Origin of the sequence: Sorangium sp. So ce367 (assembly GCF_051520455.1) — a bacterium.
GTDB classification, from domain to species: Bacteria; Myxococcota_A; Polyangia; order Polyangiales; family Polyangiaceae; genus Sorangium; species Sorangium cellulosum_B.
On record NZ_CP150334.1, the window covers coordinates 7,614,174 to 7,844,859 of the forward strand.

General features: G+C 70.6%; 161 protein-coding genes and 2 pseudogenes (2 of these 163 only partly in view). 88 read left to right on the plus strand and 75 right to left on the minus strand.

The features are described from left to right. From WME97_RS28830 to WME97_RS28860, 7 genes are all read right to left on the minus strand, one after another. Positions 1–796, minus strand: partial view of a B12-binding domain-containing radical SAM protein gene (locus tag WME97_RS28830; protein WP_437542079.1) — the 5' portion only. 539 nt of this gene lie to the left of the window's left edge; 796 of the gene's 1,335 nt are visible here — the first part of the coding sequence; its start codon is at positions 794–796; its stop codon lies beyond the left edge, outside the window. 157 nt (positions 797–953) lie between these two features. Then, positions 954–1,796, minus strand: coding sequence for a CPBP family glutamic-type intramembrane protease (locus tag WME97_RS28835; RefSeq protein WP_437542081.1), 843 nt, complete (start codon positions 1,794–1,796; stop codon positions 954–956). Between the two features lie 52 nt (positions 1,797–1,848). After that, complete coding sequence (locus tag WME97_RS28840) at positions 1,849–2,820, minus strand: OmpA family protein (protein WP_437542083.1); 972 nt, start codon at positions 2,818–2,820, stop codon at positions 1,849–1,851. Positions 2,821–2,837: 17 nt separating this feature from the next. Beyond that, positions 2,838–3,239 (minus strand): DUF4398 domain-containing protein, encoded by a 402-nt coding sequence (locus WME97_RS28845; protein WP_437542085.1) that lies wholly within the window; start codon positions 3,237–3,239, stop codon positions 2,838–2,840. 102 nt (positions 3,240–3,341) lie between these two features. After that, complete coding sequence (locus WME97_RS28850; RefSeq protein WP_437542087.1) at positions 3,342–5,285, minus strand: DEAD/DEAH box helicase; 1,944 nt, start codon at positions 5,283–5,285, stop codon at positions 3,342–3,344. Between the two features lie 266 nt (positions 5,286–5,551). Continuing rightward, positions 5,552–7,498, minus strand: coding sequence for a glycoside hydrolase family 9 protein (locus tag WME97_RS28855; protein WP_437542088.1), 1,947 nt, complete (start codon positions 7,496–7,498; stop codon positions 5,552–5,554). Between the two features lie 196 nt (positions 7,499–7,694). Further along, entirely contained in the window at positions 7,695–8,594 is a 900-nt protein-coding gene (locus WME97_RS28860; protein ID WP_437542090.1) for a 1,4-dihydroxy-2-naphthoyl-CoA synthase, read from the minus strand. Positions 8,595–8,896: 302 nt separating this feature from the next. Between WME97_RS28860 and WME97_RS28865 the strand changes: the two genes are divergently transcribed. The 5 genes from WME97_RS28865 (at position 8,897) to WME97_RS28885 (ending at position 14,816) form a co-directional block, all read left to right on the plus strand. Further along, positions 8,897–10,129, plus strand: coding sequence for a PAS domain-containing protein (locus WME97_RS28865; RefSeq protein ID WP_437542092.1), 1,233 nt, complete (start codon positions 8,897–8,899; stop codon positions 10,127–10,129). 120 nt (positions 10,130–10,249) lie between these two features. Continuing rightward, a complete protein-coding gene (locus WME97_RS28870) occupies positions 10,250–11,347 on the plus strand; it encodes a fibrinogen-like YCDxxxxGGGW domain-containing protein (RefSeq protein WP_437542094.1) in 1,098 nt (365 codons plus the stop codon). Between the two features lie 95 nt (positions 11,348–11,442). Continuing rightward, the gene (locus WME97_RS28875) at positions 11,443–11,964 is read left to right on the plus strand and encodes a hypothetical protein (protein ID WP_437542095.1); all 522 of its coding nucleotides are present in this window, start codon (positions 11,443–11,445) and stop codon (positions 11,962–11,964) included. 26 nt (positions 11,965–11,990) lie between these two features. Continuing rightward, positions 11,991–12,629, plus strand: coding sequence for a hypothetical protein (locus tag WME97_RS28880; protein WP_437542096.1), 639 nt, complete (start codon positions 11,991–11,993; stop codon positions 12,627–12,629). 111 nt (positions 12,630–12,740) lie between these two features. Further along, positions 12,741–14,816, plus strand: coding sequence for a protein kinase domain-containing protein (locus WME97_RS28885; protein WP_437542098.1), 2,076 nt, complete (start codon positions 12,741–12,743; stop codon positions 14,814–14,816). A gap of 69 nt (positions 14,817–14,885) precedes the next feature. Here WME97_RS28885 and WME97_RS28890 read toward each other — a convergent pair whose 3' ends face one another. The 4 genes from WME97_RS28890 to WME97_RS28905 form a co-directional block, all read right to left on the minus strand. Then, entirely contained in the window at positions 14,886–15,497 is a 612-nt protein-coding gene (locus WME97_RS28890) for a DUF4276 family protein (protein WP_437542100.1), read from the minus strand. Positions 15,498–15,500: 3 nt separating this feature from the next. After that, positions 15,501–16,643, minus strand: a complete 1,143-nt coding sequence (locus WME97_RS28895) for an AAA family ATPase (RefSeq protein WP_437542102.1) — start codon at positions 16,641–16,643, stop codon at positions 15,501–15,503. Between the two features lie 602 nt (positions 16,644–17,245). After that, a complete protein-coding gene (locus WME97_RS28900) occupies positions 17,246–18,160 on the minus strand; it encodes a hypothetical protein (RefSeq protein WP_437542104.1) in 915 nt (304 codons plus the stop codon). A gap of 202 nt (positions 18,161–18,362) precedes the next feature. Continuing rightward, entirely contained in the window at positions 18,363–22,244 is a 3,882-nt protein-coding gene (locus tag WME97_RS28905) for a protein kinase domain-containing protein (RefSeq protein WP_437542106.1), read from the minus strand. A 205-nt stretch (positions 22,245–22,449) separates the two neighbouring features. Between WME97_RS28905 and WME97_RS28910 the strand changes: the two genes are divergently transcribed. Further along, positions 22,450–24,009 (plus strand): serine/threonine-protein kinase, encoded by a 1,560-nt coding sequence (locus WME97_RS28910; protein WP_437542108.1) that lies wholly within the window; start codon positions 22,450–22,452, stop codon positions 24,007–24,009. A gap of 45 nt (positions 24,010–24,054) precedes the next feature. Here WME97_RS28910 and WME97_RS28915 read toward each other — a convergent pair whose 3' ends face one another. Further along, a complete protein-coding gene (locus tag WME97_RS28915; RefSeq protein ID WP_437542110.1) occupies positions 24,055–25,125 on the minus strand; it encodes a class I SAM-dependent methyltransferase in 1,071 nt (356 codons plus the stop codon). 177 nt (positions 25,126–25,302) lie between these two features. Between WME97_RS28915 and cysS the strand changes: the two genes are divergently transcribed. Beyond that, complete coding sequence (gene cysS / locus WME97_RS28920; protein ID WP_437542112.1) at positions 25,303–26,841, plus strand: cysteine--tRNA ligase; 1,539 nt, start codon at positions 25,303–25,305, stop codon at positions 26,839–26,841. 867 nt (positions 26,842–27,708) lie between these two features. Continuing rightward, positions 27,709–30,339 (plus strand): LamG-like jellyroll fold domain-containing protein, encoded by a 2,631-nt coding sequence (locus WME97_RS28925; protein ID WP_437542114.1) that lies wholly within the window; start codon positions 27,709–27,711, stop codon positions 30,337–30,339. A 96-nt stretch (positions 30,340–30,435) separates the two neighbouring features. Here the strand turns inward: WME97_RS28925 and WME97_RS28930 are convergent, their stop codons facing one another. The 4 genes from WME97_RS28930 to WME97_RS28945 form a co-directional block, all read right to left on the minus strand. Next, the gene (locus WME97_RS28930) at positions 30,436–31,251 is read right to left on the minus strand and encodes an arylamine N-acetyltransferase family protein (protein WP_437542116.1); all 816 of its coding nucleotides are present in this window, start codon (positions 31,249–31,251) and stop codon (positions 30,436–30,438) included. Positions 31,252–31,352: 101 nt separating this feature from the next. Then, positions 31,353–32,423: a type IV pilus twitching motility protein PilT gene (locus WME97_RS28935; protein ID WP_437542118.1), complete on the minus strand. Its 1,071-nt coding sequence runs from the start codon at positions 32,421–32,423 to the stop codon at positions 31,353–31,355. A gap of 1 nt (position 32,424) precedes the next feature. Continuing rightward, positions 32,425–34,269, minus strand: coding sequence for a type IV pilus twitching motility protein PilT (locus WME97_RS28940; RefSeq protein WP_437542120.1), 1,845 nt, complete (start codon positions 34,267–34,269; stop codon positions 32,425–32,427). Between the two features lie 220 nt (positions 34,270–34,489). After that, positions 34,490–35,008, minus strand: coding sequence for a hypothetical protein (locus WME97_RS28945; RefSeq protein ID WP_437542122.1), 519 nt, complete (start codon positions 35,006–35,008; stop codon positions 34,490–34,492). Positions 35,009–36,011: 1,003 nt separating this feature from the next. Between WME97_RS28945 and WME97_RS28950 the strand changes: the two genes are divergently transcribed. The 6 genes from WME97_RS28950 (at position 36,012) to WME97_RS28975 (ending at position 43,675) form a co-directional block, all read left to right on the plus strand. Next, on the plus strand, positions 36,012–36,773 hold the full coding sequence (locus WME97_RS28950) for a class I SAM-dependent methyltransferase (protein ID WP_437542124.1): 762 nt from the start codon (positions 36,012–36,014) through the stop codon (positions 36,771–36,773). 100 nt (positions 36,774–36,873) lie between these two features. Further along, on the plus strand, positions 36,874–37,110 hold the full coding sequence (locus tag WME97_RS28955; RefSeq protein WP_437542125.1) for a hypothetical protein: 237 nt from the start codon (positions 36,874–36,876) through the stop codon (positions 37,108–37,110). 206 nt (positions 37,111–37,316) lie between these two features. Further along, positions 37,317–39,233: a dihydroxy-acid dehydratase gene (gene ilvD / locus WME97_RS28960; RefSeq protein WP_437542127.1), complete on the plus strand. Its 1,917-nt coding sequence runs from the start codon at positions 37,317–37,319 to the stop codon at positions 39,231–39,233. Positions 39,234–39,452: 219 nt separating this feature from the next. Then, complete coding sequence (locus WME97_RS28965) at positions 39,453–40,814, plus strand: formylglycine-generating enzyme family protein (protein ID WP_437542129.1); 1,362 nt, start codon at positions 39,453–39,455, stop codon at positions 40,812–40,814. A gap of 140 nt (positions 40,815–40,954) precedes the next feature. Further along, positions 40,955–41,965, plus strand: a complete 1,011-nt coding sequence (locus WME97_RS28970) for an FAD-dependent oxidoreductase (protein WP_437542131.1) — start codon at positions 40,955–40,957, stop codon at positions 41,963–41,965. A 600-nt stretch (positions 41,966–42,565) separates the two neighbouring features. Continuing rightward, the gene (locus WME97_RS28975) at positions 42,566–43,675 is read left to right on the plus strand and encodes a fatty acid desaturase (protein ID WP_437542133.1); all 1,110 of its coding nucleotides are present in this window, start codon (positions 42,566–42,568) and stop codon (positions 43,673–43,675) included. A 167-nt stretch (positions 43,676–43,842) separates the two neighbouring features. Here the strand turns inward: WME97_RS28975 and WME97_RS28980 are convergent, their stop codons facing one another. The 5 genes from WME97_RS28980 to WME97_RS29000 form a co-directional block, all read right to left on the minus strand. Then, entirely contained in the window at positions 43,843–45,501 is a 1,659-nt protein-coding gene (locus tag WME97_RS28980; RefSeq protein ID WP_437542135.1) for a hypothetical protein, read from the minus strand. Between the two features lie 180 nt (positions 45,502–45,681). After that, the gene (floA, locus tag WME97_RS28985; protein WP_437542137.1) at positions 45,682–46,674 is read right to left on the minus strand and encodes a flotillin-like protein FloA; all 993 of its coding nucleotides are present in this window, start codon (positions 46,672–46,674) and stop codon (positions 45,682–45,684) included. A gap of 50 nt (positions 46,675–46,724) precedes the next feature. Next, positions 46,725–47,198: an NfeD family protein gene (locus WME97_RS28990; RefSeq protein ID WP_437542139.1), complete on the minus strand. Its 474-nt coding sequence runs from the start codon at positions 47,196–47,198 to the stop codon at positions 46,725–46,727. After that, positions 47,195–48,700 (minus strand): NfeD family protein, encoded by a 1,506-nt coding sequence (locus WME97_RS28995; protein WP_437542140.1) that lies wholly within the window; start codon positions 48,698–48,700, stop codon positions 47,195–47,197. The genes WME97_RS28990 and WME97_RS28995 overlap by 4 nt, the downstream gene beginning before the upstream one ends. A gap of 117 nt (positions 48,701–48,817) precedes the next feature. Then, complete coding sequence (locus tag WME97_RS29000; RefSeq protein WP_437542142.1) at positions 48,818–49,525, minus strand: alpha/beta fold hydrolase; 708 nt, start codon at positions 49,523–49,525, stop codon at positions 48,818–48,820. Between the two features lie 472 nt (positions 49,526–49,997). Here WME97_RS29000 and WME97_RS29005 point away from each other — a divergent pair, with 472 nt between their 5' ends. Then, positions 49,998–52,061, plus strand: coding sequence for a hypothetical protein (locus WME97_RS29005; protein ID WP_437542144.1), 2,064 nt, complete (start codon positions 49,998–50,000; stop codon positions 52,059–52,061). A gap of 134 nt (positions 52,062–52,195) precedes the next feature. Here WME97_RS29005 and WME97_RS29010 read toward each other — a convergent pair whose 3' ends face one another. Together WME97_RS29010 and WME97_RS29015 are read right to left on the minus strand one after the other, a co-directional pair. Beyond that, the gene (locus WME97_RS29010) at positions 52,196–56,200 is read right to left on the minus strand and encodes a protein kinase domain-containing protein (RefSeq protein ID WP_437542146.1); all 4,005 of its coding nucleotides are present in this window, start codon (positions 56,198–56,200) and stop codon (positions 52,196–52,198) included. A gap of 8 nt (positions 56,201–56,208) precedes the next feature. Beyond that, on the minus strand, positions 56,209–57,171 hold the full coding sequence (locus WME97_RS29015; protein WP_437542148.1) for a hypothetical protein: 963 nt from the start codon (positions 57,169–57,171) through the stop codon (positions 56,209–56,211). Between the two features lie 99 nt (positions 57,172–57,270). On the opposite strand from WME97_RS29015, the gene WME97_RS29020 reads away from it, so the two are divergent. After that, on the plus strand, positions 57,271–58,698 hold the full coding sequence (locus WME97_RS29020; RefSeq protein ID WP_437542150.1) for a serine/threonine protein kinase: 1,428 nt from the start codon (positions 57,271–57,273) through the stop codon (positions 58,696–58,698). Between the two features lie 43 nt (positions 58,699–58,741). Here WME97_RS29020 and yddG read toward each other — a convergent pair whose 3' ends face one another. The 3 genes from yddG to WME97_RS29035 all read right to left on the minus strand — a co-directional run bounded on the left by yddG (position 58,742) and on the right by WME97_RS29035 (position 61,659). Continuing rightward, entirely contained in the window at positions 58,742–59,737 is a 996-nt protein-coding gene (gene yddG / locus WME97_RS29025) for an aromatic amino acid exporter YddG (RefSeq protein WP_437542152.1), read from the minus strand. Between the two features lie 139 nt (positions 59,738–59,876). Next, on the minus strand, positions 59,877–60,677 hold the full coding sequence (locus WME97_RS29030; RefSeq protein WP_437542153.1) for a helix-turn-helix domain-containing protein: 801 nt from the start codon (positions 60,675–60,677) through the stop codon (positions 59,877–59,879). A 130-nt stretch (positions 60,678–60,807) separates the two neighbouring features. Continuing rightward, on the minus strand, positions 60,808–61,659 hold the full coding sequence (locus WME97_RS29035; protein ID WP_437542155.1) for a matrixin family metalloprotease: 852 nt from the start codon (positions 61,657–61,659) through the stop codon (positions 60,808–60,810). Between the two features lie 701 nt (positions 61,660–62,360). On the opposite strand from WME97_RS29035, the gene WME97_RS29040 reads away from it, so the two are divergent. The 6 genes from WME97_RS29040 (at position 62,361) to WME97_RS29065 (ending at position 69,523) form a co-directional block, all read left to right on the plus strand. Further along, positions 62,361–63,821, plus strand: a complete 1,461-nt coding sequence (locus tag WME97_RS29040; protein WP_437542157.1) for a hypothetical protein — start codon at positions 62,361–62,363, stop codon at positions 63,819–63,821. 63 nt (positions 63,822–63,884) lie between these two features. Beyond that, positions 63,885–64,712 (plus strand): TIGR02452 family protein, encoded by an 828-nt coding sequence (locus WME97_RS29045; protein WP_437542159.1) that lies wholly within the window; start codon positions 63,885–63,887, stop codon positions 64,710–64,712. Positions 64,713–64,914: 202 nt separating this feature from the next. Continuing rightward, entirely contained in the window at positions 64,915–66,576 is a 1,662-nt protein-coding gene (locus tag WME97_RS29050; RefSeq protein WP_437542161.1) for a serine hydrolase domain-containing protein, read from the plus strand. A 96-nt stretch (positions 66,577–66,672) separates the two neighbouring features. Beyond that, positions 66,673–67,935 carry a glucose-1-phosphate adenylyltransferase gene (locus WME97_RS29055; protein ID WP_437542163.1) on the plus strand — a complete coding sequence of 421 codons (1,263 nt, stop codon included), beginning with the start codon at positions 66,673–66,675 and terminating at the stop codon, positions 67,933–67,935. Between the two features lie 167 nt (positions 67,936–68,102). Beyond that, positions 68,103–69,137: an aspartate-semialdehyde dehydrogenase gene (locus WME97_RS29060; protein ID WP_437542165.1), complete on the plus strand. Its 1,035-nt coding sequence runs from the start codon at positions 68,103–68,105 to the stop codon at positions 69,135–69,137. Between the two features lie 11 nt (positions 69,138–69,148). Further along, positions 69,149–69,523, plus strand: coding sequence for a DUF4406 domain-containing protein (locus tag WME97_RS29065; RefSeq protein ID WP_437542167.1), 375 nt, complete (start codon positions 69,149–69,151; stop codon positions 69,521–69,523). A gap of 61 nt (positions 69,524–69,584) precedes the next feature. On the opposite strand, the gene WME97_RS29070 is transcribed toward WME97_RS29065, so the two are convergent. Then, positions 69,585–70,592, minus strand: a complete 1,008-nt coding sequence (locus WME97_RS29070) for a hypothetical protein (RefSeq protein WP_437542169.1) — start codon at positions 70,590–70,592, stop codon at positions 69,585–69,587. 630 nt (positions 70,593–71,222) lie between these two features. Between WME97_RS29070 and WME97_RS29075 the strand changes: the two genes are divergently transcribed. Then, on the plus strand, positions 71,223–72,695 hold the full coding sequence (locus WME97_RS29075) for a right-handed parallel beta-helix repeat-containing protein (RefSeq protein ID WP_437542171.1): 1,473 nt from the start codon (positions 71,223–71,225) through the stop codon (positions 72,693–72,695). A gap of 248 nt (positions 72,696–72,943) precedes the next feature. Here the strand turns inward: WME97_RS29075 and WME97_RS29080 are convergent, their stop codons facing one another. Beyond that, positions 72,944–74,689, minus strand: coding sequence for a glycoside hydrolase family 5 protein (locus WME97_RS29080; RefSeq protein WP_437542173.1), 1,746 nt, complete (start codon positions 74,687–74,689; stop codon positions 72,944–72,946). 643 nt (positions 74,690–75,332) lie between these two features. Beyond that, positions 75,333–76,079 carry a TVP38/TMEM64 family protein gene (locus WME97_RS29085; protein WP_437542175.1) on the minus strand — a complete coding sequence of 249 codons (747 nt, stop codon included), beginning with the start codon at positions 76,077–76,079 and terminating at the stop codon, positions 75,333–75,335. A 283-nt stretch (positions 76,080–76,362) separates the two neighbouring features. On the opposite strand from WME97_RS29085, the gene WME97_RS29090 reads away from it, so the two are divergent. Continuing rightward, the gene (locus tag WME97_RS29090) at positions 76,363–78,270 is read left to right on the plus strand and encodes a DUF4215 domain-containing protein (protein WP_437542176.1); all 1,908 of its coding nucleotides are present in this window, start codon (positions 76,363–76,365) and stop codon (positions 78,268–78,270) included. 6 nt (positions 78,271–78,276) lie between these two features. Here the strand turns inward: WME97_RS29090 and WME97_RS29095 are convergent, their stop codons facing one another. Further along, complete coding sequence (locus WME97_RS29095; protein WP_437542178.1) at positions 78,277–79,503, minus strand: sigma-54-dependent Fis family transcriptional regulator; 1,227 nt, start codon at positions 79,501–79,503, stop codon at positions 78,277–78,279. A gap of 163 nt (positions 79,504–79,666) precedes the next feature. Between WME97_RS29095 and WME97_RS29100 the strand changes: the two genes are divergently transcribed. Then, a complete protein-coding gene (locus tag WME97_RS29100) occupies positions 79,667–81,733 on the plus strand; it encodes an ATP-binding protein (RefSeq protein ID WP_437542179.1) in 2,067 nt (688 codons plus the stop codon). Positions 81,734–81,846: 113 nt separating this feature from the next. Here WME97_RS29100 and WME97_RS29105 read toward each other — a convergent pair whose 3' ends face one another. Then, entirely contained in the window at positions 81,847–82,941 is a 1,095-nt protein-coding gene (locus WME97_RS29105; protein ID WP_437542181.1) for a Kelch repeat-containing protein, read from the minus strand. Positions 82,942–82,992: 51 nt separating this feature from the next. Then, positions 82,993–83,703 (minus strand): hypothetical protein, encoded by a 711-nt coding sequence (locus WME97_RS29110; protein ID WP_437542183.1) that lies wholly within the window; start codon positions 83,701–83,703, stop codon positions 82,993–82,995. A gap of 274 nt (positions 83,704–83,977) precedes the next feature. Between WME97_RS29110 and WME97_RS29115 the strand changes: the two genes are divergently transcribed. Further along, entirely contained in the window at positions 83,978–87,514 is a 3,537-nt protein-coding gene (locus WME97_RS29115; RefSeq protein WP_437542185.1) for an AgmX/PglI C-terminal domain-containing protein, read from the plus strand. Between the two features lie 7 nt (positions 87,515–87,521). Here WME97_RS29115 and WME97_RS29120 read toward each other — a convergent pair whose 3' ends face one another. Further along, positions 87,522–88,562, minus strand: coding sequence for a Gfo/Idh/MocA family protein (locus WME97_RS29120; RefSeq protein WP_437542187.1), 1,041 nt, complete (start codon positions 88,560–88,562; stop codon positions 87,522–87,524). On the opposite strand from WME97_RS29120, the gene WME97_RS29125 reads away from it, so the two are divergent. Then, a complete protein-coding gene (locus tag WME97_RS29125) occupies positions 88,561–89,781 on the plus strand; it encodes a hypothetical protein (RefSeq protein WP_437542189.1) in 1,221 nt (406 codons plus the stop codon). The two genes, WME97_RS29120 and WME97_RS29125, sit on opposite strands and share 2 nt — an antisense overlap. A 16-nt stretch (positions 89,782–89,797) precedes the next feature. Here the strand turns inward: WME97_RS29125 and WME97_RS29130 are convergent, their stop codons facing one another. Continuing rightward, entirely contained in the window at positions 89,798–92,803 is a 3,006-nt protein-coding gene (locus WME97_RS29130) for a PEP/pyruvate-binding domain-containing protein (RefSeq protein WP_437542191.1), read from the minus strand. Between the two features lie 351 nt (positions 92,804–93,154). On the opposite strand from WME97_RS29130, the gene WME97_RS29135 reads away from it, so the two are divergent. Further along, complete coding sequence (locus WME97_RS29135) at positions 93,155–94,081, plus strand: hypothetical protein (RefSeq protein ID WP_437542193.1); 927 nt, start codon at positions 93,155–93,157, stop codon at positions 94,079–94,081. Between the two features lie 202 nt (positions 94,082–94,283). On the opposite strand, the gene WME97_RS29140 is transcribed toward WME97_RS29135, so the two are convergent. After that, entirely contained in the window at positions 94,284–95,111 is an 828-nt protein-coding gene (locus WME97_RS29140) for an SDR family oxidoreductase (RefSeq protein WP_437542195.1), read from the minus strand. 224 nt (positions 95,112–95,335) lie between these two features. Between WME97_RS29140 and WME97_RS29145 the strand changes: the two genes are divergently transcribed. After that, the gene (locus tag WME97_RS29145) at positions 95,336–101,065 is read left to right on the plus strand and encodes a CARDB domain-containing protein (protein WP_437542197.1); all 5,730 of its coding nucleotides are present in this window, start codon (positions 95,336–95,338) and stop codon (positions 101,063–101,065) included. Positions 101,066–101,201: 136 nt separating this feature from the next. On the opposite strand, the gene WME97_RS29150 is transcribed toward WME97_RS29145, so the two are convergent. Next, a complete protein-coding gene (locus tag WME97_RS29150; RefSeq protein ID WP_437542199.1) occupies positions 101,202–103,355 on the minus strand; it encodes a caspase family protein in 2,154 nt (717 codons plus the stop codon). Between the two features lie 105 nt (positions 103,356–103,460). Then, positions 103,461–104,264, minus strand: coding sequence for a M12 family metallopeptidase (locus WME97_RS29155; protein ID WP_437542201.1), 804 nt, complete (start codon positions 104,262–104,264; stop codon positions 103,461–103,463). A gap of 463 nt (positions 104,265–104,727) precedes the next feature. Here WME97_RS29155 and WME97_RS29160 point away from each other — a divergent pair, with 463 nt between their 5' ends. Then, positions 104,728–107,805, plus strand: a complete 3,078-nt coding sequence (locus WME97_RS29160; RefSeq protein ID WP_437542202.1) for a tetratricopeptide repeat protein — start codon at positions 104,728–104,730, stop codon at positions 107,803–107,805. Between the two features lie 101 nt (positions 107,806–107,906). Then, a complete protein-coding gene (locus WME97_RS29165) occupies positions 107,907–111,116 on the plus strand; it encodes a tetratricopeptide repeat protein (RefSeq protein WP_437542204.1) in 3,210 nt (1,069 codons plus the stop codon). A 185-nt stretch (positions 111,117–111,301) separates the two neighbouring features. Here the strand turns inward: WME97_RS29165 and WME97_RS29170 are convergent, their stop codons facing one another. After that, complete coding sequence (locus tag WME97_RS29170) at positions 111,302–113,452, minus strand: caspase family protein (RefSeq protein WP_437542206.1); 2,151 nt, start codon at positions 113,450–113,452, stop codon at positions 111,302–111,304. Positions 113,453–114,072: 620 nt separating this feature from the next. Between WME97_RS29170 and WME97_RS29175 the strand changes: the two genes are divergently transcribed. The 3 genes from WME97_RS29175 to WME97_RS29185 all read left to right on the plus strand — a co-directional run bounded on the left by WME97_RS29175 (position 114,073) and on the right by WME97_RS29185 (position 121,948). Beyond that, positions 114,073–117,777, plus strand: coding sequence for a tetratricopeptide repeat protein (locus WME97_RS29175; protein WP_437542208.1), 3,705 nt, complete (start codon positions 114,073–114,075; stop codon positions 117,775–117,777). Positions 117,778–117,877: 100 nt separating this feature from the next. Then, a complete protein-coding gene (locus WME97_RS29180; RefSeq protein WP_437542210.1) occupies positions 117,878–120,577 on the plus strand; it encodes a CHAT domain-containing tetratricopeptide repeat protein in 2,700 nt (899 codons plus the stop codon). Positions 120,578–120,712: 135 nt separating this feature from the next. Continuing rightward, on the plus strand, positions 120,713–121,948 hold the full coding sequence (locus WME97_RS29185; RefSeq protein WP_437542212.1) for a tetratricopeptide repeat protein: 1,236 nt from the start codon (positions 120,713–120,715) through the stop codon (positions 121,946–121,948). 188 nt (positions 121,949–122,136) lie between these two features. On the opposite strand, the gene WME97_RS29190 is transcribed toward WME97_RS29185, so the two are convergent. The 4 genes from WME97_RS29190 to WME97_RS29205 form a co-directional block, all read right to left on the minus strand. Further along, a complete protein-coding gene (locus WME97_RS29190) occupies positions 122,137–122,418 on the minus strand; it encodes a hypothetical protein (protein ID WP_437542214.1) in 282 nt (93 codons plus the stop codon). Positions 122,419–122,432: 14 nt separating this feature from the next. After that, positions 122,433–123,269 carry an ExeA family protein gene (locus WME97_RS29195; protein ID WP_437542216.1) on the minus strand — a complete coding sequence of 279 codons (837 nt, stop codon included), beginning with the start codon at positions 123,267–123,269 and terminating at the stop codon, positions 122,433–122,435. 2 nt (positions 123,270–123,271) lie between these two features. Beyond that, on the minus strand, positions 123,272–124,711 hold the full coding sequence (locus tag WME97_RS29200; RefSeq protein WP_437542218.1) for an IS481 family transposase: 1,440 nt from the start codon (positions 124,709–124,711) through the stop codon (positions 123,272–123,274). Positions 124,712–124,884: 173 nt separating this feature from the next. Continuing rightward, entirely contained in the window at positions 124,885–125,466 is a 582-nt protein-coding gene (locus WME97_RS29205; RefSeq protein WP_437542220.1) for a hypothetical protein, read from the minus strand. On the opposite strand from WME97_RS29205, the gene WME97_RS29210 reads away from it, so the two are divergent. The 5 genes and pseudogenes from WME97_RS29210 (at position 125,455) to WME97_RS29230 (ending at position 135,788) form a co-directional block, all read left to right on the plus strand. After that, positions 125,455–127,923 (plus strand): CHAT domain-containing tetratricopeptide repeat protein, encoded by a 2,469-nt coding sequence (locus tag WME97_RS29210; protein WP_437542222.1) that lies wholly within the window; start codon positions 125,455–125,457, stop codon positions 127,921–127,923. The two genes, WME97_RS29205 and WME97_RS29210, sit on opposite strands and share 12 nt — an antisense overlap. A gap of 97 nt (positions 127,924–128,020) precedes the next feature. Continuing rightward, positions 128,021–131,607, plus strand: a pseudogene (locus WME97_RS29215) (tetratricopeptide repeat protein). Positions 131,608–131,722: 115 nt separating this feature from the next. Then, positions 131,723–134,407 (plus strand): CHAT domain-containing tetratricopeptide repeat protein, encoded by a 2,685-nt coding sequence (locus WME97_RS29220; RefSeq protein WP_437542224.1) that lies wholly within the window; start codon positions 131,723–131,725, stop codon positions 134,405–134,407. 87 nt (positions 134,408–134,494) lie between these two features. Then, entirely contained in the window at positions 134,495–134,872 is a 378-nt protein-coding gene (locus tag WME97_RS29225) for a hypothetical protein (RefSeq protein WP_437542226.1), read from the plus strand. Between the two features lie 58 nt (positions 134,873–134,930). Continuing rightward, complete coding sequence (locus tag WME97_RS29230) at positions 134,931–135,788, plus strand: hypothetical protein (protein WP_437542228.1); 858 nt, start codon at positions 134,931–134,933, stop codon at positions 135,786–135,788. A gap of 126 nt (positions 135,789–135,914) precedes the next feature. On the opposite strand, the gene WME97_RS29235 is transcribed toward WME97_RS29230, so the two are convergent. Both WME97_RS29235 and WME97_RS29240 read right to left on the minus strand, forming a co-directional pair. Next, on the minus strand, positions 135,915–136,337 hold the full coding sequence (locus tag WME97_RS29235) for a hypothetical protein (protein ID WP_437542230.1): 423 nt from the start codon (positions 136,335–136,337) through the stop codon (positions 135,915–135,917). 68 nt (positions 136,338–136,405) lie between these two features. Next, entirely contained in the window at positions 136,406–136,960 is a 555-nt protein-coding gene (locus WME97_RS29240; protein WP_437542232.1) for an RBBP9/YdeN family alpha/beta hydrolase, read from the minus strand. 524 nt (positions 136,961–137,484) lie between these two features. On the opposite strand from WME97_RS29240, the gene WME97_RS29245 reads away from it, so the two are divergent. Then, on the plus strand, positions 137,485–137,754 hold the full coding sequence (locus WME97_RS29245) for a hypothetical protein (protein WP_437542234.1): 270 nt from the start codon (positions 137,485–137,487) through the stop codon (positions 137,752–137,754). 50 nt (positions 137,755–137,804) lie between these two features. Here WME97_RS29245 and WME97_RS29250 read toward each other — a convergent pair whose 3' ends face one another. Further along, positions 137,805–138,563, minus strand: coding sequence for an SDR family oxidoreductase (locus WME97_RS29250; protein ID WP_437542236.1), 759 nt, complete (start codon positions 138,561–138,563; stop codon positions 137,805–137,807). Positions 138,564–138,721: 158 nt separating this feature from the next. Further along, positions 138,722–139,756, minus strand: a complete 1,035-nt coding sequence (locus WME97_RS29255; protein ID WP_437542238.1) for a zinc-dependent alcohol dehydrogenase — start codon at positions 139,754–139,756, stop codon at positions 138,722–138,724. Between the two features lie 136 nt (positions 139,757–139,892). Between WME97_RS29255 and WME97_RS29260 the strand changes: the two genes are divergently transcribed. From WME97_RS29260 to WME97_RS29280, 5 genes are all read left to right on the plus strand, one after another. Then, complete coding sequence (locus WME97_RS29260; RefSeq protein ID WP_437542240.1) at positions 139,893–141,410, plus strand: xylulokinase; 1,518 nt, start codon at positions 139,893–139,895, stop codon at positions 141,408–141,410. Positions 141,411–141,724: 314 nt separating this feature from the next. Then, complete coding sequence (locus WME97_RS29265) at positions 141,725–141,943, plus strand: hypothetical protein (RefSeq protein ID WP_437542242.1); 219 nt, start codon at positions 141,725–141,727, stop codon at positions 141,941–141,943. Between the two features lie 280 nt (positions 141,944–142,223). Further along, positions 142,224–143,429 carry an aKG-HExxH-type peptide beta-hydroxylase gene (locus tag WME97_RS29270; protein ID WP_437542243.1) on the plus strand — a complete coding sequence of 402 codons (1,206 nt, stop codon included), beginning with the start codon at positions 142,224–142,226 and terminating at the stop codon, positions 143,427–143,429. Positions 143,430–143,444: 15 nt separating this feature from the next. Further along, entirely contained in the window at positions 143,445–145,358 is a 1,914-nt protein-coding gene (locus WME97_RS29275; protein WP_437542244.1) for a RiPP maturation radical SAM C-methyltransferase, read from the plus strand. Between the two features lie 21 nt (positions 145,359–145,379). Further along, positions 145,380–146,318, plus strand: coding sequence for an aldo/keto reductase (locus WME97_RS29280; protein WP_437542246.1), 939 nt, complete (start codon positions 145,380–145,382; stop codon positions 146,316–146,318). A gap of 16 nt (positions 146,319–146,334) precedes the next feature. Here WME97_RS29280 and WME97_RS29285 read toward each other — a convergent pair whose 3' ends face one another. Together WME97_RS29285 and WME97_RS29290 are read right to left on the minus strand one after the other, a co-directional pair. Beyond that, positions 146,335–147,933 (minus strand): DUF885 domain-containing protein, encoded by a 1,599-nt coding sequence (locus WME97_RS29285; RefSeq protein WP_437542248.1) that lies wholly within the window; start codon positions 147,931–147,933, stop codon positions 146,335–146,337. Positions 147,934–148,403: 470 nt separating this feature from the next. Beyond that, positions 148,404–149,735 carry a serpin family protein gene (locus tag WME97_RS29290; RefSeq protein WP_437542250.1) on the minus strand — a complete coding sequence of 444 codons (1,332 nt, stop codon included), beginning with the start codon at positions 149,733–149,735 and terminating at the stop codon, positions 148,404–148,406. Positions 149,736–150,073: 338 nt separating this feature from the next. Between WME97_RS29290 and WME97_RS29295 the strand changes: the two genes are divergently transcribed. The 6 genes from WME97_RS29295 (at position 150,074) to WME97_RS29320 (ending at position 154,524) form a co-directional block, all read left to right on the plus strand. Next, a complete protein-coding gene (locus WME97_RS29295; RefSeq protein ID WP_437555523.1) occupies positions 150,074–150,469 on the plus strand; it encodes a type II toxin-antitoxin system PemK/MazF family toxin in 396 nt (131 codons plus the stop codon). A gap of 82 nt (positions 150,470–150,551) precedes the next feature. Further along, positions 150,552–151,280 (plus strand): HEAT repeat domain-containing protein, encoded by a 729-nt coding sequence (locus tag WME97_RS29300; protein WP_437542252.1) that lies wholly within the window; start codon positions 150,552–150,554, stop codon positions 151,278–151,280. Positions 151,281–151,342: 62 nt separating this feature from the next. Then, a complete protein-coding gene (locus WME97_RS29305) occupies positions 151,343–152,665 on the plus strand; it encodes a hypothetical protein (RefSeq protein WP_437542254.1) in 1,323 nt (440 codons plus the stop codon). A 96-nt stretch (positions 152,666–152,761) separates the two neighbouring features. Then, a complete protein-coding gene (locus WME97_RS29310; RefSeq protein WP_437542256.1) occupies positions 152,762–153,226 on the plus strand; it encodes a MarR family winged helix-turn-helix transcriptional regulator in 465 nt (154 codons plus the stop codon). Positions 153,227–153,301: 75 nt separating this feature from the next. Beyond that, on the plus strand, positions 153,302–153,841 hold the full coding sequence (locus tag WME97_RS29315) for a carboxymuconolactone decarboxylase family protein (protein WP_437542258.1): 540 nt from the start codon (positions 153,302–153,304) through the stop codon (positions 153,839–153,841). Positions 153,842–153,969: 128 nt separating this feature from the next. Further along, positions 153,970–154,524 carry a hypothetical protein gene (locus WME97_RS29320; protein ID WP_437542259.1) on the plus strand — a complete coding sequence of 185 codons (555 nt, stop codon included), beginning with the start codon at positions 153,970–153,972 and terminating at the stop codon, positions 154,522–154,524. 53 nt (positions 154,525–154,577) lie between these two features. On the opposite strand, the gene WME97_RS29325 is transcribed toward WME97_RS29320, so the two are convergent. Beyond that, the gene (locus WME97_RS29325; protein ID WP_437542261.1) at positions 154,578–155,045 is read right to left on the minus strand and encodes a DUF3072 domain-containing protein; all 468 of its coding nucleotides are present in this window, start codon (positions 155,043–155,045) and stop codon (positions 154,578–154,580) included. Positions 155,046–155,262: 217 nt separating this feature from the next. Here WME97_RS29325 and WME97_RS29330 point away from each other — a divergent pair, with 217 nt between their 5' ends. From WME97_RS29330 to msrB, 7 genes are all read left to right on the plus strand, one after another. Then, on the plus strand, positions 155,263–156,102 hold the full coding sequence (locus tag WME97_RS29330) for an SDR family NAD(P)-dependent oxidoreductase (RefSeq protein ID WP_437542263.1): 840 nt from the start codon (positions 155,263–155,265) through the stop codon (positions 156,100–156,102). Positions 156,103–156,286: 184 nt separating this feature from the next. Beyond that, positions 156,287–157,717: an SPFH domain-containing protein gene (locus tag WME97_RS29335; RefSeq protein ID WP_437542265.1), complete on the plus strand. Its 1,431-nt coding sequence runs from the start codon at positions 156,287–156,289 to the stop codon at positions 157,715–157,717. Positions 157,718–157,923: 206 nt separating this feature from the next. Next, the gene (locus tag WME97_RS29340; RefSeq protein WP_437542267.1) at positions 157,924–158,496 is read left to right on the plus strand and encodes a hypothetical protein; all 573 of its coding nucleotides are present in this window, start codon (positions 157,924–157,926) and stop codon (positions 158,494–158,496) included. 157 nt (positions 158,497–158,653) lie between these two features. Next, positions 158,654–159,070: a DUF6210 family protein gene (locus tag WME97_RS29345; RefSeq protein WP_437542269.1), complete on the plus strand. Its 417-nt coding sequence runs from the start codon at positions 158,654–158,656 to the stop codon at positions 159,068–159,070. A 167-nt stretch (positions 159,071–159,237) separates the two neighbouring features. Next, positions 159,238–159,645 carry a VOC family protein gene (locus WME97_RS29350; RefSeq protein ID WP_437542271.1) on the plus strand — a complete coding sequence of 136 codons (408 nt, stop codon included), beginning with the start codon at positions 159,238–159,240 and terminating at the stop codon, positions 159,643–159,645. Positions 159,646–159,863: 218 nt separating this feature from the next. Beyond that, positions 159,864–160,070, plus strand: coding sequence for a hypothetical protein (locus tag WME97_RS29355; protein WP_437542272.1), 207 nt, complete (start codon positions 159,864–159,866; stop codon positions 160,068–160,070). Between the two features lie 1,018 nt (positions 160,071–161,088). Continuing rightward, entirely contained in the window at positions 161,089–161,487 is a 399-nt protein-coding gene (gene msrB, locus WME97_RS29360; RefSeq protein ID WP_437542273.1) for a peptide-methionine (R)-S-oxide reductase MsrB, read from the plus strand. Between the two features lie 167 nt (positions 161,488–161,654). Here the strand turns inward: msrB and WME97_RS29365 are convergent, their stop codons facing one another. Further along, on the minus strand, positions 161,655–162,779 hold the full coding sequence (locus tag WME97_RS29365; RefSeq protein WP_437542274.1) for an ATP-grasp domain-containing protein: 1,125 nt from the start codon (positions 162,777–162,779) through the stop codon (positions 161,655–161,657). Between the two features lie 119 nt (positions 162,780–162,898). Here WME97_RS29365 and WME97_RS29370 point away from each other — a divergent pair, with 119 nt between their 5' ends. After that, the gene (locus WME97_RS29370) at positions 162,899–163,948 is read left to right on the plus strand and encodes an iron-containing alcohol dehydrogenase family protein (protein WP_437542275.1); all 1,050 of its coding nucleotides are present in this window, start codon (positions 162,899–162,901) and stop codon (positions 163,946–163,948) included. Positions 163,949–163,962: 14 nt separating this feature from the next. On the opposite strand, the gene WME97_RS29375 is transcribed toward WME97_RS29370, so the two are convergent. Together WME97_RS29375 and WME97_RS29380 are read right to left on the minus strand one after the other, a co-directional pair. Next, complete coding sequence (locus WME97_RS29375) at positions 163,963–165,075, minus strand: DUF3500 domain-containing protein (RefSeq protein ID WP_437542276.1); 1,113 nt, start codon at positions 165,073–165,075, stop codon at positions 163,963–163,965. Between the two features lie 191 nt (positions 165,076–165,266). Then, the gene (locus WME97_RS29380) at positions 165,267–165,920 is read right to left on the minus strand and encodes a TetR/AcrR family transcriptional regulator (protein ID WP_437542277.1); all 654 of its coding nucleotides are present in this window, start codon (positions 165,918–165,920) and stop codon (positions 165,267–165,269) included. Between the two features lie 285 nt (positions 165,921–166,205). Between WME97_RS29380 and WME97_RS29385 the strand changes: the two genes are divergently transcribed. Continuing rightward, positions 166,206–166,832 (plus strand): ABC transporter permease, encoded by a 627-nt coding sequence (locus WME97_RS29385; RefSeq protein ID WP_437542278.1) that lies wholly within the window; start codon positions 166,206–166,208, stop codon positions 166,830–166,832. A 298-nt stretch (positions 166,833–167,130) separates the two neighbouring features. Here the strand turns inward: WME97_RS29385 and lepB are convergent, their stop codons facing one another. Further along, positions 167,131–168,585 (minus strand): signal peptidase I, encoded by a 1,455-nt coding sequence (lepB, locus tag WME97_RS29390; protein ID WP_437542279.1) that lies wholly within the window; start codon positions 168,583–168,585, stop codon positions 167,131–167,133. 178 nt (positions 168,586–168,763) lie between these two features. Between lepB and WME97_RS29395 the strand changes: the two genes are divergently transcribed. The 7 genes from WME97_RS29395 (at position 168,764) to WME97_RS29425 (ending at position 175,039) form a co-directional block, all read left to right on the plus strand. Beyond that, positions 168,764–169,741, plus strand: a complete 978-nt coding sequence (locus tag WME97_RS29395; RefSeq protein ID WP_437542280.1) for a phosphotransferase family protein — start codon at positions 168,764–168,766, stop codon at positions 169,739–169,741. 6 nt (positions 169,742–169,747) lie between these two features. Then, positions 169,748–171,112 (plus strand): MATE family efflux transporter, encoded by a 1,365-nt coding sequence (locus WME97_RS29400; protein WP_437542281.1) that lies wholly within the window; start codon positions 169,748–169,750, stop codon positions 171,110–171,112. 206 nt (positions 171,113–171,318) lie between these two features. Further along, complete coding sequence (locus tag WME97_RS29405) at positions 171,319–171,942, plus strand: glutathione S-transferase family protein (protein ID WP_437542282.1); 624 nt, start codon at positions 171,319–171,321, stop codon at positions 171,940–171,942. 227 nt (positions 171,943–172,169) lie between these two features. Next, positions 172,170–172,361, plus strand: a complete 192-nt coding sequence (locus WME97_RS29410) for a YgiT-type zinc finger protein (RefSeq protein ID WP_269454255.1) — start codon at positions 172,170–172,172, stop codon at positions 172,359–172,361. A gap of 147 nt (positions 172,362–172,508) precedes the next feature. Further along, the gene (xseA, locus tag WME97_RS29415) at positions 172,509–174,152 is read left to right on the plus strand and encodes an exodeoxyribonuclease VII large subunit (RefSeq protein ID WP_437542283.1); all 1,644 of its coding nucleotides are present in this window, start codon (positions 172,509–172,511) and stop codon (positions 174,150–174,152) included. 4 nt (positions 174,153–174,156) lie between these two features. Then, a complete protein-coding gene (xseB, locus tag WME97_RS29420; RefSeq protein WP_437542284.1) occupies positions 174,157–174,468 on the plus strand; it encodes an exodeoxyribonuclease VII small subunit in 312 nt (103 codons plus the stop codon). A 19-nt stretch (positions 174,469–174,487) separates the two neighbouring features. Then, the gene (locus WME97_RS29425; RefSeq protein ID WP_437542285.1) at positions 174,488–175,039 is read left to right on the plus strand and encodes a tyrosine-protein phosphatase; all 552 of its coding nucleotides are present in this window, start codon (positions 174,488–174,490) and stop codon (positions 175,037–175,039) included. A 179-nt stretch (positions 175,040–175,218) separates the two neighbouring features. Here the strand turns inward: WME97_RS29425 and WME97_RS29430 are convergent, their stop codons facing one another. Both WME97_RS29430 and WME97_RS29435 read right to left on the minus strand, forming a co-directional pair. Further along, on the minus strand, positions 175,219–176,769 hold the full coding sequence (locus WME97_RS29430; protein ID WP_437542286.1) for an outer membrane protein assembly factor BamB family protein: 1,551 nt from the start codon (positions 176,767–176,769) through the stop codon (positions 175,219–175,221). 91 nt (positions 176,770–176,860) lie between these two features. Continuing rightward, positions 176,861–177,130 (minus strand): hypothetical protein, encoded by a 270-nt coding sequence (locus tag WME97_RS29435; RefSeq protein WP_437542287.1) that lies wholly within the window; start codon positions 177,128–177,130, stop codon positions 176,861–176,863. A 22-nt stretch (positions 177,131–177,152) separates the two neighbouring features. Here WME97_RS29435 and WME97_RS29440 point away from each other — a divergent pair, with 22 nt between their 5' ends. The 4 genes from WME97_RS29440 (at position 177,153) to WME97_RS29455 (ending at position 183,284) form a co-directional block, all read left to right on the plus strand. Continuing rightward, complete coding sequence (locus tag WME97_RS29440; RefSeq protein ID WP_437542288.1) at positions 177,153–178,022, plus strand: hypothetical protein; 870 nt, start codon at positions 177,153–177,155, stop codon at positions 178,020–178,022. Beyond that, complete coding sequence (locus WME97_RS29445; protein WP_437542289.1) at positions 178,019–180,214, plus strand: hypothetical protein; 2,196 nt, start codon at positions 178,019–178,021, stop codon at positions 180,212–180,214. The genes WME97_RS29440 and WME97_RS29445 overlap by 4 nt, the downstream gene beginning before the upstream one ends. Then, entirely contained in the window at positions 180,211–182,715 is a 2,505-nt protein-coding gene (locus WME97_RS29450) for a helicase HerA-like domain-containing protein (RefSeq protein WP_437542290.1), read from the plus strand. The genes WME97_RS29445 and WME97_RS29450 overlap by 4 nt, the downstream gene beginning before the upstream one ends. 170 nt (positions 182,716–182,885) lie before the next feature. Further along, a complete protein-coding gene (locus WME97_RS29455; RefSeq protein ID WP_437555687.1) occupies positions 182,886–183,284 on the plus strand; it encodes a hypothetical protein in 399 nt (132 codons plus the stop codon). A gap of 114 nt (positions 183,285–183,398) precedes the next feature. On the opposite strand, the pseudogene WME97_RS29460 reads toward WME97_RS29455, so the two are convergent. Next, a pseudogene (locus WME97_RS29460) lies at positions 183,399–183,617 on the minus strand (alcohol dehydrogenase catalytic domain-containing protein); the annotation flags it as partial. A 49-nt stretch (positions 183,618–183,666) separates the two neighbouring features. Between WME97_RS29460 and WME97_RS29465 the strand changes: the two are divergent. The 3 genes from WME97_RS29465 to WME97_RS29475 all read left to right on the plus strand — a co-directional run bounded on the left by WME97_RS29465 (position 183,667) and on the right by WME97_RS29475 (position 184,813). Further along, positions 183,667–183,837, plus strand: a complete 171-nt coding sequence (locus WME97_RS29465; protein WP_437542291.1) for a cupin domain-containing protein — start codon at positions 183,667–183,669, stop codon at positions 183,835–183,837. Between the two features lie 68 nt (positions 183,838–183,905). Continuing rightward, positions 183,906–184,277, plus strand: coding sequence for a hypothetical protein (locus WME97_RS29470; RefSeq protein WP_437542292.1), 372 nt, complete (start codon positions 183,906–183,908; stop codon positions 184,275–184,277). Next, positions 184,274–184,813: a hypothetical protein gene (locus tag WME97_RS29475; RefSeq protein WP_437542293.1), complete on the plus strand. Its 540-nt coding sequence runs from the start codon at positions 184,274–184,276 to the stop codon at positions 184,811–184,813. Before WME97_RS29470 ends, WME97_RS29475 begins: the two co-directional genes overlap by 4 nt. 53 nt (positions 184,814–184,866) lie before the next feature. Here WME97_RS29475 and WME97_RS29480 read toward each other — a convergent pair whose 3' ends face one another. Both WME97_RS29480 and WME97_RS29485 read right to left on the minus strand, forming a co-directional pair. Next, entirely contained in the window at positions 184,867–185,220 is a 354-nt protein-coding gene (locus tag WME97_RS29480; RefSeq protein WP_437542294.1) for a DUF1428 domain-containing protein, read from the minus strand. A 209-nt stretch (positions 185,221–185,429) separates the two neighbouring features. Then, complete coding sequence (locus WME97_RS29485) at positions 185,430–186,257, minus strand: helix-turn-helix domain-containing protein (RefSeq protein WP_437542295.1); 828 nt, start codon at positions 186,255–186,257, stop codon at positions 185,430–185,432. 431 nt (positions 186,258–186,688) lie between these two features. Here WME97_RS29485 and WME97_RS29490 point away from each other — a divergent pair, with 431 nt between their 5' ends. The 4 genes from WME97_RS29490 (at position 186,689) to WME97_RS29505 (ending at position 191,735) form a co-directional block, all read left to right on the plus strand. Next, positions 186,689–187,930 (plus strand): hypothetical protein, encoded by a 1,242-nt coding sequence (locus WME97_RS29490; protein ID WP_437542296.1) that lies wholly within the window; start codon positions 186,689–186,691, stop codon positions 187,928–187,930. A gap of 218 nt (positions 187,931–188,148) precedes the next feature. Next, positions 188,149–188,517: a hypothetical protein gene (locus WME97_RS29495; protein WP_437542297.1), complete on the plus strand. Its 369-nt coding sequence runs from the start codon at positions 188,149–188,151 to the stop codon at positions 188,515–188,517. 10 nt (positions 188,518–188,527) lie between these two features. Beyond that, complete coding sequence (locus tag WME97_RS29500) at positions 188,528–190,222, plus strand: DUF1592 domain-containing protein (protein ID WP_437542298.1); 1,695 nt, start codon at positions 188,528–188,530, stop codon at positions 190,220–190,222. 4 nt (positions 190,223–190,226) lie between these two features. Continuing rightward, entirely contained in the window at positions 190,227–191,735 is a 1,509-nt protein-coding gene (locus WME97_RS29505) for a DUF1552 domain-containing protein (protein WP_437542299.1), read from the plus strand. 10 nt (positions 191,736–191,745) lie between these two features. Here the strand turns inward: WME97_RS29505 and WME97_RS29510 are convergent, their stop codons facing one another. The 7 genes from WME97_RS29510 to WME97_RS29540 form a co-directional block, all read right to left on the minus strand. Further along, on the minus strand, positions 191,746–192,675 hold the full coding sequence (locus tag WME97_RS29510) for a YkgJ family cysteine cluster protein (protein ID WP_437542300.1): 930 nt from the start codon (positions 192,673–192,675) through the stop codon (positions 191,746–191,748). Between the two features lie 186 nt (positions 192,676–192,861). Further along, the gene (locus WME97_RS29515; protein WP_437542301.1) at positions 192,862–194,334 is read right to left on the minus strand and encodes a protein adenylyltransferase SelO; all 1,473 of its coding nucleotides are present in this window, start codon (positions 194,332–194,334) and stop codon (positions 192,862–192,864) included. Positions 194,335–194,481: 147 nt separating this feature from the next. Then, a complete protein-coding gene (locus tag WME97_RS29520; RefSeq protein WP_437542302.1) occupies positions 194,482–196,176 on the minus strand; it encodes a DUF1592 domain-containing protein in 1,695 nt (564 codons plus the stop codon). Between the two features lie 170 nt (positions 196,177–196,346). Continuing rightward, positions 196,347–198,044, minus strand: coding sequence for a DUF1592 domain-containing protein (locus WME97_RS29525; RefSeq protein ID WP_437542303.1), 1,698 nt, complete (start codon positions 198,042–198,044; stop codon positions 196,347–196,349). A gap of 83 nt (positions 198,045–198,127) precedes the next feature. Then, a complete protein-coding gene (locus tag WME97_RS29530) occupies positions 198,128–199,312 on the minus strand; it encodes a hypothetical protein (RefSeq protein ID WP_437542304.1) in 1,185 nt (394 codons plus the stop codon). Positions 199,313–199,622: 310 nt separating this feature from the next. Further along, positions 199,623–200,033: a hypothetical protein gene (locus WME97_RS29535; protein WP_437542305.1), complete on the minus strand. Its 411-nt coding sequence runs from the start codon at positions 200,031–200,033 to the stop codon at positions 199,623–199,625. Between the two features lie 179 nt (positions 200,034–200,212). Then, positions 200,213–201,151 (minus strand): LysR family transcriptional regulator, encoded by a 939-nt coding sequence (locus tag WME97_RS29540; protein WP_437542306.1) that lies wholly within the window; start codon positions 201,149–201,151, stop codon positions 200,213–200,215. A gap of 172 nt (positions 201,152–201,323) precedes the next feature. Between WME97_RS29540 and WME97_RS29545 the strand changes: the two genes are divergently transcribed. Further along, positions 201,324–201,767 (plus strand): DoxX family protein, encoded by a 444-nt coding sequence (locus tag WME97_RS29545; protein WP_437542307.1) that lies wholly within the window; start codon positions 201,324–201,326, stop codon positions 201,765–201,767. Positions 201,768–201,806: 39 nt separating this feature from the next. On the opposite strand, the gene WME97_RS29550 is transcribed toward WME97_RS29545, so the two are convergent. Together WME97_RS29550 and WME97_RS29555 are read right to left on the minus strand one after the other, a co-directional pair. Beyond that, positions 201,807–204,239, minus strand: a complete 2,433-nt coding sequence (locus WME97_RS29550) for a substrate-binding domain-containing protein (RefSeq protein ID WP_437542308.1) — start codon at positions 204,237–204,239, stop codon at positions 201,807–201,809. Between the two features lie 176 nt (positions 204,240–204,415). Next, entirely contained in the window at positions 204,416–205,870 is a 1,455-nt protein-coding gene (locus tag WME97_RS29555) for a hypothetical protein (protein WP_437542309.1), read from the minus strand. 1,017 nt (positions 205,871–206,887) lie between these two features. Between WME97_RS29555 and xylA the strand changes: the two genes are divergently transcribed. After that, positions 206,888–208,219, plus strand: a complete 1,332-nt coding sequence (gene xylA, locus WME97_RS29560) for a xylose isomerase (RefSeq protein ID WP_437542310.1) — start codon at positions 206,888–206,890, stop codon at positions 208,217–208,219. On the opposite strand, the gene WME97_RS29565 is transcribed toward xylA, so the two are convergent. The 4 genes from WME97_RS29565 to WME97_RS29580 all read right to left on the minus strand — a co-directional run bounded on the left by WME97_RS29565 (position 208,200) and on the right by WME97_RS29580 (position 211,905). After that, positions 208,200–208,931 (minus strand): DUF2306 domain-containing protein, encoded by a 732-nt coding sequence (locus WME97_RS29565; RefSeq protein ID WP_437542311.1) that lies wholly within the window; start codon positions 208,929–208,931, stop codon positions 208,200–208,202. The genes xylA and WME97_RS29565 overlap by 20 nt on opposite strands. A 130-nt stretch (positions 208,932–209,061) precedes the next feature. Beyond that, positions 209,062–209,718: a response regulator gene (locus tag WME97_RS29570; protein WP_437542312.1), complete on the minus strand. Its 657-nt coding sequence runs from the start codon at positions 209,716–209,718 to the stop codon at positions 209,062–209,064. Next, entirely contained in the window at positions 209,715–210,872 is a 1,158-nt protein-coding gene (locus tag WME97_RS29575; RefSeq protein ID WP_437542313.1) for a sensor histidine kinase, read from the minus strand. Before WME97_RS29575 ends, WME97_RS29570 begins: the two co-directional genes overlap by 4 nt. 226 nt (positions 210,873–211,098) lie before the next feature. Then, the gene (locus WME97_RS29580; RefSeq protein ID WP_437542314.1) at positions 211,099–211,905 is read right to left on the minus strand and encodes a hypothetical protein; all 807 of its coding nucleotides are present in this window, start codon (positions 211,903–211,905) and stop codon (positions 211,099–211,101) included. Positions 211,906–212,592: 687 nt separating this feature from the next. Between WME97_RS29580 and WME97_RS29585 the strand changes: the two genes are divergently transcribed. Then, a complete protein-coding gene (locus WME97_RS29585; protein ID WP_437542315.1) occupies positions 212,593–213,645 on the plus strand; it encodes a hypothetical protein in 1,053 nt (350 codons plus the stop codon). Between the two features lie 90 nt (positions 213,646–213,735). Here the strand turns inward: WME97_RS29585 and WME97_RS29590 are convergent, their stop codons facing one another. Together WME97_RS29590 and WME97_RS29595 are read right to left on the minus strand one after the other, a co-directional pair. After that, entirely contained in the window at positions 213,736–215,229 is a 1,494-nt protein-coding gene (locus WME97_RS29590; protein WP_437542316.1) for a glucuronyl esterase domain-containing protein, read from the minus strand. A gap of 345 nt (positions 215,230–215,574) precedes the next feature. Further along, positions 215,575–216,663 carry a glucuronyl esterase domain-containing protein gene (locus tag WME97_RS29595; protein ID WP_437542317.1) on the minus strand — a complete coding sequence of 363 codons (1,089 nt, stop codon included), beginning with the start codon at positions 216,661–216,663 and terminating at the stop codon, positions 215,575–215,577. A 1,190-nt stretch (positions 216,664–217,853) separates the two neighbouring features. On the opposite strand from WME97_RS29595, the gene WME97_RS29600 reads away from it, so the two are divergent. Both WME97_RS29600 and WME97_RS29605 read left to right on the plus strand, forming a co-directional pair. After that, positions 217,854–219,197 carry an erythromycin esterase family protein gene (locus tag WME97_RS29600; protein WP_437542318.1) on the plus strand — a complete coding sequence of 448 codons (1,344 nt, stop codon included), beginning with the start codon at positions 217,854–217,856 and terminating at the stop codon, positions 219,195–219,197. Between the two features lie 92 nt (positions 219,198–219,289). Beyond that, positions 219,290–219,769 (plus strand): YbhB/YbcL family Raf kinase inhibitor-like protein, encoded by a 480-nt coding sequence (locus WME97_RS29605; RefSeq protein WP_437542319.1) that lies wholly within the window; start codon positions 219,290–219,292, stop codon positions 219,767–219,769. A 167-nt stretch (positions 219,770–219,936) separates the two neighbouring features. On the opposite strand, the gene WME97_RS29610 is transcribed toward WME97_RS29605, so the two are convergent. Then, positions 219,937–220,230, minus strand: coding sequence for a hypothetical protein (locus WME97_RS29610; RefSeq protein WP_437542320.1), 294 nt, complete (start codon positions 220,228–220,230; stop codon positions 219,937–219,939). Positions 220,231–220,799: 569 nt separating this feature from the next. On the opposite strand from WME97_RS29610, the gene WME97_RS29615 reads away from it, so the two are divergent. The 3 genes from WME97_RS29615 to WME97_RS29625 all read left to right on the plus strand — a co-directional run bounded on the left by WME97_RS29615 (position 220,800) and on the right by WME97_RS29625 (position 223,225). Continuing rightward, positions 220,800–221,210, plus strand: coding sequence for a hypothetical protein (locus tag WME97_RS29615; protein WP_437542321.1), 411 nt, complete (start codon positions 220,800–220,802; stop codon positions 221,208–221,210). Positions 221,211–221,445: 235 nt separating this feature from the next. Continuing rightward, on the plus strand, positions 221,446–222,234 hold the full coding sequence (locus WME97_RS29620) for a DUF5819 family protein (protein WP_437542322.1): 789 nt from the start codon (positions 221,446–221,448) through the stop codon (positions 222,232–222,234). A gap of 4 nt (positions 222,235–222,238) precedes the next feature. Next, positions 222,239–223,225, plus strand: a complete 987-nt coding sequence (locus tag WME97_RS29625) for an HTTM domain-containing protein (protein ID WP_437542323.1) — start codon at positions 222,239–222,241, stop codon at positions 223,223–223,225. A gap of 67 nt (positions 223,226–223,292) precedes the next feature. Here WME97_RS29625 and WME97_RS29630 read toward each other — a convergent pair whose 3' ends face one another. After that, positions 223,293–223,448: a hypothetical protein gene (locus WME97_RS29630; protein ID WP_437542325.1), complete on the minus strand. Its 156-nt coding sequence runs from the start codon at positions 223,446–223,448 to the stop codon at positions 223,293–223,295. 177 nt (positions 223,449–223,625) lie between these two features. Between WME97_RS29630 and WME97_RS29635 the strand changes: the two genes are divergently transcribed. Then, positions 223,626–224,711, plus strand: coding sequence for a P1 family peptidase (locus tag WME97_RS29635; RefSeq protein WP_437542326.1), 1,086 nt, complete (start codon positions 223,626–223,628; stop codon positions 224,709–224,711). Positions 224,712–224,845: 134 nt separating this feature from the next. After that, positions 224,846–230,686, plus strand: the 5' portion of a protein-coding gene (locus WME97_RS29640; RefSeq protein WP_437542327.1) for an AAA family ATPase. The gene runs 213 nt beyond the window's last position; 5,841 of the gene's 6,054 nt are visible here — the first part of the coding sequence; the start codon lies at positions 224,846–224,848; its stop codon lies beyond the right edge, outside the window.

The following is a 230,686-nucleotide window of genomic DNA, read 5'->3' on the forward strand; positions in this document are numbered from 1 at the left end:
CCGAGATGTCCGTCTCGGTGAACCACGCGATCGGGCGCGCTCGCCGCGCGTTGAGCTCGACGAAGAGCCGCGCGAGCTCCCGCGCCCAGGGCTTCTGCACGAACGTGTTGTCGTCGGCGAGCTCGAGGAACGGCTGCGGCCACGCCTCGATGATGGCGTCGAGCTCGCGGCGGATGAGCGGGATGGGCTTGCGCTTGTAGGGGCTGATGAGCCGCGAGGCGGCGCAGAAAGTGCAGGCGAGCGGGCAGCCGCGCGCGGTCTGGAGCGTGAACCGGTTGTACCGGGCGACGTCGAGCAGGTCATAACGCGGCACCCGCGCGCCCTCGATCGGAAACGCGGGCCACGCGCCGCTCCGGGCGCTGTACAGCGGCCGCAGCCGGCCCTCGTCGAGCTCGTGGAGCAGCGCCGGCCAGAGCAGCTCCCCCTCGCCCTGGACGACCGAGTCGGCGTGCTGCGCCGCCTCGTCGGGGAGCGCGGAGGCGTGCAGGCCGCCGAGGACCACGGTGACGCCCTCGGCGCGCAGCCGGTCGGCGAGCGCGTAGGCGTCGAGCGCGCGCGCCGCGAGCGACGAGATGGCGACGACATCGTACCGGCCGTCCACGATGCGCGCGACGTCCGCGTCGGCGATGGCGTCGAGCTCGCGGTACTCCACCTCCCAGCCCTCGGGCGTGTGCGCCGCGATCGTGAGCAGCCCCAGGCTCGGCAGCGACGCGATGACCTCGCTGCGCTCGACGAAGCCCGGCAGCGTCAGCCCCAGGCGCGCGAGCTCCTCGTCCTTGACCCGGACGCCGCTCATCGCGAGAAGAAGCGCGCGTCGCGACCTTCGCCCCATCGTCGTCCCAGGAGGCATATCGCGGTCCTTCCCGGCGGAAAATGAAGTTCGTGCGAGGAGCACGCAGCGCAGCCAGCCGCGAGACGCCTGCGCTACGCGGCGAGGCGGCGGCCGCGCGTCGTCACAGGCGCCCTTGATGCCACAGGGAGAGCAGGTCCATCGACGTCGCGACCACGACGTGGATGGCGCAGCCGCCCCAGATGGAGTCGCTCTTCAGGCTCACCGTGCCGAGGATGAACCCGGCGAGCACCGAGCCGAGCGCCTCGGGCAGCGGCTTGCCGAAATGGATCATCGCGTAAGGCACCATCATGGCGAAGATCGACGAGTAGCCGAGCGCGCGGCGGATCCCGTGGAGGAAGAAGCCGCGGTAGAAGAACTCGAGCGCGACGAATTGCGCGGCATAGAGCGCCTCCCACGCCCAGAGCCAGGGCCACGGGCCCTCGCCCGGCGCGAGCTTGTAATAGGGATACTTCGCCTGGAAGGCCGGCGAGAGCGACGCGGCGAAGAGGAACGGCGCCATGACGGCGAAGAGGAAGCCATAGACGGGCAGGTGCCGCGCCGTCCCGCGGACGCGCAGGCCGAAGCTCCGGATCGGCGCCCGCAGCACGAGCTTCGCGACGACGAGGGTCGGTATCAGATAACCGACGAGGCGGCCGAGCGCCCAGACGATCCGCTGGTGAAAGCGGCGATCCGGCGACGTGTTCAGCGCGTCGTGGAGCCTCGCCGCGGCGCCGTCGAGGCCCACGGCGCGCAGGCCATCGACCATCCAGCGCGTGTCGTTCTCGTTGCCCGCGAACCGGACGAAGATGAGCACGCCGATGACGGTGAGGAACACGCACACCATCCGGCGGGTGACCTCCCCCGCGGGCGTGGTGGCCCGGTGCTGCGCCGCCTCGGCGTCGAGCCGATCGCGCAGGTCGATGACATACTCCTGCCAGATCCGGCGGAAAAAGCGTCCGATCACGCGCCGTGCTTATCACCGCCGGCGCCCCCGACACAACGTGGGGCAGGCGCTTCTACTGCTGGGTGGTGGGATTGACGATGATCTCGACGCGCCGGTTGTTGGCCCGGCCCTCGGTGCTCGTGTTCTCCGCCACGGGGCGGTCCGGCCCGTGGCCGACGGTCGCGATCTTGTCCCCGGGCAGCCCCGCCGTGATGAGGTGGGCCTTCACGGAGTCGGCGCGCTCCAGCGAGAGCTTGCGGTTCGCCTGGGCGGAGCCGGTCGAGTCGGTGTGCCCCTCGATCCTGATGGGCGGCGACCCCTGGTCCTTCAGCGTGGCCGCGACCTGGCTGAGCTTCTCCTTGGCGATCGGCAGGAGCTCGGACTTGCCCGAGGCGAAGAGCACCGCGCCGGAGAGCGTGATGACCACGCCGCGCTTCTCCTCCTTCACCGCGGCGATCTCCTTGAGGCTCGCGAGCGCCGCGTTCGCGACGCGCTCGGCCTCCCGCCGCGCCGCCTCGGCCTCCTGGCGGGCCTTCTCGGCCGCGGTGCGCGCGCTCTCGGCCTGCAGCCGCGCGCTCTCGGCCTGCTGCTGCGCGGTCTCGGCCTGGGCGCGCGCGTGCCGCTCGCGCTCGATCTGCTGCTGGCCGCTGTGCAGCGCCTCCCTCGCGCTGGCGAGCTGCTGCTGCGAGAGGTCCTTGAAGGCGTCCTCGGCCGCGGCCTTGTCGCGCTGCGCCTGCAGCATTGCCGCCGCCGCCTCCGCCTCCTGGGCCTTGCGGTCGGCGATGTACGCGAGATCGCGCGTCTGCGGGGCCTCGGGCTCCTCGCCGAACGCCCCCTCGGCGCGGGAGAGCGCCTGCTTCGCCGTGTCGAGCTGGGCGGGCGCGAGGCGCGAGGCGGCGCCTTCCGCCGCGCGCCTGTAGCTCGCGCGGGCATCGACGAGCTCCTTCGGCGGGACCGCCGCGCCGCACCCCGACGCCGCGTAGAGCGCGGCGCACAGGGCGAGAGACCGGCCAGGCCAGGACGGGTTCTTCACCAGGGAAGCCATCAGCATCACCTCTCGCTTCACTTGACCCCCGTCTGCTTCATTTTCTCGACCTGCTTCAGCGCCTCCTGCGCCTCGGCCTGCGTGGAGCGCGCCTTCGCGAGCGCCAGCGCGAGCTCGGCGTCGGCCTCGGCGCGCTGGAGGAGGCGCGTGGCGGACTCGTTGTCCTCGGCCTGCATCTGCTGCTTGGCCTTCTCGAGCTGCTCGCGCGCGAGCTTCAGGTGGAGGGTGGCCTGCGGGTCGGACCCGGCGCCCATCTCGTCGGCCGCGCGGATGGCGGCCTGGGACGAGGCGAGCTGGTCGTTCGGCGGAGGCACGGTGCCGCCGCACGCGGCGAGCGCAAGACCGAGCACTGCAGCGAGCACCGCGGCCGGGCTCGCGAGGCGGCGTAGGGGTGGCTTGTTGTTCGGGCTTCGGTTCACCCGGCCGTTGTACAACACCCGAGGTCTCCGAGAAATCAGGAAACCCCTGTCATTGCGAGCGATCTCGGCCGTCTGCCTCGGTCCGCCGCGCCGGGACAGGCGCTACTCGACGCGCATCGAGCTCGCGCGGACGATGCGGATCCGCGCGTCACGCGCGTCGGGCTGGTTGACCGCGCGCGCGAACTCGGGCGCGGCGGGGGAGGCCACCTCGACGACGGACGCGGTGGAGCCGATGCGGATCGCGCCGATCTGCTGGCTCGACACGCCGCCGCGGCGGCACACGAGCGCGAGCAGGCGCCGGGGGTCGGCGCCGTGGCGCTCCCCCCAGTTGACCTGGAAGGGCACGAAGGGGAGGCGCGGGGGCTGCTCCCCGTTGCCTTGACGAGCGGCGGGGCGAGCGCGCGACGGCGCCTCGGACCAGGGCGGCGCGGAAGGCCGGGCGCGCGACGGCGCCCCGGACCAGGGCGGCGCCGGCGGCCGGGCGCGCGACGGCGCCCCGGACCAGGGCGGCGCCGGCGGCCTGGCGCGCGACGGATGCGGCTCGGAGCGGGGCGGCGCGACGGCGGTGACGGGCTGCGGAGCGCAGGGGCCGGTGTGCTTCGCCCGCGCGAGGAGGGCCGCGACGAGCTCGGTCGCGTCCATGTCCGCGAGCAGGCGGGCGGCGAGCTCCCTGTGCCGCGCCTCGGGCGCGGGGCCGGACGCCTCGCGCGGGGCGCGCACGTTCGCGTCGACCGCGGCCGCGTCGACCGCGGCCGCGTCGACCGAGGCCGTGTCGACCGCGACGGCATCGCCCGCGACCGCGTCGACCGAGGCCGCGCCCTCCCGGCGCGCCGGGGCGAGCTCGGCGGCGAGCCGCTCGTCGGCGGCGCGGAGCACGTCGTCCGGCGACGGCGCCGGCCGGAACGTGGCCTCGACGCGCGCGCGCCGGAGCAGCCTCAGCGCGTGCTCTCGCGCGAACGGCGCGACGAGCAGCACGCTCGTCCCCTTGCGGCCCGCCCGGCCGGTGCGGCCGCTCCGGTGCGTGAAGATCTCGGGATCGCCCGGGGGATCGGCGTGGATGACGCGCCCGACCTCGGGGACGTCGATGCCGCGCGCGGCCACGTCGGTCGCGACGAGGGTCGTGACGGCGCCCGAGCGAAACGCGTCGAGCGTGCGGGTCCGCTCGCGCTGCTCGAGGTCGCCGCTCAGGGCGCGCGCGGGCAGGCCAAGCGCGGTGAGCTTGTCGGCGAGCTCGGCGGCGCCCTCGCGGGTGCGCACGAAGACGAGCGTGCGCTCGCCGGGCGCGAGGAGCAGCAGGTTCACGACCGCCGCGTCGCGCTCCGCCGGCAGCACGAGGTGGGCGACGTGGGCGATGTCGCCGTTCGCGGCGCCGGGGCGCGTGCCCTCGACGCTCACCGCGTCCCGCTGGAAGCGATCGGCGAGCGCGCGGACCTCCCGGGAGAAGGTGGCCGAGACGAGGTGGGTCTGGCGATCCTCGGGCATCTTGCCGACGATCGCCTCGAGGTCGTCGCGGAAGCCGAGGTCGAGCATCTGGTCCGCCTCGTCGAGCACGAGGGAGAGGACGCCGCGGGGGTCGAGGGTCCCGCGCTCCAGGTGATCGAGCAGGCGGCCGGGCGTCCCGGCGATGACAAGGGGGTCGCGCCGCAGCGAGCGCGCCTCGGCGCCGAAGCTGGTGCCGCCGGTGACGCACGCGACGCGCGCGCCGAGGGGCGCGAGCAGCCAGCTGAGCTCGCCGGCGATCTGCGCGGCGAGCTCGCGCGTCGGCGCGATGATCACCGCGGCCGGAGCCGCCACGGTGCGCGGCGCGCCGTCGGGCGCGGCCGCGGCGGCGCGGTCGGCGAGCGCGCGCTCGAGGCGGGGGGCGAGCGCGAGGCCGATGGCCACGGTCTTTCCGGAGCCGGTCTGCGAGGAGACACGAAGGTCCCGCCCGGCGAGCTCAGGGGCGAGGACAGCCTGTTGGACGGGGGTGAGGGAGGTGAAGCCGCGGCGGGCGAGGGCGCCCGCGAGCGGCGCGGGCAAGGCGTCGAGCGATGAGGCTGGATTCATGAAAGCCGCGCAACCTAGCAGAAGCTGGACGGTTGTCGCGGCCAATCGCGTATCGAGCGTGGCGCAGCGCGGCGCGGCCGCGCTGCGCTCCGGGGGCGGGGGGCTCCCCCGCCCTGCCGGGATGATGGAACCGCCAGGGCGCCAGAAGACGCCAGAGAACGCCAGAAGACGCCAATATTATTGAGATTTTCTTGGCGTCCTTGGCGTCCTTGGCGGCTCAGAAGCCCCGAGTTTCAGTCAGCGTGCCTCACCCGCCGCGCTCCGGATCACTGGGCGCTCGCCTTGGCCTTCTCGTCGAGCCAGGCCACCGTCCACGCGAACGGGCTGTTCCAGTTGATGGTGATCTCGTTGACCGACCACGCCCCGATGTCGTCGAGGTAGCACTTCTGCGGGGCGCACTTCGCGCGCTCGGCCGTCTCGTCGAGCGCCGCTTGCGCCACCTCATCCTCCAGCCCGGAGTTCGGCCCACCGGAGACCGCGCCGGGCGGGGCGGACGGGAACGACGCGTCCACCTGGTGCGCCCAGAAGCGATGATGCGGGTTCTCGAGCGGGTTCTCGCCGTAACCGGAGACATAGGACTTGTCCATCGGGTTGCGCCCGAGGAGGTAATCCGCGCCCGACGCCACGCCGTCGAAGTACTTTTGCTCGCCGGTGAAGTCGTGGGCGAGCGCCAGGACAAGCATGTTGTTGAGCACGAACGAGTTGGAGCCCCAGGGATACCCTTTCGCGTTCGCCTTGAAGGGCACCCGGTAGCCCTCCGCCCCGATGACCTCGAGGTACTTGTCGGCGATGGCGACGAGCTTCGTCCGGGCCGCCTCACGCTCCGCCGCGGCGTGCTGGGCCTCGACAACGGCGAGCGAGATGGCGCCCAGCCCGTCGACCTGCCCCCACGTCATGGCGCTGAACGTGCCGTCCACGCCGCCGAGCTCCTCGTTGTAGGGCGACGCCGCGAGCTCGGCCTGATACGTGGCGTCCTTCGTGGTGAGGAAGAGCTCGGCGGCCGCCCAGTAGAACTCGTCGCTCAGCTCGGCGTCCCCGTAGCCGCCGCCGCCCACGACGCCGCTCTCGTCCGGCACGACCTTCGGGTTCGCCTTCGCCGCGGTCCACGCCCGCGTCGCGGCCTCGAGGCACTGGGCCGAGAACGTGGGATCGAGCTCGCGCCAGATGCGCGCGGCCTGGGCCGCGGTGGCGGCCAGGTTGAGCGTCGCCGCCGTGCTGACCGGGCGCAGGAAGCGCGGCTGCGGATCCTCGTGCGGCGGCAGCGGCAGGCCGGTCCACTCCAGGTCGTGGATCTTGTGGTGCACCATGCCCGCGCTCGCCTGGCCTTCCGGCACCTGCATCGCGAGCATGAACTCGATCTCCCACCGGGCCTCGTCGAGGAGGTCGGGGATCTGGTTCGCGTTCTCGGGGATCTTCAGCTTGCCGTCGCCGAAGTCGTCCGCCGTGGACCCGAGCGCGACGAAGCGCTCGTACTGGTTCAGCAACGTCCAGGCGGAGATACCGCCGTTGACAACGTACTTGCCGTGATCGCCGGCGTCATACCACCCGCCGGTGACATCGAGCGTGTACGTGCAGCCGATATCCGCGCCGCAAGGGGCCTCGTCCGGAAGGTGCCCCGCCGGGCGCGCGTGGTCCGGGCCAACGTACTGCTCCAGGATCTCGATGCCGGAGCGGTTGTGATAGAAGTACGCGAGCGCGTCGTACTTCATCTGAGAGTAGATGGTCGAGCCCACGTCGAACGGGTGGCTCGACACCTCCCCGACACGGAGGGTGTACCCCTCGCCGGCGGTCGTGAAACCGCTGAAGTCGATGGTGTGCACGTGCTCGCCGGAGCTCGCGTCATCGCCCACGACGCGGGTCGCCCCGCTGGCGACCACCGTGCCGCCGGCGTCCACGAGCTCCCACGCATGCGGCTTGTCGGCCTCGGCGACGACCGTGGCGACCTTGGCGGCGGCCGGCAGGTACCCGACCTGGTTGACGCGGATCAGCTCGGTGCCCGACGGCGGCACCGTCTCGATCGGCGCCTCGCCCCCCGTGCCACCCGTGCCGCCAGAAGCCCCCGCGCCGCCAGCGCCGCCATCGCCGCCCGCGCCGCCGGAAGCCCCCGCGCCGCCGGAAGCCCCCGCGCCGCCAGCGCCGTCCGAGGGGCTATCGTCGCCGCAGCCAACAACCGTGAGGCCGCCCGCGAGCGCCAGAAGAAGAGACCCACCCAAACACAGCCAGGAACGCTCCCGACGAGCCGACTTTGCAGCCAAAAGACAAAGCATGATGCGTATCTCCAGGTAAAGTTGAAGCCGCGCGGCCAGACGGCGCACACGGAATCTTACAGCGCCGTCACCATCGATGAAGTCGATGTCGGTGTCAAGCGCGATTGTGGGCGCCGGGCGTGGCGCGGGCGACGCGTGGTCGTCAATAGTGCCAGGGATAACGGGTGAAGTCCGGGCGGCGCTTCTCCAGGAAGGCGTCTCGGCCCTCCTTCGCCTCCTCCGTGCCGTAGGCGAGCCGCGTCGCCTCGCCGGCGAAGAGCTGCTGTCCGACGAGCCCCTCGTCAGGCAGGTTGAAGCCGTACTTCAGCATCCGCATCGCGGTCGGGCTCTTCGAGTTGATGATGGCGCCCCACCGCAGCGCCTCCTCCTCGAGATCCGCGTGAGGGACGACGGCGTTGACCATCCCCATCGCCGCCGCCTGCTCCGCCGTGTAATCGAGCCCGAGGAAGAAGATCTCCCGCGCCTTCTTCTGCCCGACCTGCCGCGCGAGCAGCGCCGAGCCATACCCGCTGTCGAAGCTCGCGACGTCCGGGTCCGTCTGCTTGAACATCGCGTGCTCGCGGCTCGCCAGCGTCATGTCGCACACCACGTGGAGGCTGTGGCCGCCGCCCGCCGCCCAGCCGGGCACCACCGCGATGACGACCTTGGGCATGAACCGGATGAGCCGCTGCACCTCCAGGATGTGGAGCCGGCCGAGCCGCGCCGGGTCGGCCTGCCCCGCGCTCTCCCCCTCGTATTTGTACCCGTCCTTCCCGCGGATGCGCTGATCGCCGCCCGAGCAGAACGCCCAGCCCCCGTCCTTCGGAGAAGGCCCGTTGCCGGTGATCAGCACACAACCCACGTCCGAGGTCGTGCGCGCGTCCTCGAGCGCGGTGTACAGCTCATCGACGGTGCGGGGACGAAACGCGTTGCGAACCTCGGGGCGGTTGAACGCGATGCGGACGGTGCCCTGGTCCACGGCGCGGTGATAGGTGAGATCCTCGAACGAGAACCCATCGACCTCACGCCAGCGCGCCGGGTTGAAAATCGCAGAGACGGTCATGGCCCACTCCTTTGGGGCGCGGACCGTACTCGCCTCATCGTGGGCTGGCAACCTCGGCGACATGACAGTGGCGACCTCCGGGCGCGCGCGTGTTCGCCGGCCCCGGGCGTCCCTCTGGCGCAGCCGGCCCAGCACGCCCGCTAACCAGCCTCCCGATACCCTTGACACATAAGCCGTTCTCGTGGACAAGCAGGCTTCGACGCGCGGGGAGGTCGACGTCGCGCCGCCTGGGGATTGCGCGTGCGCGCTCTGGCCAGGCGGCGCGCGAGGCGCTCGCCGGCGTTCGGACAGGAGAATCGCTGATGGCGGGCGGCCTCGACGGCGGGCGCGCTCCGCCTGCCCGCGAGGGGGACGACATGGGCTTGAGCTATGAACGACTTTTCCAGGTCTCGTCTGGACTCCTGGCCACCGCCGACGCGCGTGGCTACTTCCGTGATCTGAGCTCTTCCTGGGAGCATGCCCTCGGCTGGTCCCTCGACGAGCTCAGGGCAAGGCCCTACATCGAGCTCGTCCACCCCGACGACCGCGAGGCCACGCTCGCCGAGGCCGCCGCGCTCTTCCAGGGTCGCGCGAACGGCCGGTTCGACAACCGTTATGTGTGCAAGGACGGCTCGTACCGCTGGCTCGGCTGGACCGCCCGGGTGGACATGGACGAAGCGCCCTCCGAGCGCCTCATGGTCGCCACGGCGCTCGACCTGACGAGCGACCGGGAGCGGGCGGCGCAGCTCACGCAGGCGACGGAGCTGACCACGGTCTACGAGAAGCTGTTCCGGGTGTCCGTGGGCCTGCTCGTGACCCTGGACGCAGAGGGGTACTTCCGCCACGCCAACCCGGCCTGGGAGCGCACCCTCGGCTGGGCCCCCTCGGAGATGATCTCGAAGCCGTTCATCGAGTTCGTCCACCCCGACGACCGGGAGGCCACGCTCGCCGAGGCCGCCGCGCTCTTCCAGGGCCACACGACCATCAAGTTCGACAACCGGTACGCGTGCAAGGACGGCTCGTACAGGTGGCTCGCGTGGACCGCTCACCTGGACGCGGCGGAGGAGCCGTCGCGCCGCCTCGTCTATGGCACCGCCCACGACGTCACGCCGTACAGGGAGCTGCTCGACAAGCTCGAGCGGACGCTCGCGCGGCTCCGCGACACGATGCAGGCGATGTCGACGCCGCTCATCCCGATCACCGATCGCATCATGGTCATGCCCCTCGTGGGCCAGATGGACGCGGAGCGGATCGATCAGGTGATGTCGGCCGCGCTCGCTGGAGTCCAGTCCACCCAGGCTCAGGCGGTCATCCTCGACGTGACAGGGCTCAGGGAAATCGACACGCGGGTCGCCGCCGGGCTCGTCGACACCGCGAGGGCGCTGCAGCTGCTCGGCGCAAGGACGATCCTGACCGGCATCCGGCCAGCGGTGGCGCAGACGCTCGTCGGGCTCTCGCTCGACCTGGCGGGCCTCCTGACCAAGAGCACGCTCCAGAGCGCCATCGCCTTTGCGCTGCAAAGCGACCAGGGCGCGCCACGGGCCCTCGCCCAATAAAAGCGTCGAAAACGTGCCGGCGTGCAGCGGCGGAGCGGCCGAGCGCGCGGGGCGGATGCGCGCGCCGGGGGGCCTGGTGTATAAGGCCGCGTGGCGTGTGTTCGTGTCCCCGGAGGTCGCATGTCGCTCGGCCAAGGTTCGGTCGCAGGAGCCTGCTGCGCGGCCATCGCGCTGCTCACCGCCGTGTCGGCCTGCTCGACCAGGGTGCGGAGGTTCGGAGACGACGACGCCGGAGGCGGCGGGAGCGCCTCGGCGTCGAGCGCCGGCGGCGGCTCGGCCGGGAGCGCCGGCGAGGGCGGCTCTGCCTCGAGCGCCGGCGGCGGCTCTGCGTCGAGCGGCGGGAGCGGGTGCGAGCCCGGCCGCCAGGAGGCCTGTTACGGTGGTCCGCCCGCCACGTTGAACCGCGGAGCCTGCCGCGCCGGCGTGAAGATCTGCGACGAGGGAGGGAACGGGTTCGGCCCGTGCGCCGGAGAGGTGCTGCCCGCGCCCGAGCGCTGCGACACCGCCGAGGACGAGGACTGCGACGGCGCGAGCAACAAGGGGTGCACCTACCGCCGGTGCGCCGACGTCCCCCGCGGCCTGCCGAGCGGCGTGTACACCCTCGATCTGGACGGAGCCGGCGGAGATCCCGAGTTCCCCGTGGTGTGCGATCTGGAGACGGACGGAGGAGGGTGGGCGCTCGTCTACAACAGCGTCGGTTCGGCGGAGGGAACGACGCTGTCGTTCTGGGACATCCCGTACGCCGAGCGGCTCGGAACCAAGGGCGAGCCGGCGCTCGAGCGGAACTTCTACAGGGGCTCCCTCTACCTCGTCGGCCGGGAGTACCGCGACGAGATCGCGGATATCAATGGCACCGTCGCGGAGGTCCTGCGGGCGACCGCCGAGGGCATCGACACGACGACCATGAAGCTCCTCCGCCCCCTGCACGTCTCCGGGGACGCCGACGTCTTCTTCTCCCATTTCCTCTCGGGGTGGTCGTCGGGCGATCACGACGGCGACACGGCCCCCGATAATAACTGCGCCATCGCAGCCCTGAACGTCACGCAGCACTACGCGCAGTGCTGGGAATACAACCTCGGCGCTGACGGGGACGCGCCGTTCGACGACGGCGGCTGGGGTCCCCACCTCGGCACGCACATCGCGGATCAGGCCCGGCTCGCGAACGACAATACGCGGTATACCCGGGTGCGGCGAATCTCTCGCTGGACACGGTGGTGAGCCGGGCCCTCAGGCATACCTCCGCGCGTACCCCTGCGCGTACCTTCGCGGATTTCGTGACAATTTCCGGGAGGCTCGGGTATGCTGCCCCGGCCATGCGCTTCTATGCACTGACTTTTTTGACGCTCTTCGCGAGCCTCTGCCTGGCGAGCTGCTGGAACAACGGCGGCTGCGTGGAGGGCGACGCGTGCGAGTGCTCCCAGGGTGACGAGTGTTACCTCGGCTGCGACGGTGACGATTGCGACCAGCGCTGCTTCCAGATGAATCGCTGCGGCGCCGTCTGCGAGCACGGGTGCTCGTTCGAGTGCTTCGACGTCGACGAGTGCTCGGCTTCCTGCGGAGACGACTGCGATCTGCGGTGCCATAACACGACGGCGTGCGGGGCCATCTGCGATCGCGACTGCCGGTACGAGTGCCACGACACGAGCCGGTGCGGCGTCAGCGTCGGCTCGGGCAGCGTCGTGACCTGCCGGAACGTGGCGACCTGCGAGGTCGAGTGCCGGGGCTCATGCGAGGTGTTCTGCGACAACGTGGGCGGCGAGTGCCGCGTCACCTGCCCCGGCGGCGAGGCTGCGGTCATGTGCCCGAACGGCTCGCGCTCGTGCGGCGGATGCTGAGGAGACCGAGACCGATGCAGAGAGCGATGACATCGCAGCTTCGCGCGCCGCGCCTCATGGCCGCCGCGCTCTCGTTCGCGGCGCTGACGATCGGGTGGACCGAGGTCGGCGAGGCGCAGATGACGATCAAGCGCCCCGGCGATCGCCCCGACTACAAGGTCGAGCTGGAGCCGCACCTCCTCCTCACGCCGTTCGAGCCGCTCGGCGGCCCCGGCGCCGGGAACGGCCTTGGCGCCGGGATGCGCGTCACCATCGACATCGCGCCCGACGGCTTCATCAAGCGCATCAACGACTCGGTCGGGATCGGCTTTGGCCTTGACGGCATCCACTACGGAGGGGACGGGGACTACCGCGGCGAGTGCACCCGCTTCGAGAACGGGCCCGCGGGCACGCGTGTCTGCACCGAGGTCGACCGGTACGGGGGGCCCTCGGACTACGTGTTCGGCTCGGTCGTGATGCAGTGGAACTTCTGGCTTCACCGGAAGTGGTCGGTCTTCGGCGAGCCGGGGCTGTCGCTGTATCTCGGCGACGTGGGCCGCAACGGGGTCTTCGGGGTCTCACCGGCCCTGTTCGTCGGCGGGCGCTTCCACTTCACGGAGAACGTGACGCTCACGATGCGGCTCGGATACCCCGCGTTCTCGGTGGGCGTCTCGTTCCTCCTGTGAATTTCGCGCGCTCGCGGACGCCCGCGTCGCGCGCCCCCGCGCCCCTCCCGCGCGTAGAGCGCCTCCTCACCGCTTCCCCGCGACGCCGGCCGACCTGATATCCTGCGCCGCATGCCGGAGACGCCGCGATCCGAAGAGACGCTCGGCTCGGCCTTGGTCGAGGACCTCACCGTCCCGAGGCTCGGCGCGCCGGCCGCGCAGCCCATGGAGGAGCTCTCGAGCTCGGCGCTCACCGAGGACATCGAGGCGATCGAGGCGGCGGCGGCCGGGAGCGCGGGCGGCGACCCGCTGATCGGGAGCCTGATCTCGGGGCGCTACCGCGTCCACGAGCTCATCGGGGAGGGCGGGATGGGCGCCGTCTACCGCGGCGAGCAGGTGCACCTCCGCAAGCAGGTCGCGATCAAGCTGCTCCGGCCCCTCGCCCGGCGGATGCCGGAGCTCGTGGTGCGGTTCGAGCGCGAGGCCGTCGCGGGAGCGCACATCCGGCACCCGAACGTCGTCGCCGCCATCGATTTCGGTCAGCTGGACGACGCGTCGTTCTTCCTCGTCCTCGAGTACGTCGAGGGCACGCCGCTCAAGGAGGCGATCTCGGGGGGACGGCTCCCGCCCGCGCGGGCGCTCCGCATCGCGCGTCAGATCGCGTCGGCGCTCGCGGCGGCGCACGAGAAGGGCATCGTCCACCGCGACGTGAAGCCCCAGAACGTCCTGCTCGACGCGCACGATCAGGTCAGGCTCATCGATTTCGGGCTCGCGAAGGTGAACGTCGATCTCCTGTCCAGCCAGAGCCGCAAGACGGCGACGCCGAGCCCCGCCCTGACCAGCGCCGGCGAGGTCTTCGGCACGCTCGCGTACCTCGCGCCGGAGGCGCTGCGCGGGATGGACGCGGTGGACGCGCGCGCGGATCTGTACGCGCTCGGGCTCGTGCTCTACGAGATGCTCACCGGACAGCACCCCTTCGACACGAAGAACGTTGTGGAGCGGCTCAAGCAGCAGGGGCCGGGAGGGCCGCCGGCCCTCCGCGCGCGCGCTCCGGATCTGGAGGTGCCCTACGAGGTCCAGCAGGCCGTGATGCGGCTCATGGAGCACGATCCGTCGTTCCGCTTCCAGACGGCGGCCGACGCCATCGCGGCGCTCGATGAGGGGCTCGCGGCGATCGCTCGCTCGGCGGCGGCGCCGCCGCCGGCAGGGGGCGGGATCACCGCGGCTGGGCAGGCCCCGTCGGGCGGGAGCATCGCGGCGAGCGGGGGCGCCGTGGCGGGAGCAGGCGCGAGCACCGCGGCGGGTGCGAGCACCGCGGCGGGTCAGGCCATGGCGGGCGGAGCCAACGCGGCGGGCGGGGCCGCCGAGCAGGCTGCGAAGGCGGCGCCCAGGGAGCAGGCGCCGTCTGCCTGGCCGGGGCCCCGGGCGACCTTGCTCGCGCGCGCGCACCGCCGGCCCACGGCCTCGGCGCGCTGGGTGCCCCTCGCGGCGGCGCTCTCGGCCCTGGCGGCGCTCGCGATCGGCGTCGCGCTCTGGCTCGTCGTCCGGCGGCCCGCGGCGACCACGGAGGCGTCGGCCGTCGCCTCTGTCGAGCCCCCGCCGGCGCCGGCGGCGCCGCCCCCTCCCGCGTCGGCGAGCGCGGCGCCCGAGGACGACGCCCGCAGTACCCCGAGCCCGCGCGCGCAGCTCAGCCGGGCGGTGGCGACCAGGAACTGGATGCTCGGGGCGCGGTCGCTGCTGGCCCTCGCCGAGGCCGATCCGGAGCTCGCCCTGAGCCGGGGCCTGCGCGAAGAGGTGCTCTCCACCGTGGCGGGCATCGGGTTCGAGGAAGACAACCCGGCAGCGGACGAGGTCTTCGACCTGCTCACGAACCGGCTCGGCAGCGGCGGGCTGGACGTGCTGCTCGACCTCGTGCGCGCGCGCGGAGGCACCAAGGCGGCCCGGCGCGCCAGCGAGATCCTCGCCCGGCCCGACGTGATGGCGCGCGCGACCCCCGCGCTCCGCGTCCTCTTCGCGTTCCGCAAGGCCAGCTGCAACGGAAAGCGAGCGCTCTTCGGCCGCGCCGCGGCCGAGGGGGACGAGCGCATGCTCTTCGAGCTCCAGGTGCTGCACGGAGCGCGGTGCAGGCGGACCGATCCGTGCTGCTTCCGCGACGACAAGGCGATCGCCGACGCGATTCAGCAGCTGAAGACGCGCCTCGGGACATAGCGAGTCCGCGCGGCGAGCGCCCCGAGCGGCTCGCCGGCGATCTCGCCGCGCCGCGGGGCGCCCCCCTCGTCATGCCGGCTTCGGGCCGTTGCGGACCGCTGACTCGAAGCGAGCAAAGCTCGGGCTGCGCCGCAGCTCTTGCACCGAGTGCACCGAGAGCCGCTGTGCGATCTCCTCGGAGACACGGGCCGTGTAGATCCCTCCCGGCCCCTCCTTGAGCAGGTGGATCAGGTGTAGCTTGGGGTTCACGATCTCGTCAGGCTGGCTGGTGTCGACGTTCCCGAGATCCCGCCCGAGGTAATCACGGAGCGACGCCGCACAGGCGAAGAACCAGGCTTCGAGGTGCCACTTCGCCGCGACGGCAAGGATGGGGACCGGAACGCGATGCACCGCCGCCCTTGCCTTCAAGTCCTCCTCGAACCGAGCCACGACATCCTGCGGGTCCTTCGCATCAGCGTCGAGCAGGATGACAAACTTGTCAGGTCGGTCGGTCGGCGGCTTCTCGTACCACGCGCTGAGGAGGAGTTTGCATGCATTCTCGCCGGTGATGGCCCGGTTGCGCGAGGGCGTTCGGATCGGTTCGTCGACGAGAATGCCCTGCTCGCCGAGGTGTCGCAGGAGGTGTGGCAAGGCGAGCCGCTCGGTTTCTCCCGAAGCAATGACGACGACCCGCTTGGCCATGGATCAGGCTCCGAACCCCTTGGTCTCGTAGAACTCTCCCAGTCCGAAACCGGACGCATCCAGCGCTTCGTCTACCGCCTCCGGGTGCTGCTCGCGCTCGATCGTGGTGCCGTCCGGCGTACGCCGGACGACGGCGACCTCCTCGGGCTTGGGCAAGCAGTCGAGCAACAACGGAGAGTGGGTGGTGACCAGGATCTGCACGCGCTCGCTCGCGTCTCGGAGGTACGCGGCGAAGGCCCTGAGCGCCGAGGGATGTACATGGTTCTCCGGCTCCTCGACCCCCACGAGGCTCGCGTCCGCCTCGCCGAAGAGCGCGGTCATCATGGCGAGGATCCGGAGCGTGCCGCTCGACGCGCCTACCTGGTGCACGTTGTAGGAAAGACCGGGCTCGCGCTGGACAAAGTAGACGCGCCCGTCGATGTCCGACACCCGGAGGTCGAGCTGCTCCGGCACGCCGAGCACCCGGCGCGTGGCCATGACGATCCGGTTGAATGCTTCGCCGCCGTCCGGGCCCTTCTGCAGCGCATAGAGCCGCGCGGCAAGGTTGCGCCCGAACGTGTCGAGCCGGTCGGCGTCCGACACGTTCGAGGCGCGCCGCAGGAGCGGCGGGCTCGGATCGAAGAACCCCCATCGCTGAACGAACGCGCCGAGGCGCCTCGCCGGAAACGACTCGTCCGCGCTGGCAACGGCGAGGGCGCAGGCGGCCGGCGCGAGCGTCAGGCTGACCTGGTTGCTCTTGGCCTGGCTCGAATACCACCATGCCTTGCCAGCGTTGGCCTCGAGCAAGTGGCTTGGTGGCTTCCCCTCATGGATCTGATAGAGGCGCTCCCACGTCGCAAAGCCGCCGCTCACGCGCCGGAGGCCCACGGTCCACGCGTAACGGTCCCCCTCCTCCTCGTAGTGCGTCTCGAGGGAGATCTCGCCGGCGGCTTCGCCTTTCCAGGCGAGGTGCATGATCCCGCCGCGGTCAGCGACGCTGTCGGTGAAGTCCTTGGCCCTGATGCCCTCCGACAGGAAGCGGAGCGCGTCGACGACGTTGCTCTTGCCGCTCGCGTTGGTGCCGATGAGCACGTTCAGACCGCCGAACGAGGTGTCGACGTGCTTGAGGCTGCGATAGCGGTCTGCTCGGAGGGTCGTCAGCTTCATGGATGGCTCGCCGGCGCGCGTTGCCGGCGTACGTTATGCTCGTTTTCCCGCTCGGGCAAGGGTCGCCACGGCATCGCGCTCGGGGCCGGAACGGAGGCGGCGAGGGCTGCATGCCGAGGTGGCGCGCTCGCCCACGCGCAGCGCCAAGCGTCAGATCCGCAGGCGCATGCCCGCAGACCTCGAGACGGAGGCCGCCGGCAGATCCCGGATGGCTCGCGCGCCGTGCGGACAGGCGCAGCGGCCCCTTCTCGGTCGGGGTCGAGCACGCGGCGATGTCCAGGAACGAAAAGCGCTTGAACGAGCCGCCGGTCTCCCCTGTAATCTGTGCCTTCGGGGGATGGAGAAAGGCGAGCCCCTCCCCTGAGCGCCGCCTCGGTCTGAAGGGATATCGTCCCAGCGTGGTTCGCCGCCCAGCGTCCGCCCTCCTGCCGAGCCGGATGCCTTCCCGCCGCTGCCCGGCCCCGCTTGGCGCTCGCTGGCTCCTGCCGTTCCCAGCTCGGACGCGACCAGTCCGCTGACGTTCCCAGCCCGGACGCAGGGTGTCCCTCGCCGTCCCCAGCGGGGCCGGCCGCGCGCCGCGCGCCGGGATCGGCCAGAGCAGGTCAGAGCAGGCCGCAGCCGTCGTAGAGCGGCAGGAGATCGCTGTCGCGCACCTCGCTCCGGATCGTCTCCGAGTAGCTCGGCCCGAGCAGCGGCCCCAGGAGCGGCCCGAGCAGCGGCAGCGTGTGGCACGTCTGGTTGCCGGAGAAGTCCTCCAGGCAGGTCAGGTCGCAGAGCCCCAGGAAGGCGATACCGCACGTCGGCACGTGGCCGCAGAGCCGCTCCAGCGAGAGGAGGCTGAGATCGAGCGGGCAGCTCAGCGAGAGCGCCGAGAGCTGCCCGGTGAGATCGGGATCGATGCAGGCATACCCGGCGATGGTCCCGGAAAGGAACGCGTTCCCGTACATCGTGGCGTCATTGACGACGAACTCCGTGTAGGGCTCCTCGTTCAAGGGGCCATCAAGGGCCGGGTGGTTGCCCTGCAGCAAGATATCGACATGCTCGCCGGTGCCGTTCAGGTGCTGGAAGATGCAGGCCGAGACCCAGCGCTGCTCGGAGGGGGTGAGCGCACGCTCGGTCCATTCGGGCGCGAACCCGAAGGAGCCGTGGAACTCGCGGCCGTCCGGACCATAGACGACCTGGTCAGAGGACAGCGCGCAGCGCACTGTGTAGTCGAGCACGCTCTTTCCGCCGGAGGTGCCGAGCAGCGCCGTCGGGGCCACGACGTCGTCGGCGCTGGCGAGCGCCCGCTGGCCGAGCGCGCGGAACGCCGTGCGGTTCGCCGGCGCCCAGAAGTCGCTGGGGAGCAGGCCGTTGCATCCGATGGGCACCGCAGCGCGCCGTATTGGCAGCTCCGCCGTCTCGACGAGGTCGGTGTCGGACGGGGCGTCGGGGTCGGTATCCGACGAGGCGGCGCATCCCGCCGTGAACACACCGGCGCCCAGGAGACCAACTGCAATGAAACGGGTCGATGACATTCGGCTCTCCTCCGAGGTGGTCGCGCAGCCAGGCACAGGGCCAGGTTCAGACATCGACCAGCAATATCGATCTTTCTTAAATTGGCAGTCTCCCATCTTCGAGGAAGCCGCGCAATGCTGAAAATCGGTATACGGTGGTTGTGTGAAAGTACGGACTCGCCCGAGCACGACGCGGAATAAACCCTATCGCGACAGGCTCCCATCAGTCCGGCACGGGTGGATGAGCGTCCGGAGCCCGCGATCTCTCCGCCTCGGCCAACCCGCGCTCCAGCTCGATGAAGCGGGACAGCCACAGGGGGCTCTCCCGGCGGTGCTCCCGCGCGCTCGCGAGCGCGTCCTCCGCCTCACGCAGGTGTCCGCGACGGAGCGCCATGCGAGCACGCCAGTAAAGGAACATCAGCGTCTGCTCGGCGATCGACTGTTCTTTCACCAGCCGGATCGCTTCGCCCCACGCGAGAGACGACGGAGGTGCCGGCCGGAGCCCGACCTCGGAGAGCACGAGCTCGAGCAAGCTGAACTCCGTGAGGTCGCCCGGCTCGAGGGCGCAGGATCGCTGGATCCACTGGACGAGCTGGCTGGCCTGCTCGTACTCGTCGAGCGCGAGGTGGATCTGCGCGAGCAGCATCGCCGTCTGGGGCATCGGGCGCTCGGACGCCTGCTCTTCCAGCCACCGGGCGCGCCGCAGGAGCGCGAGCGCCTCGCGCTGCCTGTCGCTCCAGTGGAGCAGCACCGCGACGTTGTACGACGCCATCTTCTCCAGCCACGGATTGCCGATCTCGCGCGCGAGATCGACGGCGCGGCGCAGGTCGCCGACCGCGCCCGGCAGCGACCACCGCCAGGCCCACAGCGCGATGCGGTTGATGTACGCCCCGCAGAGGTGAAACCGATCGCCGGCCGCCGTGACCAGGGCGATCAGATCCTCGGAGGCGCGCTCGGCCTCGTCGCGGCGACCCGCGCTCGCGAGCTGGAACGACAGCATGATCAGGGCAGGGACGCGCGCGTCGTAGTCTCCCGACGCCGCGGCGCGCTCGGCGCACGCGGTGAGCTCCGCGATGGCCTCCTCGGTCCTCCCCCGCCGCCACGCGGTGCGGGCCTCGGCGACCCGGAGGCGCAGCGCGAGTTCGGGAGAGCCCTGCGCGTCGACGAGCGGCCGCGCCTCCTCCACCCGGCGCGCCGAGGCCTCGAACTCGAAGGCCCAGTCGAGCACGGTCGCGTCCTCGAGCAGCAGGCTCGCCCTCGCCTGCGCGTCGCCGAGCGCCTCGGCCAGCGCGAGCGCGTCGCCGAAATCGCTGCGCGCCTCCCGGACGCGGCACATCCGGTACCGGCTCCTGCCGCGGCCCGCGAGCGCGCGCGCGCGCCGGGGCGCGTCGCCCTGCTCGGCGATCTGGAGCGCGGCGTCGTAGCGCCGATCCGCCTCGACGGCGTCGTGCCGCGCGGACGCGAGATCGCCGAGCGCGAGGTAGGCGTCGGCCGCCTCGGCGCGCTCGCCGCACACGGCCGCGTGGCGCGCGAGCGCGCGGAGGCCGTCGGTCGAGCCGGCCGCCACCTGCGCCCGCCAGTACGCGAGGGCGCTCCGGTGGATCGCGGCGCGGTGCGCCGGGTCGAGCATCTCGTAGACCGCCTCCTGGAGGACCGCGTTCTGGAACGCGTGCCGGTCGTCCACGCCGCCGCCGCGGCCCTCTCCGTCGCGCAGCAGGATCCGCCGCTCGACCAGGGCCGCGAGCCCGAAGCCCGCGTCGACCATCGCTCCGGCGCCGCCCGCGCGCTCCAGGCCGTCCAGCACCGCCTCGAGCTCGGCGCGATCGAACGACATGCCGAGCGCCGAGCAGACCCGGGCGCAGGTCGCGAGCTCCGGCGGCAGATCGTCGAGCCTCTGCGCCGCGAGCCATTGCCACGCCGGCGCGGGCGGCAGCGCCTCGACCTCCGCGGTCGCCACGTACGAGCCGCCGCCGGCGCGCCGGCGCACGACGCCCGCCCGCTTGAGCGACCGGACGATCTGCCGCAGGCAATCCGGGTTGCCGCCCGCCCAGTCGGCCAGCCGGCGGAGGATCTCCGCCGGCGGGTACTCGGCCGGCAAGAGCAGGCGCGAGGCGAGATCCATCGCCGCCTCCTCCGCGAGGGGCGCGAGCGTCACGCGGGTGTGGCGCTGGTTGCGCTGACCCCAGCTGGGACGGGCCTGCTCGAAGCGAGGGCGCGCGGTCACGACCACCCAGAGGGGGGTGCCCTCGCCGTCGAGCGTTGCGTACTCGAGCGCGTCGAGCAGCACGTCGTCCGCCTGGTCGGCGTCGTCGAGGATCACGGCGAGGGGGCCGCGGCGCGCCCCGCGGCGGAGCGCCTCGGCGAGCGCCAGCATCAGGCCGTTGCGGGCCTCCCCGGACAGGCGCCCCCCGCGGGGCCCGGCCCAGCCGAGCGCCGCGGCGACGGCCTCCCACGTCGCGCCGCCGAGCGTCTCGCCGAGCCGCTCCACGCAGAACTGCCGCGGGTCTCCGGGGCTCTCCCTCGGCGCGTCGAGCGCGACGCAGAGGAGCGCGCGCACGGCCTGCGCGGCGCCGCCGTGGATGGGGTGGAGCGCGCGCGCGGCCACCACGCGCGCGTCCGGGACCGGCACGCCGGCGATGCTGGCCGCCTCGGCCGCGAGGCGCGTCTTGCCCAGACCGGCGTCGCCGATGAGCGTGAACAGGCCGGGGCACGTCCCGTCGAAGGCGTCGGTCGCGCTGGCCGCGAGCGCCGAGAGCACGTCGTCGCGGCCGAGCAGCGCCGGCTCGCGCAGGCTCTCCGGGTCGCCCGGCGGCGTGGGGGCGAGCTCGTCGTCGGGCAGCGCGCGCTCGAACTCCTCGGTCATCGCGAGCCCGCCCCAGGGCTCGGCCGGCAACCACGCCTCGGGGCGCTCGACCGGCGCGCCGTAGGCGGCGTGCAGCCCGCCGGCGATCCTGCGCAGGCGCACGCTGGCGAGGTGCAGCGCCACGCGCACGCCGCCGCTCAGCGCGAGATCGCGCGCCGCGGCCAGCGCTGCGCGGGCTGGATCGTCGACGTCCCTCGCGGAGAACACGGCGAGGCAGCGCTGCCCCCGCTGCCGCGCGACGAACCCCCGGCGGCCGCCGATCGCCGCGATCACCGGCCCGGCGCCGCCCTCCGCGAAGAGCAGCGCGACCGGCTGCCGCCCCTCGGCGACGGCCGCCGCGGCGCCGTCGTCCTGCCGCTGCGATCGCGGCGCGGAGGGAGGCGGGATCGAGTCGGCTCGAGGCCGCGCGCGCAAGGCGTGCAGGGTCAGCCGGAGCGCGGCGGCGCTGTCCGGGCGGCGGCTCGGGTCCTTGGCGAGGCAGGCGAGCGTCAGCGCCTCCAGCCCCTCGGGGACGTCCGCGAAATCGCTCGGGCGCGGGGGGCGCAGCGCCAGGTGGCCGTGCTCGACGGCCGTCTCGCCGCCGACGAACGGCGGGCGCAGGGTGAGCAGCTCGAACAGGATCACGCCGAACGCATAGATGTCCGCGCGCGCGTCGATCCGCGCGGCGTCGCCCCGGAGCTGCTCCGGAGCCATGTACTCCGGCGTCCCCACGATGTCGCCGGCGCGCGTCACGCCGGCGGACACCGCCGGCGGCTCGCTGCCTTCGGCGAGCCGCGCCAGACCGAAGTCGAGCAGCACCGCGCGCCCGCTCGAGCCGAGGAGGAAGAGGTTCTCCGGCTTGAGATCGCGATGGATGACGCCGCGCGCGTGCGCCGCCTCGATCACGGCGAGGATCGCGTCCGCGCGCCCGGCGGCGAGCTCCGGATCGAGCGGCCCGCGCAGCGCCGCCAGCTCCTCGGCGAGGGTCTGGCCGAAGAGCCTCTCCATCACGAGATAGGGCCGCCCCCCGGGGAGCTCACCGCAGGCGACGAGCCGCGGAGCGTGCGGCACGCCGACGCGCTCGAGCAGCGCGGCCTCCCGCCGGAACCGCTCGCGCAGGTTCCACGCCGCGTGCCTCCCTACCTTGATGGCGACAGGCGCTCCATCGCAGTCCTGCTGCGCGCCCCAGACGTCGGAGAAGCCGCCATGTCCGAGCGGACCGAGCAGCGAGAAGCCCTCGATCACGGGCGCCGCGCGCTCCACGGTGTCAGGCTCACCAGGCGGCGGGATAAAGCCATCTCTGACACACGGAGCGCCAGCGGCGAGCCGCCCGTGACATACAGAGCAACGGTGCATGATTCGGGTTGCTTGCCGGCAGCCGGGGTCGCATTCGATACCGGCTTACGCGTACTGTACTGCGCGGGCTCAGCAGTTGTCATTGAGGAAGTAAGCGGCTGTCGCATATCCCATGAAGAACCCTGGCCAGAACGATGAGCCTTTCCCTGCCGCGCCCGCGCCGCCGGCCGACGTCCCCGCGGCGGGCGAGCCGCCGCTCGTCACGTCGCGGACATGGAAACAACACACGCCCGACACGCGCGATCGCGAGGGCGCGGGTCCTGGCGCCCCGCGGGCCGCGGCGCTGCGGGCAGGCGAGTACCTCCTCGACGGCGTCATCGCCGAGGGTGGGTTCGGCGTCGTGCACCGCGCGGTGCACGCGACGAGCAAGGCGCCGGCGGCGGTCAAGATCATGCACGCCGACCTGATCTCGCGCGCCGACGTGGTGCTCCGCTTCCAGCGGGAGGTGGACGCGATCGGGCGGATCCGGCACCCGAACGTCGTGGAGATCCTCGACGTGGGGCGGCTCGACGACGGGCGGCCCTACTACGCGATGGAGCTCCTTCAGGGCAAGAGCCTCGAGCAGCACCTGTTCGCGCGCGGCCGGCTCCCGGCGGACGAGGCGCTCGCGATCCTCGATCCGCTCTGCAGCGCGCTCGCCGCGGTCCACGCGCTCGGGATCATCCACCGCGACGTGAAGCCTTCCAACGTGATCCTGTGCGAGCAGGGCGGGGAGCTCAGGGTGGTGCTGCTCGACTTCGGCATCGCGAAGCTGCTCGGCGCGACGGATCTCTCGCTCACGTCGTCACGGCACATCGTGGGGACCCCGGCGTTCATGTCGCCCGAGCAGCTCCTCAACCGGCCTGTCGACATGCGGACCGACGTCTACGCGCTCGGCGCGCTGCTCTACACGATGATCGCGGGATCCATGCCGTTCCTGGCGACCACGTACCCGGTGCTGCGCCACCTGCACCTGCACCAGGCGCCGCCCCGCCCGAGCCTGCACGCGCCGGTCGACCCGGCGTTCGACGATATCGTCGTGCGGGCCATGAGCAAGGATCCCGCCGGCCGCCACCCGGACGTCGCCGCGTTCCTGGGCGACGTGCGGGCCGCGACGGCGCGGATCGCGCGGACCGGCGCGGTGGAGGCGGGGCACATCCGGCGCCTCGCCATCGGGCTGCTCGTCGAGGTCCTCGCCGAGAGCCGCGCGCTCGAGGCCCCCACCGACGCCTTCCTGGCCGAGTTCGAGGCCGTGGTCCCGAACGCCGTGGCAACGCTCGCGCCCTCGGGGTTCTCGCCGCTCGCGATCACGAGCACCAGCGTGCTGCTCGCGGCGCCCTTTCAGCGCGGCGAGCACGGCACCGAGGAGGCGCGCCACCGCGCGATCGCGGCCGCCGTCGCGCTGCACACGCGGCTCGCCGGGCCGGGCCAGCGCGATCCCAGGATCAGCGTCCGCTTCTGCCTCCACGCCGGCGACGTGGTGCTCACCGAGGACGGCGTCCTGGTGGGCGGGAACCTCCTCGAGCTCTCCTCGTGCCTCCCGGAGGCGGCGGAGCCGGGCGTGTACGCGTCGCCGGCGATGCTCGATGGCGTCGCCTTCTTGTCCCACCGGGTCTCGGGCGCCGCCGGCGCCACGATCCCGATGCGCCGCGTGTTCGTGCGGCCGCCGGGCCGCGCCGCGGCGCCCGCGTAGCGCCCCGGCGCTCGCGATCGCCGCGAGCGCCGGGCGCAGGATGGGTCAGCGGGCGGGCTTGACGAACTTGAGGGTCATGCGGTCGCTCTCGCCGATCGCGGCGTAGCGCGCGCGGTCCTTGTCGCCGAGCCGGAAGTTCGGCGGCAAGGTCCAGACCCCTTCCGGGTAGTCTTTCGTGTCCTTCGGATTCGCGTTGACCTCGGACTTGCCGCCGAGCTTGAAGCCCGCCGACTCGACCTTCTGGATCACCCACGCTTCCGGGAGGTATCCCTGCTTCGCGCTCTCATCGGGGTTGGCGTCGGGCTTCGCCCGGTGCGCCACGAGGCCGAAGACGCCGCCCGGCTTGAGCGCCTTGAACGCCTCGGCGACGTAGGCGTCGAACTTGCCGTTCCGGTGCCAGCCGTGCGCCTCGCGAATGGCGATGACGAGGTCGGCCTTGCCCTCGATCCCGAGCTTCGGGTTGTCGCGATCGATCACGACGACATCGACCTTGCCGAACAGCTCGGGCGACTTCTCGATCATGTGCTTCACGCGCTTGCCATAGAGCGTGTTGCGCGAGTCCGCGGGGCCGTTCGGATCGAACGCCGTGATGATGAGCTTGCCCTTCTTCGCGAGCACCGGCGCGAGCAGCTCGGTGTACCAGCCCTCGCCGGCCCCGAGCTCGATGACCGTGCTCGTCTGCTTGAGGCCGAAGAACTCCAGGTTCTCGACCGGGTGCCGGGCGGCGTCGCGCTCGGCGTTGCCCGGGGCGCGGTGCTTCCCCTTGAGCGCCGCCCGCAGCGCGGCGCCCGCGCTCGGGTAATTGGCCGCGATGAGCGCCTTGACCTCGGCCTTGAGCGCGTCGTCGAACCGCGCCGCCTCCGTCGCGGCCTTGGCCTCCATGGCCTTCGTGTCCTCGGCGAGCTTGGCGAGCTCCGCCTGCTTCTTCTCGGCTTCCGGGTCCGCCTTGGGCGGCGTCGCCGCCTCGGGCTGCGCGGCCGGCGCGGCGGCCGGCGGCGCCGGCGCGGGGGCCGGCGGCGGGGGCGGCGGGGCGCTCTCGACGGGCGGCGGGCTCCCCGCGCAGGCGGAGAGCGCGCCAGCGAGGACGAACAGCAAGGTCCTTGAAGTGATGTGCATGCGCTGCTGCGTAGACCGGAGGGAGGACGGGCGCAAGACGTGGGCAGACGAGGCACGACGAGGCAAGACACCGCGAAACCACAGGGAAAACCGGCGAGGTTCCGCGTTGACCGGGCGGCGGGGCCAGGGTAGCGTACGCGGCCCCGGGGGGTGCTCGCACACTCACGCAGGTGGCCGATGCCGCTCAAGGTTCATAACACGCTCACGAGGAAGAAGGAGCCTTTCGTCTCCGCCAGGCCGAAGGTCGTGCGCATCTACACGTGCGGTCTCACGGTCTACGCCCCGATGCACATCGGCCATGCGCGCACCTACTGCTTCTGGGACGTCTTCCGCCGCTACCTCGAGTACCGCGGCTATCATGTGCTGAGCATCATCAACTACACGGACATCGACGATCGCATCATGCAGCGCGCGAGCGAGCGCGAGGGCGCCGTCGACGTCGCCGAGCGGAACATCGCGGCGTTCCGGCGCGACTGCCGCAAGCTCCACATCAAGGACTACGCCGTCTACACGCGCGCCACCGATTTCGTCGACGAGCAGGTCGACATGGCGAAGCGCCTGATCGAGAAGGGCCACGCCTACACGGTGAACGGCGAGGTCTTCTACGAGGTCGGCACGTGGGCGTCCTACGGTGAGCTCTCGGGGCGCAAGGTCGACGAGCAGGAGGTCGGGGCGAGCGGCCGCGTCGAGGAGGACTTCGCCCGGAAGAGGCACCCGGCGGACTTCAGCCTCTGGAAGCCGACAGGCGCGGGCCAGCCGAGCTGGCGCACCGGCGAGGAGGGGTGGCCGACCGGGCGCCCCGGCTGGCACATCGAGTGCTCGGCGATGAGCACGGCGCTCCTGGGCGACCATTTCGACGTCCACGGGGGCGGCATCGACAACATGTTCCCTCACCACGAGAACGAGATCGCGCAGAGCGAGCCGCTCTGCGGGCGGCCCTGGGTGCGCTACTGGCTGCACCCGGAGCACCTCGATCTCAAGGACATGAAGATGTCGAAGAGCCTCGGGAACGTCATCTCCATCGAGGAGCTCCTGTCGAGGCACGGCCACGACGAGGCGCGGTGGTTCTTCGTGACGCAGCATTACCGTTGCAAGCTCCCGTTCGGCTGGGAGCTGCTGCAGCAGTCCGCTCAGGGCTATGCGCGCATCAAGAAGCTCGCGACGGTCCTCGCCGAGAAGCTGAGCGGCGCGCCGGAGGCGCCCCTCGCCCCGGGCGCGTACGCATCGCAGCGACCCGAGGAAGAGCGATTCCCGAGGATGCGCCACCACTACGTTCACGGCCAGTTCGGTGAGCTCACCGAGCGGTTCATCGCGCGCTTCATCGAGGCGATGGACGACGATCTGAACACGCCGAACGCCGTGGCTGCATTTTTCGATTACGTGAGCGCGCTCTATTCGGCGGGGATCGAGCAGTGTGAGGATCGCCCCTCGATGCTCGCGGTCTACCGGGCGATCGTGCGTCACCTCGCGGTCTTCGGGGTGGAGATCGCCGAGCCGGCGCTCTATCCGGAGCTCGTCCCGGACTATGCGCTCGCCCCTGCCGAGGGCGCTGCTGGGCGCGGGGGTGACGCCGCGATCGACCGGCTGATCGCGATGCGCCAGGAGGCCCGGAAGGCGAAGGACTTCGCCAAGGCGGACGCCATCCGCAACCTGCTGACCGAGGCAGGTGTCGTGCTCGAAGACACTCCCCGTGGCCCCCGCTGGTCCTCCTCCTGAGAAGCTCTCCCGCTTCGGATACGGGCCCATCTCGACGTTTTCGGTGCTCGGCGTACCAGAGTACGCCTCCGCGCCGAAAACGCCGATCTGGGCCCGTCTCCTGTGCGGGAGAGCTCCGCTAACGCTTGTATCAGAGCTCGGAGAACGAGCGGAGAGGATCGCGCGGCGGAAACTTGCCGGGAGCGGCGCGGCGGAGGGCGCGGGCTGGAAACGGCTGTAGCCCGGGATTCGGCCACGGACACCGCCGCGGCGCCAGAGGACGGCGCGCTCCTGCCATCACAACACGGGATGTCCGCGGCCCGCCTCATAGGCCGCAACCCGCTTCCTTATAGTCCGCGGCCCGCCTCCTTATAGGTCACGGCTACCTCCTTATAGAGAGATGTCGGCATAGCGCGACGGCGGCGCGGCGAGATGCGCGGAGGAGGCGGCGCGGCGCGGCATATAGAAGCGGCGCAATGGATGACCGCGAGACGGCCGGGCTGCGGTCGGGACGACGTGCGACGGGCGTGCGGCAGCGAGAAGGAACCTTGTTGTCCCCCTTTGCCGCGCGCCGCCGCGCACCATTCGGACGCGTCGGAAGCGTGCTTGTTTGATCTCGAGCACCCGCCTGGGGTCGCAAAATGGGTGTGCCAGATGTGCCAGTGTCGGAGCCCGCCGACACGCCCAGGCACGCTGGGTGCGACGCAACAAGGCGAAAATCACGATCTGGGGCCGGGCATATCAATTGCCAAACGGGTGCTCCGCACCAGCGCCCAAACCCGGACAGCCCGGTCGGGTCAGACAGACGCCTGTTCGCGTCGCCGGACGCAGCTCGAGCTGCGGCCGGATGGCGCTCGTGCAGTCAACTCTTACCCAACGAGAACGCAGATGCGGAACCTCTCCTTCGGCTTCGCCCATCCTCTCTCAATCAAAACCAGCTCGGCCGCGATCCTCGCCCTGCTCGCCTCGGGCGCCGCGTGCGGAAGCTATGACGTCGATGAAGGTTCACTCAACGATGCAGAACTAGCCCTCGAGGCGGCGGCCAGCGGGCCGGGCGCCGTCTCCGGCGTCGGCACCGGCGTCGGCGCGACCGGGACCGGCGGCTTCGGCAGCAGCTCGGTCGCCACCTCCACCACCGGCGTCGGCGGCGACCCCGCCACCACCGGCGTCGGCAGCAGCGTCGTCGCCAGCTCCACCGGCGTCGGCACCGGCGGCTTCGGCAGCAGCTCGGTCACCACCACCGGCGTCGGCGGCGGCGCCGGCGTCGGCGGCGGCGACCCCGCCACCACCGGCGTCGGCGGCGGCAACCCCGACGATCCGCCCCCCGGGGGGCCGCCGGCCGTCGGCTTCTGGCAGCTCGACGACTGCAACGCCGCGACGACGGCGCTGTTCGACTCGTCGGGCAACGGCAACACGGCCACCCGCTCGGCCAACGCGGCGTGCGCTCAAGGGATCAGCGGCCTCGGCGTCGCCTTCAACAACGACAACGACAAGATCCTTGTCGACGACGACGCCAGCTTCACGTTCGGACAGAACCTCGCCGTCGCCGCGTGGGTCAAGCCGACCGCGGTGTCGGGGTCGACGCCGCGGACCATCGTGCAGGAGAAGGGCGGCGGAGAGACGAGCTTCTCGCTCGACATCCGGAACAGCCAGGCGCGGTTCACCGTGACCTTGACCAACGGGCGGACGGTCACCTCCCGCGCCCCCATCCAGGCCAACGTGTGGACCCACGTCGCGGGGATCTACGACGGCACATTCGTGCGGCTCTTCCTGAACGGCCAGCAGGTCGGTCAGATCAGCGCGGCAGGCACGCTCCACGACATCGACGCGCCCATCCGCATCGGCAACAACGTGCAGAAGGAGCGCTTCACCGGCGTGCTCGACGAGGTCTGGCTCTCCGCCTCACCGACGACCGCCTTCGAGATCGCCCAGCTCTCCTGCCTCAGGCGCCCCGCGACGGCCGTCGTCACGCCGGAGAGCAGCGGCCAGGTCGCCCCGAACACGCCGGTGGCGTACCAGATCGCCGTCACCAACAACGATGTCGGCTCGTGCGCGGGCCGCGACTACTTCCTCGACATCTTCAGCCCCTCGGGGGGCATCGACGTCTCCGCCAATCCCTCCTTCTTCCCCGGCGTCCTGCCCGGGAGCACGGCGACGTTCCCCGTCACCGTCACCGGCACCGAGGACGCGGATCCCGGCGCCCACGCGATCCCCTTCTCCGTGATCGACTTCAACTCGTCCGAGTTCATCGTCGCCTCCGGGGCCCTCGACTTCGAGCTGACCGAGCCGACGGGGTGCTTCGTCCGGACGAGCCGGGAGATCTTCGTGAAAGACCTCAGCGTGGTCGAGGATCCCGTCCGCACGACGTTCAATGGACCGCCGGGCGACCCCCGCACCGGCGCATGGACGTTCGCGCGCCTGATGGAGGACATGGCGCCCACGCCCGCCGACGCGCCGGCCATGGTCGAGGAGCTCTTCAGCACCTGGCTGACCGATCAGACCGTGAACGGCTTCACCGTGCCGGCGCGCACGGCGATTCAGCAGGTCGTGCTCGACGAGTGGCCGAGGAGCCCTGACGGGTCGCTCGACCTGCAGCAGGCGCCGCTCTTGCTGCTCGGCATCGTCAACAGGATCGACGTGCGCAACCTCGCCGAAGGCCACGCCGGCGAAGGGAGGTTCGTGTTCGGCGTCGTCAGCCAGGGCTTCCCGCAGGAGTTCACCGTGATCCTGGAGTACAAGCTCCCCGCGTCGACCGAGGCCGACGTGCTCGACTGGGCGAACGACTGGCACGCCCTCGGCAGCCTGCCCTTCCCCTCCGAGGCGTACAACGCGGCGCTCCAGGACATCACCACGCGGTTCGCAGGCCGGAACGCCGCGCCCGGCAAGCCGAACGGGAGCTCGCTCGGGCAGCTCCGCACGAACGAGATCGCGCTCGCGGGGCCGTGGGAGCTGCGCGAGTTCGTCCTCTCGCCCGACACGGGCTTCCTGCGGCCGGAGACCGTCAAGCTGACGCCGGATCTCGGCTTCGACGGATCGCCCACGCTCGCCGACTTCGTGAACCAGAACGAGGCCTCGATCATCGCGGAGCAGCACACGGTGCCCGACACGTTCCAGGGGAACCCGTTCCTCGGCGGCTCGTCGTTCAACAACCTCACGGCCTGGATCGCTCCTGGCATCCTCAACAACGAGGCGCGGCACAAGTTCTCGCTCAACACCTGCAATGGGTGCCACGGCTCGCAGGAGACCGGGACGGGGTTCCTGCACGTGAACCCGAGGTCACCCGGGAACGAGGCGTCGCTGTCGGGTTTCATGACAGGGATCACCGTCGGTGACCCGGTGAGCGGTGAGCCGCGCACCTTGAACGATCTGAGGCGCCGGAACCAGGATCTGACGGCGCTGGTCTGCGAGCCTGCCCCGACCTTCGCGGCGCTCAGGGCCGCGCCGACAGGCGGCGCGGCGGCCGGCGCGGCCGCGAGCCGATCGGCGTTCATCCGCCGCGGCATCGGGCGCGTCCACTGATCCGGTAGCGCCCCGGCGCGAGGGGCGGCGGGCGCGGCCGGCGAGCCGCGCCCGCCCGGCCTCCCGAGCAGGACCCGAGGGGGACGCGCGGTTTCTTCAGCTATCGAGGCCCGCGCAGGAGATCCGCGTCCCGGCCGGGAGCTCCAGCCCGAATCGCTCTCTCAGGACGTCGAGGAGCGCGTCGTCGCGCACCGAGACGCGCTCGACGCCGTCCACCCGCCAAAACCCCAGCTCGCGGTTGCGCAGCGTCACCCGGCCTTCCGGCGACGGGAGCGCCACGATGAGGTTGTTCACGAACAGCGAGCTCGGGTGCGTGGACGTGTAATGGTTCGCCACCTCGTAGTCGATCGGGAGGTGCTCCTCGAGCGTGAACGCATAGACGTCCTGCCACGCCTCGCCCGCCCTGGAGGCGAGCACCCATGACGAGCCCTCCCGGCGCAGGCCGATCACGTCGAGCACCCGCGCGTGCCCCTCGCCCTCGACGAGCGCGAGCGGCTGCAAGAGCCCCGGACCGCCGAAGCCGACGTCCGCGATGAACGGCCCCTCGGGCAGCTCGACAAGCGACAGCATGTGAGATCGAGGGCCCGTGTCGCTGCGCTGGAACCGCACCCGCGCGATGAGCGTCGTGAGCTTGAATCCGAGCCGGCGCAGCACCGCGGCGAACAGCGTGTTGTGCTCGAAGCAATAGCCGCCGCGGCGCGCCCTGACGAGCTTCTCCTGGACGCTGGCCAGGTCGAGGCGGATCGGCCGGCCGAGCAGGACGTCGAGGTTCTCGAAAGGGATGGAGTAGACGTGCGCCGCGTGAAGCGCGTCGAGGACCTCCCGCGTGGCGGCGAGCGCGCCGCGGTAGCCGATGCGGGCGAGATAAGCGTCGAGGTCGAGCGATGCGCTGTCCTGTGTGGAAGGTTGCATTGGATCGGTCCGGCGAGGATACGCGGCCCCTCGCTCGACCGTCAACGCACCGGTCAGCACATCGACGGCGGTGGAGCGCGTCTCCGCGGCTCGACTCTGCGTCACGCCCCCTGCGCGTCGGGGAAGAGCTTCTGGAAGCTGTCCTTGTCGATCGCCTTCTCCAGCGCCGCCTGGACCGAGATGGTGTCCTTCTTGACGAGCCGCTCCAGCGCCATGTCCATCGTCTGCATGCCGGCGGAGCGGCCCGCCTGCATCAGGTTCGTGATCTGGAACGTCTTGCCCTCGCGGATCATCGCGGAGAGCGCGCTCGATCCGACGAGGATCTCGTGCGCGGCGACGCGGCCCGTGCCGTCCTTCGTGCGGAGCAGCTGCTGGGCGATGATCGCGGCGAGGCTCTCGGCGAGCATGCCGCGGACCTGGAGCTGCTCGTCGGCGGGAAACGCGTTGATGATACGGTCGATCGTCGCGGCGGCGCTGTTCGTGTGGACGGTGCCGAAGACGAGGACACCGAAGCTCGCGAGCTGCAAGGCGAGCTTCATGGTCTCGTTGGTCCGGAGCTCGCCGATCAGGATCACGTCGGCGTCCTCGCGCCCGGCGCTGCGGATCGCGCTCGCGAAGCTGCCCGCGTCGGGGCCGACCTCGCGGTGCGTGATCTGCGCCTTGATGGGGCTGTGCACGAACTCGACCGGATCCTCGATCGTGAGGACATGGCACGCGCGCGAGCGGTTGATGTGATCGATCATCGCCGCGAGCGTCGTGGACTTGCCGGAGCCGGTCGGCCCCGTGATCAAGATGAGCCCGCTCGTCCGCTCGGACAGCCGGCGGGCGATCTCGGGGCATCCGAGATCGTCGAGCGAGAGGATCTTGCTCGGGATGGTGCGGAAGACGGCCGCCAGCCCGGTGGTCTTGTAGAAGTAGTTCGCGCGGAAACGGGCCTTGTCCGCGTAGGAATAGGCGAAGTCGAGATCGAGATCGTCGGCGATCCGCCGCGTCTCCTCGGGGGTCGTGATCTCGAAGAGGAGCGCCTCCATCTCGGCCGTGTCGAGGGGCGTGTCGCGCAGGGCGATGAGCTCGCCTCGGGCGCGCACGAGCGGCGGGTAGCCGATGCCGAGGTGCAGGTCGCTGCCCTTCCTGGAGAGCAGCTCGTCGAAGAGGCGATCGATCCGGGCCACGTTACGCTCCCTTCTTCCCGAAGAGCGCGCCCGCGCGCTCGAAGAGGCCCTTGCCCGCCTCGATGGACGCGGACCTGGACGCGTCGGGCGCGGGGGCGGGCGGCCGCCTGTCGGGCGTGAGCATGGGCTGCCGCCTGCCGGCGAGGACGGCCTCGAGCTCGTCGGGGGCCTCCGCCACCTTGAGCGCGGCCTCGAGCGTGGTCTTGCCGGCGCGGACGAGCTCGGCCAGTGAGTCGTCCAGGCGGATGATCCCGAGGCCCTTCCCCCGCTGCTGGAGGCTCGGTATCTGGAACGTCTTGGAGTCGCGGATCAGGTTCCAGAGCGGGACGGAGCCGGGCAGGACCTCGGCGGCGGCGACCATGCGCTTGCCGCCCTCGCTCGGCAGGAGCCGCTGGCTGACGATGAGCCGGAGGCCGCCCGCGAGGGTGACGCGCACCTGCTGCTGATCGCCGGGCGGGAAGAGATCGATCAGCCGATCGATGGTCTTCGCCGCGCTCGGGGTGTTCATGGTGCCGAGGACGAGGTGGCCAGTCTCGCTCGCGGCCAGCGCCATGCGGACCGTCGCCGTGTCCCTGAGCTCGCCGACGACGATGACGTCGGGGTCCTCGCGCAGCGAGGCCTTGAGGGCGTTCTCGAAGGAGCGGGTGTGCGTGCCGACCTCGCGCTGGCTGATCATCGCCTTGCCGCGCGCATGGACGAACTCGACGGGATCCTCGACCGTGATGATGTGATGGCTGGTCTCGCGGTTCAGGATGTCGACGATCGCGGTGAGCGTCGTGGTCTTGCCGTGGCCCGTCGGCCCGGTGATCACGATGAGGCCCTGGTGGTGGCGGGTGGCGAGCCCGATGGCGTCGGGCAGGCCGAGCGACGCGAGGGTCGGGATGGTGCGCGCTATCAGCCGGAACGAGCCCTTGTACCCCTGCCGGTGGCGCGAGATGTTCACCCGGAAGCGGCCGAGCGCGCCGAGCTCCATGGCGAAATCGCAGGAGCCCTCGACCTCGAGCACCTGCGAGAGGCGCGGCGGGACGCGCGGCAGGAGGAGGGACTCGACGGCCGCCGGGTCGAGCGGCTCGCCGTGCGGCATCAGCTCGCCCGCCACGCGCAGGAGCGGCGGGCGGCCGGCGACGAGGTGCAGATCGCTCGCGCCCTGATCGCGCGCCATGGCGAGCAGCCCGTCGAGCGCTGCCGCCGGCATCTCGGTGGAGGAGGACCGCGCGCGCCCGCCCGCGGCGGCCACGCGCGCGGCGGCGCGGGGCTCCGGGGACGGCGATGACGGGCGGGCAGCCGGCGCGGCGCGCTCGGCGGCCGACGCATCGTCGGCGCGCGCCTCGAAGCGGGCCACCGAGGGCCGGCTGGCGCGGGGCTCTGCAGGCGGCGGCGGAGAGCGGAGGTCGAGCGCGACCTCCGAGGAGCTCGTGCGCTTCGCCTCCTGCTCGCGCGGCGGTGGGCGCTGCCCCTCCTCCGGCGCGAGGTGCTCCCGCATGGAAAGCTGCTGCGAGGGGCGCGCGGGAGGCGCGGCGGCCGACGTCCCCGACGCGGCGGACGACTGCATCCGCGTCATCCGGGCGTGCACGAGGTCGCCCTGGCGCGCGGCGACGACGGAGATGGCCCCGATGCCCTCGATGCGGATGTGCCACTGCGACGGCTTCGCGCCGAGGGCCTCGAGGTGGCGGCCGCCGCCGAGCGCGCTGAGGAGCATGAGGATGTCCTCCGTGGAGAGGGCGCCGGGATCGACGGCCTGGAAGGCGCCCGAGACCTTGACGCTGGGCATGCGCCCGGTGGCCACGGCGAACTCTGTCACCTCGGGGCGGTTCAGTTGCGAGAGCCAGGATCGAAGGGCGTTCATCGTCGTCGCTCGTCTCCGCAAGCCGACTCTATCAACGATGAGGCGCCGCGTTTCAAAATGTGGTGCAACGGCGGCGACATTCGGCCGCGGCGACCCGCGCCGCGCGGCCCCGCGCCGACTCCCTCCCACCGTCCCCGCTCGCGGCGACCGCGCGGTCCTCCTCGGAGCGGTGCGACCCGGCTCACGCCCGCGGCGAGCTCCGCCGCGACGCGGCCCCGGGCTACTGGATCGCGAGCTTGAGCCGAGCGCCCTTCACGAAGTGGCCAGGCGTCTTGCCCTTCTCGCCGGGAGGCGCCTGCTGCTCCGAGTCGATGGTGAGCTGCATGTTGCCGGTCGACTCGATCTTCTTCATGGTCACCCTGGCGATCTCGACCCATTTCGTGGATCTCGGTCCGCCTGGGTCCTCGACCTTGCGGAAGAGCACCGCCTTGGTCCCCGCGGCGACCGGCTTCTCGGTGGTGGAGACGAGCGGCAGCAGGGTCGCGACCTTCCCCGCGCGCGAGACCAGCCTGCCATAGACCTCCACGGAGAAGGTGTCCCACTCGCCCGCGCCGGGGGCCGAGGCGGGCTCTGCCGTAGGCGCGCTCTCCGCGCCGACAGCCGCCGCCGGCGGAGCCTGCCGCGGCGTGGGGGGGTGCTCTGCCGAGGCCGCGATCGGCGTGGCGGAGAGGAGCGCGGCCGCGCCCGCGGCGACGAGCGATCGCGAGCACCTGGAGAGCCAATCACCAACCGTCTTCATGCACCACGCTCCTTCGCTACTTCGACGCGATCCCACGACCCGCGCGAACTACGCAGGCTCGCAAACACCGCAGTTACAAAACTTCTCATCGTGACGCAAACTGACACCTTCCGCAACTCATTTCTCGATCTCGACGTCGTCTGCTCGTCTGCTCGTCTGCTCGTCTGCTCTCCGGTCATGGGCCGTTCGTCACACGCTCAGTCACATTCACACTCACACGCTCAGTCACATTCACATCCGTCATCGTCGCGGGTGACCCGGCGCGGCCCGCGTCACCGGCGCCCGGCTGTGCTCTCTCCGGCGTCTCTCCCGCGCGCCGCGCAGCTTCACCTGCATCGTCGGCGGCTCGTCAGCTTGTCTCCGCCCTGAGCGCTCGGGCGCGCCTCGCTCAGATTCCGGTGCTGGCCGCCTCGGCGAGGCCGACCGGGCTCCGGCTGCGCGGCGCACGAGGACTGCGGCGCGGCTCGCCCGAGCTCACCTGGTCATCTGGCTTGCCTGTCGTTCTGGCTCGCCCGTCGTTCCGGCTGCCTGGTCGCCCGGCGTGACCGCCTGCCTGGGCTCTCCGGCTCGCCTCGCTGGTTCTCCGACAGGTCCATCAGCGCGCTTCGCGAGGCGCGCTCTCGAAGAGCGAAACATCCACGCGAGCGACAGGCTGGCTCGGTCCAAGCCCGCCGTACCTCATTCTCACCCGTCCGACGAAGCCAGCTGCGCACAGCGACGCGATCTCTCCCTCTCCAACCTCGCTCCGGGAACCTTCCCGGTGCCTTCCAACACCGCCGACCCGAAAATCAATGTCGGAGTAAGAGTCGCGTTTCAACCAAGATATCATGTCTTCGTCAAAGCAGAGCAGAAATTTTCGGACGCAGTCGATTCTGGTGCGCCCGCGTGCGTGCGTGTGTGACGCGCGCCGGCGCAGGCATGCGCCGATCTGTCCATGCGTGCCGCCGCAGGCATGCGGCGGCGGGCCCTGCCGCTGTAGGATGGCCGCGGAGGAACAGAGCCCATGCCCACGGTCGCCGATCACTACGACAAGCTCCTCGCCGAGCACTATTCAAGGATGTTCGGGGATCACGACGCCAAGGTCGCCGAGCAGCGGGCGCTGTTCGAGCGGCTCGGCCTGCGCGCGGGCTCGTCCGGCGGTATGTCCGGCGGCTCTCCCGAGGCCATCGACCTCGGGTGCGGCTCCGGCTTTCAGTCCATCGCGCTGGCGCAGCTCGGGTTCAGGGTGACGGCCGTGGACACCTCGGACAGGCTGCTCGCCGAGCTCGAGGCGCGCCGCGGGCCGCTCGCCGTCGAGATCGTGAGAGGGGATCTCCTTGACGCGCTGGAGCGCTCGGACACCCCCTGCGCGCTCGCCGTGTGCATGGGCGACACGCTCCCCCACCTCGGCAGCAAGTCGGACGTGGAGCGGATGTTCGCCGGCTGCGCCCGGAGACTCGCGCCCGGCGGCCACCTCGCGCTCACGTTCCGCGACCTCACCCGCGACCTCGAAGGCGTCGACCGGTTCATCCCAGTCCACGACTCCGCGGATGTGATCATGACCTGTTTCCTCGAGTACGAACCCGAGACCGTCAAGGTGCACGACCTCGTTCACACGCGCGGCCGAGAGGACGGCCGGTGGACGCTGTCAGCGAGCTTCTATCGCAAGCTGCGCCTCTCCCCCGACTGGGTCTGCGACAGGCTCGACGCGGCAGGACTCCGCGTCATCCATCGCGAGATCGCGCGCGGCCTCGTCACGCTCGTCACGCTCGCCGCGCGCTCCTGAGCTGACGTGGGCCGGGATACGAACACCGATTCAAATACCTCCTATGGATGTTGATGGCGCGGGCGACGCGGCGCTAACTTGATATGGGAGGATGTGACCCATGTCCGAGAGAGCGAGTCAGACAGGCACGAACGACGCCGGGCAAGCTGCGGTCGTCAACCGGCCGTCGCGGGATGAGGTCCAGGACCTGCGGCGAGAACGAGACGAGGCGCGCCAGCTCCTGGCGACGCTGGTCGTGGCGCTCAAGCGCGCGACGTTCCGGCACGGCAGCTACATCGACGGGCTGGGGGCCGCGATGGTCGCCGTGGATCGGTGGTCCAAGCCGCGAGGCCGATGATCGAAGGGCCGGCCCCGGGCTGCGGTGACGCCCGGAGTCGCGGCCCATGCCCCGACAGACCTTCTGCGCGCCGCCTTGGCCGCTCGAACGACGTCGCCGCCCGTGGACGCAGCGCGCGGCGGTGGACGCAGCGGGCGCGGCGGTACCCTGGCGCCGGCCCCGCCTGCCGGCTAGGCGCGAAGGCCGGAACGGAGTAGGTTCCCGGCATGGCCGGATACCGCAGTCGTACATCCACCCAGGGGCGCAACATGGCAGGGGCGCGCGCGTTGTGGCGCGCCACCGGCATGAAGGACGCGGACTTCGAGAAGCCGATCGTCGCCATCGCCAACAGCTTCACGCAGTTCGTTCCGGGGCACGTCCACCTCCACGACGTCGGGCAGCGGGCGAAGAAGGTCATCGACGCCGCGGGCGGGTGGGGCGTCGAGTTCAACACCATCGCCATCGACGACGGCATCGCGATGGGCCACGCCGGCATGCTGTACTCGCTGCCGAGCCGGGAGCTCATCGCCGACAGCGTCGAGTACATGGTGAACGCGCACTGCGCCGACGCGCTCTTGTGCATCTCGAACTGCGACAAGATCACGCCCGGCATGCTCCTCGCCGCCATGCGGCTCAACATCCCGACCGTCTTCGTGTCGGGCGGCCCGATGGAGGCGGGCAAGCTCGTCGGGACCCACGACCGCGACGGCAAGCCGCTCATCCGGAAGCTCGACCTCATCGATCCGATGATCGCCGCGAGCGACGACAAGGTGACCGACGCGGATCTCGCCGCGATGGAGCGGTCCGCGTGCCCGACCTGCGGCTCGTGCTCCGGCATGTTCACGGCCAACAGCATGAACTGCCTCAACGAGGCGCTCGGCCTCGCGCTGCCCGGCAACGGCACGCTGCTCGCGACGCACGCGGCGCGCTGGGATCTCTTCGAGGCGGCGGCGAAGCGCGTCGTCGCGCTCGCGCAGCGGCACTACGTCGACGGCGACGCCTCGGTGCTGCCGCGGAGCATCGCGACGTTCGAGGCGTTCGAGAACGCGATGGCGCTCGACATCGCGATGGGCGGCTCGACGAACACGGTGCTCCACATCCTGGCGGTCGCCCGCGAGGCGCAGGTGGACTTCAAGATGGCGGACATCGACCGGATGTCGCGCAGGGTGCCCAACATCTGCAAGGTCGCGCCGTCGTCGCATCACCACGTCGAGGACGTGCACCGCGCGGGCGGCGTGCTGACGATCCTCGGCGAGCTCGACCGCGCGGGGCTCATCCACCGGCAGGTGGGCACGGTCCACACGGGCACGCTGGGCGAGGCCATCGACGAGAACGACATCCGCCGCCCCACGGCGACGGCCGCCGCGAAGAAGCGCTCGCTCGCCGCGCCGGGCGGCGTGCCGACCACGGTCGCGTTCTCGCAAGACAAGTACTTCGCCGACACCGACGATGACGCCCAGAAGGGCTGCATCCGCGACGTCGACAACGCGTACAGCCGCGAAGGCGGGCTCGCCGTGCTCTACGGCAACATCGCGGTGGACGGCTGCATCGTGAAGACCGCCGGCGTCGATCCCGAGATCTGGAAGTTCGAGGGGCCCGCGCGGGTGTTCCACTCGCAGGAGGCGGCGTGCGACGCGATCTGGGACAACCAGATCCGCTCGGGCGACGTTGTCGTGATCGTCTACGAGGGGCCGAAGGGCGGCCCCGGCATGCAGGAGATGCTCTATCCGACGTCGTTCCTGAAGGGGAAGGGCCTCGGGAAGGCGTGCGCCCTCATCACCGACGGCCGGTTCAGCGGCGGGACGTCGGGCCTGAGCATCGGGCACGTCTCGCCCGAGGCGGCCGAAGGCGGCACCATCGGGCTCATCGAGGAGGGCGACCGCATCCGGATCGACATCCCCGCCCGGACGATCGATGTCCTCGTCAGCGAGGCGGAGCTCGATCGCCGCCGCAGCGCCGCCGAGGCGCGCGGCGCCGATGCGTTCAGGCCGAACCGCGACCGGAAGGTCTCCCCTGCCCTGCGGGCTTACGCGCTGATGGCCACGAGCGCCGCCAACGGCGCTGTCCGCGACGTCGGCCAGATCGAGCCGAGCCGGCGCGCCGGGGACGGCGCGACCGCGACCACCCCCGCGCAGCGCAAGTAACGGAGCTCCAGCCGCCGAGCCGCGCAGGCGAGGCGCGAACGAGGCGCGGACGAGGCCCCAGCGCACGCAGCGCGGCGGCCGCCGTCGCTGGAACGGGTGGCCACCGCCCCGGCCACCCGGCACGTTGCTGCGCCCGGCGCAGGCCGGGCGCTGCAACGCTGCGGGCCGGTACGGCATCCACCACGACGGGGGTGCACCCGGTCGCGTATGATGCCGTACATGAGAAAATTGGCGCTCGTCGTGGCCACCGCTCTCGTCTCGGGTTGCAGCCCGAAGGTGCGTGATTTCACCGGTGACCACGACGTGGGGAGCGGTGGAAGCGGGGCAGGCGGCACCAGCAGCACCACCACCAGCAGCAGTGACGCGACAACCAGCAGCGGCGTCAGCAGCGGCGCCAGCAGCAGCAGCGGCGCCAGCAGCAGCAGCAGCAGCAGCGGCGGTGCGACGGATGGCTGCGTCGACCCGGTGGAGGACTGCCCGCCAGCGCAGAGCGCCTGCATGGAAGCGGTGTGCAGCGAGGGTGAGTGTGCGGAGCGGCCGAGGCCGGCGCGGACCCCCTGCGGGGCAGACGGCAGCGCGGAGTGTGATGGAACCGGGGACTGCGTGACGTGCGCGGGCGGCGTGCAGTGCGAGTGCGGGGAGCCGGGTTGCCCGAACACGTGCGGATCGACGGACGTGATGGTCATGCCTCCGAGCTGCGCGGGGGGCAGGCCGGGCGCCGGGGACAGCTGCGGGCCGGGCGACGCGAGCTGCTGCGGCAACAGGATGGTCCCCTGTGGCACTTTCCTGAGGGGCTACGACGGGACGCCGAGCACAGACGACGCGTTCCCCGCGGCCGTCAGCGACTTCCGCCTGGACAAGTACGAGATCACGGTCGGGCGATTCCGGGCCTTCGTGGATGCCGGGCAGGGCGTGCAGGAGAGCCCGCCGGCCATCGGGGCTGGCCGGCACCCCCACGTCAGCGGCAGCGGGTGGATCGCGGGGTGGAACTCGCGGCTCGCGCCGAACACCGCGGGGCTCCGGGCGGCGCTGCAGTGCAACGGCGATCGACTCTGGACGTGGACCGACGCCGCCGGGTCGAACGAGGAGCTGCCGATCAATTGCATCACCTGGTTCGAGGCGTTCGCGTTCTGCGCGTGGGACGGCGGCCGCCTGCCCTCCGAGGCGGAGTGGAACTATGCGGCTGCCGGTGGCGACGAGCATCGACCTTACCCCTGGGGCTCCGGGATCGACGGCGATCGCGCCTCCTACAACTGCACGGGGGATGGAAGCGCCGCGGGGGCTTGCGCGCTGAGCGACATCCTGCCGGTCGGGTCGAAGCCGCGCGGCGACGGGCGATGGGGGCACTCGGATCTGGCAGGGAATCTCTGGGAGTGGACGATGGACTGGTGGCGGGATGCGCTCCCCACGCCGTGCATCGACTGCGTGCATCGCGTGGACGGCGATCGCGACGCGACGCGGGTCACCCGCGGCGGGAGCTACCGCGCGCCGGCGACGGACGTGCGCGCAGGCAACCGCGACTGGAGTCATCCCACCGATCGCGTCAACAACATCGGCGCCCGCTGCGCACGCGGCATGTAGCTGAGGTGGGCGGAAACCGCTGTGGATCGGACGTCGCGGGACATCACGGCGCGTCGCGGGACACAGCGGGACGTCGCGGGACGTCGCGGAACGTCGCTGGACGTCCATGAGACCGGATTCGACGCCGGGCGTGGTATGCGATGTCGACGCTGAGGCGCGGCGTGCTAGAGCGCGCGATCGTGGCGTCATCGCGGGGCCAGGCTCAAGGGCAGCAGATCACCGTCGTGGGCGCAGGGGTGATCGGGTTGACCACGGCGGTCGTCCTCCAGCGCGACGGCCACCGGGTGCAGGTGATCGCAGCGGCGCGCGGCGAGCGAACGACGTCCGCGGTCGCGGCGGCGCTGTGGCATCCCTTCCTGGCGAACCCGCCCGAGCGGGTCAACGCGTGGTCCTCGAGGAGCCTCGATGAACTCACGCGCATCGCGAACGAACACCCGGAGGCGGGCGTGGATCTCCTGACCGCGCGCGAGGCGGCGGACGACACGCGCCCGCCGTGGTGGGCTCCGAGCGCCCCGGACCTCGCGATCGAGCCTGGACCCCACCCGCTGGGCGCGCCGTACAGCCTGCGATTCACGGCGCCGCGCATCGAGCCATCGTTGCACCTGCCCTGGCTGGAGGCGCAGCTCGACTGTCCAGTGCGCACCGAGAACGTGCGATCGCTCGCCGAGGTCGAGGGCGCCTGCATCGTGAATTGCACCGGGCTCGGAGCGCGCGCGCTCACCGGCGACGGCGAGCTCATCGGCGTCTACGGCCAGGTGGCGATCGTCGAACCAGGCGAGATCCCCCCAGATGTCGCACTGGGTGATGAAAGGGACGAATCGGCGCTCGTTTATGTCATCCCAAGGCGTCGCGAGATCGTGATTGGCGGTTGTTTCATCCCGTCGCCCGATGATCGCCCTTTGACGCCTGATCCCGAGCTTGCTGACGCAATGCTCCAGCGGGTGCGCGCCGCCGGGCTCAAGCCGGGCCGCTTGCTCGGTTCACGCGCCGGGCTGCGCCCTTATCGGAGCACCGTGCGGGTCGAGCGTGAAGGCCGTGTGATCCACAACTACGGCCACGGCGGTTCGGGATACACGCTGGCATGGGGTTGTGCCCACGAGGTGAGCGCAATGCTGCGGGACGGCAGCGCGTCGACACACGGCCATGTCTAGCGGAATGTGCCGAGCGCACTGTTTTGACGCGTGCCATGTTGTCAGCGTCAGCGTCAGCGTCAGCGCGGCGCTCCGGGCCTGTTCCTCGGACAACAGCAGCGGCGCCAACGCCAACGCCAACGCCAACGCGACGCCGCCGCGAACGCCGCTACGAGCCAACGCAAGCAGATGCAGGCGGACGACGTCATCGTAAACCGACGCAACGGTCTCAACCGTCGTAAGCGTCGTAACCGACGCAACCGTCGCAAACCGAAACAAACGACGCTGCTTCTGGAATCCAGCCAACCAGAAAGCCCAACGCAACGCTCCGAAAGTCCCGTTGTGCTCCTGTTGCTAGGCTGCTAGATTGAATTCGTGCTCGTCTGCGAGCGTCTCCCGCCTTCTCTCGCAGTGGGACCGCCCATGGCGCTCCTCTGTTCATCCGAGGGAATGGCCGTGGACGACCTCGCCCTGGAGGTCGCTAACCCCTGACGACCTGTCGGTGCCATCCCTGGAACGCGGTCCCGAGCGGTCGAACGTTCGTTTGCGCTTGATCCGGTGTCCACCGTTCGCTGTCACCAACGTGAAGATCCGAAGCTTCCCCCGGGAGTTTTGAGCGCCATGAACAACGACGAGAATCGACTCAGTCGTCCATCGGGGCGGCCAGCCGTCTGGAATTTCACGAGGAACAACGACGAGAAGTGCCCGAGCCGCCCCTCGGGCAGGCCGTCGGGGCGGCCCTCGGGCAGGCCGTCAGGCCGGCCCTCGGGCAGGCCGTCGGGGAGACCTTCCGGGCGGCCGGCCCTCTGGAGCGTCCTCCCGCTCGACAGCGGTTTGCTGCAGACCCGGACGATCGAGTGGCCGACGGTGGCGCTCTTCGCGGGGTCGTGCGCCCTCTGGGCGACGGCCGTCACCGCGGGCATCGCGGGCTGGGTGTCGACCGTTCCGGCGGTGCTCGCAGCGGCGGTCGCCGCGTATGCCGCCTTCACGCCGATGCACGAGGCCTCGCATCGGTCGCTGGCGCGCTCCGCGCTGCTGAACGGCGTGATCGGGCGGCTGTCCGGGCTGCTGCTCGTGGCGCCGTTCCTGGCGGTGCGTCACTTCCACCTCGAGCATCACAAACACACGAACGAGGCGGACCGGGATCCCGACTACTGGAGTGGGCGCGGCCCGTGGTACCTCCTGCCGCTCCGCTGGGCGACACAGGATCTCCACTACTACTATCTATTTTTGCGCTCCTACCACGCGCAGAAGCGCGCGGAGCGGATCGAGACGGTCGCGTCGCTCGCGGCCATGCTCGCGCTCGTGGTGCTGGCCTTCGGGCTCGGCGTCGGCCAGCTCGCGCTCCTCTACTGGATCTTGCCGGCGCGGCTGGCGATCTTCTTCCTCGCGTTCGCCTTCGACTACCTGCCTCACTTCCCCCACGAGATCACGGCGACGCAGAACCGGTACAGCGCGACGCGCGCGGTCGACAGCGTGCTGTTCAACGTGCTGCTCTTCGGGCAGACGTATCACCTGATCCACCACCTCTACCCGGCCGTGCCGTTCTTCCGCTACCGGACCGTGTGGAAGCACCAGCGCGAGGAGCTCCTGAAGCTCCGCTCGGAGAGCATCCCCCCGCCGCGGGCGTCGTTGCCCCTGATCACGGCGGGCAGCCTCGCCGCGCCGCGGGCGCCCACGATCCAGACGGTTCACCCCACGCAGGGCGCGGCCGAGCTCGACGCCATCTGACCCGCTCCACGGCGTTTCCGCCCACCTCAGCTACATGCCAAGCAGAGCGGCGGTCTCCCGCACAGGAGACGGGCTCAGATCGGCGTTTTCGGCGCGCAAGCGCACTCCGGTGCGCTGAGCACCGAAAACGTCGAGGTGGGCCCGTATCCGAAGCGGGTGACCGCCGCTCAGAGGCGGGCGCGGCGGCGGGTGCGGAGCGCTCGCGGTGGCAGCAGGACCTCCCGGAAGAGCAGCGCCTCCGCCACGGTTCGGCGGTCCAGCGCGACGCTGGACGCGTCGAGGCGCGGCCCGAACGCGTCGGGCCGTCGCTCGGCCGTGCCGAGCGCCGGGATCGCGGCGCGCGCCTTGATGAGGATCGACAGCGACTGCGCGGGCGCCTGATGCGCCGCCAGGACAGCGCCCGCGAGGAGCGCCCGGGCGTCGAGGACGGCGGGGACCCGGCCGGCGAGCAGCGCGTCGCGCGCGCGCGACGCCTCCTGGCGCTCGTGCGGGCCGTAGTCGAGCCCGCTGATGTCCTGCAGACCGAAGCCGGACAGGGCGGTGAGCGGGCCGGCATAGAGGCGCTCCACGATCCACGCGGCCATGGCGGCGAAGGGCGCCAGCGAGACGGGGCGAAAGGCGCCCCTCACGGGCAAGAGCAGGTCATCGAGGCTCACCTCGGCGTGGCGGCGCGCCCACGCCTCCCGCAGGGCGCGCGCGTCCTCGTTGAGCCCGCCCCGCTCGAGGACCATGCACCCGATGAGCACGCGCAGGTGCGGCGGAGGGTGCTCGTCATAACGCGCGCCGGTCACGTCCGTCTGGACGGCGATGGACGCATACGGCTCGTCTTCCTGGAAGAACAGCTCGCTCATCGTGAGCACGTAGGCGGGGCCGAACATGAGCGTGCCGAAGACGTCACAGAAGATCTCCTCGAACCACACGCCGAACACCCGCCTGAGCGCGGGAGCCCCGATGCGATCGCCGTCCGGCGCGAGCGGGCGCACCCGCTCGCCCCCCAGGCCGAGCTCGCGGCGCAGGGCCGGCTCGAGGCCGTCGACCGAGGCCAGGAAATCGTGGCCTATCTCGTGCGCGAGCGCCGGCCAGCGCAGCGGGGTCGAGAAGAAGTCGACAGGGAGGAAGATGGGCGCGATCGACGTCGGGATGAAGCCCGTCCAGATCGCGAGATCGAAATCCGTGAGCTGCGTGGCCGGCGCTCCGCTCCGGAGCGGCAGCCCCTCCGCCCGCGCGAACGCGATCACGGGGGCGTAGCAGGCGTCGGCGAGGGCGTCCGCGTCGCCGAGATCGGGCAGGAGCGACGGGTCGCGGCGCTGCCGCACGAGCACCGCGATCTCGCCCACGACGAGCGCGATGCTGTCCGCCGCGGCCTCCGCCTCGCGCGCCGCGAGGCCCGCGTCGATGGAGGCGCGCAGGCGCCCGATCTCGTGCGGGACGGCCCCGAGGAGCACGTCCGTGAAGCGCCGGTTCGCCCGTTCGTGACGCACCACCTCGCCGAGCGCCGCGGCGCTCTGCTCGATCTCGGCGAGCCGCAGGAGCACCACGCGCAGCCGGTCGGCGTCGGGCGCGCGCGGGGCGCCGAACGGCATCCCCGCCCACGGCGCAGCGCTCGGCGGCGCTACATCGACGAGCCCCGTATCGCTCCCCGGCGCGACGTCGACGAGCGCTCGTTCGCTCCGCGGGGCGTCCTCTCCGCCGGGCCGCGCGGCGGCACGCGCAGCGCGCTCGGCGCGCCTGGCTTGCAGGCTCCTGTACAGGCTCGCGAGCTTGACGAGCGCCCAGATCACTCCGACGAGGGCGCCGACGTATTTCTCGAGGTCGATGTCACGCATGGCGCCCGTCCAGCGTCGTCGGGGGGCGGCCCTCCGGCCGCGCGGCTCTCCGGCCGCGCAGCGCGCGGCGATAGCGACCGGGGCGGGCCGAGCACCTCGGCCAGGACGAAGCGCCGCACGAGCGCGCCGCGGCGGCCGAGCCACGCGAGGAGCGGGCTCGGTGGGTCGCGCGGCGGCACCTCACGACTCCCCGGCGGGATCGGGCTTGCCCCCCGTGGTGCCGGCGATGCCCTGGCGCATCTCGGTGTCGGCGATGACGTTGCGCATGTTGTAGTAGTCCATGACGCCGAGCTTGCCCGTGCGGAGCGCCTCCGCGACGGCGAGCGGGATCGTCGACTCCGCCTCGACGAGCTTCGCCCGCATCTCCTGCGTCTTGGCCTTCATCTCCTGCTCCTGGGCGACCGCCAGCGCGCGGCGCGACTCCGCCTTGGCCTGCGCGACCTGCTTGTCCGCCTCGGCCTGCTCCGTCTGGAGCTTCGCGCCGATGTTGGAGCCGACGTCGACGTCGGCGATGTCGATGGAGAGGATCTCGAACGCCGTCCCCGCGTCGAGGCCCTTCTTGAGCACGTTCTTCGAGATGGTATCCGGGTTCTCGAGGACGTGTTTGTAGTCGTCGGCCGAGCCGATGGTCGAGACGACGCCCTCGCCGACGCGGGCCAGCACCGTCTGCTCGCCCGCGCCGCCGACGAGGCGCTCGATGTTGGCGCGCACGGTCACGCGCGCGATCGCGAGGAGCTGGATACCGTCCTTGGCCACGGCCGAGACCTTCGGGGTCTCGATGACGCGCGGGTTCACCGACATCGCCACCGCCTCGAGCACGTTGCGGCCGGCGAGATCGATCGCGGCCGCGCGCGAGAAATCGAGCTCCATCCCCGCCTTGCCGGCCGAGATGAGCGCGTTGACGACGGCCTCCACCCTGCCGCGGGCCAGGTAGTGGGCCTCCAGCATGTCGACGGACACCCCCTCGAGCCCCGCCTTCACGGCGCTGATCCGCGCGTTGACGATCTGATCGGGCGGCACCCGGCGCAGGCGCATCGCGATGAGCGTGAGCATCGAGACCCCGGCGCCCGACGCCTGCGCGGCGACCCACAGCCGGAGCGGCACCATGTACAGCGTCGCGACGATGGCGACGAGCACGAGCCCGCCGATCACGATGACCGAGATGATCTCCATATCCCTCTCCACCCGTCCCTGTCCGTGAAGGGCCGCCTCTCGCGCGCTCTCTAGGGCTCGCGCGGCTCGACGACGACCCGATTCCCCTCCACGCTCGCGACCCGCACAGGCGTGCCAGCCTCCACGTAGAGGCCGTCGGTCACGACATCGACCGCGCGATCCTCGATCTCGACCGTGCCGGCGGGGCGGAGCGGCGTGAGCGCCCTGCCCTCCTTGCCGGCAAGCGCGGCGAGCCGCGCGTCCGGGCCACGCCCGCTCCGCTGGGTCTCGAGCAGCACCATCTTGCGGCCCACCGGCGTCCTCGGGACAGCCCAGAACAGGAGCCCCGTCACGCAGACGCCGGCGCCCAGGGCGAGCAGGCCGTAGCCGATCCCGAGGGCCGCCCATGCGAGCGCGACCGCGCCGAGCACGGCGGCGCCGCCGAGGAGCCCGACGAGGCCGACGCCGGGGATGACCAGCACCTCGATGGCGAGCAGCACGAGCCCCACCACGAGCAGCGCGACGACGAGGAGCGCGGGCGTCACGCTCCGCGCTCCTCGTCCGCGCCGCGCGCGACCGCCCTCACGACGACCCGGCCCCCCTCCGCGCGGATCACGCGCACACGGGCGCCGGCCTCGACGTAGCCGAGCTCCGAGAGCGCCTCCACGCGGCGGCCGTCGAGAGCGACCTTGCCCGAGGGGCGCAGATCGGTCGCGGCCGTGCCGAGCCGGTCCACGAGCGACGCGGGCGCCGCGGGGCCCTTGGGAGGTCCTCCGACGGCGACGCCGCGGATCGCCGCGTCGAGAACGAACCGCCGCCCGAAGCGCGTCCTCGGCGCGATGCGGGCGGCGCCCACCGCGAGCGCCGCCGTCGCCGCGAGCGAGCCGCACACCGAGGCGAGGGCGCGCGGCAGCCAGCCGGCGTGCCAGGCGACGTCGACCGGCACGCGCTCGAGATCGAGGAGCGAAAGGAGGAGGGCGCTCGCCACGCACGCGGCGCCCGCGACCCCGGGGACGATGTGCCCCGGGACCAAGATCTCCACAGCGATGAGGATCGCGCCGACGGCGAAGAGCGCGAGCTCCTCCCAGCCGGCGAGCTTCACGACGTGGTGCCCGAAGAAGAACAGCGCGAGGCACGAGAGCCCGAAGGCGAGCGGGACGCCGTGGCCCGGCGCATAGAGCTCGAGGAGGATACCGAGCATCCCGAGGGTCATGAGGACCCCGGAGAGCGTGGGATCCGAGAGGAAGCGCGCGAGCTCCTCGGCGAAGCTGGGGCGCGGGCGGATGATCTCCGCGGGCTGGGGGCGGCCCAGGGCGCCGAAGAGGTCTGCCTCGCTGCCGGCCTGCACCTCGGCGACGCCCCACGCGAGCGCCTGCGCGCCGTCCAGCGTGAGCAGCTTCCCCTTCTCGTCGAGGCCGGGGACCTCCACGTCGGCGTCGACCATGGCCTCGGCGATGTCGCCGCGCCGCCCCTTGGCCTCCGCGGTCGCGCGCATCTCCTTCCGCATGTAGGACACGACCTTCTCGGCAACTGGCTTCATCTCGCCGCCCTCGCCGATCTGCACGGGCGTCGCCGCGCCGAGGGTGGCGCCGGGGGCGACCGCGATGACATCGCAGGCGAGCGAGATGAGCGCTCCGGCCGAGATCGCGCGCGGGTTGACCCAGCACACCGTGCGGACGCGCGCCCGGAGCAGCGCGTCCCGGATGGCGAGCGCGGCGTCGATGCGTCCGCCGAGCGTGCTGATGTCGAGCACGAGGAGGTCGCCCTCCCCCTGGGCGGCGACGACGCGCTCCAGGAAGGGCGAGAGGCCGAGATCGATCGTCCCGGAGATCGCGACCACGGTGACCTTGCCCGCGCCGGGGATCGGCGGGAGCGGCCGCGGGCCCGGCGGCGTGGGGGCCCCGGCCGCGCCGCCCGGGCCCGCGGCGGGCGCCGCCTCGCCGCGGGCGGGGAGGCACAGCGCCATCGTCGCGAGGAGCGCGAGGAGCGGGGTCGCGCGCCGCGCCCACCTCGCGGCCTGTTCCAGCAGGCGCCACAAACCAGTCAAGCCCCGCTCCCTGCTATGGCGGCTCGGCTCGCGCCGCGCGCCATGCTCCCTGAGGTTCACGCCGAAGAACGCCGGGACAAGGGTAGCGCATGGCGGCGCTCCACGTCACCCCCCTGCTCAGGCTGCTCCGCCGCTGCCCGCCATGAACCTCGCCACCGCGTCCGCGAACTCGGCTGGTCGCTCCACGATCCAGTCGTGGCTTCCCTTCGAGGAGACGACAAGGGTCGAGTCGGGGATCGAGCGTTGGATGGCGAGGGCCGAGCCGATCGGCACCGTGAGATCGCGCGCGCCCCAGGCGAGCAGCGTCCTCACGCGCACGCGCGCCGCATGGCCGCTCAGATCCGCGGTCGCGGCGATCCGCAGGAGGCTCAGCGCGCTCCGCGCGTGGAAGAGCAGGTTGTGGAGGAGAGCAGGCGCCCCCCGCGCGACGAAGCGAGGCGCCAGCAGCACCTCGACGGCGCGGGCGAGGACGAGCGAAAGCACCGAGCCCGGCGGGTTGAATCCGATGGAATCGACGAGCACGACCCCGGTTAGCCGCTCGGGGTGCAGCGCCGCGACGATCAGCGCCACGGCGCCAGACAGCGAGTGGCCGATCAGCGTGACGCGCTCGAGGCGCAACACCCGCAAGGCCTCGGCGACGCAGCGCGCATACCGCTCCAGGGTCCACGGCGCGCGCAGCCGCGAGGCGCGGCCCGAGCCGGGCAGCTCCAGGACGAGCACCCGCGCGCGGCGCGCCATCGCCTCGACCGCTGGCTGGTAGGTCGCGCCGTCGATCAGCATGCTGGGCAGAAGCACCGCGGGCTTGCCGGTGCCCGTCTCGGTCACATAAAGGATCTCGTCTCCGACCCGGATCTCACGCCCACGGCCTTCCGCCCGAGCCCCCCGCCTCGCCGCGGGGCCCGCGCAGATGGGCAGGATCTTCTCTCCTCGACCCGACCGGGGGACATACGAGCCGGCGACAAGGAGCGAGCGTCCGGCGCAGGATCCCGTCGTTCCGCTTCGTCGAACGCGCTTTCCCATGATCGGCGAGCCGTTGCCGGACGCGTGCCAGCGCGGGCTGGTTCGCCGCGGATTCGCCGCGGGGATCGCATGAAAACCTGGAAGGCCGTTGAGCCTGTCGCGCGCCGCGCTAAGCTCGTCGACACAGGCTTCGAGACGTGAATCTCCAGGCTGATTGAGGGCCAGCAGGCATGTCGCCGCGGGCCGAGAGCCGGACGGCGCCTGCTCGGACAACCAGCTCTTCTGGAATGACAGAGGCGATATGTTGAGGTTCCGCTCCACGTCCGGAGATCGGAAGATGGCCGAGCTCAGCGTCTCGGCGCTCTCCGTATCCGCTGCGATGTCCGTCCTCTCCCAGGGTGCATGGGGGACGGACGCGCCGCCCGCTGCGGAGGTCCAGTGGGCCTATGCGCTCGTCGCTGCGCTCGGGTATCTGCCGGCCGCGATCGAGATCGCCGCAGCCACGCTGCGGCGGACGGGAATGTCGGTCGAGGCATATTTGCGGAAGAACGCGGCGCAGCTGGATCCGGGGGGACCCGAGGGGGAGATCGTGGGTCAGGTGCTCGGCGACGCGCTGGAGTCGCTCGGCGAGGAGGCGCGCCGGGTGGTGCATGCGCTCGCCGTGCTGCCCGCGGCGGGCGTTCCGCTGGAGGTGGTCGCCGCCGCGGCGGGGAAGCCGGCGCCTTCCGCTGCGCGGCCGCTCCAGCTGCTCGTGCATGGGCGGGTGGTGTCGCTCGAGCAGGGCCCGCAGACCTTCACGATGACGCCCCCCGTGCGCGCCGCGGCCCGCGAGGACGCGGCGGCCGACGCGAGGCGCTGGGACGCGCTCCACCGGGGATCGGCGGACGCGATGCAGGCGCTGCTCTTCTGGACGGCCGCGGCCGAGGGGCGGCCGGCGGCGGCGTCGCGCAGGCGCGTCGCCTGTGAGCTCTTCGCGGCCCTCGACCTCGCGCCGTTCCGGGACGGCGAGCGCGGCGCCGAGGTGCTGGCGCGGGCGCTCGTCGACGCCTGCACGGTGGTCGATCTCGGGCTCCCGGCCGAGCTCCAGCAGCGCTTGCTCGACGAGGCGGCGCGGCTCTCGGGCGACGCGCTCCCCGAGCTGCGCGAGCGCGCGCTGGCGGCGCTCGAGAGCGCGCGCCGCGCCGAGCTCGCGAGCAAGCGGCGCGGCACCTTCGGGACGCTCCGCGCGACGCCGGCCGCTCGCGAGCGCGGCCGCCCGGGTCACCGCGACGTGCTCCGCAAGGCGGTGCGAGCGAACGTGCAGCGCGCGGCGGCGCGGAGCTCGCCGCCGGCCGACGACGAGATCTTCTGCAACGCAAAGGAGCTGCTCGCGCGCGGCAACCGGCGCCTCGCCGAGGGCGCGCTCGAGGCCGCCGTCGCGGACTACGGCGAAGCGCTCGCCGGGTTCGAGGCGGCCATGCACGGGCGTGGCCAGGCGACGGCGCTCCTGCTCCGCGGCGACGTGCACCGGCGGCAGGGGGACATCGCGGCCGCCTCGCGCGATCATGAGCGGGCGCTGTCGCTGTTCAGGGCGGCGTCCGACCGGGCCGGAGAGGCGATGGGGTTGCTCGCGCGCGGCAACCTCCGGCTCGATCAGGACGAGCTGGCGGGGGCGGCGAGCGACTACGGGTGCGCGCTCACGCTCCTCAGGGCTTGCCGCGATCGCCTGGGCGAGGCCAACGTGCTGAAGGCGCAGGGCGATCTGTGCTTCAGGGAGGGGGACCTCGCGGGCGCCGCGCGCGCCTACGACCGCGCGCTCTACATCCTCGAGGGCGTGGAGGAGCGCGTCCTCAGCCAGCTGCGCTCGCCCCCGCCGAGCAGCCGCGATGAGCGTCGCGGGGCGAGCTCGCGCGCCCGCGCCGCGCGCGAGGTGCTCCCGCAGCCCGATCTCCTCCGGGCGCTCGGGTGCGAGCAGACCCATGCGCGCACGTGGCAGGCCCGCGGCGACCTGCGCCTGCGAGAGCGGCAGACGGCGCTCGCGGCGCGCGACTATGGCAATGCGATCCTGCTGTACCGGGACAGCGGAGATCGCCGCGGCGAGGCCGCCGCGCTCAAGGCCCGCGGCGACCTGCGCCGCCAGCGGGGCGCGCTCCCGGGCGCGCAGCGCGACTACGAGGATGCGCTGCGGCTCTTCGAGGAGCTCGGGGACGGCGCGGGGCAGGCCGCGGTGCTCCACGCGCGCGCCGATCTGCGCTGCGAGCGGGGCGACACCGCCGGGGCGGCGCTCGATTATTCGAGGTCGCTCGCCCTGTTCGACGCGACGGGCGATCCCGCTGCGCATCCAAACGCCAAGGGCGCCGTCACGGGCGTCGCCCACCGCGAGGACCCACCGCGCCGCGCCGCGGCGGCTGTCCCGCGGTGAGGCGGCCAATGAATCCCGTCAATTTCTGCGAGCGCTGCGCGAAGCAACGAGCCACCTGGAGGCCAGTTTCTCGTACGCGTGGCGCTGAATCCGTGGGTCACGAGCCGGCGTAAGCGGCTCACGGAGCATCCGGGCTAGCTCCCTCGCTGCCGCTCGAGCCGCTCCCGCATCATGTTGGGGATCCGCCCGGCGACCTCGATCGCACGCTCGATCACCGCCTCCGCCTCCGCGTGGCGGCCACGCCGCGAGAGGGCCCGCGCGCGCGCCTCGATGACCTCGATCTGCTCCTGCCCCACGGAGAACCGGGCGGACCGCTCCTCCAGCTCATCCCACTCCTCGGCGCTCGCCGCCCGCGTCGCCAGGTCGATCATCGACCACTGGACCTCTTCCGAGGGCGCCATCTCCATGCCCTCGCGCCCTTCCGCCGAGGCCTTCGCCTGCTGAGTCCGGATCGTCTCGATGATCTCCCGCGCGTTGCCCTCCTCACCCCGGTAGAGGAGCAGCCTCGCCAGCAGGAGCTGCATCGACGGCCGCGCCTCTCCCCGCTGCTGGCGCTCGAGCGACACGGCTCGCTCCACGTGCGGCATCGCCATGTCCAGATTGCCCATCAGATAGACGTACTCGCCCAGGTTGAACTCCGCCACGAGCTCAAGCATCCCCAAGCCCAGCTGGCGCGAGATCGAGATCAGGCGACACAGATCCAGGATCATCCCCGGGCTGTCCCCCTGGCAGGCCCTGAGCTGCGCCCGGCCGTTGATCGCCGGCCCGAGGTGCAGGAGATCGCCGCGCTCCTCGCACATGCGGATCGCCCGATCCAGCGCCACGCCCGCCTCGTCCAGCTTTCCCAGCCCCGGGTAGATGGCGCCCAGGAGGAGCAGCGACACCACGAGCGTCTCGTAGCCCTCGTCGCCCAGCCCCTCTGCCTGCGCCGCTGCGCGCTCGAACTGCTGCGCCGACTCCTCCTCCCGGCTCTCACGCTTCAGCGAGCGCGCCACCCCCATCGAGAGCCGCGCCGCCAGCGCGGGCGGCAGATCGCCGCGCGCGAGCGCCCTCGCCTCCTCCACGCGCTGCTTCGATCGTCCGTAGTCGTCCATCCAGTCGAGCGCCGTGGCCTCGTCGAGCAGGATCTCGATCTGCTCGATCACGTCGCCCTCCTCGACCGCCATCGCGCGCCCGCGATCGAGATCCCCGAGCGCGTCGTGGTAGCGGCCCAGCCGGTAGCGCATCAGCCCCCGGCCCCGGTACGCCGCCCTCCGCCGCACCCCAGGCGCCTCGACAGGCTGCGCGAGCGCCCGGCTGTAGTAGAGCTCCGCCTCCACGTAGGCGTGCCGCGCCCGCGCCCGCTCGGCGAGCTCCAGGTAGGCCTCCTCCGCGACCGTCGCGAGCCCCGCCTCCGCCGCGTGGTGCGCGATCCTGAGCCGCCGCTGCTCCCGGCTCTCGTGGGCCGCCTCGCGGTGGTGCTCGTACGCGGCCAGGTGGATCCGCCGCCGCTCCGCCTCGGCGACGTCCTGCGCGACCGCCTCCCGCACCAGCGCGTGCCGGAAGCGCAGCCGGTCCTTCTGCTCACCGACCAGCACGCCCACCTTCAGCAACCGCTCGGTCCCGACGCGCGCGTCGAGCGGGAAGGCCGCGCCGTCGCCGCGGAGATCCAGCTGGCGCAGCACGCCCGCGATCTCGTCGATCGACACCTCTGCGCCAAGCAGCGAGACGAGCCGCGCGTGCGCCCCGAGCGCCGGCCCGAGCGCCGCGATCTCCGCCTGCGCCAGCGGATCGAGCGACGGCAGCACAGGGAGGCGCTCGAGCTCGTCGGTCGCCAGGTACCACGCGTCGCCCCGCCGGTGCCGGCGCAGGATCCCCTCGCGCTTGAGCCCGTGCACGAGCTCCACGAGCAAGAGCGGCACCCGCTGCGAGCGCTCGAGCAGGCGATCGATCGCCGGCTCCGGCACGTCCCGCGCGGGCAGGAGCAGCCGCCGGCACAGCGCCCGCGCGCTCTCATCGTCCAGCGGCTCGAGCCGCAGGGCCTCGTGTCGCGCGGCGCGCTCGCCCCAGGAGGGGTGCGCCTCGGCGAACGCCGGGCGCCCCATCGCGCAGATCCACAGCGGCGTGGCCTCGTCCGCGAGCGCCGCGTACTCGAGCGCAGCGAGCGCCGCGTCATGGGCGAAGTGCGCGTCGTCGAGGAGGATGATCACGGGCGACGCGGACGCGCACTGGCGCAGGCACTCGCCCGCCGCCCGCACGCGCGCCGAGCGAAGCGCGCCGGGCGCGGCCCGGAGCGCCTCGAGCTCTGGAAAGATGTCGACGCCCGTCTGCTCGTCCACCCATCCGAGCGCCATCGCCAGCCCCAAGCGGAGCTCCTCGCCGAGCACGGCACCGAGCGACTCCGGGAGCGCCCCGCGGACGCCGCTCTCCGGTGGCTGCTCCGGCACGCAGAGCGCCTTGCGCACGAGCTCGTGGAGCGTCTCGTCCGAGGCGCCGCTCGTGGGCTCCTGCCCGCGCAGCTCGATGATCCGGGCGTGCGGCAGCCGCTCCCGGAGCTGCTTGCCGAGCTCGACGAAGAGGCGGCTCTTCCCGTGGCCGGGCCCGCCCGTCACCGAGACGACCGTGGGCTTCTTCATGCAGAGCGCCTCCTCGGCGCTCTGCGTGAGCTGCTCGAGGAGGTCGCGACGGCCGACGAACCCGCCGGGGCGCGTCGCGTCGCGCGACTGATCCTCGAGGCCCGGCGGGAGCTCGTCGCCCGCTGCGGCGTGCGACGGCTCGGGGAGCGCGGCCGACGCCTCGGGCGTAAGGAAAGGCCCCAGCGGCCCGGCGGCGGACGGCCACCGCTCGGCGCGCGAGAAGAGCGGGCTCAGGAATCGCCGCGTCCCGTCCGGGCGCGCCTGGCTCGACACAGGCGCGAGATCGATGAGGACCCGCGCGCACAGCCCGCGTCGCAGGAGCTCGTCGGCCGCCCGCTGCGCGCGGCGCGCGGGGCTCGCCGTCCCCTCCTGGCCGAAGACGCCCACGTAACGAGCGCCGGAGGCGTGCGCGAGCTCGCCGCCGAGCGCCAGGAGCCTGCGCTGCACCGCGATGCGATCGGCCGAGCTCTCGAAGAACAGGAGCCCCATCACGCGGCGCTCGATGCCGGCCACGGAGCGCGACCCCTCCGGCGCGCTCGCCGCGACCTCGTCCCGGAGCGCGCGCTCCAGCGCCACGCGGAGCTCGCTCGCGCTCGCGAACCGCTCGCTCCGTTCCTTGGCGAGGCAGCGGTGCACCACCTCCTCGACCGCCCGCGGCACGGCCGCGCTGGCCGACAGGCGCGGCGGCCTGCGGCTCCGATGGTCCTCCAGCACCGCCGCGCGCGGCCCCCAGAACGGGGGCCGGCCCGCGAAGAGCTCGTACAGGATGACGCCCATCGCGTAGATGTCGGCGCGCGCGTCGAGATCGGGCCACCCGGCCGACTGCTCCGGCGCCATGTACTCCGCCGTCCCCACGGCGAGGTCCTCGTCCTGCCCGTCGTAGCGCCACCCCACGACGCGGGCGATGCCGAGGTCGATGAGCGTCGCCTTCGCCTCATCGACGAGGATGTTCTCGGGCTTGAGGTCGCAGTGCACGTAGCCGCGCGCGTGCACGGCCTCGAGGGTCGCGAGCGTCGCGAGCCCGAGCCGGGCGGCCTCCTCGAGCTGCGGCGCGGGGCGCGCCGCGAGGCGGGAGGCGAGCGTGGGCGCGGCGATGCGCTCGATCACCACGTAGGGCGAGCCGTCGTCCAGCGCCCCCCATGCGTGCACGCCCGGCACGTGGGGGGCGCCGATGGCCGAGAGCGCCTCGACCTCACCCCGGAGGCGCTGGGCGGCGCCGCGGCGATCGGCGCGCGCGAGCTTGATGGCCACGCGCGCGCCGCCGCCCTCCGGCTCGGCCTCGAAGACCAGGCCGAAGCCGCCCTGCCCCAGCGTCCTGCGGGTCCAGTAGCCGGGGAAACGAGGCAAAGCGACGGGGACGACCTCCGTGATCTCCGGAGGGATCGACGACTGGCCAGACGGCGTCCTGGCGGACTGCGCGCACTCGGGGCACGCGCCCTGGTTCCGCCGCCCGCAGGCCGGACAGCGCCCCGCTTCCCGGGTCGCCCGTTCCGGCTCCGCATCTCGCAGGGCTTCCGAGCCCATTCACGCTCCTAGGGGCCGGCCGGCAAGAACGTGGTAACCACCTGGTCCGTGCGCACATAAGGGTTGACCGAATAGTTCGTGACACACCCCCTGAAGTAGCCGGCCGTGGCGTCCGTCCCGTTGCACATGGCATTGCATGAGCCCCAGATGACCATGGAGCCACACTGCTGCCAAGTGACCTCCCCGGTCGTCGGGTTGGTCTCGACGTGGCCGGCCGCGCAGTCGCGCTTCACCTGGCGCGCACGAACGTAGCCCACCGAATCGTAGCAGGCCCCCACATAGGGCGTCGGGGCGAACAGGTTGCCCCAGAACGCGCCCTCTCGCACCGGATAGGCCGCGCGCTCCGCCGCAGTCGACGCCATCTCGTTGTTGCGCAGGGAGATGTTCACCGAAACGCCGTACCAGTTTACCCGCGCGGCGATGCAGGCCGAGATCTGATGCTGGACATATGTATCGTTACCAATCGGGCTGCTCGCCCACCAGTGCGCGTAGCCGAGGTCGCCGCGGTACACCTCCGGGTGGGCGACCCCGCTGCTGTCGGTCCATGAGAACGAGAACGTCTGGTCGGGGCGCAGCGAACAGCTCACGATGTAGCGCAGGAGATCCCTCGACAGGGCGCCGCTCGTTCCCGGATCCTGGATGGCCGCCAGCGCGCTCGTGGTTAGCCCATTCGGGCCACTCAGGGCCAGCTTTCTCGAGATCAGCCAGCTTGGGTTCAGCCCGCTTGGGTTCAGCCCGTTCGGGAACAGCGCGTTCGGAAACAACGCGTTCGGGAACAGCGCGTTCTCGGTCATGAGCTCGCTCTCGGCTTCCCCGACGAGCTCCTCCGCCTGCTCGTCGATCTCGGCGCCGATGCAGGCAGCAGTAAGCAGAGGTAATGCGAAGACCGCGACACTTCGTGCACAGCAAAGAACCATGACGGTCCCCCTTTTCATCGCCGCGATTTGGCGTTTAAGGTCGAGTAGCCGCAAAGTTTAAGTTACCATTTCGAAATGCTTCTGCATAGCGCTTTAGTAAAGGATGCGTTCGATCGGGAGAGCGCGCTGACGGCAGGGCTGTAACGCGCCGCGATGGACGGCGCGGAGGGGCAGATGAGCGACGACGAGGACGAGACCAGGCCGTTTTCGGATTTCGAGAGGTCGGCCGCGCGCAGCGAGTTCCCGCCGGGCACCCTGGCGGGCGAGTACATCCTCGAAGGATTCATCGCGCGTGGCGGCTGTGGTGTGGTCTACGGGGCGAGGCACGTCGAATCGGGCAGACCCGCCGCGGTCAAGGTGCTGAGCGAGGCGGTGGCCCACTCTCGCCGCGTGGTCGACCGGTTCGCACGCGAGATCGACGTGCTGCGGTCGATATCCCACCCCAACATCGTGGAAATCTATGCAGTAGGTGAGCTGAACAACTATCAACCGTTCTATGTCATGGAGCGCCTCGAGGGCCAGACGCTCGACGCGCTGATCCGGGCCCAGACGCGGCTCACGCCCCGCGAGACCCTGGAGCTGATGGAGCCTGTGTGCGCAGCGTTAGCAGCCGCGCACACAGCGGGCATCGTTCACAGGGATGTGAAAGCGAGCAACATCTTCATCTGCTCGAGCCCGCCACGTACCGTCAAGCTGCTCGATTTCGGTATCGCAAAGATGATGGCGCCCGAGGAGGGGTCGACATGGCTCACCACCGCCGGACGTATGCCCGGGACGCCATCCATCATGGCCCCAGAGCAGATCCTCGGCGGTCCTATCGATGCGCGGGTGGACGTCTATGCGCTAGGCGTCCTCCTTCATCGCATGCTGGTGGGCCGGTTGCCGTTCCACACACACGACATGGATGAGATGGTGCGGAAGCACCTGGAGGAGCAGCCGCTGCCCCCGAGCCTGCGGGTCCCGCTGCCCATCGAGCTCGACGCGGTGGTGCTGCGGTGCATGGAGAAGCGGCGGGAGCGGCGCTTTGGCTCGGTCGAGGAGCTGATGCGCGCGCTCAGGGACGCCATCGGCGGGCCCGCGTCGGGCATGCCGAGCGGGCCCGATCCGACGCACCCCGCGGTGGCGGTCTACCTCGAGGTCCGGACCCGCGGCGACGCAGGCGAGCTCGACGACGCGCTGACCTTCGACATCGGTCGGGTGCTCGACATCGCCGAGTCGCAGCTCTCGCGCGCAGGCTTCCTCCTCGCGTCGATCACCGGCAACGAGGTGCTCGGCGTTCGCCTCCTCCCGGCAAACGCCGCCGAGGCGCTACGCGAGCGGCGCGCGGCGATCGAGCTCGCGACCGCCGTGCACCGGGCGCTGGCCCAGCGACCGGAAGCGGACCCGCGCGTGCACGTCAACGTGTGCGTGCACGCGGACGACGTCCAGGCCCGCCTCTCGCCGCAGCCCGAGATCACCGGGGGCGCGCTCATGTGCGCGGGGCACTGGGCTCCGGCCGACGACGTGCAAGGGGTGTTCGCGACGCCGAGCGCGCACGCGGGCCTGCTGGACGACGAGCCGACCCCCACACGCCGCGCGTAGCCACGAGCCGCAACGAAGGAGAGCGCCGTCGATCGCGGGCGCGTCAGCGCCGCGATCGAGGGCGGGTGATCCAGCGTGCGAACGTCGACAGCCCGCGGGTCCCGGTGCTGACGTTCGCCGCGGGCGCGGTCGACACGAGGCCGCCGACAGCCACGAGGGCGCAGGCGGCGAGCAGCTGGGCGCTCGCCTCGGCGTGGCCGGCGACGCAGAGCAGCAGCGTCGAGAGGATCGGCGCGCCGTAGGACAGCACCCCGAGCTGCGGCACGTCGCCGTGCTTCGTCGCGTGATCCCACGCGAAGAACGCGACCCCCACGGGGCCGAGCCCGAGCGCGAGCAGGCCGAGCGCCTCTCCGGCCGTCGGCACGACCGTGCGCTCGAACGCGAGGTGCCCGGCCAGACCCAGGGAGGCCGTCGCGGCGCAGGAGCCTGCGATGGCGTCGGCAGGGACCTCGGCGAAGCGGCGCTGGAGCACCGAGTACGTCGACCAGAGGAGCGCGCAGCCGAGCGCGGCCAGGTAACCGGGCGTGTGTGTGGCGCTCAGGCGGACGGCGCCCCCGCCGGCGACGAGCGTCCAGACGCCCGCGAGCCCGAGCAGCGCCCCGACCACGTGCCTGCGGCGCAGGCGACCGCCGGGGAGCGCCGCCGAGAGCAGGACGATGAGCAGCGGCCACAGGTACGAGAGGACGCTGACCTGCACGGGCGGCGCGGCGGAGAGCGCATAGAAATAGAGGGCGTGATAACCGAACAGGCCGCCCACGCCGAGGATCCAGCTGCCGAGCGGCTGGCGCAGCGCGCCGAGGCCGCCCCCGCCGCGCCGGGCGAGCCGCGCCGCGCCGAGGAGCGCCGCGACAGCGAAGGTCGACGAGAGCACCTGGAGCGGCGGCAACCTGCGCACCGAGGTCGAGAGCAGGGCGAGGCTGCCCCAGAGCCCGATCGCCGCGACGCCCGCCAGGGTGGCGGCTCGCCGCGAGGGGCGCGCCGCTGGCGTCGCTGCCATCGCTACGTCCGACAGGGCGGCGCCGTGGGTCGTGTCCGACATGGCGCCGAACATGGCGCGCCGGCCGGCCGCCGTCTTGGCTCAGGCTCCGCCGTCCTGTGCCGGGACTCCGGGCTCGCGCCCCAGCGACATTCGCCCACGCCCCGGCTCGCTGCGCCTGGGCTGCGCGCCCGCGGCCCGGCTACGCTCGCCCGCGCCGCGGCTCGCCCCGACGCTCGGCCCGGACCGCGCGACGCAGGGCCGCCGGGGTCACGCCGCGGCGGCGCCGCAGGCTGCGGGTCAGGCAGCTCTGGTCGGCGTAGCCGCAGCGGATCGCGATCTCCGCGATCCCGAGCTCGGTGCGGGACAGCAGGTCGGTCGCGCGCGCGAGGCGCAGATCCGCGATGCGCTCCTGCACCGTCGTCCCGAGGACCGTGCGGAACAGATGGTGGAGGTGCCCCGGGCTCAGCTCCGCCCGGGCAGCCACGTCGGCGACGGTGAGCGGCTCGTGCGCGTGGTCCTCGAGGAAGCGCAGCGCGCGGCGCAGCTTCTCCGGGGCGCGCGTCAGGCCGAGCGCGCCGAGCGCGCCGCGCGCCCCGCGCTCGGCCAGCGTGAGCACGAGCAGCCCCGCCCACTGCCGGCGCAGCGCGACCGAGCCGCCCCCGTCGAGCTCGTCCGCCGCGGTCCGGACCAGGTGCGCAGCAGCGGCGTCGAGGGCGATCGACCCGCCGGCGATCCGCTCGAACCACGGCGTGGCGCCGAGAGCTTCCGCGGAGGCGGTCGGCACATCGATGACGAGGAAGCGATTCCGGTCCGGCGCCGCGAAAGCATGGCGGGTGTCACACGGGACGAGCGCACCCGAGAGCCCGGATGCCATGAGCTCTCGACCGTCCATCGAGAGCGCTATCGCGCCTTCCAGAGGCAAGACCAGCTGGTGGTGGGCGTGGCGGTGCGCGACCACCTCGGCCGAGTACCGCCGGACGCCGAGCTCGACCTCATCCATGGCGCGCCATGATCTCACGCGCGGCGCGCGCGCGCCATGGCCCCTCGGGCTCCCTACCTCGCCAGCGCTCCCGCCGGCGCGGCGCGCCGGACGCAGCGCGCGGGACACAGCGCGCGCCGCGGGGCGGAGCTCACTGGCAGGGCGGGCCGTACAGGGCCGCGGCGCCGCGCGCGTCGTGCTCCGTCAGGTCGAGGTCGCCCCAGTTCGTGCCGTTGCACCACGGATAGTGCATCACCGAGCCCGCGTCGTACGGCGTCAGGGCGCGCCAGCCGTCGTCCTCGAAGCAGGCGCCCGCCTCGGGCCGCGTGTGCTCGTGCCGGAACCCGAGCGCGTGGCCGAGCTCGTGCCGCAGGACGCCCGTGAGCGTCCAGAGATCGAGCGGGCCGAGGGCGGCCGAGTCGATGAGGAGATTGCGCGCGCGGCGCGAGCTGTCAGGGAAGAACGCGCGCGCGTAGTACGGCTGCCCCTCGACCGGGCGCACGTCGAAGACGACCCTCTTGTTGCGCGCATCACACGCGCCGTCCTGGTCCGCCCTGTGAACGAAGCGGACGTCCGCCACCTCCCCCCACGCCGCGGCGGCGCTCTCCATCGCGGAGACCACCGCGCCATGGTCGTCACCGAACGCCTCGCTCACGCAGTAGCTGAGGTTCCGCTTCTCCCTGTCGCTCCACCTCACGTCCCTCCCACGGCTCTGATCGACGATGAGCGCTCCGCGCTGGACGTGGCGCTCATAGAACCCCTCGAGCCCGTCGAGGCCCTCGACGGGAATGTCGCCATCGACGATGTAGACGCCGCTCTCCGGCTCACGGTAGGTGCGAGCCTCGAACTCGTCGAAGCTCACCTCCGTATCACCGACCTGCTCGGAGATCTCGTCTCCCGCAGGCGCGCCGGCGGCGCACCCGGCCGACGCGAGCGACAGGACGAGGAGGCCAAGCGTGCCGTGAAGGAGACCACGAGATTCCGTAGACAGATGACTCATCATACAAGTACCTCTCGTTCATGCCTTTCCCTCTCGGGTCAGGCGAGGGCGCGCAGCGCCGCAGTGAGCTCCGCCGGACGGCGCCACGGGACCTCCACGGCGGGTCGGACCGACTCGACTGCTGGTACTGACGCGGATGGCGTCCGGTTTCGGTGTCCGATATTGGCAAGCGACGTGCCGCATGCGCGATGGCGTGACTTCGCGGTCCAGAGGTCAAGCGCGGAGCGATGGAGTCCACACCTGCGCAGCGGGTGCTTGCGCACCTGTGCAAGGACTTGCGTATCGAGATCGAAGCAGCGCGCCCCGCCGGGACCGGATCGAGGCGGTGGATCGATGGGGCTTCGTCCCGCCGTCGTGCTGGTTCCATCGCGCGAGCAGCATCGAGCGTCGTGATCGTGCGCTGCGCGCTGCCGGGGTGGCACGGCGCGACGGCCTGCAATCGAGGGCTTGACGGCACGGCGCGAACAGAAAATCGTGGCATCCATGCCGAGGAGAGGGACATGGCGGGGCGCGCGCGCCGACGGAGGCGACCGCCGATGACGTTCGCGTTCGCGGAGGGCACCGTGTTCGCGGGGCGCTACCGCCTCGGGCCCGTCATCGGCGTCGGCGTGATGAAGCGCGCCAAGTAATCCCCTCACCTCGATCAGGCCATGGAACGTCCCAGCGCACGATTCCCGTGGGCTCATTGGGCCTATGGAGCGACGGTGTTCACGCTGACGCTCCTCGCGGCGGTGCCCTTCTGGCTGACCGACCTCCTGCCGATGATGGATTACCCACCGTTCCTGACGTTCGTCCGAGCGTTCCAGGACCACGGGGATCCCGCCTCGCCCTTTCACGGCACCTACACGACAGGATGGCCCATCGCGCCGCTCGTCCTGCCGATCCTCCTCGCGCGGGCGATCGCGGCCGTGAGCTCCATCGAGATCGCGGGCAAGGTCCTCCTCACCGCGTACACCGTCGCCCTGCCCGCCGCCTCGATGCTCCTCCTCCGCGTGCTCCGGCGGGATCGCTGGTGCGTGCTGCTCGTCTTCCCCCTCGTGCACTCGTACTGGGTGAGCGGCGGCTTCTTCGCGTTCGCGACGGCCCCTCCGCTCGTCGTGCTGGGCCTGGCCGTCGCGGTGCGATGGCTCGATCGCCCGACCCCGCGCCTCGGCGTCGGCCTCGCCGCGATCGCGGTCGCCCTGCTCCTGTGGCACGCGCTCGCGCTCGCCCAGCTCCTCCTCGACGTCGCGCTGCTCTGGGCGCTCTGGCGGGCGCCGGGGCCGCGGGAGCGATGGCGGGCGCTGCTCCCGCTCACGCCGTCGCTCGCCCTGTTCGCCGTCTGGGTGGGCAGGTCGGTGCTCACGAGGCCCTCCGGCGCCCCGGTCCCCGGCCCTGTCGCGGCGTGGCCGCCCTTCTTCGAGAACGCAGCGCAGCTCCCCGAGCTCGTCGGGGTCCTCCTCCCGATCTCGGTCGGCTACGTGCTCCTCTTCGCGCTGCTCGTCGTCGCCGGCGCCACCGCTGAGCCCGCCGCGCCCCACGCGTCGCCCGAGTCCCCGGCCGCCCGGTACCGGGTCCCGAACGCGTTCGCCGTGCTCGCGCTCGCCAGCGTGGTCTGTCACCTGGTCCTCCCCTCGTACTGCCTCGGGGTCGAGGGGATCAACAACCGGCACCCCTGGATGGCCGCGCTGCTCTTCACCTTCGCCTGGCCCCTGCCGGCGCGCCCCGCGCCGAGAGCGGGCCTCCTCGCCTCGATGGCGATCGGCGGCGGCGCCCTGCTCCTCCACCTCTGCGGGCGCTTCGCCGACTTCCATCGAGAGACGGTCGGCGCCTCCCGGCTCATCGACAGGCTCTCTCACGGCCAGACGCTGCTGGCGCCCCTCGACGCGTGGGGGGCGACGGAGGCGTTCCCCGCCAAGCCGCTCCGCGCGATCCAGGAGATCGCCACGGTGCGCCACGGCGGCCTGCCGAACAGCTCCTATGCAGGCTACGGGATGAACTTCATTCAGTACGTGGGCGGCAAGAACCCGATGCCAGGGCTCGGCCCGAGCTGGCTCCGCCACCCGGAGCTCACGAGGTTCGACTACGTGCTCCTGCGCTCGCCCTCGCCCGCGCTGCTCGCCCACGAGCGGCTCGAGCTCGCCGCGCGCGACGGGCAGTGGGCCCTCTTCTCCGTGCGGCGCTGACGCGGCGCAGGGCGGGGCGCGTTTCGCTGGACGAGCGGCCGCGGCTCGCCAATCCTTGAGCGCATGAAGCTGACCAGCATCGCCGCAGAGACCGTGCAGATCGCGAGTCGCGGCGAGTACATCGCGCCCTCGGGCGCGACCGTTCGCATCCGCGACCGCGTGCTCGCCGCGGTGAAGGGCACCGTGCTTTACCGGCCCGGATCACTCGACGCCTGGGAGCCGAAGGAGCGCCTCGACGGCCCGGCGGCGATCGAGGTCACCGGCGAGACCACGGGGGCGGCGGGGCGGCGGCTCATCGAGCAGGAGGGCCAGGCCCGCGTCATGGCCCTCAACTTCGCTTCCGCCAAGAACCCCGGGGGCGGGTTCCTGCGCGGGGCCAAGGCCCAGGAGGAGGACCTCGCCAGGTGCTCGGCGCTGTACGCGTCGCTCGTCGAGCAGCGCGAGTATTACGACCAGAACCGCGCCTGCGGGAGCTTTCTCTATACCGACCACATCATCTACTCGCCGGACGTGCCGTTCTTCCGCGACGAGCAGCACGCCCTGCTGGACCGGCCGTTCGCGCTGTCGATCATCACGGCGCCGGCGCCGAACGCCGGCGAGGCGTTCCAGCGCGACGACGCCACGGACCAGGAGATCCGGGCCGCCCTGGAGCGCCGCGCGGACATGGTGCTCGCGGCGGCGGGCGCGCACGGGCACCGGTGCCTTGTCCTCGGGGCGTGGGGGTGCGGCGTCTTCCGCAACGATCCGCGCGAGGTCGCCGACGTCTTCGCCCGGTGCCTCGAGCGCCCGCGCTTCCGCGGCGCGTTCTCGCGCGTGGTGTTCGCGGTGTACGACCGGGGCGCCGATCGGCCGAACTACCGGGCCTTCCAGGAGCGGTTCGCGCAGGCGTAGACGCGCACTGCCGCCGGCGCCTCCGATCCCGCGCGCGCCGTCACGGCCCCGCGCGGATCACACCGTGGGATCCCCACCCCGGAGCTGCGCGGACGTCGCGCTCCCCGCCTACCTCCACCGCTACAATCGAGGACTGACCCCTTCCACGGGTCCGTTTCCAATTGTCGGGTCGCGATCGAAGAGCGAGAGTCATGGCTCGGACTTGAGGACGATCGACGACAGGCTCGCCGCGCTCCTCGCCGCGGCCGTCTTCTCCGCGTCACCCCTGCTCCTCTGCGGGTGCGCATCGCCCGCGCCCGCGCCGCGGGCCGTCGCGCAGGGGGCCGCGGCGCCGCTCGACCAGCGCTTCGCCAGCGAGCCCGCGCCGACGCCGCGCTTCCCCGATCCGGAGCGCGGGCGGAAGCTCCGCGCGGCGGCGGCCGACGTGCAGGCGCTCGCGCGGCGCGCCGCGGAGAGGGAGCGCTCGCCGGCGCTCGCGCTCGGCGTCGTCATCGACGACGAGCTCGCGATCCAGGCGGTGCTCGGCGTGCGGGACGCCGCGGCGGGCGGAGCGGTCGACGAGCACACGCGCTTCCGCGTCGGCTCCGTCACCAAGCCGCTGACCGCGGCGGCGATACTCCGGCTCCGCGACGAAGGGCGGCTGTCGATCGACGCCCCGGCGGCGCGCTACCTGCCGGCGCTCACCGGCGTCGTCTACCCGACGCGCGACGCGCGGCAGATCACGGTCCGCGACCTGCTCACGCACAGCTCCGGCCTGCCGCGGCTCGGCGTGTTTCCCCCCGCGTCGACGTCGCGCGACGTCACCGAGCGGGAGATCCTGGCCACGCTCGACGGCTTCGGGCTCGAGAGCGCGCCGGGCACCGCGACCTCCTACTCGAACCTCGGCTATTCGCTCCTCGGGCTGGTCGTCGCGCGCGCCGCCGGCGTGCCGTACCGGCGCTACATGAGCGACGCGGTGCTCGGGCCGCTCGGCATGCGCGACGCCGCCTGGGACCCGTCGCAGGTGCCGCCCGGCGCGCTCGCCTCGCCCCACGCGCGCGGCGTCGACGGCGGCGTTGTGGCGCCGATCCAGCCCTGGCGGCTCGGGGCCTCCGAGGCGACCGCGGGGCTCTACGCGAGCCTCGCCGACATGGGTCGCTTCGTCGGGTTCGAGCTCGCCGCCTGGCCCGCGCGCGACGCGCCCGAGACGGGGGCCCTGCGGCGGAGCACGGTGCGCGAGTCGCACCTGATGGCGCGCAACGGCTCGGCGTTCCCGGCCGCCGGCGACGACGACGGCCCCGGGCTCGGCTGGCACGTGCGCGAGGACTGCGATCTCGGCCACATGGTCTTCCACAACGGCCTGATCGACGGCTTCTCCGCGTCGGTGACGCTCCTCCCGCAGCGGGGCGTCGGCGTCGTCGCGCTCGCCAACGTCGCCGGCGCCGATCTCGAGTCGCTCAACGCGGACGTGCTCGGCCGGCTCGCGGCGACCGGCGCCATGGAGGCGCGCGTCGTCCCGCCCTCCCCGCCCGTGCGCCGCGCCGCCCAGGCCGTCGCCTCGGTCATCGGCCGCGCGCGCACGGGGGCGCTCGATCGCAGGCTCAGGCCCGGCTGGTTCCCGGAGGCTCACCTCGCCTCCCTGCGAAAGGCGCTGCGCGACGCCGGCGCGCGGGTCGGGGCGTGCGCGCTCGACGGCTCCGCCGTCGTGGAGAGCGCCACGGCGGCGCGCTTCGGCCTGCGCTGCGAGCGCGGCGCGCTCTCGGTGGCCGTGCGTGTCGACACCTCGCCGGACGCGCGGATCACGTCGCTCAGCGTGGAGGAGCAGACCGGGGCGATCGCCCGGGAAGCCCCCGGCCCGAGCGACCGCCCAGCCCGCTGCCGCTGAGCGATCTGCAGCCCGGTGGGTTCGCCACTCCTGCTAGTGTAACCGCGCCCATCGTCCCGGGCGTCGAACCGTCCCCCTCACATCGCGGAGACCCGCTTGAAGCACAACGACGTGGTGGTTTTGATCCTCGGCGGAGGCGTAGGAAGCCGCCTCTACCCGCTCACCAAGCTGCGCTCGAAGCCAGCCGTCCCGACCGGCGGCAAGTACCGGCTGGTCGACATCCCGATCAGCAACTGCCTCAACTCGGGCTTCAACCGCATCCACATCCTCACGCAGTTCAACTCGGTCTCGCTCCACAACCACATCACGCAGACGTACCGATTCGACGTCTTCTCCGCCGGCGCGGTGCAGATCCTCGCGGCCGAGCAGACGCCGACCCACAGCGACTGGTACCAGGGCACCGCCGACGCCGTCCGCAAGCAGCTCGTCGAGGTGAAATCGCCGAACCCGCGGGACGTCATGATCCTCTCGGGCGATCACCTCTACCGCATGGACTACGAGCCCTTCCTCGAGCACCACCGCGAGACCCGGGCCGACGTCACGCTCGCCGTCCGCCCCGTCCCGACGGCCGAGGTGTCGCGCCTCGGCATCGTGGACACCGACGACACCGGGCGTGTGGTGAAGTTCGTCGAGAAGCCGAAGGACATGAAGCTGCTCGACAGCGTGCGGCAGCTGCCCGATCCGGCGAACCCGTGGCTCGCCTCGATGGGCGTCTACATCTTCAGCGCGAAGGCGCTCTACGAGATGCTCGAGCACGACAACGCCTCCGACTTCGGCAGCCACATCCTCCCCCGGGCGCTCGACACCCACCGGATGATGACCTACACGTTCGACGGGTACTGGGAGGACATCGGCACGATCCGCAGCTACTACGAGGCCAGCCTCGCGCTCACCGACTCCGATCCTCCGTTCTCGTTCTACGACCCGCAGCGGCCGATCTACACGCGCCCGCAGTTCTTCCCCCCGGCCCACGTCACCGCCGGCTCGGTCCTCGACCAGGTGCTCCTCGCCGAGGGGAGCCGGATCATCGAGTCGAAGATCTCCCGGTCGGTCGTCGGGCAGCTCTCCTCCATCGGGCCCCACGTCTCCATGTCGAACACGGTCATGATGGGCGCGGACTACGAGTCGCTGTTCCAGGCCCACGGCCCCGAGAGCACGAGGGGTCTGCCGCCCATCGGCATCGGCCGGGGGTGCACGATCGACGGCGCGATCATCGACAAGAACGCGCGCATCGGCGACGGGGTGGTGATCCGCAACATCCCCGACCGGCCGGACACCGACGCCCCGTACTACGCGGCCCGGGAGGGCATCGTGGTCGTCCCGAAGAACGCCGTCGTCCCGCCGGGCACGGTCATCTGAGCGCGGACCGCGCCCCGGCCGCCGAGGGGACGGCGGCTGGCGCGCGGGCGGAAGGGGCGCTCGCGCGGCTAGGCCAGGCCAGGCAAGGTAGCTAGACAGAACGCCGCCGCGGCGCCTGGCCACTCGCCCCTCGTCGGCTGGGCCCCGGTCTGGTAAAGAGCGCCCTTATGCGAATCTGCATCCTCGGCGCCACGGGCCTTGTCGGCCGCGAAACCATCACCCTCATCGCGCGGGCCTGGCCCGGCGCGACGCTCGCCCTGTTCGCGAGCCGGGACCAGGAGCTCACCCTCGACGGCAAGTCGTACGAGGTGCTCAGTGCGTCGCGCCTCGAGGCGCAGGACGCCCCCCGCGGAGACCTCGCGTTCGTGGCGCTGGATGACGATCACAGCAAGCGGTACGTCCCGCGGCTCGTGGAGCTCGGGTACCGCGTGATCGACAAGAGCAACACGTACCGCGCCGACCCGAAGGTGCCGCTCGTCGTCGCCGGGGTGAACTCGAGCATCGTCGACGACTCGGTCCGGCTCGTGGCCAACCCGAACTGCACGACCATCCCGCTGATGCTCGCGCTCTCGCCCCTGCGCCGGGAGTTCGGGCTGAGCGAGGTCACGGTGAGCACGTACCAGGCGGTCAGCGGCGCCGGCATCGCCGCCCTGGACTCGTTCCTCGCGGACGCGCGCGACGGCTTCCAGGCCCTCGATCGCCTGGGCCTGCCGTTCAAGCCGTCGGGCTACGCCGGCAACACCGTCCCGCACAACGGCGGCACCGACGAGAGCGGCTTCTCCTCGGAAGAGCGGAAGCTCATCTTCGAGAGCCGCAAGATCCTGAGCATGCCGGAGCTCGGCGTCTCCGCGCAGTGCTGCCGGGTCGGCGTCGCGGTCGGCCACTACGAGAACGCGTGGGTGACGTTCGATCGCCCGGTGGATCTCGAGCGGGTCGCGGGCATCCTGAGCGATCCGGCGAAGTCGCCCTTCGTGAAGCACCTCCCCGGCGCCGCCGGCGAGGGCCTGAGCGCGCTCCACTGCGTGCAGGACCGAGACCTCGCCCTGGTCGGGCGGATCCGCCCCGATCACCGGGACCGCGACCGGAAGAGCGTGTGCCTGACCGTGGTCGGGGACAACCTTCGGCTCGGCGCGGCCACCAACGCGGTCCGCGCCGCGACGCGCTGGTTCCCGAGCGCCGATCGCGACCTGCAGGCCCCCTGAGACGGCAGACGATGCAACCCACCCAGCCCCTCATGATCCTCGTCGCCGGGCCCTATCGCTCCGGCACGGGGGATGATCCGGTCCTGATCGCGGCCAACGTTCGCGCGATGAACGACATGGCCGTGCGCCTCTTCCGGGCGGGCCACCTCCCCGTCCTCGGCGAATGGTTCGCGCTGCCGCTCATCGAGCACGCCGGGTCGCGGCAGATCGGCGACGAGATCTTCAACGAGATCTTCCATCCCGTCGCCCGCCGGCTCGTCGCGCGCTGCGACGCTTGCCTGCGGATCGGCGGCCCCTCCAAGGGAGCCGACGAGATGGTCGAGCTGTCCCGCTCCATGGGCAAGCAGGTCTTCTTCGGCTTCGACGAGGTGCCGGGCTGCGGCTAGCCGCGGCGCCGCAGGAGAGGCACGTGGGAGGCGCACGAGACGCCGCGGCGGCGCGGCCTCTTCAGGGCTCGGGCCCCGGCCAGCCTGCGCCGACAGGGAGCGCCTGCACGTCGGGGAACAGCATGTAAATACGCTTTCCATCCCACGTCTGCCGGTGGGGCGGCGAGGGCGCGGCCGCGGCGACGCTCGCGCGCACCGCGCGACCGAGCGCGGCTGGGCCGTCGAGCGCCTGGCTGAGCGCCGCGAGCGCCTGCGCGAGCTCGGGGAGCGACGCATCGCCCGACGTGCCCCGCGCGACGAGGGCGTCGACCTCGCGGCTGCGCACGCCGAAGTCCGACGGCAGCGGGTGCGCGGGCGGCGCCGTGACCGCGGCGTGGAGGAACTGGCGCTTCGCCACGCCGCCCGCCTCGCCGAAGCCCGCGACGAGCTCGAAGAGCGCCGACGCGACGCCGACGGCCGGATCGATGTCCTTGGGGTCATGGAGCTGGGAGCCCCTGATCCCCAGGTCGTCGAGGTACTCGAACCCCGAATCGCTCAGCGCGGCCGATCGCTCCGTCTCCGGCAGGGGCGGCGCGACCCGCACCTCGCCGCTCTCGAAGACGATGACGCGGGCGTACGTGAAGCCCGCGTGCGGCACGGCCAGGCGCACGCGCGCGAGCTGCGCCGCGACCTCCACCGCCGCGCCGACCTCGAAGCGCGAGCCCGGAAGGTGGCCAGCGATGCCCGCCAGCGTCATCCCCGCCGCGTCGGGCCAGGGGCACACGGCGACGTGCCGCGGGAGGGCCTCCGTCTCGCCCGGCGCGCACACGCGCTCCAGCCCGAACGAGGCGGGGGCGAGGAGCGGCGGCCGCTGGCCCTCCATGCGCCGCAGATCGCCGAACAGCCAGGCGCGGTTCTCCCCGTGGTGCTCGGGCGCGAGCATCCGCGCGCCGACGAGCAGCGCGACGGTGCCCCCGGCGCGCGCGAGCCATGCCTCGGGCACGGAGAGGTGCTCGTACAGGAAGGCCTCGACGATGAGCTGCCACTCGCGGGGCGGCTCGGGAGGCAGGGGAGCGGCGGTTCGGTACATGGCGGGTGCGGGGCTTCGAAGAACAGCGCGCTCGGCCCCGGATGCACACACGAGACGGGCGAGCTCGTGAAGTAGCGTATCCAAGCCGGGAGCGCCGCGGAACACGGCAGCGGGCCGCTGCCGCCGATCGGCGAGCGCGCTGCCCGAACCGCCCCGACCACGCAGCGCTCGGGTCGCCAGGGTCGATCGGAGCGCGGCCGCCTGGCGGGCGGCCATGAGAAGAGGATCGAGGGCGTGGCGCTCGCGACATCGACGGAGACGAAGCGCGACGTCGGGTGGAGAGCGAGAAGAGAAGATTCACAGGGAGACGGGGAGGCGGGGAGGCGAGAGATGGGGATCCTTCGTGCGAGCCATCCGGCTCGCCGACGGCTTCGGGCGGCGGGGCGGCGGGGCGGCTGGGGAAGCCCCGAGCATCGATGCGGCGACGCGCAGCGCTGCAATCGTGCGCTCGCATGCGAACGACTCGTCGCCGGTCGAGAGCGGTGATTGGTCTTGCCCCCACGTCGACACCCTCGTGGCGACGGCAGTCCTGTCAACGCCCGACGCTGCCCCTCAGGGGCCGGCGCCGGGCCCCGAGCGCGAGCGCGGACCAGGGGACGCCGAGGTCTCTTTCACCGTTCGGAGCTTGGAATGAAGACTCGATTGCGCACCATCTCGGCGATACCCGCGACGCTCATCGGATTGCTCATGGCAGCGGCCTGCGGCTCGGACGCCGGCGGCGACCCGGAGAGCAGCGGCGGCGGCTCGGCGACAGGGGGCTCGCCCGCCAGCGGCAGCTCAGCGACGGGGGGCTCGCCCACGAGCGGCGGCTCTGGCGTGGGCGGCGGCGTCGCGGGCGGCGGGACGTCGGGCGCCGGCGCGGCTGGCCCGGGAGGCTCCGCCGCCACGAGCAGCACCGGCAGCGGAGGCGGGGACTCCGGCGCGGCGAGCACCGGCGGAGACGGCGCCGGAGGCGCGGGCTCCAGCGCGGCCGGCACAGGCGGGAGCGGCGCCGGAGGGGCGGGGACGGGCGGCAGCGGAGGTGGTGACGCGGCGTATCCGTGCGACGGAGACACGAGCGGCTACAACGCCGTGGTGACCCGATCCGGCTCCGACTGGATAGCGCAGAACGGCGCTCGCAACGTCTACAGCGGCGGTGACATGCGGGCCGCGATGCAGGCGGCGCTCGACAGCTTGAGCTCCGGCCGCACCAGCAAGCAGAGCGTCCTGGTCCAGGGCTCCGGGACCGTGGCCGCGAGCTCGAGGCTGAACGTGCCCAGCTACACCGTGCTCAACGTCTGCGGCACGATCGAGGTCACCGGCAGCGGCTCCGGCGACAACGCGCCCATCTACGCGCGCGGCCGGACCGACATCGAGATCCCGAACGTCACGATCAGCGGCACCCCGCTCTACGCCATGTTCTTCCGCGACGTCGAGAACCTGCGCCTCGGCCATGTCGAGCTGCGCGTCTCGAGCGGCCTCGGCGTCCGCATCGACAACCATGGACGCTCCGACCGCGCCAACAAGGTGAAGAACATCGAGATCGACCATGTCTACGCCGAGGGGACCAGCTCTCACGGCGTCGAGACGTACGGCGTCGACGACATCCGCATCGGCACCGTCATCGCGCGCGACACCGGGGAATGCGGCCTCCTCCTGAACGACACGACCAACGCCGAGGTCGGGACGGTCGACGCCGTGAACGCGGGCGCGGGCACCGGCTACGCGGCGTTCCGGCTCGCCAACCGCGCGGGGCGCATCGGCAGCGGCTACCCCACCAACATCCACGTCGGCCAGGTCATCGCCCGCGGGGGCGGGCGCGGGATCTTCTGCGTGTCCGAGAGCGGGGGCGTCACGATCGACCGGATCGATCTCGCCGACACCGGCAACAACGCGATCCTGCTCGAGAACTGCCACAACGTGAACATCGCCGCCGAGTCCGGGACCGTCGACGGCGGCGGCGACATCCGCCTGGCCGCACGCACCGAGTTCGCGAACTCCTCGGACATCACGATCCAGAACCTCACGATCACGGACACGGCGGTCAACGAGAACCCCTGCGCCGAGAACAGCACCTTCCGCAATCTCACCCTAATGAACGCTCGCAACAACAGCTGCAATTAGAGCGACGGTCACCCGCTTCGGATACGGGCCCACCTCGACGTTTTCGGTGCTCAGCGCACCGGAGTGCGCTTGCGCGCCGAAAACGCCGTTCTGGGCCCGTCTCCTGTGCGGGAGACCGCCGCTCTGCTCGGCATGGTGCTGAGGTCGGCGGAAATCGCTGTAGAACGGGGTGCACAAGGCTGGAGTCACAAAAGAGAACCGCCCGCGGGTCAAGGCCCGCGGGCGGTCTTCTTCGTCAGCGGCTCGGCCTACTTGAGGCGGGCCAGCATCTCGACCTTCTCGGTGTCCAGCCCCGTCCAGGTGCCCCAGCCCGACTTGTCGGCATCGGTGTACTTGTGGTTGTAGATACCACCCGTATCACCCGACTCGGGGTTGATGGACCAGTACGTGAAGTCCGTCATCTTCTTCTTGATGAGGTAATCCACGTACATGTTCTGCCACTCCCAGTCGTAGCGCTTGCCGGCAGGCAGGTGCGCCCACTGCTGGGCCAGCGGCGGGTCCATCTCGTTCTTCGGCCAGTCCTTCACGCCGCCGAACTCGCCGGTGATCACGCAGAACTTCTGGTCGTGCAGGAACCCGAAGTGCTCGTCCCACTGCTTTGTCAGCTTCGCGACAGTATCGGCGTTGCTGCGTTCCACAACCAGCCCGCACTTGGCCTCGGCGGCCGCCTCGTCCTCGAGCCCGACGCACTCGGGCTTGGACTGATCGACGTGCTGCTTCTGAACGAACACCGCAGGCCCGTAGGTGTGGGGCGAGAAGCAGAGCCGATTCCTGGGGATCTGGATCGGGTAGGCCGTCTGTCCGTAGAAGTTCTCACCCCAGTTCGGGTTGAGGTTCTCATCGCCGTGGGGCTCCGGCTCCAGCGTCAGGCCGCTGGCGCCCGCGGGCTGGTGGCTGCCGGACACGCCCTGGACGACCGCGATCATGTCGTCGTTCTCCTCGGCGATGACGTCGTAGCAGGCCTTGGCCATGTCCGCCCACTCGGGCCAGCTGTACTTCCACGGCTCGTTGAAGCAATCGATGCCGATGATGTTCTTGATCCCGAGCTTCTTGGGAAGCTGCGCGATCGTACGGATGTCCGCGAGCCACTTGTCGTAGTTGTAGGCGTCCTCGCCCGTAAGGCAGGTGTAGTCGTCCGCCTTATAATCGTAGTTCTCGCGATTGCTGTCCACGTAGGGCTTGTCATCGTCGAGCCTGCCCGCGCGCCACCCGAGGTGGTTCGAGCAGGAGTGGATGCCGATGATGACGTTCAGATTGTTCGCGCTGGCCTGCTTGAGGAAGTCCTCGAGCGCCTCGTACGCGTTGGCGTACGGGTAGACGTCCGGGTCGTTGTTCTTCATCCGGGGCGTCGTGGTGCTGTAGTTGCCGTCCGGGTGGTTGGCGACCAGGGTCTGCGGCGCGATGGGGAGCCGGATCGTGTTGAACTTGAGGTTGGAGCTGGTGAGCTCCTTCATCGTGTCCGCGATCGTGCGCGGGGCGTTGTTATCCGCCCACCACATCGACCCGATGAAGAGCTCCATGGCGCCGGGGCGCTCGAGATCGTCCTGTCCCTCGAGCCCGAACCAGTTGCCGCCGCGAACCTGGATCTCCGTGCCGTCCTGCGTCAGGCGGCCGTTGTCGAGGTTGACGCGGAATCTCCCGTTGGGTGAGTCGTCGGTGTCCGGCGTGGGTTTCAGGTCCGGGTTGCCGCTGCCGCTGCCGCTCGGGATCCCAGCGCCGGCGCCGCTGGTGTCGCCGCTGCTCGTCGAGCTGCCCGCGCCGCTGCCGTTGCCCACCGAGCTGCCCGCGCCGCTGCCGTTGCCCACCGAGCTGCCCGCGCCGCTGCCGTTGCCCACCGAGCTGCCCGCGCCGCTGCCGTTGCCGCTGCCCGCGCCGCCGGAGCCCGTCAGCCCACCCCCGGTCGCCGCGGTCGATCCATCACCACCGCAGGCGATGCCCGTCAGAGCAAGGGCGGCGAAGGAACACAAGAAGATATGGCTTCTTCGGATTCTCATAGGTTCGTTCTTTCGTTAAGCACAAATTCAGAGCACGGCGCGCTGCTTCGAGCGACAACCCCCAAGGCTCGTCCGTAAGACAATCTCAGCCAGATCAACGGTTGGTCGCGCTCGACAGTCGACCCTGCGCAGAATTCGCAATCAAGCAACACCGACGGGTTGCCAACCGGACTCGCATGTTACCCGCCACCAAACAGAGGGTCAAGACGAGACGCACCCTCCGATGCCGGGACCCAATATCGATATGGCGGTGCTTTTCCCACGAGGGTGGATCCCAGGAGGCGCTCTCCTCCAGCGGGATCCTGCAGGAGCGCTGCACGAGGGGACGACCACCACGAGGCGCTTGACTTTCAATTTGCACATGATTTGCACATGGCTTGCCGAACCACCTGGGCGCCCTGCGCTCCCGCTGGGCGCGCAGCGTCATTCGATAGGCGCGCGGCGTCATCCATCCTGCGCACAGCGTCAAATTCGTCGGAAGGAGACATCGGCAGAGCTCGTCAATGGGAAAGACACGCTGAAAGACCACGACTCGCCACGATGCCTGTCACGGGGGCACGCGGCGCGTCGACGCGTCGACGCGCTGCTCCGGCCTTCATCGGTCCTGGCGGCGGCGGGTGTGCCGGCGGCTGAGCGGGTGACGCTACTCCCCTCCTCTTCCGCGACCCTCGCCCTCCCCTCGCGGTCTCCGCCAGCGCTCCGGCAGGCGCGCGAGGAGCAGCGCGAGCCCGGGCAGGAGCACCATCCCGGCGAGCAGCAGCAGCGATGACGTGAGCCGCGCGGCCGAGGCGCCCACCGCGGCATAGGTCGCCGAGATGCCCAGGTTGGCCAGGGCCGTCACCGTGACGAACGCGCGCCAGGGCATGCGGCCCGCGCCCGCGAAGACGAGAGACGCCTCCGCGAGCACGGGCACGCCGCGGAAGAGGAGCAGGAACCAGCGGCCGTGCCGCTCGGCGGCCCGCTTCAGGCGCGCGAGCTCCGCCTCGCCCACCATCCGCTGCAAGGCCGGCGCGCCCGCGCGCGCGCCGACCAGATAACCCAGCCCCGAGCCCACCATCATGCCCGCCCAGGAGACCACCGTCCCGCGCCAGAAGCCGAGAAGCCCGCCCGCCGCCGTGCTCACCAGGCTCGATGGCACCGGCAGGACGATATCGCCAGCGAGCAATCCGCCGAGGACGAGCGCCGTCGCAATGGGCGAAGGCGGCGCGGCGAGCAGCTTCCGCGCCGCGGCCTCGAGGCTGTCGGCAAAGAGGAAGAACGGCACGAGGATGACCAGGAGGAGCAGGCCAGAGAAGCCGGCCCACCCGGGCCAGGAGCGCCGGGACCGCGCGGTCGCGCCGGGGAGGCGTGCGCTCCCCGGAGGACGGGTCGAGTCAGACGATCGCGACATGCAGCGCTCCAGGTCAGGTGACGGGCCGGCCGCCCTGCGAGGAGGAGCGAGCCGGCCGGCGCGCGAGTATACGTCCCTCGCGCGGTCCGCCCTCGGGGGAAAGAGACGCTGGTTCAGGATTTGTCCACGCACAGGGGGAGTCGCCCTGTGCGTGGACCAATTATTCAACAGCCCTGGAGGCCGCGGCGCGCGCAGGAAGGGCTCGAATTCAGGGCACCCGCGTGGGAGACTGCCGCCAATTCACGCATCCCGAGAGGTCCCGGGCAACCGGAAGGAGCAGGTCATGCGTCCTCGATCTTCGTGGCTTGGTTCAACCATTTTCATCACGAGCTGCGCCGCCCTGGTGGCGAGCTGCTCTGCGAGCGCAGGCCGCCCTTCCGGAGGCGGTGGCCCCGGCGGCGGCGGGGACAATCCCACCACCACCGGCGGCGATCTCGGCGACGGCGACACCACGGGGAGCGGATCGGACATCGGCGACAGCGACAGCGCGTTCCGTTGCGGCGACGGGGGCCTGACCAACGACGAGGCGTGCGACGACGGAAACGCCGTGGGGGATGACGGCTGTGCGGCGGATTGCCGCTCGGTCGAGCTCGGCTGGTCGTGCCCGCTGCCCGGGGTCGCTTGCACGCGTATCGCCCGCTGCGGTGACGGCGCCGTGGTGTTCCCGGAGCTCTGCGACGACGGCAACACCGAGACGGCCGACGGCTGCTCGCCGACCTGCAAGGTGGAGGTCGGCTTCAAGTGCAGCGGCAGCCCGAGCGCCTGCACGCCGACGACCTGCGGCGACAAGACGCAAGAAGGCGCGGAGAGCTGCGAAGACGGCAACACGATGCCCTTCGACGGCTGCTCCTCGAGCTGCCAGGCCGAGCCCGATTGCTCCGCGGGCTCCTGCGCGTCCAGCTGCGGCGATGGCCTCGTGCTCGGCGAGGAGTGCGACGACGGTAACAACATCGACGGCGACGGCTGCTCCGCGACGTGCACGGAGGAGCCGGGATACACGTGCGCCGTCCCCCAGCCCTCGGGATCGATGGCCGTGCCTGTCGTCTTCCGCGACTTCAAGGCGGCCCACCCCGACTTCGAGCCGAAAGGTCCTGCCAACAGCAGGCCGATCTTCAACATGGTCGGGCCCCGGCTCGACGCCGAGAAGAAGCCGACGTACATGACCGCCGCCAACAGCCTGGTGACGAGCGCAGACAGCTTCGCCCAGTGGTACCACGACGTGCCCGGCACCAACAGCACCACGGTCACCACCCTCACGCTCTGGGACACCGGCGACGGCCGCTTCGTGAACCGCTGGGGCGAGGACGGCGAGCAGTGGACCCTGCTGTCCCAGGAGGCCGAGCACTATTGCGGCAACGTGGGCAACGAGGTGAACGACGAGGAGTGCACCTCGTCGGCCCAGGCCACCCCGGATTGCGGCGACATCCACAGCGAGGAGTTCCACAGCTGCGAGGTGCGCGGCGGGGTCTACTGGGCGAGGTATGTCGAGGAGACCTACGACGGGAACCCGCTGTTCTTCCCGGTCGACGACGATCCGTTCACCCCGGCGGCCGAGCGCGTCGCGGCCGACATCTTCCCGAGCTACGGCGGCGGCGACTGGCTGAAGGAGCAGGGCAGCCCGAAGCACAACTTCCATTTCACGAGCGAGATCCGCTACTGGTTCCAGTACAACGCGGGCGAGCAGTACGAGCTCGACTTCACCGGCGACGACGATGTGTGGGTGTTCATCAACGATCGCCTCGCGGTCGACGTCGGCGGCATCCACAGCGCCGTCAACGGGCGCCTCGTCATCGGCGCCAACGGGGCCGGCAGGGTCACCTACGCCACGGAGGAGAACGACAACATCCCGGCGCGGAACATCGACCTCGGCCTGACGGACGGCGGCGTCTACCAGATCGCCGTGTTCCACGCCGAGCGCCAGACCGCGGCGTCGACGTTCAAGCTCACGCTGCAGGGCTTCGCGACGGCGCGCAGCGAGTGCAAGCCCGTCTGCGGCGACAGCGTCGTCAGCCTGGGCGAGGAGTGCGACGACGGCGTGAACGACGGCGGTTACGGCGAGTGCGCGCAGGACTGCAAGCTCGGCGAGTACTGCGGCGACGGCGTCGTCCAGGCCGTGGAGGAGTGCGACGACGGCAACAACCGCGACGGGGACGCCTGCGGCAGCGGCTGCCGCAACCTCATTCCGCGCTGATCCGGCTCAGGCCATGCACGCCGAGAGATCGCTCGGCGCGCGCTCCGGGGCTCCCGGGTGTGCCGGCACCAGCACCCGCACGGGGCGCGGCGCGCGCGGGGCGACCCCCGCGCCGGGTGAGAGCGTGAGGCACAGCTCTCCGCCCGTCGGCCTCGCCCGGAGCGCGAGGTGCACGGCGCCGCGGCGCGCAGCCCGGATGGCGCTCACCAGCACGCGAAAGAGCCCGCGCGCCAGGGTGTCGTGGTCCGCCTGGACCACCACGGGCTCGAGCTCCTCGATGCTGGTCGTGACGTTGAAGACAGCCGACTCGACCTCCAGCAGCTCCGCGAGATCGCGGATCAGCGCGTCGAGCGCCACCGGGCGCGGCGCCGCCGCTCCGCCCAGCGCGAGCGCCCGCCACAGCGCAGCGGAGCGCTGGAAGCGGCGCAGCACGCTGGCGGCGAGGTGGAGAAGATCGCGCGTCTGGGCGAGGACGCTCCCGGCGAGCTGATCCGCGGCGAGATCGATCCTGAGCCGCGCGGCGGCCCGCGCCTGGAGGATGTCCTGGAGCAACCGCCGCAGGTCCTCGATGGGCACGTCCCGCGCAGTGAGCAGACGCTCCATGTCCCGCTCGAGCCGCATGGCGAGGAGATCCATCTCGATGGCGCGCGCGGCGCAGAGCAGAATTTCGCGGAGACGAAAGCCAATCTCGGGTCTCCTGACCAAGAGGCTGAGCACGCCGATGGCCGCCCCATCGCCGTCCCGGAGCGGGAGCCCCTGGCACGTGAAGACGTGGAATCCCTGAATGAAATGCTCCGGCCCCACGAGGTCCGTATAGCCATCTTCGGCGAGCGCCGTACCGACGCCGTTCGCGCCACAGACGCTCTCATCAAGCAACGCGCCGGCACCGGGCACCCGCTCGGGGCCGTGAATCGTCTGCTCGTCACCGCGGACATCCAGGAGGATCGCCCGCGCGTCCCCCACCATGACCGCATGGCGCTCGTCGCCCGAGGCCAGGCTGAGCGCGTGAAGGTAGGGTTCGGAAGCGAGGATGAGGTCCCGGTGCCGCTCGCGCAGGCGCTCGGTGTCGAGCGCGCTCAGGAACTCGGCCTTGGGGCGGTGCGGATCGGCCCCTCCCCCGTGAGAGCGCACCCAGGCGCGGTGCACGTGAGGACGCAGCTGCTCCGCCTCCAGGGCGCCGATCGAGCGGTAGAGGCGCCCCGCCTCGAGCGCTGATTCCAGCCACGCTGCCATGAGCCCACCCCTCGTTCGAGCGCGCGGTTGCGTCCGCCACCGTCCGCGATTCCGCTCCGGGATCTTGCACAGTTCGTACCCTCGACACGCCTCCTCGAGAGGCGAGCCGCGAGGAAGTGAGCTATTTCAACTCTCCATTTTCCCAAGGAAGAACGCGGACCGTATGCAGGCACCTACCGTCCTGATCGTCGATCATGACGAGGCCCAACGAGAGGAGATCCGCCGCACGCTCGAGGCCGCCGGGCTGCGGGTCGAGCTCGCAGCGACGATCGCGGAGAGCCTGCGAAGCGCCCATCGGCCGCCGGACCTGGTGCTCGTCGGCGTCGATCTGCCGGACGGCGAGCGGTGCGAGCTCTGCCAGCGCCTCCAGGCGGCGCTGGGCGCGACGGCCACACCGGTGCTGCACGCCAGCCGGCCCAGCGCGGCCGGCGGTCAGCCATCGACCTCGAGCTCGATGCTCGGTTCGACGTGCGGCTCCGCGTGCGGTTCGGCGTACGGTTCCGCGTACGATTGCTGTCGTGCCGGCTCGTGCGCATGGCCGACCGAGAGCCGGCTCCTGATGACGGCCGTCCGCGCTCTGCTCGAGGCGCGCGCCGCGAACGTCGCGCGCGCCGCGAGCGACGAGCGGTTCCGCGCGGCCTTCGACCAGGCGGCGGTGGGGATGGCCCACGTCTCCCTCGACGACCGCTTGCTCCGCGTGAACCCGAAGCTCTGTGAGCTGCTCGGATACACCGTCGAGGAGCTGACGGCGCTCCGCGCCCAGGATCTCCGCCACCCGGACCACGCGGAGGGAGCGCTCCGGCACGTCCATGCGCTGGGCGATGGGACGATCCCCTCTTCGACCACCGAGGAGCGCTGCGTGCGGCGGGACGGGTCGATGCTCTGGGTCGCGGTCACGCGCTCGCTCGCCCGCGATCGCGCGGGGGCGCCGCTGTACGTCGTCGAGGTCGTGAACGAGATCGAGCGCCGCAAGCGGGCCGAGGACGCCCGGGAGCGGGCGCTCGCCTGCGAGCGCGTCGCCCGCGTCCGGGTCGAGCTGGCGGAGGCGCGCGTCGCGCGCCTCCAGACGTTCACGTCCGAGCTCTCGCGCGCGGTGACGCCCGCGCAGGTGGCCGAGGTGGTCCTCTCGCTCGGGCTCGCCGCGCTCTACGCCGACGCGGGGTACGTCGCGCTGCTCGCGGAGGACGACGTGATCGAGGTCCTCCGCGCGCCCGGCTACCCCGAGGACGTGGTCGCGCGCCTGCGCCGCATTCCGATGTCCGCGCGCATGGCTGTCGTCGACTGCATCCGCACGGGCCAGCTGCTGATCTTCGAGTCGCTCGCGGCGTATCGGGCTGCCTATCCCGACACGCCGACAGGCGACTGGGCCAAGACCCTGATCTGCGTCCCCATGACGCTGGGCGACGTGACCATCGGGGTGCTCGGGGTCACGTACCGCGACACCTGCCGGATCAGCGAGGACGACCGGCGCTTCATGACGACGCTCGCCCTGCAATGCGCGCAGGCCCTGGAGCGCGCGCGCCTCTACGAGGCCGAGCAGCGGGCGCGGCGGCTCCGCGAGGAGGCGCTGGCCATCGCGGCGCACGACCTCCGGAACCCGCTGTCGTCGATCATCCTGGCCGCGGCCCTGCTCGAGCGATCGGCCCCGGCGGACGCGGCGGGGCAGCCGATCCGCAACCGGGCGCGGCAGATCAAGCGCGCCGCGGAGCGCGCCGTCGAGATGCTCGGCGAGCTGCTCGACGCCGCGATCATCGAGGCGAAGGGCCTGAAGCTGGACATCCAGCCGTGCGAGGTGGGCTCGCTCGTGCGCGAGGTCACCGAGATGCTGGCGCCGCTCGCCGAGCAGAAGCGGATCCAGCTCCACACCCTCCTTCCCGGGAGCGGCCTGGAGCTCAGCTGCGACCGTGGCCGCATGCTCCAGGTGCTGTCGAACCTCGTGGGCAACGCCCTGAAGTTCACCGCCGAGGGACGGGAGATCACGATCGGCGCGGAGCGCCAGGGGCCCCATGTCCGCCTGTCCGTCAGCGACACGGGCACGGGGATCCGGCCGGAAGACATCCCGCGCCTGTTCGATCGCTACTGGCAAGGGCGGGCGGCGCGCTGCGCGGGCGCGGGGCTCGGGCTGTACATCGTCAAGGGCATCATCGAGGCGCACGGGGGGCAGATCTCGGTCGATAGCGAGCTCGGCGCGGGGACGACGTTCTCCTGCACGATCCCCGTCACGCGCTGAACCCAGGGAGGCCAACCCGCCCCTCGCCGCATGCCCGGTGGGCTGCACGACTCCAGCAAATTGGAGCCAGATCCATTCTGTGAGCCGACGCTCCTGCGCTCGGCGCGCGGTCGTTACTGCGCCACGCCGACGGACTCGACGGATGCGGTCAGCTCGTTGTCCGCCGCGGATCGCCCGCCGAGGACGATCACCTCGCCGCCGCCAGGACAGATGAGGGGGCTGAAATACCGCGTGAACTCCAGGGCTCCTGCGGGCTCCCAGCCGTCGCCCGCCGCGTTGAGCCGGAAGAGGCCGTCGGCGATGTTGAGGTAGAGGTCCTGTTCGTCGTTGCACGCCGTCGCGCCGAAGCCCGCAATCGGGATCTCCGAGGGGAGCGCCGGGCCCGGCGACCAGGCCTCGGTCTTCGTGTCGAACCGGTAGACCTCGCCCGAGAACGCCATCCCCTCGCCGACGCCGCCGAGCGCGTAGATCGTGTCACCGCGCCTCGCGACGCCCAGCGAGCGGAGCGTGAACGGCGCCTCGGGCAGGGGGACCCACGCCGCGTCGGGCGTCGAGAGGTCGAGCACGACGCCCCGGGTCAGCAGCTCGCCGGGGCCCGCGAGCGTCCAGCCCCCCACGACGTACAGCCGGTCGCCCACCACCACGGCCCCGTGCCCGGAGCGCCCCTCGGGCAGGTCCGGCATGGCCTGCCACGTCCCTTCGCGCGGATCGTAGCGCTGGACCGTCGCCACCGAGGTGAGGACCTCCGGCTCGTCGATGGCGCTGTCCACGCGGAGGCCGCCGATACGGTAGATGAAGCCGCCGTGGGCCACGAGCGCGATGCTCTCCAGGTGCTCCACGGCCCCGAGGTCCTCCCAGGCGCCGCCTTGCGCGAGGGAGAGCCGCCGGAACCCGGTCGACTGGTGCTCGGCCGCAAAGCCTCCTCCGAGGTTCCCCCCGTAGGTATAGATCGTGTCGTCGGCGAGGGCGGCGCCGAAAGAGCTGACGGCCTCCGGCAGGTCGGGATAGCGGCGCGGGGGCTGAGCCCGCGGCAGATCGAGCTCCCGGGCCTCCCCCGTGGGGACGGTGGGGAGCGTGCGGAACACGGAGGGCGTCGGGACCGGCCGCAGCTGCTCGTCGTCGCCATCGCCGCAACCCAGGACTGCCAGAGCGCTCGCCGCGGCAAGCATGCACCGTGTGAACCACAGCGAACCGTTCCTGTGAGACATCGTGACGGATCTCCTTTTCAGTGAAGCCATCGAGCGCCGGCGGCCTCCTCCTCAATCGATCGCGGCGCCATGAGCGATCCAGCGGCGAACGGTGTCTTTCTCGTCGGCCGAGAGCGGCTTCAGCGTCGGCGGCATCGCGAGGCCACACCCCTCGTCGCACGAGACGAGCCCGCATTCGAGCGTTCCATCGATCTTGTGCATGACGTAACTGTGCTCCGGGTCCCCCGGCGCCACGCGCTTCATCCCGGAGGCCTCTCCGGAGTCGACGTTCACGTTCTGCTCGCGGATGGCGGCGAGCTCCTCCGCGCTGACCTGCGCCGGCGGCGTGCTCGCGGTCGGCCCCAGGTAGGGCCGCATCGGGTCGCCGCGCGTCTCGGCATGACAGGCGGCGCCGGTCGCGCAGGAGCGTTGCAGGAGCGGCAGCACCTCGGTCCGGAACTCCACGGGGCGCCCGGCGTCGAAGCGCGTGTAGTCGTGGCAACGCGCGTCGCCCTGGCCCGCGCTCCCGGCGCCGCCGTTGCCGCCAGCGCCGCCGTTGCCGCCAGCGCCGCCGTTGCCGCCAGCGCCGCCGTTGCCGCCAGCGCCGCCGTCGCCACTGGCGCCGCCATCACGCGTACGGTCGTGGCCCCCGCGCTCCCCGCCGCCGCACGCGGCTGCCGCAAGCGCCAGCAGGAAGACGGGGACGAGCCGGCAGCGGCTCGACGGCGCGCCCGGCACACGCAGCGAGCTGCGCTCGGCGGGAGGGAGGTTCAGGAGCTGCATGAGGTGCGCAGCAATCTAGTTCAAGCGCACGCCGTACACATGTCTCGACGCCGGCGCTGGCGCCCCTGTCGCGCCCCCGCGGCGATGCTGTCCGTCGAGAAGACGCAAGTCCCCTGCGTCTCCACGCCGGACCGACCACGCCGTGGAATTCGCCGCTCGGCCGCGCTCGCCGAGGCGGGAACCTCGGGCCCGCCCGGGTTGTCGATCGCCCTGCCCCACCGCTGGCGGGCCCGCGCTCAGGCTCGGCCCACCGCGCAACGACCGGAGATCCCCCGTGCCCAGAGCCATCTTCCGCAGCCGCGCTGCGCTCGCCGCGATCGCCGCCCTCGTCCCTGCCCTCCTCAGCTGCGCCGACAGCCCCTCGCCGCCCGCCACCCCCGCCACGCTCTCGCGCGCGCCCGGGCCCGCCGCGCCGCGCCCCCTGCCCGCCGCGCCGGCCGTCGCCGTCGCGGCGCGCCGCCCCGAGGCCGCGCCGTTCCGGCTCACCGCCGCGGACGGCACCGGGCTGCGCCTCGTCGCGCTCACCGGCCGCGCGGTGATCGAGGCGCCGCTCGCGCTCGCCGAGCTGCACCTCACCTTCGAGAACCCGGAGGATCGCGTGCTCGAGGGCACCTTCAGCGTGACGCTGCCGCCCGGCGCGAGCGTCGGGCGCCTCGCCATGAAGATCGACGACCGATGGCAGGAGGGCGAGGTCGTCGAGCGCCAGCGCGCGCGCGAGGCGTACGAGGATTTCCTCCACCGCAAGCAGGACCCTGCGCTGCTCGAGCAGGCGGCGGGCAACGAGGTGAGCGCGCGGGTCTTCCCCATCCCGGCGCGCGGCGTGAAGCACATCGTCCTGTCGTACTCCCAGGAGCTCCGCGCGGACGCTCCCTTCGCCGTCCCGCTGCGCGGCCTGCCCACGGTGAGCCGCCTCGACATCGAGGCCACCGTCGCCGGCGCCGCGGCGCCCGTCCACGCGCTGCGCCGGAACGACGCCGCGCCCGAGGCTGATTTCGTGGTGGATCCCGCGCGGCTCGCGTCGATCGAGGCGCGCGGCGGCCTGCGCAGCGGCGAGCTCGTGCTCGCCCGCGTGAACGCTCCGGTGGACGCGCGGCCCGATCCGCTCGCCTCCGCGGTGATCCTCGTGGACACGAGCGCCTCACGCGCGCTCGGGCTCGAGGAGCAGCTCGGCGTGCTCGCGGCCCTCGCGCGGGCGGTCGCCCAGGCAGGCGGCCCGGGCGCGCCGCTCACCGTCGCCTGCTACGACCAGGCCGTCACCCCCGTCTTCGACGGCGCGGCCGCGGCGTTCGGCGAGGCGGAGCTCGCGCGCATCCGCGAGCGGCAGGCGCTCGGCGCCTCGGATCTCGGGCGCGCGCTCCGCTGGGCCGGCGAACGCGCGCGGGCCCGCGGGCAGCGGCGCGTCGTGCTGCTCTCCGACGGCATCGCCACGGCGGGCGAGGTCGCGACGGGGGCGCTCCGCGGCGCCGCGGCGGCGCTGCGGGGCGCGGGGGTCGAGCGGCTCGACGCGGTCGCGCTCGGCGGCCTCCGCGACGAGGCCGCGCTGCGGCAGCTCGTCGCGGCGGGCCTGCCCCGCGACGGGGCCGTGGTCGACGGCGCGCGCGGCGCGGCCGAGATCGAGCGGCGCCTCGGCTCGGCCACGCGCTCGGGGATCGCGGTGAACATCGAGGGCGCGCGCTGGGTCTGGCCCCGCACCCTGAACGGCGTGCAGCCCGGCGACGAGGCGCTCGTCTACGCCGAGGTGCCGGCCGAGCTGCCCGTCCGGCTCACGGTCGACGGCCGCACCACGACGCCCGACCTCCGCGGCGTGGAGCGCCCGCTGCTCGAGCGCTCCTGGGCCCGTGCGAAGATCGACGGCCTCCTCGCCCGGGAGGGCGAAGGTGGCAACCAGCACGCGATCCGCAAGCAGATCATCGATCTCTCGATCGCGCACCGGGTGCTGAGCCCGTACACCGCGCTGCTCGTCCTGGAGACCGATCACGACTACGCGCGCTTCGACATCGCCCGGCGAGGGCTCTCCGACATCCTGACCGTGGAGGGCGGCCGCGTCGCCGTGCAGAGGCGCTCGCGGCCGCAGGGCGGGAAGCCGTGGGGCCCCGCGCCGGCCCAAAGCCCGGTCGCCGGCGGTTCGCCTGGCAAGCGCGCCGAGATTTTCTCCGAGCAGGCCGCCGACGTTTCCCCTGGCGGGAGCGCCGCCCTGCGCGCTCCCCCCGCGCCGCCGGCGCCCCCTGCGGGCGCGGACAGCAAGGACTCCTTCGGCGCGGACGGGCGCGCGCTGTCGGTCGTCAGCGGGGGCGCCGGCGGGCTCGGGCTATCGGGCGTCGGCGAGGGCGGCGGCGGCCGCGGCGAGGGCATCGGCCTCGGCAATATCGGCACCCTTGGCCACGGCAGCGCGGCCGGGGCCGCGGCGCCCGCGCCGAGCGCCGTGTCGGCCGCCACGGGCACCGGCCAGGGCTTCGGCAGCGGCCACGGCCGCCTCGCTGGCAGCCACCGGACCAGGGCGCCGCAGGTCCGCATGGGCGCCACCCAGGTGAGCGGCCGCCTCCCGCCGGAGGTGATCCAGCGCATCGTCCGCCAGAACTTCGGCCGCTTCCGCCTCTGCTACGAGAGCGGGCTCCTGCGCGACGCGGGCTTGCAAGGCCGCGTCACCCTGCGCTTCACCATCGACCCGCGCGGCGCGCTCATCAACGCGCGCGACGGCGGCTCCGATCTGCCCGACAGGGCCGTTGTGTCCTGCGTGGTCCGCGCCTTGCGCGACCTCACCTTCCCCGCGCCCGAGGGCGGCAGCGTCGACGTGGTGTACCCCGTCCTGTTCTCGCCGCCCCCGAGCGCCGCGCCCGCCGCCGCCGACGCCCCCGACGCCCCCGACGACGCCGCGCCCCCGCGATCAGAGCCGTATGCCGGCCGCTTCAAGCAGATCCACGACACCCTCGCCCGGGGCGACGCGCCGGCCGCCGTGCGCGACGCCCGGGCCTGGCGCGCGGAGGCCCCCGGCGACGTGCTCGCGCTCGTCGCGCTCGGCGAGGCGCTCGAGGCGGCGGGCGACACGCCGGGCGCCGCCCGCGCGTACGGCTCGCTGATCGACCTGTTCCCGGCGCGCGCGGACCTCCGCCGCTTCGCCGGCGCGCGCCTCGAGCGGCTCGCGGGCGGCGCCGGCCTCGAGCTGGCGGTCGACACGTACGAGAAGGCGCGGGAGCAGCGCCCCGACCACCCCGCGAGCCACCGCTTGCTCGCGTTCGCCCGCCTCAAGCGGGGCGAGCACGCCGCCGCCTTCGACGCGCTCGCGGCGGGCGTCGCGCGCCGCTACCCGCCGGGGCGCTTCGCCGGCGTGGAGAGCATCCTGCGCGAGGATCTCGGCCTGGTCGCCGCGGCGTGGCTCAAGGTGGAGCCCGCGCGCCGGGCGGCCATCCTGGCCCGGCTCGCGAAGGCCGGCGCCGCGCTCGAGGGCGCGCCCTCGCTCCGCTTCGTGCTGAACTGGGAGACCGACGCCAACGACGTCGACTTCCACATCCGGGACGACCGCGGCGGCCACGCCTATTACGGCGACCCGGCGCTGCCAGGCGGCGGGCGGCTCTACGCCGACGTGACCACCGGCTACGGGCCCGAGTGCTTCACCATCCGCGCGCCCCGGGAGCAACGGGCCAGCCGGTACACGCTGCAGGCGCACTACTACGCGCGCGGCCCGATGGGCTACGGCATGGGCAAGCTGCAGATCGTCGACCACGACGGCAAGGGCGGTCTGACCTTCGACGAGCGCCCCTTCGTGGTCATGACCGACGGCGCCTTCGTGGAGCTCGGCGCCGTCACGCGCTGACGCGCCGCTAGACCCTCTCCCAGCGCCCGCTCTCGACGGAACGGAAGAGCGCGTCGATGACCCGCATGTTGCCGACCGCGACCTCGATCGAGTTCTCGACCGGGCTGCCCGTGCGGATGGCGCGCGAGAACGCCTCGCTCTGCAGGTGGTACTGGTCGACGGCGGGGAACGAGGTGACCCTGGCCGAGCTGCAGTTCAGCGTCGAGCCGTCATCGAGGAAGACCTTGCACGGCTCGTCGGCGGGGGCGTTGAACGGGATCTCGATCTCGAGGCGGCCCTTGCTACCGAGCGCGTTCACGCGCTGGTAGGCCACCGCCTGCGTGCTGCACGTGAACGTCAGGTGCGCGCCGCCGTAGTCGACGAGGCCCGAGGTCAAGCGATCGGTGCCGAACTCGGGATCGCGCTCGACGAGCGCGATCGCCCGCACGGGCTCGCGTCCGAACAGGAAGCGCGACGTGTTCACCGCGTAGCAGCCGATGTCGTAGAGCGCGCCGCCCCCGACTTCCTGCTTGTTGCGGATGTTGGTGGCGTCGCGGTTGAAATACGAGAACGCCGCCTGGACGCTGACCAGATCGCCGATCTGGCCGCCTCGCACCCAGTCCCTGGCCTGCTGCCACTGCGGGTGGTTGCGGATCATGAACGCTTCGGCGATCAGCTTGCCCGTCTCGCGCTGGACGTCGACAAGCGCCTCCGCGTCCCTGGCGCTGAGCGCGATCGGCTTCTCGCACAGGACGTGCTTGCCGGCGCGGGCAGCGCGCGCCGTCCACGTCACGTGCAGGTGGTTGGGCAGCGGGTTGTAGACGGCCTCGATCTCCGGATCCTCGAGCAGCTCATCGTAGCTGCCGTACGCCTTCGTGATCCCGAGCGACCGCGCGGCGTCGCGCGCCTTGCCGATGTCGCGCGACGCCAGCGCCGTGAGCTGGGTCAGCGGCCCCCGCTTCATGCCGGGTAAGCTGACCGTCAACGCGAAGTTGCTCGCCCCGAGGACGCCCCAGCGCACGGGGGGGAGGGATTCGTCAAACGTCGGACCATGGGCAGATGTGGACATGGGCACCTCGCTGCTCGCGAAACTAACGGTCGACGGCGCGCCTGTAAACGCTGGACGTGACGATGGCCTCGTGGATGCGCTCGACACCATGGCGGCCTGCGTCATCGGACGCGCCTCGACGCCAGACAGCCTCTGGACAGCCGGCGGCATCCTCACCGGAGCGCTCCTCGCCGCCAATGACGTACCCGACATCGGCCAGGGGCGAAACACGCGGGACAGAGCACGCCATCGAAGTCCCCCTGACGCTCCAGACGTCTGTCCGTCGGACGTCACGCCACTACTTCGCCCCGCTCACTCGACACCTTCAGCAAACTCTGCCATTATTACCAGAATTGCAGCCTTTCAGTGGGGGACTGATATGGCTCGAAATACCGTGGTAGGCCTGATACCGGTCATCGTTCTGGCCGGAACCGGATGCGGCGGGGACGGAGTGTGGCTGGAAGAGCCCTTGGGCGAAGCGCAGAGCGCGCTGGAGGCCGGCAATGCGCTCAATCCCAACGCGCTCAATCCCAACGCGCTCAATCCCAACGCGCTCAACCCCAACGCGCTGGCGATCGGCGCCTTGAGCTTCATCGCCCTTGGCTCGCAGGCGCTGACCGCGATCCTGGACCCCGGGCCGAACGGCGCGCTCTCACGCGAGCACCTGAGGTACGCCGTCGAATGCGCCCTCGAAAGCTCGCAATCATTCCGCTTCGGGTGGATCGACGCCTCTGGCGTCTATCACGACGAGATCTACACAGGCGTGCTCGGACTCGCGCGGAGCTGGGCGTGGGTCCCGCTGGACGGTAACGGGCAGCGCTGGGTCTCGGCGTGCCTCGCGGCGCGCACCAACTACTACAGGGTTCCCGTCGTGATCTCTTCGCGTGGACCCACCAAGGCGATCAACAAACAAAACTCGCCGGAGCTGTCCACGTTCACGAGGGAGGAGGGCGCGTTCTGGGGCAACATCTACGGGAGCTCGCCGGCGCTCTACGCCTGCCATGTCCCAGAGAACGACGCGAGCTCACGCGCGGCGCTCCGCGACTGCGCCGCCGGGCACATCGACGAGGCGACTGGCTCCATCCAACCGTGCGGGGCGATCCGACTCCTGGGCCCGTGTGACAGCTATTGCGACCCCATCGCCCCCAAGAACGGCATCTATCACCCTTCCTGCTTCACGGATCCGGCGAGCCGCTCGACCACCATGAGCTTGCACCCGATCACGGTGTTCCTCGAATGAGAGGGAGGCGTCGAGCCTAGTATTCACGGCAGTCGCCAGGCGCCTCCAGCGTGCCGAAGCTGTAGGGCCGCGCCTGCTTGACGAGCAGCCGGCGCTCCGGGCCGATCAGCTTCCATTCGATCTGCATCGCGTACAGCCGGTTCTCCCCCTTCGGGTCCACCAGCGGCCGGTAATGAGCGTGGACGGACTCGAGCACGCACCCGAGCCGCTGGATCTCCGGGAACGACAGCACGTCGCGCCCGCGCGACAGGCTCGAGCGCGTGAGGTACTCCGCCTTGATCGTGCGAGGCGGCGGCGTGTACACGATCTCGTCGCTTGTCACGCCGGGCGCGGGGTTGGTGACCGAGGCCTCCCCGATCTGCGCGTTGATGTAGTACTGGCTGTCGCGGGTGGCGTCGAGCGCGTTGCGGCTGATCGCCACGCCCTGCGCGCGCTCCGATTGCCAGGCCTGGTGCACGAGCACGGCCATGGCCGCGCGCGCCTGCTCGACGTGGCCGAACTCGCGCTCATCGTAAGCGCGCGTGTTCCACAGGCTCGCCCAGACGGTGCGCAGCGCGTCCTCGATGGAGCTCGACGCGGCGTCCAGCTCGCCGCTCGTCGACGTGTGCAGGCCCGCGCCGTTGAAGGTCGCGAGATCCTCGGTGTTGCTGCTGCTGCGCAGCCTCACGCGGTCGCCGCCGAAGCGCTGCTCGATAGCGCCCGTGACCTCGCTCAAGATCGCGCGGTCCACCGGGTGCGCCAGCATCCGCGCCCGCACCTCGGCCAGCCCCTCGGCGTGCGCGTGCGGATCGGCGCGGAACTCGGGATCCTGCTCGAGCTCGGCCAGGAGCTCCGCCGCGCCGCTCGCCTCGAAATGGTCCATGTAGTGCGAGAACGGGATCGCGAACGCGGCGGGCGGCACGTACAGCGGCAAGAGGTCGAGCGGGCAATACTGGCCCACGCCGCTCACGCGGTACAGCTCGGCCATGCCTGCCGCCTTGGAGCCGATGCTGTCGCCCATGGCGTAACCCGCGGCGTCGAGCGGCACGACCCCGCGCACGGAGAGGTCGAGCGCCGGCGAGAGCCGCTCGCCGGTCGGCTTGCGCTTCTCCCAGTAAGCGTCCGCCTCCTGCGCGGTGGCCTCGCGGATGTCGAAGTCCGACGCGCGCACCTCGAGCCGCACCAGCTTGCCGAACAGGGCCTTGAGGCGCTCGTCATTGCGCGCGCCGCGCAGGGCCATGTTCGGCGTGCCCCGGCCGCGCGCCAGCACGTTCACGTGCGCGAGCGGCGTCTGGAAGGCCTCGGTGATGAGGCCGCCCATGAACGCTGTCTCGTTCGGCACGTCGTCGGTCACCACGATCACGTTCGGCCCGAGCTCGGCCGTCTCCAGATCGCGCGCCGGGACGAACGTCAGCGTGCCAAAGCCCTCGGCCGGGTTGAGCGACTGGTACGTGAGCCCCTTGTACGGCGCGTTCGGCCCCACGATGGGCGCCGTCCCCTCGATCTTCCGCAGCTCGATGATCTGGCGCCCCTCGGTGGGCCGTATCGCCCACGCCTCCGGGTCGGGAACCGCCTTCATCGCCGCGAAGAACGCGCGCCGCATCTGCTCGCCGACGATCTGGTCGCCGGGCGAGAACTCGACGGTCTTGGCTCCGTTGGTGTGCTCGACAAGCGTGCCGAGGAGGTAGCGACGGCCCTCGGACCGGAAGTACTCGGTCTGGCTGAACAACCCCCAGCCGACGTTGAACTCCGCGGCTTGCTCGGGATCGCAGCGATCGAGGTGGGGCTCCTTCCGGATCTGCTCGCGGACAAAGGTGTAGTGGAGCGCCCACTTTCGCGTGCTCAGGAGGTGCACCGTGTCGTTCGCGGCCATGTCGACGACGAACTTGACGCCGAGCTCACCGACCGCGGTGCCGCCCTCGGCCAGCTCGGCGAAGTCCGCGGCCGTCTCCAGCCGGTGCGCGCGCCCGCTCGCGAGCTCACGCCCCGGGAGCTCGGCGCAGCCCTCGTTCGCGGCGCCGGGGCTCGCCGCCCCGCAGAAGCGCGGCGCCCCGGTGGCGTCGGGCACGCGGGCCAGCGACGCGCCCTCGGGCCAGGCCATGAAGTCGATGCGATCGCTCGGCTCCGGGCTGTCCTCGCGCCACAGCGTCGCCACGCCCTCGAACTCGGGCGAGGCCTCGATCTCGGCCGTGTCGCTCGCGCCCACCGGGACGCTCACCCGCTCGCCGGGCGCGAGCGTGACGGACGGCTCGGGCCACGCGAGCAGCACGCCCGCGTCGGCGCCGGGCGGCGCTTGCCCCGGAGAGAGCGCCGCGAGGCGCAGCGCGAAGCCGTCGAGCGCGACGGGCGCGCCGCCCGCGTTCAGCACCTCGACGAACCCCGCGGGCCGCAGCGAGAGCTCGGAGATGACCAGCGGCCCGGCGATGGCCGGGAACGGCTCGGGCCACTGGAAAGGCGCGAAGCGGATGCTGTCGTCGAGGTTCGGCGGATCCGGCGGACCGCAGGTCTCGCCGTTCTCTCGCTCGGGCGTGGCATAGCGGCAGATCGACGGCTCGCCCGTGCCGTCGGGCAAGCGCGCGTAGCTCTCGGACCGCGGCAGCTCCGGCACATTCACGAGGTCGGCGAGCTGGCACGACGACGACCACAGCGCCACGCGCGCGCCCGAGTTCGAGAGCTTGAACGGCAGGTGCAGCGGGCCCTGCTCCGGCGTGTCGTCGGCCCAGAACAGCGCCGTTCGCCCCGGCCCGAGCGTCAGCTTCGGCAGCCGTGTCGCCTTGCCGGACTTGTCGCTCAGCGCGTACTCCCCGAGATCGAGCGGGCGCTGGCCGATGTTCATCAGCTCGATGAAATCGTCCGTCTCGCCGACCTCGTCGACCCAGGCGCCGTCGTTGCCGGTCATCACCTCGTTGATCCGAAGATCGCCGCTCAGCGCGGGCGAGGCGGCCGCGGGAAGCTCGAAGTCGCACACCGTCGGCTTCGGTGGGTGCTCCTCCGTCGGGAGCTGGGTCTCGCCCGAGCAACCGACGCCGAGGGCGAGCGACAAGAGGGCCGCACCCACGCGCGGCTGGGACAAAGGGTGAACGCGATCGCTGGGTGAGCGCTCCATCATGCATGCTCCCGTCGTTCCTGCACCGTCATGCCCGCTCCGCCAGCACGCGGCGTGCCGCGCGCACAGGCGGCCTGGCGCGGCGCAAAAAGCTCGTGGAATCCAGTCCTTCGGCCGCACGCGTGGCTCGCCGTGCGCCGGGCTGTGCCAGCGCCTGCGCCGTCACCGCCAGGGGGCCGCGCCGGCGGATGCGGTCAACTGCCCATTCGGCCGGCGCGCGACTTGGATGCTGGCTTCAGCTCTTGTAGCCTCGCGCGCATGCGTGAAAGCGTGCATGGACGATTTGCATTGATCGCTCTCCTCACCTGCGCCCTGGCCGCCTGTTCCGAGTCGCCGGCCGACGAGGGCGGCGCAGGCGGCGGTGGCGCGGGTCCAGCCGGCAGCGGCGGCTCCGGCGGCGTAGCGGAGGCCAGCTCGAGCGCGGCCGAAGCCGCGACCTCCAGCGCCGCGACGGGCGCCGGGGCCGGAGGAGGAGGCGGAGGAGGCGGAGAGCCCGAGGGCGAGTGCGGGAGCGTCTCGGAGGTGCCGCCCGAGCTGGGGTTCGACCCTTTCTACAAGAAGTACGTCGACGCCGCGGGGATCCCCGTCATCAGCTCCGAGAAGGTGCCTGACGCGGCGCTGCTGCGCACCTGCTCGGTGGCCGTCCGCATGCTCGGCCACCGCGACGACGTGCGTCAGGCGATGATCGAGAACCACACGCGCGTCGCCGTGATGGCGGAGACGGAGGTGACAACCGACATCCCCGAGCACAGCGACCTGTACGAGGCGTTCCCGGGGACGGACTGGGACACGCGGGCCCGCGGCCTCGGCGCGACCCCCGCCCGGCCCGCGAGCTCCTGCGCCGAGGAGAACGTCCTGTGTTATGCGAGCGATCCGTACCTCGGCGAGGACATCCTTGTGCACGAGTTCTCGCACGCCATCGCGATCATGGGCATCGCCTTCGTCGAGCCGGCGTTCAACGGGGAGCTCGAGGACGTCTTCGATGCCGCGCTCCAGGCGGGGAAATGGGAGGACACCTACGCGGCGACGAACAAGGACGAATACTGGGCCGAGGGGGTCCAGTCCTGGTTCGACGCCAACACCGAGGCGATCCCCGCGAACGGGATCCACAACGAGATCGACACGCGGGCCGAGCTGCGCGACTACGATCGCCCGCTCCACGATCTCATCGCCAGGTACTTCGCCGACGACGCGTGGCGGCCGAGCTGCCCTTAGTTCCGCCCGCCAGGAGTCCTGGCCATGGAGCCGGAGAGAGAGTTCAACGCAAAGGCGCAAAGACGCAAAGGCGCAAAAAAAGAACAAATCTCGTGTATTTTTGCGTCTTTGCGCCTTTGCGCCTTTGCGTTACTCTCTCTCCGCTCGCGAGCCTTTGCAAAGAGGCCCGGTGTCGCGCTCGACCGCGGGCCGCCTCGCGTCGCTACGCCGCCAGCGCCTCGGTCAGCGCCCAGAGCCGCTCCTGCGCGGCCTCGTCGAGCGCCTCCGCCGCCGCCGGCTTGATGCGGCTCTTCTCGAAGTACTCCCCCGTCACCCCGGCCAGCTCCGGCGCCGTGGCCACGTGCAGCGAGCACTCGGCCCCTTGCTCGGCCGTGAGCAGGAACAGGTTGAAGAGCTTCGTAAGGAGCTTTGGATAATCGCGCATCAGGTCAGTCCTGACCACCCCCGGATGGACGGCGTTGACCGTGACGCCGGTGCCCTCGAGCCGCCGGGCCAGCGCCTTGGTGAAGAGCACGTTCGCGAGCTTCGACTGGCTGTATGCCGCCGTCGTGCCGTACTTCCGCCGCTCGAACTGCAGGTCCTCCCAGTCCATCCGGCCGCGGTAGTGCAGCTTCGAGGACAGGACCACGACCCGCGACGGCGCGCTCTTCTTCAGGAGCGGGAGGAGGTCCTGCGTGAGCAGCCACGTCCCCACGTGGTTCACCCCGAACGTCGCCTCGATGCCGTCCTCGGTCGTGCCGCGCGCGCTCCGCCATACCCCGGCGTTGTTCACAAGGACGTCCAGGCGCTCGTGCGCGGCGCGGAAGCGCTCGCCGAAGGCGCGGATGCTCGCCTTGCTCCCGAGATCCAGCGCGATCACCTCCACGTCCTTGCGGCCGGTGGAGCGCGCGATGTCGTCGCGCGCCGCCTCCCCTCTGCCGGTGTCGCGGCACGCCAGCACCACCTTCGCGCCGGCCTGAGCCAGGCCGCGGGCCGTCTCCTTGCCAATGCCCGTGTTGCCGCCGGTGACGATGCAGACCTTCCCGTTCATGGAGCTCCTGTCTCAGGTTCCAGCGGTGAGCGCAAGCCCACGGCGCGCGCGGCATGGAAACAGAAGGAACAGACGTCACGGAAGCGGAGGCGGAGGCGCCCCCCCGCCTCGTGACGGCGCAAAGCCCCTATCCCGCGAAACTCCAGCGAGAATCGCGACCCCCTTGACGTGGACGCGCCCCCAGCTTCTCCTGATTCTCTATGCTCAGCCTAAGAGTATCTCGGGTGCGACGGGCGTGCTTCGTGTTCGGCATGCTGGCGATGACCGTGGGGTGCGGGAGCAGCGGACCCCCTGACGATCCCGAGCCGATAGGGGCGGCGACCGGGGCGCTCACGGGCGACGAACCGGACCTCGTGATCTCGAGCGCGAGCGCGCCGCCCAGCGTCCTGCCGGGCGGCTATTTCACGACGTGGGTCACTGTGTGCAACCAGGGCAACTCGGCCAGCTACGGCACCCAGGTCGAGGTGAGCCTCTCGGACGACGACATCATCACACCGTCGGATCCCATCACCGGCTATGCGCCGCTGGGGTATCTCGACGCGGGGCAATGCGTGGAGCTCGGCGTCCAGACCGCCGCGGCCGTGCCCGATGGCGCGTACACGCTCGGCGTCGTGGTGGACTCGTTCGAGCAGGTGATCGAGCTGTCGGAGACCAACAACACGGCCGTCGGAGGCGAGATCGGCATCGGCTTCGGCCCGGATCTCATCGTCTCCGCCGTGAGCGGCCCTCCGAGCGCGCTCCCCGGCGGCGGCTTCGAGGTCCAGGCGACGGTGTGCAACCAGGGCACGACGCCGAGCCAGAGCGCGCTCGTGGACGTGCTCCTCTCGCCGGACGTTGCGATCGAGCCGTCGGATCACCTCCTCGGCGGCGCCCCGGTTCCCTGGTTGAACCCTGGCCAGTGCGCGTCGGTGACCGTGCCCGCCAGCGCCAATGTCCCGGAAGGTGCCTATCACCTCGGCGCGATCGCGCACGAGAACGGCTGGAACCCGGAGCTCACCACGTCCAACAATGCGGTGGCGGGCGGGCTACTCGGCGTCGGCTACCGGGCGGACCTCGTCGTCTCGGCGGTGAGCGGGCCGCCGAGCCAGGTGCCCGGCGCCTGGTTCGACGCCTCGATCACCGTCTGCAACCAGGGCACGCAGACGAGCTACGGGACCGATGTCGACCTCCTGCTCTCGCCCGATGACGAGATCACGCCCGCCGACTTCCCGATCGGCCACGGCTATGTGCCGAACCTGAGCCCCGGACAGTGCTTCTCCGCGACGATCCCCGCGAACACGTACGTGCCCGACGGCGCGTACACGCTCGGCGCGATCGTGGACGTCCCGGATTGGACCGTCGAGCTCATCGAGACGAACAACGCGGCGGCGGGCGGCGCGATCGGCGTCGGCCACCAGCCAGACCTCATCGTGTCCTCGGTGAGCGGGCCGCCGAGCGCGACGTCCGGCGGCTCCCTCGACGCATCGGTCACCGTCTGCAACCAGGGCACGCAGGCGAGTTATGGCAGCAACGTGGAGCTGTACCTCTCCTCGGACGCGATCATCACAGCGGCCGACGTGCCCATCGGCGGCGACATGGTTCCGTACCTCGATCCTGGGCAGTGCACCACGCGAACGCTCCACGTGGGCGCTTACGCGCCCGACGGCGCCTACCACCTCGGCGCGATCGTCGATCGGTACGGCGGGGTTCCCGAGCTCATCGAGAGCAACAACACCGCAGCTGGCGCCGTGGTCGGCGTCGGCTACCGGCCGGATCTCATCGTCTCCTCGGTGAGCGGGCCGCCGAGCGCCCTTCCCGGCAGCGGCTTCGGCGCCACCGTCACCGTCTGCAATCAGGGCACGACCCCGAGCTATAGCGCCGCCCTGGAGCTGCGCCTGTCACCCGACGACAACATCACGGAGACCGACCCGCCCGCCGGCGGCGCCCAGGCGCCGTACCTGGAACCGGGGCAATGCGCGGCCGTGACCTTCCCGGCGAGCGCTTACGTGCCAGACGGCGTCTATCACCTCGGCGCGATCGTCGATCTGTACAACTCGCAAGAAGAGCTGAACGAGGCCAACAACGCCGCGTCGGGCGGGCTGCTCGGCGTGGGCCATCGGCCGGATCTCATCGTCTCCGCCGTGAGCGGGCCGCCGACCCTCGTGCCCGGCAGCGAATTCAGCGCCCTTGTCACCGTCTGCAACCAGGGCACGACGCAGAGCTACGGCAGCGACGTCGCCGTGGTGCTCTCGTCCGATCAGGCGATCACGCCGTTCGACGCGCCCGCCGGGGGCGGCTATGTGCCCGGTCTGAGCCCCGGGCAGTGCGCCTCCGTCGCCGTGCCCGCGAACGCCTACGTGCCCGATGGCGCCTATCACCTCGGCGCCGTCGTGGACCCGGGCGGCTCGCTCCTCGAGCTCATCGAGACCAACAACGCGGCGGCGGGCAGCCTGATCGGCGTCGGCCATGGCCCCGACCTCATCGTCTCCGCCGTGAGCGGGCCGCCGAGCGTATTTCCCGGCGGCGGCTTCGACGCGTCGGTCACCGTCTGCAACCAGGGCACGCAGACGAGCTACGGCACCCACGTGGAGCTGCGCGTCTCCGCGGATGCGACAATCACGGCCGCCGACTTCCTCGCCGGCGGCGGTCCTGTGCCGTACCTGGATCCCGGCCAGTGCGCCACCGTGACCTTCCCGGCGAGCGCGCATGTGCCCGAGGGTGCCTACCACCTCGGCGCGATCGTCGACCCGCAGGGCGGGGTCCCCGAGCTCATCGAGACCAACAACGCGGGCTCAGGCGCGCTGATCGGCATCGGCTATGGGCCTGACTTCACCGTCGCTTCCGTGAGCGGCCCGCCCAGCGTCCTGCCGGGCAGCGGCTTCGAGGCGGAGATCACCGTCTGCAACCAGGGCATGACCCCGGGCTCCAGCATGGTGGAGCTGCGCCTGTCCGCCGACGCCACGATCACGGAGGCCGATGCGTTCGCGGGTGGCGCGCCAACGCCTTACCTGGATCCCGGCCAGTGCGCGGCCGTGACGATCCCCGCCAGCGTCTATATGGCCGATGGCGCCTATCACCTCGGCGGGATCGTCGATCCGTACGGCTGGCAGCCCGAGTTGATCGAGACCAACAACGCGACGCCGGGTGATCTGATCGGCGTCGGCCACTGGCCCGATCTCGTCGTCTCGGCCGTGAGCGGGCCGTCAAGCGTGACGCCCGGCAGCAGCTTCAACGCCGCCGTCACCGTCTGCAATCAGGGCACGACCCAGAGCTACGGCGCCGACGTCGAGCTGCTGCTGTCGAGCGACGACGCGATCACGCCCTCGGACATCCACGCCGGGAGCGGCCATGTCCCCGGGCTGAACCCCGGGCAATGCACCTCCGTCGTCGTGCCCGCGAACGCCTACGTGCCCGACGGCGCGCATCACCTCGGCGCGATCGTGGACCCGAGCGGCGCGCTCGCCGAGCTCATCGAGACAAACAACGCCGCGGCGGGCAGCGTGATCGGCGTCGGTTACGCGCCGGATCTCGTCGTCTCCGCCGTGAGCGGGCCGCCGAGCACGATCCCTGGCGGAAGCTTCGACGCGTCGGTCACGGTCTGCAACCAGGGCACACAGACGAGCTACGGCACCCAGGTGGAGTTGCTGCTCTCCGCCGACGCGACCCTCACGATGGCCGACTCCCCTGCTGGCAACGGTCCGGTGCCGTACCTGGATCCGGGCCAGTGCGCCACCGTGACCTTCCCGGCGAGCGCATACGTGCCTGACGGCGCCTACCACCTGGGTGCGATCGTGGACCGGGACAACTGGGTTCCCGAGCTCATCGAGACGAACAACGCGGAGGTGAGCGCCGTGATCGGCGTCGGCAACTGGCCCGACCTCATCGTCTCCGCGGTCAGCGGCTCGCCCAGCGCCATGCCGGGGAGCGGATTCGACGCTTCCGTCACCGTCTGCAACCAGGGCACGCAGGCGAGCTACGGAAGCAACGTGGATCTCTACCTGTCCGCCGACGCCGCGATCACGGAAGACGACACACCCGCAGGCGGCGGCATGGTCCCCTTCCTGGCGCCCGGGCAGTGCACCTCCGTGCTCGTCTTCGCGAGCGCTTATGTTCCCGAGGGCGCGTATCACCTCGGGGCGATCGTCGATGTGCACGACTGGCAGGAAGAGCTGATCGAGTCCAACAACGCTGCCTCGGGCGACCTCATCGGCGTGGGCTTCCAGCCCGACCTCGTCGTCTCGGCGGTCAGCGGACCGCCCAGCGCCTCGCCGGGCAGCGGCTTCGACGCTTCCGTCACCGTCTGCAACCAGGGCACGTCCCCGAGCTACGGGGTCGACGTCGAGCTGTTCCTGTCGAGCGACGACGCGATCACGCCCGCGGACCTCCACGCGGGGAGCGCCCATGTGGCCGGCCTGAGCCCTGGACAGTGCACCTCCGTGCTCGTCCCCGCGAGCGCCTATGGGCCCGACGGCGCCTACCACCTCGGGGCGATCGTGGACCCGGGACAATGGCTCGTCGAGCTCATCGAGAGCAACAACGCTGTGGCGGGCAGCGTGATCGGCGTCGGCTTCGGGCCGGATTTCGTCGTCTCCGCCGTGAGCGGGCCGCCGAGCGTCGCCCCGGGTGACCACTTCAACGCCGAGGTCACCGTCTGCAACCAGGGCACGCAGGCAGGCTACGGCGGCGACGTGGGGCTGCGCCTCTCCTCGGATGCGACCATCACGACGGCCGACTTCCTGGCAGGGAACGGGCCGGCGCCGTACCTGGCGCCGGGCCAGTGCGCCACGGTGACCTTCCCGGCGAACGGCTACGTGCCGGAAGGCGCCTACCACCTGGGCGCGCTCGTCGATCCGTACGGCTGGACTCCCGAGCTCATCGAGAGCAACAACGCCGCGGCGGGCAGCGTGATCGGCGTCGGCTATCGAGCGGACCTCATCGTCTCGGCGGTGGAGGCGCCGCCCAGCGCCGTCCCGGGCAGCAGCTTCAGCGCCGAGGTCACCGTCTGCAACCAGGGCACGCAGCCGAGCTACGGTAGCGAGGTGGAGCTGCGCCTGGCGGCCGGCGACCAGGAGGCCGACACAGGTTTCTTCGCCGGAAGCGCGCCGGTGCCGTACCTGGATCGTGGCCAGTGCACGGTCGTGACCATCCCCGCCTACCTGGCGGCGCCCGACGGCGCCTATCACCTCGGCGCCGTGGTGGACCCCTACGGCTGGATGCAGGAGCTCATCGAGACCAACAACACCAACACAAGCGGCGTGTTCGGCGTCGGCTTCCGGCCGGATCTCATTGCGTCCGTGAGCAGCCCATCGTCCGCCGCGCCGGGCAGCAGCTTCGACGCCGTCGTCACCGTGTGCAACCAGGGCACGACCCCGAGCGGCGGCACGAGCGTCGATGTGTTTCTGTCGTCAGACGGGACGGTCACGCCCTCCGATATCCATGTCAGCGCCGGCTGGGTCCCCGGGTTGAGCCCTGGCCAGTGCGAGAGCATCACCGTGGCGGCCGGCGCCTATGCTCCTGACGGCGCCTACCACCTCGGCGCGATCGTGGACCTGAACGGCCCGGTCCAGGAGCTCATCGAGACCAACAACGCCGCCGCCGGCGAGCTGATGGCCATCGGCCACGGCCCCGATCTCGTCGTCTCGGCGGTGAGCGGCCCGCCGAGCGTCACGCAGGGCGGCCTCTTCGACGTCTCGATCACCGTCTGCAACCAGGGGACGGCCCCGAGCTACGGCACCATCGTGGAGGTCCGGCTGTCGGCCGACGCGACGATCACGACGGACGACTTCATCCCCGGAGGCGCCTGGGTGCCGAGCCTCGCCGTAGGCCAGTGCGAGGGCCTCCTCGTCCCCGCGGATACCTACCTCCCCGTGGATACCTACACGCTCGGGGCCATCGTGGACGCCTACGGCGAGGTCCCCGAGCTCCTCGAGGGCAACAACGCCACGGCCGGCGGCGAGCTCGTCGTCAGCTTCTGATCATCGCCCGCTGCCACATCGGGAGAGGCCGGCTGCGCGCGACGCGGGTCGCGCGCAGCCGCGTGGCCGACCTGACCAGCAAATCGGCAGGAACTCACCGCGCGGCGCGGTTGCGCCCTTGATCCCGTCGTCGAGCCTAGCTCGTGACGACGCGGATCTGCCGCACGGTCCAGTCGGAGCCCGGCTTTGACACGGTGCTCATCACGCGCGCCGTGTTCCGATCCGCATCGAGCGCCTCGCGCAGCCGGAAGAGCGCGTCGCGAGCAGCCCCGCTCCTCACCATCACCGACCGGGTGATCGGCTGGTCGATCGGCGGCTGCAGGAGCCACCAGAAATCGGCGTCGTCGACGGTCGCGAAGATGTTGATGACGTCGACGGCCCGAGTGCGCCCGGGGCGCAGGACGGACTGGAATGCGAACCAGACATCCCTCTGGGCCTCCACGGTGGTGTAATACCCCGCAGACGGATCAGGAGGCATGATGGGGTCGATGCTCCAATCATCTTCGAGGTCGACGGCCACGACATTGATTGGACGATTGCTGTCGTTCACGACACGGACGAACGTATATGCGCCGGACTGCACAGCATGAGCGTCGCCGCTCGGCTCGATCACGGTCCCGCCCTCGATCAGATCGCCCGGCGACCACCCTGGCGGCGGAGTGCGGAGCTCGACGCGGAGCGCGTCCTTGAGCGCCGAGAATGGGTCGTCGACTTCCAGAATGGTCTGATACCGGAAGAGGTGCACCAGCCGATCGACCACGAGGGCGGCGGCGTTCGGCGCGCCGACGCTGACCGCTCCCACGTTGGGCATCGGCTTTCCGCTCGGGTCCCAGATCTCATATTGACCGCCGTCGTTGATGGCGACCTGGTAGTAAGGCGTCCCGCTCGTGTGGAGCACGAGAAAGCCGCGCCCTCTCGTGTTGATCGCGGCCTCGAGGGCGGCCAACGCCCGTTGCTGCTCGATCCCGGGCGGCAAGTCGTCTCGGCGGAAGAGGTTGACCTGACGCCGCAGCTCGACGGATCCCACGTCCTCGAGGAGCGCGGGGGCGCCCAGCTCTACCTTGTCGACCGGGGTGCCCTCTTCCAGGACCGCCCAGCTCTCCGTTGCCATTACCTCGTCGACGACGACGCCGCCCACGCGCTTGTCGAGCTGCGTGAAATCCGTCGTCCCGGGGCGGTAGAGGCCGAATGTGCTGCCCTTGGCGATCCCCATCGCCCGGCCGACGCGGAGCCTCACCCTCCGGTTCGAGGCGTCGATTCCGATGACCGTCACAGTGTGCGCGACAGGCTGGAGCTTGACGCCGAGCACCTGCCGCCCGCCCTCACCGAGGAGCTGGGGTGTCTGCGATGGAAATCGGCTGTGCACCCGGGCGAGCACCCGCTCGTAGACCGTCTTCCAGGTCTGGTCCGCGCCGAGCCGTTCCAGCGCCTCCAGGAGCGCCTCCGTCATCACGCCGCCTCGCCGGTTCCCCTCGATGTTGGCCTCCAGCGCCGACTGGTCATCGCGGCACGCCGCGAGCAGCACATGGTCGTTGGACGCGGGCAGCCAGCTCGTGGCAGCGACGACCCCCCGTGCGCTGAGCGACGCCACGAGCCGCCTCCATGCGGCGCGTAGCTCGTCATCGGGGGCGACGCCGTCCGTCGGCCGCTCGGTGGTGTCGAGCGTGGGCTCGACCTCCGCCCGGGCGCCTGTCGCGCACCGCGGCGCGACGTCGACCCCGCGCGTCGCGCCGCCGGAATGGCAGCTATCGAGCACCACCGTCACGATCGCCTGGCTCTTCTTCGCGAGCGCGACGAGGTAATATGCGAGATCGAGATCGCGCAGGTTGCGCGTCGACGCCTCGCCGATGTCCATGGGCACGAGCGTCTCGTCGCGCCCGCCGGGCCCCTTCTCCTCGGGGAACTTCGTGGGGACGCGGCCCCCGTGGCCGGAGTAGTAGATGAATACCTGGTCGCCCGGTTGCGTCCGGGCGACCAGCCCATCCAGCGCTGCCTTCATGTTGGCGTACGTAGGCCAGTCGCTCCTCGGCCCGGCGGGCACGCCTGCCCCGGTGTCGGCCGCGACGAGCTTCGTGATCTCGCGGGGCCCTGGGACCTGCGCGTTCAGCCTCACCTCGACGCGCCCGACGTCGCTCACGCATCCTCGCAAATTCCTGTACGTGGCTCCGTTCGGGAGGCGGTTCGGGAAGTAGAAGTCGATGCCGATGAGCAACGCCCGGAAGGTCGGGCCCGTGTCCCTGGTGCTGGTCCTCTCCGTCTGGTCGTGTTCATCGTTCGGTTGGCTCTCCATCGTGCCCCTCCATGATAGCGGCCGCGAGGCCGGTCCCCCCGGTGGCTCCCCGAATTTCATGACTCCGCGACGGCTGCGCGTCGCAGATCGAGCGCGGCATCGATGCTACCGCGCCGAGACTGTCTGAGGATAGGCGATCTTGATGAATTCGATATCCATCTGCGACAGCTTGGCGTTGTCCCGGACCGCCCAGCCCGCGGGGCTTACGATGAGCGAGGGGGGGATGGGGTAGAGCATGATCGAGGCGGGATCGAACTCGGTGCCCAGGAGGATATCCTCCGAGTACTTTTCGAGGACGTTGAAGCGGATCTGCTCCTTGGTCCAGTAATTCGGTGGCCCGGAGAAGTACCTGCAGACGGCCTTCTTGTTCCACACAATGCCACCCCGGGGGTTCTGATGCTCGTGAATGGCGCCGAGGGCGTGGCCGAACTCGTGGAGCACGATGCGCGAGTACTCCTCTTCGCTGGTATCGTCCCGGAGCCAGCCGAAGTTCATGGTGGGCTGGCTGAGCGGGAAGTACTGCTCCACCAGGGCGTCGGTTCCGAGCGCCGACCACGAGCCCGAGTCGGCGTAGAAGGAGATCCTGATCTCCGCGAAGGTCGAATTGCCGAAGTCGAACTGGATATTGGCGTGCTTCGTCCACTCTTTTGCGTACCGCTCGACCTTCGCCCGCATCGTGGAGGAGCCGTCGAGGAAGCGAATCTTCAGGACCTTCCCGGGGCGCCACCGCTTGCTCGCGATGAGCGCGATCTTCTCCGATGGCGTGAGGTTCGGGTCGTTCGGATTGAGGCTGGGATCCACGTCGTTCGCCGGATTTTCCCGCACGGCGGCCCGTCTTCCATCCTCTTCCAGAGCGAGCGGTAGCTTCCGATCGTAGCAGATGCGAACATTGGCTTCCGGCGTTGCCATATTCCTATCCCTCCTCAGAGGCCGGCGCGCGCTCGGGCGCACGGACAGCCCATGATGGATCGATAAGGAAGAGGGCGCGAAGGTCAAGCTGGGACGGAGGGGCGGCAACCGTCGGCTCGTCTCGCGTCGGTTTTCAGGCTGAGGGATCCAGCTGCGGCAATCTCATCTCTATTGAACCGACGCATGCTCGTGGCAATGGCCCCCCGCGCCGCGGGGACGAGACAAGCAAACAAGGTCGGTGCGGCTCACGTCGGTGCGGAAGGCGCGCCCCGAACGAGAGAGCGGTGTCCACTTGACGTCCCAGCCAGCGCACGCACGATCACAAGTGTGCGGCGTCCATGAGGAACTTTCACGGCCTGCGGTCCCATCGACAATGACGCGACCTGGACTGTCGCCGGGTTGCGCTGTTCGCCGACGCGACGGAGCGCGCCCAGCTCGAAGCTGAGGGATGAGGAGCGGTGAGATGAAGCGGATTTCGAAGGCACGTGCAGCACGATTCTCAGCACCGCTCGTCGCCGCACATCCACCGGTCGAGCCACCCGCGCAGACGCCGAATCTGGACGCGGACGCCGCGCCGAACGGGCCGCTCGAAGAGGCGGAGCGGCTGAATCGCCGCGTCGTCGAGCTTGAGCGAGCCGGCCGATACGACGAGGCCATCCCCCTCGCACGGAGGGCGCTCGCGCTGCGAGAAGGGACGCTCGGGCCCGAGCATCCCGACGTGGCTACAAGCCTCGACAATCTGGCTCGATTGCTCTATGCGAACGGCGATTACGCGGCGGCCGAGCCGCTCTTCCGTCGCGCTCTGGCCATCCGGGAGAAGGCCCTCGGGTCTGAGCATCGCAACGTGGCCATCAGCCTCAATAATATGGCCGCATTGCTCTATGCGAAAGGCGATTACGCGGCGGTCGAGCCGCTCCTCCGTCGCGCTCTCGCCATCCTTGAGAAGGCACTCGGGCCTGAGGATCCCGACGTGGCCATCAGCCTCAACAACCTGGCCGAGCTACTCGTTGCGAAAGGCGATTACACAGCGGCCGAACCGTTCTTCCGTCGCGCTCTGGCCATTTCGGAGAAGGTTCTCGGGCCCGAGCATCCCCTCGTGGCCATCAGCCTCTACAACCTGGCCGGATTGTTCTTTAGAAAAGGTGACTATGCGGCGGCCGAGCCGCTCTATCGTCGCGCTCTGGCCATCGTGGAGAAGGCGCTCGGGCCAGAGCATTCGGACGTGGCTATCAGCCTCGGTAATCTGGCCCGGTTGCTCCAGGAGAAAGGCGACTACACCGCAGCCGAGCCGCTCTACCGTCGCGCGCTGGCCATCTTCGAGAAGGCGCTCGGGCCCGAACACCCCGACGTGGCGATCAGCGTCAACAACCTGGCCGGATTGCTCCTTAAGAAAGGCGACTACACCGCAGCCGAGCCGCTCTTCCGTCGCGCGCTGGCCATCTTCGAGAAGGCGCTCGGGCCCAAGCATCCCGTCGTGGCCATCAGCCTCGACAATCTGGCCCGGTGGCTCCAGGCGAAAGGCGACTATGCTGCAGCCGAGCCACTCCTCCGTCGCGCTCTGACCATCGCAGAGAAGGCGCTCGGGCCTGAGCATTCCGACGTGGCTACCTACCTCAACAACCTGGCCACGTTGCTCGATGCGAAAGGCGACGACGCGGCGGCCGAGCTCCTCGTCCGTCGCGCGCTGGCCATCTGGGAGAAGGCCCTCGGGCCCGAGCATCCCAACGTGGCCGCCGCCCTCGACAACCTGGCCGACTTGCATTGGGCGAACGCAGCGCCCGCGGAGGCGCTTCCGCTGATGCAGCGGACTGCTTCGATCTACGAACGGGTCCTGGACGCTGTCCTTGCCACCAGCAACGAGCGGCAAAAGCAAGCGTTCACGTGGACGCTGGAAGGCCAGACCGACATGAACGTTTCTCTTCACGTCGGCGCGCTACCCGACCGCGCCGACGCCGCCCGACTCGCGCTCGCCGTCCTGTTGCAGCGCAAGGGCCGCGTCCTCGACGCCATGACGGACATGCTCGCGCAGCTCCGTGCGCGCGGCCGAGAGGAGGACCAGGCAAAGCTGGCGGTGCTGGCGAGCCTGAGGAGCGAGCTGGCGACGCGCACGCTGCGCGGGCCTGCGCCCGGAGAGGAAGTGAGCCATCACAGCGACGCGCTCGCCAAGCTGCGGGCAGACACCGAAGTCCTGGAGCAAGACCTGGCGACACGGTACACGGCACTGGCCGCGGAGCGCCGCGCCGTCACCCTCGAGGCCGTGCAAGCCGCGCTCCGTCCGGGCGCCGCGCTCGTCGAGATCGCGCTCTTCAGGCCTTATGATCCGCAGGCGAAACCCGGCCGCAGGTTTGGTGCCCCGCGCTATGTCGCCTATGTGCTTCACCGGACCGGCGATCCACACTGGGTAGAGCTGGGCTCGGCCGCGCCCATCGATGCGCTCGTCGCTTCTGCTCGAGCGTTGCTAAGCACCACCGATCCGCGCTACGCCGAGGCGGCGCGCGCGCTCGACGAGAAGGTCATGCAGCCGGTGAGGCAGCTCCTCGGCGAGGCGCGCGAGGTGTACCTTTCGCCGGACGGAGAGCTCAACCTCGTGCCCTTCGCGGCGCTGGTCGACGAGCGCGGGCAGCTCCTGCTCGCGCGTTATCGCTTCACCTACCTGACCAGCGGCCGCGACCTGCTCCGCCTCGAGGTCACCCAGACCGAGACCCCGCGCTCGTCGCCCCTGGTCCTCGGCGACCCTGCCTATGACGAGGCCGGCGGCGCGCCAGCCGGGGCGACCCCGGGGCGCCGCTCGGACGCCATGGGGGCGATGCGCTTCGGCCCACTCCAGTGGACCGAGCCGGAGGCGCGCGCCGTCAAGGATCTCTTGCCAGATGCACGCCTGCTTCTCGAAACAGACGCCACCGAGGCCGCCGTCAAGACGCTGGCGGGCCCCGCCATCGTGCACATGGCCACCCACGGCTTCTTCCTGGCGCAGGCACGCGCCGCACCGCTCGCGCCCCACCAGGACCGCCCGTTCGTGATCCTAATGCAGCCCGGAGCGCTGCCGCCCTTGCCCGAGAACCCCCTGCTGCGTTCGGGCCTGGCGCTGGCAGGCGCCAACCTACGGCGCAGCGGCAACGAAGACGGCGTCCTGACCGCGCTCGAGGTCGCAAGCCTGGACCTGTGGGGGACCAAGCTCGTCGTGCTCTCGGCGTGCGACACGGGGCTCGGCACCCTCGCCCGGGGCGAGGGCGTCTACGGGCTGCGTCGCGCGCTCGTGCTCGCCGGGGCCGACAGCCAGATCATGAGTCTGTGGAAGGTCGCCGATAGAGAGACCCAGGAGCTCATGGAGGCGTACTACGCCCGCCTCTCCGCCGGCGAGGGGCGCAGCGACGCTTTGCGCGAAGTTCAGCTCGCCATGGCGCGCGAGCGCTTGCATCCCTACTACTGGGCGGCCTTCATCGCAGGCGGCAGCGGCCGCTCGCTCTCTGGAAGGGAGCCGTCGCCCGTGCGAGAGGCCGATGTGCCGAGAGCGCTGGACACCGTAGCGGCCGCGCCCTAATCGCAGCGCGCCCGTGGCGAGGGCGGCCGCGCCTTGATCGCACTGTTCGCCGACGCGACCGCGCTCGCCCAGCTCGAGGCTGAGGGATGAGGAGCGGTGAGATGAAGCGGTTTTCGCGGGCATGTGCGACACGATTCGCAGCGGCGATAGTGGCCGTGCATCCGGCGGTCGCTGCGCAGGCGCAGACACCGAAACGGGAGGCGGCCACGGCGGCAACGGGGCCGCTCGAAGAGGCAGAGCGGCTGAATGCCCGCGTTGCCGAGCTCGAGCAGGCAGGCCGGTACAACGAGGCCATGCCCCTCGCACGGAGAGCGCTCGATCTACGAGAAAAGGCGCTCGGGCCTGAGCATCCCGACGTGGCCCAAAGCCTTGACAGCCTGGCATTATTGTTCTTGGTGAAGAGCGACTACGCGGCAGGCGAGCCGCTCCTCCGCCGCGCTCTGGCCATCCGAGAGAAGGCGCTCGGGCCCGAGCATCTCGACCTGACCCAAAGCCTCGACATCCTGGCGTTGTTACTTCATGGGAAAGGCGACACCACGGCGGCCGAGCCGCTCTACCGCCGCGCTCTTGCGATCCGGGAGAAGGCCCTCGGGCCTGAGCATTCCGACGTGACCGCCAGCCTCAACGGCCTGGCCGCGTTGCTCATAGAGAAAGGCCACTTCGCAGGAGCGGAGCCGCTCGTCCGTCGCGCTTTGGCCATCGGGGAGAAGGCGCTCGGGCCTGAGCACCCCGACGTGACCATCAGCCTCAACATCCTGGCCGGGTTGCTCATGGAGAGAGGCGACTTCGCGGCGGCCGAGCCGCTCGTCCGTCGCGCTTTGGCCATCGGGGAGAAGGCGCTCGGGCCTGAGCACCCGGCCCTGGTCACCCCCCTCAACCTCCTGGCGTTACTGCTCCATGCGAGAGGCGACTACGCGGCGGGCGAGCCGCTCCTCCGCCGGGCTCTGGTCATCACGGAGAAGGCGCTCGGCCCCGAGCATCCCGACGTGGCCACCACCCTCCACAACCTGGCTGGGTTGCTCATGACGAAAGGAGACCACGTGGCGGCCGAGCCGCTGCACTGGCGGGCCCTGGTCATCCTGGAGAAGGCGCTCGGGCACGAGCATACCGCGGTGGCCAAAAGCCTCGACAGCCTGGCCGTATTGCTCTTCGAGATGGGCGACTTCGCGGCGGCCGAACCGCTCCTCCGTCGCGCTCTGACCATCCGGGAGAAGGCGCTCGGGCCTGAGCATCCCCGCGTGGCTCGGACCCTCCACAACCTCGCCGGGTTGCTCCTGGAGAGAGGCGACTACGGGGCGGCCGAGCCGCTCTACCGTCGGGCCCTGGCCGTCTGGGAGAAGGCGCTCGGGCCAGACGACTCCATGATGGCCTTCAGTTTCGGCAACCTGGCCGTCTTGCTCGATGAGAAAGGCGACCACGCAGGAGCAAAGCCGCTCTACCGCCGGGCCCTGGCCGTCTCGGAGAAGGCGCTCGGGCCCGAGCATCCCAAGGTGGCCATTCTCCTGGGCAACCTGGCCTGGTCGCATTGGGCGAGCGCGGCGCCCACGCGGGCGCTTCCGCTGATGCAGCGGGCTGCAGCGATCCACGAGCCGGTCCTGACCTCGGTCCTTGCCGCCAGCAGCGAGCGGCAAAAGCACGCCTTCGCGCGGACGGTGCAAGGCCAGACCGACCAGACCGTATCCCTTCACGTCCGCGCGCTGCCCAATCGCGCCGACGCCGCCCGGCTTGCGCTCGCCGTCCTATTGCAGCGCAAGGGCCGCGTCCTCGACGCGATGACCGACATGCTCGCGCAGCTCCATGCCCGCGGCCGGGAGGAGGACCAGGCGAAGCTGGCCCAGCTGGCAAGGCTCGCGGGTGAGCTGGCAACGCGCGCGCTACGCGGGCCTGCGCCCGGTGAGGATGTGAACCATCACAGCGACGTGCTCGCCAGGCTGCGGGCGGAAATCGAGGTGCTCGACCAGGACCTGGCGGCGCGGTACAAGGCCCTTGCCGTGCAGCGCCGCGCCGTCAGCGTGGAAGCCGTGCAAGCCGCGCTCGCGCCGGGCGCCGCGCTCGTCGAGATCGCGCTGTTTCGGCCCCTTGTCCCGCGCTCGGAGCCCGGCCGCCGGTACGACAACCCGCACTACGTCGCTTATGTGCTGCACCCAACCGGCGAGCCACGCTGGGTGGAGCTCGGCCCCGCTGCGCCCATCGATGCGCTCGTCGCTGCTGCGCGCGCGTCGCTGAGCGCGACCGATGCGCGCTATGCCGAGGCGGCACGCGCGCTCGACGAGAAGGTCATGCAGCCGGTCAGGCAGCTCCTCGGCGAGGCGCGCGAGGTGTACCTGTCGCCCGACGGAGAGCTTAACCTCGTGCCCTTCGCGGCGCTGGTCGACGAGCGTGGGCAGTTCCTGCTCGCGCGTTATCGCTTCACCTACCTGACCAGCGGCCGCGATCTTCTCCGCCTCGAAGTCACCCAGACCGGGAGCCCGCGCTCGTCGCCGCTCGTCATCGGAAACCCAGCCTACGACGACGGCGGCGGCGCGCCGGCCGGTGCCGCCTCGGGGCGCCGATCGGATGCCATGGGCGCAATGCGCTTCGGCCCACTCCGGTGGACGGGGCCAGAGGCGCGCGCCGTCAAGGAGCGCTTGCCAGACGCACGCCTGCTGCTCGACAAGGACGCCACCGAAGCTGCTGTCAAGGCGCTGGAGGGCCCCTCTATCCTGCACATGGCCACCCACGGTTTCTTCCTGGCGCAGGCACGCCCGGCACCGGACGCGTCCCGCGAGGCCCGGCCGTTCCTGACCGTGCTGCAGCCCGAAGCGCTGCCGCCCTTGCCCGAGAACGCGCTCTTGCGCTCGGGTCTGGCGCTCGCAGGCGCCAACCTGCGGCGGAGCGGCGGCGAGGACGGCGTGCTGACCGCCCTCGAGGTCGCAGGCCTGGATCTGTGGGGGACCAAGCTCGTCGTGCTCTCGGCGTGCGACACGGGGATCGGCCCCCTCGCCCGCGGCGAGGGCGTCTACGGGCTGCGTCGCGCGCTCGTGCTCGCCGGGGCCGACAGCCAGATCATGAGTCTGTGGAAGGTCGCCGACGAGGAGACCCAGGCGCTCATGACGGCGTACTACGGTCGGCTCTCGGCCGGCGAGGGGCGCAGCGACGCCCTCCGCGAAGCACAGCTCGCCATGGCGCGCGAGCGCGTGCATCCCTACTACTGGGCGGCCTTCATCGCAGGCGGCAGCGGCCGCTCGCTCTCCGGAAGGGAGCCGCCCGCCGTGCGAGAAGCCGACGTGCCGAAGGCAGCGGACACCGTGGGCAGGGCCGCACCCGAGTAGGCCCGGTGGCGAGAGGGGCCACGCCGGCAAGCCATGGCACGCGAGCCGCGGCCCGCCGCAGGCCATCGTGTCGCACAGAAGGGATCAGGACACGCTCCCCGGGCCTACCGACACGCACCTTCAGACGGGGCACTGGCGCGAGGCGCAACCCGGAGCACGCGTGCGCCTTGCGCAAATCCTCGAGCCTACTTCGTGTCGACGAGGATCTGATGCACGGTCCAGTCGAAGCCCGGCTGGGACACGACGCGCATCCTGCTCTCCTCGTTCTTCTCGGCGTCGAGCGCCTCGCGCAGCCGAAAGAGCGCGTCTCGCGCAGCGCTGGCTCTCCTCCTCTCCGACCGGGTGATGGGCTGATCGATCGGCGGATGCAGGAGCCACCAGAAATCGGAGTCGTCGACGGTCACGAATATCTTGATGACGTTGACGGCCGAAGTGTGCCCGGCGCGCAGGACGGCCCCGAGCGCGAACCAGGCGTCTCGATGGGCATCCACGGTGGTGTAGTACTGCCGGGACGGGTCGGGGGGCATGACGGCGCCGATGCTCCAATCATCTTCGAGGTCGACAGCCACGACATTGATTCGACGATCGCTGTCGTTCACGACACGAACGAACGAGTAGGAACCGGGCTTCACGACGTATCTGCCGCCCTCCGGCTCCATCACCGTGCCGCCTTCGATCCAGTCACCCGGCGACCACCCTGCCGGGGGAGCGCGGAGCTCGACGCGAAGCGTGTCCTTGAGCCCTGAGAACGGATCGTACACCTCCTCGATGGTCTTGTACCGGAAGATGTGGATCAGCCGGTCGACCACGAGCTCGACCGCCTTCGGCGCGCCGACGCTCACCGCTGGCACGTTGGGCATCCGCTTTCCGCTCGGGTCCCAGATCTCGTATTGACCGCCGTCGTTGATGGCGACCTGATAGTGCGGCGTCCCGCTCGTGTGGAGCACGAGGAAGCCGCGCCCTCTCGTCTCGATCGCTGCCCCCAGGGCCGCGAACGCCCGCTCCTGGTCGATCCCGGGCGGCAGGTCATTCCGGCGGAAGAGGTTGACTGCGCGCTTCAGCGCGACCGATCCCACGTCCTCGAGGATCGCCGGGGCGCCCGGCTGGACCGCTTCGACCGGGGTGCCCGCGTCCAGCGTCGCCCAGCTCTCTATGCCTGACACCTCGTCGACGGCGGCGCCGCCCACGCGCCTGTTGTCCCGCGTGAAGTCCGTCGTCCCGGGAAGATAGAGGCCGAATTTGCTCCCCATCTTCATCCCCGTCGCGCGGCCAGCGCTGAGCCTCACCCTCCGGTTCGTTTCATCGATTCCGATCACCCTCACCTTGTACGCGACGGGCCGGAGCGCGACGCCGAGCACCTGGCGCTCGCCCTTGCCGAGGAACTGGGGTGTCTGCGTCGGGTGCTGGCTATGCACCACGGTGAACACGCGCTCGTAGAGCGTCTTCCAGGTCTGATCCTTGCCGAGCCGCGTCAGCGCGTTCAGGAAGGCCGCCGTCATCACGCCGCCCCGCTGGTCACCGTCGTTGGCCTCCAGCGCTGTCTGATCGTCGCGGCACGCCGCAAGGAGCGCGTAGTCGTTGGACGGTGGGAGCCAGCTGGTACCAACGGCCGCTCCCGGCGCGGCGCCCGTCGCGACGAGCCGCTTCCACGCGGCGCGAAGCTCGTCATCCGAGGCAACGCCGCCCCTCGGCCGCTCCGTGGTGTCGAGCGTGGGATCGACCCCCTCGCGGGCGCCTGTCGCGCACCGCGGCGCGACGTCGACCCCTCGCGTCGCGCCGCCGGAATGGCAGCTGTCGAGCACCACGGTCACGATCGCCTGGCTCTTCCTCGTGAGCGCGTCGAGGTAATACACCATATCGACATCGCTCAGGTAAGGCGTCGAGCGCTCGCCGATGTCCATGGGCACCAGCGTCTCGTCGTATCTGCCCGCCCCCTTCAGCTCCTCGAACCTCGTGGGGACGCGGCCGCCGTGGCCAGAGTAGTGGATGTACACCTGGTCGCCTGGCTGCGCCCGGGTGACCAGCGCGTCGAACGCCGCCTTCATGTTGGCGTACGTGGGCAAGTCGGAGCTCGGCCCGTCGGGCTGGTCAGCACCGGTGTCGCGCGCGACGAGCTTCGTGATCTCGAGCGGTCCAGTGACGTGGGTGTGCAGCGCCGCCTCGACGAGGCGGATGTCGTTCACGCAGCCGCTCAACGGCGCGTAGGTGGCGCCGTTCTCGAGCCGGTTCGGGAGATAGAGGTCGATGCCGATGAGCAGCGCGCGGAAGGTCGGGACCGTGTCGTCAGCGCTGCTCCTCCCCGCGTCGTCGTGTTCGTCGTTCGGCTGGCTATTCATGGTGCTCCTCCAACAATAGCGGCCGCGAGGCCGTTTCCTCCCGATGGGCCCCCGGACCATCATGTGCCCGCGAAGGACGCGCGTCGCACGCCGCCCCGTATTCCATCCTCTTGCAGATCGCGCGGGAGCTTCCGATCCTGGCAGATGCCGACGTTGGCTCCTGGCGTCACCATATTTCTACCCCTCCGCGAAAGCCGACGTGCGCTCGTGCGCGCGAGCAGCCCATGACAGATCGATAAAGAACAGCGCTCAAAGGTCAAGCAGGGGCGGAAGGGGCAAACGCCAGGTCGTCTCACGCTGATTTTCAGGCCGAGGGAGCCAGCTGCGGCATTTTCAGCTTCATTGAGCGACGCGTGCTCCAGGAGATGGGGCCCCCAGACGCCGACAGCCCCTCCCGAACGAGGGAGCGATGTCCACTTGACGTCCGGGGCGGCGCACCCACGATCACCGGTGTGCGACGCGCATGAGGAACTTTCGATGTCGGCGAGAGGATCTCTGCCAGGCAGTCGTCGACGGGTCACGGCAACGCGTGTTCGGACGGATGCTCCGGGTATCTGTATCGCTGCTCGCCAGCGCGAAGGCGCCCGCCCAGCCGAAGCCGAAGGATCAGGAGCGGTGGGATGAAGCAGTTTTCGATGCCACGCGCAACACGGCTCGGGGTGACGGTCGGGGACGGGCGCCCGCGGGTCGAGGCACTGGCGGAGATGCCGAAACACGAGGCGGCAGCGAAAGGGCCGCTAGAGGAGGCAGCGCGGCAGAGTGCCCGCGTCCTCGAGCTCGAGCGGGCCGGCCGATACGACGAGGCCATCCCTCTCGCACGGCGGGCGCTCGAGCTGCGGGAGAGGGCGCTCGGGTCAGAGCATCCCGATGTGGCCACCTCGCTCAACAATCTTGCCGGGTTGCTCCAGACGAAAGGCGACTACGCGGCGGCCGAGCCGCTCCACCGTCGCGCTCTGGCCATCCGGGAGAAGGCGCTCGGGCCAGAGCATCCCGATGTGGCCACCTCCCTCAACGACCTGGCCGGGTTGCTCCAGGCGAAAGGCGACTACGCGGCGGCCGAGCCGCTCTACCGCCGGGCTCTGGCCATCCGCGAGAAGGCGCTCGGGCCAGAGCATCCCGACGTGGCTCAGAGCCTCAACAACCTGTTCCTGTTGCTCCGTGCGAGAGGCGACTACGCGGCGGCCGAGCCGCTCTACCGCCGGGCTCTGGCCATCCGCGAGAAGGTGCTCGGACCGGAGCATCCCAACGTGGCCACCAGCCTGAATGAGCTGGCCTTGTTGTTCAAGGCGAGAGGCGACTACGCGGCGGCCGAGCCGCTCTTCCGTCGCGCTCTGGCCATCCGCGAGAAGGCGCTAGGGACCGAGCATCCCGACGTGGCCACCTCCCTCACCAACCTGGCCGGGTTGCTCAAGGCGAAGCGCGAGTACGCGGCGGCCGAGCCGCTCTTCCGTCGCGCTCTGGCCATCCGCGAGAAGGCGCTCTGGGCCGACCATCCCGATGTGGCCACCTCCCTCACCAACCTGGCCTTGTTGCTCCAGGCGAAGGTCGACTACGCGGCGGCCGAGCCGCTCCTCCGCCGGGCTCTGGCCATCCGCGAGAAGGCGCTAGGGACCGAGCATCCCGAGGTGGCCGCCAGCCTCAACACCCTGGCCGGATTGCTCCGTACGAAGGGCGACTACGCGGCGGCCGAGCCGGTCGGCAGTCGCGCTCTGGCCATCCGCGAGAAGGCGCTCGGGCCCGAGCACCCCGACCTGGCTCACAGCCTCAACGAGCTGGCCTTGTTGTTCAAGACGAAAGGCGACTACGCGGCGGCCGAGCCGCTCTACCGTCGCGCTCTGGCCATCCGGGAGAAGGCGCTCGCGCCCAGACATCCCTACGTGGTCACCAGCCTCAGCAACCTGGCCTTGTTACTCGAGGCGAAAGGCGACTACGCGGCGGCCGAGCCGCTCCTCCACCGGGTGCTTGCTCTCCGGGAGAAGGCGCTCGGGCCCGAGCATCCCGAGGTGGCCATCGCCCTCAACAACCTGGCCGCGCTGCATTGGGCGAAAGGCGACCACGCGGCGGCCGAGCCGCTCTACCGCCGGGCTCTGGCCATCCGGGAGAAGGCGCTCGGGCCCGAGCATCCCGAGGTGGCCACCAGCCTCAACAACCTGGCCGGGTTCCTGCTACGTGCGAAAGGCGACCACGTGGCGGCCGAGCCGCTCCTCCGCAGGGCTATTGCCATTTTGGAGAAGACGCTCGGGCCCGAGCATCCCCATGTGGCTGGCAGCCTCAACAACCTGACTGGGGCGCTCCTTGCGAAGAGCGACTACGCGGCGGCCGAGCCGCTTGTCCGCCGGGCTATTGCCATTTTGGAGAAGACGCTCGGGCCCGCGCATCCCCACGTGGCTGGCAGCGTCAACAACCTGGCCGCGTTGCATTGGGCGAAAGGCGACTACGCGGCGGCCGAGCCGCTCCTCCGTCGCGCGCTGGCCATCCGAGAGAAGGCGCTCGGGCCCGAGCATCCCGCCGTAGCTCAGAGTCTCAACCACCTGGCCGCGTTGCATTGGGCAGGCTCCGCGCCCACGCAGGCGCTTCCCCTTTTGCAGCGGGCTTCCGCGATCCACGAACGGGCCCTAGCCGCTGTACTCGCCGCCAGCAGCGAGCGGCAAAAGCACACGTTCGCGTGGACGGTGCAAGGCGAGACCGACAGGACGGTCTCTCTTCATGTCCGCGCGCTGCCCGACCGAGCCGACGCCGCTCGGCTCGCGCTCACCGTCCTGCTGCAGCGCAAGGGCGGCGTCCTCGATGCCATGACCGACATGCTCGCGCAGCTCCGTGCCCGCGGCCGGCCGGAGGACCAGGCGAAGCTGGCCCAGCTGGCAAGCCTCAGGGGCGAGCTCGCGACGCGCACGCTGCGTGGACCTGCGCCCGGCGAGGACGTGAGCCATCACAGCGACACGCTCGCCAGCCTGCGTACGGACGCCGAAGCGCTCGAGCGAGACCTGGCGGAGCAGTATAAAGCGCTCGCCGTGGAGCGCCGAGCCGTCACCCTCGAGGCCGTGCAAGCCGCGCTCGGTCCGGACGCCGCGCTGATCGAGATCGCGCTGTTTCACCCCTTTGATCCGCACGCGACGCCCAAGCCCAGGTTTGGCGACCCGCACTACGTCGCCTATGTGTTGCATCCGACCGGCGATCCAACCTGGGTGGAGCTGGGTCCGGCCGTGCTTATTGATGCCCTCATCGCGCGAGCGCGCTCAGCGCTGAGCGAGGCCGATCCGCGCTACGCCGAAGCAGCGCGCGCGCTCGACGAGAGGGTCATGCAGCCGGTGAGGCAACTCCTGGGCGAGGCGCGCGAGGTGTACCTGTCGCCGGACGGAGCGCTCAACTTGGTGCCCTTCGCCGCGCTGGTCGATGAGCGCGGGCATTTCTTGCTCGCGCGTTATCGCTTCACCTACCTGACCAGCGGCCGGGACCTGCTCCGTCTCCAAGTCACCCAGACCGAGAGCCCCCGCTCGTCACCGCTGGTCATCGGCAACCCCGCCTACGACGAGGGCGGCAGCGCGCCGGCCGGCGCGACCTCGGGGCGCCGCTCGGACGCCATGGGCACCACGCACTTCGTCCCACTCCGGTGGACGGGGCCCGAGGCGCGCGCGGTCAAGGAGCGCTTGCCAGACGCACGCCTGCTGCTCGACAAGGACGCCACCGAGGCCGCCGTCAAGGCGCTCGCGGGCCCCGCCATCGTGCACATGGCCACCCACGGATTCTTCCTGGCGCAGGCACGCGCGGCACCGCTCGCGCCCGGCGAGGCCCGGCCGTTCCTGACCCTGGTGCAGCCCGAAGCGCTGCCGCCCTTGCGCGAGAGCGCGCTCTTGCGCTCGGGCCTGGCGCTCGCAGGCGCCAACCTGCGACGCAGCGGCGGAGAGGACGGCGTGCTGACCGCGCTCGAGGTCGCAGGCCTGGACCTGTGGGGAACCAAGCTCGTCGTGCTGTCCGCGTGCGAGACGGGGGTCGGCACGCTTTACTGGGGTGAGGGTGTCTACGGGCTCCGGCGCGCTCTCGTGCTCGCCGGCGCCGACAGCCAGATCATGAGTCTGTGGCAGGTGGCCGACAAGGAGACCCAGGCGCTGATGACGGCCTACTACGGTCGGCTCTCCGCCGACGAGGGACGCAGCGATGCGCTGCGCGAAGTGCAGATCACCATGGCTCGCACGGGCTTGCACCCCTACTACTGGGCCGCCTTCATCGCTGGCGGCAGCGGCCGCTCGCTCTCCGGGAAGGAGCCGCCCGCCGTGCGACAAGCCGACTTGGAGAGGGCTCTGGACACCGCAGGGGCCGCGCCCTAATAGCGCCGAGCCCATCGCAAGGAGGGCCGCGCCTTGGTTGCGCTGTTCGCCGACCCGACTGCGCCCGCCTGCCTCAACTTGAGCGACGAGGAGCGGTGAGATGAAGGTTCTTTTGCCGTCACGTGCAACGCGATTGGCAGCGGCGATCATGGCCGCGCATCTGGCGGTCGAGGCGCAGGCGCAGGCGCCCGAACAAGAGGCGGCCACGGCGGCAAGACGGCCGCTCGAAGAGGCAGAGCGGCTGAATCGCCGCGTCGCCGAGCTCGAGCAGGCCGGCCGATACGACGAGGCGATCCCCCTCGCACGGAGGGCGCTCGCGCTGCGAGAAAGGGCGCTCGGGCCAGAGCATCCCGGCGTGGCTCAGAGCCTCGCCGGCCTGGCCTTGCTGCTCCAGGAGAAAGGTGACTATGCGGCGGCCGAGCCGCTCTACCGCCGGGCTCTGGTCATCCGGGAGAAGGCGCTCGGGCCAGAACATCCCCACGTGGCCGCCAGCCTCTACAGCCTGGCTTTGTTGCTCGAGCAGAAGGCTGACTATGCCGTGGCCGAGCCGCTCTACCGTCGCGCCCTCGACATTCGGGAGAAGGCATTCGGCCCCGAGCATCCCGCTGTGGCTCAGAGCCTCAACGCCCTGGCCGGGTTGCTCCAGACGATAGGCGACTACGCGGGGGCCGAGCCGCTCTACCACCGCGCGCTGGCCATCGTGGAGAAGGCGTTCGGGGCCGAGCATCACAACGTGGCAGCCATCCTCAACAATCTGGCCGTCTTGCTCCAGGCGATAGGCGACCACGCGAGGGCCGAGCCGCTCGTCCGTCGCGCTCTGGCCATCCGGGAGAAGACGCTCGGGCCAGAGAATCCCGACGTGGCTCAGAGCCTCAACAATCTGGCCGTCTTGCTCCAAGCGAAAGGCGAGCACGCGGCGGCCGAGCGGCTCTACCGCCGGGCTCTGGCCATCTGGGAAAAGACGCTCGGCCCCGAGCATCCCGCGGTGGCTCAGAGCTTCGACAACCTGGCCTGGTTGCATTGGGCCAGCGCGGCGCCCACGCGAGCGCTTCCGCTGTTGCAGCGAGCTGCTGCGATCCACGAGCGGGTCCTGGCCTCCGTCGTTGCCGCCGGCAGCGAGCGGCAAAAGCACGCCTTCGCGTCGATGCTGGAAGGTCACACCGACATGACCGTGTCTCTCCACGTCCGCGCGTTGTCGGACCGCGCCGACGCCGCCCGGTTCGCGCTCGCCGTCCTGCTGCAGCGCAAGGGCCGCGTCCTCGACGCCATGACCGACCTGCTCACGCAACTCCGTGCTCGCGGCCGGCCTGAGGACCAGACGAAGCTGGCCGAGCTGACACGCCTCCGGGGCGAGCTCGCAAAGCGCACGTTGCGCGGGCCGCGGCGTGGCGAAGACGTGCGCCATCACAGCGACGCGTTCGCCGAGCTACAGGCGGACATCGAGGTCCTCGAGCGAGACCTGGCGGAACGGTATAAAGCGCTCGCCGCGGAGCGTCGGGCCGTCACCCTCGAGGCTGTGCAAGCCGCGCTCGGTCCGGATGCCGCGCTGATCGAGATTGCGCTGTTTCATCCTTACGATCCGCACGCGAAGCCAGGCCGATGGTTTGGCGACCCGCACTACGTTGCCTACGTGCTGCACCGGACGGGCAAGCCACTCTGGGTGGAGCTGGGCCCGGCCGCGCCCATCGACGCGCTCGTCGCTCGAGCGCGCGCGGCGCTGAGCACGGCCGATCCGCGCTATGCCGAGGCGGCGCGCAAGCTTGACGAGAAGGTGATGCAGCCGGTGAGACGGCTCTTGGGCGAGGCGCGCGAGGTGTACCTCTCGCCGGACGGAGAGCTCAACCTGGTGCCCTTTGCAGCGCTGGTCGATGAGCGCGGGCAGTTTCTGCTCGCGCGTTATCGCTTCACCTACCTGACCAGCGGCCGGGACCTGTTGCGCATCGAAGTCACCCAGACCGAGAGCCCGCGCTCATCGCCGCTGGTCCTCGGCAACCCCGCCTACGACGAGGGCGGCGCACCAGCCGCTGCGACCTCAGGGCACCGCTCGGACGCCATGGGCGCGATGCAGTTCGGCCCACTCCGGTGGACCGAACCCGAGGCGCGCGCGGTCAAGCAGCTCTTGCCGGACGCACGCCTGCTGCTCGACAAGGACGCCACAGAGGCCGCCGTCAAGGCGCTCGCGGGCCCCTCCATCCTGCACATGGCAACCCATGGCTTCTTCCTGGCGCAGGCACCCGCGGCACCGCACGCGTCCCGCGAGGCGCGGCCGTTCCTGACCGTGCTCCAGCCCGGAGCGCTGCCGCCCTTGCCCGAAAACGCGCTCTTGCGCTCGGGCCTCGCGCTGGCAGGCGCCAACCTGCGGCGCAGCGGCAGCGAGGATGGCGTGCTGACCGCGCTCGAGGTGGCGGGGCTGGATCTTTGGGGAACCAAGCTCGTGGTGCTGTCGGCGTGCGACACCGGAATCGGCGCGCTCCAGCGGGGCGAGGGCGTCTACGGGCTACGGCGCGCGCTCGTGCTCGCCGGGGCCGACAGCCAGATCATGAGTCTGTGGAAGGTGGCCGACGAGGAGACCCAGGCGCTGATGACGGCCTACTACGGTCGGCTCTCGGCCGACGACGGGCGCAGCGATGCGCTACGCGAAGTGCAGATCGCCATGGTTCGCAAGGGATTACACCCTTTCTACTGGGCCGCCTTCATCGCTGGCGGCAGCGGGCTGTCGCTCTCCGGAAAGGAGCCGCCTCCCGTGCGAGAAGCCGACGTGCCGAGGCCTCTGGACAACGGGCGGATTGCGCCCGAGTAGATGCGAGCCCGTGGTGAGGGGGCCGCGCTCAGGTAGTACCGTTCGTCGACGCGACAGCGCTCGCCCGGCTCAACCCGAGCGATGAGGAACAGTGAGATGAAAGCTATTTTGCGGGCATGTGCAACACGATTCGCCGTGGCGATCGTGGCCGTGCATCCGGGGGTTGAGGCGCAGGCGCAGATGCCACCACAGGAGGCGGCCGCGGCGGCAAAAGGGCCGCTCGAAGAGGCAGAGCGGCTGCATCGCCGCGTCGTCGAACTCGAGCAGACCGGACGATACGACGAGGCCATCCCCCTCGCACGGCGGGCGCTCGACCTGCGAGAGAAGGCGCTCGGGTCAGAGCATGCCGACGTGGCTGAGAGCCTCAACCGTCTGGCCACGTTGCTCCTGGTGAAAGTCGACTACGCAACGGCCGAGCCGCTCCTCCGCCGCGCTCTGGCCATCCGAGAGAAGGCGCTCGAGCCCGAGCATCCCGACGTGGCTGAAAGCCTCAACAACCTGGCGCTGTTGCTCTTGGTGAAAGTCGACTACGCGACGGCCGAGCCGCTCCTCCGCCGCGCTCTGGCCATTCGAGAGAAGGCGCTTGGGCCAGAACATCCCGACGTGGCTGAGAGCCTAGACAGCCTGGCGCTGTTACTCGACAGGAAAGGCGACTACGCGACGGCCGAGCCGCTCTACCGTCGCGCTCTGACTATCCGGGAGAGGACGCTCGGGCTAGAGCATCCCGACGTGGCCACCAGTTTAGACAACCTGGCCGAGTTGCTCCATACGAAAGGCGACCACGTGGCCGCCGAGCCGCTCTTTCGTCGCGCTCTGACTATCCGGGAGAGGACGCTCGGGCTAGAGCATCCCGACGTGGCCACCAGTTTAGACAACCTGGCCGAGTTGCTCCACACGAAAGGCGACTACGCGGCCGCCGAGCCGCTATTCCGTCGCGCTTTGGCCATCTTGGAGAAGGCCCTCGGATCCGAGCATCCCGTCGTGGCCACCCATCTCGACAGCCTGGCCAGGTTGCTCCATACGAAAGGCGACCACGCGGCCGCCGAGCCGCTCTTCCATCGCGCTTTGGCCATCCGGGAGAGGACGTTCGGGCCAGAGCATGCCGAGGTGGCCAGCAGCCTCCACAGCCTGGCCAGGTTGCTTCATACGAAAGGCGACTACGCGGCGGCCGAGCCGCTCTTCCGTCGCGCTTTGGCCATCTTGGAGAAGGCCCTCGGATCCGAGCATCCCGACGTGGCCACCAATCTCGACAGCCTGGCCAGGTTGCTGTACGCGAAGGGCGACTCCGAGACAGCCGAGCCGCTCTTCCGTCGCGCTTTAGCCATCCGGGAGAACACGCTCGGATCCGAGCATCTCCACGTGGCTGACTGAGCGTGCTCGCGAAGTTTGAGGGGGTGCCGAGCACGAAGATTGAGGGACGCGCGGCGTCATGGCCATCACGGCCTTGGGCATAGCCGGGCCGCGACGCCAGGACGGACACGAGCACGAATTTTGAGGGCCTTTGAGCGCGAAGATCGAGGGACGCGCGGCGTTATGAGCCGAGCGCGGGCGGGGTCGCCTCAAAACGGGATGTCGTCGCCGAGCCGCTCGTCGCCGAGCGCCCGCGAGTGATCCGCAGGGAGGAAGGCGCGGTAGCCGTCGAGTGCGGCGTGGAGCTCGCGGACGGCCTCGAAGATGCGGCGGGCCGCGCGCAGGCCCGGAGTGCGGGGCGCGGGCTCCTCGGGGGGCGCGAGCAGATCGGGGTGCTGCGCGAGCAGGACCTGGATGAGGAAAAGCAGCGTGGCGTCGAGCAGCGCGAGGGGCTCGGGGATCGGCAGCGTGACGTTGGCGGTGCGTGGCATGGGCGCCTCCAGGTTCACCGTTTGCGGTTAGCGGACTTGGGCCTCGGGGCCGCGCCGAAGATCTCGAGGAAGAGCTTCTCGTCGAGCCGCGGCAGCTCGCGCTCGGCGGCGGCGGCGAGCAGCTCGTCGGCGAGGTTCATGAGCACGCGGTAGTTCCCGGCGGAGTGGTCGGCGAGCGTGGCCTTGAGCTCCGCGGTCATCAAGGAGGGGTTGCCGGCGGCGGCGAGCACGTGGTCGAGACACGCGAGCAGCTCGTCGCGAGAGGCGTAGTCGAGGACGAGCCGGCGGCGGATGCGCGAGCCGAGCGGCAAGAGCTCGGCGGTGCGGAGACGCTCGGGGAGACGGGAGTCACCGGCGAAAACAACGCAGAGCAGCTGCCTCGAATCGAAGTCCTTGCTGGAGAGGATGCGCAGCTCGTTGAGCACGGGCGTGCTCGTCTCCTGCGCCTCGTCGAGGATCAGCACGGGTCGCCGAAGCGTCGTGGCGAAGTGCTCGGCCCAGCGCGTGCGAAGCGCCTTGAAACCTGCCCAGCGGTTGCTGGTCGAGAGCGGGACCCCGAATAGATCTCCGAGCTCGCGGTAGAAGTCGCCGGCCCTGCTCTGGGGATGCTCGATGGTGCCGACCACCACGTCGGTCAGGGCGCCGAGCCGTGCAGCGAGCAGGCGCAAAGCGATGCTCTTGCCGGTGCCGGGATCGCCGGTGAGCATGGCGAAGCCGCCGTGGGCCAAACCGAGCTCGACGCGACGAAGGAAGGCGTCGACGGGCGGCGAGACGTAGAGGGCCTCGGCGGGCACGTCGGCGCGGAAGGGAATGTACTTCAAACTGTAGAGAGACAGGAGTCGACTCATCATGGTCAATCGTCCTCCGTGTTCTTGGGCAGGTAGGCGGGCGGCAGGCCCGTGGCCGCGTACTCGGCCATCAGCTGGCGCAGGAGCGGCGCGATACCGGCAGGCTTCCTCGACGGAGCCAGCGGCGCGGTGATCTCGGTGAGCGCGCGACGCGCCCGGTCCGCGTTCCGCTCCTTGTCGAGCGGAAAGAGCGTGGCGAGGTGCTCGCCCGAGCGCGGGTCGACGAGCTCTGCGCTGGAGAGATCCCAGCGCGCGACACGAATCCGGGGACGTTCGAGCACGCGGTACGCCGAGGGGACCTCGAAGCGCACGCCCTCGATCGTGACCGTCCCGTCGCTCCGGCGCTGGTGGCGCGAGATCTCCATGCGGAAAGCCCGGCGCAGCGCCTCGGAGTCGGGGCTCGGGCGGCTCACGTCGGGGCCTTCGAGGTAGCGATCGAGCGGAGTCTTTTTGAGCTCGCTGTGGACGGTGCGATGATACTCCTGCTCGACCCACGCCTGGGTCGCAGTGTTGAGCAAATCGAGCGTGAGGTTCGGTTCGCCCTCGAGCATCGGCATGAGCCGCCCTTCGACGAGCGTCCAGAAGTGCTCTTGCTTGCCGTTCTGATGAGGGCTGTTCGGCAGCGTGAGATATTGCGCGATGCCGAGCCGCTCGAGCCCCTCTCGCATCTCGGCGGCCTTCATGGCACCTCCACGATCGCTGTAGGCGCCGCGCGGCAGCCCCCGCTTCTGGATCCCCTGGCTGAAGCCGTGCACGAGGTTCTCGGTGCTCTCGCAGTCGAGGTACCACTGCGCGTGGCAGCACACCCGCGAGCAGTCGTCGAGCAGGCCGAAGAGATAGGGTGTCTTCAGCTCCCCGCTGGCCGTGATGACCTTTCGCTTGCCCTCGTGGAAGTCGTAGTGCCAGAGCGCGTTGACGTAGGCCAGCTCGTACGAGCGCGTCTCGCGCGGCACGATCTCCGATTCGACCGCCCTGCCTTGGCGCCGCTTCTGGATGCGATACATGCCGCGGGCCTTCATGAAGCGGCGCACTGTGGCGTAGCTGGGCACCGGGGCGAGCGCGGGGGTGGTCTTTGCCAGCGCGACGAGGTTGTCGTGGTGGAGCTGCCAGGTCCAGCGCGGGTGATCGCGATATTGACTCTCGATCGCGGACGCGACCGCTGTCGTGATTCTCGGCTGCGAGCCGGCGTGCTTCGGGACCTTGCGCGCGAGCACGCTGATCGGGTCATCCGCGCTGCGTGCCGCGTAGTACATGCGCTCGATGGTCTTGGGCGAGAGCCGGATCACCGAGCCCTTGGTCGGGTGTCGCCAGGACTTCGCGGCGAGCTCGGCGATCCGACTCGCGAGCTCGCCGGGCTCCGGCGGAGAGGCGAGCAGGTGGCTGATGATGGAGAAGCGCATCCGCGCCCAGCGCAGGCGCATGGGCGCCTGGTCGTCGTGGCTCATCGATTCCTCCTCCGGATCGAAAGACGCAGACGGGCCCTTGGCGGGCGCGCGCGCGTCCGGTGCTCGTGGCTCATGAGGTCTCCTGCGCGGTCGGCGAACGGACCTACCGGGCGGAGAAACCCTATCTCACCGCGGAAACCACGCCGAATGACATCTTCTGCGTGGCGCCGTGGTCATGCGATGTCCCTCAAAAAACATGATCCATCGAGGACCGAGCCCGTCGTGAGTGGCGCGAGCAGGTGGAGCATCGTGCGCATTTGCTCGTCAGCCGTACCGGGGAGCCGCTCGATGATTGACCTTGGGATCCTGCCGACATCGACGCCAACGAGCCGGGCGCGGATCGCGAGAAGGACCTCCGTCGCGAGGAAGGGGCCACGCCACCAGGTGAGCCATCGGCGCGTCGTCCTCCGCGGGACGCCGGTCGGCTGCGCGCTGGCGACGTCGATCGCCTGCGCGGCAAGGCTCGCCACGATCACGACGACGGCGAGGTACACGCGCCGGCCGAGGAATCGCAGCGACGGGGGCGTCGCGCGCCGCCGGCACCCCTCGCGGCCGCAGCAGAAGCTGAAGCGGACGACGAACGCTTCGCCCTCCGGCGCGATGAGCGCGCCCCGCGGCTTGCGGGGGTAGTTGCCTGCGTGCAGCGGGCCCCCGCACGCCGAGCACCGGCTCGCCGCCACCCGCCGCGCGATCGCCCGGTCCAGGGCCTCCAACGTCGCGAAGAACTCGCCCTTGAGCGTGAAATGGTCGAACATGGGCTCCTCCGTTTCTGGCAACTCGGAGGCGAGCCCCCTCGGAGGACTTCGACAAGTTTTCTGAGGGGGCTTCGTTTGTCGCCCCTCAAAGAACGCGCTCAGGATGGCGCCCGGGGGCCGCCATCTTCTTGGCGCTGCTCAGACAGCCTCCACAGCCTGGGCAGGTTGCTGTACGGGAAGGGCGACTATGCAACGGCCGAGCCGCTCTCCTATCGCGCTTTAGCCATCCGGAAGAAAGCGCTCGGGTCCGGGCATCCCGCCTTGGCTCATAGCCTCACCGACCTGGCCTGGTTGCTCATGGCGAAGGGCGACTGCGCAGCGGCCGAGCCGTTCTTCCGCCGGGCTCTTGCCATCATGGAGAAGGCGCTCGGGTCCGAGCATCCCGCCGTGGCCACCAGTCTCAACGACCTGGCGTGGCTGCTCTTGGTGAAGGATGATCCCGCGGCGGCCGAGCCGCTTTTCCGTCGCGCTCTGGCTATCCGAGAGAAGGTGCTCGGACCAGACCATCCCCGCGTAGCCACCAGCCTCGACAACCTGGCCTGGTTGCTCGCTGAGAACAGCGACTATGCGACAGCCGAGCCGCTCTTCCGTCGCGCTCTGGCTATCCGGGAGAAGATGGTTGGGTACGAGGATCCCGCCGTGGCCACCAGTCTCATCCACCTAGCCGGGTTGCATTGGGCGACCGCTGCGGCCACGCGGGCACTTCCGCTGATGCAGCGCGCTGCTGCGATCCACGAGCGGGTCCTGGCAGCCACCCTTGCCGCCAGCAGCGAGCGGCAGAAGCACGCGTTCGCAAGGGCGACGGAACACATGACCGATGTGTTCGTTTCCCTTCACGTCCGCGCGCTGCAGAGCCGCGCCGACGCCGCCCGGCTCGCGCTCACCGTCCTGCTACAGCGCAAGGGTCGCGTCCTCGACGCCATGACCGACATGCTCGGGCAGCTTCGCGCCCGCGGCCGACAGGAGGACCAGGCGAAGCTGGCCCAGCTGGCAAGGCTCGCAGGTGAGCTGGCGACGCGCTCGCTGCGTGGGCCCACACCCGGCGAGGACGTGAGCCATCACAGCGATGCGCTCGCCAAGCTGCGGGCGGACATCGAGGTCCTCGAGCAGGACCTGGCAGCACGGTACAAGGAACTGGCCGCGAAGCGCCGAGCCATCGCCCTTGAGACCGTGCAGGCCGCGCTTAATTCGGGTGCCGCGCTCGTCGAAAACGCCCTGATTCACCCTTTCGATCCGCACGCGAAACCCGACCAAAGATTTGGCGAGCCGCACTACGTCGCCTATGTGCTGCACCGGACCGGCGATCCACGCTGGGTGGATCTGGGCCCCGCCGCGCCCATCGACGCGCTCGTCGCTCAAGCGCGCGCGGCGCTGAGCGCGGCCGATCCGCGCTACGCGGAGGCGGCACGCGCCCTTGACGAGAAGGTGATGCAGCCGGTGAGGCAGTTCCTGGGCGAGTCGCGCGAGGTGTACCTGTCGCCGGACGGAGAGCTCAATCTGGTTCCCTTCGCGGCGCTTGTCGACGAGCACGGGCAGTTCCTGCTCGCGCGTTATCGCTTCACCTACCTGACCAGCGGCCGCGACCTGCTCCGCATCGAGGTCACCCAGACCGAGAACCCGCGCTCATCGCCGCTGGTCATCGGCAACCCCGCCTACGACGAAGGCAGCGGCGCGCCGGCCGCTGCGATTTCGGGGCGGCGCTCGGACGCCATGGGCGCGATGCAGTTCGGCCCACTCCGGTGGACCGAACCCGAGGCGCGCGCGGTCAAGGAGCGCTTGCCAGACGCCCGCCTGCTGCTCGACAAGGACGCCACAGAGGCCGCCGTCAAGGCGCTCGCGGGCCCCTCCATCCTGCACATGGCAACCCACGGCTTCTTCCTGGCACAGGCACCCGCGGCACCGCACACGTCCCGCGAGGCGCGGCCGTTCCTGACCGTGCTCCAGCCCGGACCGCTGCCGCCCTTGCCCGAAAACGCGCTCTTGCGCTCGGGCCTGGCGCTGGCAGGCGCCAACCTGCGACGCAGCGGCGGAGAGGACGGCGTGCTGACTTCGCTCGAGGTCGCGGGCCTGGATCTGTGGGGCACCAAGCTCGTCGTGCTGTCGGCGTGCGACACGGGGATTGGCACGCTCTCCCGGGGCGAGGGCGTCTACGGGCTCCGGCGCGCGCTCGTGCTCGCCGGGGCCGACAGCCAGATCATGAGTCTGTGGAAGGTGGCCGACGAGGAGACCCAGGCGCTCATGACGGCCTACTACGATCGGCTCTCGGCTGACGAGGGTCGCAGCGATGCGCTGCGCGAAGTGCAGATCACCATGGCGAGCAAGGGCTTGCACCCCTTCTACTGGGCCGCCTTCATCGCAGGCGGCAGCGGCCGCTCGCTGTCCGGAAACGAGCCTCCCCCCGTCCGAGTCGCCGATGTGCCGAGGGCTCTGGACCCCAGGGGGAATGCGCCCGAGTAGACGCGAACGCGTGGTAAGGGGGCTACGCCCAGGTTGCGCCGTTCGCCGACGCGACGGCGCTCGCCATTGTCGAAGCTGCGGGATGAGGAGCGGTGAGATGAAGGGGGGTTCGAGGATCCGTGCAATACAATTCGCCACAGCGATCGTGGTCGCGCAACCAGGGGTCACGGCCCAGGCGCAGACGCCGACACAGGAGGCCGCCACGGCGGCGCAAGGGCCGCTCGAAGAGGCAGAGCGGCTGAATCGCCGCGCTGTCGAGCTCCATAAGGCCGGCCGATATGACGAGGCCATCCCCCTCGCTCGGAGGGCGCTCGACCTGCGAGAAAACGCGCTCGGGCCTGAGCATCCCGACGTGGCCATCACTCTCCACAACCTGGCCGCGTTGCTCAAGGCGAAAGGCGATTACGCGGCGGCCGAGCCTCTCTTCCGTCGCGCCTTGGCCATCCAGGAGAAGGCGCTCGGGCCTGAGCATCCCGACGTGGCCACCACGCTCAACAACCTGGCCGCATTGCTCGCGACGAATAACGATTACGCAGCGGCCGAGCCGCTCTTTCGTCGCGCTCTAACCATCCGGGAGAAGGCGCTCGGGTCCGAGCATCCCGACGTGGCTGAGAGCCTCAACAGCCTGGCAGGGTTGCTCTATGCAAAAGACGACATCGTGGCGGCCGAACCGCTCCTCCGCCGCGCTCTAACCATCCAAGAGAACGCGCTCGGATCCGAGCATCCCGACGTGGCCTTCAGCCTCAACTGCCTGGCCGAGTTGCTCCAGACGAAAGGCGACGATGCGGCGGCAGAGCCGCTCTACCGTCGCGCTCTGGCCATCCGCGAGAAGACGATCGGGCCCGAGCACCCCGACGTGGCTGTGAGCCTCAGCGGTCTGGCCGGGTTGCTCGAGGCGAAGGGCGACTATACGGCGGCCGAGCCTTTATTTCGTCGCGCTCTGGCCATCCGGGAAAAGGCGCTCGGGCCGGAGCACCCCAACGTGGCCATTGCCCTCAACGATGTGGCCGCGTTGCTCCAGGCGAAAGGAGACTATACGGCAGCCGAGCCTCTCTTTCGTCGCGCTCTGGCCATCCGGGAGAAGGCGCTCGGGCCGGAACATCCCAACGTGGCTACTGCCCTCAAGAACCTGTCGGAGTTGCTCTTTCTGAGAGGCGACTACGCGGCGGCCGAGCCGCTCTACCGTCGCGCTCTGGCCATCCGGGAAAAGGCGCTCGGGCCCGAGCATCCCAGCGTGGCCGCCGTCCTCCACAATCTGGCCCTATTGGCCTATGCGAAGGGCGATTACGCGGCGGCCGAGCCGCTCCACCGTCGCGCTCTGGCCATCGAGGAGAAGGTGGGCGGCCCAGAGCATCCCAACGTGGCTAGATCCCTCCACAGCCTGGCCTGGTTGCTCCAGGAGAAAGGGGACGATCCAGAGGCCGAGGCGCTCCACCGTCGCGCTCTGGCCATCTTGGAGAAGGCGCTCGGGCCGGAGCATCCCAACGTGGCCACTGCCCTCAACAACATGGCCGTGTTACTCGACAAGAAAGGCGACTACTCGGCAGCCAAGCGGCTCCACCGTCGCGCTCTGGCCATCTGGGAGAAGGCGCTCGGCCCAGAGCATCCCGACGTGGCCGTCGGTCTCGATAATTTGGCCGGGTTGCTCGATAAGGAAGGCGACCACGCGTCCGCCGAGCCGCTCTACCGTCGCGCTCTGGCCATCCGGGAGAAGGCGCTCGGGCCCGAGCACGCCGACGTGGCCATCAACCTCAACAACCTGGCCGTGTTGCTCGAGGCGAAAGGCGACCACGCGTCCGCCGAGCCGCTCTACCGTCGCGCCCTGGCTATCCAGGAGAAGGCGCTCGGGCCTGAGCACCCCAGGGTGGCCGCCAGCCTCTACAACCTGGCCGTCTTGCATTGGGTGAGCGCAGCGCCCACGCGGGCGCTTCCGCTGATACAGCGGGCCGCTGCGATCCACGAGCGGGTCCTGGCATCTGTCCTTGCGACCAGCAGCGAGCGGCAAAAGCACGCGTTTGTGCGGACGGTGCAAGGCGAGACCGACGTGACCGTTTCCCTTCACGTCCGCACGCTGCAGGGCCGCGTCGACGCTGCCCGGCTCGCGCTCGCCGTCCTCTTGCAGCGCAAGGGCCGCGTCCTCGACGCCATGACCGACATGCTCGCGCAGCTCCGCGCGCGCGGCCGGCCCGAGGACCAGGCGAAGCTGACCCAGCTGGCTCGCCTCAGAGGCGAGCTGGCGACGCGCACGCTGCGCGGACCTGCGCTTGGCGAGGACGTGAGCCATCATGGCGACGCGCTCGCCAAGCTGCGGGCGGATGTCGAGGTGCTCGAGCGGGACCTGGCCGCACGGTACAAGGCGCTGGCCGCGGAGCGCCGCGCCGTCACCCTCGAGAACGTGCAAGCGGCGCTCGGTCCGAGCGCCGCGCTCGTCGAGATCGCGCTGTTTCGACCGTTTGATCCGCACGCGAAGCCGGAGCGCAGGCTTGGCAATCTGCACTACGTCGCCTATGTATTGCACCGGACCGGCGATCCGAGCTGGGTGGAGCTCGGCCCCGCCGCGCCCATCGATGCGCTCGTCGCTCAAACACGTGCGCTCCTGAGCGCCGCCGATCCGCGCTACGCCGAGGCGGCGCGTGCGCTCGACGAGAAGGTCATGCAGCCGGTGAGGCAGCTCCTCGGCGAGGCGCGCGAGGTGTACCTGTCGCCGGACGGAGAGCTCAACCTCGTGCCCTTCGCCGCGCTGGTCGACGAGCGCGGGCAGTTCTTGCTCGCACGTTATCGGTTCACGTACCTGACCAGCGGCCGCGACTTGCTCCGCCTCGAAGTTACCCAGACCGAGAGTCCCGCTCGTCGCCGCTGGTCATCGGCAACCCGGCCTACGACGAGGGCGGCGGCGTGCCGGCCAGCGCGACCTCGGGGCGCCGGTCGGACGGCATGGGAGCCATGCAGTTCGGTCCACTCCGGTGGACGGAGCCAGAGGCGCGCGCCGTCAAGGAGCTCTTGCCGGACGCACGCCTGCTGCTCGACAAGGACGCCACCGAGGCCGCGATCAAGGCGCTGGCGGGCCCCGCCATCGTGCACTTGGCCACCCACGGCTTCTTCCTGGCGCAGGAACCCGGGGCACCGCACGCGGCCCGCGGGGCCCAGCGGCCGTTCCTGACGCTGCTGCAGCCCGGAGCGCTGCCGCCCTTGCCCGAGAACCCGCTGCTGCTCTCGGGTCTGGCGCTCGCAGGCGCCAACCAGCGACGCAGCGGCGGCGAGGACGGCGTGCTCACCGCGCTCGAGGTCGCTGGCCTGGATCTGTGGGGCACCAAGCTCGTCGTGCTGTCGGCGTGCGATACGGGGGTCGGCGCGCTCTCCCGGGGCGAGGGCGTCTACGGGCTCCGGCGCGCGCTCGTGCTCGCCGGGGCCGACAGCCAGATCATGAGTCTGTGGAAGGTGGCCGACGAGGAGACCCAGGCGCTCATGAAGGCCTACTACGGTCGCCTCTCGGCCGACGACGGGCGCAGCGATGCGCTCCGCGAAGTGCAGCTCGCCATGGCTCGCAAGCCCTTGCATCCGTACTACTGGGCCGCCTTCATTGCAGGCGGCAGCGGCCGCTCGCTCTCAGGAAAGGAGCCGCCCCCCGTGCGAGACGCCGACGTGCCGAGGGCTCTGGACACCGGGGAGATGGCGCTCGAGTAGATGCGAGCCCGTGGTGAGGGCGCCGCGCCCAGCTTACGCCGTTCGCCGGCGTGAGCGCTGTCGTCGAGCTCGAATCTGAGAGATGAGGAGCAGTGAGATGAAGGGGGGATCAAGGATGCGTGCAACACGACTCGCAGCGGCGATCGTGGCGGCGCCTCCGTGGGTCGAAGCACTGGCGCAGACGCCGACACAGGAGGCGGCCACGGCGGCGAAAGGGCCGCTCGAAGAAGCAGAGCGGCTGCATCGCCGCGTCGTCGAGCTCGAACAGGCACGCCGATACGACGAGGCTATCCTGCTCGCACGCCGGGCGCTCGAGCTGCGAGAAAAGGCGCTCGGGCCTGAGCATCCCGGTGTGGCCGAGAGCCTCGCCAGTCTGGCCGGGTTGCTCTCCACGAAAGCCGACCATGCGTCGGCCGAGCCGCTCTACCGTCGCGCTCTCGCTATCCGGGAGAAGGCCCTCGGTCTCGACCACCCCGACGTGGCCCAGAGCCTCAACAGCCTGGCCATGTTGCATTGGGTCAAAGGCGACAACGCGGCGGCCGAGCCGCTCATCCGTCGCGCTCTCGCCATCCAGGAGAAAGCGCTCGGTCTCGAGCATCCCGACGTAGCCAACAGCCTCAACAGCCTGGCCTTGTTGCTCCTGGCGAAAGGCGACGACACCGCGGCTGAGCCGCTCTTGCGTCGCGCTCTGGCGATCCGGGAGAAGGCCCTCGGGCTCGAGCATCCCGACGTGGCCAGAAGCCTCAGCAGCCTCGCCCTATTGCCTCTTGAAAAGAGCGACTACGCAGCAGCCGTGCCGCTCCTCCGTCGCGCTGTGACCATCTTGGAGAAGGCGCTCGGGGCCGAGCATCATGCCTTGGTTACCCCCCTCAACAACCTGGCCTTGTCGCTCCTGGCGCAAGGCGACTACGCAACGGCCGAGCCGCTCTTGCGTCGCGCTCTGACCATCGAGGAGAAGGCGCTCGGGCCCGAGCATCCTGAGTCGACCGCCATCCTCATCAATCTGGCCTGGTTGTATTCGAAGAGCGCAGCGCCCACGCGAGCGCTTCCGTTGATGCAGCGGGCTGCTGCGATCCAGGAGCGGGAGCTGACCTCTGTCCTTGCCACCAGCAACGAGCGGCAAAAGCACGCGTTTGCGTCGACGGTGGAAGACGAGACCAGCTCGATCGTCAGATTTCACGTCCGCGCGCTGCCTGACCGCGCCGACGCCGCCCGGCTCGCGCTCACCGTCCTCTTGCAGCGCAAAGGCCGCATCCTCGACGCCATGGCCGACCTGCTCACGCAGCTCCGCGCCCACGGTCGGCAGGAGGACAAGTCGAAGCTGGGCGAACTCGCACGTCTCAGGGGAGAGCTGGCAACGCGCACGCTGCGCGGGCCTGTGCCCGGCGAGGAGGTGAGCCATCACGGCGACGCGCTCGCCAAGCTGCAGGCGGATATCGAGGTGCTCGAGCAGGACCTGGCGGCGCGGTACAAGGCTCTCGCCGTGGAGCGTCGAGCCGTCACCCTCGAGGCCGTGCAAGCCACGCTCGGTCCGGGCGCCGCGCTCGTCGAGATCGCGCTGTTTGAGCCGTCTGATCCGCACACCAAGCCCCACCAAGAGTCTGGCGAGCCGCACTATGTCGCCTATGTGCTGCACCGGACTGGCGATCCGATCTGGGTGGAGCTGGGCCCAGCCGCGCCCATCGATGCGCTCATCACTGAAACGCGCGCAGCGCTGAGCGCGGCCAATCCGCGCTACGCCGAGACGGCACGCAAGCTTGACGAGAAGGTCATGCGGCCGGTGAGGCAGCTCCTCGGCGAGGCGCGCGAGGTGTACGTGTCGCCGGACGGAGAGCTCAACCTCGTGCCCTTCGCGGCGCTCGTCGACGAACGCGGGCAGTTCCTGCTCGCGCGTTATCGCTTCACCTACCTGACCAGCGGCCGGGATCTACTGCGCCTCGAGGCCACCCAGACCCAGAGCCCGCGCTCGCCTCCGCTGGTCATCGGCAACCCGGCCTACGACGAGGGCGGCAATGCTCCGGCCGGCGCGCTCTCGGGGCGCCGCTCGGACGCCATGGGCGAGATGCAGTTCGGCCCACTCCGGTGGACCGAATCCGAGGCGCGCGAGGTGGCAAAGCTTTTACCCAACGCACGCCTGCTGCTCGACAAGGACGCTACCGAGGGCGCGGTCAAGGCGCTCAAGGGCCCCTCCATCCTGCACATGGCGACGCACGGCTTCTTCCTGGAGCAGCCACGCACGGTACCGCACGCGCCCGGCGAGCTCCGGGCGCTCGTGCCCGTGCCGCAGCCCCGAGCGCTGCCGCCCTTGCTCGAGAACCCGCTGCTGCGCTCGGGCCTGGCGCTCGCAGGCGCCAACCTGCGGCGCAGCGGCCGCGAGGACGGCGTGCTGACCGCGCTCGAGGTCGCGGGGTTGGATCTGTGGGGCACCAAGCTCGTTGTGCTGTCGGCGTGCGACACGGGGGTGGGCGAGCTCTACCGGGGCGAGGGCGTTTACGGGCTACGGCGCGCGCTGGTGCTCGCGGGGGTCGACAGCCAGATCATGAGTCTGTGGAAGGTGGCCGATGAAGAAACCCAGGCGCTGATGACGTACTACTACGGCCGCCTCTCGACCGATCACGGGCGCAGCGATGCGCTGCGCGAAGTGCAGATCACCATGGCTCGCAAGGGCCTGCACCCCTACTACTGGGCCGCCTTCATCGCGAGCGGCAGCGGCCGCTCGCTCTCCGGAAAGGAGCCGCCCCCCGTGCGAGAAGCCGCTCTGCCGACGGCAGCGGACACGATGGCGACCGCGCCCGAGTAAACCACACCCCCTCGCGAGCGTCGCCGCGCCCCCATCGCTCCCGCCTCCCTGCTTCCCAACCCCCGCGCGCCCCGCTAGGCTCGCCGCATGCCCCTCGATCCGCAGCGCCTCGCCCGTGTTCGCGCCCATTTCCTGGCGGCTGCCGCGCTCGTCACCGGGTGCGGCGGGAGCTCCGCGCCCGACCACACGATCAACGAACGGGCTCCCATCGACCACGTCCCGCCGACGCCGACCGCGGCGCCCACCGAGTCCTCGTCCTCCGCGACCCCGCCGGAAGCGCCGCAGGCCGATCCGAGCGCCGACCCGTCGAAGGCGGCGATGCACGTGAACACGCCCCCGACTGCGACGCCGACGGCGCCCCCTGCGTCGTCCTCCGCGACCGTGGATCGTCCTCCGCCCGGCAAACCCGAACCCCCGCCCACGTCGCCGGTGCACATCAACACGCCGGCGCGCACGAAGCCGTGACGCGAGCGCCATCCCCCGCCGCCCCCCTCGCTCGGCGGCGGCCGCGCCCCACCCCCTCATGAACACCGCGTTCCCTCTCGGCACGACCGAGCGGCTCTTCGCGACGCTCCACCGCCGCTTCCTCGATCGCCATTACCCCGCGCCCCCGTGGGACCGCCTCGACCCGGCGGCGCTCCCGCCGGCCGACGTCGAGATCGCCCGCCAGGCGTGGGCCGCGAGGGCGGTCGCCGAATACCGATCCATGATCGTCTTCGGCGAGCTCATCGCCCGCTTCGCCGAGCTGCGCTTGCCCCTGGAGGTCACGACCGCGGCCTCGCGCCTCCTCCAGGACGAGGCGCGCCACACCGAGCTGTGCGCGCGCGCGGCCGACGCGCTCGGCGGCAACCACGGAGCGACGCTCGCCCCCTCGGATCTCCAGCTCCCGCGGAACGGCCTCCCGGCCCATCTCTTCGTCGCCCGGTGGACCGCATCGATGTTCTGCGTGGGAGAATCCGCGTCCGTCGGCATCCTCGACGTCCTCCAGCAGCACACAACCGATCCTTGCCTGCAGGTGGTCGTTGGCACCCTCCTGCGGGACGAGATCCTCCACGACCGCTTTGGCTGGGCGCTCGCGCGCCTCGTCTTTCCGCGCCTCACCGACGACGAGCGCGACTGGCTCGCCGCCGATCTGGCGTTCTCGCTCGCGCACTACGACCGCATCCACGCCGGCGCCTCGCGCGCCGACGGCGAGCCGTTGCCCGAGGCGCCGCCGCCCGCCGGCCCGAACCTCGGGATCCCCTCGCGTCCGGCCGCGGCGCGCGCCTTCTACGACCGGATCGACCGCGTGATCCTCCCCTCGCTCGCCGCGCTGGGCGTGCCGGCGTACGAGGCATGGGCGTTACGCCTCGAAGTCCCGGCCCAGGCCGAGAATCGCTGAGACGGCGCTCGCCAGCTCAAGCGCGAAACACCCGAGAGACAGGTTCGCCGATCAGCGCCGCAAGGAGCCGCTCCCCTAAGGCCACGGCCCATGAACCGGACGGGGCGGTGGGCAACGTCGTCGGCGTCACGGCTTCGGTCGAGGCGGGGTGTTGTTGAGGTGCGTCGGCCGAGCCGGGGTGTTGAGGTGCGTCGGCCGGCCCGGGGTCGGTACGTTGGGCGAAGGCCGACGCGCGGGCGCGGAGGACGACGCCGCAGGGGGAGTCGGCAGCGTCGGCGCTGGCGTGTTCACGTCCATCGCCGCCTTGCCCGGCCCGTCGTCCGTACGGCCCGCCGGGGGCTCCTGGGGAGTCGCGGTGGGCTCCGGCGGGGTCGCAGCGGAGGACGCCGCGGGCGCTGTCGCGGTGGGCGTCGGCGGGGCGTCGTCCAGGGAAGGGGGTTCGTTGATCGTGTGGTCGGGCGCGGAGCTCCCGCCGCACCCGGTGACGAGCGCGGCAGCCGCCAGGAAATGGGCGCGAACACGGGCGAGGCGCTGCGGGTCGAGGGACATCCGGCGAGAGTAACGAGGCGCGCCGGGGGTTGGGAAGAACGGAAACCGGAGCGGATCGCGCGGTTTTTTCAAGCGCGAAACACCCGTGAGACGGGCTCGCCTATCAGCGCCGCGAGGAGCCGCTCGCCCTCGGGCCAGGGCCCGAAGCCGGCGTCGACGTTGATGTGCCCACACGGCCCCGCATGGATGAGCCGGCTCCCCCAGGCGCGCGCGAAGGCCTCGGCTCGCTCCGGGGTGCAGTACGGGTCGTTCGCGCTCGCGACGACCATCGAGGGGAACGGGAGCCTGACGCCGGGCAACGGGTGGAACGTCGACGCCTCGCGCGGGTAGCTCGGCGATTCGGTGTCGGCCGGCGCGACGAGCAGCGCGGCGCGCACGGGTCGCGCGCCCGGCGCCGCCCAGTGGACGACCGTGCTCACGCCGCAGCTGTGCGCGACCAGCACCGGGGGCTCGGCGCTCGCGGCGACCGCCCGGTCGAGCGCCTCGACCCACGCGCGTCGGTCCGGGTGATCCCAGTCGGGCATCTCCACGCGGCGCGCGAAGGAGAGCTTCTGCTCCCAGAGCGTCTGCCAGTGGCGAGGGCCGGAGCCACTGTAGCCAGGGACGATGAGAAGCGAAAGCATCGTGACAAGACCTCCCCGCGAACGAAGAGGGTACAGAGGAATCGGGTGAAAATCACGTCGTCACCCCCCGCTGACCCCGGAGCCACGTCGACCCCTCCGACGCGCGCCGTGATGGGGCCGAGGTAGCCCAGGCGCGCCGGATTCATTCGATTTACACGACCTGTGGCAGACGCCGTGCGCGCCTCTCTTCATCCTCGTGGCTCGCGAGGCGCAGTCACCGCCGAGACCACACCCCCCGCTGGTGGCAACGCGACGATGCGACGATGCGGCGATGCGGCGATGCGGCGATGCGGCGATGCGGCGATGCGGCGATGAAAATGCCCTGCTACTCCCGCATGGGACTTCCATGTCCCTCGATTCCTGTGTAAATATGCCAGATGCTGTCGGCGCTGAATGTCCAATCGCCGCCGGCAGGATTCTCTTGGTTGCGAACAACGTGTGACCTTACCGTGAAAGGTGTTTCAATGAATCAAGGATCGTCTTCGAGACGTCTGTCCAGGAGCCGCGTCGGGAGCTCCCTGTCTGTGTTTCTCTGCGTGCCCGTGGTGGCGCTCGCGCTCGCCGGTTGCGGCGGCACGGAGCCCTCCTCTTCCTCCGAGTCTGACGAGTCCACGCCGAACGGGGACGAGATCATGAGCTGGGAGGAGTTCCAGGCGAACGTTCACCGCGACCCGCAGCGCGGGGTCTACATCATCGACGACGAGCAGGGGCTCAACGACGCGGAGCTGCGTGTCGTCTACGAGCGCTATGTGAAGACCGGAGCGCTCGTCGTGAAGCCGCTCGGGCGGCGCTGATCACGCCTCGATACGATCGATAGCTGGCTTTGAGCGTCCCATCGGATGCCTCACGCCGCGCCAGCCAGCGACAGGGCGAGCCAGTCGTCGAAGCGCGTCGGCATGACGCGCGCTCCGTCGCCGGGGGTGAGCGACCGATCGTCGATCCGGAGGCCAAAATAGGGCGCCTCCGCGTCGGCGATCACCTCGCGGCGGTCCTTCTTGGCGCTCAGGTACTTGCCGACGAACTCGGCGAGCGGGCGCCTCTCGGGGCCGGCCACCTCGAGCATACCGTTCACGGGCGGCCCGAGCGTGACGTCGGCCAGGGCCTCGGCGACGTCCTCGGACGCGATCGGCTGCAGGTGCGCCGACGAGAGGCGGACCCGCTCAGCGTCGGCGCTGGAGCGCGCGATGCCGTCCATGAACTCGAAGAACTGCGTGGCCCGCAGGAGGGTGTAGGGGATACCGGAGGCCTCGATCAGCGCCTCCTGCGCCATCTTCGCGCGGAAATAGCCGCTGCCGAGCATTCGATCGGTGCCGACCACCGAGAGCGCCACATGATGTTTGACGCCCGCGGCGGCCTCGGCGGCGAGCAGGTTGCGGCCCGAGGTCTCGAAGAAGTCGAGGACCGCCTTGTCCTCGAACGACGGCGCGTTCGCCACATCGACCACGACCTCGGCTCCCGCGAGCGCTCCGGCGAGCCCCTCGCCCGTGAGGCAGTTGACGCCCGTGGAAGGCGACGCCGCGACGACCTCATGGCCCTGCTGGCGGAGCCTGCGCACGAGCTTCGTCCCGATCAGGCCGGTTCCACCGATAACCACGATCTTCATGTCTTTCTCCCTTGTCCGTCACGCGAGCGACCGGCGCCTTGCTCCTGTGACCCCGCGCTCGCCCTCGATGACGAAGCGGGTCTAGCTCGTGTGACATGGGGCGAAGGAAAAATGACAGCCGCGCTGCCTCGCCTGGAGATCCCGCGCGACGACCCCGCTCAGAACGGCGTGTCGCCTTCGTCCGGAACGATGATCGACTTCAGCGCCCCGTCCTGGCAATCGGCCTGCAGGCGGAAGCCCTTCTCGGCCTCGGACAGGTCGAACCGGTGGGTGACGATGGACTCGACGTCCACCGCCCCCTCGGCGACCAGGCGGATCGCCCGCGGGTAGACGTGCCCCATGCGCCGGGAGAACTTGACCTTCAGCCCCTTGCGGCGGCAAAGCGCCGCCGGCAGCGCGTAGCGGTCGCCGTCGGGGATGCCCGCCAGCAGGATCCGCCCGCCGATGCGCGCGGCCTCGGCCGCGTGGTGGAAGCCCTCGGGCGAGTTCGTCGCCTCGAGCACGAGGTCGACGCCCCGGCCGCCCGTCCACTCCGCGACGGCCGCGAAGCTCGGCGCCGCGTCGTGCGCGCCCAGCCGGCGCGCGGCCTCGGCCCGGTACGCGACGGGGTCGACCGCGAAGACGCGCGCGACGCCGGCCAGGCGCGCGAGCTGGACCAGGCACAGGCCGATCGGCCCGCACCCCAGCACCACCACCGTCTCCTGTATGTGAGGCCGCGCCAGGTCGATCGCGTGGACGGCGACGCCCAGCGGCTCCAGCATCACGGCCTTTCGCACCGAGAAGCCCAGGGGGACCGGCACGACCTGGTCGGGGCGCACCGCCATCCGCTCCGCCATGCCGCCGTGGAGCGGCGGCGCGCCAAGGAACTCCACGTGCGGGCACAGGTTCACGTGGCCGCGGTGGCACCACTCGCAGCGGCCGCAGGCGTGCGCGGGGTCGACGGCGACAAGCTGCCCCCTCGACAGGCCGAGCGCCGGGTGGTCGTCGACGACCCAGCCGGCGAACTCGTGCCCTGGCACGAAGGGGTCCCGGACCTGCGCCGCGCCGATCCCGCCCTCCAGGTAATAGTGGAGATCGCTGCCGCAGATCCCGCAGCCCGCGACCTGGATCGTCACCATGCCCTCGCGAGGCCGCGGAGGGTCGACCTCGCCGAGCCGGACATCGCGGATGCCGTGAATGAACGTTGCGCGCACTGTTCCAGTCTCCCTTTCAAGGCTCCGCCGGCTCCCCGGCGGCGCCGCGCTGGACGATTGTGCCGGCGCGATTCCCTACTGTAGTCTGCGCCCGTGATCGCTTGTCAATCCTGCGTTCCGGGTCGCTGAAGGCGCCATGCCGGCCGACCTCGTCCTCGGCATCGACCTGAGCACCACCGCCGCCAAGGCGGCGGCCTTCGACGTCCAGGGGCGCCTGCACGCCGCCGGCCGGGCGCCGCTCTCGCTGGCCCGGCCGGCTCCTGACCGGTTCGAGCAGGATCCCCGGGACTGGTGGGCTGCCCTGTGCCAGGCGGTCGCCGGCGTCACCGCCGCGGTGGACCCGGGCCGCATCGCGGGCCTCGCGATCGCGCACCAGCGCGAGACCTTCGCCTGCCTCGGTCCCGACGGCGAGCCGCTCCGCCCCGCCATGCTCTGGCTGGACGGCCGCGCGCGCGGGCACCTCGGCGCCGTGATCGACCGCATCGGGCAAGACCGCCTGCGGGCGCTGTCCGGCAAGGCCGCGGACTTCGGCCCGGCGCTGCCCAAGATCGCCTGGCTGGCCAGCGAGGAGCCGGAGACCCACCGCCGCACGACCCTCTTCTGCGACGTGCAGGCGTACCTCGTGCAGGCGCTGACCGGGCGCGCCCGCACCAGCTGGGCGAGCGCCGACCCGCTCGCGCTCTTCGACATCGGCGCGCGCCGCTGGTCCGAGGAGCTCTGCGCCGCCGCCGGCATCACGCCCGACCGGCTGCCGGAGGCGCTCCCTCCCGGCGCGCCGCTCGGCGCGGTGTCGGCGGCCGCAGCGGCGGCCACCGGGCTGCGCGAGGGCACGCCGGTGCTGGCCGGCGGCGGCGACGGCCAGATGGCCGGGCTCGGCGTCGACGCCCTGGACCCGCGGCGCGCCTACCTGAACCTGGGCACGGCGGTGGTCTTCGGGGTCTGGAGCGCCGAGCCGCGGCAAGACCCGGCGTGGCGGACCATGACCAGCGCCTCCGGCCGCGGTTACGTGCTGGAGAGCAGCCTGCGCAGCGGCGCGCTGCTCTCGGACTGGTACCTGCGCCGCCAGCTGGGCGTCGACCCGCGCGACGGGGCCGCGATGGCCGCGCTCGAGGCCGAGGCGGCGTCGCTCCCGCCCGGAAGCGGCGGCCTGCTGCTCTTGCCCTACTGGGAAGGCGCCATGAACCCCCACTGGGATCCCGACGCCCGCGGCGCGATCCTGGGCCTCACGGACGCGCACGGGCGCGGCCACGTCTACCGCGCCCTGATCGAGGGCGTCGCGCTGGAGCAGGCGCTGGTGCTGGACCTGATGCGCGGCGCGGCGGGGGTCGAGGTCGCGGAGTTCGCCGCGGTCGGCGGCGTGGCCGCGAGCGACCTCTGGTGCGCCGTGATGGCCGATGCGACGGGCGTCGCCATCGAGCGGTCCGAGACGGTCGAGGCGGCGTGCCTGGGCGCCGCCATGTGCGCGGCCGCCGGCGCCGGGCTGGCCGGGAGCATCGAGGCGGCCGCGAGGGCGATGCGCGGGACCGCCACGGCGACGTTCCATCCCGATGCCGCGCGCCGGGAGCGCTACGCGGCGCTGCTGGGGATCTACCGCGACATGTATCCGCAGCTCTCGGGGCTGCTGCGCCGCCTCTCGGCCTTCACGAGGGAGTAGGCGCGGCTCGCTCTCCTCTTGGCGCAAGCCGGGCGCGGCGCCGGTCGCCCACCGAACCGACCATCTGCGTGCACGCGTCGGCCGAATGAAAATTCAATAAATCTTTAATCGCTCCCCTGATCCATCCGCCGACGAGCGTGAGCACCCGACAGAAATCGAAATCGAACCTCAGCACACCACACGAACGCACCACCAGAACACGTGATATCCGACAGGCTCGTACGATTGACACATCTTCCTGGGACTTAGTACCTTCACCATCGCTACGCCCACACGGGCTAGCGGAACGTGATTCAAAGAAGGACAGGTGCACAATGGCCGATCCCAAGGATCTCAAGCTTCAGACTGTCAGGGGGCAGACCCTCGTCACCAGCGCCGGGGCGGCGCTGTCGGACGACTCCAAGCTGCGGCTCCGGTCCCAGCTGAAAAACGCGCTCAACGCCGAGCTCGCCGCGAGCGGCGAGACGCTCGGGCTGAAGCCCGGCGACAAGGTCGCGATCAGCAGCTCCATCGGTCAGAGCATCAGCTTCTAGACCGCGATAGCTGCCTTGCCCGGGCGGTGAACCCACCCGCGCAACCATTCGTCACACCGACGCAGGGCGACACCGTGGAATGGCCAGTAGACCGCATCGCGAGCCGAACGCCATCCCCGCCGCCCAGCGCCACGGTGCGGTCGACCGCATGCGCGCACGGGGCGGCGTCCGCTGCCCGTGCGGCATGCCCCCCGACCCGGCGGCGCGTGACGACTCGCCTGGATGTTGTGCAGCTCGCGACGCCGACCACGGCGTGGTGGCGAGAAGCGGAGGCCCAGCGATGAGTGAAGCACTGGATTTTTCTGGCTTTTCATGTCCCCAGGTTGGACTCGGCGACGACGTGCTCGACGTCGTGGCCGTCGGTCATGCGCGGCAGGTCGTGGAGACGTATCTCGAGCGGCACCGCGCTCACCTCGACCGCCATGCCGCGGGGCTCTCGACGGTCCTGACAGCGTGGCTGACGCGCGAGGACGAGCGGTTCGACACGGTCTGGAACCTCGCGTTCGGGGATGCGCACGCGCTCCTGCTCTCGCACGCCGACGATGTGGTCCGGTGCGCCAGCGCGCTCGCGCTGCGCATGAACGAGCGCGGCCACGCGGGCGCGTGGGAGGCCGAGCTCCCCGCCCCGGCCCGCCTCCGGTTCGGCCGGTGGCTGCTGCCGGCGGCCGAGGCCATCCAGGTCTCGGCGGAGGCCGAGAATGCCGCCGTCCGGATCAGAGCCGCCGGCGAGTGGCGCTCGGCCGCGTTTCTACGCGACGGCGAGCGCGGCTGGGCGCTCGTGGACGGGGACGACGTCGACGTCCTCGCCACGTGCCAGCGGCCGGACTTCCGGTTCACGTTGTCGACGGCGCAGTCCCTGTCGCCGTCCGGCGCGGAGCGCCTCCTGCAGGCCGACGCATACCAGTTCGATCGCGCCGAGGTGAGCACGGCGGACGCGTGGCGTGCCACCTGCGACGCCGCGGTGGACTTGATCCGAGAGACGGCCGACTTCTACGCGACGTGGGTCGACCGGGTGCTGCGGGACCTCATCCCGCTGCGGGCGAGGCCGTCCACGTTCAACAGCGGCAGCGAGCGGTTCTCGCCGGGGGTCGTCTGCGTCTCTGACCAGCCCTTCCGGTGGCCGCTCGCAGAGATGCTGGTGCACGAGGCCACGCACCAGTATCTGCACATCATCACCCGGCTGGGTCCCCTCGACGACGGGACCGACCAGAGCCTCTATTTCTCTCCGTTCCGCAACAAGGAGCGCCCGATCTTCTTCATCGTCGTGGCGTACCACGCCTTCGCCAACGTCCTCATGTTCTACCGGACCGCCCGCGAGCGGGGCCTCGTGCCGGAGAGGGTCATCACCTCGGAGGCGTTCGCGAGCCGGGAGGAGACGCTGACGAAGCAGCTCCGCGCCATCGAGGATCCGCTCAAGAACGCCCGATCGCTCACGCCGCTCGGGCGAGCGCTGTGGGAGCCGCTCTACAACGTTCTGCACGCCTAGCGAGGAGGTTTCCGCATGACATCGCTGCCCCTGGTGCGAGAACCTCACATGCCCGTCGCCCCGTCGCGCGACGTGGCCGATTTCCGCGTGGCCCTGGTATGCATGCCGTTCGCGTCGGCGGACCGGCCGTCCATCCAGCTCGGGCTCATCGGCGCGATCGCCCGATCGGCCGGGTTCACGGCCGATCTCTACCATTTCAACCTGGACCTCGCGGCCGAGCTCACCCCGCCGATCTACGAGCAGCTCTGCGAGCGGCGCTCGTACATGACCGGCGAGTGGCTCTTCGCGCGCGCCGCGTTCGGGGAATCCGCGCCGGGCGACGAGGAGAGCTATCTCAAGGCGTTCCCTGGCGAGGTCTCGTGGGTCGAGACCCTGGGCAAGGGCCGGGCGTACTTCGCGGAGCTGCGCCGGCAGATCCTGCCCGCGTTCATCGATCGCTGCCTCGACGCGGTGGATTGGGGCTCGTACCGCATCGTCGGCTTCAGCTCCCTGTTCCAGCAGAACGTCGCGTCGCTCGCGCTCGCGCGCCGCATCAAGGAACGTCACCCCCAGGTCCACATCATCTTCGGGGGCGCAAACATGGAAGGCGAGATGGGGCGGGAGTACGCGCGCGCCTTCCCTTGCATCGACTATGTGGTCTCGGGCGAAGCCGACGAGGTGTTCCCCAAGCTGCTGCTCGCCCTCGCGCGGAAGGAGACCCACCTCCGGTTCCCCGGCGTCATCGCGCGCACCCGGCTCGGGCTCGTGGACGGAGGCCAGGCGCCGCCGGTCCACGACCTGGATCAGCTGCCCGTACCCGTCTACGATACCTATTTCGAGCACGCCGTCCGTCTCGGTTTGTCGCCATATTACAAGTCGACGTGGACGCTGCCCTACGAGAGCTCCCGGGGGTGCTGGTGGGGCCAGAAGCACCATTGCACGTTCTGTGGGCTGAACGGGCAGGGCATGGCGTACAGGGCCAAGCGCCCGGCGCGCGTCCTGGAAGAGCTCTCCGTGCTCGCGCGCAAGCACCGCATCTGCTCGTTCATGGCGGTCGACAACATCCTGGACCAGAAATACGTCAAGGATTTCTTCGGCGAGATCGAGCGCGCCAAGGTGGATTACTGCTTCTTCTACGAGGTCAAGGCGAACCTCACCCGCGAGCAGATACGGGCGCTCTACCGCGGCGGCATCCGGCGCGTCCAGCCCGGCATCGAGAGCATGAGCAGCCACATCCTCGAACTCATGCGCAAGGGCTGCACGATGCTCCAGAACGTGCGCTGCCTGAAGTGGTGCATGTACTACGGCATCGGCGTGAACTGGAACCTGATCTGGGGCTTCCCGGGCGAGGCGGTCGAAGACTACGAGCGCGAGCTCGAGGTGCTGCAGTGCATCACGCACCTCGAGCCGCCGGTGGGCAGCGGCCGGATCTGGCTCGAGCGCTTCTCTCCGCACTTCACGGACAAGAGCTTCCCCGTGAGCAACATGCGCCCGGAGGCCAGCTACGGCCACGTGTATCCGCCGCACGTCGACCTGATGAAGGCCGCGTACTTCTTCGATTACGAGATGGGTGACACGGTGGCGTCCGCCGCGCACGCGGCGACGCACGCGCATGTCGAGCAATGGCGGGAGACGTGGCGCTCCGACGCGAAGCACACGCTGACGTACCGCCGGACGACGAGCGGCATCCTCATCGACGTCAACCGGGGCCCCGAGCACCAGAAGACGTACAGCGTGAGCGGCGCCAACGCCGCCATCTACGAGCTGTGCACCGAGACGATCCGGACGCCGGCCCAGGTGGCCGAGCAGCTGCGTGCTCTGTCGGCGGAGCACGCGTACTCCGCCGACGAGGTCCGCGAGGCCATGGACGAGTTCTGCCGCGCGCGGCTGATGCTCGGCGAGGACGACAAGTACTTCAGCCTGGCGCTCCCGTCGAACCCCAACTGGTAGCGGCCGCAGGAGGATACGCGAATGAAGATCAAGCGACTGGGCACGACCGATCTGTTCGTATCCGAGCTGGGCTTCGGGGCCTTCGCCATCGGCGGACACAGGACAGGAAACAGCTACGGACCCACCGATGACGCCACCTCGATCGCCGCCGTCCACGCGGCGCTCGACCTGGGGTGCACCTTCTTCGACACCGCCGATGTCTACGGGTACGGCCACAGCGAGGAGGTGCTGGGGCGCGCGCTCCGCGAGGCGCGGCGGACGAACGACGTCGTGATCGCGAGCAAGGTCGGCGGGAACTTCAGCACGGGGCGCACCGTGCTCGATTTCTCGCGGGAGCACATCGTCACCGCCATCGACGGCAGCCTCCGCAGGCTCGGCCGTGACACCCTCGACCTCTACCAGCTGCACAACCCGCCGGTGGAGCTGATCCGGTCCGGGGAGGCGTTCGACGCGCTGGACGAGGTGAAGCGGAGCGGCAAGATCCGGCACTACGGCGTCTCGATACACACCGCCGAGGAAGGCGAGGCGTGCATCGAGGGGCAGCGGGCCGAGGCGCTCCAGCTGGTCTACAACCTGTTTGGGCTCCTCGAGCCGGAGTCGTCTCTCGGGGTCATCTTCGATCGGGCCGTTCAACGCGGGGTGGGCCTTATCGCGCGTGAGCCGCTGGCCGCAGGCTTCCTCTCCGGGCGGCACGACCTCGACACGCGGTACGGCGCCGGCGACAACCGCGGGCACTGGCCGATGGGGCGCCGGCGGCTCTTCGTGGCCCTCGCGAACGCCCTGCGGCGGCTCGAGCGGCCCGGCGTGAGCTTGAGCCAGGCCGCCCTGCGGTTCGTCCTGGATGAGCCGGCGATCAGCACGACCATCGTCGGCATCAAGACCCCCGAGCAAGCACGGGAGAACTTCGGGGCGACCCAGGTCCCGAGCTTCCAGGAGCTGGAGGCGAGCACCGCGGCCTGAGCTCTCCCGGGGCCTGCTAGGGCGCGGCGCTCAGCTCTCGCTTCACCCCCTCCGCCACGATCGGCAGGGGGGCGAAGCCCTGGTGCAGGATGGCGTCATGGAAGCGGGCCTGGTCGAAGCGCGACCCGAGCGCGCGCTCGACCTCGCTCCGGAGCTGCCTGAACTTCTCGAGGCCAAAGAAGTACGCCGTCGCCTGGCCAGGCGACCGGAACGTGTAGCGCTGGATCTCGGCGTCCGTGAGCGCCTCCGAGGTGCCGAGCTGGGCGTGGAGCACGTCGCGCGCCTCGCCGACCGACACGCGCCCGGATTGCAGCCAGGGATCGAGGAACGCCCTCGCCTGCCGCACGAGGAGGTAGTGCAGCGCGACGAAGCGGCTCTCCTTCGGCATGAACGGCCGCATGAGGTCCTCGCAGTAGAGCGCCCAGCCCTCGAGGTTCGCGGCGTTGAACGCGAACAGCGTGCGCGCCGGCGACATCCCCCGCGCGATCGCCGTCGTGAACTGCATCTCGTGTCCGGGGCGCCCCTCGTGCACGAGGAGCGGCCACACGGCGGCCTCGTAGGTGAAGTCGTCATAAGGCGGCGCGCCCGGCGCGGGCGCGCCCGGCATCAGCACCGCGATGTCCCGCTCGCCCTTCAGGAAGCCCTGCGTGTCGATCGTCGGCGAGGGGTTGAGCGCTATCTCGGCCGGGGTCGCCGCGCGGAACAGGAGCGGGCGGCCGGGCAGCGTCATCAGATGCTCCCTCCGGATCACCTGCTCGATCTCGGCGATCCGCCGCCCGAACAGCGCCTGGAGATCGGTGCCTGTCCGCTGATCGCGCTTGAGCGCCGCGAGCACGCGCGCCGGGTCGCTGTCGGCGAGCCGGCGCTCGGCGGCGATCTCGCCCGCGAGCGCGCGCCAGGCCGTCATCGTCTCGTCGTAGGCCGCGCGGGCGCGCGCGGCGAGCGCGGCGGGCGCATCGTCGACGCCGGCGTCGCGCAGGTTCATCGCGTAGAGCTCGGGCGGCAGCCGGAAGTCGTCGCGCGCCGTGGGCAGGAGCTCCGTCTCGACGAAGCGCCGCCAGCGGTCGAGCGCCGCCCCGAGCGCCTCGGCCTGCGGCAGCCGCGCTTCGCCGGCAAGCGCCACGATCGCGTCGCGGAGCGAGGGGATGTTCACGAGGAGCTGCTGCACTTCGGGCCGGGTTGGCGGCAGCTTGCGCGCGGAGACGTCCTCGCGGATCCGGGCGATCGCCGCGTCCACCAGGGGCACGGCGCCGTCGCCGAGGTACCGCCGCGCGCGGCGCTCACCGATCGCCCGGTGCCCCGGCGGGGCCTCTGCGCCGAGCAGGGGGGCGAGCCCCTGGTAGATGGTCTGGCCGACATCGGTCACCCGCACCAGGACGCGGGTGGAGAGCCGGGTCCGCTCGGCCATCCTCCTCGCGGCGTCCTCGAGGATCAGCAGATCGGTGCGGGCGTCCGCGTCGGGCTCTTCCTTGCGCCCGTCCGCGAAGCGCGAGGCGACGGCCTGGAGCGCCCGCACGTCGCGCTCATCGGACGACACGGCGACGTCGACGACGGCCTCCTCGAAGCCCTCCACGCCCAGGTAACCGACCTCCTCCGGCGCAGCCTGGCCGATCACCTGCAGGAGCTCCTGGGCATATCGATCCCGGCGCGATGAAGCGGTCTGAGACGGGGAGGGCGAGGGCACGGTCACCGCCACGTTCGGTGGTTGCGTCTGGCACCCGGAGGATGCTGCGATGAGCGTGGAGGCCGCGAGCGCGCGGCAGGCGCGCCACACGCCCGCAGGCGCTGCGCCGAGGCGCCCCCCAGCCCCCCGGGCCGTGATCGCGCCGCGCCGAGCCCATCGTTGGAGCAGCCTCTCCGAGCGGTGATCCCGCCTCAGGGCCGTGGCGACGTCACGGGGGCGCATCGAGGGAGGTACTCTAACCTACAGGCACGACCACCACAAGATCCGCCGCCCGGCACGGCAGTGATGGTCTTGCTCGTGGCGTGAGGCCACGGTGCTCACGAGGGCAGTCGATCCGACGACGGTTGGAAGGACCTGGCTCCCGTGCCACGCGGGCCAGGTCCCGCCTGCCTCACGTCTCCTCAGTGCGCCGTCGGATCGTTGACGCGCCCAGCGAAGAGGAGCGCCTCCGTGTGCAGATCGCTGATGAAGAAGAAGAACGGCCGATCCAGCACGATCGCCGCGGGCTCGGGGAAGAAACCCGAGCCCGTGGAGCCGATGAGGACCGCCGTCGCCGCCGCGGCCTCGGTCCCGGCCTCGTCCACGTCGATGACCGCCTTGTGGATGACGTCCTGAATCTGGAGCCCTCCATCCGCGAGGATCCCGGAGAAGTCGGCGCTGGGGCCAAAGGCGGCGCCCATTCCGAGATCCGTGAGGGCCTTCTTGAGAGAGGCCCCTGTGCCAAACGAGAACTTCGGCATCGTGATGTCGACCGACCGCGTCTGCGTCGAGGCGATGATCGTCTCGAGCGCCGCGCCGTCGAGGGACTCCGCCAGCGCGTCCGCGTTCCCCTCGGCAGGCAGGACGAGGAACATCGAGACGGGGGTGCCCGCATAGGGGATCTCCACCGCTTCCCAGCCGTCGCCGGCGCCGTAGCGCGTCTCCTGTGTGCCGTGCATCATCTGGGCGGTGACGCTCGCGCCGTCGCCGCGCTGGAACGCGCCGGGCTTCGTCGCGTCCTCGTTGAACGGCGTGTGCCACGCGGCGTCGAAGTAGATGGCGTTGGTGAGCACGGCGAGCGTCTCCGAGTTCACGTTCTTCTTGAGGAGCTCCGGAATCATGCCCTCCGTCTGGTCCTTCACCCACGCGTTGATGAGGCTCTCGGCCTCGTCCGGCGCACCGAAGTCGGCGAGCCGCACGCGCGCCCCGTAGTTCTCGCCGAGCACCTTCAAGAACGGCTGTTCGAGCGGGAGGTCGATCTGCGACCAGATGGCGTTGGCCGTGTGGAGCCGGAAGCCGCCTCCCTCGACGTTGCTCGATCCCTCGGCGCGCCTGTGGAGCTCGAGATCCACGTAGTTGAACGCCGGGTGCAGCCGCTCCTGCGGGAGCTCGAACCGCATCGTCGCGGCCATCGCCTGCTCCGTGGTGGTCCGCGCGCCCGCGTACGCCATCGCGAGCGCCGTCGAGATGCTGTAAGGCGAGTAGACGACGTTCCCGTTCGCGCTGGGGAGCACGCGGCCGAGGTCGAGCGCGAAGCTCGCGTTGCTGCGCGTCAACAACACCCGATCCTCCTCCGAGACGACCGGGTTCTCGATCCGCGCCGCGTCCGAGGGCAGCACGCAGCCAGCCTTCTTCTCGAAGCACTCGACGGCCCCGCCGCCCCCTCCCTGGCCCGAGCCGCCCTGTCCCTGATCCGAGCCACCGCCGCCGGTGCCGCCTCCATCGTTCGAGCTGCACCCCGCGAGAGCCGACATGACAAGGGTCGCCAAGACAATTGATGTTCTCATGATGCCAGGGTTTTGCAGCCTGCGTGCCAGTGCGCTTTTGCGCCGCAAATCGCATGTTCGTCCTTGGGGAGACGCGCAGACCCGGCAAGCCTGGAGCAGATTGTGCCAAGATGAGCCGAATGGGGTGCTCACAAGTGAGCCGGGATGCGTCGGTGGTGACGAAACCGAGGGATCGGCGGGGGGTGGATGTGCCTGTGCCTCCTTGCCAGACCCCGTGGTGTGCTGGGAAGGTCGTGCCGCACCAGCGGGTTGCGCCGAGGTGCGCCACGGACCATCCTTCGGGCCGACGCGAGAGGCACATGAAGATGGACGAGGGCGCAGGAGAACCGACAGGCACGCGCTCGGCGCGGATCGATCGCGGCGACGTGTTCTGGATAGGGCCCGATGACTCGCGGGGGCCTGTCCCGAGCTATTCCCATCCCCATGTGGTGGTCCAGGACGACGTCTTCAACCACTCGCGCATCACGACCGTGGTCGTGTGCGCGCTGACGTCGAACCTGGGCCGGGCGAACGAGCCTGGGAACGTCCTGCTCGACGTGGGCGAGGGCAACCTTCCCAGGCAGAGCGTCGTGGTCGTGTCGCAGATCTCCTCGGTCGAGAAGGCCCGCCTGGGCGAGCGGATCGGGTCGCTGTCCGACGCACGGGTGGATCAGATCCTGGCCGGCCTGCGCTTCCAGCAGGTATCGTTCTTCAGGCGGTAGCGAGCGGGTGCGCCTCGTGGGACAGGTCGACTTCACCGAGGCAGCGACGTTGGACGAGCGCGGTTTCTCTGGAGGATGATGAATGCCTCACCACGGTGACCCGGAGGACGACTTCAAGAAGGCGCTTGCCCAGGATCGGGCGCGGATCGATTCGGCCATCGAGCGTCTCTCGGGGGAAGAGCCGAAGCCTGAGCGGTTCCTGCTCGCGCTCGCCGGGGCGTGGGGCCGCCAGGTTTCATGTCTGAAGTGGCTGCCGCCGGTCGCCCCGACCGAGCGTGGCGTGAAGAGCGCGGCCCGCTGGGTACATGCATCCAATCCAAACGTCCAGCGAACCGCCCTCGTCGCCCTCGAGAGAGCCGGGGTGGCTGCGCGGCCTGTCCTGAGTACGATCGCCGATGCCCTCACGAGCAAGGAGCCCACCGCTCGGATCGCCGCGGCCCGCGTGCTCGCGCGCGCTGCGCCGTGTCCCGAGCAGGCGCCGGCGCTCCGTCGTGCGCTCTCCGACGAGCTGTTCACCGTGCGCTGGCTGGCGGTGGAGGCGCTCGCGCGCAGCGGCGATGACCATCCCCTGGCGCCGGTCCTTGCGGCGTCACGTCCACGGCTGGACGCTCGGCTTGCTCCCTATCGGCTCGATGGCTGGCTGCGCGCGGTCACCGCCCTTGGACGGGGTGCGTCCGCGCTGTTGCCCGAGCTGGACGAGCTCCTGGACCGAACCTCCCAGCTCAGCCAGAGCGACACGTGGTGGCATGAATCGAGGTTCACGCTCGAGCGACTCGTACGGGAGCTTCGTGCGACCCAGGGTGATCCCTGAACGGGTTCATCTCCCGCGCACGCGAGGCCATCCCAGCGCCTTCGTCCATGGACGACATGACCATGAGCCGACGACCGAGCCCCCGTCTGCGGACCGCAGTGCTCGCGCTCTCCGCTGCCAGTTGCGGAGGCGCGGCGGGCCCCTCCGCCGCCAGCATGCCCTGCCCACCCCCCACGCCGCCTCCGGCGGCCTCGCCGGTCGATTCCGCCGGCAAACCTGGCCGCACGAAGCTCAGCGTGGCCCTCATCCCGTGGATCCCCGACGCCGCCGGCGATGACTTCGCGTCCCTGCGAACGATGATCGAGGACGGGTTCGAATCGCAGCATGCGGCGATCGATCTCGAGCTGCGCCTCGTCAAGTCCGATGACAGCTACCACAATCCGACGCGCCTCGCCGGATGGCTCGCGTCCGGTCGCCACGATCTCGTCGAGATCGACACCGTGGTGCTGGGAGATCTGATCGACGCCGGCGTCCTCGAGCCGTGGCCTTCCGTGCCGGAGCGCGACTACCTGGCCGCAGCCAGGTCAGCCAGCACCGAGATCGACCGGAGTGGCAAGTCCGTCTGGTGGGGTGTACCCCACCTCAGCTGCGGGTTCTTCCTGGTCACGAGATCCGAGAAGCTCGACGCCGCTCCCAGCATCGCCGGCCTCGTGAAGGCCGCGCGCGAGAGCGGGAAGCCCCTCCTCGGGAATTTCGCGAGCAGCTGGGATCTACCCGCCCTCTACCTGGACGCGCGTGTCGACAACGGGCTCGATGCCACGAACCCGCTGACCCTGAGCAACGCCGTGAAGCCACCCCTTCACGCCGGCAGCACAGCGGCGCTCAAGCAGCTCGCCGCGCTCTGCCGGCAGGGTGACAGGAACCCTTGCATCGACGGGACGTACGACGAGACACTGGAGGGTCCGGTCGAGGAGTTCGTGAAGGGCAGCGCGATCGGGTACTGGGGATACAGCGAGCGCCTGCATCGGACTGTCACCCTCATGAAGGCGCAGGGCGTGCCCGTCGAGGGGCTGCGTGTGTCGACGATCCCGCTCGGCACCAGCGCCACGCCCCTCCTGTTCACCGATGCCTTCGTGCGGCGCAAGGGATGCTCCGGCGACCCAGCCTGCAACGCCGCGGCCGCCGCGTGGGCGGAGTTCATCACCCGCGACGACGTGATGCGCGATCTGCTCATCTCCAGGGATGCCGGGCCGACCGCGGTGCCGCGCTACCTGTTGCCGGCCACGAGCTCCGCGTTCCAGGCCGAGCCAATAGCCAGCGACGCCCTCTACGCGGAGCTTCGTCCTCTGGCCGAGTCCGCGAGATCCTTTCCCTCGCACGCGTCGATGTACGAGCGGCGGAGCGCGCTCGTGCACCTGATCGAGACCGAGCTCGCGGCGCCCTGAGGGCCATGTCGCTCGACAGGGCCCGGCGAGGCCGTGCGGCACATCACACGATTGATTGCATTGACAACCAAATCCTGTGCGGTAGGATCGGCCGTCATGCGCGACCAGTTCACGGCCGACGGGGGGATCGTCCTCGACAACGCGCTCGGCTTCTGGGTGGCGCGCGTCTACCTCGCTTCCCGCGCCGAGATGTACCGGCGCTTCCGCGCGCACGGCGTCGAGATCACGCCCGAGCAATGGATGGTCCTCGTCCGCCTGTGGGAGCAGGAGGGCGTCACGCAGACGCACCTGGCCGAGCGCACCTTCCGGGACGTGCCCACGATGAGCCGGATCCTCGCGCTCATGGAGCGCGACGGGCTTGTCGAGCGCCGGCCCGACCCGACGGACCGGCGCGCCCGGCTCGTCTACCTCACCGCGCGCGGGCGAGCGCTGCGCAAGGCCCTGTCGGGCGAGGCCAAGGCCCTCGTGGACACGTCGCGCGCCGGCATCCCGGAGGAAGATCTCCTCACGACCCGGCGCACGCTGCAGCGCATCCTCGCGAACCTCGAGCCCGAGGGCTGAAGGTCGCCCCGCCCTCCACGCCGCCTTCTTCATCGTCAATTAATTGCATAGACAACCAATTCAGGAGAGACCCGCATGAGCCAGACCGCTGCTTCCCCTCACTTTCCTGCGCACACGCTCGACACGGCGCCCGCGGCGGCCCGCTCCGCGCTGGAGCAGGCCTCGCGGAAGTTCGGCTTCCTGCCGCTGCCCTTGGCGCGCTTCGCGACCTCGCCGCTCCTGGTGCGCGCCTTCGATGAGCTCCTCGCGGTCTTCGAGGGGGCGACGCTCTCGCCGGTGGAGCGCGAGGTCGTGGTGATGGTCATCGCCGGCGAGAACGGCTGCGATCTCTGCCGCACGATGCACCGCGGGCTGCTCCTCCGCGCGGGGGCTTCCCCCGAGGTCGCCGCGGCGCTGTTCGAGCGAAGGCCGGCGCCCGACGCGCGTCTCCAGGCGCTCGCGGCGTTCACCGAGGCGACGCTGCGCGAGCGGGGCCAGGTGCCGGACGCCGATCTCGACGCCTTCCTCCGCGCGGGCTTCACCGCCGAGCAGGCCCTCGAGGTGATCGTCGGTATCGGCACAACCACGCTGTCGACGTTCGCGAACCGGATGACCCGCTCCCACGCGCTTCGCTGAGCCGCACGGAAGCGCGGGGCTCGAGAGCGGAAGCGCCGCCGTGATCCCCCGTTGGTCTCCTTGACAAGGCGGGGGAAGCGTCAGGTACGCTGGCTCTGCACGACGGACAGATTCGAGGTAGCAGGTGTATGACTGCGCAAATCGGTGACGACGTCGCCTATGCGGGCGCTGACTGGAGCCTGGCGGGCGTGAACGGCGGTGAGCTGTTCGACCCGGCGAGCTACGGACTTCGTGTTCGCCCGGCGAGCACTGCGTGCTGGCGTGGCTTCGTTTGTCGCTATGAGCTTCGCGACAACACCCTGTACCTCGACGGCCTGGACGTCGCGCTCGAAGGCGAAGCTCCTCCCCTGTTGGACAAGATGCCGCAGAAGCCGGCGACGCCCCTCGGATTCACGGCCGCCTACGAAGGCATCGGGCTCCACGTCCCGTTCAGCGGCGGCCTGCTTCTCGCGCGCGACTTCTTGCTCGATCTGTATGTTCACATGGGCTTCCACCCGGCGTGGAAATACGCCCATGTCCTCGAGGTGGAGCTCGAGGCGGGACGCATCTCGCGCGTCACCGACTGCTCGAAGCCGATGGCCGACATCCGCAGCCGCATCGCGGGCACGGAGGAGCCAGGCCCGGGGAGCTCCCACGAGGACATCGAGGCGTGGGTCGAGCGTGCCTTTTCCCGCAAGTACTGACGCGGCCGTCGGACCCCACGCCTCCGGGGCGGCGAGCTGAAGCGCCCCTCCGGTCACTCCCGCAGCTTCTGCCCGCGCCCGGTCTTCGCCTGCAGCTCGTCGATGCGCTTCGACGCCTCCGCCTTGGTCAGGTTCGCGTCGAAGTCCACGCCCGCCTCCTGGGAGAGCGTCTGGAGATACGAGGCTTGCGCTCCTGTCATCGGCTCGTCGCCCGTCTTCCACTGCTCGGGGTCCTTGCGCGTGTTCTCGACGCCGGCAGCCCCCTCCGCGCCGCCGGAGGCGCCCACGGCGTCCCGCAGTTCGTCGATCTTCTCGGACGCCTCCGCCTTGGTCAGGTCGTCGGGGACCTCTTCGCCCTGCTGCTCTGCGAGCGTGTGCAGGTACGACGCCTGCGCGCCCGTCATCGGCTCGTCGCCTGTCTTCCAGTCGCGCGGATCCTTCTGGACGTTCGACGGCCGCTGCTCGCCTGCTTGCTCCGCGGCCCTGGGATCGGCCGTCTGCTGCTCTCTTTTCGTGCTCATCTCCCGTTTCCTAAAGCCGGGAGAGCGCGTGGCAAGCCCGCGAGGACGCCGCGCGATTCGTCGTCACGTCCCGCAGAACGCGCGCTTCAGCCTGCGGGAGCCGGGCGCGTCGAGCGGATCGCGCGCACCGTGAACGACGATCGTCGCGCCCCGAGCCAGGCTGGGGTAGCACGTCTCGAACACCACGTCTTCGTGGCGCCAGGGTGAGGAGGGATCGATGTCGAAAATCGCACTCGTTACAGGCGCGAACCAGGGCCTCGGTTACGCGATGGTGGCCCGTCTGTGCCAGGAGTTGCCGCCGGGCAGCACCGTGTACCTGGGGGCGCGGGATCCGGAGCGCGGCGAGGCGGCCGTGGCGCGCCTGCGCGAGCAAGGCCTGCAGCCGTCGCTGGCCCGGCTGGACGTGACCGACGACGCCAGCGTCCAGGCCCTGGCGGAGACGGTGGCGCGCCGTCACGGCGGGATAGACATCGTGCTCTCGAACGCGGCCGCGCGCATCGTGAAGGACCAGCCGCAGGCGGTCCAGGTCCGCACCTTCATCGACACGAACAACCACGGCACCTACCGGATGATCCGCGCCTTCGGGCCCCTGCTGCGCGACGGCGGGCGGCTCCTCGTGGTCGCGAGCGCCTTCGGCTCCCTCGGCAAGCTGGATTCGCGGCTGCACCACCGCTTCGACCCCGCCACGCGATCTCTCGAGGACATCGAGCGCGTCATGGACGAGTACGTCGAGCTGGTCGAGCGCGGCGAAGCAGAGGCCCACCATTGGCCGGCGTGGATCAACATCCCGTCCAAGGTCGCGCAGGTCGCCTCGATGAAGATCCATGCGCGCCAGCGACAGGCCGAGGCCGCACAGCGCGGGCTCACCATCGCCGCGCTCTGCCCCGGGCTCGTGGACACCGACGCGTCGCGCCCGTGGTTCGACGACATGTCGTCGGCGCAGTCGCCAGCGGATGCGGCAAAGAACGTCCTCTGGATCTGCACGCAACCCGCCGAGTCGACGCGCGTAGTCCATGGTGAGCTCGTACAGCACCGACGGATAATTCCCTGGATATGAGGCGACAGCGCTCCATCCTAAACCGGCGCTGCGCTCCATTCCGGATCGGCGCTGCGCTCCATTCCGGATCGGCGCCTCGCCTGTCGCGGGTCGCCGGCGCGCGGCGCGGCCCCGGGACGCCTCCTTCGCCGTGTCTCCTGCCTGGCCCGCTTCCTGCGAAAGCCGTTCTCGCGAGGTAGAGGTCATGACGCACATCGAGCAACGCAGGGTCATCATCCACGAGAACGGCGTGCCGGGCGGCGCCGCGGCGGTCCTCCACGCGGACGACCACGGGACCGGGGCGGCGAATCGCGGGCGGTACGATCAGGGCTGGCGCGCGGGCAAGCCGGCCGAAGATCCAGAGAAGCTCAAGAAATGGGGCCGTGTCAGCGCGAAGCCGAGCGAGTACCTGATTCACATGCGGCGGGGTAGCCTCCGGCCCACCTCCGGTCAGGGCGCCTCGTGCTTCAAGCTCCCGGGCGACAGCGTCGCCATCGTGCCGACCACGGTCCAGAAGCTCCAGTTCACGGCCGACCAGGTCACCCTCGAGAAGGTCGGCGTGGAGATCACCGGGCTCGCCGTCTACCGCATCGTGGAGCCGCTCATCGCGTTCCGGATGCTGAACTTCTCGTTCCCCGAGCGCGCGCAGGAGAAGCTCGAGGCGCTCCTCGTGGACATGTTTGCCGGCGCCGCGCGCCGGCTGGTCGCGAACCTCTCCGTCGAGGAGTGCCTGACGCGGCGGAAGGAAGGGCTCGCCAGCGAGCTGATACGAGAGATCGTGCCCGTCGTGTCCGGGCGGGGCAGCGCCGAGGACGCCACGGACAAGGGGTGGGGCGTCCTCATCGATACCATCGAGATCCAGGACGTCCGCATCCTCTCTCCGGCGGTGTTCGGCAACCTCCAGGCGCACTATCGCCAGGAGCAGGAGCGGAAGGCCAGGGAGGCGTCGCTGCTCACCGAGCGCGCGGTCCGGCAGGGCGAGGCCGAGGCGCAGCGCGCGATCGAGCTGACCAAGCTCTCCGCCGAGGTCGAGCTGCGCACGCGACGCCAGGAGACCAGCGAGAAGGCCCGGCTCGAGGAGCTCGCCTCCGAAACGCGGCTGAAGGAGACGCGGCTGGCCCACGAGCAGCAGATCGCGGCGCTCACGCTGAGGGCCGAGATCGAGAAGACGACGCTCGAGGCGGCGGCGGCGGCGGCGCGCCACGCGGCGAAGATGGCCGCGAGCGCCCAGGAGATCGACCTGCTCACACAGCGCGCGGCGATCGCGGGCGCGCGCCGCCTCGTGGCCGAGGCCGAGCTCGCGATCGCCGAGATCGAGGCGAAAAAAGCGCGGCTCACGCAGGAGATCGAGATCGACCGCGCGCGGGCGCTGCGGGAGATCGAGAACACCGTGTCGCCGGAGGTCATCCGGTTGACGGTCGCGCAGCAGATGCCGGCGCTCGCCGCCGCGTTCCAGCAGCGGATGGGAGAGGTGCACATCACGGCCGTCGATGGCGCCAACCCGTTCGGGTACATCGCGGCGGCCGTGGAGGGGGTGATGGGGCTGGCTCGCGCGGCAGGGCTCGAGGTGCCGTCGGCGCGCGCGCAGAAGGCGGAGCTGACCGAGGAGAGCGGGCCGGACAGCAGCCGGCGTTGAGCCCGTCCGCGCCGTCGTCCGGCGTTGGAACCCGCGCGATCACGCGTTGGTCTCCTTGAGGAGCCGGATCAACTGACGCGCGACACACGCGCGCCTGAGCGAGTCGCTGGACAGGTACGGCATCGGGCTGCTGTAATTGCCAGCCTGAAACACAGCAGGATCTACCAAGGATGACACCCCACGGCCCGCCGCAACCAGCACCCGGAATGAGCAAGACCGCCGTCGCTTTCCTGTTCCTGTTCATCGGGCTCGTGGTGGGGTTCTTCGCCGGAATCGGAGCGACGAAGGCCGGCGCTGCGTTCCTCGAAGATCTCGCGTCGAGCGAGGCGCCTGCCGATCTGGCGCACGCCCGGAGCTATGCGCGGCCCGGCTTCTCCTTCAAATACCCAGGAAACTGGAGCGTCGAGGCGGACCCGCCGGACAATGATCCCGATCACCACGTGAACGTCGAGAGCCCCGGCTCGTGCATGACGATGCTCTTCGTCCTTGACGTGCCGACCGATCCCGCAGACAACCTTCAGGCGCAGATCGACGGGTTCGTCCCCAAGCTGCTCTCTGCGCCTGCACGCACGCCGTTTACCACCTGGGGCAAGTACGCCGGACAAGGCATGCTCCTGAAAGGGAAGCTGCTCGGCGTGAGCTCGGGCTCGGTTCGCGTGTTCTCTCACGCGGACGACAAACGTTCGTTCATCGCGGTGGAGCAATGCCATGACGAGGACATGGAGAATGTGAAGCCTGGCCTCGATCTGGTGGAGTCTTCCTTCGACTTCTCACCTTGAGCCTGCGCCGTGGCCCACGGTCTGGAACCATCGCTTCGTGGGCAAACATCGCGGAGCCGGATAGGCCGGATTACTCACGAACCGTCGCGCGAGCTGCCCAGCGAGCGGCGGCGATCGGCGCCGCGACAGAGCCGCAAGCGTTCGGGAGGCGAGGACGATGAACAAGATCATCAGGCTATACGACGCAGGCCTCGGCCTGCTCATCCCCTGCCCGAGCGGGGTTATCTACTCGAATCAGACCTGTGGGAACGTTTGCATGCAGCCCGAGATCGAGGGCGTATTCGTTCCGCTCGACGCCGAAGACGGGTGGCGCGCCCTCGCGGCGCACTTCGAAGGACCGAAGTACATGGGCAGCGGCGCGATGCTCGGACTCGACCAGGAGGACGCGGATGTCGTCGACCGCATCCTGCGCGAGTGTCGCATCGTCGGCATCGTGACCGACCGGGCGCGTCTCGTGGACTCGCACGAAGCGTGGGTGCACGCCGTGATAGGAGGCGAATCGGATTGGAGCCCTTTCACTGGGTTCGGACCGTACCCGCGCCCTGGGATTCTCACCTGGCCCAATTCCGATTGATGGCCGCGCGCTCGTCGGGCGCGAGCTGCTCGGCGGCAGCGCCAGGCAACTCTTGTCCTCGGCAGTCTTCGGCTGTCCGCTCGGCACCGCTCTCTCCGGCGCGTCCGTGCAGGCCATCCCGCGCGTTGTCGCTTGCCACGGACGACCGCGAGAGGTACCTCGTACCCATGCCCAAGGACGCCAGAGTCTTCGTGTTCGATCACGTCTCGGTCGGTGTCGAGAACCTCGAGCGTGCCGCGGAGTTCTACGACGCCTGTCTGGCGCCGCTCGGCTTTGTCCGGCTCTCGCAGAACGCCCGTAGCGTGGCGTATGGGCCCGAGGGATACGAAGCTGAGCCGCTCTTCGCCATCGTCGCGTCCGGTCCTGGCGCGACGGCGCCCGGTCGAGGCTTCCACCTCGCCTTCGTTGCCCCGAGCCGCGAGGCGGTCGATCGTTTCCATGCGGAGGCCCTCGGCAAGGGCGGTGTCGATGAGGGACCGCCCGGCGTTCGCGAGAACTACGATCCCGGCTATTACGCGTCGTTCGTTCGCGACCCGGACGGCCACCGGCTGGAGGCGGTGCTGCACGAACGTTGACCGTGCGGCCGTCGGCCGGCTCGATCGCCAACCTGCTGGGCGGGGGGCCTCTTGGCCGATCGAGGCTCCGCCCGGCCCGTGGCCGGTCCGGCCGCCGCGGCTCTCAGAGCGCCTGGCGTACGAGTTCGCGGACGAGCTCGAGCTCGAGTCGTGATAGAAACAGGCGAGAGGGGTCGCGATGCGCCGGATGTGAGGCGGAGCGAGCTCGCATCGCCTTGATGACGTTCAATGACGTCATCCTCCGTCAAGCTTTCTCGCGCGCGCTCGACGTCGTCGACCTCCGCCTTGTCTGCTCGGAGGTGGGGGACTTCGCGAACGCCATCGAGCCGTCGGGCGCCGGCGGCTTGAAGATCGCGCAGGCGCTCGTCCGCGCGCTGGGCGCCGCCGCAGTCCAGAAGCGAGCGACGACCGTGACCGCCGGCTAGAAGGCCCGTTGCGGCTGCGCGAGCCGACCGCCGTTTCGACTCGGCGCCAGTCCACGTCGCCCCACATGAATTTCTGCGGCGGCTCCGGATGTGCCGGCATCGACGGCACCTCGAACCGGCTCATCTGCTGCCGTGTGCGGTAGAACGTGGTAGCATCGCACCACGACGATGCCGGTCCGGGATGCCTTCCGTTGGACAGAAGGAACAAGACCTCCCGCAGCGAGCGGAGATCCGAACCATGCGAACCACCTGGATCGTTCAGACGAACGTCGAGCCTGGATCGACATCCCCAGCCGCTCTGCGTCGTGCGTGCTCCACGGAGCAGCGGCCCTTCCATGAAGTCTCTGTCATTGCTGGTTCCGCGACGCTCCAGCCGTTTTTACTCGGCAGACGTGGAGCGCGTCGTACGAACCGTCTCCGAGCATCAGGAGCGGGCAACCTAGATCATGCCGACCTCTGCCCAATCAGGCGCTGGTGCCGACGGGCGCGTCGCGCCCGCGGCGCAGCGCAAGGTCGTTGGACTGGTGCCGATGACCTGGTGAAGCCATGGCGTGGAAGACTCTGCTGGATGATGCCCGATGGAACCACCGAGACGACCCGGCCCGTGCCGACGAGCTCGTTGGGCGGGCCATTCGCTCTGCGGAGGCGGAGACCGAAGCAGCGGAGCGCGTGCGCGCGTTCGAGTCGATCGCCGACTACCTTGACGGCCGAGAGCGGTGGGCGGAGGCGTCCATGGTCTACGGCGCTGGAGGAGACATTACCGGTGGCCGCAACAGGTGTAGCGTGCGGCGATCTCGGCTACATGCACTACGCGCCCGATCTCACGCAATGGCTTCGGCAACTTCAGGAGGAACCTCTGGACTATGAACGCGATCCCGAGGATGAAGCCTGGCCAGAGCGACAAACGGGTTGAAGCCGCGCGCAAACAGCGAGAAGCTGAGACGCCAGAAGACGCATGTCGGCCGCCGACGCCGAGCCGAACGGGCGTGACACCAGAACTCAACGATGGGATCCAGCGATGGCAGACAAGAAGTTCTCGAAGACTGAACCCGAGTGGCTCTTGCTGCTCGGGCCGCATCGCTACCGAATGCTCCGCTACGGCAACACCGAACGTCCGTACACGGGGCAGTACTGGAACCACCACGGCACGGGCGTCTATCGATGCGCCGGCTGCGGCACCCAGCTCTTTTCGTCGCAGACGAAATTCGACTCTGGGACGGGCTGGCCCAGCTTCGGCGCAGTCCTCGACGAGAAGCGGATCGAGCGCCGAGCCGACCGGAAGCATGGCCTCGATCGGGTGGAGGTCGTATGCGCGCGCTGTGATGGCCATCTGGGGCACGTCTTCGATGACGGGCCAGCGCCGACGGGCGAGCGCTTCTGCATCAATTCCGCCTGCCTCGAGTTCGAGAGCGAATGACGCGCTAGGCGGCGAACGTCGCGTCGACAGCTGGGCCGTGACCGGCAGGTCCCGCCGAGCGCCGCCCGGAGCGCCCGGGGTGTCGCCGGGGAGTGGGATGCCCTCGGCCACGAGGCGCTCCAGCTGCTACATGGCCGGTCGGCCGGCTGGACAGCCAGGCAAACCGATTACCCGAGCAGCCATACCGCCGGGCTCTGCTCGACACGTTCGCCGGCAAGTATCGCAGCGCTGTCGAGGATATCGGTCCACGGCAACGCGGCGTACCCGGCACGGTGGGCGAGGTCGGCGCCGAGCGCAGCGACGAGCAGGGCGTGCGCCGAGGGCACGTTGTACCCCGCGGCATAGAGTGGGTTGAGCTCAAGGACCACTGGCTGGCCGCCTCGAACGAAGGCCACGTCAGCCACGTAGTTCGCCGGGAGATCAGCCGTGAGGAGCGCAGGGACAAGGTCGCGAACCGCCCGCTGCACCACGTCGCGCCTGGCAGTGAGCTCATCGGCGAGGAGCCGGCGCGCGTCGTCGATGAGGACCTCGAAGGGGCCGTGGTAGCTGGCCATGAGGAGACGGCCACCCAGCACCGTCAGCCGCACTTCGAAGGGCACCCGGATGGCGTTGCGGTCGCCGGGAAGGGTGGCGAGCTCGATGCGCTCGAGGTCGAGGTGCTCGCGCAAGGCGAGGCCACCGACATCGAGAGCGACACGCAGGCGGCGGACCACCTCGAAGACCGTGGCCTCGATGTCCGCCTGGTTGCTGCCGTAGTAGAGCTCGGGGTTGGCGGACTTGGCCGACGAGTAGAAGCCGCGGACGAAGACCCCGGCGTGGGGATCGATCTCCGCATCGAAGAGGGCGCCGTAGATCGCCTCGGTCAACAGCTGGCGCACGGCCGCGGGAGAGTCGATCGCGGCAGCGACGGCGGCGTCCACGGGCAGTAGCGCGGTGCGTGGCGTGGGGACACCGGCGTTCGTGAGCACCGAGTAGAATCGATCGAGCCCGAGGACCCGCTCCACATGCTCGGGGAGGTCGAGCACACACGCGGCGCCGGCAGCGACCGCTCGAGCGAAGATGGAGTGGTATGCGGCGCGGGGTAGCATCGGCAGATCGATCCAGGACACACTGCCGCTGACCCCCTGCGGCGCGTCGAGCCGGGCGACGTCGCAGACCGCGAGGTCCCAGCCATGGAGGCGGGCGAGCTGGGCCCAGAACGCATGGCGACGCCGGATCATGGCCACGTTGCGGGGGTCGGCCTGGGCATCGAAGGCACGGTTGAGATCGGAGAGGAGAGCGACGCGGGACACGGGTCCAGCATCGCACTTTTCACTGGATCAGGACGACTCGGCGCCCCTCAGGCTCGGCCGGAAGTAGCGCAGCCCGCGGCGACTAGCCGCGCCGCGGCGGCGGGCCTAGGAGACCGCGCATGCCCGCAGCCACCCAGATCAGCATCCCCACGCTGGTGCGCATCAAGCCCGGGGCGCTCCCGCGCAGCGGGCTCTACCTCGCGCGGGCGGCGCGCCGCCACGTCCTGCTGCTCGCGAGCGCGGGGATGCCGGCCGCCATCGAGGCGGCGATGCGCGAGGGCCTGGACGCGCAGGCGATCGAGGTCGTGGCCCGGCGCGAGGTCGCCTCGGCCAGCGTCGAGGAGGCCTCGGCGCTCCTGCCCGCGCTGCCCGCGCGCTGCGACGCGATCGTCGGGCTCGGCGGCGGCCGCGCCCTCGACACGGCCAAATACCTCGCGTCCCTCGCCCGGCTGCCGTTCCTCGCCGTGCCCACCTCGCTCTCGAACGACGGCTTCTGCAGCCCTTCGGCGAGCCTCACGGTGGGCGGCAGGCGCCGCTCGCTTCCGTGCGCGGTGCCGTTCGGCGTGGTGGTCGACACCGAGGTCTGCCTGCGCGCGCCGGAGGTCCTGTGGCTCTCCGGCGTGGGCGATCTCGCGGCCAAGGTCACCGCGGTCCACGACTGGAAGCTCGCGTTCCACGCGCGCGGCGAGCCGGTCAACGACTTCGCCGCCCTGCTCTCGGACGCGACCGTGTTCCAGTTCATGGCGCGCCCCCGGCGCGACCTCGAGGGCATGCGCCTGCTCGCGACGGCGCTCATGCTGAACGGCATCGCCATGGAGATCGCCGGGTCGTCCCGGCCGGCGAGCGGCAGCGAGCACCTCATCTCGCACGCGCTCGACCAGACCTCCAGCCGGCCGCGGCTCCACGGCCTGCAGGTCGGCACGGCCGCCTACGTGGTCAGCCAGCTCCAGGGGCGGGACACGGACCTCATCGCCGCCGTCCTCGACGCGACGGGCTTCTGGGGTGCGATCCGGGCAGACCCGTTCTCGCTCGACGAGTGGATCGAGGCGGTCCGCGTCGCGCCGGAGATCAAGCCCGGCTACCACACGGTCCTCTCCTCCCGCGACTGCGCATCCGAGGTCGAGGCGATCCTCCGGACCGATCCGCGCCTGAAGGGGTGCTTCGCCTGACCCGCCAGCCGCGCTCAGTCCGCGCCGTGGCCCTCCCGGAGGTGCCGCGCCAGCAGGCTGTCGCCGAAGTCGTCCTGGAGGTCGCGGAACACGGTGTGGATGTGATCGCCGCCGCGGTTGTCGTACTCGATGAGGTGGGTGGGGCCGTGGATCCGGTAGTAATGCGACTGCTTCGGCGCGGCGCCGCCCGCCCAGGCGAAGTGCAGGCGCTCCACGCCGGCGCGCGCGATGCGGTCGAGGTGCCCGTCGGCGACGTCGGCGGGGAAGTTGCGGGCATAGACCTCCAGGAGGCGCAGCAGCGCGGCGCGCTGGGCCGGGGTCATCTCGGCGGCGGGCAGGCCGTCGAAGCTCGCCAGCGCGGCCCGACGGGAGGCCTCGGTCACGAGATCGGGCGGCGCCGCGGGGGCGATCACGGCGCGCTGACGCTGCGCGGGGGTGAGGGAGGCCAGGAACGCGCGGCCGAGATCCTCCTCGAGCGCGAGCACGCGCAGGCCCTTCCGCGGACCCGAGGGCACCTCGGCCGGGTTGGCGCCCAGGAACGCCGGGGTGGTGGCCACGCCGCCTCCTGCAGCGGTGAAGTTGAGCGAGACGTGGTGTCCCTCGAAGCGAAAGCCCCACGGGGCCTGGGGCCCGGGCTGGCCGAAGACGGCGAGGTGGTAACGGCCCGGGTCGCGGAACGCCGGGTTGCCCTCGATGCCCCCGAGGATGCCCTCGAGCAGCAGGACGCCCTCGAGCTTGCGGTAGCCCTCCGGGCCAAGGCCGGCCCGGAGCAGCGCGTGCGCCGCGCTGCGCTCGCCGCCGTCCATGTCGCCGATCGCGAGGCCGGCGCGGCGGCGCGGGACGTAATGCCAGTCCTCGCGCTCGCCGCTCTGGAACGCGAGCAGCGCCCGGCCGCGCGCCTCGCCGTCGAGGCCGTCCAGGAAGGCGCGCGCGGAGGCCGCGATCGCCTCGGCCGTGGCGCGTCCCGCAGCGCCGCCCGGCGGAGGCGCGGCGCCCGGAGGCCCCGCGGGCGCCGGAGGCTCGGGCGGGGCGGGCAGGGCGCCCTGCCCGGCGGCCTGCTGTGCCGGCGCGGACGCGCTGCCCGGCGCGCCGGCGGGCTCGCCGGCCGGGCCTTCCTGGGTTCGCATGCTGTTGCACGAGGTCGTCGTCACGAGCGCGAGCAGGATCGCGATCCACGAGCGAGGCCCAGAAGGGCGGGCGCGGCGCGGCCGGAGCGCGCGCGGGGCCGCGCCGGCCCGCGCGATCGTGCCGTCACCGGGGCTGGCGAGGCGATGTCCCGCTGATCGAGGTGTGGCGCTCACGTCTGCCGGTGCGCGGCTCAGGGATTGAGGTGCGCAAGCGCGGTGATGATGCGTTCGGCGGTGTCGGCGGGCCAGTGAAAGACGCGGCTCACGGCACGCTGGTGCGCGAATCCGTGCAGGCCGAACCACAGCGCGATCGCGTCGGCGACCGGGTCGGCGCTTCTGGAATGCCCGGCGGCGACGCAGCCGCCGAGGGCGTCCACGAGGATTTGCAGGGCTTCCCGGCCGAGCGTGGTCAGGTCCCGCTCGGTCACGGAGCTGTCGCCCAGGGTGGGCATCCAGAGGCCACCGAACATGGTGCGGTATCGCTCTGGATGACTCCGGGAGAACTCCAGATAGGCGTTGCAAGCGGCGTACAGGCGCTCTCGAGGATCGTCGCCGGCCTCTTCCACGGCGCTCCGCAGCCTGCTCTCCAGCTCGGCGAAGGCCTGCTGCACGACGGCCAGCATGATGGCCGGCTGGTCGGGGAAGTGGGGGTAGATCGAGGGGGCGGCGATCCCGACCCGGCGGGCTACCGATCGCAGCGTGATGGCGCGTTCGTCGCCGGCCTCGTCCAGCAGCTCGACCGCCGCGGCCACGATGTCGGCGCGCAGGCGGGCGCCCTCTCCGCGGCGGTTGCGGCCGCGGGCCGGTTTCTGTGCGGCCGATGCCGCCGTTCCGCTGTCTCCCATGGTGTCACCTTACACCCCAAAGCTTATCGCCGTTAGCCCTCGCAAGCTCGATCTAACGTAATAAAAATCACATTTATGAGCAGGCTGCCGCGCGGCCTGCAGGTCCGCATCCGCGAGCTTCCGGCGCCCGCCAGGCGCTGAAACGTTTTTTGTGGGCAGCGTCAGTTGACAAGCGTTAGGTGACGATCATAAGGTTACACACGTAAGGCAACGCCGATGGCGTCTCCTGCTTCCTTTCACACCCCAAGTTCTCGGCTCGCACCCATGACCCGGAGGTTTCCCGCCATGTTCACCGCCACCGCCACCGCCACCGCCGACGCCGACATCGCGCTTCCCTTGGGCGAGGTCGACAACCGCGCGACCTACATCAGCTTCGGGCTCGCCTACGTTCTCGGCCACGGCGCCGCCGCGATCTCCAAGGGAGCCAGCCCCCTGCTCGCGTTGCCCGGCTGGGTGCCCATGATGCTCCTGGGAGCGGGGCTCGCGGTCGGCACCGTCTACGCCACCGTCGCCGCCACCCGCGCCCAGCGCGGCGTGAGCGAGTCTGACGCCCTGTCCGGCAAGTTGCTCGGCGCTTCCTGGCTCAGCGCCTTCACCGCGCTGTTCCTGGCCATCACCGGCCTTTCGTACACCCTCGACATGCCCGACCTGCAGCCCATGCTCTGGCCCACCGGCTCCGGCCTCATCGTCGGCCTGATCTACGTCAGCGAAGGCGCCGCCCGCCGCAACCTGCTGCACTACGGCCTCGGCACCTGGCTCGCCCTGATCTCCACAGCAGCGCTCTTCCTCGGTACTCCTGGCATCTTCTGGGTCCTCGCCATCGCCGGCGGCGGCGGCTATGCCGTCGCCACCGTCCTCGAGCGCCATCGCCTGACCGCGCGCGCGAAGCACGCGCAGACCTATCCGGGATGAAGCGGAAGGTGATGTGATCGAGCGTCGGCGCCGCGCCCTCGAGCTCGCGGGCGCGGCGGTTCGCGCCGGTCGACCCGGTCGACCCGGTCTTGCGCGCCTCGACGCATGGGCCGCAGTACATGCGCTCGCGCTGCTCCACGTGCCAATCGCTGGCGCCGGCACGATGGATTGAAGGACATCGTGTCGATTCCAGACGGCCCGCCTGCGACCATCCCCGCACCCCGATCGCAGGCGCCGGACGCCCTGCACGTCACGAAAGGCCGCCCAGATCGGCCAGAGCTCACTTCGGGGGAGCCTCCTACCGCACCGCGAGCCCGGTGCGCTCCCAGCGGCCCAGGCCCTTCGTATCGATGGAGAAGTAGATCACGGCGGCGACCCCTTCGATGGCCTCGACGGACACGGGGCCGAAATGCCGCGAGTCATGCGAGTTGTCCCGGTTATCGCCGATGACGTAGACGCTCCCTCGAGGCACCGTCGCATCGATCGCGGCGCTCGACGCAGGGACGCCCGGGGTGCGCAAGATCGGATAGCGCCTCCCGTCGAGGGTCTCTTGCCATAGCTCATGAATCTGCCCGTCGTCTCCCGGAATGACGTACTCCGCGCCGACGAGCTCCGAAGGCACCTGGCGACCGTTGATCCGTAGAAGACCTCGATCATCGATCTGAACGCGATCTCCGCCGGTGGCGATGATCCGTTTGATGAAGCGCTGGCTCGGGTTCGCCGGGGAGCGGAACACGACGACATCGCCCCGGCCGGCCCGCTCGCCACGCTTGTCTTTCAGCACGAAGAGGTGGTCGCCCGGGATCACGGTCGGGCTCATGCTCCCGGAAGGCACCTTGAAGGACTCGATCACGTGCCGCCGTACGGCGAGCGCCGTGCCCGCGGCGCGCGCGGCGTCCGTCGCGATCTTGACCCTCATGACGAAGCCGTCGGGAGGAGCCGCCGCGATCTCGAGCGCCTCCAGGCCCGCCGCCCCGCTCTGCCGGGCGGTGGCCAGCGCCTCGCCGAGCCGCGTTCCTGCGAGCGACGCGTCGGGGCGACCGGGCGACGATAGCCTCGCCTCCAGGTGATCGGTGACGGTCGCGACGAGCTCGATCGGGGCATTGGCGGACCCGAGGTCGGCGACCACCGCGGCGCCGCTGCGGGAGAGCGCTTCGTCCAGCCGCCGCGCGAGCGCCTCCTTCGCGCCTGGGCCGTCAGCGAGGGCGCCGGGTGTCGCGACGCGCACGCCGCCGTGGGGCAGCGGGACGATCTCGAGCGGACCGACGCGGAGCCTGCCACCGTCCTGCTCGGCTTCGAGGAGGCAGCCCACGTCCTCGATGGTGAGCGAGCCCAGGATGTCGGCGCGGATCTCCGATGGCGCGGCGACGGCGATCTGAACTCGCGAGATGCTCCGCTCGATGTCCACGCCGCACCGCGCGGCGCCCCACCCGACCACGGCGCTGACATCGGCGGCGGACAGCGCCTTCGGCTCGAGCTGCGCGAGCAAACGGGTCCGTGCAGGCGCCCGCATCGCGAACGTCCGCCGGTCCTCTGCCGGCTGGGGCTCCGCCGGCCTCGTCGGCGCCGGTCCGATCGCCGCGCTCGGTCCGGGCGTGCTCCCGCCGCAGCCTGCGAGGGCGAGGAGATAACCCGCCGCGAGGGCAGACGCGACCAGGAACGAGCCGCGGAACATGCGACGAGCGCGGGGCGCCTCGGTGCGCATGGCGAGCCTCCCGCGACTGCAGCTCTCCTCGGGATCGTAGGTCGGCATGGGGCGCAGGATAACACGATAACCCGCGTGAGCCCCCGCCGGCCACGCCGGCGACTCTGGCCCCCTCTCGCTCCAGGCCGCGGCACACTCCAGGCCGCGACTTGACAGCTTCCCTGGATCCAGCACAATGGACGCCATTTCGCTCATCCCAAGGGCCGCCAATCGACGAAGGAAGACCGTGGAGAGCAAGACCAAGAACACGAAGACACGCCCGCAGATCGCGGCCATGGCCGCCAGGGCCTTCGGCGGCATGGCGCTCGCGGACGGCGAAGGCGCCGTGGTCGAGCTGAAAGACGGCTGGTTCAACGCGGCTTACAACATCCGGCTCGCCGATGGCCGGGAGGTCATCCTCAAGATCGCGCCGCCGAGAGGCGCGGAGGTCATGTTCTACGAAAAGAACATCATGGCCACCGAGGTCGCCGCCATGCGCCTGGTCCGGCGAAACCCGGCCATCCCGGTGCCCCAGATCTACCATTTCGACGACACCCGCGACCTGTGCGACTCGGACTACTTCTTCATGGAGAAGATCGCCGCGGACAACCTCGAGCACGTGAAACCGAGCCTCTCTCCCGAGACGCAGGCGTCCATCGACCTGCACATCGGCGAGATCGTCCGGGCGATCAACGGCTTCACCGGCACCTATTTTGGTTACGATGGGAACCCGGACCTGCGCGCGAGCACCTGGAGAGAGGCGTTCACCAGGATCATGGAGTCGGTGCTGGAAGACGGCGCCCGGAAAGGCGTGGCGTACGACCAGGGCTACGACGAGATCCGCGCCGCCGTCCTCAGGCACGCCCCCGCGCTGGACGAGGTCACCACGCCCTGCCTCGTCCACTGGGACGTCTGGAACCCCAATGTCTTCGTCAAGGAAGGCAGGGTCGCCGGCATCATCGACTTCGAGAGGGCGCTCTGGGCCGATCCCTTGATGGAGGCCCAGTTCCGGCTGCTCTCCGCCGAGGGCATCACCAGCTGCATGCGCGGCTACGGCAAGACCTCCTTCACCTTCGAGGAAGAGCGAAGATGCCGTCTGTACTCGCTGCACCTCGCCCTGGTCATGAACACGGAGTGTTACTACCGCAACTACGACACCGATTTCGTCCTCAACCTCTCCAGGCAGTGGATGGGCGAACACATGGCCTGGCTGAGCGCAAACTGAACGCTCATGGGCGAGAGCTCCAGGGTTGAAAGTCTGGGGACCGAGCGGGTCGGGAAGCTGCTGCTGGAGATGTCCTCCCAGACCACGCTCTCGCTGCTGGTCTTTGCCATCTACAGCCTCACGGACATCTACTTTCTCTCCGTGGGCGTCAACTCGCTGGCCGCCGCCGCGGCCTCGATCATCTCGCCGGTCCTGATCGCCCTCGGCGCCGTCGCCACGACCGTGGGGGCCGGCGGCGCCTCGGTGGTCTCCAGGGCGCTCGGCGAGCAGAACGTCGAGAAGGCCTCCCGGACGGTGGCAAGCACCTTCCTGATCTTCTGGGCGGCAGCGGTCACCATCACGGTCCTGGGCTCGGTCTTCATCGAGCCGATCGTGTATCTGCTCGGTGCCACCGCCAGCATCGCCCCCTATGCCATCGAGTACGGGCGGATCATCTTCCTCGGCGCCATCGCCGGCACCGGCTACTCTGCCATCGTCAGGGCGGACGGCAACGCCGGGTACTCGACCGCCATGTGGATCATCCCGATCTGCGTCAACATCGTCCTGTGCTGGCTCTTCATCCTCGTCCTGCAGATGGGCGTCTCCGGCGCCGCCCTGGCGACGGTCTGTTGCCAGGCCACCTCGGCCGGCATGGGCCTCCACTTCTTCTTTTTCAGGAAGAACCGCTCCTATCGCATCAAGGCGTCTTATTTCAGGCCGGACTGGCCCATCATCATCGAGGTGGTGAAGATCGGGTCCCCCTCGCTCATCAAGAACGCCAGCGTCAGCCTGATCGCCATCGTCACCAACAACCTGCTCCGGCGGATCGGCGGCGACAGCGCGCTGAGCGTGTTCGCGATCGTGAGCCGGCTCTACTCCGGGATGCTCGCGCCGCTGACCGGCATCGTCCAGGGGATGCAGCCGCTGGTGGGGTACAACTTCGGCCAGAAGAAGCTCGAGCGGGTGCGGGAGGCCATCCGGCTCTCCCTTGGCGCCTCGGTCGTCTATGGATCGCTCGTCTGCGGCGTCTGCCTGGTGATGCCGGCCGCGCTGATCGCCCTGCTGTCCAGGGAGAGCACGATCGTCGCTGAAGGGCAGACCGCGTTGCGGCTGCTGGCGCTCTCTTACCCCCTGACCGGCGTGGCCATGGTCACGGCGGCCTCGTTTCAGTCGGTGGGCCGGGCCAGGGAGGCGCTGCTGCTCACCCTCGGGGGCATCCTGCTGGTCAAGCTGCCGGTGCTGCTGCTGGCCTCCCGCCTGTTCTCCCTGACCGGCATCTGGGCCTCCGAGGCGATCTCGGAGCTGATTCTTTGCATCGTCTCCTTCGTGCTGCTGAAGAATGCCCACGCCGGTTCTGGGCATGGCATGGCAAGAGCGCCTGACGCGGGCTGAGCCCGCCTCCAGACCGCCGAAAACCGGCGCAGAGGCCGTCAGCGTACCGCGATTGTGTCCATTGACACTCGTCGCGCGGTGCGGCTATACACACGGCCATTCGCCTGCTGGTTGGCACCGTTCGTCTCGAAACACAGCAGGTCCGGACGTAAGTAAACAGAAGCAACGATACCAGCCGCAGCGCGCGGCTGAGGAGGGAGGCATCGATGAAGCTCTATGAGTTCGCTCCTACCCGCTCGATCCGTGTGCGCTGGGCGCTCCAGGAGCTCGGCGTGGATTTCGAGACCGTCCAGGTCAACCTCCGGGCCGGCGAGAATCGCCGCCCTGAGTTCCTCAAGCTCAACCCAGCCGGCAAGCTCCCCGTGCTCGTCGACGGTGACCTCGTGCTCACCGAGTCCGTTGCCATCGTGCTCTACCTGGCGGAGAAGTACCCCGAGAAGGGCCTGCTGCCGGCAGACCCCAAGGAGCGGGCCAAGGTCAACCAATGGCTGCTGTTCGCAGCGACCGAGCTGGAGCAGCCGCTGTGGCGCATCGCGCGTCACAAGTTTCTGTATCCGGAGGACAAACGCCAGCCTGGCGACATCCCCGTCGCCCGCGAGGACTTCAAGGCCATGGCCGCCGTGCTGGAGAAGCACATGGATCAGCGGCAGTTCGTCGTCGGCGACCGCCTGACGGTCGCCGATCTCGTGATGGCCTACACCCTCGACTGGGCCAGCGAGGCCGATCTCCTGGGCGACTTCCCGCAGCTTCGGACCTACATGGACCGGATGTACGCGCGCCCTCACGCGGCCCCGCGCATCGCTCAGGCGTTCGCCAGCCTCAAGGGGTGATGCGCTCGGCCGCCTCGGGGCGCAGACGCCTGCCGCGCTTGGGCTCCTGGGAGCCCCGGTGCAGCCTCCCCTCGGCGCCTCCGTCCCGGGACACATCTGGGCGGTCGACCGCGCCCAGCGTGCAGGCGCCGAGCGACCTGGGCGTGGAGCGTGAACGAGATTTCGGGCATACCCCACCCCGATCAGTGGTCGGCCGACTTCAAACGGAGAAAGTGATCATGCAGTGCATGCATTGTAGAGGCGAGATGAAGCGCTCCCATGCTCCGTTCAGCGTCGACCGCAACGGATATCACGTGCGCTGGGACGCGGTGCCCGCATGGGTGTGCGAGCAGTGCGGCGAGCCCTACTTCGAATCGGCCGAGGTCGCGCGTATCCAACGCGCCCTCGACGCGCTCGATCGCGAGACCGAGGCGGCGTGACCGGCGGTTCGAGGGCAGCGAGCCGCCGCAGCGCGTCCTAGAGCTCGACATGCGAGCAGCCGAGGAGGCATGGCCGCCCGCGATGCCCGCCCGCGATGCCCGCCCGCGATGCCCGCCCGCGACGCGCGATGATGATAGAGTGGCGCGATGAGCCGCCGCGTCAGCAGCGACGGGACCGGGAGCCTCCAGATCCACTTCGCCTTCGATCGCAGGCTGGTGGAGGTCGTGAAGTCGCTCCCGTCCCGCCGCTGGAATCCCGAACAGAAGACCTGGCGCGTCCCGGAGACGCACGTGGTCGCGGTGGTGGAGGTGCTGCTCGCCGAGGGGTTCGGCTTCTGCGAGGTGACGCAGCGCCTCTACCGGGAACGCGGCGGGGCCCTCGCCCTCGACGAAGGGGGCGTCACGCCGATCCCCACCGCGGAGCCGGCCCGAGCCGATGAGCCGCGCAACGGGGACGCGCGGCCGAGGCCAGCGGTGGCCGCGTCCGACTTCACCGTCTCGAAGCTCAACGGACAGGTCCGCGCCGCGCTCGAGGCGGCGTTTCCAGCCTCGATCTGGCTGGTGGGCGAGGTCTGCGGGTACAACCGGGCCGCCCACAAGAGCATCGTCGGCTTCGAGCTCGTCGAGCGCGACGCCCACGGAAAGGAGATCGCCCAGGTCAAGGCGACCCTCTTCGAGAGCGCGCGCGCCGAGATCGAGCGGCGCCTCGCCGCGGCGGGCAACCCGTTCCAGATCGAGGACGAGATCCAGGTCCGCGTGCGCGGGCGCGTGGAGCTCTACGTCCCCTGGGGCTCGTACCGGTTCCTGATCGAGGACCTCGACGTGGGCTACACGCTCGGCGAGGCCGCCCGGCGGAGAGAGGAGATCGTGCGCCGGCTCGCCGAGGAAGGGCTGCTCGATCGGAACCGCTCCCTGCCCTTCCCCGCCCTGCCCCTCCGCGTGGGCCTCGTGACCAGCCTGGGCTCGGACGCCTACAACGACGTGCTCGGCACCTTCAGGGAGTCAGGCTTCGCGTTCCGCGTCGTGGCGCACGGGGTGCGGGTCCAGGGGCGGCAGACGGAGCCATCGGTGCTGAACGCCCTCGACTACTTCCGGGCGCGCGCCGCGGAGCTCGACGTGCTGCTGATCTGCCGCGGCGGCGGCTCGCGCACCGATCTCGCCTGGTTCGACTCGGAGCCGATCGCCCGCGCCGTCGCCACATTCCCCCTCCCCGTGGTCGTCGGCATCGGCCACGAGCGAGACATCTCCGCGCTCGACTTCGTGGGTTTTCGCGAGAAGACCCCGACCGCCGCGGCCGCGATGCTCGTCAAACGCGTCTCGGACGCGCGGGATGAGGTCGAGTCGTCGCTCCTGAGCATCCTCGACCAGGGCCGGCGGCTCCTCCGGTCGGCCTCGTCGGATCTCACCCGCCGGGCGACCCGGGTCCCGCGCTCCGCGTCGCTGCTCATCGCGCGCCGCGCGGGCCAGCTCCAGGAGGCGGTCCGCCAGCTTCGCCAGGGGGCGAGGCGCGATCTCGACGCCGCCTCGCATCGGGTCGACGAGGTGGCCTCGCTCCTCGGGCCGCGCTCGTCCCGGAGGCTGGCGCTCGAATCCGAGCGCCTCGAGTCGCGCGAACGGCGCCTGCGCCTCCTCGATCCACGGCGCGTCGTGGAGCGGGGATATGCGATCCTGCGCACGACGGAAGGGGCGGTGCTCACCGACGCGGCGCGCGCGCCCCAGGGGACGACGCTCATCGCCGAGCTGAAGCGGGGCGTGCTGCGGCTTCGCTCGGACGGATCGGAGGAGACATAGGGTCATGGCAAAGCCGAAGCGCGGGACGAAGGAGCTGTCCGACGGGGACACGGCGAGCCCGCAGCGCGCCACGAAAGAGGTCTCGTATGGCGAGGCGTCGTCGCGCCTCGAGGAGATCTTGCAGAACATCGAGGAAGGTCAGGTCGACATCGACGCGCTCTCCGCGCTCGTGAAGGAGGCCGCGGATCTGGTGACGCTCTGCCGCCAGAAGATCCACGCCGCGGAGATCCAGGTGCAGACCATCACCGAGCAGCTCGAGCGCGAGGCGCCGGTGACCACGGACGCGGACGACGAAGACGACGAAGACGACGAGTAGGCGGGCGCAGGCGACACCCATGAGCGCGACGTTCCGGCCCGCCAACTACCGGGATGTCGGCGAGATGCTCGGGCTCTGGCTCGACGTCTCGCCGATCCCTGCCGGCCGCCTGCTCCGCGGCGGGCGATTCGACGTCATGACGACGGCGGGCGATCTCGGTTACCCCGGGACGATACTGAACCTCCGGCGCGGCGCCGATCCTGGTCACCTCACGGGAGTCGAGGTCGTCCACGTCGCCGCGGAGGACGACATCGAGAACTACGACACGCGGCAGCGACGGGTGAGGAGCTGGATTGGAAAGGCTCTTTCCTCGCTCGCGGCCCCCGCCCTCCCCTGGCCTGTCTACGTCCACTGCACGTCGGGGAGAGACCGGACCGGGGTCGTCATCGCGGCGGCCCTGCTCGCGATCGACGTGCCGCGGCAGGTCGTCGCGGAGGAGTACATGCTCAGCGACGGCGCCGACCGCACCGCCATCGATCGGGCCATCGAGGGCATCCTGGAGTGGCTGCCGTCCGCCGAGGTCGACAGGGCAAGGCTGCGGGGCGCGCTGACCTCGGGCGGAGGAAGCTGAGCCGCCAGCACGCAGGGGTCTCCTATCGGACCTTCGAGGCGACCCAGGTCACCCAGGTTGAGGTCGCGCCGGATCGGCGCGCGGGTCGCTGGGGCAGAGCGTGGGGACGGCCACCGGCGCCCGCGCCGGCACCACGGCACGGCCGGGCTCCGGCGTCCGCCGTCCGGCGGCGGGCAGCGCTACGGCACGTCGAACGCGAAGAGCGTGTTGCCCGGCGTACCGATGCCGAAGCTCTCGTAGCCGCTCCCCCAGAACACCGTACCGCGCACCACCGCCGGCCCGGCATTGACGGAGCCGTCGGCCGGATGGCTCCAGAGGACGTCGCCCGTCGCGGCGTCGAGCGCGTGGACGTCACCGCTCATCGAGCCGCCGTAGACCACGCCGTTCGCGACCGTCAGCGGCCCCCTGGTCTGCGCGCCCGGCGTGGGATCGGGCGTCTGCCACAGGATGTCGCCCGTGGCGGTGTCGAGCGCGCTCCACGAACCCCAGTTGATGACCTCCCCGGAGGGCTGCAGCGTGTATTCGACCTGGCCGTTGTTGCCGATCGGCACGTAAATCCGGTTCTGGTCGACGGCGACTCCCCACATGATGCCGCCCAGCTCCCCGCCGGGACCGACCAGCGTGCTCCACACGACGCTGCCGTCGTCCCGATCGAGCGCCCAGAAGATACCGCTCTTCTGGCCGGCGCCGACCAGATCGCGGCGCTCCGCCCCCTGGCCGGCCGTGAAGAGCGTGGCGCCCGTGCCGAAGTCGTAATCCGGGCCCGCCGGATCGGGGCACCAGTCGCCGCCGAAGTAGCAGGCTCCCGTCCAGGCGTCGAAGCCCTGGAGCCGCCGCGCCCACTTCAGCGCGCCGGTGCGGAGGTCGAGCGCGAGGACGGCGTCGATATAGTCGTCCGGCGCAAGGCAGGCCTCGGCGGCGACGGCGTCGTCGCCGGCGGCCTCCACGCACGCGGAGACGGACGGCGGCACGGTGTAGTTGTTGCCGGTGGTCACGTACAGCGTGCGGCGCTTGAGGTCGATCGCGGGCGCGCCGCCCCACACGGCGCCGCCGGTGTAGCCGGCAGGCACCGTGTAGCGCTTCCAGAGCACCGCCCCGGTCCCCGCGTCGAGCGCGACCACGCTGCCGCGGAAGCTGCAGCACGGATAGGCGTTGTCCGCCGCGAAGAGCTCCTCGCGCGAGGAGACACCCACGTACACGCGGCCGCCATGCACGACGGGAGACTGCGTGATGATCGCCGCGGGGTGCGTGTCGAGCTGCCTCTTCCACAGGAGCGCCCCGGTGCGCGTGTCCACGGCGATCATGTGCGCGCCGGCGAGGGTGCCGAGGAACAGCGTGTGGCCGTGGAGCGCGGGGGTCGTGCGCGAGACGGCGCCGGCCGTGCCCGTGAGGGCGGCGATCGTGCGCGTCCAGATCGGGTGCCCGGTCCTGGCGTCGAGCTTGTACAGCTTGCCGCCCCCGTCCGGAAAGTAGACAGCGCCGTGGTCGACGGCCGGCGTCGCGGGGACGATGCCGGTCGTGGTGAAGGCCCACTTCACGGCGAGCGATGCGACGTTCGATGGCCCGAGGTGGTGCTCGTCGCGCGCGTAATGCGTGTTGGCCAGATCGTAGCCATAGACGGTCCAGCGCCCGGCGCCCGTGCCCATGGCCGTGCTCCCCAGGACGACACTGAGCAAGGCAAGACATAGGGCGGCCCCGATCGCGGACCGGACCCAGAAGATGCGCTTCATGGTGCTCCTCCCGGGGCATCGAGGTGAGCGGCGATCGGTTACCCGACACGCCAGTTCCGTCGCCTCTGCAGCACGAGGCCCCGAGTCTACGTCACGCGGAATCGAGCTGGGCGTCAATCGGATAGAGAAAGGCGGCGCGGCGGCGCGGAGCCCCTTCCCATGGCGGGATACCGGGGTAATCTCGGCCCCTCGGGAGGTGGGCCACGAACCGGAACAGCGCATCGAGTCCGCGCTCGCGGGCGACGACCACGAAGACCACTGCAGCGACGAAGAGCAGCGCCGGGGAGCCGAAGAAGTCCGCCGCGCCGCGGAAGGCCGCCGCGCCGAAGGCTCCCGCGAGGCAGAAGGGCGCGGCGCGCAAGAAGGAGCCGCCGCCCTCGCCGGTGCCGAAGCTCCTCGGCGTCCTGGAGTCCCAGAAGCAGCTCGGCGGCGCGTCGTACCCGCCGACACTCGAGCGGCTGACGGAGCTGACCGGTGACACGCTCGCGGTGACGAGCAAGGCGCTGACGACCAGGGAGGCGAAGGGGCGCGTGCTGCTCTCCCGCGCCGCGGGAGGCAAGAAGAAGCCAGCCCCCGGCGCGACGCTGGTGCTGCTCGCGGAGGACCTGGAGGCGGTCGCGCAGTCCGATCGGCTCATGGAGGTGCAGCTGCAGTCGGCGCGGACGGCCGACGCTCCCGCGGTCGAGCTGGCGCAGCTCCCCAAGGGCCTCCTTCCCGCCCTGGGCCGCGCGTTCAAGGCGGCGCTCGATCAGCGCATCGCCGATCGCCGGCTCCCCCGCGCCATCGGCGCCTTGCTCGGGAAGAAGCCGCTGCTCTTCTTCCTCGCAGACGCCGTCCTCCCGGCCGCCGGCGCGCCGGCGCGGCCCGCCGCGACCGCGACCGACGGCGCTGCCCGCCGCGCGGCTCCCGACGGCGCCGGCAACGCGATCTCCAACGGCCCCGTCACCTCGGCCCAGAGCGGCCCCGGCGCGCCGCCCATCTCCTTCGTCGATCGCTTCGACGCCGCCTTCTCCTCGCTCGACCGCGCCTCCGGCCGGCTCAACTACGTCACGCTCCACGCGCTCCGCGCCGCGCTGCCGGACATCCCGCGCGACACCTTCGACACGGAGCTCGCAGCGCTCCGGCGGCAGCGGCGCTACTCGCTCGACCCGTCCGACGGCCGCCACCACCAGATGGCCGAGGCGGAGCGCGACGCAGGCATCATGGAGGCCGGGAACCTGCTCGTCTACGTGGCGCGGAGGGACGACGCATGAGCGAGGAGCCGACGTTCGAGCGCTTCCTGGCGGCGGTCCGGGGCACCAACCCGTTCCGCAGCCACCGCATCACCGACGTCGGGGGCGGCGAGGCCACGGTCGAGTCGATCCACAAGAGCGCCTTCACCAGGCTCGTGCGCGTCGTGCAGGACGCCGCGAAGGAGCCGATCAGCATCGGCGCGCTGCTCATCGGCGCGCCCGGGGTCGGCAAGAGCCACCTGCTCGCGCGGCTGTTCCAGTGGGCCGGGGAAGACAGGGCGACTGTCGTCTACCTGCACAACATCCTCGCCTCGCCCGAGCGGATGCTCCGGTACGTGCTCAACGCGACCGTCAGCGACCTCGCGGGGCACCGCGGCAGCGACTACACGCAGTCGCGCCTCTACACCGTCCTCAACCGCGCCCTCATCCGGACGGGCGCGCTCAAGGGCCGCAAGATGATGACGGGGCCCAAAGAAATCGAGGCGCGCAAGGAGGCGCTGGCCCGCCTCGGCGCGAAGATCGACCCGCAGAGCGCCGTCATCCCCGTGCTCAACGCGTTCCTCACCGGGACGTCGCACGCGAGCCTCGGCGACGCGAGCGCCGAGAAGCGCGCCCAGGCGGCGGTGCTCTGGCTCTCCGGCGAGACGCTCGGGCCCGACGAGGCGCGCCTGCTCGACCAGGCGGCCGGTGAGGACGGCCTCGCCCTCGCGGACGACGCCGCGGTGGAGCGCGTCCTCCACGTCCTCGCGCACCTGTGCGCCCTCGCCGAGCTCCCGCTCGTGCTCTGCCTCGACCAGATCGACAACCTCGACGCCGAGGCCGTGCGCGCCCTGATGTCGTACGCGCACGCGCTGCTCGACCGGGCGAAGCACCTCGTCGTCATCGTCTCGGGCGTGAAGCAGTCGATGCTCTCCCTGCGCACCGGGGAGGTGATCCCGGCGGCCGCGTGGGACCGCATCGCCGAGCGGATCCTCGAGCTGCACATGGTCTCGCCGGAGGAGGCCCGCGCCATCCTCGAGGGGCGGCTCGACGCCGCGCTCTCCGGCTTCGAGGAGAAGGAGATCGAGGAGGTCATCGCCGCGCGCAAGCGCGATCGGCTCTTCCCGCTCGGCAGCGCGTGGCTCGAGCGGCGCCTCGACGGCGTGCAGGAGCTCCGGCCGCGCGACGCGATCCTCTGGGCGCGCGACCGCTGGGAGGCGCAGCAGGACCGGCTCGCGGTCGTCGGCGGCAAGCGCTGGCTCAAGGAGTGGCCCGGCCCCGAGGACGGGCCGAAGCCGCCGCCGGTGAAGCTGGAGGACGTCATCGACGCCGAGGTGAAGAAGAAGCTCGTCGAGGGCACGACCCGCCGCCGGCTGCAGCAGGCGTCGCTGCCGCCCGACGAGGACAACCTCGCGAGCCTGACCCACCACCTGCTCGCCAGGTGCGCCGGCAAGGGCGCCTCGACGCTCCTGAGCGTCGAGCACGCCACCGCGAAGAAGCGCGGCAAGGCCGCCCCGGCGCACCACCTCGTGGCCAAGGAGAAGCGCGCGGACGGCGTCATCGTGACCACCGGAGTGACGTTCCTCTGCGCGCCGAGCGGGCACGGCGCGCGGCTGCCGCTCCAGCGCATGGTCGAGGACACGAAGCACACGGACAAGCGCATCCTGGTCACCGACGAGGAGCGCCGGCCGCTGCGGCTCGGCGGCGCCGGCAAGGCCGCGTACGACGCGCTCTGCAAGCTGGGCCGCCAGCGCTTCCTCCACCTCCACCTCGACTTCGCCGGGCACGCGGAGCTCGACTCGCTGGTGGGGCTCCTCGGCGCCGCGAGGAGCCACGACCTCGAGATCGAGCACCCCCGCGGGCAGTACCGCAAGGTGACCGAGGCCGAGGTGCTGGCGTCCTTCGAGCGCCAGAGCCTCCTGCTCGCGCACCCGCTGCTGCGCGAGCTGCTCACCGAGGAGATCGTGAAGGGCGGCGGGGACTCGACGCCGCCGCCGGCGTGGGATCCGCAGCAGACGCGGGAGCACATCATGGCCGAGCTGTCGTGGCGCCTGGGCCTGATGGCGAAGGAGCTCGCGCAGATCTTCGCGAGCCGCAAGAAGCTGCACGAGAAGCGCTTCCCGGAGGTGTGGTCGCACATCAAGAAGACGGCGCAGGCGCTCCATGACGAGGGCCACGTCCACGCGACAGCGACCGACGACGATCTCTTCGTCCAGCTGCGGGGCAAGAAATGAGGCTCGTGCACGTCAACGTGACCCAGCTCCGCGTCGCGGCGACGTGCCCGAGGCTCCACTGGTTCGACGCGCGCGCCACGGCCGAGCGGCAGGACGGGCGGACGGTCGTGAGCCGCATCTGGCGCAAGGGCGGGGAGGCGCCCGGCTGCGGCGCGCTGTTCCACACCGCGGTGGAGCGCTTCAACGCCGCCGCGGCGAGCTCGGACGAGGTGCTGGCGGCGCTGGAGGCCGCCGGCGACGCCCCGGGCCTCCAGCAGGCGCTGATGCGCTGGTTCAACGCCTCCTGCCTGAACCTCGACGCGCTCGCGGCGCGCCCGGTGCCGCTGCGGCTGGGCTTCATCTCGGCCGTCCAGCTCTACATGGAGGAGCTCGCGCGGCTCGCGGCGCACGCGAGGGCCGCCGGCCTGCCCGCGGCGGAGCTCCGGGCGCAGCTCTTCGGGGACTCGCGCAAGCGGGTCGACGTGACGTTCCACGTGGGGGAGGACGTCCACGTCCACGTGACCGGGGCGATCGACTACGTGTACTTCGATCCGCGGCTCGGGAAGCACCGCATCGTCGACTACAAGCTCACGCCCGCGACCTCCCCGAACAGCGATCTCTTCCAGATCTTCACGTACGCGCTGATGCACCACCACCAGCACGGCACCCGGCCGGACGTGGCGGTGTTCTACCTGCACCCCACGCGCAGCGTCCGCGAGGCGCGCTGGGAGGAGATCGAGGCGAAGCGCGACAAGGTCCACGAGCTCATCGCCAGCATGGTGGCCTGGTCCGACCACGCGGTGGGCGCGGGCGGGCTCGCGCCGCCGGGCGACCGCGCGTACTGCGGCGGCTGCAAGCACGAGCGCTCCGGGGCGTGCGTCGCGCAGCTCGGCCACAAGGACGTGGGCGCGTGGGACAGGCGCTGGACGGCGCTCGAGGCCACGCGCGGCGGCGGAGCGCTGGAGGGGCGCGAGCCCGCCGCGGCCAGCGCGCCGGCCGCGGACGAGCCGATGGTGGAGGACGATCCCGAGCTCGACGAGGCGCTGGCGGTCGTGAAGCCGGCCGTCGAGCGCCCGAAGCCGGCGCCGGCGCGGGGCCGCGGGCGAAAGGCGCCCGCGGAGGCGCCGCCGCGCGAAACCAGGCCGGCGGAGGCGCCGCCAGGCGGTGAGCTCCCGCCCCCCGCGGCGCTCGACGCGGGAGCGAGGCCGGCGGAGGCCCGGACCGCGAACGTCACCGGCATGCTCCTCGGCTTCGACGACGGCGGCTCGCCCGTCTGCGTGGACCCTGCGGTGCTCCGGACGCACGTCTCGGTCGTCGGCGCGGCGGGGAGCGGCAAGACGTGGATGGCCAAGGTCATCGCGGAGGAGGCGCTGCGCGCCGGTGTCCCCGTCGTCGCGATCGACCCCCAGGGCGATCTCGTCCAGATGATGGAAGCGCGCCCGCCGTCCGACGTGCCGGCGGAGCTGCACCGCGCGTGGGAGGAGCTCCGGGAGCGCATGGAACCGCGCATCCTCACGCCCGGGTCCTCTCACGGCCTGCGGCTCTGCCTCGACCCCCTGCGGCTCCCGAGCGCGGGCGAGCTCTCGCACATCGCGAACCCCGCGCTCCGCGCCGAGGAGGAGGAGGGCTTGCTCGTGGCGGTGGCGGCCAACCTCGTCAGCCTGTGCGCGTGCGGCGGCGAGGAGGAGTCGCAGCGCACGTTCCTCTACCAGGTGCTGCGGCACCTGCCGCGCGCGGCGCCGGTCCGGCTGAGGGACATCGTGGCCGCCGTCACCGCGCCGGAAGACCTGGGCATCGACGACGTCGACAGCCTGATCCGCAAGTCCGAGCGCGAGCGGCTCGCGCGAAAGCTCAACACGTTCGTGCAGGGCCCGTCCGCGAGGCTCTTCTCGGGGGGGACGCGCCTCGACTTCACCGAGCTGCTCCGGCCCTCGAAGCCGGGGCGCGTGCCGCTCAACGTCGTTTACCTGAACGCGCTCAGCAACGACGATGAGAAGCACTTCTTCCTCGCGGCCCTCGCGACCGAGCTGTACCGCTGGATGATCACGACCGTGGACGCGACCTCCGGCGGCGTGAACCTGCTCTTCTACATCGACGAGGCGCGCGACTGGATCCCGGCCGGCGGCAGCAAGCCGCCCGCCAAGCAGCCGCTCATCCGGCTCTTCACCCAGGGCCGGAAGTACGGCGTCGGCTGCTTGCTGTGCACCCAGAGCCCTCGATCGGTCGATTACAACGTGTTCGGCAACACGAGCACGAAGCTCATCGGGCGGCTCGAGGCGGCCCAGGACGTGGAGCGCGTGATCGACTGGTTCACCGTCGAGGGCGGGGCCCCTCCGTGGGTCGCCGCGCGCAAGGGGGCGCCGAAGGGGAGCTTCGTCGCGCGCTGGCCCGACATGCCCGCGGAGCTCGCGGGCCGCGCGTTCAAGGGGAGAACGCTCTTCACGCGCCACGCCGGCGCATGGTCGCCCGACCGCGTGGAGCGGGCCGTCACCGAGGCGGGGCTCCGTGGCACAGGCGGGTGACGCGCCGGGCGCGGGCGGGGTCGACGCCTCCTCACCTGCGCCGCGAGGCGCTCGGTTCCGGCATCGCCCCATGCTTCGTGGGCGAGTTGATGGAGTCGACACCACTCGCCCTGGCTTCCGGCTCCAGATCGAGTTTTCGTAACAGAATGACATCTGGCAGAGAGATCGAAATGGCAAGCGGAAACCCAAGAAACCCGACGCTACACTTCTGGGATGTGCCTGCGGCGCTCCTCGGGCTCGCAGTGGCTGGCGCGCTCTCTCGGATACCGCTCTTGGGAGAGTACGGTCTCCTGTGGATCGGAGCTCCGGCCGCATTCGTCGCCTTGCGGCGTCTGGCACTACCCCAGCTCACGCCGGCGGCCACTGCGCCCAGGCCGAGTCTCTCCATCTGGCAGAGGCTTGGTGCCTACTTCTGCCTGATCCTTGGGGGTGTCATCACCTTGATTGCCGGCATAGCGTTCTATATCAACGCCACGAGGGAGACACGTCCCGAGTTCACATGGCAACTGCTTCTCCCCATTGCGATTGGCGGCGCGCTCGCCATGGTCGGTATCCGACGACTGACGTAACCCATCCGCACCGGCGCCTTGCTGCGGTCTGCGCATTTCCCCGTCATCTCGTCCGCGCTCCGCCTTTCCTCGCCTGTCGCCGAGTAGGGAGCGAGCGGCGCGCAGGGGCACACCGAGGACGCGATCGCCGACGGCGACATCCGTGACGCCCTCGCCAACCGCGTCGACGATGCCGAAGGCCTCGATCCCGATGCCGCGCGGAAGCGCGCCTGGAAATGGAAACAGCCACTTGCACAGACCGTAGTCCGCCGGCGTCAGCCCGCACGCATGGACGGCGATGCGAATGCGCCCCTTGGGGGGCTCGGGAAGCTCCGTCTCTTCGAGGCGAAGCACGTCGGCGGGCTCACCGTAAGCATGAAAGCGAATCAAGTGCTACGCCATCATGAAGCGCGAATGCTTCGTCGCGATCGACGGCGTGAAGAAACCGGCGCATCTGCGCACCGGCGACTGCCTGATGCTCCCGCACGGCCGCCCCTTTCGCCTCTGCAGCGATCTCGGCGCACGTCCGCGCGACGCGCGCACGCTCTTCTCCGGCCCCATCGGCCGCTACTAAGGCCGTTCGCCGTCGCTCGATACCCGACCCGCTTGCCGGCGCGCCCGCGGCATGCGTTGATCGTGCGCATGACGACCGGGTTCTTCGAGGCACGTGGCTTTCGTTTCCGGCTCGATCGCGAGGGCGCCGAGGTGAGCGGGGCGCCGACGCGCGCGGTCCAGGCCACCATCGAGCCCGACGAGGCGAACCTCGGGGGTGACGAGCCGCTGGCCGAGCTCCTGGGCCGCCGACTGTCGGCGCTGCTCGGCGCGCCGGTGAGCGACGAGGAGGGGATCTTCGACCTGGCGGTCGAGCGCGACGGGGCCGTTGTCGCGGCCATACAGCTGTCGTGCGGCGAGGACGACGAGGACGTGCTCGAGCTGCTCGGCGAGCGGTCGTCCTCGCTCCCGGTGCGCGCGCTGGTAGAGGCGCTTGTCGAGGCGCTGCGGGGCCCCGGATGACGGCGCGCGCGGCGCGCCAGCACGCCGTGTCGGCTGAGGTGAAGCCGATCGAGGACGGGTTCCTCGTTCCGCCCGGCCATCCTGGGGCGGGTGAGGTCACGCCGAGCCGCTTCGTCATGCTGCCGGTCCCTGGCGTCGAGCACAGCCCTCAGTACTTTCGCTACAGCGCCGCGCTCCAGGGCGACCCCCGTACCTCGGAGATCTTCGTCCTGATCGCCACCCCTGGAGGTGATCCGTCAGCCGCCCCTGGAGCGCTCCCCCACCTCGAGCGCGCATTCCCGTCCGCGACTGTCGCTCTGCTGCTCGATGCTCGTACCGGCTGGGCTCGCGCCAGGGTCTCTGCGCTCAAGGAGGGAGGCCGCAAGGAGCTCGCCGCCGGCTGCGTGGCCGCCGTCCTCGCCGGTGCGAGCTGGGACGAGTCCGACCCCATCCTCGTGGAGCTGGACGAGGAGCACTTTGCCGTGAGCCTCGTCCACCACGTTGACCTCTGGGATGCGGTCATCGATACCTACCTTACCGACGCCGCCCCGCCGTGACCGGCCCGGGGCCCGCCTGACCGGGGGCGGGCTCGCGGACCGCAGCCAGCCGATCAGACGTCGACGATGACGTCGAACCCGCCGTAGATCATGCGCTTTGCGTCGAAGGGCGTGTCCTCCTTGTTCATCTGCATGAGCGGGTCCTCCATCACCTTCTTGTTGCCCTCGTCCCGCACCTCCTTCGAGGGCCAGACGATCCACGAGAAGACGACGACCTCGCCTTCCTCCGCCTTCACCGCGCCCTTGAAGTCGGTGATCTTGCCGTCGGGCACGTCATCGCCCCAGCACTCGACGACGCGGATCGCCCCGTGCTTCTTGAACACCGCTGCGGCCTTCTCGGCCAGATCGCGATAAGCCTGCTTCTTGCCCGCGGGCACGGGCACAACGAAACCGTCGACGTAGCTCATCGTTGTTCTCCTCTCGTTCGGCCCCGCTCCAAACGAACCGCCGCCGCGACCCGCGCGGCGGCGTGCCGACCAGCTCGGGGGTCGAGGTGATGCCCCACGCGATCGACGAAGGCAACTTCGCTGCAAGGCCGCCTGGCGGTCACGCGCGATGGCTCACGGCGCTCGAGCGGGCCGGAAAGCGAGCTCGGCGCAGCAGGCCTGCCGGACGCTCACCCAGGGCGAGGCAGCGCGCGCTCGCGGGCGCGCCACGCGGCCGGGGCCACGCCGTGGCGGCGGCGGAAGAGGCGGCTGAACTGGCTGGCGTCGGCATAACCGACCCGCTCGGCGATGATCTCGACGAGCTCATCCGTGTCGCGCAGGCGACGCCGCGCCTCGGCGAGGCGGCCTTCGAGGATCCACGCCACCACGGAGCGGCCCGTCGACCGCTTCACCGCGGTCGTGACATGGGCGGGAGACCGGTGCACAGCGCGGGCGACCTCACCGAGGGTCAGCGGTCCCAGACAGCGCGCCTCGATCACGGCGAGCGCCTCGGCGACGATCGAGGGGGCCTCGGGGGGAGCTGCCTCGCGCGGGGCGGCGCGCACGATCTCGGCGAGCAGGAGCCCGAGGAGGCTCTCGGCCACGACGGGCAGCATGCCCGAGGACCGCGACAGCTCGCGCTCGAGCTCCTCGAGCAGGCCGAGCACGTGGGGCTGCCTGCTGGTCGGCAGCTCGACGACCGGGAAAGCCCCGCGCCGGACGCGATCGAGCGGGGCGAGCAGCTCCTGAAAACGATCCTGAGGGAGGCACGAGCGACAGAAGGCCACGCCGCGCAGATCCACCTTGCTCGCCGTGAGCCACCGGTGGGCATCGCCGGCCGGGATGAGGTGGACCTGGCCAGCCGTGAGCTCCAGCTCGCCCCGGTGCTCCACCCGCATCCGGCCGCCGAGGTGAAAGGCGAGGACCGAATAGGTGTGCACGGCGGCGCGCTGTATCGAGCAGATCTCCGGCGCGCGGCAGGCATGTACCTGGATCACGCCGGTCTCGAGGGCGTCCATTGTGAGCTGCGACTCCATGGCCACCGTCGCAAGGTAACACGCGTTGATGGGGCAGGCTCCTGGACCGGCCTGCCCAGGCTCTCGAGGCTCCCTCGGTCCGGCAGGCGACGCGGCGTCACACAGCGGCGGCCCCCGGCGCGCACCGGCGACGTGAACCCCACGGGCACATACATCATCGCGAATGGGTCACGCACGGCTGAGCTCCCTTGACAGCTGGGGACCGATTCGTTTTTTCTGAAACTGCGAGGTCACCCGGGGGTCCTCTTCGCGGCGCGCCGCAACCTCGCGCGGACGCCCGAATCACCGTGTTCTAGATCCAACATGATGGCTGCGCGCTCCGTTCGAGCGCGCGTCCCTCGCCTGGCGCGATCACGACACCGTGTTCGCTCCGGGCGACGCTCCCCTGTAAAGCTCATTATCAGGGAGGGTTTATGAATCACATGTTCAATTCCCATCAAGGCGTGTTCATGGCCTGTCTCTTCCTCCTTATCCCGCTGCTGGGGGCCGCGGGTTGCGCGGGGGAGGAGGAGTGGGGCTCCGACGAGCTCGTCGCGGTCGCCGCCCAGGCGCACCGGGTCCAGAGCGGCGAGCAGCTCTTCGAGAGAGCGACCTTCGGCGGCAACGGGCGCCGCTGCGTGACCTGCCACAGCGAGGAGACAGGCACGATCTCCCCGGCGGACGTGCAGGCGCGGTACGCGGCCAATCCGGACGATCCCCTCTTCCGCCCGATCGACAGCGACGACGGCGTCGGCGACAGCTACACGCGGCTCCTCAACGAGGCCACGATCCGCTTCGAGTTCCCGCTGCCCCCGAACGTCTGGATCTACGACGACCCCGCGGCCACGAGCGTGACCGTCTTCCGAGGCGTCCCCTCCGTCAAGAACTCGCCAGCGCTCGATCCGCTCATCACGTTCGATGCCCGGGAGCCCGACCTCGAGACGCAGGCCGCGAACGCGATCCTCTCGCATTTCGAGCCGACGGTCACGCCCACGCGGCGGCAGCTCGAGAAGATCGCCGACTACGAGCGGACGCTGTTCAGCTCGCGAGAGCTGCGCCGTTACGCGCACGGCGGGCCCGAGCCCGAGCTGCCTCGCGGCCACACGCGGTCCGAGAAGCGCGGGCGCAAGCACTTTCTCCCGAACGGCGTCTGCGGCCAGTGCCACAGCGGGCCCATGCTGAACACGAGCAGCGAGCAGTTCCCCTTCGGGGCGCTGACCAGGATCACCGGCGTGCTGACCGGCTTCTCGGGCGAGGTCCTCGGCACCTCGGAGGTGCGGCCGACGCCGAACCCGATGCGTCGCTATGCCATGGCCTGCCCGTCGGACGGGAGCGGCCTCCTCTGCTCCAATCCGGACCTGCTCCCGCTCATCGCCGTCTACCAGCCGAGGATCGAGAACGGCGTCCTCTCGATGCTGGCCGCCGATCCGGGCGCCGCTCTCTTCTTCGGCACCCTGGACGTCCTGGGGGACGGCAAGACGACCTCCCTCTGGGGCATCAACGAGACGGCGCCCTATTTCCACGACAACTCGGCCCCTACGCTGGAGGACGTCATCCACCACTACAAGCTGGCCTTCGAGGCCGCCCCGATCCTGGCCGCCCCGATCCTCGGGGGACGCGCGACCCTGACCGCCCAGGAAGAGGCGGACATGGTCGCCTATCTCAAGCTCCTCTGAGCGGAGAGCCCCTCCGCCGTGCGGGCCCGCACGGGGTGAATGACGCAGGGCGGCTTCGTTCAGGAGCAGCGCGGCAATAGAGCAACATGTGTCCCACGCCGCGTCATCGAGCGCGGCGGCGCGGACGTACAGCGCGACAGCCGCGCCATCATCAAGCTGGACATGGCGACTCGTCGCCGGCCTTCCGTTCTGGCCGCTGCGAACCGCGGCCACGGCCGGTGGGCGGCAGCCTGCTCGCGGAGCTCGCGCGAGAGGCCGCGCGGCGCGCATGGGTGAACATCCATTGGTTCCCTCATGCCTTTGACGAAAAGGGCACATGGGTGAACACCCAAATGTTCCCTCATGCCTTTGACGAAAAGCCCATATGGGTGAACATCAAAATGTTCCCGCATGCCTTTGATGAAAAATTAGATCATCAATCACAGAAAAAAAAGAGCCCTCACCGACACATCATTGCACCACATCCTCTCGACATGGGAGGATGTGGTGCGCGGGGAGCAGGGCAGCCACCGGACGTCGCGTGTCGGTCGCAAAAGACGCCCTTGCTGCTTCCGTCTGGGTTCTTTGAGCTGGAACATAACACCTGAGGTGAGTGCGATGCATACGTGGAGGAGCGGCATCCTCGTCGCCACCGCGTTCGCGGCTGGCTGTGTGGGCTCCGTGGGAGACGCCGAGGTCGACCCGGAGTCGGGCGGGCAAAACCCCACCGGGGGCACGGACGGCACTGGTGCGAGCGGCGAGTGCAAGCCAGGAATCGCGCCGACATCGCAGATCCGGCGCCTGACGAACGCGCAGTACGACAGGACGGTCCGCGATCTGCTGGGCGTCACGGCGCTGACGGCCTCCGGCAACGTGGCGCCCTCGACGCTGCTGGCGACGGACCAGGCAGGGAGCCTGACGGATCTGGGCTGGAGCGCCTACAGGGCCGTGGCCGAGATGATCGCCGCGCAGGTGATGGCGGACCCCGCGCTCAAGAAGAACTTTCTGAAGTGCACGCCCAGCGGTGACGGCGCCGCGTGTTTGCACGACACGATCCTCGAGTTCGGGCGGCGCGCCTTCCGACGGCCGCTGACGGACGCGGAGGTGGCGAGGTTCGACGCGATCGTGACCAAAGGGCCGGAGATCACCCAGAGCGGGGCCCCGGAGGAGGTCGCGGAGGCGCTGCTGTTCATGTTCCTGATCTCCCCCACGTTCATCCAGCGCGCGGAGATCACGGAGACGCCCGGCGGCGCCGCGGGGTTCACCCTCTCGAACCATGAGGTCGCGTCGCGCCTCTCTTACATGCTCTGGGGGACGATCCCCGACGAGGCGCTGAACCAGGCCGCCGATCAGGGCCAGCTGTCCACCGCGGAGCAGGTCCTGGCGCAGGCCCGGCGGATGCTCGAGGACCCGAGGGCCCGGCAGATGGTGGCCGCCTTCCATCGATACTACCTGGAGCTCGGGCCGAACACGCGCTGGGACTCGGCGCAGCGGGACACGACCATGTTCCCCATGTTCGATCGCGCGCTCATTCCGATCATGGCGGAAGAGACCGAGCGCTTCTTCGATCATCTGGTCTTCACGCGCGGCGGGACGTTCCAGGAGTTCCTCCTCAGCCCGGTCGCCTTCGTGAACGCGGCGACCGCGCCGCTCTACGGGCTCGATCCCGCCCGGTTCGGGGCGGATCTCGAGGAGGTGTCCCTCGACCCGACGCAGCGGCCGGGGTTCCTGACGCGGGTGGGCTTCCTCAACGCGTACTCGTCGTACAACCGCACCTCGCCGATCCTCCGGGGCGTGTTCATCACCAAGGACGTTCTCGGCATCGACCCGGGCACCCCACCTCCCGGCGCGCTCGAGACGCCGCTGCCAGAAGGGGACGATCTCGACACGAACCGCAAGCGCGTGGACGCGCAGACGGCGGGCGCGACCTGCGCCGCGTGCCACCACAACACCATTAACCCGCCGGGCTTCGTGATGGAGGCGTACGACGCCATGGGGTCGTGGCAGACGCAGGAAGCGTTGACCGGCGCGCTCATCGACACGGTGGCGGACGTGCGCATCGACGGGCAGCCCGTGAGGGTCACGAGCCCGGCCGATCTGATGGCGAAGCTCGCCGTCTCCCCGAACGCGCAGCGCCAGTACGCGCAGAAGTGGGTCTCGTACGCCTACGAGCGCGACGGCCACCCGCTCGACTCGTGCACGGTGCGCGACGTGTCCGCGAAGATCACCGCCGGGGGGTACACGGTCCTCAACCTCGTCACGGACCTCACGCAGTCTCCGTCGTTCCGAACCCGAGCCGTAGAACTGGAGTAGGCGAATGAAGCGCAGAGTCTTCCTGAAGGGTGTCGCTGGCGCCGCTCTCGCGGCTCCGTTCCTGAGCTCGGTCCACGAGCGGGAGGTCAAGGCGCAGTCCGCGCCCCAGTCGTCGCCGCCCCGGCGCCTCGTGATCTTCTACACGCACAACGGGTGCCTCACCAACCGCTGGTTCCCGACCATCGAGAGCGGCGCCCTCACGGCCGAGCACATCAAGGGCACCACGCTGGCGGGGCTGACGCCGTTCGTGTCGAAGCTGCTGTTCCCGCGCGGCCTGAAGATGTTCAACTCCTACGCGGAGATCCAGTCCATCGACCCGCACGATCAGGCGATGGGGGGCAAGCTCACCTGCGCGCTCATCAGCGACGACAAGACGAGGTACGCGACGTCCCACTCGCTCGACCACGAGATCGCGAAGCAGATCAACCCTGGCAAGGCGAGCCCGCTCGTGCTCTCGGTCGGCCCGTCGAGCAGCAGCATCAAGGAGGTGCTGTCCTTCTCGGCGCCGAACACCGCCTTCCCGGCCGTCGTCAACCCCAAGACCGTGTACCAGCAGCTCACCGGGCTGTTCGGGGGCGGGCAGGAGACCGAGGCCGACTACCGCGTCAAGCGCGGGCAGAGCGCCATCGATCTCGTCAAGGACGACCTTCAGAGCTACCAGCGGCTCACTATGAGCAAGTCCGACCAGCGCCGGATCAGCGACTGGCTCGATCTGCTCCGCAGCACGGAGCAGAACGTCGCGCCCACGGCGTGCAACGAGGCGACCGCGGCCACGGTCGGCGTCACGGCCGCCAAGATCGACGCCGCGAGCTCGGGCGGCGGGTTCGGCGCGGGCCTGGGCACGTCGTTCACGGCCGGCGGGGACATGATGATGAACCTCATGGCGCTGAGCATGATCTGCGACATGAACCGGTCGATGATCCTCGTCTATCCGGGTTACGTGACCTTCGACTGGGACAACATCAGCCACGACGCCGACCACCACGGCCTCTCGCACCGGAACGGCTCGTTCGCGGTGGGCGGGACGTGCAAGAACGGCGTGCTCGACATGATCGCGCAGATCGACGCCTGGTACGCGGCCAAGTACGTGCGGCTCGTCACCCTGCTCGACAGCATCGCGGAGGGCGATCGCACGCTGCTCGACAACACCGCCACGATGTGGCTCCCGGAGCTGGCCGACGGCAACGCCCACAACACGAACAACCTGCCGATCGTGATCGCGGGCAGCGCGGGGGGTTACCTCAAGCAGGGCCAGGTGGTGAACGTGGACGGCGGGAAGCTCGGCACCGGCAACAGCGAGGCGGACTGCACGGGCGGCGACACGAGCGTCGGCTTCGGCACGGGCTCGAACACAGGCAATGTCCCCATCAACAAGCTCTACGTGACGCTGATGAACGCCGTCGGGTGCACGGCGGCAGGCGGTGGGCCCGTCACGGAGTTTGGAAAGCTCGACAGCAGGGACGCTCAGGCCGGCATCACCAAGCCGGGCGAGCTCACCTCGCTCAAGGCCTGAGGCGGGGCGTTCAGGGCTCCCGGCCGGGCGCGAGACCCACCGCTGCGATGAGCTCGCCCAAACCGGGATCCGTCGATTTGTCGGCGCTGCGCGCCGACTCGAACGGCCGCTCCCCGCGGATCCACGCGTCGGCGAGCGAGTCCGGCCCGTTCAGGAGCAGGTGCATCGCCGCCGTCAGCTCCAGGGGGCGCATGTCGAGGCGGAAGAGCTCGGAGAGGCTGAGCTGCAGGCCGGCGCTGATGGCGTGGACGCCGCGAATGGGCTCCATGAACGAGCGGCCCCCCACGCCCCGCGCGAGGAACGCGGCGCGCGCCTCGGGGTCCCGCAGCCTGGTCGCGCACTCTCCCGCGTCGAGCGAGTTCATCCCTCGACAGGAGAGCGGTCGAACCTCGTAGATCGAGCACCGCCCCGACCGCAGGAAGGGGCAAGGGTGGTCCGGCGAGAACCGCGCTGTCGACGGCAGGCTTCGTGTCCTCTCGTGGCACCCGGACACGTGCTGAGCCACGCGCGCGAGCTCCGCGTCGGACAGGGTCGACTTCAGGTGGTCGGCGATCGCGAGCGCCTCCGGCGGAGTGACCCCGACCGATTGATGGCAGCAGTGATCGCAGCCCGCCCTGCACGCCACCGCGCCATCGGGCGCGCGCGCCAGGAGCCCCGCAGCGAGCCGCGACGTGGCCGCCATCGCGTCCCGCGCCAGCTCGACCGCGCCATCCACGCTCGGCTCCCCGCGCAGGGCGGAATACGCCGTGTTGGCCGCGGCCGCTGCGATGTCGTTCTGCCACGCCTCGCGGAACACCGGGGTCCTGAGCGCGACGCGCTCATGCCCGCTCGCGGGGTCGCGAAGGACGGTGAGATGCACGCGGCCGGCGGCGTCCTTGCGGGCGTCGCGACGGGCCTTCTTTCCTGACGCGGGGCGCGGCTTGCCTTTCCTCTGACTCATGGTGGCCGGTTCGTGAAGAAAATTTAACGCAAAGGCGCAAAGACGCAAAGGCGCAAAGGCGCAAAAATGCATGATAATTATTATTTCTTTTTTGCGTCTTTGCGTCTTTGCGCCTTTGCGTTAAATTCTCTGTCCTGTCCGCGCGCGAGCCAGATCCCTGGCAAGACTTCTGCCCCGCGGTAGCCGTCAGGTCCCGCAGAACGTGTATTGCACGCGCTCGTCCAGCTGTGGGGGCTCGCCGAATTGAGCGTTCTCAGGCTGATCGTCGTACGGTCGCTCGAGCACCCGCACCAGCGTCTCGAACGGCTCGAAGTCGTCACGCAGAACGGCCGCCTGGATGAGCGCCTCGATCCGGTGATTGCGCGGGATGAACGCCGGGTTGACGAGCCGCATCGCGCTCGCGCGCGCCTCGGGCGTGATCTCCTCCCGGGCGAGCCGCCGGCGCCACGACTCGGCCCAGTCGCGGAAGGCGCCGGGCTCCGCGAACAGGGCGGCCACCTGCGCGTCGGCGGCTGGATCGGCCGCTGAAGCGCACAGCCGGCGAAAAAAGACCGTGTAATCGACGCCGTTCGACGCGAGCCGCTCCAGCAGATCCGCGGCGAGCGCGAGATCGCCCTCCTCCTCGCGCGCGAGCCCCAGCTTGGCCCGCAGGACGCGCGCGTGGGCCTCGACGAAGAGCGCGGAGAAGCGCTCAACGCGCTCGGTCGCCAGACGGACGGCCTCCTCCTCGCCCTCGGCCAGGAGCGGCAGGAGCGCCTCGGCGAGCCGCGCCATGTTCCACTGCGCGATGCGCGGCTGGTTCCCGAAGGCATACCGGCCGCCCCGATCGATCGAGCTGAACTTCTTCGCGGGATCATACTCGTCGAGGAACGCGCACGGCCCGTAATCGATGGTCTCCCCGGAGATCGACGTGTTGTCGGTGTTCATCACGCCATGCACGAAGCCGACGCCGAGCCAGCGCGCGACAAGGGACGCCTGCGCGTCGACGACGCGCTCGAGCAGCGCCAGCGCGTCGTTGCCGCTGCCCATCGCCTCGGGGTAATGCCGGGAGAGCGCATACGAAGCGAGCGTGGCCAGCGCCTCACGGTCGTCCCGCACGGCGAAGAACTGGAACGTGCCCACGCGGATGTGGCTCGCGGCCACGCGCGTGAGCACCGCGCCGGGGAGCACCTCCTCGCGATAGACCGGCTCGCCCGTCGTGACCGCGGCGAGCGCGCGCGTCGTCGGCACGCCGAGCGCCGCCATGGCCTCGCTCACGACGTACTCGCGCAGCACCGGCCCGAGCGCCGCGCGCCCGTCTCCGCCCCGCGAGAACGGCGTCCTCCCCGCGCCCTTGAGCTGGAGATCGCGCCGCTTGCCGTCCCTGCCCACGACCTCGCCGAGCAGGATGGCCCGCCCGTCCCCGAGCTGGTTGACGAAGCTGCCGAACTGGTGCCCCGCGTACGCGAGCGCGATCGGCTCCGCGCCCTCGGCCAGCGTGTTGCCCGCAAGCACCTCCGCCCCCTCCGGCGAGGCGAGCTGCTCCGCGTCGAGCCCGAGCACCTCCGCGAGCGCGCGGTTCACCTTCACGACGCGCGGCGCGCGGACCCGCGCGGGGGAGACGCGCGCGTGGAAGCGGTCGGGAAGGCGGGCGTAGGTGTTGTCGAACGGGAGCTTCATCGGCGAACCTTACGCGCGGAGGTGCCGCCGCTCAAGCCGCCGGAAGAGCCCGCCGCCGGGCCGCGCCACGGCGCCGCGGGAGCGAGCGACGCCGAGCCGTTCGCGCGAGGGCGAGCGAACAGGCTCCTCGTCCTGTCGCATTCCCCCTCAATTCCCGGCGACGCGCAGGCGGAAAGAGTCGGTCTGGGTGAGATCGGCGAGCAGATCGAGGAGGGTATAGCCGTCGACAAGCAGGTTGACGCTGAGCCCGTCAACGTCACACCTGTCGCTGCCGTCTGGCTCCCGTCCCGTGGCAAAGGCGACCCACCGCTCGGCATAATGGCGCATGGCGGCCGGATCAGCGGCGAGCTCGTTCATCAGCTCGATGGGTGACGTGATCGTCTTGACGTTGTCGGCGCCAAAGGTGACGTCAGCCGTCCCGTCGATGGCGCCGCCGAGCGGATCGACGGTCTGCACCTTGCCGACGGCGTCGTACCTCTCGAGCACGAAGCCCGGCGGGTTGATGTGCGTGCCGTGGCATCCGGCGCACCCCGCGCGGGAGGTCAGCGCCTCGACGGCCTCACGCTCCGTGGAGAACGGCCCCGGAGGCCGCGGCGTCTCGCTCGCGGCGGGCACGGGGGCCAGGTCGATCCCGAGCAGCCTGTTGGCGACGAACGCGCCCCGAAGGATCGGGTTCGTGGCGTCGTAACGCGCGTAGGAGCTCAAGAACCCGACGCGGGTCAAGAACCCCGGCCGCTCGTTCGGATCGAGCTCCACCCGCGTCAGATCCGCGCCGTAATCCGCCGCGTCGAGCCCATAGAGCGGAGCGGTGTCCTGATTGACGTAACCGACGTTGCTCAGGAAGAGGTCCTTGAACGACCCGCCCTCGAACGCCACCTCCTCGAAGAGGGCGTCCATCTCTGCCATCATCGGAGCCACCACGTCCGGGGAGTAGTCGGGGAAGCGGGTCGTGTCGTGGTCGGCCGCTCCCCAGCGAGAACCCGGGCGAATGTCCGCATAAGCACGATGGAACCGGGTCACGACCGGCGCCGTCTTTTCGCGGTCCTGGATCATCCGCTGCGCCTGCGCCAGGATCTGCTCCCTGGTGGCGAGCTGGCCAGCGTCGGCCGCGGCGTCCAGGATGTCATCTGGAATGGAATCCCACAGCAGGACCGAGAGCCTCGTCGCCACCTCGTGGCTGGAGAGCTTGATCGCGCTTCCTTCGGGCTCCTGCGCCAGCTCAGGGCGCATGATGAACGAGGGCGAAGCGAGGAAGGTGAGGAGGATGGCCTCGGCGATCTCTTCGGGCGTGCCCCGGGGCTCCACGGCGGTGAGCCGCAGGAAGCTCTGCACCTCTTCTTCGAGCAGAGGACGGCGGAAAGCCTTGCGACCAAAGGCGACAATCGTCTCTTCCAGGCACCTGGACGCCGCCGGATCGCAGGCGAGGAACCTGGGCTTGTTCGGCCCGCCCATCACCTCGGCGGCGATGTGTTCGGCGGCCGCGAGATAGCCGCTCCATGCGGGATCTGTCATGTCGCCCTCGAAGTCGGGGACGAGGAGCGCAGATGGCGGGAGATTGCCGGCGCGCTCCAGCGCCGTCACGCCGAGCAGATCCCGCACCACCGCGTCGTATTGCCGGTTGAGCAGGCGCGGGATCTGGGACGTCACCGGGATGCTGGGCAAGCAGGAGTCCCCCCCTCCTACGCCGGATCCCCCCCCGACGCCGGCCGCGGTGCCGCTGCCGCCGCCGCTCTGATCGTCGCGGTCGGTGCCCTTGCCCAGGATCGTGATCCCGCACCCAGAGGCGACGAGCGAGAGCGCCGTGAAGCAGCAGAGCGAGGATACGGCGCGCCAGAGCCTCATGACAAAGCCTCCCGGCGTACAATTCCCGGGGGGCTTCCCCGCGATCACAATTTCGTCGCGCACGTCGACCCGGCGCCCGCGCCTATGCGGCCAGCGTGGGGCCTGCTCGGGCGCGCTTCGAAGGAGCGCCGGGTCAGGCTCTTCTTCCTGGTTCCTGGCGTATTCCCTCGTCAGTTTCCGCGGACGCGCAGGCGGAACGAATCTGTCTGGGTAAGATCGGCGAGCAGGTCGAGGATGGTGTAGCCGTCGGCAGATAGCTTGGCGTCGAGCTCATCGACGTCGCAGATATCGTTCGGGTTCGGCTGCCGCCCGGTGGCGAAGGTGACCCACCGCTCGGCATAGTGGTGCTTGGCCGCCCGAGCAACGGCGATCTCGTTCATCAGCTCGAGCGGTGTCTCGATCGTCTCGGTGATATCCATGTCGAAGTGGACGTCGGCGGTTCCATCGATGGGGCCGCCGAGCGGATCGGTGGTCTGCACCTGGCCGACGGCGTTGTACCTCTCGAGCACGAAGCCCGGCGGATTGATGTAAGGGACGTGGCACCCGGCGCACACCGCCGGGGAGGTCAGCGCCTCGACGCGCTGGCGTTGCGTGGTGTATTCGCCCGGAACGAGCGACGGCTCCTCGGCAGGCGGCGGCGGCAGATTGATCCCGATCAGCCTCGAGATGAACGCGCCCCGGAGGATCGGGCTCGTGGCGGCGTAGGACGAGTGGGAGCTCAAGAACCCGACGCGGGTCAAGAACCCCGGCCGCTCGGCCGGGTCGAGCTCCACCCGCGTCAGCTCCGCGCCGAAATTCGCTGGATCGAGCCCATAGAGCGCCGCGGTGTCCTCGTTGACGAAGGCGACGTTGCTGAGGAAGAGGTCCTCGAACGACCCCCCTTCGAACGCCACCTCCTCGAAGAGGGCGTCCATCTCTGCCATCATGGGAGCGACAGCGTCCGGAGAATAGTCGGGGTACACGGTCGTGTCGTGATCGTGGGCTCCCCAGTGGGAGCTCTGGCGAATCTCCGCATAATCACGATGGAAGGCGACCACGACCGGAGCCGTCTTCTCGCGGATCCGGATCATCCGCTGCGCCTGCGCCAGGATCTGCTCCCGGGTGGCGAGCTGGCCAGCGTCGGCCGCGGCGTTCAGGATGTCATCTGGAACGGAGTCCCAGAGCAGGAACGAGAGCCTCGCCGCCACTTCGTAGCTGGAGAGCTTGAGGGCGCTTCCCTCCGGCTCCTCCGCCAGCTCGGGGCGCAGGATGAACGAGGGAGAGGCGAGGAAGGTGAAGAGGATGGCCTCGGCGATCTCGTCGGGCGTGCCCTGGGGCTCCACCGCGGTGAGCCGCAGGAAGCTCTGCACCTCTTCTTCGAGCAGAGGACGGCGGAAGGCCTTGCGACCGAAGTCGATGATCGTCTCTTCGAAGCACCCGGACGCCGCCGGATCGCAGCTGACGAACCTGGACCTGTTCGGCCCGGCGATCACCTCGGCGGCGATCTGCTCGGCGACCGCGAGGTAGGCGTTCCATGCGACACCTGTCATGTCCCCCTCGAAGTCGGGGGCGAGCAGCGTCGACGGCCGGACGTTGCCGGCGCTCGCCAGCGCCGTCACGCCGAGCAGATCCCGCACCGCCGCGTCGTACTCCCGGTTGAGCAGGCGCGGGATCTGGGACGTCGCCGGGACGCCGGGGAAACAGGGATCCCCCCCGCCGCTGCCTGGGCCCTCCCCGACGCTGACCGTGGATCCGTGGCCAACGCCGCCGCCGCCGTCTCCACCGCTACCGCCGGTGTCGTCACCCACGATCGTGATCTCGCAACCAGCGACGATGAGCGAGAGCACCGAGAAGAAGCCGAGTGAAGGTACGGCTTTCAAAGGTCTCATGACGAAGCCTCCCGCCGTAGCAATCTCCGAGGCTCTCCCCCGGGATCACAATTTCGTCGCGCGTAGCTCCCTGCGGCCGGTGATCAGAGCGAGAGGCCGGCGCCGACGCGGAGCGTCCACGTGACCGCGGGCACCTCGTGGATGAGCTGCGCGGGGTGCTCGAACATGAACGATCGCCGTACCAGCGGAAATTCCGGTCCACCTTGCGCGTCGATCCGCACGAGGGCCCCGAGCGAGGCGGTCACGCGCGCGAGGAGCCCGAGGCTGGCCCAGGGGACGGTGCCCTCGTCCACGTCGGAGATCGCCTTGCCGACAAGCCCGGTGCCGTGGAGGAAGCCGCCCTCCGCGCCCACGCAGGGCCCGAGCGAGAGCCGGCGTGCCGGGCGGAAGAGGTCCGCGCAGGCGTCGAGCCGGCCGATCCCGCGCACGAAGCGAGCGCCGCCCGGCCCGGCGTCGACCGCGCCGGTGGCGGCCACCTCGGCGGCGACGCGGAACGCCGCGCCGAGGCCCAGATCGGCGCGCAGCTCGACGAAGGGCCCCCCGCCGAGCAGCGCCTCGGGGGCGACCCCGGAGGCCGCGCTCCCCTGGACGCCGAGCGTCCACGGGCGCTCCACGGGCCGTCGCGGCCGCGGAGGGGGCGAGGCCCCCGCGATCGGCGACGGCGGGCGGATCGGCGCGGTCGCGGGGCGCGCGGCCGGCGCCGGTGGGGCCGGCGAGGCGGCGGGCGGCGGCGCGGGCAGCTGCGGCGAGGTCCCCGCGCCCGGCGCTGCGGCGGGATCCGCGGCGGGCGGCGGGGCCGCGACGGGATCCACCGCCGGCGCTGGCGCCCCCCCGGCATCCCGCGCCCCGCCAGCCTCCGGAGCCTCGGACGAGCGCGGCCCGACGGCCGGCGGTTGCGGATCGAGAGACGCGGTGGGGTCGACCCGGAGGGCCGTGATGAGCGCCAGGGCCGCGACGACCTCGCCGCACGTCGAGCCGTCGACCTCGCGGACGCGCGCGTCCTCGCCTTTGCCGAGCGTGATCCGGCCGCGGCTCCTGTCCGCGCTCGAGGTGATGCGCACGCGCACGTCGAGCGCCGCTTCGTCCGCCGCGGCGGCGCGGGCGAGGTCCGTGCGCGCGGTCACCTCGCGCAGGAACGCCGCGGCGTCGGGACAGCCGTCGTGCGCCTCGTACGCGATGCGCAGGCGCTGGACCTCCGCCCAGGCGTCACCCCCGGTCAGGGCGCCGGCGAGCACGACGACAGCTGCGAGCCAGCGCGGGTGGAGCACGGCACTCTCGAACGCACGCACGGCGCGGGAGGGTACACCGAGCCATCGTCCGCGGCGGCATTGCGGTCATCGCCGTGCGCATCTCGGGCTCGATCCCGGGCCCTGCGGCGCCTCCGCGTGGCCCAGAGCCGTGAGGACGCTCGGCCCCCCTCATCGCCGGCGAGCTGCTGGCGCGCCGCATCGCACATTGGCACACCTCGAATCGATTCAGGCCAACATGAGCCGAACACCGTGGCGCAAACGAGACATCTATAGGCGGAATGATTGATGATTTCCCTGGCACCGCCCGTGTGCCACCCCCTGGCCGAGGTCAGCGGCGGCGCGACGGCAGCGCTTCGGCGAGGTAGGTGAGCAGCTCCCCTTCGTCGTCGCTGATCAACCGGTCGACGCCGTCCTCGCGGTTATGGCGCCGGACCTGCAGCGCCCCGGCGGGGGTCTGCACCAGGACGGCAATGCGCTCGAAGCCGCGCACCGAGGCCGTCCGCAGCCGCAGCGTCGCCTCTTCGAACTTCGGATCGTTTCGCCCCGGGGCCGCGCGGATGTCGAAGAGCAGCGACATCGCCGTCCGATCCACCGGGGCGAGCGCCGCGGTGACCTCTCGACACTTCTGCTCGATCTGCTCGATGGAATCGAATGGCTCCGCGGACCGCGTGATCCTCACGAGCTTCGCCGCGTGATCGATGCCAACGACGAAGTGCGCGTTGCGCAGGACCTCCCTCATGAACGCCGCGCCCATTGTAGCGTGGATCCATTGACGAGCCGAGCGGCAGCGCGCGGCGCGAGCGCCCACACCGCGCGGATCCGCGGCGGCACCTGGCGGCCGTACTCCGCCTTACCGACTGACGAGCGGAGCGCCCTGAGCCAGGCGGCCGAGGTCGGGCGGACCAGGCGCGTGCTGCCCTAACACGCGAGCCGCTTCACCCAGGCAAGGACGAAGTCGCGGAACACCGCCACGTTCCGCGGCACATGCCGCGCGCTCGGATAGACGAGGTACAGCGTCCCTACGCGCTGCGACCACTCCGGCAGCACGTGGACGAGGCGGCCGCTCGCCAGCTCGGGCGCGGCGAGGACGCGCGGGAGCAGCCCGATACCGCCCCCCGCCCGGAGCACCGAGCGGATGAGCTGGAAGTCGTCGGTCGCGATGCGCCCGGTCGCCATCGCGTCTCGCACCGCGCGGGGGCCGTCGATGGGTTGCTGTCCGCGCCGGGCATCGGGGAGGAACACCACCCGCTCGTGGTCGGCGAGCTCCTCGAGCGCGCGGGGCAGGCCGCGGCGCGCGAGGTACGCCGGCGCAGCGAAGAGCTGCACATAGGAGTCGAGCAGCTTGCGCACGACAAGCGAGGAGTCCGGGAGCTCGCGCGTCGCCCGGAGCGCCACGTCGAAGCCCTCGCGCAAGAGGTCCACCCGGCGCGTGGACATGTCGACCTCGAGCGACAGCAGCGGATAACGCGCCCCGAACTCGACGAGCATCTCTCCAAGGAAAGACTCCCCACCATCCGGGGGAGCGCTCAGCCGTATCGTGCCCTGAGGCTGCCCTTGATAGGCGTCCAGCGCCTGCGCCGCGTCGCGGAGACCGGCGATGTGGGGCGCCACGTCGCCGAAGAAGCGACGGCCCGCCTCGGTCAGCGCCACGGCACGCGGCGACCGCTGGAGGAGACGCACCTGGAGGCCGTCCTCGAGCCGCGTCACCGCGCGGCTCACCGTCGACTTCGGGACCCCGAGCTGCTCCGCCGCGGCGGTGAACGAGCCCAGCTCCGCCACCCTGGCGAACGCGGCGATCTCATCGAGCTGGGGCGCCCGGGCAGGGCGCGCTCGCGCTGCCGCGCGGGGGCTGGGCATGGTAGGACCTCACGAGGGGTAAACGGCGCCGGTCGGGGGGCTCTCGCCAGGTTGCGCCAGCGCAACGTTGAGTTGAGCCGTTGCACGATAGCACCGGGCGCCGCGAGGGCGCATTAGGAAAGGCACGGGCGCTCCGATCGGGAGAGCCCGCCACACCTCAGCGAGGCTCACCATGAACAACGTCAAGCGTTTCGCCCCCACCGCCGCCCGCATCCTGCAAGGGCTCGTGTTCTTCGTGTTCGGGCTCAACGGCTTCTTGCAGTTCCTGCCGCAGCCCCCGGCCCCGGAGGCCGCGGCCAGCTTCGCGGGCGCGCTCGCGGCGACGGGGTACATGTTCCCGCTCATCAAGGGGACCGAGGTCGTCGCAGGCGCGCTGTTGCTCTCGAACCGCTACGTGCCCCTCGCGCTCGCGCTCCTCGCGCCCGTCGTCGTGAACATCGTCGCCTTCCACACGTTCCTCGCGCCGGCGAACCCGGTCACAGGGCTCGTCCTCGCCCTCCAGCTCTACCTCGCCTTCGCGTACCGCGCCGCGTTCCGCCCGATGCTCGCCGCGCGCGTCGACGCGAGCGCCGGCGCGGAGCAGAGCAAGCTCCGGCCTGTCGAGAGCGCGGCTTGAGCCGCACGTTCGCGCCGGCCCGATCGGCGGCCGTCGCCGTCAGCGCCGATACAGGATGCGGCCGCCGGTCTTCGCCAGGGCGTACCGGAAGCCGCGCGCCAGGTCGACGTGCGTGACCATCGCGCCGACGTCCAGGCCCTGGGCGACCATCATCTGCGCCGCCCCCGCGGTCACGCCGACGAGCACCGCCTCCGCGCCGAGCAGCGCCGCCGCCTGCGCCGCCCGGACGAGCTGGTTCGCCGCCGTGGCGTCGACCACCGCCATCCCCGTCACGTCGATCAGCACCACCTGCGCGTCGTGCTCGTGGATCTCCTTCAGCAGCGACGAGATGAAGCGGCTCGAGCGCTGGGCATCCATCGTGCCCACAACGGGCATGACCAGGATTCCATCGGCGATCGGCACAACGGGGCTCGACAGCTCATGGATCGTCCGGAGCATCGACTCCTGGAGCTCGTTGGCCCGCTCCATCTCGATGGTCCGCTCGGAGATCCGGCTGAACAGCCGGGCGTTCTCGATGGCCACGGCCGCGGTGCCGGCCACGCGCTCGAGGAACGGCACGTCGTCGCTCCCGCAGGCGTCCTCGCGCTCGCTGCTCAGGACGAGGACGCCGACCACGCTGCCCCGCGCCCGCAGCGGCACCCCGACGAGCGTCCGCGCGCCGGCGTGCCCGCGGAGGAGCGAGGCGTCCTCGCGCCCACCGTGCCGGGCCGGATCGATCACGAGCGGGCGGCCTGCGTCGAGCACCCGGCCGACCAGCGAGCGCGGCGAGAAGGACACGCGCTCCTCGATGACGGGCTCCCTGCGCGCCGCCACGCCGATCAGCAGCACCTCGATCGGCCGGACTGCGGCGTTGCCCTCGACGCGCCGGCTCGCCACGCGGTGGGCCGCGTCGAGCGCGAGGTGATCGCTGAGCGTCGTGGACCACGGCGTGTGCTCGAGGGTGACGCAATCGACGCCGGTATGGATGATGCGCGAGGCCGGCAGCTCCGCGAGCGTCGGCTCGACGCCCTGGGTGATCATCCGGTGGACGATCTCCGCGGCGCGATACCCCATGTCGTACTCGCGCTGCACGATCGTCGCGTGGATCGCGCCCCGGCGGAGCAGCGCGACCGTCGCGGAGAACAGATCGAACGCGACGATCTTGAGCTCTCCTCCCCTGCCGATCTCCCTCGCGGCGCGGCCCCATGCCGGCCCGCCGCCGGCCGCCACCCCGAAGGCGCCGGCGATGTCCGGCCGCCGCTGGAGGGCCGCCCGCGCGAGCTCCGTCCCGAGCTCCAGGTCGTGGTCGCTGTCCTCGTGCGGGGGCAGCACGGTGAACTCGGCCCCTTCCATCGCCGCGCAAAACCCCGCGATGCGCTCGCGCGTGTTGATCGCGTCCTTCGTGGGCCGCTGCGACGCCACGACCCCGCCGCTCGGCAGCAGCCGCCGCATCATCTCGCCCGCCAGCCTGCCCGCCGCCACGTTGTCCGTGCCGATATAAAGCGGGGCCCGGCTGCCCGGCACCGGCGGCGTGTCGACGACGATCACCGGGATCCCCGCCTCCGCCGCGCGCCGGAACCCCTCCTCCGCCTCCTCGGGGGCGCCCGGTGCGATGATGATGCCGTCCACACCGCGCCGGATGCCGTCCTCGAGGATCTCGCGCTGGCCCCCCGGGCCAGCGGGGGGCCCGAGGCGGAAATCCACGGAGATGCCGAGGCCCCGCGCGGCGTCGGCCGCGCCGTCGCGCAGGGTGTGAAAGTACGTCATGGGGGCCGACCGCCCGGCCCGGAACACGCGGGCGTCCAGCTCGCCCGAAGCGGCGGCGGCGCCCTCTCCGCCGCCGACGTCCTCGACGAGCCACAGCTCCACCGAGGCCCATTGCTGGTCGATCTGCACGCTCTTGATGCCGTGAGCGAGCGTGTCCAGCAGGTGGTCCGGCTCCACCGTGGTGCCCACCGCGTTCAGCACCTGCTCGAGCAGGCGAATCTCCTGCGCCAACCTCGCCTTCTCGTCATAGAGCCTGTGCCGCTCCAGCGCGGCCCCGGCGGCGTCCAGGAGCACCTCGAGCATCGCGCGGCGCTCGCCCTGCGGAGCCTCGAGGGTCGCCTGCTCCAGCGCGAGGTAGCCCGCCGGCGCTCCCCGGACGACGACGGGCGCGACAAGCACCCCCGCGCCGCCGGGCACCGCGCCCTCTGCCGCGATCGCGAGAGGCAGGTGCGCCTCGTACCACGCATGTGCACTGACAACGCACATCCCGCTCGCCGCCTCGGGCGCCGCGCGCGGGGCACGCGGGCCGCTCTCGGTGGCGAGGCCCGCGTCGGTCGGGAGGTTCACCCCCTGCCGAGCGAACGCGTCGAACCCTTCGAGCGCCCTGTAGACGAGGCGGTTCCCTTCGCAGAGGAGCAGGCTGCCGCGCGGCGCCCGCGGCGCGACCGCCATGGCCCGTCGCACGATCTGCTGCAATGTCGCGAAGAGATCCACTCCATGGCGCATACGGGTCCCGCTCGATCCGCCGTCACGACGCGCGACGCGAGGGCCCAGAAGGCGCGATGAACCACAGTTCTGTCAAGGTCGATTTGCCCATCTCCCCAGGTGTGTGGGCCGGCTCGCGGCCCGCCGTCAACGGCCGAGGTCGCCGGGGAGGGGACGAGTCGACAGCGCGGCGCGCGCTACTCGCAGGGCAGGATGCGCAGCACCTGGATCGTGGTGTTCGAGCTGCCGGGCGCGGCGAAGGCCACGCTCCCGTCGGGAAACGCGACGAAGTCCTGGTAACGATTGCCGAGCACGTCGACCTCGAGCGGCTCGCCCTCGGCCTCGCCGGTGGCGCGATCGCGCGTCTGTACGTACAGCGCGCGCGCCGCGTCGTTGCGGGCGAGTTCGCCGGCCCTCGTCGTTGTCTCCCAGGCCGCGAGCATGCGGGAGCGGCCGTAGGCGGCCAGGTGCGGAGCGCGGTGGTTCATGCCCGCGTCGCTCGCGATCGTGAGGTCCTTGTCCGCGGCGCCGTCGGTGAAGTGGAGCAGCCGGACCTCCGCGAGCCCGTTCGCGCCCGCCGGCTGGCCCGAGCGGATATTGCTCGCCGTGAGCCAGTAGCCGCCGCCGGCCGCGGTGACGAGGTTCCCAAGGTTCGAGTAGGCGAGATCGACCGGATAGATCGTCTTGTAATTCGGCGCGAACGCGATGCGGTTGTTGTTGTCGGTCTTGCACACCGTCACGAACTTCCGGGCGCTGTCGTCCCAGAGGATGCGCTCGTAACCGCTGTGGCTGCAGCCCCAGTCGAAGCCGTCTCTCTGCAGCGCGCCGTTCGCGTCGACGACCTTCATGCGATCGCCCTGGTGGATGTTGATGCACCCGCCTTGCGAGACGCTGATCGCGGCGCCGAAATAGCCCGCATAGCGCGAGCCGTCGAAGGCGATGCGGCCATGATGCGCGTACCACCAGATCATGGTCACATCGGGCCCGGTGGGGCCTGTCGAGTAGGGCGGCAGCGCGGCGCTCGAGCTCGTGAGCTTCGTCGCCCAGGTCGCGCGCTCGCCGTCGAAGCGGACCATGTACATGTCGTGACAGGCGATCGGAGGGGACGGCGGCGTACCGCACAGGTTCGAGGGCGTGCCGCAATTCAGCGTCCCGCCGCCCTCGGCATCGCGGGTGAGCAGCAGCACGCCGCCGTCGTCGTCGGCGTGGAGGTCGGCAAAGTCGTTCGCCGGCAAGCCGAACGAGCGCCCCACGGCCCTGTCATCGGCGTCGAGCTGGAGGACGTGGACCTGTCCGTCGTCGCTCATCCATGCCAGGCGCGACCCGCCGGACGGTATCGGCGAGATGACGAGCGGCTTCAGCGCGGCCTCATCCTCGTTGTTGATCACGCGGCTCCCGACGTCGACCTGGGTGATGCGAATGCGGTCGCGGGTGACGCCGCACGCGCCTGGGCCCGGATCCCCGCCCGCACCTCCGCCGCTCGCGCTCGACGCTCCGCCGCCGCTCGCGCTCGATGCGCCGCCGCTCGCGCTCGACGCCCCTCCCCCGCTCGCGCTCGATGCGCCTCCGCCGCTACTCGACACCTCACCGCCCGACTCGCCAGCGCAGCCCGGGGGCAAGGTGATAAGAACCAAAGACCAGATGACTCGCATGGTTCGTCTCGACATCTCGTCACGCTACCGCGCGAGCCGGCCTCTCATGGGGCAGAATCTCCGCTCGGCGCGTTGAGAAAGGCGCCGTGGCGCTCAGCGTGCTGTGCGGAGATCTCGCCGGCCAGGACACCACGCCAGCACCCTGGACCAGAACAGCCATCGAGGGCGGACACCCCCTCACCCACCGCCGCGCGAGGAGTCCCAGGCTCCTCCCGCAGGTCCCCGGTGAGGGGGCCCGGCGGCTCGGCAAGGCCTCCAGCGCCCCCCGAGGCGCCCGTGGGCAACGAGCTTGCGGTGCCGAAACAGCGCTCGCGATCCGCCGCGATGGCCGCAGTCTCGCCCGCTCCAGACCACCGGCCGCCCCCTCGTCACGCGGGCCCTGACGAGCGTTGACATGCACACGCTGACCTGGTAGGTGAGCGCGTCGGCGCGAGCGCGGCTGGCGGCCAACGGCGCGGGTGAGTCCTTGCCTCGCGAAGCGGCGGACGCGCAGGGCTTGGCGCCCTCTCGGGCACCGCTCACGTCGAAGTTCCGCCACCAGGCGCTTAAATGCCATGTCGCTGTAAGACACCGCCGCCGTGGACCGGCTCGCTCAACACGGCCGGCGTCGCAGGGGGCGGCAGCACGAGCGCCTTGGCGGATCCGGCGAGGGCAGCGCAGGCAACCTGGGTAAGGTCTCGCGGCTCGTCCGTGCGGGGGAGGTTGACGCGGCACAGCTAGCCAGAGTCAGCGGCACGAGGCGCCGGAGGCCCACCCTAGCCTCCGACCCGGCACCATGTTATTGCTAGCCCGCCGATTCCGCCACGCGCGCAATTGATGCGCGCCGGTGGTTCACCTGACTTGAGGAGCGCCGGAGCCACAACAAACGCAACATGCCTGGAAGCCCAGCGCGGGCGTGGAGATGCCGCCTCCACCCTGGCCCGGAGACCAGAGCCCCGGGGCAACCCCCGCGGACGCCGTTGTCGAAAGCGCCCTCTGAACTAAGGCACACGCAAACCACGAGCTGGAGATCCGTTTATGACCGTTGTCACTGGCGACAGAGAGTACTTCCCGGGTGTTGGCAAGATCCCTTACGAGGGGCCTGAGTCCGACAACCCCCTCGCCTTCAAGTGGTACGACGCCAACCGCGTCGTCGCCGGCAAGGCCATGAAGGATCACTTCAAGTTTGCCGTGTGTTACTGGCACACGTTCTGCGGGCGTGGGCACGATCCGTTCGGTCCGGGGACGATCAACTTCCCCTGGGACGAGGGCAAGGACGCGCTGGCCCGCGCGCGCATGAAGATGGACGCGAACTTCGAGTTCATCACCAAGCTGGGCGCGACGCACTACTGTTTCCACGACATCGACCTCGTGGAGGAGGGCGAGAACCGCGCCGAGACGTCGCGTCGCCTCCAGAGCATCGTCGAGTACGCCAAGCAGAAGCAGGGCCAGTCGGGCGTCAAGCTGCTGTGGGGCACGGCGAACCTGTTCTCCAACCCGCGTTACATGAACGGCGCCTCCACGAACCCGGATTTCTCCGTGCTGGCCTACGCGGGCGCCCAGCTCAAGGACGCCCTCGACGCGACCATCGCGTTGAACGGTGAGAACTACGTGTTCTGGGGCGGCCGCGAAGGGTACATGAGCCTGCTGAACACGGACATGAAGCGCGAGAAGGCGCACTTCGCTCGCTTCCTGACCATGGCCCGCGACTACGCGCGCGCGCGCGGCTTCAAGGGCGTCTTCTTCATCGAGCCCAAGCCCATGGAGCCCTCGAAGCACCAGTACGACTTCGACGCCGAGACCGTGATCGGGTTCCTGCGTGAGCACGGCCTGGACAAGGACTTCAAGCTCAACCTCGAGACGAACCACGCGACGCTCGCCGGCCACACGATGGATCACGAGATGCAGGTGGCCGCGGACAACGGCATGCTCGGCAGCATCGACGCCAACCGCGGCGACTACCAGAACGCGTGGGACACCGATCAGTTCCCCTACAACATCAACGAGACGGTCGAGATGATGCTCATCCTGCTCCGCAGCGGTGGGTTCCAGGGCGGCGGCGTCAACTTCGACGCCAAGCGCCGCCGCAACTCGAGCGATCTCGTCGACACCTTCCACGGGCACATCGGCGGCATGGACGTGTTCGCCCGCTCGCTCCTCATCGCCGATGACCTGATCCGCAAGTCGCCGCTCGAGGCGATGCGCAAGGCGCGTTACGCGTCCTTCGACGGCGGCAAGGGCGCCGAGTTCGAGCAGGGCAAGCTGACGCTGGAGCAGCTGGCCGAGATCGGCAACGCTGGCGGTGAGGTCAAGCTCACGAGCGGTCAGCAAGAGCTGTACGAAAACATCGTCAATCGCTGGATCCGATAAGCCGAGCGATCGAGGGAACGACAGCCGGGCGACGCAGCTGCGCGCCCGGCTGTTTTTCTTTCCGAGACGATGTCGCTCTCCTGCGGATGATCCACTCCGCGACGGCGACGTTGATCACCCAGCCGGCGCCCATCAGGACCGCTCTGACGCCCTCGTTTGGCACGCCGACGAGCAGCACCCACGGCATGTGGGTCAGCACCTGAGTCCCCGCGCCCAGGCCGATCGCGTAGCCGCGCAGCATGAAGGCGCCGTGACGGACGAAGTCGCGCCGCGAGATGGCGACGAGGCCGAGCACGAGCGACATGAACATGGCAGAGCCGAACAGGACCCGGAGAACGGCGAGGGCGTCGCCGTCCCCCTCGGGGAGCTCGTAAGACGCCTGCATCCACAGACCCGAGGCGGCGGCGACGAGCCCTGACGGGGCCACGGCCCACCCCGCAGCGCGATGCCAGCGAGGCTGCCGGCGGCGAAAGCCCGGGGAGAACTGGAACGCGCCCAGGACCGAGAACACGCTGACGCTGAGAATGTGCAGCACGATGGGCACGGGCGCAGCGAAGAAGCGGGCGTTGTCCGGGGTGACCTTGGCGCCGACGCTCAGCTCGGCCAGGCGGAAGGCGCCGGCCACCACGGGGACCGCGCTGAGGCCGAGCAGGAGCGCGGGTACGAGCCAGTCTCGCTTCGCCGAGGGGGTCGAGGTGCTCTCGTTCGTCATGCCGAAAAGCTAGGGACGGCCCTGGTTGCGTCGCAATTGGCGCAAATGGCGGATCCGGGTCGGCCGATTGCCCGATGCGGCGATCGTACTTTCGGCCAGGTGCACCGCCACCTGGCCCCGGGCTGACCGGTCAGTCGCGGACGCGGCCGGTCTCGTAGGCCCAGATGGCGATCTCGACCCGGTTGCGCGCGCCGAGCTTGGTCATGAGGCTGGCGATGTGCGCCTTGACGGTGCTCAGGCTGATGTGGAGCTCGTCGGCGATCTCGGCGTTGGTTCGACCGCGGGCCACGATGAGGAGGACCTCCTCCTCGCGGGCGGTAAGGGCCTCCCCGGGCTGTGCTCGTGGCAGCTGGGGCCGAGAGGCGGCGAACGAGGAGAGCAGGCGGGCGGTGACACGTGGCGCGATCAAGGCGTCGCCGCTCGCGGCGGCGCGGATGGCCTGCGCGAGCAGGTCGGGACCGGCGTCTTTCAGCAAGAAGCCGCGGGCGCCGGCCTTGAGCGCGCCAACCACGTAGTCGTCGTGATCGAAGGTGGTGATCACCACGACCGCCAGGGGACGGTCGACGGTCGGGCCGGCGAGCCGTCGGGTAGCTTCGATGCCGTCGATCCCGGGCATGCGGATGTCGAACAGGCACACGTCGGGGCGGAGGGCGAGCGCCAGCTCCACGGCCTTGTGTCCGTCGCCGGCGACGCCCACGACCTCGATGTCGGGCTGGGCGTCGAGGAGGATGCTGAGCCCGGTGCGGACGATCTCTTGATCGTCGGCGACGAGGACGCGAATGCTCAACTGGACTGTCCTTTCCGAGGCAGCACGGCCGTCACCGTCCAGCCGCGCCGTGGGCCCGGGCCCGCATGGCACGTACCGCCGAGCAACGTCGCTCGTTCGATCATGCCGACCAACCCGTAGCCCGCCGACGTCGAATGGCCGGCGTGGGCCCCCTGGCCGTCGTCGGTGACCCGCAGACATACGGACGTGTCGTCGGCCGTGACCTCCACGTCGATCCGGGTCGCGTGGCGAGCGTGCCGGCGAGCGTTGGTGATCGCCTCCTGCGCGAGGCGAAAGATCGCGGCGGAGACCGACGATGGCAGGTCATCGAAGCTCCCGGTCAACTTCACCTCGACAGGAGCCCCTGTGGCGGATGGGCCTGCGAGCTGTCCGAGGTCGGCGACCCGCGGGCTCGGCGCGAGCTCGGCCGACTCGCCTCGACGCAGGAGCCGGACCATCGTGCGCATCTCGCCGAGGGCACGAGACGCCTCGTCCGCGATCACGCGGAGCGCGTCGACAGGCGCCTCGGGGCGAGCCGACGCGGCGACCAGACCAGCCTGCGCGCGGATCGCGATCGCCGATACATGGTGGGCCACGGTGTCGTGCAGGTCGCGGGCGATCCGCTCTCGCTCGGCCAGCTTGGCTTCATCGAGCTCTCGCAGGCGCACGCGATCCCGGTAGCGCACCGCCGCGCCGAGCGCCATCGTCGAGAGCAGGACGGCGTAGCCCCCGATGACATCGCCCGTCCTGGCATGAGAACGGATCATGTCGACAGCCGCCGAGGTCACCATGATCGGCAGCCCGATCATCGCTTCACGCCCCGTGCCCCACCGGAACAACGAATAGGGCAGCAGCACCATGTAGACCATCGCGTAGAGCCCCGGCGACGCGCTGCCGGTCGCCATCACGGCGAGCTGTATCGCGATGAGGAGGCCGAACGCGATCACGACCATCTGCAGCGGCCTGGTCCTCCGCCAGAGCAGCGTCGGCAAGAGCCCGATGCAGAGGACCAGCGAAGCGATCCGCCACGGCAGGTCGCGCCGGATCGCGACCTCGAGCGACCCGAGCGCGGCGAACACGGCCAGGAGCACCCAATCCATCCGGACGCGCCGAGGGGGGTGCGGCGCTCGTGGCTCGGACCCCACGGATCGAAAGAACTCGCGCACCTGCCTCATGAGAAGAGCCGGGTTGACTCCATACCCATCGTTCGAGCGAACCAGCACGACGACCTGGCGTGCTGGTCGCAGCATAGACCGGATGGCCGCCGCGCACGAGGCCTCGATGGGGGCGCTCTCGCGATGGCCGGCCGCGCCGCGCCGATCGACGCCCCGAAGCTGCCGGCAGGGAGACCACCCCTGTCCGGTGGCTCACGTCCTCGACTCGGCCACGGACAGGCGCTCGTTACAAGCAGAGCCCCTGTCCGCAGACGATCCTGCATTCACAGCCGGTCTCCTGGAGGCCTCCGGAGATGTTCATGCTGGTGGTGCCGGCCGCGCTCAGGTTGGCTTCGATCCTCTCGAGGGCGCATGCCGGGACCTTGAAGTTGTCGGTGATCTGCACGTCCTCGCCCACGCTGCGCAGGGCACCGAGCCGCAGCGTCGCGAGCTCCGTGTTTCGATGGATCCAGAGCCGCGCGTCGACGGCCTCGAGCTTGCGAAAATCGGCTTCCAGCAGCTCGAACGCCAGATAGATCCACAACGTACCTCGAACTCGCACCAGGTTCGGCATGCGGATCGCCTTGATCTGCGCCGTGACCAGCTCCCCGCTCGAGGCACTGCCCTCGGCGCGGATACCGCCGACCTCGAGCAAGCTGGGCAAGTCGAGCGTTCCGGCGAAATCGGAGCTGACCGAGATCGTGCCGTTGATCGTGGAGTAAGCGCGCGCCGCGAGGGCGTCCGCGTCCGACGCGATGAGCAGATCGCCTTGATGGACGCTGCCTTCGAGCGCCTCCGGGCCGCTCTCGCACTCTCCTGCGCTGCCCTCTCCGGCCCCCCCTGCGCCCCCAGAAGAGGCGCCCGACGTCGCGCCAGGCTCCGTGTCTCCGCCCGAGCCGCCCTCCCCCGCCCCGCCGCCGTCGCTGCCTCCGCCCGGACCTCCCGACGCACCGTGAGAGGTCCTGCTCGTTGCGCCGCCCGAGCCCCCCGTGCCCGTGTCGCCCGTGCCGGCGCTGTTCCCATCGCCCGAACCGCACGCGACGAGCAACGACACCGCGGTCATCCACGCCAGCCGGTCGAGCCACGATCGAGCCGACCGCCGGATTCTTGCGCCTTCTCCGGAAGTTCCGGCAGCTGAATTCACACTGTTCATGAGAGAGGAGGAAATCGAAACGTTCCCGGAGCGTCAAGCGCACAACGGCGCTCGAGTCGACGGCGACCTTCAACGACCTCTATTGCCTCCGTCCGCGCCGAAATGCCGCCGTCGCGCGTCCAGAGCGAGATGCGCCATTGACCGCGCGAGACGTCGCGTGCCTGGGCGCGCGGCGGCGCCGCGTCACCCGCCGTCGTACGGCCCCAGGATCACCGGCCCCGGCGCGAGCAGCAGGCTTCCGTTCATCAACCGTATCGTCATCAGGTTCCGGTCCGCGTCGAGCCAGACAACGTCCGCCATGCCGTCGCGGTTGAAACGCGCCCTCTCTTGCGCCTCAGGCGCGGGCACAGATGCGGGCCGGGCATTTCCTGTCCAGCGTCCGGCCTCCTGGGCGCGCCGAGCACGCGCGCCCGTGGAGCGGCAAGCGCCAGTCCAGCGGCGGCGAGCAAGCACGGGTCAGAGTGTGACGGGCACGTTGTGACGATATTTTTTCTCTATCTCGGAGAGCACTCGAACATTCAAAGAGATGCGCGCGGCCGCTGAGCAAGACGGCCTTGACGTGCCGACGTGGGAGATGTAGCCGAGGACATGGCTGACCATAGCGTGATATCCATCCTCTATGTGCGTCGCTCCCTCGCTGCCTGTCTGCCGCTGCTCGCGCTCATCGCCTGCGGCGGAGACGGCGCCAACTCGCCGCCTACGCCGGAAACGAGCGGCAGCGGCGGCATGGGCACGACGTCGACCGCCGAGAGCGTCGGCGCGACGAGCAGCAGCGGATCCGGTGATTTGCCGGCCAGTGGGACCGGCGGCGGAGGAACGTCCGCTGGAGGCGGGGGCGACAGCGCGACCGGCGCGACCAGCGGGACGGGGGGAGGCGGGAATTCCACGGCCTGCACCCGCGAGCTTTTGAAGAGCACGATCGACGCCTATTTCGAAGCGCTCGCGGCGCACGATCCGTCGACACTGCCCCTCGCCGACAACGTAAAATTCACGGAAAACGGCGAAGTCCTGGCGCTCGGTCAAGACGGGCTCTGGAAGACCGCCGGAGCGCTCAAATACGCTCACAGCGCGCTCGACACCGAGACATGCAGCTCCGCGAGCCAGGCCGTGGTGCCGGACGGCAGCATGGACATCCCGCTCGCCCTTCGCCTCAAGCTCCAGGGCCGGGAGATCACCGAGATCGAGACCATCGCCGTGCGGCCAGGGGACTACAAGGTCTCCGGGCAGAATTTTGCCTCGAACACCGGCGCCATCATCGCGAGCGGGGATACTGTCGCGTGGGAGGAGCCTGTTCCGGAGGACGAGCGCAACTCGCGGGACGAGCTCGAGGGCTGGATGGAGAAGTACTTCTGGATGTTCCCGGGCGGCGTCTGCAACACGGTCAGCAACTGCAAGCGCATCGAGAACGGCGGCGGGTCGTTCACCTGCAGCGCCGGCGCGAGCTGCAATCCTGGCCAGCCGGGCTCGGGGTCACCCGCGCTTCCCCCTCGTCTCATCTTCGCCGACGTCGAGAGGGGAATCGGGGTCGGGTTCACCATGTTCATGGGGAACACCGACATGCACATGTTCAAGATGCGCGACGGCCAGGTCTACGGCGTGAGCGCGATCCTGGGCGCGGCCAGCAGCTCCGGCTGGGAGTGAGCGAGCTTCGTCTCCGCGCTGTCGCGCCGGGCCGACGGACGGGCCCCGCACCTCGGTGCTCGGGGCCCGTCGTTCACCCACGAACTGCCGTCACGGGATCGTCGGAGCCGTCCAGTCCACCCACTTCGCCTTGTCGAGCTGGTTCTTCGGCTTCCAGACGTCGGTGTTCGCGCTGGCATCATCGAGCAAGAACTTCTTGACGAAGGCGTTGATCGCCTCCTGCTCGCCGCCCGCGTAGTCCGTTCCGCAGTGGTTGTGCCCGCTGTCGATGTACCCGATGTTCTGCTTCACGCCGAGGGCCTCGTAGACCAACCTGGCGGCTCCGCCCGCCTGATCTGCGTTGTTGGTGCTCAGCCACTCGTAGTTGAGGTTGCCGAGGATCAGGAGGCCGCGAGGCGCCACCATGCTGACCAGCTGATGGTGGTCGATCGGGAGCTTGGTCACCGCGTTGCCGAACTGCTCGATCGTCTTGCTGAACCACTGCTGCTCGCCGTAAGTCCTCGAGAGGTTCTGGACGCCGGAGCTGCCGGTCCTGCCCATGTTGTCGACCTCCGAGACGCGCCACGCCGCAACACCACCCGAGCCGGACTCCTGCGGGATGGTCAGCGCGATGCGCGAATCCATGGCGCCGACCATCATCGCCCCCTTGCCGTTTCGCGAGCAGCCCGTGACAGCGATCCGCTTCGGATTGATCTGTGCGTCTGGCATGGACTCGAGGGCATCGATGATGCGACTCACGCCCCAGGCCCAGGCGATCAGCGCGCCGCTCTCTGCGCTCCCATGGAACTTGGAGAAGATGCCGCCGCTCCGGTTGCCCTCCGGCTGTACCCCGTTGTGATCGTAGTTGATGATCGCAACGCCCAGCTGCTTCAGCCGGGCCTTGTCGAGCGAGCCGCCGAGCATGATCATCGCAGGGTAGGGCGCTGTACCGGTGCTGGGCAGCTCGACGGTCGGGGCGAAGGAGACATCCTGCGCTCCACCGCTCACGTTGACCGTCAGTTTACCGCCAGCCAGGCTGCCCTTGACGGTGGCCTTCTTGACCTCCTTCGGGCCAGTCTCGTAGTGCTGGATCATCTCCGAGATTTCCCGATGCCGGCACACCCACTGCGCCCGGGTCGTCACCTTCGTACCATCCACCATGGTGAAGGGATCGTGCAGCTTGTCGTACGCCTTCAGCTCGCTGAAAGCGGGCATGTTGGGCACGGGACAGTCCTCGCCCGGGGTCTCGACCCCGACCAGCGTCGTGGCCCCGCCGCCCGTCGGGTTCGAGCCGCCCGCGCCCGTCGGGTTCGAACCGCCGGCGCCCGTCGGGTCCGAGCCGCCAGCGCCCGTCGGGTCCGAGCCGCCGGCCCCCGAGACGCTCGTCGACGGACCGCCCGAGGTCACGCCGCCGCCGCCGGTGCCGGACACGGACGACGTGTTGCCAGCCGACGACGAGCCGCTCGTCGGGCCGCCGGAGCTGGCGGTGGTGGTGTCATCCTCATCAACTGTGACGCCGCCATCGCTGGGGCCGCACGCGACGAACAAAGGGAGGAGGGCGGTCAGGGGGAGAAGTTTGGAGAAGCCGGGTCGGAACGACATCATGGGACGCCCATTCCCAGCGGACGGCGGTTCGATCACGCTTATCGCTGGGAATCGCATCGCTGGCGTGAAAAGTCTTCAACCCAGCCGTAAACATCCACCCTACATGCAACCGATGTCATCCCTCCTGATCGGCTCTGGGGGCGCATCGCACCAGGTAGCTCCTGTGGAGCCATCCGATGGGGCGACATTCTTCGAGCAAGGCTTCTCGTCGGGATCTCGTCGCGTCTGGTCGTCTGCTCGTCGCCGGCGAGCGAGCCGGGCCCGGGCGGCGAACGACCGACGCCCGGGGATCACGCCGGATGGAGGGCAAGGCCAGCATGGCTCTCATGCCCCCCAAGGGCATCACTACTGCAGCACCACATCCATATCCCAGTCAACCCACATGGTCTTCCATTCGCTGACCGGCTGCTGAACGCCATTGTCCAGGATGTTCATGACGTCCGTGTTTGCGCTGGTATTGCCCTCGAACGCTCGCTTGAACATCTCGCCTGCAAGGGCGGTCTGAGTGCCCGAGGCGCCGCAGTGGTTCGCGCTGTACATCGTAAAACCCATGCGCTCCGGGACGCCGAGCGCCTTCCACACCGGCTTCGCCGCCCACGCGGAGAGCGCTTCACAGGTCCCACCCAGGTGACACCACGAGTTCCTGCCGTTGGCGTTCGTGAAGTGCACCAGATGCCGCGGAGCGATGGTCGCCAGGAGCATGTGCGTATCGAAGGGGAGGTTGTACACCTTCGAGGGGTCGTTCCGGAGCCAGCGGGCCGCGCCGGTCACCCAGGGTCCGCAGATACCGCTGTCCTCGAGGTTGTCGATGCTCTGAGGCTTGGCATCCGAGCACTGCCAGACAGAACCACCGTCACCGTGCCTGAACCACTCTGCCTGGCGCAAGTTGGCTACGCCACCGCCGCCCGACTCCACGATGACGACCACCGGCACACGGCTGAAGACACCCGCCAGGTAAGCGCCTTTTCCACACCCGGAGCACCCCGACACCATCACCTTCGTGGGATCGTGGCCGCTGCTCGGGTTCTTCTCCAGCACGTCCATCACCCGGTCGATCATCCACCCGTTGGCGATGTTGGTGTTGACCTCGGACAGGCCGAAGAGATTTTTTATCTTGTCCTGAAAGCCGCTTCCGAACGACAGCGTTTTATGGCCTGACGGGAAGATCCCCCCCGACAGCTTGAGGGCGATCACGCTGCCGGATCCGCTGATGCTCGCCGAGAAGGTCTCTGATTTTCCACCCACCTTGGCGGTGATTGAAACGTTACCTCCGGACACGGTTCCGGTCACCTCATCCGGCTCGCCGGGGACCGGACCGTAGAGGTACTTGGCCGCCATGGCCAGGATTTCCTTGCGGCGGCACTCCCACTGCTCCTTGGTCGTGACCTTCGTTCCGTTGAAGAACGTGAACGGATCCGGGAGCTTCTCGTTCACCTCGGTCAGACCGCTCGGCTCAGGCAACGTGGGCAGGACACACGTGAATTGGCCGCCGCCAGTCCCGGTGGTCGCGCTTGCCTCGCCAGTCCCGCTGGTCGTGCCAGCCCCGCCAGTCGGGGAGCCGCCCGCGCCGGCTCCGCTCGTCGCAGCACCGCCGCCCGTACCGGCACCTCCGCTGGTCGAGGAAGGACCGCTGGTCGCGGGGCCTGCACCCGAGGTGACTCCCCCGCTCCCGCTCGGTGTCCCGCCGCCCGAGCCCGAAGCATCACCCCCGGCACCGCCGGTTCCTACTTCTGTAGCGCAGCCAGGGAAGTTCAAGAGGGCGAGGACGGGGATCGCGAGAGCGGTTATTTTGCGCGAGGCACGAGAACGGACAGACATGAAGGCCTCCATGTTTCGAGGGCAGTGGCGGGATGCGGCACGCGGTACATGACACGTGGTACGTGACACGCGGGCAAACCGCCGTACTTAGAGCGGACGACAGGGAAGTCAGTGCGTTTTTCGCGTTGGCGACGCTGCTTTCGTGACGTGTGCGACGATGTGCTGTGGGTATGCCAATGGCACGTGAACGAGAGATTTCAGGGCGCGGTGCGATTCGTTCGCCGTCAAGCCGAGGACCCGTAAGCCGAGCTATGAGAACGGGCGACGCCTCCGGTCCAGCCGGGTCCGGAGCGAAGAGCCTCGGCGCCGGTGGTCTCGGAGCTGTCGCTGGAGCCGCACGCGACGAACAGGGGGAGGAGGGCCGTTGGAGCGAGAGGTCTGGAGAAGGCTGGCCGGGACGACATCACCAGATACCCATTCCCAGCGGAGGGCAATTCGATCACGCTTATCGCTGGGAATCGTACGACCGAAGCGGGCAGCATCTGGTCAGGATGCAAATGTTCGACAGACTTGTAGTCGATGTGATCCGGATCGTCTCCGGGAGCACCTCGCGAACGCTTGCACCTGCAGGACATCCGAGGAGGCGACACCCGTCAGCGAGACTTTTTTCGTCGCGTCGCGTCGACGCAGAGTCTGGTCGTCTGTTCGTCGTCGGAGGACGAACCGGGCTCCGGCGGCGAGGTGCCCGCGGAGGCACGGGCTCGGCGGCACCGGGCGGACCTTCTTCCGCCGCCGGGCGGCCTGCACCCCCGCCCTTACCCCGCGCGGCTTGCCGTTCCGGCGCCGAGCCCCAGGAGGATCCCATCATGGCTCGACCGCGACGCCTCATCGAGCCGGGGACGCGCGCGACGCCCGACCTCCTGGCCGCGCTGCGCGCGCTGGCTCGGCCGCTGCGCTCCACGGCCGATCTCGACCCCTTGATCGAGCGCATCGGCGGCGCGCGCTGCGCGCTCCTGGGCGAGGCGACGCACGGGACGCGCGAGTTCTACACGTGGCGCGCGGCGCTCTCCCGGCGGCTGATCGTCGAAGCGGGCGCCTCCTTCATCGCCGTCGAGGGCGACTGGCCCGATTGCTACCGCGTCAACCGCTATGTGAAGGGCTACGCGGACGCGGGGAGCAGCGCCCGCGCGGTGCTGCGCGCCTTCGATCGCTGGCCGACCTGGATGTGGGCCAACGAGGAGGTCGCCGACCTTGTCGAGTGGCTGCGCAGGCACAACGAGGGTCGGCCCGAGGAGCAGCGGGTCGGCTTCTACGGGCTCGACGTCTACAGCCTCTGGGACTCGCTCCGCGAGGTCATGCGCTACCTGGAGGGGGCCGCCCCCGACGCGCTTCCGGCCGCGCGGCGCGCGCTGCGCTGCTTCGAGCCGTACGCCGACGACGCCCACGAGTACGCCCGGGCGACGGTGCTCGTGCCCGAGTCGTGCCAGGCGGAGGTCGTCAAGCTGCTCGCCGAGGTGCGCGAGAGAGCGCCGGAGTTCGGCGCCGACGGGCGCGACGGGCACTTCGTCGCCGAGCAGAACGCCCTCGTGGTCAAGAACGCCGAGGCCTACTACCGGGCGATGGTGCGCAGCGACGCGGCGTCGTGGAACGTCCGCGATGGGCACATGGCCGATACGCTCGATCGGCTGCTCGAGCAGCACGGCCCGCGCGGCCGCGCGATCGTCTGGGCGCACAACACGCACGTCGGCGACGCGCGCTTCACCGACATGGCGGAGCGGGGCGAGGTGAACCTCGGCCAGCTCGCCCGCGAGCGCCACGGGGAGGAGCGCGTCGCGCTGGTCGCCCTCGGCGCCCACCGCGGCACGGTGATCGCCGCCCGGGCGTGGGACGCGCCGATGGAGGTGATGCGCTTGCCGGTCGGGCGGCCCGAGAGCTGGGAGGACCTGCTGCACGAGGCGGGCGGCCGGGATCAGCTGCTGATCTTCGAGCCGGGGCGGCTGCCGGCGGAGTCGCTGGCCTGGCGCGGCCACCGCGCCGTCGGCGTCGTCTACCACCCCGAGTACGATCGGTACGGGAACTACGTGCCGACGGTGCTGCCGCGCCGCTACGACGCGCTTGTCTTCGTGGACGAGTCACAGGCCGTCCGGCCCCTGCACCTCGCGCCGCGGGCCGAGAAGGAGCCGCCGGAGACCTACCCCTCCGGCGTGTGACGCCGGCTGCATGGCGCGCGCAGCGCAAAGCGCGCTGGGCGCGCGGAAATCAGGCCTTGGCCTCAAGGAGGCTCCGAAGGCGAGGTGAACCGATGCTCTCGTTACAATCTCCCGATTTCCACCATGGCGACGTGATCCCGATCGTGCATACCTGCGAGGGGAAGGACGTGCCGCCCGCGCTCTCCTGGTCGGGTATCCCCGGCGGCACGAGGAGCCTCGCGCTCATCGTCGACGACCCGGACGCGCCCGATCCACGCGCCCCCAAGACGACGTGGGTCCACTGGGTGCTCTACAACATCCCGCCCGACGCCGGCGGCCTGCCCGAGGGCGCGCGCAAGGCCGATCTGCCGACGGGCACGCTCGAGGGAAGGAACGACTGGAAGCGCGCCGGTTACGGCGGCCCGTGCCCGCCGATCGGCAAGCACCGTTATTTCTTCAAGCTGTATGCGCTCGACACGGTGCTGCCCCCGCGGGGCGGGCTCACCAAGGTGGAGCTCGAGAAGGAGATGGAGGGACACGTGCTCGCGCGTGTCGATCTCGTCGGGACGTACCAGAAGAGGGGCGGCTCGTAGGAGCCGAGCACCGCCGGCCCCGGCTCGCTCTCGCCTTCGCGCGCTGCGGGCTCATCCGCGTCGTTCGACCCGCCGCGGCGTACCTCCGTACGCCACGCTCGCCTGCCTGGCGGATGAGCCCGTATCACGATTCTACACCTCGCCATGAGCGCGCCTTCGGCGCGCGCTCATTCGCACTTACAGACCGGGCGACCGTCATCGTCACAGTGGCACTGACACACTCCATCAGGACACGTGACGACCTTATCGCCCTTCGGGCAGGTGGCGACGCACGAGGCGACCGAGTCCCCCTCGTCGCCCGCCGCGACCTCGGCGTCGCTGGCCAGCGAAGGATCAGGCTCATTGGCCTCGACCAACGCCCCCGCTCTGCCGTCCACCGCCTCCGCGGCCGCGCCCCTCCAGAGCGCCGTGGAAGCGGGCAGCATCGACAACACGAACACCGATAACAGCGTACCGCGCATCTTCACTCCTCCTGGTCAGCGATGCTTCCATGACTGGGCATCATTGATGGGCAGGGGCCGAGGCACGCGGCGTGCCGAATGGCGCGGCCGGCGGCCGAGCTCGCGGCGCCGCGGCAGGTACGGGAGCGCTGCCCCGCGTGTGTCCGCGATGTTCGGACGGCGCAGCCAGCCCGGCTGCGCGGGTTGAGCTCGCCTGTCCTGCCGTATCATCACCACGCGCGGCGAGATCGTCGTTTCGAACGCGACAATCCGAGCAAAGGGTTGCGCGCGATGGTTTGCTCGAACACGCAAGCCGGCCGCGGGCGGAGCGCGCCGCCGAGCGGCCGCGGCCTCACGTTGGCGCGGCGAGAGGGCGCGGCGCGCGCTGGGCCAGCGGAGGACGCGGCTGGCACGACGAGTGCTCTTTGGTCAGGCAGCACACAGGGGCAGATGACCCGCGAGCTGGCTTGATGCTCCGAGTCCTGTGGAGCTGCTCGAACGCAGGGGCTCCGCTCGGCCGTCAAACGCAGCTGGCATGTCTGGCCTCTCTGACCATCAACCATCACGAGATCGAACGAAAGAGGAAGAACATGACACGAAAGATCATCACCGCGGTCGCTGGGTTGTCGTTGTTCGTCGGTGTGGCGATGGCGCAGGCGGCGACGCCCGCCACCTCGGGCCTGAAGGGTCGCTCAGTCCTCAACGCCAGCGCGAGCGCAGGGATCCCCGAGAAGGTGGCGTACTACAGCGGGTACCCTGGGGCCAACGTGGCCACCTCGACGAACATCGGCATCGCGGGCATCGCGATCGGGACCTCGGGGTCTGTCGCCCAGTCATCGGTCGCCCAGGCCGGCGGGTACGGCAACGTCGGTGTCGCGACGGCCAACGCAGGGGGCTTCCACGGCCGCGGCGGCCACGGCCGTGGCCACGGAGGCTGGAGGAGGATCGCGCTGAACGACGCGCCGGCGTCCGGTCAAGCCGACATCCTCTTCGACAACTAGCGTTCCGCCCGCCAGAGGTCCGGCCAGGGATGGCCGGACCTCTGCGCCGCTCCGCCGCGGCCTCGCGCGGGCAGACCTGGCTGGTTTCCTCGGGGCTCCGCCCCGCTCCGCACCCCGGCGGCCACAAGCGGCCCCGGCCGGCCCGCTGGGGCCGGAGCCTCCACGGACCGCGCGCGGCGCTCCGGCCGCGCGCGGCCTCCACTCCGACGACCCCGAACCCGGGATGGACGAAACCATGCGCCGTTTACTCCGTGTGCTCTCGACGTCCGCGCCCGCGCTGCTCGCCGCGGCGCTCTGCTTTCATTTCGCGATGACGCTGGCCTACCTGACGCCGCAGAACCCGCTCCAGCTCCGCTTCGCGCGGCTCATCAGCGGGTACATGAACCCGTTCTTCGAGCAGAACTGGCACCTCTTCGCCCCCGATCCCATCACCGACACGCGCCTCGTGATGGTCGCCTGCCGCCTGCACGAGCCGGACGGGAGCACGACCGAGACCGGGTGGACCGATATCACGACCCCCTACTGGGAATCCCACCTGGAGAACCGGCTCGGCCCCGCGACGCGCATCGGACGATCGGTGACGGGCGCGGCGCGCATGATCTACACCGTCGATCCGACGTCGCTGCAGATGGCAAAGAAGCTCGACCAGCAGCGCACGCGCGCGCAGGCGGGCGGAGGCGGCGCCGAGGCGCCCGATGCTCAGGTGGTCGACATGCTCAGGGACGAGGTGAAGAAGGAGCAGGACGCCGGCGTTCAGCTCGGCAAGAGCGTCCTGGAGCGGGCCGGCTCCGCGCACTGTGACAGCCTGTACGGCGCGGGCCGCACCGCCGCGGTGCGGTTGCGCCTGGCGGTGCTGAAATTCCCGCGCTTCTCCCGGCGCGACCTGCCCGACTCGAAGGGTGAATTGACGTACTTCGATTTCGACTGGGCTCCGTATCGACCGGTGGCGCCGCTGGGCGCGACGACCGAGGACAGACACCAGGCGCCCGTGGCCCTCCGGGCGGCGGCCGCGGAGGAGAGGTGACGCCATGCTGAGCAAGCTGAACGCACGCTGGCACCGCATCGTGGAGTTTGCGAGCCGAGAGCGCTGCCTGATCGGGGCCAGCCTCTTCCGGATCGTCGCCGGGCTGACCATCCTCCACCTCTACCTGGCCAACTACTTCCAGCGCCATTACCTCTACGGCCCCGAGGGGGTGTGGCCATTCGCGCGGTCGCTCGAGGAGGCCCACCGCACCGGCGCGTTCTCGATCTACCTGCTCAGCAGGTCGCCGCTCTACTTCGAGGTCGTCTTCCACCTCGCCATGCTGTTCGCGGCGCTGTGGGTGATCGGCTTCCGCACGCGGCTCATGTCGCTGCTCACGTATGTCGGGCTCTGGTCGTTGCATCAGCGGAACCCCGTTTTGCTCGACGGCGGCGACAACCTCGTCCGGCTCGCGCTGCTGTACGGCATCTTCGCCGAGCTTGGCGCGTACTTCTCGCTCGACGCAGACCGGCTCCGCGCGCAGCTGGAGCGCGGCGGGGAGCTCCAGCGGATCAAGGGGATGCTGCACAACGCGGCGATCCTCGCCTGCGCCGTCCAGGTGTGCCTGGTCTACGGGGTCGCGGGGCTCTACAAGGTGCAGGGGGAGCTGTGGCAGAACGGGACGGCCCTTTATTACATCACCCGCGTCGGCGAGTTCACGTGGCCCGGCCACAGCGACAGCCTCTCCCGCAGCGTGGCGGTGGTGACGGCGCTGACCTACGCGACGGTCGGGTTCCAGCTCAGCTTCCCGTTCCTGTTCGCCCTGAACCGGCACACACGCAGGCTCTCGCTCGCCGCGGCGTTCCTGTTCCACGCCGGGATCGCCGTCATGATGGGGCTCGGCACGTTCGCAGTATTCATGATCAGCGTCGAGCTGGCGCTCATCGCGGACGCGGAATACCGGGCGATCGGCGCGTTCGCCAGGCGGCTCGTGTCCTTCGAGGCGCCGTCGCTCCGGCGCCTCCTGCCCGCGCGCCGGATCCAGACGAAGTAGCGTGGAGCGGGCGCGCTCGAGCGCCCGCCCTATCTCCCCCCGGCCTCCCAGCGCTCCCCGCCCAGCCTCACCAGCCTTCCGCCACGCGGATCGCGATCTTGCCGATCGTGCGGCCCGACTCGATGGCGCGGTGCGCCTGCGAGAGCTCGCGCACCGGGCACCGGGCGAGCCGGGGTGCGAGATCAGCGCCGCTCGCGCCGCGGCTCGACGACGCGCCTGGCACGGAGGTTGATACCGCCGCTCGCCGTGGATGCCGAAACCCTCTCTCGGCCGCGTCCCGCCACCGGGCCGCACGTCGCGCCTGGCCACCTCGCCCTGCCGCTGCCCGATCGCTCGCTGCCCGGACGAGGCGGGCAGCGCGCCCTTCGCGCCCGGATCCACGAGGCGCGCGGGAGACGCCGTGCGCGCGCGTGATCTCGGCGTCGCGCCTGGCATCTTCGATCCGGGCCCGCTCGACGCGATCACGGACGTGGGCGGCGTGCGCGTCGGGCACGCGACGGTGATCGAGGGAGACGCGATCCGCACCGGCGTCACCGCCGTATTCCCCCACGGGGGGAACCTCTACCTCGATCGCGTCCCCGCGGCGATCCACGTGGGCAACGGGTTTGGCAAGCTCGTCGGCGCGACCCAGGTCCGCGAGCTGGGTGAGCTGGAGACTCCCATTCTCCTCACGACCACGCTTTGCGCGTTCCGGGCCGCCGACGCGCTCGTCGAATGGATGCTGGCTCAGCCGGGCATGGAGGAGGTGCGCTCGCTCAACCCGGTCGTCGGCGAGACCAACGACGGCGTGCTCAACGCGGTCCGGCTCCGTCCGATCACCGCCGAGCACGTGCGCGCGGCGCTCGGCTCGGCGCGGGAGGGGCCCACGCCGGAGGGGTGCGTCGGCGCGGGCACGGGCACCGTCGCGTTCGGATGGAAGGGGGGGATCGGCACCGCCTCGCGGGTGCTGCCGGCGTCGCTCGGCGGGGCCTGCGTCGGCGTGCTCGTCCAGTCGAACTTCGGCGGCGTGCTGCAGGTGATGGGCGCGCCCGTCGGCGAGGAGCTCGGCCGGTACGCTTTCCGGTCGCAGGTCGAGGCGGCGGCGGGGGACGGCTCCATCCTCATCCTCGTCGCGACGGACGCGCCGCTGTCGGATCGCAACCTCGGGCGGCTCGCTGCCCGCGCGATCCTGGGCCTCGCGCGCACGGGATCCTCCGGCGCGAACGGCTCCGGCGACTACGCGATCGCCTTCTCGACGAGCGCCTCGGTGCGGCGCCGCTCCGGCGCGAAGCGGCTCGCGTTCACGGAGCTCTCGAACCAGGAGACGTCCGCCCTCTTTCAGGCCGTGATCGAGGCGACGGAGGAGGCCATCTACAGCTCGCTCTTCACGGCCGAGACCACCACGGGGAGCGGTCGCACCGTGGAGGCCATTCCGCTGGATCGCGTCCGTGAGGTGCTGTCGAGGCACGGCGTCCAGCGGCCGCCCGGCCGCTCCCGCCCTGCATGACGCAAGAGGCCGCCGCGGGCGGGCCGGCGCGAGAGCTCGGCGCCGTTTCCCGTGGCGCAGCGAGGCGCTTTTGGCAACATCACGAGTCGACGGGGCGCCTCGGGGGCCGATCCGGCTTTGGACACCCTCCCTCTATGACCGACAGTCCACGTTACCGCGTGCTGGGGGTGCTGCACCAAGGTGCGGACACGATCCTCTACCGCGCGCGGCGCGAGGAGGACGGCCGGCCGGTGGTGCTCAAGGTCCTGCGGCGCGACCACGCGAGCCCCCGCGCCCTCGGCAAGCTCCAGCACGAGCTCGAGGTCGCGAGGGCACTGACGTCGCCCGCGGTCGTCAAGGCCTGCGGGATCGAGCCGTTCCGCGACCAGATGACGCTGGTCCTCGAGGACTTCGGCGGCCGGTCGCTCGACCGGTTGCCCGATGACGACGGGCCGATGCGCCCGATGTCGCTCGAGAGCTTCTTCCCCCTCGCCCTCCGACTCGCCGCCGCGCTCGCCGAGCTCCACCGACACCACGTCATCCACAAGGACATCAAGCCCCAGAACCTGCTCTACAACCCCGACACCGGCGAGGTGAAGATCACCGATCTCGGCATCGCCTCCCTCTCCACCCGCGGGGCACAGGAGCTCGCGCACGACGGGCTCATCGAGGGCACGCTCGCCTACATGGCGCCGGAGCAGACCGGCCGCATGAACCGCCGCGTCGACGAGCGGACCGATCTGTACTCCCTCGGCGTCACCTTCTACGAGATGCTGACTGGCACCCTGCCCTTCCAGGCCAGCGACCCCGTCGCGTGGGTCTACTGCCACATCGCCCAGGCGCCGCGGCCGCCTCACGCGCTCGTCCCCTCGATTCCACCCCAGCTCTCCGCCGTCGTCCTCAAGCTGCTCTCCAAGGCCGCCGAGGAGCGTTACCAGAGCGCCCTCGGCCTGCGCCACGACCTCGACACGTGCTTTTCCCAGCTGCGCCAGCGCGGCGCCATCGACCCCTTCCCGCTCGGGCTGCGCGACGTCTCCGATCGGTTCCAGATCCCGCAGCGGCTCTACGGCCGCGAGCGCGAGATCGAGGCGCTGCGCGCCGCGTTCGAGCGGGTGATCGCGAACGGCCGGCCAGAGCTCGTGCTCGTCTCGGGCTACTCGGGCATCGGCAAGTCCTCGCTCGTCGCCGAGCTGCACGGGCCCGTCGTGCGCGAGCGCGGCTCCTTCCTCTCCGGCAAGTTCGAGCAATTCAAGCGCGACGTCCCCTACCGCCCCCTCCTTCAGGCCTTCCGGGGCCTCGTGCAGGAGATCCTTGGCGCGAGCGAGGAGCAGGTCGAGCGCTGGCGAGAGCGCCTCCGCGAGGCCATCGGCGCGAGCGGCGGGCTGCTCACCGACATGCTCCCCGAGCTCGCCCTGCTCCTCGGCCCGCAACCGCCCGTGCCCGAGCTCCCGCCCGCCGAGGCCCAGAGCCGGCTGCTCGCCACGCTCCAGCGCTTCGTCGCCGCCTGCGCACGGAAGGAGCACCCCGTCGCCCTCTTCCTCGACGACCTGCAATGGGCCGACCCCGGTAGCCTCCTGCTCCTCGAGCAGCTCGCCACCCTCGCCGGCGACGCGCACCTGCTGCTGATCGGCGCTTATCGCGACAACGAGGTCGGCCCCGCGCACCCGCTCCGGCTCACGCTGACCGAGGTGCAGCAGCGCGGCGCCACCGTCTCCGAGCTCGTCCTCACGCCGCTCTCCGCCGCCCACGTCGGGGCGCTCGTCGCCGAGGCGGTCCACGCGCCCGAAGCAGAGGTCGAGCCGCTCTCGCAGCTCGTCCACGAGAAGACCGGCGGCAACCCCTTCTTCCTGCTCCAGTTCCTCATCACCCTGCACGACGAGGGGCTCATCACCTTTGATGCGGACGAGGGCGCATGGCGGTGGGACATCGCCGCCATCCGCGACAAGGGCTTCACCGACAACGTCGTCGAGCTGATGGCCGGCAAGCTGGAGCGGCTCTCGGTCCCGACGCGCGACGCGCTCAAGCTCGCCGCCTGCCTCGGCGGCAGCCTGACCCTCGACACCCTCGCGATCGTCGCGCGAAGGCCGGCGGAGGCCCTGCGCACGGCGCTCGAGGAGGCCGCGCGGGAGGGGCTGCTGCTCCGCCGGGACAGCGCCTATCGCTTCCTCCATGACCGGGTGCAGCAGGCCGCTTATTCGCTCATCCCGCCCGGGCAGCTCGCCGAGGTGCACCTCTGCATCGGCCAGCTGCTCTTGAAGGCGCAGCGCGCCGAAGAGCGCGAGGACGCGCTCTTCGACGTCGTGAGCCACCTCAACCGCGGCGCAGCGCTCCTCTGTTCCCAGGCCGAGCGCGACGAGCTCGCCGCCCTCAACCTCCGCGCCGGCAGGAAGGCCAAGGCCGCCGCCGCCTACCAGTCTGCCGACGCCCTCTTCGCCGCCGGCATGGCCCTCCTCGCGCAAGATCCCCGCGAGCGCTGGGAGACTCGGTACGATCTGGCCTATCCCCTGAGCCTCGAGCGCGCGCACGCCGCCTACGCCACCGGCAGCTCCGACGAGGCCGAGCGGCTCCTCGACGAGCTCCTGGGGCGCACGAGGAACGAGCTCGATCGCGCCGCGGTCGTCGAGCTTGCCGTGAGCTTCTACCAGACCCGAGGGCGGTCCGACCACGCCGTCGACCTCGCGCTCGCGTGGCTCCGCGCCTCGGATATCGATCTTCCGCTCCACCCCACCGACGCACAGGTCAAAGAAGAGACCGAGAGCCTCTGGCGAGCGCTGGGCGACCGGGCGATCGAGGACCTGCTCCGCCTGCCCCCCATGGAGCACCCGGAGTGCAAGGTCGTCATGGCCGTGCTGCAAAGCGTGGCCGGCCCCGCGATCTTCGTGGACCACGACCTGCACTACCTCATCGTCCTGCGCCAGGTGAAGCTCAGCCTGCGCTACGGCAACGCGGAGAGCTCCGCCCACGCGTACGCGGCCTTCGCGCGGATGTTCGGCCCGCGGTTCGGGCGATACCGCGAGGCCTACAAGTTCGGAAAGCTCGGCTACGACCTCGCGGACAGGAGCGAGCTCCTCACCGTGAAGTCGCTGGTATTCACCCTCTTCGGACAGCAAGTCGTCTTCTGGACACGCCACTACCGGGAGACGTACCCCTACACGCGCGCCGGGTTCAGCGCCGCGGTCGAGTCGGGCGATATGCGCATGGCGTGCTTCAACTGCGTCTGGGCCCCGCTGTTCCCGCTGCTCGCCGGCGAGCCGCTGGAGGACGTCCTCCACGAGGTCGAGGAGCGCAGCCGCTTCGTGCGCAAGGCCGGTTACGCGTTCGCCTACGGCGTGCTGGCCAGCGCCCACGCCGTCATCCAGACGCTGCGCGGGAGGCCGGTCCGCTTCTCCACGCTCGACGGCTCCGAGCTGGATCCGCCGGCCTTCGAGGCGCGGCTCGACGAGGGGGATATGCGGGGCGCCCGCGGCCTCCATTTCAGCATGAAGGCCCGGGCGCTCTTCGTGCTCGGCTCTTACGGAGAGGCGCTCGCCGCGGCGACGCGCGTGATCGTCGATCACCCCTTCAGGAGAGAGCCCTACGCGCTCATCGCCGAGAACTTCTATGTTCACGCGCTCTCGCTCGCGGCGCTCGTCGACGCCGACGGTCGCGCGCCCGAGCCGCCCAAGCCGCACGAAGCGCGGCGGTCGCCGGCGCAGGAGCTCCCCGAGGGCCTCCTCGACAGCGAGCGGCGGCTCGGCGAGTGGGCCGCGAGCTGCCCCGACAACTTCCTCCACAAACACGCCCTGATCCGCGCCGAGATCGCCCGGCTCCTCGGGCGCGAGCCCGAGGCCATCCGGCGCTACGAGCAGGCCATCTCCTCGGCGCGGGAGAACGGCTTCGTCCAGCACGAGGCCATCGCCTGCGAGCTCGCCGCCCGGTTCTACCGCGATCGCGGCCTGTCCACGCCCGAAGGCGCCTACCTGCGGGACGCGCGCGCCGCCTACTTCCGCTGGGGCGCGCACGCCAAGGTCGAGCAGCTCGACCAGCGGTATCCCTTCCTCGTCGAGCGAAAGCCGATCGCCCCCACCGTCACCTTCGCCGTACGCGCCGAGCAGTTCGACGTCCTCTCCATCGTCAAGGCCTCTCAGAGCATCTCGGGCGAGCTCAAGCTCCCGCGCCTGCTGGAGATGCTGCTGCGCATCGTGGTCGAGCACGCGGGCGCCGGAGAGGGGGTCGTGCTCCTGGTCCGGGAGGAGCGCCTGTCGACGGCGGCGGCGATCGCGGCGTCCAGTGGGGCGGCGCGGCTGCTCGACGCGGGCGAGGCGTCGGCGGCGCTGCCGCAATCCATTCTCAACTATGTCCTCCGCAGCCACGAGCGCGTGCTGCTCGACGACGCGGCGGCCAGGCACCCGTTCTCGGAGGACGCGTATTTCGGCCGCAAGAGGCCGAGATCGGTGCTGTGCCTCCCGATCATGCGGCAAACGCGGCTGCTCGGCGTGCTCTACCTGGAGAACGGGCTCGTGGCCGGGGCGTTCACCCCCGGGCGGCTCACCGTGCTCGAGCTGCTCACCTCGCAGTCGGCCATCTCGCTCGAGAACGCCATGCTCTATGCCGATATCGAGCAGGAGAACGCCGAGCGGCGGCGGGCGGAGCAGGCGCTGAAGGCCAACCAGGCGACGCTGCAGGCCATCGTCGACAACTCCGCCGCGACCATCTTCCTCAAGGATCGCGAAGGCCGGTATCTGCTCGCCAACCGCCACGCAGGCAACGCCGCCGGCGTGCCGAGCCATGAGCTCCTCGGAAAGACCGACGCCGAGCTCTCTCATGGTGCGAACGTCGAGGTCCTCCGAGACAACGACCGGCGGGTGCTCGACGCGGGCGAGCCGCTGGAGTTCGAGGAGGAGCTGATGATGAGAGAGGGCGAGCCGCGCATCTATCTGTCCCTCAAGTTCCCGCTCGGCGAGAGCGTCATGCCCGGCGTGGTCTGCGGCATCTGCACCGACATCACCGAGCGCAAGCGCGCCGAGCTGGCCGAGCGCTTCCTCGCCGAGGCGAGCCGCAAGCTCATGGCCCTCGGCTACGGCGCCACCCTCGAGAGCGTGGCGCAGCTCGCGTTGCCCGCGCTGGCGGACCGGTGCGTCATCGACGTGGACCTCGCCCAGGACGCCCCGGGGCGGGCGGTCACCGCGGGGATGCCGGCCGAGCTCGCGGGCGCGGTGACGGACGCGCTGCGGCCCCTTTCGGCGACGTCGCCGGACGGGCCCGAGATAGGCGACGTCCGCGCCGCACCTCTCCTCGATCCGCTCGGCGTTCACTCCTTCCTCCGCGTCCCGCTCCTCGCGCGCGACCGGCGCTTCGGGGTCATGACCCTGCTGGCGGCCGCGCCGCGGCACCGCTACGGCCCCGCCGACCTGTGGCTGGCCCAGGAGCTGGCGAGCCGCGCCGCGCTCGCCCTCGACAACAGCCGTCTGTTCGCCGAGGCCCAGCAGGCGATCGAGCGCCGCGACGAGTTCCTCCTCGTCGCATCCCACGAGCTCAAGACACCGCTCACCTCGCTCACGATGCAAGCCCACCTGCTCGCCCGGCTCCTGCCCCGCCTCCAGCGCGGGGAGGTCGCCCCGGAGCGCATCGACGCCGCGATCCAGCTCCTCAACCGACAGATCGCGCGCCTCGCCCACCTGGTCAACGAGCTGCTCGACGTCACCCGCCTCAACGCCGGCCAGCTGACCCTCGCGCGCGCGCCGGTCGATCTCGCGGCGCTGGCGCGCGAGGTCGTCGAGCGGATGCACCAGCAGCTCACCGACGCCCGCTGCCGCACCCAGCTCGAGCTGGACGAGCCCGTGATGGGACACTGGGATCCGTCTCGCATGGAGCAGGTCCTCATCAACCTCCTGTCCAACGCGATCAAATACGGCGCGGGAGGCCTCATTCACGTCGTCGTGCGCCGCGAGGGCGCTCGCGGCGTGCTCGTCGTCCGCGATCACGGCATGGGCATCGCCGAGGCCGATCAGGCCAGG

Excerpts from the sequence above, each read along its gene's own strand:
- WME97_RS28840 (WP_437542083.1), bottom strand. The coding sequence starts at position 2,820 with ATGGCTTCCCTGGTGAAGAACCCGTCCTGGCCTGGCCGGTCTCTCGCC.
- WME97_RS28850 (WP_437542087.1), bottom strand. The coding sequence starts at position 5,285 with ATGAATCCAGCCTCATCGCTCGACGCCTTGCCCGCGCCGCTCGCGGGC.
- WME97_RS28860 (WP_437542090.1), bottom strand. The coding sequence starts at position 8,594 with ATGACCGTCTCTGCGATTTTCAACCCGGCGCGCTGGCGTGAGGTCGAT.
- WME97_RS28865 (WP_437542092.1), top strand. The coding sequence starts at position 8,897 with ATGGCGGGCGGCCTCGACGGCGGGCGCGCTCCGCCTGCCCGCGAGGGG.
- WME97_RS28870 (WP_437542094.1), top strand. The coding sequence starts at position 10,250 with ATGTCGCTCGGCCAAGGTTCGGTCGCAGGAGCCTGCTGCGCGGCCATC.
- WME97_RS28875 (WP_437542095.1), top strand. The coding sequence starts at position 11,443 with ATGCGCTTCTATGCACTGACTTTTTTGACGCTCTTCGCGAGCCTCTGC.
- WME97_RS28880 (WP_437542096.1), top strand. The coding sequence starts at position 11,991 with ATGACATCGCAGCTTCGCGCGCCGCGCCTCATGGCCGCCGCGCTCTCG.
- WME97_RS28885 (WP_437542098.1), top strand. The coding sequence starts at position 12,741 with ATGCCGGAGACGCCGCGATCCGAAGAGACGCTCGGCTCGGCCTTGGTC.
- WME97_RS28890 (WP_437542100.1), bottom strand. The coding sequence starts at position 15,497 with ATGGCCAAGCGGGTCGTCGTCATTGCTTCGGGAGAAACCGAGCGGCTC.
- WME97_RS28895 (WP_437542102.1), bottom strand. The coding sequence starts at position 16,643 with ATGAAGCTGACGACCCTCCGAGCAGACCGCTATCGCAGCCTCAAGCAC.
- WME97_RS28900 (WP_437542104.1), bottom strand. The coding sequence starts at position 18,160 with ATGTCATCGACCCGTTTCATTGCAGTTGGTCTCCTGGGCGCCGGTGTG.
- WME97_RS28910 (WP_437542108.1), top strand. The coding sequence starts at position 22,450 with ATGAAGAACCCTGGCCAGAACGATGAGCCTTTCCCTGCCGCGCCCGCG.
- WME97_RS28915 (WP_437542110.1), bottom strand. The coding sequence starts at position 25,125 with ATGCACATCACTTCAAGGACCTTGCTGTTCGTCCTCGCTGGCGCGCTC.
- cysS (WP_437542112.1), top strand. The coding sequence starts at position 25,303 with ATGCCGCTCAAGGTTCATAACACGCTCACGAGGAAGAAGGAGCCTTTC.
- WME97_RS28925 (WP_437542114.1), top strand. The coding sequence starts at position 27,709 with ATGCGGAACCTCTCCTTCGGCTTCGCCCATCCTCTCTCAATCAAAACC.
- WME97_RS28930 (WP_437542116.1), bottom strand. The coding sequence starts at position 31,251 with ATGCAACCTTCCACACAGGACAGCGCATCGCTCGACCTCGACGCTTAT.
- WME97_RS28940 (WP_437542120.1), bottom strand. The coding sequence starts at position 34,269 with ATGAACGCCCTTCGATCCTGGCTCTCGCAACTGAACCGCCCCGAGGTG.
- WME97_RS28945 (WP_437542122.1), bottom strand. The coding sequence starts at position 35,008 with ATGAAGACGGTTGGTGATTGGCTCTCCAGGTGCTCGCGATCGCTCGTC.
- WME97_RS28950 (WP_437542124.1), top strand. The coding sequence starts at position 36,012 with ATGCCCACGGTCGCCGATCACTACGACAAGCTCCTCGCCGAGCACTAT.
- WME97_RS28955 (WP_437542125.1), top strand. The coding sequence starts at position 36,874 with ATGTCCGAGAGAGCGAGTCAGACAGGCACGAACGACGCCGGGCAAGCT.
- ilvD (WP_437542127.1), top strand. The coding sequence starts at position 37,317 with ATGGCCGGATACCGCAGTCGTACATCCACCCAGGGGCGCAACATGGCA.
- WME97_RS28965 (WP_437542129.1), top strand. The coding sequence starts at position 39,453 with ATGAGAAAATTGGCGCTCGTCGTGGCCACCGCTCTCGTCTCGGGTTGC.
- WME97_RS28970 (WP_437542131.1), top strand. The coding sequence starts at position 40,955 with ATGTCGACGCTGAGGCGCGGCGTGCTAGAGCGCGCGATCGTGGCGTCA.
- WME97_RS28975 (WP_437542133.1), top strand. The coding sequence starts at position 42,566 with ATGAACAACGACGAGAATCGACTCAGTCGTCCATCGGGGCGGCCAGCC.
- WME97_RS28980 (WP_437542135.1), bottom strand. The coding sequence starts at position 45,501 with ATGCGTGACATCGACCTCGAGAAATACGTCGGCGCCCTCGTCGGAGTG.
- floA (WP_437542137.1), bottom strand. The coding sequence starts at position 46,674 with ATGGAGATCATCTCGGTCATCGTGATCGGCGGGCTCGTGCTCGTCGCC.
- WME97_RS29005 (WP_437542144.1), top strand. The coding sequence starts at position 49,998 with ATGGCCGAGCTCAGCGTCTCGGCGCTCTCCGTATCCGCTGCGATGTCC.
- WME97_RS29010 (WP_437542146.1), bottom strand. The coding sequence starts at position 56,200 with ATGGGCTCGGAAGCCCTGCGAGATGCGGAGCCGGAACGGGCGACCCGG.
- WME97_RS29020 (WP_437542150.1), top strand. The coding sequence starts at position 57,271 with ATGGACGGCGCGGAGGGGCAGATGAGCGACGACGAGGACGAGACCAGG.
- yddG (WP_437542152.1), bottom strand. The coding sequence starts at position 59,737 with ATGTCGGACACGACCCACGGCGCCGCCCTGTCGGACGTAGCGATGGCA.
- WME97_RS29030 (WP_437542153.1), bottom strand. The coding sequence starts at position 60,677 with ATGGATGAGGTCGAGCTCGGCGTCCGGCGGTACTCGGCCGAGGTGGTC.
- WME97_RS29035 (WP_437542155.1), bottom strand. The coding sequence starts at position 61,659 with ATGATGAGTCATCTGTCTACGGAATCTCGTGGTCTCCTTCACGGCACG.
- WME97_RS29045 (WP_437542159.1), top strand. The coding sequence starts at position 63,885 with ATGAAGCTGACCAGCATCGCCGCAGAGACCGTGCAGATCGCGAGTCGC.
- WME97_RS29060 (WP_437542165.1), top strand. The coding sequence starts at position 68,103 with ATGCGAATCTGCATCCTCGGCGCCACGGGCCTTGTCGGCCGCGAAACC.
- WME97_RS29065 (WP_437542167.1), top strand. The coding sequence starts at position 69,149 with ATGCAACCCACCCAGCCCCTCATGATCCTCGTCGCCGGGCCCTATCGC.
- WME97_RS29070 (WP_437542169.1), bottom strand. The coding sequence starts at position 70,592 with ATGTACCGAACCGCCGCTCCCCTGCCTCCCGAGCCGCCCCGCGAGTGG.
- WME97_RS29075 (WP_437542171.1), top strand. The coding sequence starts at position 71,223 with ATGAAGACTCGATTGCGCACCATCTCGGCGATACCCGCGACGCTCATC.
- WME97_RS29080 (WP_437542173.1), bottom strand. The coding sequence starts at position 74,689 with ATGAGAATCCGAAGAAGCCATATCTTCTTGTGTTCCTTCGCCGCCCTT.
- WME97_RS29085 (WP_437542175.1), bottom strand. The coding sequence starts at position 76,079 with ATGTCGCGATCGTCTGACTCGACCCGTCCTCCGGGGAGCGCACGCCTC.
- WME97_RS29090 (WP_437542176.1), top strand. The coding sequence starts at position 76,363 with ATGCGTCCTCGATCTTCGTGGCTTGGTTCAACCATTTTCATCACGAGC.
- WME97_RS29095 (WP_437542178.1), bottom strand. The coding sequence starts at position 79,503 with ATGGCAGCGTGGCTGGAATCAGCGCTCGAGGCGGGGCGCCTCTACCGC.
- WME97_RS29100 (WP_437542179.1), top strand. The coding sequence starts at position 79,667 with ATGCAGGCACCTACCGTCCTGATCGTCGATCATGACGAGGCCCAACGA.
- WME97_RS29105 (WP_437542181.1), bottom strand. The coding sequence starts at position 82,941 with ATGTCTCACAGGAACGGTTCGCTGTGGTTCACACGGTGCATGCTTGCC.
- WME97_RS29110 (WP_437542183.1), bottom strand. The coding sequence starts at position 83,703 with ATGCAGCTCCTGAACCTCCCTCCCGCCGAGCGCAGCTCGCTGCGTGTG.
- WME97_RS29125 (WP_437542189.1), top strand. The coding sequence starts at position 88,561 with ATGGGCACCTCGCTGCTCGCGAAACTAACGGTCGACGGCGCGCCTGTA.
- WME97_RS29120 (WP_437542187.1), bottom strand. The coding sequence starts at position 88,562 with ATGTCCACATCTGCCCATGGTCCGACGTTTGACGAATCCCTCCCCCCC.
- WME97_RS29140 (WP_437542195.1), bottom strand. The coding sequence starts at position 95,111 with ATGAACGGGAAGGTCTGCATCGTCACCGGCGGCAACACGGGCATTGGC.
- WME97_RS29150 (WP_437542199.1), bottom strand. The coding sequence starts at position 103,355 with ATGGAGAGCCAACCGAACGATGAACACGACCAGACGGAGAGGACCAGC.
- WME97_RS29155 (WP_437542201.1), bottom strand. The coding sequence starts at position 104,264 with ATGGCAACGCCGGAAGCCAATGTTCGCATCTGCTACGATCGGAAGCTA.
- WME97_RS29160 (WP_437542202.1), top strand. The coding sequence starts at position 104,728 with ATGAAGCGGATTTCGAAGGCACGTGCAGCACGATTCTCAGCACCGCTC.
- WME97_RS29165 (WP_437542204.1), top strand. The coding sequence starts at position 107,907 with ATGAAGCGGTTTTCGCGGGCATGTGCGACACGATTCGCAGCGGCGATA.
- WME97_RS29170 (WP_437542206.1), bottom strand. The coding sequence starts at position 113,452 with ATGAATAGCCAGCCGAACGACGAACACGACGACGCGGGGAGGAGCAGC.
- WME97_RS29175 (WP_437542208.1), top strand. The coding sequence starts at position 114,073 with ATGAAGCAGTTTTCGATGCCACGCGCAACACGGCTCGGGGTGACGGTC.
- WME97_RS29180 (WP_437542210.1), top strand. The coding sequence starts at position 117,878 with ATGAAGGTTCTTTTGCCGTCACGTGCAACGCGATTGGCAGCGGCGATC.
- WME97_RS29190 (WP_437542214.1), bottom strand. The coding sequence starts at position 122,418 with ATGCCACGCACCGCCAACGTCACGCTGCCGATCCCCGAGCCCCTCGCG.
- WME97_RS29195 (WP_437542216.1), bottom strand. The coding sequence starts at position 123,269 with ATGATGAGTCGACTCCTGTCTCTCTACAGTTTGAAGTACATTCCCTTC.
- WME97_RS29200 (WP_437542218.1), bottom strand. The coding sequence starts at position 124,711 with ATGAGCCACGACGACCAGGCGCCCATGCGCCTGCGCTGGGCGCGGATG.
- WME97_RS29210 (WP_437542222.1), top strand. The coding sequence starts at position 125,455 with ATGGTCGAACATGGGCTCCTCCGTTTCTGGCAACTCGGAGGCGAGCCC.
- WME97_RS29205 (WP_437542220.1), bottom strand. The coding sequence starts at position 125,466 with ATGTTCGACCATTTCACGCTCAAGGGCGAGTTCTTCGCGACGTTGGAG.
- WME97_RS29220 (WP_437542224.1), top strand. The coding sequence starts at position 131,723 with ATGCGTGCAACACGACTCGCAGCGGCGATCGTGGCGGCGCCTCCGTGG.
- WME97_RS29225 (WP_437542226.1), top strand. The coding sequence starts at position 134,495 with ATGCCCCTCGATCCGCAGCGCCTCGCCCGTGTTCGCGCCCATTTCCTG.
- WME97_RS29230 (WP_437542228.1), top strand. The coding sequence starts at position 134,931 with ATGAACACCGCGTTCCCTCTCGGCACGACCGAGCGGCTCTTCGCGACG.
- WME97_RS29235 (WP_437542230.1), bottom strand. The coding sequence starts at position 136,337 with ATGTCCCTCGACCCGCAGCGCCTCGCCCGTGTTCGCGCCCATTTCCTG.
- WME97_RS29240 (WP_437542232.1), bottom strand. The coding sequence starts at position 136,960 with ATGCTTTCGCTTCTCATCGTCCCTGGCTACAGTGGCTCCGGCCCTCGC.
- WME97_RS29250 (WP_437542236.1), bottom strand. The coding sequence starts at position 138,563 with ATGAAGATCGTGGTTATCGGTGGAACCGGCCTGATCGGGACGAAGCTC.
- WME97_RS29260 (WP_437542240.1), top strand. The coding sequence starts at position 139,893 with ATGCCGGCCGACCTCGTCCTCGGCATCGACCTGAGCACCACCGCCGCC.
- WME97_RS29265 (WP_437542242.1), top strand. The coding sequence starts at position 141,725 with ATGGCCGATCCCAAGGATCTCAAGCTTCAGACTGTCAGGGGGCAGACC.
- WME97_RS29270 (WP_437542243.1), top strand. The coding sequence starts at position 142,224 with ATGAGTGAAGCACTGGATTTTTCTGGCTTTTCATGTCCCCAGGTTGGA.
- WME97_RS29275 (WP_437542244.1), top strand. The coding sequence starts at position 143,445 with ATGACATCGCTGCCCCTGGTGCGAGAACCTCACATGCCCGTCGCCCCG.
- WME97_RS29280 (WP_437542246.1), top strand. The coding sequence starts at position 145,380 with ATGAAGATCAAGCGACTGGGCACGACCGATCTGTTCGTATCCGAGCTG.
- WME97_RS29290 (WP_437542250.1), bottom strand. The coding sequence starts at position 149,735 with ATGTCGGCTCTCGCGGGGTGCAGCTCGAACGATGGAGGCGGCACCGGC.
- WME97_RS29295 (WP_437555523.1), top strand. The coding sequence starts at position 150,074 with ATGGACGAGGGCGCAGGAGAACCGACAGGCACGCGCTCGGCGCGGATC.
- WME97_RS29300 (WP_437542252.1), top strand. The coding sequence starts at position 150,552 with ATGCCTCACCACGGTGACCCGGAGGACGACTTCAAGAAGGCGCTTGCC.
- WME97_RS29305 (WP_437542254.1), top strand. The coding sequence starts at position 151,343 with ATGAGCCGACGACCGAGCCCCCGTCTGCGGACCGCAGTGCTCGCGCTC.
- WME97_RS29310 (WP_437542256.1), top strand. The coding sequence starts at position 152,762 with ATGCGCGACCAGTTCACGGCCGACGGGGGGATCGTCCTCGACAACGCG.
- WME97_RS29315 (WP_437542258.1), top strand. The coding sequence starts at position 153,302 with ATGAGCCAGACCGCTGCTTCCCCTCACTTTCCTGCGCACACGCTCGAC.
- WME97_RS29320 (WP_437542259.1), top strand. The coding sequence starts at position 153,970 with ATGACTGCGCAAATCGGTGACGACGTCGCCTATGCGGGCGCTGACTGG.
- WME97_RS29325 (WP_437542261.1), bottom strand. The coding sequence starts at position 155,045 with ATGAGCACGAAAAGAGAGCAGCAGACGGCCGATCCCAGGGCCGCGGAG.
- WME97_RS29330 (WP_437542263.1), top strand. The coding sequence starts at position 155,263 with ATGTCGAAAATCGCACTCGTTACAGGCGCGAACCAGGGCCTCGGTTAC.
- WME97_RS29335 (WP_437542265.1), top strand. The coding sequence starts at position 156,287 with ATGACGCACATCGAGCAACGCAGGGTCATCATCCACGAGAACGGCGTG.
- WME97_RS29340 (WP_437542267.1), top strand. The coding sequence starts at position 157,924 with ATGAGCAAGACCGCCGTCGCTTTCCTGTTCCTGTTCATCGGGCTCGTG.
- WME97_RS29345 (WP_437542269.1), top strand. The coding sequence starts at position 158,654 with ATGAACAAGATCATCAGGCTATACGACGCAGGCCTCGGCCTGCTCATC.
- WME97_RS29350 (WP_437542271.1), top strand. The coding sequence starts at position 159,238 with ATGCCCAAGGACGCCAGAGTCTTCGTGTTCGATCACGTCTCGGTCGGT.
- WME97_RS29355 (WP_437542272.1), top strand. The coding sequence starts at position 159,864 with ATGACGTTCAATGACGTCATCCTCCGTCAAGCTTTCTCGCGCGCGCTC.
- msrB (WP_437542273.1), top strand. The coding sequence starts at position 161,089 with ATGGCAGACAAGAAGTTCTCGAAGACTGAACCCGAGTGGCTCTTGCTG.
- WME97_RS29370 (WP_437542275.1), top strand. The coding sequence starts at position 162,899 with ATGCCCGCAGCCACCCAGATCAGCATCCCCACGCTGGTGCGCATCAAG.
- WME97_RS29375 (WP_437542276.1), bottom strand. The coding sequence starts at position 165,075 with ATGCGAACCCAGGAAGGCCCGGCCGGCGAGCCCGCCGGCGCGCCGGGC.
- WME97_RS29380 (WP_437542277.1), bottom strand. The coding sequence starts at position 165,920 with ATGGGAGACAGCGGAACGGCGGCATCGGCCGCACAGAAACCGGCCCGC.
- WME97_RS29385 (WP_437542278.1), top strand. The coding sequence starts at position 166,206 with ATGTTCACCGCCACCGCCACCGCCACCGCCGACGCCGACATCGCGCTT.
- lepB (WP_437542279.1), bottom strand. The coding sequence starts at position 168,585 with ATGCCGACCTACGATCCCGAGGAGAGCTGCAGTCGCGGGAGGCTCGCC.
- WME97_RS29400 (WP_437542281.1), top strand. The coding sequence starts at position 169,748 with ATGGGCGAGAGCTCCAGGGTTGAAAGTCTGGGGACCGAGCGGGTCGGG.
- WME97_RS29405 (WP_437542282.1), top strand. The coding sequence starts at position 171,319 with ATGAAGCTCTATGAGTTCGCTCCTACCCGCTCGATCCGTGTGCGCTGG.
- WME97_RS29410 (WP_269454255.1), top strand. The coding sequence starts at position 172,170 with ATGCATTGTAGAGGCGAGATGAAGCGCTCCCATGCTCCGTTCAGCGTC.
- xseA (WP_437542283.1), top strand. The coding sequence starts at position 172,509 with ATGAGCCGCCGCGTCAGCAGCGACGGGACCGGGAGCCTCCAGATCCAC.
- xseB (WP_437542284.1), top strand. The coding sequence starts at position 174,157 with ATGGCAAAGCCGAAGCGCGGGACGAAGGAGCTGTCCGACGGGGACACG.
- WME97_RS29425 (WP_437542285.1), top strand. The coding sequence starts at position 174,488 with ATGAGCGCGACGTTCCGGCCCGCCAACTACCGGGATGTCGGCGAGATG.
- WME97_RS29430 (WP_437542286.1), bottom strand. The coding sequence starts at position 176,769 with ATGAAGCGCATCTTCTGGGTCCGGTCCGCGATCGGGGCCGCCCTATGT.
- WME97_RS29445 (WP_437542289.1), top strand. The coding sequence starts at position 178,019 with ATGAGCGAGGAGCCGACGTTCGAGCGCTTCCTGGCGGCGGTCCGGGGC.
- WME97_RS29450 (WP_437542290.1), top strand. The coding sequence starts at position 180,211 with ATGAGGCTCGTGCACGTCAACGTGACCCAGCTCCGCGTCGCGGCGACG.
- WME97_RS29455 (WP_437555687.1), top strand. The coding sequence starts at position 182,886 with ATGGCAAGCGGAAACCCAAGAAACCCGACGCTACACTTCTGGGATGTG.
- WME97_RS29465 (WP_437542291.1), top strand. The coding sequence starts at position 183,667 with ATGAAGCGCGAATGCTTCGTCGCGATCGACGGCGTGAAGAAACCGGCG.
- WME97_RS29470 (WP_437542292.1), top strand. The coding sequence starts at position 183,906 with ATGACGACCGGGTTCTTCGAGGCACGTGGCTTTCGTTTCCGGCTCGAT.
- WME97_RS29475 (WP_437542293.1), top strand. The coding sequence starts at position 184,274 with ATGACGGCGCGCGCGGCGCGCCAGCACGCCGTGTCGGCTGAGGTGAAG.
- WME97_RS29480 (WP_437542294.1), bottom strand. The coding sequence starts at position 185,220 with ATGAGCTACGTCGACGGTTTCGTTGTGCCCGTGCCCGCGGGCAAGAAG.
- WME97_RS29485 (WP_437542295.1), bottom strand. The coding sequence starts at position 186,257 with ATGGACGCCCTCGAGACCGGCGTGATCCAGGTACATGCCTGCCGCGCG.
- WME97_RS29490 (WP_437542296.1), top strand. The coding sequence starts at position 186,689 with ATGAATCACATGTTCAATTCCCATCAAGGCGTGTTCATGGCCTGTCTC.
- WME97_RS29500 (WP_437542298.1), top strand. The coding sequence starts at position 188,528 with ATGCATACGTGGAGGAGCGGCATCCTCGTCGCCACCGCGTTCGCGGCT.
- WME97_RS29505 (WP_437542299.1), top strand. The coding sequence starts at position 190,227 with ATGAAGCGCAGAGTCTTCCTGAAGGGTGTCGCTGGCGCCGCTCTCGCG.
- WME97_RS29510 (WP_437542300.1), bottom strand. The coding sequence starts at position 192,675 with ATGAGTCAGAGGAAAGGCAAGCCGCGCCCCGCGTCAGGAAAGAAGGCC.
- WME97_RS29515 (WP_437542301.1), bottom strand. The coding sequence starts at position 194,334 with ATGAAGCTCCCGTTCGACAACACCTACGCCCGCCTTCCCGACCGCTTC.
- WME97_RS29520 (WP_437542302.1), bottom strand. The coding sequence starts at position 196,176 with ATGAGGCTCTGGCGCGCCGTATCCTCGCTCTGCTGCTTCACGGCGCTC.
- WME97_RS29525 (WP_437542303.1), bottom strand. The coding sequence starts at position 198,044 with ATGAGACCTTTGAAAGCCGTACCTTCACTCGGCTTCTTCTCGGTGCTC.
- WME97_RS29535 (WP_437542305.1), bottom strand. The coding sequence starts at position 200,033 with ATGAGGGAGGTCCTGCGCAACGCGCACTTCGTCGTTGGCATCGATCAC.
- WME97_RS29540 (WP_437542306.1), bottom strand. The coding sequence starts at position 201,151 with ATGCCCAGCCCCCGCGCGGCAGCGCGAGCGCGCCCTGCCCGGGCGCCC.
- WME97_RS29545 (WP_437542307.1), top strand. The coding sequence starts at position 201,324 with ATGAACAACGTCAAGCGTTTCGCCCCCACCGCCGCCCGCATCCTGCAA.
- WME97_RS29550 (WP_437542308.1), bottom strand. The coding sequence starts at position 204,239 with ATGCGCCATGGAGTGGATCTCTTCGCGACATTGCAGCAGATCGTGCGA.
- WME97_RS29555 (WP_437542309.1), bottom strand. The coding sequence starts at position 205,870 with ATGCGAGTCATCTGGTCTTTGGTTCTTATCACCTTGCCCCCGGGCTGC.
- xylA (WP_437542310.1), top strand. The coding sequence starts at position 206,888 with ATGACCGTTGTCACTGGCGACAGAGAGTACTTCCCGGGTGTTGGCAAG.
- WME97_RS29565 (WP_437542311.1), bottom strand. The coding sequence starts at position 208,931 with ATGACGAACGAGAGCACCTCGACCCCCTCGGCGAAGCGAGACTGGCTC.
- WME97_RS29575 (WP_437542313.1), bottom strand. The coding sequence starts at position 210,872 with ATGAGGCAGGTGCGCGAGTTCTTTCGATCCGTGGGGTCCGAGCCACGA.
- WME97_RS29585 (WP_437542315.1), top strand. The coding sequence starts at position 212,593 with ATGGCTGACCATAGCGTGATATCCATCCTCTATGTGCGTCGCTCCCTC.
- WME97_RS29590 (WP_437542316.1), bottom strand. The coding sequence starts at position 215,229 with ATGATGTCGTTCCGACCCGGCTTCTCCAAACTTCTCCCCCTGACCGCC.
- WME97_RS29600 (WP_437542318.1), top strand. The coding sequence starts at position 217,854 with ATGGCTCGACCGCGACGCCTCATCGAGCCGGGGACGCGCGCGACGCCC.
- WME97_RS29605 (WP_437542319.1), top strand. The coding sequence starts at position 219,290 with ATGCTCTCGTTACAATCTCCCGATTTCCACCATGGCGACGTGATCCCG.
- WME97_RS29610 (WP_437542320.1), bottom strand. The coding sequence starts at position 220,230 with ATGCGCGGTACGCTGTTATCGGTGTTCGTGTTGTCGATGCTGCCCGCT.
- WME97_RS29615 (WP_437542321.1), top strand. The coding sequence starts at position 220,800 with ATGACACGAAAGATCATCACCGCGGTCGCTGGGTTGTCGTTGTTCGTC.
- WME97_RS29620 (WP_437542322.1), top strand. The coding sequence starts at position 221,446 with ATGCGCCGTTTACTCCGTGTGCTCTCGACGTCCGCGCCCGCGCTGCTC.
- WME97_RS29625 (WP_437542323.1), top strand. The coding sequence starts at position 222,239 with ATGCTGAGCAAGCTGAACGCACGCTGGCACCGCATCGTGGAGTTTGCG.